The organism is Curtobacterium sp. RM9, from assembly GCF_054956955.1.
Genome location: NZ_CM143271.1, coordinates 2,493,117 through 2,720,111 on the forward strand (window position 1 = coordinate 2,493,117; position 226,995 = coordinate 2,720,111).

Sequence of the window (226,995 nt, forward strand, 5' to 3'; positions counted from 1 at the left end):
GGGGGCACGCTGCGCGCCTGCGATCCTACCGAGCGCGCCCGGTCGGGCCCTGTCCGATGACGCTTCGTCTCCGGGTCAGGTGCCGAGGAGCGCGCGGCGCAGCTGGGCTTCGGTGGGGTCCTCGTCCATCGTCCGATCGTGGACGCCGGTGCACGCTCGGGACGAGTCCCACGTCCGCACGGCGCCCGCGAGCGGAACCGCGCCTACCCCGCCGTCGCCCGGAGGAACCGCTCGTCGGTCGCCTCGAGCACCCGCAGCACGTTCCCGCCCGCCAGCGCACGCAGGTCCGCCTCGCCCCACCCCCGACGTCGCAGCTCCTCCGCCAGCACCGGGTACCGGGACACGTCGACGAGGTCCGGCGGGAGCACGGGGGTGCCGTCGTAGTCGCCGCCGAGCCCGAGGTGCGCGACCCCGGCGACCTGGCGGGCGTGGTCGACGTGGTCGGCGACGTCGCCGACGGTCACGAGCGGGGGCTCCCCCTCCGAGCCGGCCTCCTCCCAGTGCGCCCACGCCCGCGAGACGAACTTCGGGACGAACGTGACCATGACGACGCCCCCGTTGTCGGCGAGGCGTGCGAGCACGTCGTCGGGCACGTTGCGGGGGTGGTCGTCGATCGCGACGGTCGACGAGTGGCTGAACACGACCGGGGCCGTGGCGATGTCGAGGGTGTCGCGCATGGTGGTGGGCGCGGTGTGGGACAGGTCGACGAGCATGCCGAGGCGCTCCATCTCGGCGACGACCTGGCGTCCGCGGTCGGCGAGTCCGCCGTGCGCGCGGGCGCCCGTTGCCGAGTCGGCCCAGGAGGTGTCGTCGTTGTGGGTGAGCGTCATGTACCGGACGCCGAGCCGGGCGAAGGAGCGCAGGACGGCGAGGTCGTCGCCGATCGCATGCCCGCCCTCGGCACCGAGCAGCGAGGCGATGCGGCCGTCGGCCACGGCAGCCCGCACGTCGGCGGCGGTCCGGGCGAACGCGAGGTCCTCCGGGTAGCGGGCGACGATCCGGCGGGCGGTGTCGATCTGCTGCAGGGTCGTCCGCACCGGGTCCGGGTCGTCGGAGGGCACGAACACCGACCAGAACTGCCCGACGACCCCGCCCCGCCGGAGCTTCGGCAGGTCGGTGTGCAGCGAGCCCTCCTCGGAGTCGATCCCCTCGACACCGGAGTCGTGGGTCTCGCGGCGCTCCCAGGGCAGGTCGTTGTGGCCGTCGATGACCGGGAAGGCGAGGGAGTCGAACGTCATGCCACCGACGGTACCGGCCGGGGCGCCGCTCACTAGGCTCGGCATGTGCACCCCGTCACGCTCCGCACCGACCGTCTCGTGCTCTCCGTCCCCACCGCCGCGGACGCCGACGACGTGGTGGCCTACGCGAACGACCCCGACGTCATCGCCTTCACCCCGGTGCCGGTGCCGTACGGACACGCCGAGGCACGGCACTGGATCGAGGAGGTCGTGGCCACCGGCTGGCGGGACGACACCCGCTACGAGTTCGGCGTCCGCCGGGCCGACGACCTCCGGCTGCTCGGCACGATCGGCTTGTTCGGACTCTCGGACGGCACCGCCGAGATCGGCTACGCCGTGCACCCCGACGGTCGCGGTCACGGCTACGTCACCGAGGCGGCCGACCGTGTCCTCGCGTGGGCCTTCGCGCCTCCGCCCGAGGGGCTCGGTCTGGTGCGCGTCCAGTGGCGCGCGCTCGCCGACAACCCCGCCTCCGCCGCCGTCGCGCAGCGCCTCGGCATGACCTACGAGGGCACACGGCGCTCCGGCAGCCTGCACCGCGGTCGTCGGCACGACGAGTTGACCGCGGCCGTCCTCCGTGACGACGACCGCTCGCGTCCGACCGTCTGGCCCGCGTCGTGACCGTCTCGTTCCGCGTCGTCACCGCGCTGCCCGTCCCGCCCGAGCGGGCCTTCGCCCTGTCGCTCGACATCGGCGCGCACGAGCGCTCGATGGCCGCGTCCGGCGAGCGCGCGGTCGCCGGCACGACGACCGGAACCATCGGCCTCGGCGAGACGGTGACGTGGCGCGCGCGGCACTTCGGCATCGTCTGGCGGATGACGAGTGCGGTCACCGCACTGGAGGCGCCCCACCGGTTCGTCGACGAACAGGTGCGTGGACCGTTCGCCCGGTTCCACCACGAGCACCGCTTCGAGCGATCGGCCGGCGGGACGCGCATGGTCGACGACATCACGTTCCGTGCGCCGTTCGGCCCGCTGGGCCGGCTCGCCGAGCGGGTCGCGCTGGCGCGCTACCTGCCGCGGCTCATCGCGGAGCGCAACGCGTCGCTGCGCGACGAGCTCACCGCGACGCGCTGACCGGCAGGCTGGCGGGCCGTTCGGCCCGGGGCAGCCCCCGTCAGGGGACGAGGGCGAACCCGGCGAGCAGCCCGGCCATCGGCTTCGGCGGCGGCGGCGCGTACTCCCCCGCCGTGCTCGTCGCGAGGCCGAGGCGCACGAGCGACTCGGCGAGCACCGTCGCCGCGGCGACGCCGTCGACCACCGGCACCCCGACCGCCCGCGACACCTCGGCGCAGAAGTCCGCCATGCCGGCGCAGCCGAGGACGATCGCTTCGGCGCCCCCGGTGACGGCCGCGTGGCACTCGGCGACGACGAGCGCCCGAGCGTCGGACCCCCGGTCGTCGAGGTCGAGGACCGGCACCTCGCACGCCCGGACCTCGGTCAGCCGGGCCGCGAACCCGGCCCGTTCCGCCAGCTCCCACGCGCGCCCGGTCGTCCGGCCGAGGGTCGTGACGACGGCGAAGCGCCGGGCGACGAGGGCGGCCGCGTGGTACCCGGCCTCCGCGATCCCGACGACGGGCCCGCGGGCGAGCTCCCGGGCCGCGTCGAGGCCCGGGTCACCGAAGCACGCCACGACGTACGCGTCGACGCCCGCCTGCTCCCCCGCCGCGATCTGCTCGAGCAACCCGGGTACGGCGAGCGCCTCCTCGTAGTGGCTCTCGATCGAAGCGGGCCCCATCGTGGGGTTGACCGCCTCGACGACCGTCCCGGGCCCGGCGACGAGGGCTGCAGCTCGCCCGATCGCCGCCGTCATCGACGCACTCGTGTTGGGGTTCACGACCCGGATGTGCACGGCGACGCTCCCGTTCAGGCGCGGCCGGCAGCGGCGCCGTCGTCCACGGTCGGGTCGTCGGCGGCGAGCACGGGCATCGACGGCGAACGGCGCTCGAGGGCCCAGAACACCACCAGGCCGAGGCCACAGCCGATGAACCAGCTGTAGTTGCTGAGCCACGGCACCACGCCGGTCGCCGAGGGCAGGACGGCGCTGGCGACCGAGACGACGCCGGTGAGCAGGAGCGTCCAGAGGGCGTTCGGGTTCCAGCCGCCGCGGTACCAGTACCGGGCGGTCGGGGTCGTCGTGTACAGGTCGTCGACCGCGACCCGCTGCTTCGCGACGAGGTAGTACCCGGCGATCAGGATGCCGAACAGCGGGCCGATGAGCGCCCCGAGGATGCCGAGCGTGTACAGGATCGCCTGGTCGTTGCCGTACCAGTTCCACGGGGTCAGGAGCACGGACCCGACAGCGGCGATCATCCCGCCGGCGCGCCAGCTGATCTTCCGCGGGGCGACGTTCGAGAAGTCGAACGCGGGGCTGATGAAGTTCGCGACGATGTTGATGCCGACCGTCGCGGTCACGAAGGTCAGGCCACCGAGCAGGATCGCGAAGGGGGCGTCGATCGCCTGCACGGTCTGGATCGGGTCGGTGATGAGCTTGCCGAAGACGGGCACGGTGGCGCTCGCGCACAGCACCGTCAGGATCGAGAAGAACAGGAAGTTGACCGGCAGCCCCCAGAAGTTGCCGCGCTTGACTGCCCGGAACGAGCGGCCGTAGCGGGAGAAGTCGCCGAAGTTGAGCATCGGGCCGGAGAAGTAGCTGACCACGATCGCGACCGCGGACAGCATCACCGGGATCGAGGCGCCGAACGACATCGGCTCGCCGGTGTGCAGCGTGAGCGAGATGTTGCCGATGCCCGCCTTCGCGACGAGGTACACGGTGAGCGCGATCATCACGACGTAGACGGCGGGTCCGGCCCAGTCGATGAACCGTCGGATGGCCTCCATGCCCATCGAGAACAGGGCGGCCTGCGCCACCCAGAGGATCGCGTAGGAGATCCAGCCGAGCGCCGACAGCCCGAGGAAAGAGTGGTCGAGCAGCGCGGCCGACCCCGGCACGAACTTCAGGAAGACGATGTTGAGCGACTGCGCCGCGAGGAAGGTCTGCACGCCGTACCAGGCCATGGCGATGAGCCCGCGGATGACGGCGGGGACGTTCGCGCCGATCACGCCGAAGACCGCGCGGTTGATGACCGGGTAGGGCACACCCGTGCGCTGGGACGGCTTCGCCACGAGGTTCGCGAACACCTGGACGACGAGGATGCCGACCACGAGGGCGACGAGCACCTGCCAGCTCGCGATGCCGAGCGCGAAGAGGGATCCGGCGGTGACGTACCCACCGACCGAGTGCACGTCCGACATCCAGAACGCGAAGATGTTGTAGCTCGTCCAGCGCTGTTCGCGCAGGGGTGCGAGGTCCTCGTTCGTCAGGGCCGGGTCGTACCCGGGCTTGACGAGCCCGGCACCGGCCCGGGCGGTGGACCCGTGGGGCGGCGTGTCGGGTGTGGCGACCGGCGTCGGGGTTGCTGTGACCAAGGCGTCCTCCGTGGGTGACCGGCGGGCGTTCCCCCGCTCGGGTCCGACGCTAGGGAGGCCGTTCGCCCCCACCGTTTCCCTCGTGTGACGAGTGTGTGACGCGACCGAGGACTCGGAACGATCGTTCCGGGACCGATGTCTGACGAGGCGAGCGACGGCTCCCAGCGAACCGTGACTGTGGGCCGTCACAGGGTCTGCGGCTTGCCGCACCGATGTCGCACCGGGCGCAGGATCGGGGCCACGCCTCCTCGGACACCTGGATCATCGACATCATGAACAGGGGCATCAGGATCGACCACGTCGGCGTCACGGTTCCGGACGTCGACGCGGCCACGAAGTTCTTCGAGGCGGCGTTCGACGCCGTCGTCCTGTACGACATGCGCTGCCGGACGGAGACCCCGAACGGCACCGCTGAGGCGCACGGGTACCTGGGGATCCCCGGGTCGATGGCGCAGGGCGCGATACGGATGCTGGCACTGCCGGAGGGTCCGGGACTCGAGTTGTTCGAGTACCTCGGGCCGGACCAGCGCGATGCCGCTCATCCGTCCGATCTGGGATGGCAGCACCTGGCGATCTACGTCGACGACCTCGACGAGATGCTCGCACGGGTCGAGGCTGCCGGCGGCACGAGGAACTCGGAGCCCCGTGACCTCCGTGGGCTCGAGGCCGGCGCGGGCAACCGGTTCGTCTACACGCGGACGCCGTGGGGCTCGACGCTCGAACTCGTCAGCTACCCGACACCGCAGCCGTACCTCCTCGTCGCGCCGCGTGCCAAGTGGGCGCCGTGGCCCGACGTCGACCAGGTCGAACTGCTGACCCCCTCGTCCTGACGTGGCAGGGGCGTCCGGATCTCGTCCGGGCGCCCCTGCACGTCACGCTCGGCCGCGGGGTCAGATCGCGTGTGCGCCGAGCAGGGCGCCCGCGACGTAGGTCGCTGCGAGCGCAAGTGCGCCGCCGAGGACCACCCGGACCGCGGCCCGCCCGCGCCGAGCGCCACCGAGCACCGCGCCGGTCGTGCCGGTCGCGGCGAGCGCCACGAGCACCGCGCCCACCGTGACGACCACGCGCACGGACTCCGGCGCGAGCAGCATCGCGAGGAACGGCAGCAGAGCACCCACGGTGAAGGTCGCCGCGGAGACCCAGGCGGCTCGCCACGGGCTGACCACCTCGTCCTCGGCGTCGCGGAGCGCGGCCTCGGCCCGGCGCTGCCGGACCTCGGGGCGCGTGAGCTCGTGGGCGACGGCCTCGGCGACGCCCGGGTCCACGCCGAGCGACCGGTAGTGCTGCGCGAGGGCCGGGGCGTCCTCGGCGTCCGCTTCGAGCTTCGCCTGCTCCGCCGCCTGCCCGGTGCGCTGCGCGTCGCGGGCCCCGCTCACCGAGATGTACTCGCCGAGTGCCATCGAGATCGCGCCACCCACGAGGGCGGCGGTGCCTGCGGCGACGACCGGGCCGGTGCCCGCGCCGGCACCCGCGACGCCGACGAGCACGGCGGCGACGGACACGATGCCGTCGTTCGCGCCGAGCAGCCCGGCGCGGAGCCAGTTGAGCCGGGCGGCGCTTGCGGCGTCGTCGTGCTCGGAGACGGGCAGGGAGAGGTCCGATGCAGTCGACATGACGGCGATCGAACCACACCACGGCCGGTCGCGCCAGCAAGGGAAGGCTGACCTGACCGGGGGTTTCCAGGTGAGGGAAGCCTCACCTCACGCGCTCGCGGCGGCCACCCACGTCCGGGTCGGTCGGCCGCTCAGTGCGTGCGGGAACGCATCGCCGACCGGCCGGAAGCCGGCACTCCGGTACAGGGCGAGCGCCGCCTCGTTGTCGTCGAGGGCATGCAGCTCGCAGGCCGCATGTCCGGCCTGGGCCGCCGCGGCGACCCCGGCGGCGAGCAGCCGGCGACCGACCCCGTGCCCCTGGGCATCGGGCGCGACCGCGAGGAGGCTCAGGTAGGCGGGATGGCCGTCGATCCCGACCGCCGCCGGACCACCACCCGTCCCGGGTGCGGTCACGAGCACGAAGCCCGCCGTCGACCCGTCGGACGTGGTCGCGACGACGAGTGCCACCCGCGGCGCAGCGGTCTTCGCGCGTGCCCGGTCGCGGACCGACGGCGACGCCGGGCTGCCGTCGCGCGCGGCGACCGCTCGCACCCACAGGTCGACGCAGGACGCGTCGAGCTCCGGGTCCACGGTCGCGCCGGCGTTCCGCACGACGAAGGACCCGATCACCCCTCCACCCTAGGGCGACGGGGCCGGGAACCCGCCCGGCTCCGCCGGCACAGTCAGCACAGCCCGCCCGGCTCCGCCGACACAGTCAGCACAGCCCGCCCGGCTCCGCCGGCACGGCTCGCTCAGACCGCCGAGCGCTCCCCCACGCGGAACCCCGCCCCGCGGTGCTCCGCCGGCAGCCGGTCGCCCCGACCGTGCAGCTTGTGCCGCAACGACCCCTCCACGTAGCCCTCCGGGTAGACGCCCCGTGCTCGGAGCTCCGGCACGACGAACTCGATGACGTCCTCCCACGTGCCGGGGGTCACGGCGTAGGCGAGGTTGAACCCGTCGACGTCGGTCTGCTCCTGGATCGCCACGAGCCGGTCCGCGATCGTCGCGCCGCTGCCGACCGTCACCGGACCGAGCCCGCCGATCGCGGTGTGCCGGGCGAGGTCGCGGATGGTCCACGCCGACCCGTCCTCACCGGTGGCGGCGGCGATGTTCGCGGCGGCGGACTGGATCGCGTTCGACTCGACGTCCCCGAGTGGCTCGTCGAGGTCCCACTGCGACAGGTCGACGCCCATCCAGCCGGAGTTGAGCACGAGCGCCCCCTCCTCGGACGCGTACGACAGGTGGTCGCGGTACTTCTCCTGCGCCAGTTCGTCGGTGGCGTCCGTGATCACGGTGAGCAGCGAGTAGACGCGGGCGGCGTACCGGTCGCGACCGGCAGCCTCCAGAGCGTCCCGGACCTTGCGGACCGTCACCGCGAGCTGCTCGACGGTCGGTGCGCCGACGAAGACCGCCTCGGCGTTCTCGCCCGCAAAACGGAGCCCGCGCGGCGAGGCACCCGCCTGGTAGACGACCGGGGTGCGCTGCACGGACGGCTCGGCGAGGTGGATGCCCGGCACGTCGAAGTGCCGGCCGTGGTGCTCGATCGGGTGCACCTTCGTCGGGTCGGTGAAGACGCCGGTCTCGCGGTCCTCGACGACCGCGTCGTCCTCCCACGAGCCCTCCCACAGCTTGTAGAGGACCTCGAGGTACTCGTCGGCGACGTCGTACCGGTCGTCGTGCGACAGCTGGTCGGTCTGTCCCATGTTCCGCGCGGCGCTCGGCAGGTACCCGGTCACGACGTTCCATCCGACGCGCCCCTTCGTCAGGTGGTCGAGCGTCGACATGCGGCGGGCGAACGGGTACGGGTGCTCGTACGCCGTGCCGGCGGTGATCCCGAACCCGAGATGCTCCGTCACCGCGGCCATCGCCGACACGAGCAGGATCGGGTCGTTCACCGGCACCTGCGACCCGGTGCGCAGCGCTGCCTCGTCCGTGCCGCCGTACACGTCGTACGTCCCGAGGACGTCCGCGATGAAGATGCCGTCGAAGGCCCCCCGCTCGAGCAGCTTCGCGAGGTCGGTCCAGTAGGACAGGTCGTTGTAGTGCCGCGACCGGTCGCGCGGGTGCCGCCACAACCCGGAGGACTGGTGCGCGACGCAGTTCATGTCGAACGCGTTGAAGCGGATCTGCCGGGGCTGGTCGGTCGTGTCGGTCACGGCGGCGACGCTACGGCGGCCACAGGCGTCCGTCACGCACCGTGACGATCCGTGACGGTGGGTGCGCGGTGCGGCGACCCGGTCTGGAGGCGCGGCTCGCCGCCGCCCCGGAGGTCGCGTCCCCGGTCGGGGGCTCACGGGCCATGCCCGGCTCCGCCAGGATCGAGGGATGCACCGCACCACCACCGTCGTCCGCGCCGCCCTGGCGGGCACCGCCGCCGGGACCGCCGCCGCGGTCCTCCTCTGGGCCCTGGTGACGGTGGTCACCGTGATCGGCGACGAGTGGACGGCCGCGGAGTCCGCCGCGGCCTCGCTCGCGGTCGCCCCCGTGCTCGTCGTCGGTGCCGGGCTGCTCGGGGCCGGTGTCGGACTCGTCCTCGCCGTGGCCGCTCCGGTCCTGCGCCGCGGCGGTGCACCGGGCGCCCTGGCGCTCGTGGTCGTCGTCCTGCTGGCGTTCGTCGGGTGGGGCACCGCCACGAGCCGGCTCGTGTCGAAGGAGGCGTTCTTCGTGGACCCGGTGGTCTCGTTCGACACCACCGTGCTCGTCGCCGGACTGCTCGGTGCGGTCGCCGGGGCCGGCGTGACCGTCGTCGCAGCGCGGGGTCGTCTGCCGTTGCCGGACGCTCGTGCGGGTCGGACCGTCCTGCTCTGGGTCGTCGTCGGCGCCGTCGTCGGGCTCGCCGCCTGGGAGGTGCGACGGTCCGGCGTCCCGCTGGCGACCGGCATGCCCGCCGACGGGTCGTTCGCCGGCTCGGGCTTCGGCGATCCGGAGCTCTGGCTCGACGTGGAATGGGTGTGGGCGGTCGTCACCGGGGCCTTCGCCGGGTACCTCGTCGCGGTGGTCCAGGTACTGAGCCGCCGGCGCTGGGTCGCCGTGGTCGCCGCTGCCGTCGTCGCCGCGGTCGCCGCCTTCGTCTCGGCACGGACCGGACTCATGTTCCCCGCGCTCGACGCGCAGGCCTTCACGGGGAGGTCCCCGTTCGTGGGCGGGTTCGCGACCTCGGTCGGCCACCTGCCCCTCGGCGCGGTCCTCGTGACCGTCGCGCTCTGGGCGGCCGTGGCCGCGGTCGTCGCCGGAGCCGTGACGACGGCGGCGGCGCGGCTGCGGGACCGCGGAGGGCGCGCCTCCAGACCGGTGTGACGCGAGCCGACGACCGGACTCAGCCGCCGTACTCGGCGCAGCTGTCGGTGCCGCTGTAGCAGGGGTGGTAGTCCGCTGGCAGTGGCCCCGAGCCGCCGTCCTGGTGCCAGCGGCCCTGCGGGACGGAGAACAGGTACCCCGCGACGAGGAGCACCGGCACCATCGTCAGCGCGGTGAAGGCGACCCAGCGGACGCCGGTCCGCACGGCGAGCACGACCGACGCGACCAGCAGCACGCCGGCCGCGACGAGCAGCGCCTCGTAGGTGTGGACGGACGCCGGGGTCTCGTCGGGTCCACCCCAGAGGCGGAACGTCGAGACGAGGTTGGCGAACATCGCCACCGGGACGGCCAGCAGGAGCAGCACGGCGGTGACGGCGAACCGGCGCTCCACCCGGCCGCCGCGGCCACGACGGCGCTCTTCCTGGTGTCGCGCGTACTCCGCGGCGACGCGATCCCCCGCGGTCGTCATGGCGCCAGTGTCACACGCGGGCGCGGCACGGAGGGGGCGCGGCGGCGGTCGTCGCCGGATCGTGACCAGCGAGCACCGGCGGCGGTCAGCCGGCGGTGGCCTCGCGCGTGGCGGCCTCTGCGGCGACCCAGGCGAGCATGCCGCACTTGACGCGCATGACGAACTTCGAGACGCCGTGGAAGGCCACGAGGTCCTCGAGGACGTCCTCGTCGGGCTCGCCCGCACCACGGGAGCGCATCATCTCGCGGAACGCCGCCGTGAGCTCGAGGAGCTCGGGGACCGTCCGGCCCGGGGCCATGTCGGTCAGGACCGACGCCGAGGCCATCGAGATCGAGCAGCCGTCGCCCTGCCAGGCGAGTTCGGCGATGCGATCGGTGCCGGGTTCGAGGCGCACACGCACGGTGATCTCGTCACCGCACGTCGGGTTGCGCTCGAAGTGCTCCGCGTCGGCGTGCTCGAGCGGGCCGTCGCCGTGGCGGGCCTTGGCGTGGTCGAGGATGACCTGCTGGTACAGGGAGTCGAGGGCGTTCACGCGCGGGCCTCCCCGGTACCGGTCTCCGTCGCGCCGGTCTCCTTCGCGCCGGTCTCCGTCGCGCCGAAGTAGCCGCGGATCTCGGCGACGGCCGCGAGGAAACGGTCGACGTCCTCCTCGGTCGTGTACACGTAGGTGCTCGCCCGGCTCGTCGCGACCAGCCCGAGGCGACGGTGCAGCGGTTGCGCGCAGTGGTGCCCGGACCGCACGGCGATGCCCTGCGCGTCGAGGTACTGCGACACGTCGTGCGCGTGCACGCCCTCCACGTCGAAGGACACCAGACCCGAGCGCGGGACCCCGGCGGGCGGGCCGACCACGCGCACGCCGGGCACCGCCGCCAGACCGTCGAGCAGCCGCTGCGCGAGGTGCTCCTCGTGGGCTCGGACCCGTTCCATGCCGATGCCCTGCAGGTACCGCACCGCCACGGCGAGCGCGACGGCCTGCGACACCGGCTGCGTCCCCGCCTCGAAGCGCTCGGGTGCGGGCATGAACTCGGAGGACTCCATCGTGACCGTCGTGATCATCGAGCCACCGGTCCGGAACGGCGGCAGGGCGTCGAGGAGCTCGGCGCGGCCCCAGAGCACACCGATGCCGTTCGGCCCGAGCATCTTGTGCCCGGAGAACGCGGCGAAGTCCACGCCGAGCCGACGCACGTCGAGGGGACGGTGCGGTGCGGACTGGCATGCGTCGAGGACCACGAGCGCACCCACGGCGCGTGCGAGGCCGACGACCTGCTCCACGGGGGCGACCATGCCGGTGACGTTCGAGACGTGGGCGAACGCGACGACCTTGGTGCGCTCGGTGATCAGGGCGGCGGCGTCCTCGGCGGTCCAAGTGCCGTCGTCGGCGACCGGGACCCATCGGAGGGTCGCACCGGTCGACGCTGCGAGCTCCTGCCAGGGGACGAGGTTCGCGTGGTGCTCTGCCTCGGTGACCAGGATCTCGTCGCCGGGCCCGACACGGAAGCGCTCGGCCGCCGCTCCCCCGCGACCGCGGCTGGCGTTCGCGATGCCGTACGCCACGAGGTTCAGCGCGTCGGTCGCGTTGGCGGTCCAGACCACCTCGGACGGCGATGCCGCGCCGATGAAGCCGGCGACCGTGGCGCGCGCGTCCTCGTACGCGTCGGTGCTGAGCGCGGCGAGGGTGTGCGCGCCACGGTGGACGGCTGCGTTGTCGTGCTCGAGGAACCGCCGCTCGGCGTCGAGCACCTGGCGCGGTCGTTCAGCGGTCGCACCCGAGTCGAGGTAGGCGAGTGGTTGCCCGTTCACCTCCTGCTGGAGGATCGGGAAGTCCCGCTTGATCGCGGCGACCTCGGACTCGGTCAGCGGCTGGTTCGGTGCGAGGACGGTCACCCCACAATGGTGGTCCGTGTCGTCGGCCCCGTCCAATCGCTGAGAGCGGAAGCGCTACTCGTTGCCGATGTGCTTGTCGGCCTGCTCGCGCGCGCCGTCGATCTTGTCGTCGTACTTGCCGCCGGTGGCCTTCTTCACCGCGTCGGCCACGCCGCCGAGGATCTTGTCGCTGACGTCCTCGGCCTTCTCGCTCTTCAGGGCGTCCTGGACCTTGCCGTCCTTCAGGAACTCCTGCGCCTTCTTGGTGATGTCGTCGAACCCCGCCATGGACGGCTCCTCGTGTCGTGCGGGACCCGGTGTCCCGACCTGCCGCCGATGGTAGGCGCGGGCGCACCCGGTGTCCGGCTCACGCCATCTGTGCGCTGCGACGGCGGGCGAGCACGTACCCGACCGCGACGGAACCGGAGACGGCGAGGATGGACGGCACGAGGATGTCGGTGCCCTCCTGCGTGAACTCCACGACGAGCACGAGCGCGGTGAACGGCGCCCGCATCGTGGTCGCCAGGAACGCCGCCGCGCCGATGAACGCGAAGGCAGCGAGCCCGGGCCCGTCCGCCGGCCAGAGCAGCAACCAGAGCCCGCCGAGGCCACCACCGACGGCGGATCCGATGGCGATGGAGGGGGTCAGTGTGCCGCCGACCGCGCCCGCGCCGATCGTGGCCGACGTGGTGATCGTCCGGATGACACCGAGCGCGAGCAGAAGGACGATCGGAACGAGACCGGCGACCGAGGCGTCGTCCAGCGAGGCGTTCATCGCGACGAGCCCGAGCGCACGTCCGTTGCCGAGGATCTGCGGGAACGGCACCGCGATGAGTCCCACCATCGCGAACACCACGGGCAGCACCACGAGCAGGCGCCACCCCTTCGGCGCGATCCCCTGCAGCCGGTTCGTCAGCTTCACGAAGCCGACCCCGGCGAAGCCGAGCACGGGCCCGACGACGACCGCCCAGACGAGCAGCGACGGCGAGAGGTGCATCGCAGGCACGTGGTAGAGCACCTCGTCCGGGATCACGAGCCGGGCGATGCCGGCGGCGATCGCACTCGTGGCGAACGCGGGCACGGCGGTCGCGAAGGTGAGCTCGCCGAGCAGCACCTCGACCGCGAACAGGGCACCGCCGAGCGGGACGTCGTACACGGCGGCGAGACCGGCAGCGGCACCGCACGCCACGAGGATCTTCGTCTCGCGCTCGGTCAGCCCCGCACGTGCCGTGATCCGCTGGGACAGCCAGGCGCCCAGTTCGCGGGGCGCGACCTCCTTGCCGATCGAGGCACCGAGGCCGACGGCGAGGATCTGCACGCCGGCGTTCGCGACCGTGGCGAGGGCGGGCATGCGCTTCCCCGTCACCGCCGCGGTCACCGAGACGACGGGCCGTGCCCAGCGCCGGAGTGCCCACCACGCCACACCCGTCAGGACACCGGCCGCGGCGAGCGCCAGGAACCGGTTCCACCCGGACGGGGCGTCCGCGGCTTCGAGGTGTCCGCCGAACGGGTACCCGAACGCGACGAACTGGATGAGCTGCAGCGCGAGCCAGACCGAGACGCCGGCGACGCCGCCCGCGACCCCGACCAGGGCGGTGACGACGGCGAGCCGGATGGCCCAGACCGGCGTGGAACGTGTCGCGGGTCCGGGGTGCGGCATGGTCGCAACCCTACCGGGAGCGCTCCATCCCGCGCGGACGCCGAAGCGACCGGCGGAACGGGTGCCGGCGGGACGGGCGCGCAGGCGCGACGGGCGCGCCGGCGAGACGGGCGCGCCGGCCCGGCGTCACACGGCGGTGAGGCGGAACGGCACGACGCAGTCGGCGGGGACGAGCGGCGGTTGCACGCCGACGGTCCCGAGCGTCCGGCCGGTGAACGTGCGCGGACCGGACCACCACGCCGGTGCCTGCACGTCCGGCTGCTCCCCCTCGATGAGCGGGTCCACGCGGTACACCGTGTCCGGGTCGAGGTCGCGGAACAGCAGCCGGCCGGTGCCGGAGACCTCGGACCGCCCGATGCTCGCGAGGAAGAACACCGCCGACCGACGGTCCGGCGCGACCGTCCCGTACACCAGCCGTGACGCGTCGACCTCGTCCGAGCGCACCAGGTCGCCGCCGTGCAGGAGCGGGCGCAGTTCCTTGTGCAGGGCGATCCAGGCGGCGAGCGCCGTCTCCTCCGCGGCGGTCGCCTCGGCGAGGTCCCACTCGATGCCGAAGTGACCGACGAGGGCCGTCGCGGCGCGGAAGGCGAGATCGTGCACGCGGCCCGTGGTGTGGTTCCGGCCGCTCGCGACGTGCGCACCGAGCAGCTCCGGCGGGAGGAGCTGCTGCGTCCAGCGGTGCATCTGCTGTCGTTCGAGCGGGTCGATGTCGTCGGACACCCACACCCGGTCGGTGTGCTCGAGCACGCCGAGGTCGACGCGCGCACCACCGGACGAGCACGACTCGATCTCGAGCCTCGGGAACCGCTCCTTCAGCGTCGCCATCAGCCGGTAGGCGGCCAGGGTCTGCTCGTGCACCGCCGCGCCGCCACCGGGGCGTCCGGCCTCGACCAGGTCGCGGTTGTGGTCCCACTTGACGTACTCGATCGCGTACTCGCCGATGATCGCCGTCATCCGCTCGAGGACGTACGCGAAGGCCTCGGGGATCGCGAGGTTCAGCACCTGCTGGTCCCGCGACCGCACCGGCAGACGGCCGTCGGCCTGCATGATCCACTCCGGGTGCGCCCGCGCGAGGTCGCTGTCCTCGTTCACCATCTCCGGCTCGAACCACAGGCCGAACTGCATGCCGAGGGCACGGACGCGGTCGACGATCGGACCGAGGCCGTCCGGCCAGACGTCCTCGTCGACGTACCAGTCGCCGAGGCCGGCGTGGTCGTCGCGACGGTGTCGGAACCACCCGTCGTCGAGGACGTACCGCTCGACGCCGAGGCGGGCGGCGCGCTCGGCGAGGTCGGTGAGCCGGGCGAGGTCGTGGTCGAAGTACACGGCCTCCCAGACGTTGATCGTGACCGGGCGGGGCGTCGCCGGATGCTGGGGGCGTGCACGCAGCCAGCGGTGGAAGCGGCGCGCCTGGTCGTCGAGACCGTCGCCGTACGCGGCGAAGACCCAGGGCCCCTCGTACGTCGCTCCGGTGCCGAGCCTGACCTCGCCGGGCAGCAGGAGCTCGCCGCCGCCGACGACCTGTCGTCCGGTCGCGGTCCGCTCCGCGAGGTGCCGGTGGTTGCCGCTCCATGCGGTGTGCACGCCCCAGACCTCGCCGCGCGCGAAGCCGAAGCCGGGCGTGCCGACGCTCAGCACCGTCGCGGCGTCCGAGCCCGTGCGGCCCTTGCGGCCCTCGCGCAGGTGGGTGCCGACGACGAGCTCCCGGCGCTGCGGCGTGCGTTCCTTGCCCCAGCGTCCGGCGAAGTCCAGGATCTCGCGAGCGTGCGACGGCACCGGGAACGCCACCGTGAGCTCCTCGACGGTGTAGGTCCCCGGCGCGGTGTTCGTGACCGCCGCCCGCGCTCGGACGAGGCCGGAGGCGGTGAGCTCGACGGTGACGCGGACCGCGAGGCCCGCGGTGGCGTCCTCACCGGTCGCGACGACCGTCCCGCCCTCCGGCCCCGACGTGACGTCGAGGTCGGTCACGGTGAAGGCCGGCGACCAGTCGCGGCCGTCGCGGTGACCGGCGAGCCCGGGACGCCCGATCCAGCCACGGTGCGGCTCCGGCAGCAGCGCGAGGCGCACGGGCACGTCGGCCTCGTTCGGGGCGACCGGTGCCACGTCCGCGTCGGCGAGGCCGAGGAGCGCGTCGTCGTCGAGCTGCCCGAGCGCCGCACCCCAGTGCACGACGGCGGGCAGGGCCTGGTCGCGGCAGTCGAGGACGAGGGAGACGCCCCCTGCGGACAGGTGCACCACGGCCGGAGCGGCGGGCGCCCCGGGGTTCGTGGGCGTCGCGGGGTCGATCGGCATGGTCGGCATCGGTGCTCCAGGTCGGCGTCGTTGACGGGACGAGCCTGACCGGTCTGGGAGCGCTCCCGCAACCCGACGCGCGGGTCCGCTCAGAACCAGCGCTTGACCTTGAACACCACCCACAGCGCCGCCGCGAAGAGCACCATCGCGACGAGTGCCAGCGGGTAGCCCCAGCGCCACTGCAGCTCGGGCATGTGCGTGAAGTTCATCCCGTAGACCGCGGCGATGAGCGTCGGGGCGAACAGGATCGCCGCCCAGCCCGAGATCCGCTTCGTGTCGTCGTTCTGCTTCTGCGCGGCGATCGTCGCGTCCACCGTCAGGGCGTTCTGCAGGAGCTGCCGGAACGTGTCGAGGCGTTCCACGATGCGGATCGCGTGGTCGAGCACGTCCCGGAACCGGCGCTGCATCTCGATCGGCAGGTGGTACTTGTCCGCGCCGCGGTGCAGGTTCTCGATGATCGTGACGAGCGGACGCGCCGCCCGCTGGAACTCCACGACCTCGCCGAACAGCTCGTAGATGCGCCGCGAGACCCCGGCCTCGCCCGCGAAGAGCTGGTCCTCGATCTGGTCGATGTCCTCCTCGAGCCCGTCGATGACCGGCAGGTAGCCGTCGACGATCGAGTCCATCAGCGCCCACAGCTCGGCCTGCGGTCCGACGGTGACCAGGGCCGGCTTGCCGCTCATCCGCTGCAGCGCCCGCGGGACCGCACCGGGACCACGGGGGTCGGACTTCACGACCGAGAGGAAGAAGTGCTCGCCGACGAAGGCGTGCACCTCGCCGAACGCCACCTCCTCGGCGCGGTCGTTGTAGAGCGCCGGCCGGAGCACCACGAACAGCGTCGACCCGTAGCGCTCGAGCTTCGGCCGCTGGTGCCCCTCGGCGGAGTCCTCGACCGCGAGCTCGTGCAGCCCGAGCGCGACCGCGACGTCGCCGAGCTCCTCCGCGTCGGGCTCGTGCAGGACCATGCACGCGCTCGCCCCCTGCTCGTCGAGCATGCGGAAGGTGTCGTCCAACGAGGGACTCACGATCGGGGCGATGCGATCCACGTAGACGGTGTTGAGCTCGACGGACACCGCACCAACCTACGCAGGTGTCGGACGCCAGGCGCGTGGCGGCTCCGCCACGCGCCTCCAGTCTGGACGCGCGCTGCGCGCCGGACCCCGCCACGCGCCTACCGTGCAGTCATCAGCATGCTGACGACAGGAGACGTCATGAAGAGGATCTGGAAGCGGATCGCGGTCGCGGTGAGTGCGGTCGTCGCCGTGGTCGGGGCGTTCGTCGGGTCGGGCGCGGCCGGCGGGACCCCGATCCAGGACGCGGCGGGCGGGGCGCTCTCGGCGTCCGCGACGGCCATCGCCCCGGCGGGGCCGGCGTTCTCGATCTGGAGCGTCGTCTACGTCGGCCTCATCGCCTACGCGGTCCGGCAGTGCTTCCGCACCGCCGACGACGCGCGTCACGCGGCGCTGACGGTTCCGGCGATCCTGTCGCTGCTGCTCAACGCGGCGTGGATCCTGTCCGTGCAGTTCGGGTTCCTGTGGGCGAGCGAGCCGATCATCGTCGCGCTGCTCGCCGTGCTCGTCTGGACGTTCGCGATCCTCCGGCGGACGCGGCCGTCCGGCGTGGTCGAGGCGGTCGTCACCGACGGGACCTTCGGGCTCTACCTCGGCTGGGTGTGCGTCGCGACGGCGGCGAACACGGCGGCGGTCCTCGCCGCAGCGGGCTTCGGGGGCTTCGGACTCGGGCAGGACGTCTGGGGCGTGGTGGTGGCCGCGGTCGCCGGCCTCGTCGGGGTCCTGCTCGCAGTGTGGGGTCGCGGGCGCCTGGCCCCGACGGCCGCCCTCGCGTGGGGCTTGGCGTGGGTCGCGGTCGGGCGGCTCGACGGGCCCCTCGTGTCCGTGCCGACCGCGGTGACCGCCGTCGTGGCCGCGGGTGCGGCGGTCGTCGTGACGCTCGTGGTGCGTGGCCGGGCCGGCTGGGCCGCCCGGCGGGCGGTGCCGCGCGCGGCGTAGCAGCACCGTCCTGGAGGCGCGGCGCACCCCCGGTGGGTGGGTCGCGCCTCCAGGACGGTCGGCGGGCGGCGCGGCCTCACGTGCTCAGCGACACCTCACGCGGCCGGTGACCCGTGACGTGTCGCTGAGCGCGTGAGGTCAGGCACGCCGCGCGCACCGCGCGGCGCCGCGCGGCCGCCCGCCGCGCGCTAGCGCGCGGCGACGAGGCCGTGCGCGGCCGCGACGGCCTCGTTCACCACGCGGCCGGCGTGCACGTTCACCCCGAGGGCGAGCGCCGGGTCGGCCTCCGTCGCGGCCTCCCACCCGCGGTCGGCGATCGCCACGGCGTACGGCAGCGTCGCGTTCGTCAGCGAGATCGTGCTCGTGCGGGGCACCGCACCGGGCATGTTCGCCACGCAGTAGTACAGCGTGTCGTGCACCGCGAAGGTCGGGTCGTCGTGCGTCGTCGGGTGCGATCCCTCGAAGCACCCGCCCTGGTCGATGGCGATGTCGACGAGCACCGACCCCGGCCGCATGTCCGCGACCATCGCGTCGGTGACGAGCTTCGGCGCCGACGCCCCGGGCACGAGCACCGACCCGATGACGAGGTCGGCGTCGCGCAGCGCCGTGGCGATGGCGTGGGACGAGGAGCGCAGGGTCGTGATGCGGCCGTCGAACCGGGCGTCGAGCGCGCGGAGCCGCGGCAGGCTGATGTCGAACACGGTGACGTCGGCCCCCATGCCGAGCGCCATCGTCGCCGCGTGCTCCCCGGCGACGCCGCCGCCGATGACGACCACTCGGCCCTTCGGGGTGCCGGGCACGCCACCGAGCAGGAGCCCTCGCCCGCCGTTCGCCCGCATGAGGTGGTGCGCGCCGACCTGGGCGGACAGTCGCCCGGCGATCTCGGACATCGGGGACAACAGCGGCAGGGAGCGGTCGGGCAGCTGCACGGTCTCGTAGGCGATCGCGGTCGCACCCGAGTCGACCAGCGCGTCGGTGAGCGGCCGGTCGGCGGCGAGGTGCAGGTAGGTGAAGAGCACCTGGCCCGGGCGGATCGATGCGTACTCCGACGCGACCGGCTCCTTCACCTTGAGGATCATCTCGGCCCGCGCCCACACCTCGGCGGCGTCGGGGACGATCGTCGCGCCGGCCTCGGCGTACTCGCTGTCCGGGAACGAGGACCCGTCGCCGGCTCCGGTCTGCACGAGCACCTCGTGCCCGTGCGCGGTCAACTCCACGACCCCGGCGGGCGTGAGGGCGACGCGGAACTCGTTGTTCTTGATCTCGGTGGGGACGCCGATCAGCATTGCGGACTCCTTCGTGGGCGGTGCTCGGTGGGACCACGATGCGCCGGAGTTCGTCCCAGCAGCGTTTCCACCGAACATCTGCGCACCGGAGGCCGATTCCGTGCGACGCGATTCGGCGTCAGAACACCTTCCCCGGGTTCAGGATCCCGGCCGGGTCGAACACGCGACGGATCCCCCGCTGCAGCTCGAGCACGTCGTCACCGAGCTCGTCGCCGATCCACCGCCGCTTCAACACCCCGACACCGTGTTCGCCGGTGAGCGTCCCGCCGAGCTCGATCGCGGCCCGGAACACCGCGTCCGCCGCCTCCCACACGTGCGGCGGCACCTCGTCGCCGTCGAACACGAAGTTCGGGTGCAGGTTGCCGTCCCCGGCGTGCGCGACGGTCGGGATCGCGACGCCGTGCTCGACGCCGATCGCCTCGACCCGGGCGAACATCTCGGCGAGCCGGCTGCGCGGTACCGCGACGTCCTCGATGAGCACCCGGCCCCGTGCCTCCATCGCCGGGTGGAAGGAACGACGGATCGTCAGCAGGCGCTCGCGTTCCGCCGCCGACCCGGCCGGGTGGACGGAGCCTCCGGCGGCCTGGAGGCGCGGTGCGGCGACCAGCGCCGCCGCGGCCGCGCCCGGTCCGTCGTACTCGACGAGGAGGAACACCTGGCCGGCCGACGTGCTCCCCACCGTCTCGGCGATCACCTGCGGCCCGAGGTACGCCGCGATCCCCTCGAGGGCCGCCGCGTCGAGGAGCTCGACGGTCGCGGGTCGCTCCCCGCCGGTGACGACGTCCGCCGCTGCCGCCGCAGCCGAGGCGACGTCCGGGAACACTGCACCGAGCGTGGCCGGCTCCCCCGCCGGCACCGGCACGAGTCGGACGGTCGCGCCGACGATGACGCCGAGCGTGCCCTCGGAGCCGACGAGCAGCGCCGTGAGGTCGAGCCCGGTGACGCCCTTGACCGTCCGGTGCCCGGTGGACACGAGCCGACCGTCCGCGAGAACGACGTCGAGCCCGAGCACCGCCTCGCGCGTCACGCCGTACTTCACGCAGCGCAGGCCGCCCGCGTTCGTGGCGATGTTCCCGCCGATGCTCGCGATCGCCGCACTCGCCGGGTCCGGCGCGAACCGCAGGCCGTGCTGCGCGACCGCCGCGTCCAGGGCGCCGTTGAGCACCCCGGGCTCGACGACCGCGTACTCGTCCTCGGTCGACACCTGGAGGATCCGGTCCATCCGGGCGACGCTGAGCACGACGCTGCCGGCCGTGCCGTTCGCCCCGCCGGCCAGTCCGGTGCCGGCACCCCGCGGCACCACCGGCACCCCGAGCGCCGAGCACGTGCGGAGGGCCGCCTGCACGTGCTCGACCGTCCGGGCCTCGACCACGGCGACCGGCCCGCCCGGAGCGATCCAACCGGACTTGTCGGTCCGTGCGGCTCCGAGCACCTCGGCGTCGGTCCGCACGACCACGCCGTCCGGGTCGTCGAGGGCGGAACGGAGTGCGGCGACGACGGTGTCCATGCCGTCACGGTACGGCAGCGTCGGACTCGGGCGGGAGTGCCCGTCAGCGCGAGCGGAGCGACTCGCTCGGCAGCTCGCCGAACCGGGAGCGGTAGGTCGCCGAGAACCGTCCGAGGTGCCCGAAGCCCCAGGCCCTGGCGACGTCGGCGACCGAGGTGGCGTCGCGGTCGGCGCGGAGGAGCTCCTGCCGCGCACCGTCGAGCCGGACGCTGCGCAGCAGGTCGCCCGGCGTCTGGTCGAGGTGCCGGCGGAGGGACTGCTGCAGGCCGCGGGCGCTGAGCCCGGCCGCCTCTGCGATCTCGGCCGTGCCGATCGGTTCGCGGGCGTGTGCGTGCACGTACTCGAGCGCGCGCCGGAGCCGCGCGTGCTCGGGACCGCTGCCGGTGACGCTGGCGACCCAGCGGTCGCGCCGGGGGAAGGCCTCGAGCGCCGCGGACGCGAAGGCCTCGGCGACGTCGCGACGGCCGATGGCGGTCATGGGGTGCTCGACGTCGAGCCACGTCGACGAGTACGCCTTGACGACCGACTGCCAGGCCCGGAGTCCGGCGGGCGACGGGCGCTGCAGCGGCTCGAAGGCGAAGTCGTCGTCGCCCGCCACCGACCGGAGGAAGTCACGGTCGAGGTGCACGAGGTTGAGCCCGATGTCGCGGTGGTGCAGGCGGTAGGTGTCCGCGAACGGGAGCACGACCGGCACGCCGGGCAGCAGGTCGACGCTGTGTCCGGCGTAGGAGATGGTGCTCGTGCCGCTGCGCAACCAGGCCACCAGGAACGCGTCGTCCACCCGGCTGTCGCTGCGCAGGTCGACGAGGAACCGCGAGGACCGCAGCGACATCCGCTCGTCCCCGACGCCGGCGAAGTCCCAGTGGGTCTCGCGGCGCGTCCGGCGGACCGACGGTTCGCGGAAGTCGTAGCCGCTGCCGAAGAAGGCCATCGCCTCGTCGAGGTCACGGCCGACGAGGCGGCGGAAGGAACGCGTGTCGCCGTTGGTCTCGCTGATGGGCACCATGGTCGAGAGCGTACGACGCACCACCGACAATCTCAGTCAGGACCTGACGCAGTCCGCGAGCGGACCCCCGGGTCAGGGCTGCAGGATCGCCTGCCCGACGCTCTCGTCGAGGATGAGGTCCGTCACGAGCCCCGCCGCGAGCGCCCCGCGCAGCGACGCCGCCTTCGACCGGCCGGCCACCACGCACACCCGACGCGGCGCCCGCTTGATCGTGTCGAGGTCGGGCGCTCCGGCTCGGGCGTTCACGCCGATGTCCTTCCACGAGCCGTCGGCGCGGTAGAACACCGTGGAGACGTCGCCCACGACCTCCGCCTGGGTCAGTTCGTCGCGGTCGGACGGGTCGAGGTAGCCGCCCGAGTAGACGTGCGAGGGCACCGGCGCCTGCGGGGCGCCGACGCCGAACACGACGAGGTCCATCCGCTCGTGCAGGTCGAGCACGCGGCGGATCGACCGCTCGCGGAACAGCGCCTGCTTCGTCGCCGGGTCGTCGAAGAACGCCGGCACCGGGAACTGCTGGACGAACGCCCCGTACGCCTCGCCGAACCGGCGGAGGATCTCGGACGCGTAGACGATGCCGGTGGTCCGGGTGTTCGCGGCGCCGTTGATCTGCACGACCGTGGACCCGTGCGTGGTCTTCGGCACGAGGTACCGGCTCACCGCGCTCACCGTCGAGCCCCACGAGATCCCGATCACCATGTTCGACTCGACGTACTGCGTCAGGATCCGCGCGGCGGACAGCGCGACCCGTTCGAGCCGGTCGACGTCGCTCGTGTGGTCCGGCACCGGCACCACGTGCGCGTGCACGCCGAACCGTGACCGGATGCTGCGGCTCAGCGCCGCAGCCTGGTCGAGGGGCGACCGGATCTGGATGTCGACGAGGCCGGTGTCGCGCGCGTACTTGAGAAGTCGGGAGACCGAGGACCGGGACGTCCCGAGCTCGTCGGCGATGGCGTCCATGGTGAGGTCCTGCAGGTAGTACAGGTGCGCGGCGCGCAGCGCCTGCTGCGTTCGCATCGGCTGCGCTGCATCACTCATGAGAACCGAGCATGCACGGACGTGCACGGCCTCTGCAACCCCTGTCGCGCCTCCAGACCGCTTTCCGGCACTCCCCGACACCTGTGCTGCACGTCTGTGCACGCGAGTTGCCCGACCTCCCACGCAGGCGCACCATCGAAGGCGACCACGGAACCGACCAAGGAAGCGACGCACCATGTCGAAGAAGACGCAGCCCCGGAACACGGTCGAGGCACTCACCGCACGCCCCCACGCCCAGGTCCTCGTCGTCGGTGGCGGCATCAACGGCATCGCCACCTTCCGCGACCTCGCCCTGCAGGGCGTCGACGTCGCACTCGTGGAGCGCGGCGACTACGCCTCCGGCGCCTCCGCGGCGTCCAGCCACATGATCCACGGCGGCATCCGCTACCTCGAGAACGGCGAGTTCCGCCTCGTCCGCGAGAGCGTGCAGGAGCGCAACGGTCTCATCCGCATCGCCCCGCACTACGTGAAGCCGCTGCAGACGACGATGCCGATCTTCTCGACGTTCTCCGGCATCATGAACGCCCCGCTGCGCATGCTCACGCACAAGCAGCGCTCCACGAAGGAGCGCGGCGCGATGCTCATCAAGATCGGCATGACGATCTACGACTCCTTCTCGCGTGACGGCGGCTCGGTGCCGAAGCACGTGTTCCGCACGAAGAAGGCGGCGCTGGCGGACATGCCGGCGCTCAACGAGGACCTGAAGTACACGGGCACCTACTACGACGCGTCGGTGCACGAGCCCGAGCGTCTGGCCCTGGACGTCCTCAAGGACGGCCTCGCGGCCGGCACCGGGACCGGCTCCGCCGCGACCGCCCGCGCCGTGAACTACGTCGAGGCAGCCGGGACCCGCGACGGCGGCGTGCTGCTGCGCGACCGTGAGACCGGTGACGAGTTCGTCTTCACCGCCGACGTCGTCGTGAACGCCTCCGGCCCCTGGACCGACCTGACGAACCAGGCCTTCGGCGGCGAGACGAAGTACATGGGCGGCACCAAGGGCTCCCACATCGTCGTGCGCAACGACGAGCTCCTCGAGGCGACCAAGGGCCGCGAGCTGTTCTTCGAGAACAACGACGGCCGCATCGTCCTCATCTACCCGCTCAAGGGCCGCGTGCTCATCGGCACCACCGACATCGACGCCGACCCGTCGAAGCCGGTCACCACGACCGAGGAGGAGATCGACTACTTCTTCGGGCTCGTCAAGCACGTCTTCCCGCAGATCGAGGTCACCCGCGACCACATCGTCTACAGCTACTCGGGCATCCGTCCGCTCCCCCGTCACGAGGACACCGCCCCCGGCTTCGTGTCCCGCGACTACCGGATCGTGGACACCCCGATCGCCGGCCTGCCGAGCACCACGGTGCTGAGCCTGGTCGGCGGCAAGTGGACGACGTTCCGTGCCCTCGCCGCGCACCTGTCGAGCGACGTCACCACCAAGCTCGGCGTCGCCCGCAAGGTCGACACGACCGGCATGCCGATCGGCGGCGGCAAGGACTTCCCGACCACCGACGCGCAGCGCGCGCTCTGGATCAAGTCGCACCGCGACGGTCTGGACGAGTCGCTCGTCGAGGGCCTGCTCGAGCGCTACGGCACCCGCGCGGCCGAGGTCGTCGACGTCATCACCGACGGCCCGGTCGAACCGCTCGACTCCGACCCGTCGCTCACCCGTGCCGAGGTCGCGTACTTCGCCGAGCACGAGCAGGCCGTGCACCTGGTCGACGTGGTGCTCCGGCGCACCAACCTCGCGTTCGTGGGCGGTGTGACCATCGACCTGCTCGACGAGCTGGCCGACGTCCTGGCCGGGAGCCTCGGCTGGACGGCCGAGGAGCGCGCGGACGAGGTCCAGCGCACGCTCGACGTGCTGCGCGAGTCGCACGGCGTGATCGTGCCGCTGCACACGGCGGCGCAGCCCGCGTAGTCCGCGACACGGGCCGGACAGGAGGCGCGGTGCCGGCTGGCACCGCGCCTCCTGTGCGTCGACCGCGAGGAGCGCGCGCGAGGAGCGCTCGCTAGAAGCGCTCGCCGGTCGGGTCCTGCGCGGTCCGGTCGATCAGCTCCTCGCCGCCCACCGGCTCGCCCTCCCAGTCGACGAGGCGCCAGCCGTCCTCGGACGACCCCTCGAGCTCGACGATGCCGGTGTTCTCGAGGTGCCGCTTCGTGCCGAACTCGTCCGGGGTGTTCCGGGCGACGGCGCTCGCCCACGTGCGGATCGCCGCGCCGTGGCTGACCACCGCGGCGACGTCGACGCCCGAGTCCTCGACCTGCCGGATCGCGTCCCGGTAGCGCGCGAAGAACTCCTCGCCGCTCTCGGCGCCACCGGGCATGCGGCTGCTGCGGTCCCCTGCGCTCCACCCGTGCACGGTCGAGATGTACAGCTGCACCGAGACCTGGTCGCGCTTGCCCTGGGTCGCGCCGGCCTCGATCTCGCGCAGCCCCGGCAGCACCGTCGGCTCGAGTCCGAGCGCCGCCGCGAGCGGTGCGGCGGTCAGCTGCGTCCGGAGCATCGACGAGACGAACAGCCGCTCGATCCCGCGGTCCGCGAGGGCGGCCGGCAGCGCCTCGGCCTGGCGCTGCCCGAGTTCCGTCAGGCCGGGGCCGGGCACCTCGGCGTCGAGGACGCCGTGCACGTTCGCGGGGGTCTGGCCGTGTCGGATGAGCAGCAGTCGCATGACCTCACCCTACGGACGCCCGGTGACGTCCCCGCCCGCTGCGCGCCACGCACGACCGGTGCGCCACCGGTGGAGCGCGCGACGCGTCGCAGGAGCGACCGCCTGCGGTCCGGGGCGACCGTCTGCGGTCCGGGGGCGACCGCCAGGGGTCTGGAGGCGCGGTGCCGGCCCGCCCCGCGCCTCCAGACCGCCGCGGTGCCGGCCTCGGCCCCCTCAGGCCAGGGCGTCGAGGAGGGCGCGCGCGGTCGCGGCGTCGGTGACGAGCTCGCGCACGAGGCCGCCACGGACCGCGCCGAGGATGCTCGGCACCTTGGCCTCGCCGACGGCGACGCCGACCGCGTGCGGCACGGCGGCGAGGACCTCGCGCGAGGTCCGCACCATCCGGTCGCTGCCCGGGAACTCGACCGCCGAGCCGTCGGCGGCGTAGAAGTTCAGGCAGACGTCGCCGGCGGCCCGGTCGAACACCGCGTCCTCGAACGGGATGCCCCGGGCCAGGGCGTCGCGTGCCGCCGTGGGCGCACCGATGCCGAGGATCGCCCCCTTCGCCCGACCCCAGAGACCGACGACGTGCTGGAACGCCGGGTCCTCGTCGAGCGAGCAACGCATCGCGGGCGACGGCAGCGCCTGGGCGAACAGGAACGCCGGGATCGCACCGGAGGCCACGGCTGCCGCGCGCGTGATCTCGTTCGTCTGGAACCACGGCGTCGGGTCGGCCTGCCCACCCACGGTCGGCACGAGCTGGACGCCCGGCATCCGCGGCATCCCGGCGTGCGCGACGTCGGAGACGGTCCGGCCCGAGGACATCAGCACGGCGTCGCCGGGGACGAGTCCCATCCCCTCGACGGCGGCCGCGATCGGCGCGGCGAGGTCGGCGCCGAGGGTGGCGGCGTGCGTGACCGCGGCGAGGTGCACGGCGCGGAGCCCGAGCACCACCTGCAGCCGCTCGGCGAGCGCGACGGTCTCGTCCTGGAACGGGTCGACGACCTCGATGCGGACGAGTCCGGCCCGGCGTGCCTCGGCGACGAGTCGGCTCACCGTCGGCCGCGAGACGCCGAGCCGGTCCGCGATCTCGGCCTGCGTCGCGTCCTCGAGGTAGTACATCCGTGCGGCCTGGTACACGGTGTCGAGCGGGAACCGGGTGCGGGGGCCCTCCGCGCCGGCGGTGCTCTCGGAGGACATGGAGCGCAGGTCCCTTCGGCTCGGTCGGACAGGCCGATCGTAGCGCGGGTGCCGGTGCGGTCCCGGGCCCGACGCACAGCCGGCTGTCGGCGGACGGACGTACGGTTCTCGCGTCTCGAGACGCTCCACCGAGGGGAAACCGATGAAGAAGTCAGCATGGCTGCCCGCCGTCATCGCTCCGGTCGTCGTGGCCGGCGCGGTCGCCGCCCCGGTGATCGCGAACGCCGCGGACACGCCGATCGCCGGGTCCGACCCGACCGCGGCCCAGGTGATCGCGAGCATCGCGCAGTCGGAGCACGCGCAGTACTCCGGCCGCCTCGCGCAGACGAGCGACCTCGGTCTGCCCGAGCTGCCGACCGGATCGGGCGGATCGTCGCTCGAGGGCGACGCCTCGGACGCACTCGACCTCCTGACGCAGTCGCACACCGCACGGATCTACGTCGACGGTGCCGACAAGCAGCGTGTCCAGGTGCTCCAGCAGCTCGCCGAGCAGGACGTCGTCCGCAACGGCTCCGACGTCTGGACGTGGGACTCGAAGGAACGCACCGCCACGCACGTGACCCTGCCGTCCGACGCGGCGCACGACGCCACCGGCGCCACCACCCCGGCGGACGTCGCCGAGCGCGCGGTCGACGCGATCACCCCGTCGACGACGGTCTCGAAGCCGACCGAGGTCCGGGTGGCCGGGCACGACGCCTGGCAGATCACCCTGACGCCGAAGTCCTCCGGCACGCTGGTCGGCGCCGTCCGGCTCGCGGTCGACCAGCAGACCGGGCTCCCGCTCCGCGCCACCATCACGGCGAAGGGGCAGTCCGACCCGGCCGTGCAGGTCGGTTTCACGAGCCTCGACTACGGCGCGCCCGCGGCCCGACTGTTCGACTTCACCCCGCCGGCCGGTGCCGAGGTGACCACGAAGGACCTCTCCGACGCCACGGCACACGAGGGCGCGACGGCACACCGCGGCGAGCACGCGGGTCGGACCGGCAACGAGCCGACCCTCACCGGCTCTGGCTGGAGCACCGTCGCCGAGCTGCCCGCCGGGACGGTCGACCGCTCCTCGCTCGGTGCCGACGGCACGGGCCTGCTCGACCAGCTCACCCGTGCGGTGGACGGTGGGCGTGCGCTCCAGACCTCGCTCGTCTCGGTGTACCTGACCGACGACGGCCGGGTCCTCGCGGGTGCGGTGCCGGTCGACGCCCTGGTCCGGGCCGCCGCCGACAGCGCGAAGTGAGCGGAACCGACGAGGACCTCGCGATCCGCACCGTCGGACTCGCGAAGGTCTTCCGGCGGCAGCGTGCCGTGGACGGCATCGACCTCGCGGTCCCCCGCGGGTCGGTGTTCGGCTTCCTCGGCCCGAACGGCTCCGGCAAGACGACCACGATCCGGATGCTCCTCGGGCTGTCGAGCGCGACGGCCGGCACGATCGAGGTGCTCGGCCGTCCGATGCCGGGTGCGCTGCACGAGGTCCTGCCGCGCGTCGGCGCCCTCGTCGAGGGTCCGGCGTTCTACCCGTACCTCTCCGGCCGGGCGAACCTGCTCCGCTTCGACGCCGCAGACCCGACGTCCGACCCGAGGACCCGGAAGGACCGCGTCGCCCGGGCGCTCGAGCGGGTCGGGCTCACCCACGCAGCCGACAAGAAAGCGCACGCCTACTCGCTCGGCATGAAGCAGCGACTCGGGCTCGCGAACGCCCTGCTCGCGCCGCGCGACCTGCTCGTGCTCGACGAACCGACGAACGGCCTCGACCCGCAGGGCACGCGCGAGGTCCGGAACCTCATCCACTCCCTCGCCGACGACGGCACGACGGTGTTCGTGTCGAGCCACCTCCTCGCCGAGATCGAACAGGTGTGCACGCACGCCGCCGTGATGCGCACGGGCCGGATCGTCGCGCAGGGCCCGCTCGACGAGCTGCGCGCCGCCGGAGCCCGCACGGTGACCGTCCGCACCCCCGACCGCGGACAGGCCGGCGCGGTGCTCACCCGACTCGGACTGGTCCCCCGGCACGAGGGCGGGGCGGACGTGCTCGTCGCGGACCTGCCGGCCGACGTCCTGCCGGAGACCATCACGGCCGAGCTCGTCGCGGCCGACGTCCGCGTTCGCGGGTTGTCCGTCGGCGGCGGCACGCTCGAGGACCTGTTCGTCGCACTCACCGGGGAGGGGTTCGATGTCGCAGCCTGACCCGACGACCGCAGCACCGGTCGTCGACGCACCGACGGGGACGGCAGCCGTGACGCACCCCGCGACCGCGCGCCGTCGGCCCTTCGCCCTGCTCGGCTCCGAGCTCGCCCTCGTGTTCCGACGTCGCCGCACCTGGGCGATGCTCGGCGCGCTCGCCCTCGTCCCGATCCTGATCGCCGTCGCGGTCCGCCTCACCACCGACCGTGACGGCGGTGGCCCGGCGTTCCTCGGCGACATCACGAACAACGGCCTGTTCGTGGCGTTCACCGCGCTGACGGTCTCGATCCCGCTGTTCCTGCCGCTCACGGTCGGGGTCGTGGCGGGTGACACCGTGGCGGGCGAGGCCAGCCACGGCACGATCCGCTACCTGCTCGTCGCCCCGACCGGCCGCGTGCGGTTCATCCTCGTGAAGTACGCCGGCACGGTCGCGTTCTGCCTGGCGGCGACGCTGCTCGTCGTCCTCGTGGGCGCGGCGATCGGCGCGCTGCTGTTCCCGATCGGCCCGGTGACGCTGCTGTCGGGCACGCAGGTCGACGGGTGGTCGTACGCCGGCCGGACGCTGCTGCTCGCGCTGTACGTCACGCTGTCGATGCTCGGGCTCGCGGCGATCGGTCTGTTCGCGTCCACGCTGACCACGGTGCCGGTCGGCGCGATGGCGGGCACCGTGGTCCTCGCCGGGGCGTCCCAGGTGCTCGACCAGCTCCCGCAGCTCGACTGGCTGCACCCGTACCTGTTCTCACACCTGTGGCTCGGGTTCGGCGACCTGCTCCGCGACCCGATCGCCTTCGACTCGTTCGGGTCGAACGCGGTGCTGCAGCTGGGTTACGTCGTGGTGTTCGGGGCGCTCGCGTACAGCCGGTTCGCCAGCAAGGACGTCCTGAGCTGACCACACGGAACGAGCCGGTCCGGAGTGGTCCGGACCGGCTCGTTCGCGACCGGAGATCAGGCCGGGGTCGCCGACCCGCCGGCCATCGTCGGCTCGTCCTTCCCACGTTCGTCGGCGTAGCGGTCGCGCAGGTCGCGGGCCTTCTCCGAGCGGTACCAGTCCAGCCGGGCGCCGGTCTCGACGGGCTGCATGCCGACGACGACCTTGCCGCGCGAGTGCATCTCCGCGAGGTCCTCGTACGCGTCCACGATGAACTCGAACGGGTAGAAGCCCGAGATGAGCACCTGCACGCGGCGGGCCTCGACCGCCTTCGTCAGCAGCGTGAGGTCCTCGATGGCCGCCTGGTCGCCCGCCGGTGCGCGCAGGAAGTGCAGCTCGGCGTCGCGACGGTCCTCGCTCGACACGAAGCGCCCCTCGGGCACGCCGAGCGCCGCCGCCAGTTCCTCGGCCGCCGATTCGCCGTGGTTGTCGATGAACGCGGTGATCGGGCGGCCGTCCGCGATGTGACGGATCCGCGCCTCTTCCCCGTCGCCGTAGACGACCGGCAGGGTGCCGATCTGCCGCAGGTAGTCGTGGTTCCGGGCGCTCCCGAGCGCGATCACGGTTGCGCCCGCGTCGTGCGCGAGCTGACACTGGATGTGCCCGACGCCACCCGCTGCGGCGCTGATCACCACGGTGTCCGCGGGACCGAGCTTCAGGCTGCGGACGATCGACACGGCCGTGCACCCGGCGAGGTAGAGGCCCCCGGCGACCTCCCACCCCACGTGCTCGGGCTTCTGGATCACGGCCTCGCGCGGCACCCGGATCCAGGTGGCGTGCGCGCCGCCCTCGGGCGCGTGGCCGAGGACCTCGTCGCCGACCCGGACGCCCCGCACCTCGGCGCCCTTCGCCCGGACGATGCCGGCGAAGTCGACGCCCTGGTGGGCCGGGAACGTGAGGTCGATGTGGTCCTTGAGCCGTCCCTCGCGGAGGAACCGCTCGATGTGGTTGAGGCCGGCCGCGACGATCTCGACGACGACGTCGCCCGGGCCGGGCTCGGGCTGTTCCTGGTCGACGAGCTCGACGACGTCGAAGTCGCCGTAGTGGTCGTACTGCACTGCCTTGCCCTTGCGCATGAGGTGCTCCTTCACTCCATCTGTGTCCGGCGTACTCGTCGTTCCCGACGAGCGCCCGAACGCGCGGGGTACCGGAACCGGGCTGCGCGGTCTGGAGGCGCGTGGCGGGCCCGCCCCGCGCCTCCCGTCGGTCGTCAGCGCAGCCTGGTCAGCGCGGCGGTCCGGCCGCCGCGATGATCCGGCGGACCGTCTCCGCGTCGTACGCGAACGCGCGCTGCGCCGCGGTCGACACGCGCACCGGCGTCGACCAGACCGACCCGTCCGTCGCCACGTCGACGACGAGGGCGCCGGACTCCACGACGGCGGACTCCTCGTCGTACCGGCCCGCGACCTCGGTGTCGTTCGCGACGCCCGGCGCGACCAGGACCGGCACACCCGCGAGGGTGCCCGCCGAGTGGTGGTGCTGGTGCCCGGCGAGGACGACCCGGACGTCCGACCCGCGCAGGACCGCGGCGAGGGCCTCCGGGTTCTGCAGCCGGAGCGCCTCATGCAGCGCGGTCGGGGCGGGCAGCGGCGGGTGGTGCAGGACGACGACGGACCCGTGCGGTGCCGAGTCGGCGGCGAGGGCCGCGCGGAGCCGTTCGAGCGCCTCGTCCGAGACCAGGCCGTAGCCCGCGCCGGGCACCCCGGTGTCGACCGTGACGACCCGGAAGCCGCCGACCAGGGACTGCCCGGAGACGGGGACGGTCGGCGGCAGGTACTCCATGGTGTGCGCGAGCGGTGCACCGCCCTCGCCGAGGACGTGGCCGTTCGCGAGCACCTGGCGGAACCCCTCGCGGAGGTCGTGGTTGCCGGGGACCGCGACGAACGCGGCGGCGTGCCGGGCCGCCCAGCCGCCGACGCGGTCGCGCACGGCGGCGTACGACTCGGGGCTGCCGTCCTCGGACACGTCGCCGGACACGACCACGAGACCGACGCCGGGCAGGTCGTCGACCAGGGCGAGCACGGCGTCGAGCGCTGCCGTGGTGTCGACGACGCCCTGGTGGAGGGCGCCGTCGCCGGTGAGGTGCGTGTCGGAGAGGTGGAGGACGCGGAGGGTCCCCGGTGCGGGCGGCTGCATGGGCGCCACGGTAGCCCGACGGCCCTGCCGGGGACCGTGCGGGAAGCCGTTCGACGAGCAGGTCCCCACCCGATCGGTGGCAGCGTGTCAGGATGACCACATGGCGGTCAGCGTGCGGGAGGTGGCGGCGCTCGCGGGCGTGTCGCTCGGCACCGTCTCGAACGTGCTAAACCGCCCCGACAAGGTCGCACCGACGACGGTCGACCGGGTGCAGCGTGCCATCGCCGAACTCGGCTTCGTGCGCAACGACTCGGCCCGGCAGCTCAGGGCCGGCCGCAGCTCGACAGTCGGCCTGATCGTGCTCGACGGCGGCAACCCGTTCTTCACCGACGTCGCGCGCGGCGCCGAGGACGCCGCGATGACGAAGGGCCTCGCGGTGCTGGTCGGCAACTCCGACGAGTCCACCGACCGTGAGCGCACCTACATCGGCCTGTTCGAGGAGCGTCGGGTCGCGGGCCTGCTCATCTCACCGGCCGGCGACGACCTCAGCCGGCTCGAACGGCTCCGCGACCAGGGCACGGCCGTCGTGCTCGTCGACCGCCGAGCCGACGACGAGCACTTCGCCTCGGTCTCCGTGGACGACGTCGCGGGCGGGCGGCTCGCGGTCGCCCACCTCGCCGACATCGGACGGCGGCGGGTCGCCTTCGTCGGCGGCCCGTTCTCGATCCGGCAGGTCGCCGACCGGCACGCCGGTGCACTCGCGGCGGCCCAGGCAGCCGGCATCGACCTCGAGGTCCTGCCGACCGCGTCGTTGTCCGTCCTCGAGGGACGGCGCATCGGCGAGGAACTGCACGCGCGCCCGGCTGCCGAGCGCCCCGACGCCGTGTTCGCCGCGAACGACCTGCTCGCCGTCGGGCTCGAGCAGGCGTTCATCATGCGGGGGTCGATCGCCGTCCCCGAGGAGATCGCGATCGTGGGCTACGACGACATCGCGTTCGCCGAGGCGGCCGTGGTCCCGCTGACCTCGGTGCGGCAGCCGGCACAGGACCTCGGGCGCCGGGCGATCGAGTTGCTGATCGCCCAGCTGGACGAGGGCGAGGGCAGCAGCGCCCGGCACGTCGAGTTCACGCCGGAGCTCATCGTGCGGCAGTCCACCGTCGCCGACCGCTGACGCCCGCGGGCGCCGCCTGCCGCCCGAGCCTTCCGCCCGAGCCCTCCGCCCGCCGCCCGCCGCCCGCCGCCGGAGTTTTGCGCTGAGCGACACCTCACGGGGCGATCGACCCGTGAGATTTCGCTGAGTCCGGAACTCGGCTTCGCCGCGCCGCACGAACGCCGCACCCGCACACCCGCGCCGCACCACTCCGTAACGAAATCGGCGCGACCGATTGACACGGTTCAACGGCCGTGGTTCCATTCCGATTGAAACGTTCTAAACAGCATCACCGGACGCCGCACCGCAGCGGCGCACGGGTCCGTTTCACCCGGGGAACCCCTGCCCCGGGCCTTACGAGGAGGTAAGGAATGTCAGCTCGTCCCCTGACCACCAGGCTGGTCGCCATCGGTGGCGCCGTGGTCCTCATCGGCGGCCTGGCCGCGTGCTCGTCCGGCGGCTCCGCCGAGACCGGCGGCAGCGGTGGCAAGGTCCAGATCACGTACCAGGCCGACAACTCGCCCGCGACGGCAGCCACCGCAAAGCCGCTCATCGCCGCGTTCGAGAAGGCCAACCCGGACATCACCGTCAAGTTCGACACCCGCCCGCAGGGCACCGACGGCGACAACCTCGTGAAGACGCAGCTCTCCACGGGCGAGATGGCCGACGTGTTCAACTACAACTCGGGCTCACTGATGCAGGCCCTCAACCCCGACAACACCCTCGTCGACCTGCAGGACGAGAGCTGGGCGAAGGACGTCGACAAGCAGTTCACGAAGGTCGTCAGCACCGACAAGGGCATGTACGGCGCCCCGATCGGCACGAGCTTCGGCGGCGCGGTCATGTACAACAAGAAGGTCTACGAGAAGCTCGGCCTCAGCGTGCCGACCACGTGGGACGAGTTCATCGCCAACAGCGAGAAGATCAAGGACGCCGGTGACGTCGCCCCGATCATCCAGACCTACGGCGACACCTGGACGAGCCAGCTCTTCGTGCTCGGCGACTTCGCGAACATCTCGGCGCAGCAGGACGACTGGGCGTCGCAGTACACGAAGCACAAGGAGTCCTACGCCAAGCAGCCTGCACTCGCCGGTTTCGAGCACCTCGCCGAAGGCAAGGACAAGGACCTCTACAACGAGGACTTCGCCTCGGCCACGCAGGCGAACGGCCTGAAGATGCTCGCCGACGGCACCGGGGCCCAGTACCCGATGCTGACGAACGCCATCGCCACGCTCCAGCAGGACACCCCGGACGCGGTGAACGACATCGGCGCGTTCGCGCTCCCGGCCGAGAACGCCGACGACACCCGCCTGACCATCTGGGAGCCGAACGGCCTCTACATCCCCAAGACGACTGAGGGCGAGAAGCTCGCCGCGGCGAAGAAGTTCATCGCCTTCGTGAACTCGTCTGACGGGTGCGGCATCCAGAACGACACGGGCACGCCCGGTGGCCCGTACGTCATCTCGACCTGCACCCTGCCGGACAGTGTCCCGCCCATGATCGGTGACCTGCAGAAGTACCTCGACGACGGCAAGGCGAGCCCGGCGCTCGAGTTCCTCTCGCCGATCAAGGGGCCGAACCTCGAGAAGATCTGCGTGCAGGTCGGCTCGGGCATCAGCTCGGCGTCGACCGGGGCGAAGCAGTACGACCAGGACGTCGTGCAGCAGGCCCAGCAGCTCGGCATCAAGGGCTGGTGAGGTCGGTGACCGCGACGCTCACGACGGCGGTGGCTCCGCCGCAGACCATCAAGGACGGGCCGGGGCCCGCCCGGAAGCGGATGCGCTCCTTCTACCCGGCGTGGTTCTTCATCCCGGCGATCGCGCTCTACGTCGTGTTCTTCGCGGTCCCGACCTTCGCGGGGTTCTACTTCTCGCTCACCCGCTGGACGCTGTTCGACCAGACCTTCATCGGTTTCGGCAACTTCACGCGGTTCTTCCAGGACCCGCAGCTGGTCTCCGGCTTCGTCCACACGTTCGAGTACGGGTTCGTGACGAGCGCGGCGAAGGTGGTCCTCGGACTCGCCCTCGCCCTGCTCCTCACGAGCCCGGTGCTCGGGCGGGGCTACCTCCGGGCGGTCGTGTTCTTCCCGGTGCTCGTGTCGACGATCGGCATCGGCATCACCTTCAAGGCGCTGATGGACCCGTTCCACGGGATCATCAACAGCGCCCTCGGAGCCGTCGGCATGCCGACCCCGGGGTGGCTGACCGACCCGGCACTCGCCCTGTGGAGCGTCGCGGCGGTGGACGTCTGGAAGGGCGTCGGCATCGCGACGCTCATCTTCATCGCCGGCATCGTGGCGATCCCGCAGGAGTACTTCGAGGCGGCCCGGGTCGACGGCGCGAGCGCCTGGACGATCTTCCGGAACATCACCCTCCCGCTCTCGCGTCCGGCGATGGGGACCGTCATCATCCTGTCGCTCATCGGCGGTCTGCGGTCCTTCGACCTCATCTGGGCGATGACCGGTGGCGGTCCAGGCTTCACGAGCGACGTCATCGCGAGTGTGATCTACAAGCAGTACCAGGCGGGGTTCTACGGTCTGTCCACTGCGGGCAACGTCGTCCTGTTCATCGTCGTCACCGCGATCATGGTGCCGATCTCGTGGCTCATCAACCGCAAGGAGGCGGACCTGTGACCACCATCGCAGACCGGCGGCTCACCGCCGCCGCCCCGCGTCGGAACACCCGCGAGACGACCCGCAAGTGGGTCATCGGCAGCATCGCGATCATCGTCAGCTGCGTGGTGTTCCTCGTGCCGTTCGTGTTCGTCCTGCTGCAGGCGGCGAAGAGCCCGGCCGAGGCGAACCAGCTCGGCTTCTCACTACCGACCCAGTGGCAGCTGTGGCAGAACCTCGTCGCGGTCCTGCAGACCGGTGACGGCGGGATCCTCCGGGCGTTCATGAACAGCGCCGTCCTGACCGTCGGCAGCGTCATCATCATGGTGGTGTTCTCGGCGATGGTCGGGTACGTCCTCCAGCGCCGTCCGAGCCGGTGGAACGGGGTCATCAACTTCTTCGTCCTGGCCGGCCTCATCGTCCCGCCCGCGATCGTGCCGACGATCTGGGTCCTGCAGGGGCTCAACCTGTTCAAGACCATGGGCGGGATGATCCTCATCGAGGCGACCTTCGGCCTGTCGTTCTGCATCCTGCTCTTCCGCGCCTTCGTCGCCACCATCCCGAAGGAGCTCGACGAGGCCGCGGTCCTCGACGGCGCCGGTCCGATCCGCCTGTTCTTCGGGGTCGTGCTGCCGCTGCTCAAGCCGGTGATCATCACGGTCGTGCTCGTGCAGTCGGTGACGGTGTTCAACGACTTCACGAACCCGCTGTACTTCCTGCCGGGCTCCGAGAACGCCACGGTGCAGCAGACGCTCTACTCGTTCCAGAGTCAGTCGGTCAGCCAGCTCAACCTGCTGTTCACCGACGTGCTGCTCATCACGATCCCCCCGCTGATCCTCTACGTCTTCTTCAACCGTCAGATCGTCGCCGGCATGACCAGCGGCGCCGTCAAGGGCTGAACCCGGTCGACGACGACCGGTCGCCTGGAAGGACCACCACATGACCACCTGGACCGTACCGTTCATCGCGAGCGACGACGACCTCGGGAGCGCACCGATCCTGCGCCGGGAGTTCACCCTCGACGACGGCCACGGCGCCGTCACGAGCGCCACCCTCGACGTCAGCGCCCTGGGCGTCGTCGAGGCGTGGCTCGGCGGACAGCGTGTCTCCGACCACCTGCTCGAGCCGGGGTGGACCAGTTACGAGTGGCGCATCCGCGTCGTCTCCCACGACGTCACCGACCACCTCGCCGGCACCGAGCCGGGCGGCGCCGCCGTCCTCGCACTCGTCGTCGGCAACGGCTGGGCCGCCGGCCGGCTCGCGTGGGGCGGTGGCGGCGGGTGGTACACGGACGAGCGCGCCGGGTTCGCCGAGCTCCGCGTCACGTTCGCGGACGGCCACGAGCAGCGCATCGCGACGGACACCGACTGGCAGGCCCTGTCGAGCGCGATCACCGCCGATCAGCTCTACGACGGCGAGGACGTCGACGCCCGCCTGCGGGACGGCAGCTTCCTCACGCCCGGCGAGGTCTCCGTCCCGAGCGTCGCGGGACACGAGGGCCGCACGAGCACCGTGCACGCGGTCGACCTCGGTGAGCGGGAGCTCGTCGCGGACACCGTGCCGCCCGTCCGGCCCCTCGCCGAGATCGCCCCGGCCGACGTCTGGACGAGCCCGTCCGGCGCCACCCTGGTCGACTTCGGCGTGAACCTCGTCGGCTGGCTCCGGGTGCGGGCGAGCGGTCCGGCGGGCACCGTGCTCACACTGCGGCACGCCGAGGTCCTCGAGCACGACGAGCTCGGCGTCCGTCCCCTGCGCTCCGCCGCCGCGACCGACCGGTTCACGCTGAGCGGCGGGGACGAGCCCGACGTGTTCGAACCGCGCTTCACGTTCCACGGCTTCCGGTACGCCTCGGTCGACGGTTGGCCCGGCACACCGGAGGAGCTCCGGACGGCGCTCACCGCGGTGCAGGTCGGCTCCGACCTCACCCGGACGGGCACGTTCGCGTCGAGCCACGACCTGCTGAACACCTTCCACGACAACGTCGTGCGGGGCATGCAGGGCAACTTCCTCAGCGTCCCGACCGACTGCCCGCAGCGCGACGAGCGCCTCGGCTGGACCGGTGACATCGCCGCCTTCGCCCCGACGGCCTCGTTCCTGTTCGACACCCGCACGTTCCTGGCCGACTGGCTCCGCGACGTCTGGCTCGAACAGCAGCACGCCGAGGGCGTCATCCCGTTCGTGGTCCCCGACGTGCTGAAGTACTCCCCCGCCGAGGACTTCGGCAAGCCCGACGCCACCGCCATCTGGTCCGATGCCGGAGTCTGGGTGCCGTGGACGCTCTACCAGGCGTACGGCGACACGGCGGTGCTCGAGGAGCAGTTCGACTCGATGGCCGCGCACCTCCGCCGGGTCCGCGACCACCTCTCGCCGCAGGACCTCTGGGACACCGTGTTCCAGTTCGGCGACTGGCTCGACCCGGACGCTCCGCCGGAGGCCCCCGCCGACGCGAAGGCGGACAAGGGCGTCGTGGCGACCATCTGCGCCTTCCGGTCCGCCACGATCGTGGCGGAGGCGGCCGAGCTCCTGGGCGGCCACGAGGCGGAAGCGGCCGAGTTCCGTGAACTCGCTGCGCGCCTCCAGGCCGGCTTCCGGACCCACTACCTGCTGGACGACGGCCGGATCCTGTCCGATGCAACCACCGTCTACACGCTCGCGATCGTGTTCGGCATCCTCGACGAGTTGCAGGAGCGACGGGCCGGCGACCGGCTGGCAGAGCTGGCCGAGCAATCCGGGTACCGGATCTCGACGGGCTTCGCGGGGACGCCGTTCATCACCGACGCGCTCACGAGGACGGGCCACCTGGAGGACGCGTACCGGCTGCTGCTGCAGACGGAGTGCCCCTCGTGGCTGTACCCGGTGACGATGGGCGCGACCACCGTCTGGGAGCGGTGGGACTCGATGCTGCCGGACGGCACCATCAACCCGGGTGAGATGACCTCGTTCAACCACTACGCGCTCGGTGCCGTCGCGGACTGGATGCACCGCGTCGTCGGTGGCCTCGCGCCGCTGACCCCCGGGTACGAGACCGTGCTGGTGGCACCGCGGCCCGGCGGTGGCCTGACCTGGGCGGAGACCTCGCTCGACACCGTGCACGGCCACGTCGCCGTGCGGTGGGAGCTCGTCGACGGGGAGCTGCACGTCCGGGTGACCGTGCCGGAGAGCGTGACCGCGGTCGTGCGCCTGCCCGGGCTCGACGAGCAGCGGCTCGGCGGCGGGACGCACGAGGTGCGGGCGCCAGCGCCGGTGGCGGCCGCGTAGCGGCCCGGCGGCCCGGCGGCCCGGCGGCTCGGCGGCCCGGCGGCCCGGCGGCCCGGCGGCTCGGCGGCTCGGCGGAACCAGGTTCCGGACACAGCACCACGAAGAAGCACGGTGTTGTGTCCGGAACCTGGTTCCCGGGGCCACCCCGGGGCCACCCGGCGCCACCACCGCCACCACCACCGCGCCGCCGCCACGCCGCCGCCGCCCGCCCGACCACCGCTTGCGCGCACCACGCCCACCACGTACCGTATGAAACGATTCAATCAGCCACGAGGAAGTGCACGATGACATCGACCCCGACCTTCGCCGGCATCGCCGACCAGCTCGCCCGCCAGCAGATCGAGCTGCCGAGCTGGGCCTTCGGCAACTCCGGCACCCGCTTCAAGGTGTTCTCGACGCCCGGCACCCCTCGTGACCCCTACGAGAAGATCGCCGACGCCGCGCAGGTGCACCGGTACACGGGGCTGGCGCCCACCGTCGCCCTGCACATCCCGTGGGACCTCGTCGACGACTTCGACGACCTCCGCCGTCACGCCGAGGAGCACGGCGTGCGGCTCGGCACGATCAACTCGAACACGTTCCAGGACGACGACTACAAGTTCGGCGCCCTGACCCACGTCGACGAGAAGACCCGCCAGAAGGCGATCGACCACCACCTGCAGTGCATCGACGTCATGCACGCCACCGGCAGTCGCGACCTGAAGATCTGGCTCGCCGAGGGCTCGAACTACCCCGGACAGGAGGACATGCGCTCCCGCCAGGACCGCCTGCACGACTCGCTCTCGACGATCTACGACCGGCTCGGCGACGACCAGCGGCTCGTGCTCGAGTACAAGTTCTTCGAGCCGTCGTTCTACCACACGGACGTCCCCGACTGGGGCACGAGCTACGTGCAGACCGCCGCACTCGGGCCGAAGGCGATGGTCTGCCTCGACACCGGTCACCACGCGCCCGGCACGAACATCGAGTTCATCGTCATGCAGCTGCTCCGGCTCGGCAAGCTCGGCAGCTTCGACTTCAACTCGCGCTTCTACGCCGACGACGACCTCATCGTGGGCGCCGCCGACCCGTTCCAGCTGTTCCGGATCCTCGTCGAGGTCGTCCGCGGAGGCGGCTACGACAACCCGGACGTCGCCTTCATGCTCGACCAGTGCCACAACGTCGAGGACAAGATCCCCGGCCAGATCCGCTCCGTGCTCAACGTGCAGGAGATGACCGCCCGCGCACTGCTCCTCGACCGCGTCGCACTCACGGCGGCGCAGGAGGCGCACGACGTCCTCGGTGCGAACGAGATCTTCATGGACGCGTTCCAGACAGACGTCCGCGCCGACCTCGCCGCGTGGCGCGAGTCCCGCGGACTGCCCGCGAACCCGATGCGCGCCTACCTCGACTCCGGGTACCAGCAGCAGATCGCCGAGGACCGTGTCGGCGGCGTCCAGGCCGGCTGGGGTGCGTAGACACATGACGATCGACGACCTGGAGGCACGGGTGGACCCCGCAACGCACGGCACCACCGCGGACGAGACGGTCAGGGCCCTCATCGCGCGTTCGAATGCGCTCGGCTCGGACCCGAGGATCACGAACTACGCGGGCGGCAACACGTCCGCCAAGGGCACCGACACCGACCCGGTCACCGGCGAGCCCGTCGAACTGCTGTGGGTGAAGGGCTCCGGCGGTGACCTCGGCACGCTGACGCCGTCGGGCCTGGCCGTCCTCCGGGTCGACCGGGTCCGCGCGCTGCGGAACGTCTACCCGGGCGTGGAGCGCGAGGACGAGATGGTCGCCGCGTTCGACCACACCCTGTTCGGCAAGGGCGGTGCGGCACCGTCGATCGACACCGCCATGCACGCCCTCGTCGACGCTGCGCACGTGGACCACCTGCACCCCGACGCCGGCATCGCGATCGCCACGGCGGCGGACGGGCCGGAGCTCACCGAGCAGATCTTCGGCGACCGGGTCGTCTGGGTGCCGTGGCGCCGTCCGGGATTCCAACTCGGGCTCGACATCGCCGCGATCAAGGACCAGCACCCCGAGGCGATCGGCACGATCCTCGGCGGACACGGCATCACCGCATGGGGCGACACCTCCGACGAGGCCGAGACGAACTCGCGGTGGATCATCGACACCGCCGAGCAGTACATCCGCGAGCACGGCAAGGACCAGCCGTTCGGCGCCGTCCGCCCCGGCTTCGACGCGCTGCCCGACATCGAACGCCGTGCCCGTGCAGCCGCACTCGCGCCGACGGTCCGCGGGATCGCCGGCCACGACAAGCCCGTCGTCGGGCACTTCGTCGACAGCGACGTCGTCCTCGACTTCCTGTCCAGCGCGGACGCGCCCCGGCTCGCCGAGCTCGGGACGAGCTGCCCGGACCACTTCCTCCGCACCAAGGTGAAGCCGCTGATCCTCGACCTGCCGGCGACGGCGAACGTCGACGAGCAGGTTGCCCGCCTCCACGAACTGCACGAGCAGTACCGCGCCGACTACCAGGCGTACTACGACCGCCACGCCACGGCGGACAGTCCGGCCATCCGGGGTGCCGACCCGCTCATCGTGCTCGTCCCCGGCGTCGGCATGTTCTCCTACGGCAAGGACGCCCAGACCGCCCGCGTCGCCGGCGAGTTCTACGTCAACGCGATCAACGTGATGCGCGGCGCCGAGGCGCTGAGCACCTACGCCCCGATCGACGAGGCCGAGAAGTTCCGCATCGAGTACTGGGCGCTCGAAGAGGCGAAGCTCCAGCGCATGCCGAAGCCCAAGCAGCTGGCGACCCGCATCGCGCTGGTCACCGGAGCGGCGAGCGGCATCGGCAAGGCGATCGCGAAGCGCCTCGCCGCCGAGGGTGCCGCCGTCGTCATCGCGGACCTCGACCTCGCCAAGGCGCAGGACGCGGCGGCCGAGATCGGCGGCCCGGACCAGGCCATCGGTGTCGCCGCGAACGTCACGAGCGCGGACGCCATCGACCAGGCGATCCAGGCGACACTGCTGCACTTCGGCGGCCTCGACCTCGTCGTCAACAACGCCGGACTCTCGCTGAGCAAGAGCCTGCTCGAGACCACCGAGCAGGACTGGGACCTGCAGCACGACGTCATGGCGAAGGGCTCGTTCCTCGTGTCCAAGGCGGCCGCGAAGGTCCTCATCGAGCAGGGCCTCGGCGGCGACATCGTCTACATCTCCTCGAAGAACTCCGTCTTCGCCGGGCCGAACAACATCGCGTACTCCGCCACCAAGGCGGACCAGGCGCACCAGGTCCGGCTGCTCGCGGCCGAACTCGGCGAGCACGGCATCCGCGTCAACGGCATCAACCCCGACGGGGTCGTCCGCGGCTCCGGCATCTTCGCGAGCGGCTGGGGCGCGAACCGGGCGAAGACCTACGGCATCGACGAGCAGGACCTCGGGGCGTTCTACGCGCAGCGCACCATCCTGAAGCGCGAGGTCGTGCCGGAGAACGTCGCGAACGCCGTGTACGCCATCTGCACCGCCGACTTCTCGCACACCACGGGGTTGCACGTACCGGTCGACGCCGGTGTCGCCGCGGCCTTCCTGAGGTAGCGCGATGCACACCAGCGGCAGCGTCGCCGCGGTCGACCTCGGCGCGACGAGCGGCCGGGTCGTCCTCGCGCACGTGGGCCGGGACGGCATCAGGACGGAGCAGGTCGCACGCTTCCCGAACGGTCCGGTCGCCCTGTACGAGGACGGCCGCGAGGCCCTGCACTGGGACGTCGTCGAGCTCCACCGGCAGGTCACGGCCGGGCTCCGCGACGCGCTCCACCGCTCCCCCGACCTGGCGAGCATCGGCGTCGACTCCTGGGCCGTCGACTACGCACTCCTGCGCGAGGGACGCCTGCTCGGCCTGCCGTCCCACTACCGCGACCCTCGGCACACGGCGGGCGTCGCCCCCGTGCACGAGCGGGTCCCCGCAGCCGAGCTGTACGCCCGGAACGGTCTGCAGCACCTGCCGTTCAACACCGTGTTCCAACTCGCGGCCGACCCGGACGCCCACCTCGCGGACCGCGCCCTCCTCGTGCCGGACCTGCTCGGGTACTGGCTCACCGGCGTCGCGGCCACCGAGCGGACGAACGCGTCGACCACGGGGCTCGTGAACGCGACCACGCGCGGATGGGACCAGACCCTGCTCGCTGCCACGGGCCTCCAGGACGACCTGTTCCCCGACCTGCGCGACCCGGGCGACCGACTCGGCACGCTCCTGCCGTCCCTCGGCGGCGGCGTCCCCGTGACGCTGGTCGGCTCGCACGACACGGCGTCCGCGGTGGTCGCGGTCCCCGCGACCGACGACGACTTCGCCTACGTCTCGTCCGGCACCTGGTCGCTGGTCGGCGTCGAGCTCGACGCGCCGGTCCTGACGGACGCGGCACGCGCCGCGAACTGCACGAACGAGGGCGGCGTCGACGGTCGCGTCCGGTTCCTCAAGAACGTGTCCGGGTTGTGGTTGCTCTCCGAGAGCGTCCGCACCTGGGAGCGCGGTGGCGACCGCGTCGACCTGGAGGCGCTGCTCGCCGCCGCCGCGGAGGTCACCAGCCCGGTCACCGTCTTCGACGTCGCCGACGACGTCTTCACCGCGCCCGGCGACCTGCCCGCGCGCATCGCGACGTGGTGCACCGCGCACGGACTCGCTGCGCCGTCCTCCCCCGCCGAGGTCGTGCGCTCGATCCTGGAGTCCCTCGCCGCGGCGTACGCCCAGACGCTGCGCACGATCACCGAGGTGACCGGCAAGGACGTCCGCGTCGTGCACGTCGTCGGCGGCGGGTCCCAGAACCGGCTGCTCTGTCAGCTCACCGCCGACCGGACCGGCCTGCCCGTCCTCGCCGGTCCCGTCGAGGCGACCGCGCTCGGCAACGTGCTCGTGCAGGCCCGCGCGAACGGGCTGGCCGGACTCGGAGGAGCATCGCTCGCAGCACTCCGCGACCGCGTCGCCCGGACCGTCGAACCGGTCCGCTACACCCCCGCTCCGGGCTCGGACGCCCGCGGCCACCGCACCACCGTCAGGAGCCACGCATGACCACGACCGACGACCAGCACCGCGTCGACCCCGCGACCGGCGCCCCCGCCGTATCGAGCGGGCCCGCGTCCTCGGCGCGCACCCGTATGCCACGACAGCTGCCGACGGTGCGGGACCTCGCCCCGCTCATGCAGTTCAGGAAGCCCTCCTTGGACGCCCGGAAGCGCCGACTCGAGTCCGCGCTGACCGTCTGGGACCTCCGTGCGATCGCCGCACGACGAACGCCCCGGGCGGCGTTCGACTACACCGAGGGCGCGGCGGAGGCGGAGATCTCGCTCGCTCGGGCGCGCCAGGCGTTCGAGGACATCGAGTTCACCCCCGCGATCCTGCGCGACGTGTCCCGGGTCGACACCACCCGCGAGGTCCTCGGTGCGCCGGTGGCCCGCCCGTTCGGCATCGCCCCGACCGGCTTCACCCGGATGATGCAGACCGAGGGCGAGCGCGCCGGGGCCAGGGCCGCCGGCCGCGCGGGCATCCCGTTCTCGCTGTCGACGATGGGCACGACCGCGATCGAGGACGTCCGCGACGCCAACCCGCACGGACGGAACTGGTTCCAGCTGTACATGTGGAAGGACCGCGACAAGTCGATGGCGCTCGTCGAGCGGGCCGCGAAGGCGGGCTTCGACACGCTGCTCGTCACGGTCGACGTGCCCGTCGCCGGCGCCCGCCTGCGCGACAAGCGGAACGGCTTCTCGATCCCGCCGCAGCTCGGGGTGAAGACGATCCTGAACGCGATCCCGCGGCCGTGGTGGTGGTTCGACTTCCTCACGACGGAGCCGCTCGCGTTCGCGTCCCTCGACCGGTGGTCGGGCACCGTCGGCGAACTGCTCGACCACATGTTCGACCCGACCGTCACCTACGAGGACCTCGCCTGGATCCGCGACCAGTGGCCCGGCAAGGTCGTCGTCAAGGGCGTCCAGTCCCTCGCCGACGCGAAGCGCCTGGCCTCGATGGGCGTCGACGGCATCACCCTGTCGAACCACGGCGGCCGCCAGCTCGACCGCGCCCCCGTCCCGTTCCACCTGCTGCCCGAGGTCGTCAAGGAGGTCGGGAAGGACACCGAGGTGCACCTCGACACGGGCATCATGTCCGGCGCGGACATCGTCGCCGCGGTGGCGCTCGGCGCACGGTTCACGATGGTCGGGCGGGCGTACCTCTACGGGTTGATGGCGGGCGGCGAGGCAGGGGTGGACCGGATGATCCAGATCCTGTCCGAGCAGATCGAGCGCACGATGCGGCTGCTCGGGGTGGCGTCGCTCGACGAGCTCGAGCCGGGTCACGTGACGCAGTTGCAGCGGCTCGCACCGATCCCCCGGTAGCGCACGCCCGACGGGTGTCCCCGTCCGGGCCTCGCGGGCTACGGTGTGGCGCATGAGCGCACGGGAGTTCGTCGACGAGGACCTGCGGGGGGCCCGGTTCGTCCGGACGCTCCTCGGCGGGGCGGTGCTGCGCGGGGTCGACGTGGCCGGGGTGGAGATCGACTCCCCCTGGGTGCTCGAACCCGGCGGCACGCTGTTCGTGAACGGCGTCGACGTGGTGCCCCTCGTCGACGCCGAGCTCGACCGTCGCTTCCCCGGCCGGTCGCTCCGCCGCGCCCGCGACCCGGAGGGGCTCCGGGCGGCGTGGGCCGCGGTGCAGCGGACCTGGGACGCCACCGTCGCCCGCGCGGTGGCGATGCCGGCCGGAACGGTCGACCGGTCGGTCGACGGGGAGTGGTCGTTCGCCGAGACCCTGCGGCACCTCGTCACCGCCACCGACGTCTGGCTCCGCGGCGCCGTCCTCCGCATCGAACGGCCGTACCACCCGCTCGGTCGTCCGCACACGGAGTACGCGACCGACGGGTACGACACGAGCGTCTTCACTCCGGGGACGCCGCCGTTCGGGGACGTGCTCGCCGTTCGTGCGGACCGGGTCGACGCCATGACGACGTTCCTCGCCGCGGTGACGCCCGAGCAGCTCGACGAACCGCGGCCGAACCCGTGGGCGCCGTCGCACACCGAGACGGTGCTCGCCTGCGTGCACACCGTCCTCGAGGAGGAGTGGGAGCACCACCGGTACGCCGTGCGCGACCTCGACGTGCTCGACCGCGACGAGCTCGGCAGGGGTGGATCGACGGGCCGTGGTCCCGTCGGCCGGGATCCGGTAGGAACGGACGGGTGACCGCGATCGACCGTCCAGGCCTGGCCGAGTTCCTCCGACACCGCCGCGCGGCGTTGCAGCCCGAGGACGTCGGCCTCCCCCGCGGACGGCGTCGTCGCACCGAGGGGCTCCGCCGCGAGGAGGTCGCCGCGCTCTGCAGCATGTCGGCCGACTACTACGCCCGGCTCGAACGCGGGACCGGGCCGCACCCCTCGGAGCAGCTCGTCTCCGCGATCGCCCAGGGGCTGCACCTGTCCCTCGACGAACGCGACCACGTCTTCCGCCTCGCCGGACACCGACCGCCGGTCCGCGGCAGCGACGGCGAGCACGTCGGTCCGGGCATGCTCCGCATCCTCGACCGCCTCGTCGACACCCCCGCAGAGATCGTCACCGAACTCGGCGAGACCCTCCGGCAGACGGTGCTCGGTCGGGCGCTGACGGGCGACCCGGACGACCGCGTCGGACCGGCGCGCAGCCTCGGCTACCGCTGGTTCACCGACCCCGCGGCGCGGACCGCGTACCCACCGGACGAGCAACACCGGCTCGACCGGGTGTACGCCGCGGGACTCCGCGAGCTCGTCGCCCTCCGCGGACCGCACTCCCGAGCCGCCGCGCTGGCCGGCCTGCTCCGCCGGGACGAGCGGTTCCGTGCGGTGTGGGACCTGCACGAGGTCGGTGTCCGACCTCCCGACGTGAAGCGCTTCGCGCACCCCGAGGTCGGGACGCTCGAGCTGTCCTGCCAGACCCTGCTCGATCCGGAGCAGTCGCACCGCCTGCTCGTCTACACGGCGGTGCCGGGCAGCGTCAGTCACGAACGGCTCGTCCGGCTCGCCGACCGGCTCGCCGCGGAGCCGTCGCCGTCCGTCGCCGCGGGCTGACGGGACACGACCCCGGCACGGCCCGGGCAGCCGTGGACCGACGGGCCCTGGTTGCGGACCCGGCAGCGGCGCACGATGGGTCCGCCGCCGATCGGCGGCCAGTCGCGGAAGGTCCCCCATGCCCCAGCAACCCACCACGTTCCCCGTCCGGCCGGGCACCCTCGCCGTGGTCACCGGAGCGAGCGACGGCATCGGCCGTGTGATCGCCGGACGACTCGCCGCCGCCGGCGCCTCGGTCGTCCTGCCGGTCCGCTCCGCCGAGAAGGGCGCCCGCGCCGCCGCGGGCATCCGCTCCGAGGTGCCCGGCGCCGACGTCCGGACCGCGCGCCTCGACCTGTCGTCACTCGCGTCGGTGCGGGCGTTCGTCGACGAGACGCTCGCCGACGGCCGTCCGGTCGGGATCCTCGTGAACAACGCCGGTGTGATGCGGCCCCCGCACCGGCAGGAGACCGTCGACGGATCCGAGCTGCAGATGGGCACGAACCACCTCGGTCACTTCGCCCTGACGCTCGGTCTCCTGCCGCTGCTCCGCGCCGGTCGGGCACGGGTCACGCACCAGACGAGCATCGCGGCCCGGAGCGGCAGCATCGACCTGGACGACCTCGACGCCCGGGTGGACCACGACCCGATGCGCGCGTACACGGCGTCGAAGATCGCCGTCGGGCTGTTCGCGCGCGAGCTCGACCGACGCAGCCGCGCGGCGGGGTGGGACATCACGAGCAACCTGGCGCATCCGGGGATCTCCCCGACGAACCTGCTCGCCGCACAGCCCGGGATGGGCCGAGAGCGCGCGGGCGCCGAGCGGCGGATCGTCGTGCTGCTCGCCCGGCTCGGGATCGCCGGCACCGTGGCGAGTGCCGCCGGACCGGCACTCCTCGCCGCGACCGACCCCGACGGCGCGGACACCTTCTCCGGACCACGCCGGACCATCGGCGGCCCGCCCGCTCGTCTCGGATTCTGGAAGCCCTTCACGGACGACGCGGCCGCCCGGCGACTGTGGGACGTCTCCGAGGAGCGCACCGGGGTCCGGGTCAGCGGCTGACGGGCTCCGGCCGCGGGAGGGCCGCGCGATCCGGCTCGCCGGGGGTGACGTCCCACCCCGACGGGGGTCGACTGGGTCCATGCGGACGATCGGTGTCGAGGAAGAACTGCTCCTGGTGGACGGACGGACCGGACTGCCGACACCCATCGCGGGGCGGCTGCTCGCCCGCGCGGCCGAACGGGGCGAGGACGCGACGCTGACCGGTGAACTCCACCGCGAGATGCTCGAGGTGATCACGAGCCCGCACCGTTCCCTGCGCGCACTCGGTGCCGAGGTCGTCGCCAACCGCGCGCTCGCCGACCGACTCGCCAGGACCTTCTGCAGCCGCGCCGCCCCGGTCGCGACGTCGCCCACCAGGGTGGTCCCGCACCCGACCGACGACGAGCGCTACCGTCGGATGATCGCGCGCTACGGCAGCCTCCCCCGCCGCATCCTCTCCTGCGGACTGCACGTGCACGTCGCCATCGCCGACGCGGAGGAGGGCGTGGCCGTCCTCGACCGCATCCGGACGTGGACGCCGGTGCTGCTCGCGCTCGCCGCCAACTCGCCGATCCACGACGGGGTCGACACCGGGCACGCGAGCTGGCGGTCGGTCGCCTGGAGCCAGTGGCCGTCCGCCGGTCCGATGGAGTGCTACGGCAGCGCCGCTCGCTACCGGGCCGTGACCGAGACCCTGCTCGGTACCGGTGCCCTCCTCGACCCCGGGATGCTGTACTTCGACGCACGGCTCTCGCACCACCACCCGACCGTCGAGGTCCGGGTCGCGGACGTGCCGCTCGACCCCGGGACGACCGTGGCCCTCGCCGGCCTCGTCCGGGCACTCGCGGACACGGCGGTGGCCGACTGGCACGACGGACGCCCCGCGCCCGACGGTGCCGCGTGCTCGGTCCGGCTCGCGAACTGGTGCGCTGCCGTGAGCGGACTCGACGGCACGCTCGTCGACCCGACCACCTGGGAGCCGGCGCCCGCCCGCGAGGTGGTCGCGACGCTCCTCGCGAAGGTGATGCCCGCGCTCGTCGCGAACGGGGACGACCAGCTCGTCGAACGTGGCGTCGCCGACCTGTTCCGACTCGGCACCGGGGCCGCCCGGCAGCGCGCGGTCCTGGAGCGGACGGGCGACCCCGCACAGGTCACGCTCGCCGCTGCCGGCGAGACGACCGGGGAGCACGGGCTCCGCACGTCGAGCGCTGGCTGACCCGGACGTACCCCGGTCCACCGGCCGCCGTCGGTAGTGTCCGCCGGGACGGGAAGAGGTGCCGCATGGCGCAGGACAAGACGTACGACGAGTCGGGGTACTGGTACCCGGACCGCGCGTCCAACGGCGGGGTCCGCCTGCTCAACGCGATGCGTCGGTACCGCTCGGCCGAGGTCGAGATGCGGCAGCGCACCCGTTCGAACATGGGGATGAACGGCACCGACATGGAGGCCGTCCGGTTCCTCCTCCGCGCGGGCAAGCACGGCGAGACCGTCAGCCCGACCGGACTCGCGACGCACCTCGGCATCACGACCGCCTCGACGACGGCGCTCGTGAAACGGCTCGTCGGCTCCGGGCACGTCGAGCGCCGCGCCGACCCGGACGACCGGCGTGGCGTGCTGCTCACCGCGACGGCGAGCGGTGACGACCGGGTGCGGACCGAGCTCACCGACGTGCACGCCCGGATGATCGCCGCCGCGGACCGGCTCTCCCCGCAGACGGTCGCGGAGATGAGCGCGTTCTTCGAGGAGATGACCGAGGCGATGCACGCGGACGACGCACCGTCGGACGCCTCAGTCGAGGCGGTCCGGTCGGCTCCGGCGATGCTGCGGAAGGGCGTCTGACCCGCGGTCGTCCGATATGCGAACGCATCGAACTACTAGTTAGACGAACTAGGTACTTCCGCGGGATGCTGGTCTCGTCGCCGTCGGGCGGCGCGCCCGACCGAGGAAGGACCGGCCATGACCACCATCGAGACGCACTCGCAGTTCTCCGAGGTCCGCGAGGCATCCCGCGCGCGGCTGCTCGCCGTCGTGGCCACCGGTACCGGCATCGTCGCGGTGACCATCGCCTCCATCGCCATGACCGTCGTCACCCTCGGGGCGTGACCGCATGTCCGCGAACCACCTCTCCGAGCTCCGCCGCCAGCCCACCGAGTGGCACCGCCGCGGCATGCGCCACCCCGACGAGATCGACGCACTCGTGCACGCTCGGATCCACGGCGGGGTCCCGCCGGAGCCGAGCTACGACGACTTCTTCCGCCGGGGCTGACCGGGTCCTCCGTCCGGTACGGTCGCAGCGTGCGAGACGACCGAGGAGCCGACCGACCCGACAGCCGCGGGCGGACCGGACTCCACCTGACCGGCCGTGACCTGCGGCGCAACCCGGACGTGGTCGTGCGTGACGTCGAGGTGACGTCGGACGGCTGGCATGTCCTGCGCCGGACCACCTTCGACGTCCGCGGACGCGACGGCCGCTGGACGACGCAGCAGCGCGAGACCTACGACCGCGGCAACGGCGCGACCGTGCTGCCCTACGACCCGGAACGCGGCACCGTCCTGCTCACGCGGCAGTTCCGGTACCCGGCGTACGTCAACGGCCACCCGGACGGGATGCTCGTCGAGACGGCCGCGGGGCTGCTCGACGACGACGACCCCGAGACCGCGGTCCGCCGCGAGGCACGCGAGGAGCTCGGCGTCGAACTCGGCCCGCTGACGCTCGTGTTCGACGCGTTCATGAGCCCCGGTTCGGTCACGGAGCGCGTGCTCTGCTACGTCGGCGCCTACTCCCCCGCCGACCGGGTCGAGTCCGGCGGCGGACTGGCCGGGGAGGGCGAGGACATCGAGGTGCTCGAGCTCCCCGGGGCGGACGCGATCGCGATGCTCGACGACGGTCGGATCACCGACGGCAAGACGATCATGCTGCTGCAGTGGGCGGCCCTGCACGGCCTGGTGCCGACCGCGCACTGACCCGGCGGTGCACGCACGAACGGCGCCGTCCCGGAGGGGACGACGCCGTTCGACGGGAGCGGGAGTTACTTGATCTGCGCCGTGATGGTCGCGGTGCCGACCAGCATGCCGCGCTTGACGGCGTCGGTGCTGAACGTCTTGTTCAGCAGGTCCGCGGCGTCCTGCGAGATGTGCACGGTGGTGCCGGTGAGGACCGCGTTGTCGCCCTCGAGCTGCAGCGGCTTGAGCGAGCCACCCCAGAGCTCGAAGAGGTAGGCGTTCGACGCGACGACCTTGCCGTTCAGGGCGACGTCACCGTAGAGCTTCGAGGAGCCCGGGTTCACGACGAAGTTCTCGAGCGTGACCTTCGTCGAGCCAGCGGTCAGCGTGAGGCCGGAGTCGCCGTGGTCGAGCAGGCCCTGCACGTAGGGACGGTAGTCGCCGTCCGGGGACCAGTAGGTGACCGAGCCGGCCGTGATCGGGAAGGACACCGAACCGTTGTCGAGCTTCGCGTTGCCCGAGACACCCGGGGTGAGCTTCAGCGAGGTGAGCGCGTCGGTGAAGCTCTTGTCGAGCGCGACGGCGGTGTTGCCGCCCTTGACCTCGGGGACCGACGCGACCGGGGCCGGGATCTTCGAGGAGGACGAGGAGACGGTGTGGATCGCCGGGGTCGAGGCCTGGGCGGCCGAGACGCCGAACGCCGCGCCACCGAGGACGAGGGCGCCGGTGGTGGCGAGGGTGATCGAGGTCTTGAGGCTCTTGCGCATGTCTTCGTTCCTTTGCTGTGTCGCGCTCGGCGCGGTCTGCTGTGTGCGCGCCGAACACACCCCGGAACGGGGTGGAGAACCAGCTCCGTGCGGCTGGTGAGCGCTCCGGGTGTTTCCCGGTCGTTGCAGGTGATTCGACGCCCGCCCCGCATCGGTTTGGTCGGGTTCGTGTCGGGTTCGCCCGTGACGTTCCGTGACGCCGACGGGGCTGCCGGTCGCCACCCGTGCCTAGGCTCCGGACGTCGACAGCCGTCGACCACACCCGGTGGTCACCGATGCCCAACCCGTCCATCGCAGAACAGGTCGACACCTTCAACGAGGGCTTCACCGGACAGATCGGCCCCGAGCTGTCCGCGGTCTTCGACGGCGAACAGGCCGACCTGCGGGCCGCCGGCCTCCCCGGATCGGTCGCACGTGTCGGGGACCGCTTCCCCGACGCCGAGCTGCTCACCCCGACCGGCGGGACGACGACGCTCGCCGAGACGATCGGCGACGGTCCGGCCGTCCTCGTCTTCTACCGCGGCGCATGGTGCCCGTACTGCAACCTCACCCTCCGCACCTACCAGCAGGAGCTCCTCCCCGGACTCGACGCGCTCGGGGCGCGTCTGGTCGCGGTGTCGCCACAGACCCCCGAGGGCTCCGAGGCGGCGATCGCGAACGGCGAGCTCGCGTTCCCGGTGCGCTCGGACCCGGGCAACGCCCTCGCGGGTCGGCTCGGCATCGTCACCGAGCCGAGCCCGGAGGCCCGGGAGGCGCACACGACCCTCGGGTTCGACGTCGCGGACAGCAACGCCGACGACAGTGCTCGCATCCCCTTCCCGTCCGTGTTCGTGGTCGACGCCGACCGGGTGATCCGATTCGCGGACGTCCAGGTCGACTACACCGCGCGGACCGAGGTGGCGACGATCATCGAGGCCGTCCACACGCTGACGGCCTGACCGGTGACGGTCAGCGGACCGGCGCCGGGCTGACCGCTCGCCCGGCCCGCGGCCGGTCCGCCCGCACCGAGAACGAGAGCGGGTCCGCGCGCACGGCGTCGAGGGCGTGCGCCACCGCCCCGAGCACGACGACGTCGCCGCCGAGCGCCGACGCGACGATCTCGGGTACCGGGTCGTAGTCCCACTCGTCGAGCAGCGAGCGCGCCCGGTCGATCACGGCCGACGCCGGCTCGGCGATCGCACCGGCGACGACCACGCGGTCGATGTCGAGCAGGCTCGCCAGCAGGACGCACACCCGGGCGAGCCGGTCCCCCAGGCGGTCCACAACCACGGCCGCGAGGGGATCGCCCGCCCGCGCCGCGGCGAACACGTCCGCCGCGGAGGACGCCGGCGTCAGCGCCCCGGACCGGGTGGACGTGTCCGTCGGGACGAGTTCGGCCACGAGCGTCCGGGCCGCGGCTCCGATGCCGTCCGACGACCCGACGCCGTCGACCAGTCCGAGGACCCGCATCTCCCCGGCGCCGCCGTGTGCCCCGCGGAGCAGGACACCGTCGACGACGAGCCCCGCACCGAACCGCTCGCCGGACAGCAGCGCCGCGAAGGACGCCGCACCGGAGTTCGGCCGTTCCGCGATCGCCGCCAGGTTCGCGTCGTTCTCGACCACCACCCGAGCACCCGGAACGGCCCCGGCGAAGCCCGGGTTCATCCGGTCCCAGAACCCGCCGTCGCCGGGCGAGGCCCCACCGACGTCGACCGGGGCGGGGATGCCGAGCGCCGTGACGAGGACGCGCTCGGGCAGGGCGTCGACCGCGGCGAGCGCCGACGCGACGGTGTCCGCGACGACGCCGAGGCGGACGGGGACGTCGAGGCCGGACGCGCCGAGGGACTCCTCGGCGCGGGCGAGCACCCGGCCGCGGAGGTCGGCGACGAGGACCGTGACGCGGTGTTGCCCGGCATCGACGCCGACGACGACCCCGGCGCGCTCCTCGAGTTCGTAGCGGCGGGCGGGCCGGCCCATCCGGTACTCCCCCGCGGCACGCGCGTCGTCGAGTTCGCGCAGCCAGCCGAGCCGGACGAGCTCCTCGCAGGCGGCCAGCACGGTGGAGCGGGTGAGCCCGGTGCCGTCGATGGCCTCGGTCGCGGTGAAGGCGCCGACGGAGAAGGCGTGTGCGAGCAGCGTCCCTGCGCTCGTTCCCCGGTGCGGCGGCATGTCGTGACCCTATCGCGGGAGGACTTGCTTGCGTGATTAGATTTTCTCGCTACATTTAGTCGTGCGGGCGGCACCGGAGCCGGACCGCGGACGGAACGGCAGGGACGCCGGGTCCGCCACGGACGGAGACGACGTGACACGACACGCCACCACGGGGAGCGCAGCGGTCAGCCGCCGCGGGTTCCTGCTCGGCGCGGGCGGGATCGGAGCGGGCTTGGCCCTCGCCGGATGCGCCCCGCTCGGTTCCTCCGGCAGCCGCCCCGAGACGATCACCTTCTACGTCTCGAAGCCCGAGGTCATCGGCTACTTCGACGACGTCATCGCCCGGTTCCACGCCAGCCAGTCACGGATCCGGGTGATCCGAGACTCGACGTCGAGCATGTCCGCGAACTTCGTCCGGAACCGGCCGCCGGACCTCGGCTGCTGGAACTACAACTTCTCGGTCGCACCGTTCGTCGAACACGGGGCCCTCACGGACCTGTCCGACCTGCCCGAGGCGGACACGATCAACCCGGACCTCTGGCCGCTGCTCGAGCAGACCGCCGACCACCCGGGCCGGAAGAGCGCTCTGCCGTACTCGGTCACCGCCGCGTCCGTGATCTACGACAAGCGGCGCTTCGCGCAGCAGGGTCTGGACGTCCCGACGACGTGGAGCGAGTTCACCGACGTCTGCGAACGGCTGACGAAGGCCGGCATCGCGCCGATCTACGGCACGTTCAAGGACAACTGGACGATCGCCCAGGGCATGTTCGACTACTCGGTCGGCGGCATGGTCGACCTCCCCCGGTTCTTCGATGCGCTCCGGCGCGAGGGCACGGCCGTCGGGAAGGGCTCGTCGGTCTCCTTCGAGCGGGACTTCCGAGCGCCGATGGAACGCATGACGCAACTGCTGCGGTGGCACCAGCAGGGTGCCGCGAGCCGTGGGTACGGCGACGGCAACACCGCCTTCGCCCAGGGGAAGGCCGCGATGTACCTGCAGGGGCCGTGGGCGCTCGGCGAGATCGCGAAGACGAACCCGGACACGGACCTCGGCACGTTCCCGCTGCCCGTCACGGACGACCCCGCCGACAACAAGGTGCGCGTCAACGTCGACCTCGCGCTCTGGATCCCCGAAGCGTCGCGCAAGCAGGAGGCCGCACGCGAGTTCCTCCGCTACCTGATGACCCCGGCGGTGAACGACCGCTACAACGCGGACAACAACGGCTTCGGGGTGCGTAAGGACGCTCCCCCGGCCGCGAACCCCGCCCTCGCCGGCATGCAGTCGTACTACGACGACGCCGCCTTCTCCCTCGGCGCCTCACAGCTCGTGCCCGCCGAGATCCCCGTCGCGAACTACGCGCAGTCGATCGCCTTCGGCGGCGACCCGCAGCGACAGCTCCGCACCCTCGACGCCGACTGGGCGCGCCTGGCGCTCCGCACGGCCGCGTAAGGAGACCCGCATGGCAACCACGACCACCGAAGCCGTGACGACGGCGGGCCGACGCCGACGGGGCGGTGCCGCACCGCGCCTCCAGTCCGGGGCGACGAGGACGCGACGCCGCGGCGGGCGGCTCGATCCGCTGTTCCTCGCCTTCCTGCTGCCCACGCTCCTGCTCTTCACGCTCGCGATCACGCTCCCCGCGGTGATGGGCATCGTGCTGAGCTTCACGAACTCCGTCGGCTTCGGCGAGTTCCGGTTCATCGGCCTGACGAACTACGTCGCCGTATTCTCCGACCCCGCGATCCTGCAGGCCTACCTGTTCACGATCGGCTTCTCGTTCGTGACGGTGCTCGTCGTCAACGCGGTGGCGTTCCTGCTCGCGATCGCGCTCACGTCGAAGGTGCGCGGCAAGATCGCCCTCCGCGCGGTGTTCGTCCTGCCGATGGTGATCTCCGGCATCGTCATCGCCTACGTGTTCTCGTTCCTGTTCGCGAACTCGCTGCCGGCCATCGCGACCGCGCTCGGCTTCGCACCGCTGGAACAGAGCATCCTGGCGAACCCCGACCTGGCCTGGGTCGCGATCGTCATCGTGACCGCCTGGCAGGCGATCCCGTCGACGCTCCTCATCTACATCGCCGGGGTCCTGTCGATCCCCGGCGAGGTGTACGAGGCGGCGGCGCTCGACGGTGCGAGTTCGTGGCGACAGCTCGTCTCGATCACCGCGCCGCTGACGGCCGGCTACATCCTGATCAACCTGGTGATCGGGTTCAAGAACTTCCTCAACTCCTACGACATCATCGTCGGCCTGACCGACGGCGGCCCCGGCACCTCGACGACGAGCGTCGCGATGAGCATCTTCAAGGGCTTCAACGGCGGCGACTACGCCTACCAGATGGCGAACGCCACGATCTTCTTCGTCATCGCGGTCGTGATCGCCGTGATCCAGCTGCGGGCCACCCGCGGGAAGGCAGCGCTCTGATGACCCTGCAAGCACCCCTCCGCCCGGGCACGACCGCCACGGGCACCATCCGGTCGGTGGACGCGGACCGCACCTCGGGCCGCCGTGGCGCGCGGGCGAACTGGCCCGTCACCGTCGTCCTCGTGCTCTGCGCCCTGTCCGTGCTCGTACCGCTGTACGTGACCGTGACGATGGCGTTCAAGACCACCCCGCAGGCGGTCGACGGCAACGCCTTCTCGTTGCCCGCGCCGTTCAGCGTCGACGGTTTCGTGCAGGCGTGGGAGCTGACCGACTTCCCGCGGGCCTTCGGCATCTCGGTGTTCGTCGCCGCGATCACCGTCGTGGGCACGATCCTGCTCGCCTCGTTCACCGCCTACGCCATCGCGCGCAACTGGGACCGTCGGCTGTTCCGCTGGTCGTTCTTCTACCTGCTCGCCGCGATGTTCCTGCCGTTCCCGGTGCTCGCGCTGTCCCAGGTGAAGCTCACCGGCCTCGCGCACCTCGACAACCCGCTCGGCGTCGCGGTCCTGCACGTCATGTTCCAGCTGTCCTTCAGCGTGCTGCTCTTCACCGCGTTCCTGCGGTCGATCCCGGCGGAGCTGGAGGAGAGTGCACGCATCGACGGTGCGAGCACGGGCCAGGTGTTCTGGCGGCTGGTGTTCCCGCTCCTCGCACCGATGAGCGCCACCGTCGGCATCTTCGCGTTCCTCGCGTCCTGGAACGACTTCGTGATGCCGTCCCTGATCACCTCCGACCCGGCGCTGCAGACCCTGCCCGTGCTGCAGCAGATGTTCCAGACGCAGTTCAGCAACAACTACAACGTGTCCTTCGCCTCGTACCTGATGGCGATGGCACCGGCGATCGTCGTCTACCTCGTCACCCAGCGCTGGGTGATGGCCGGGGTGACGCAGGGCGCCATCAAGTGATGACCACCACGAACAACGGAAGGCCCGTCGTGACCGACACCCTCGCCCAGCCCGCTGCGACCACCACCGACGAGACCTGGTGGCGCCAGGCGAGCGTCTACCAGATCTACCCCCGCTCGTTCGCCGACGCGGACGGCGACGGCATCGGCGACCTGCCCGGCGTCACCTCGCGCGTGCCGTACCTGGCGTCGCTCGGCATCGAGGCGGTCTGGCTCAGCCCGTTCTACCCGTCCGCCCTCGCCGACGGCGGCTACGACGTCGACGACTACCGCGACGTCGACCCCCGACTCGGTACGCTCGACGACTTCGACGACATGGTCGCGGCGTTGCACGGCGCGGGCATCCGGGTGATCGTCGACGTGGTGCCGAACCACACGAGCGACCGGCACGCCTGGTTCCGCGAGGCAATCGCGTCGCCGCCCGGCAGCCCGGCCCGCGACCGCTACGTCTTCCGCGACGGCACCGGCCCGGACGGCACGGAGCCGCCCGCCGACTGGGTGTCGATCTTCGGCGGCCCGGCCTGGACCGCCGTCGGCGACGGCCAGTGGTACCTGCACAACTTCGCGAAGGAGCAGCCCGACCTGAACTGGGCGAATCGCGAGGTCCGCGACGACTTCCTGCACACGCTGCGCTTCTGGTCGGACCGCGGGGTCGACGGATTCCGCATCGACGTCGCGCACGGCCTGGCGAAGGACCTGCCGGCCGGGCCCCTGCCGAGCTGGGCCGAGGTGCTCGCGGCGCCGAAGGACGGTTCGCACATCCTGTGGGACCGCGACGACGTGCACGAGATCTACGCCGAGTGGCGGAAGGTCTTCGACGAGTACACCCCGGCCCGCACGGCCGTGGCGGAGGCGTGGGTCGCCGCCGACCGGCGCGCCCGCTACGCGAGTGCCGAGGGACTGGGTCAGGCGTTCAACTTCGACCTGCTCGAGGCCGACTTCGACGCCGGGCAGTTCCGGAGCATCATCGAGTTCAACCTCGGCCTCGCCGAGCAGTCCGGGTCCTCGACCACGTGGGTGTTCTCGAACCACGACGTCGTCCGGCACGCCACCCGCTACGCCCTGCCCGCACGGAACGGCGACGAGCAGAAGCAGGGTGCCGCGTGGCTCCTGGCCGGCGGGTCGCAGGACGACCTCGACCGGTCGCTCGGACTCCGGCGGGCGCAGGCGGCGACGCTCCTCGAGCTCGCGCTCCCCGGGTCGGCGTACCTGTACCAGGGCGAGGAGCTCGGCCTGCACGAGGTCGGTGACGTCCCGGACGCCGAGCGGCAGGACCCGGCGTTCTTCCGGAACCCGGGCGTCGACGTCGGCCGCGACGGCTGCCGCGTACCGCTCCCGTGGACGCGCCAGGGCCCGTCGTTCGGCTTCGGCGACGGCGGCTCGCACCTGCCGCAGCCGTCCTGGTTCGGCGACTCCTCGGTCGAGGCGGAGGACGCCGACCCCGACTCGACGCTGAACCTGTACCGGAAGGCGCTGGGCCTGCGCGGGCAGCTGCAGTCCGAGGAGCACCTCGAGTGGCTCGAGACCGGCCGCGACGACGTGCTGGCGTTCCGTCGGCCGAACGGATGGACGAGCGTGACCGTGTTCGGCGACGAGCCGTACGCACTCCCCGCCGGCGAGCTCCTGCTCGCCTCCGCGCCGGTGGCAGACGGCGCACTGTCGGGTGTGGGGACCGCCTGGTTGCGTTCCTGACGGAACGCGTCACGTCCTCGACGTGACCAGCAGGCGGACTGGAGGCGCGGTGCGGGCAGGCACCGCGCCTCCAGCCCGTCCCGGTGCGGCGCCACGGCCATCGCGCGGCCGGGGCCGTCAGGCGCGGCCGGTAGGGTCGCCCCATGAGCGGTGCGGCCATCGACGTGCGGGACTTCGTGATGCGTTTCGGCGACCGGAACGTGGTCGACGGTCTGTCGTTCGACGTCGCCCCAGGCGAGACCTTCGGCCTGCTCGGCAGCAACGGCTCCGGCAAGACCACGACGATCCGAGCCCTGCTCGGCATCACCACGCCCACGGCCGGCACCCTGACCATCGACGGCGCCGACTACCGTCCGGCCACCGGCGGCATCGGGTACCTGCCCGAGGAACGAGGGCTGTACCGCAAGGAGAGCGTCATCGACGTGATGACGTACTTCGGCACGTTGCGCGGGCTGCGTCGGCCGGAGGCGACGGCGTGGAGCCTCGACTACCTCGCCCGTGTGGGCCTCGCCGACCGCGCCAAGCTCCGCGTCGACAAGCTCTCCGGCGGCCAGCAGCAGAAGGTGCAGCTCGGCATCACGATCATGGACCGCCCGCGGCTGCTCATCCTCGACGAGCCGACCAAGGGCCTCGACCCGGTGAACCGTCGCCTGCTCCTCGACCTCGTCGCGGAGCGCAAGGCCGACGGCGCGACGGTGGTCCTCGTCACGCACCACATGGACGAGGTCGAACGGCTCTGCGACCGGATCCTCCTGCTGAAGGACGGCCGGGCCGCCGCCTACGGCACCATCCCGGACGTGCAGGACGCCTTCGGCGGCGCGGTCGCGAAGGTGCTCCTCGACGGCACCGTCCCGCGGTCGCCGCTCTACCGGCTCGCCCGACACGAGGGCCACGTCGCGTACCTCGTGCCGACGTCGGCCGCGGCTGCGGACGGTTCGGACATCCTGGCGTCCCTCGTGTCCGCCGGCGTGCACGTGAGCGGGTTCGAGATGCGTCGGATCCCGCTCGACGAGATCTTCGTGCAGGTGTACGGCCACGACGCCGGGGCGGACGACGGAGCAGCCGGGTCCGCCTGGTCCGCTGCGCCGGCGCCTGCTGGGGCCGCGGCGTGAGCCGGCTCGGGACGGTCGTCCGGTTCGAGTTCGTCCGCGCGGTCAAGAAGCCCGCGTTCTGGATCGGCACCCTCGCGCTGCCGGTCGTGATCGTCGTCGTCTCCCTGCTCGTCGGGCTCGGTCAGGCCGCCGGGTCGGACTCCGTCGTGTCGAGCGCCGCGGCGTCGAAAGTGCCGTTCCACTACGTCGACCGCTCCGGCCTCGTGTCCGAGACGATCGCGAAGCGCTGGGGCGGGACCCCCTCGGACGACCCCGCTGCCGACCGGGCGGCCGTCCGGGCGGGCACGCTCGACGCCTTCATCACGTTCCCGTCCTCCCCCGCGACGACGGCGATCCGGGTCGAGGGCGCGGACCGCGGCCTCTTCGAGAACGGCGGCTACTCGACGCTCGCCGAGCGGGTGCTCGAGCAGAGCGTCGCGGCCTCGGTCGGCGACGACGAGGCGGTCGAGCTGCTCCGGTCCCCGCCGCAGACCGACCTGACGACGTACGCCGACGGCCAGGTGGCACCGGGCTGGCTGTCGATCGTGCCGCCGTTCCTCTACGTCGCCGCGTTCTTCGGGCTGGTCGTCCTGCTCGCCACGCGCATGGTGACGGTCGTCGTCGAGGAGAAGGAGAACCGCATCTCCGAGATGATCCTCACCACGGTCACCGCCGGGGACCTCATCCGCGGCAAGGTCGTCGCGATGCTGCTCGTCGGGTTCGTGCAGGTCGGGGTCTTCGTCGTGCCCGGACTGCTCGTCGCCCTCGCGGCCCTCCCGCTGGTGGCCTCGCGGCTGGGCGGGCTCGCGGTCGACCCGTGGCGGATGGTCGTCGGGGCGCTGCTGCTCGTCGGCGGCGTGCTGCTCGCCTCCGGCCTGTTCGTGGCCGTCGGGGCCGCGGTGCCCTCGATCAAGGACGCGTCGGCACTGCAGTCGGCGGCGATCTTCGCGCTGATCATCCCGCTCTACGCGGCGTTCTTCGTGATGACGACGCCCTCGTCCCCCGTGGCGCAGTTCTTCACGTACTTCCCGACCTTCACGCCGATCACGGCGATGGTGCGGAACGCCGTCGGCTCGCTCAGCGTGACGGAGTCGGTGGTGTGCATCGTCGAGGTCTTCGTCGCCGCGGGGCTGCTGCTCTGGTTCGCCGAGTACCTGTTCCGGCACTCGGTGGCCCAGTACGGGTCGAAGGTGACGCTGCGGCAGATCGCCTCGTGGCGGCGCCGGAAGCGCGCCTGACGCGCTCCTGACGGTGCGCCACGCAGGTGCCGGCGGGGGCCTGCCATCGCGAGGCCCGCTCTCAGCTCGTGAGGACGGCCTCGTCGAGGTCCCAGGCCGGCACCTCGCGCTCGCGCCAGCCCTGACGGAGCGTCCGCACGGCGCGGTCGAACTCGACGAGGACGTCGACGTGCGGCCGGACGAGCATCTGGATCTGCAGTCCCTCCTGCACGGCGAGGAGCTGCGTGGCCGCTTGGTACGCCGGGATCGCGAGGTCCTCGTGTCCGGCGTCCGCGTCGCGCTGGAGTCCGGTGGTGACCTCCTCGACGTGCTCCTCGAACCGCTTCCGGAAGAGCTCCGCGAACTCGTTGTCCGAGGACGCGATGGTCACGACACCGGCGAGCACCCGGACCAGCCCCGGGTCGGCGACGTCCTCGGCCAGCGTCATCCGGAGGTGCTCGATCGTGCACGACGGGGGCTTCTGGCGACGGGTGCCGCGGAGCTGCGTCCACCGGTCGTAGGTCACGAGGAGCAGCGCGTCCCAGGTCGGGAAGAGCCGCTCGACGACGAGCGGGTCGACGCCGGTGACCTCGGCGACCACCGAGGCGTCCACGTCGTCGAAGGGGTGCAGGCGGTAGGCCCGGATCGCGCCGCGGACGATGCGCTCGGCGAGGGACTGCTCGTCCTCGAGTCGACCCTCGTGCTCGTGTGCCATCCGACCATCCCAGCGGACCGGACGTCCGCTGTCTGCTCCCCGGAAGGGGGTACCCGCGCTCTGCGGTTCCCCGGAGCCTAGCCGACCGTGATCGGAGCTGCGCTCGGCTTCCGGCGCTGCGCCGCCCAGACGAAGAAGCCGGTCAGCGTGAAGACCCCGTAGAAGACGTACATCGCGCCGGAGGCGTAGTACCCGGCGGAGAACAGCAGGGGCACGCCGACCAGGTCGACCGCCACCCAGATCAGCCAGAACTCGACCCAGCCCTTCGCCATGCCGTAGGTCGCCAGGACCGAGCCGACGAAGATCCAGGCGTCGCTCCACACCGGCTCGTACGAGCCGAGCGCGCGGAACACCGGGGTCAGGACGGCGGTGCCGCCGACCAGCGCGAGCACGAGCAGCCCGCGGGTCCGCCAAGAGGCCCACCGCGGTTCGATCACGGTCGTGGCCTCGTCCGGACGGTGCGTCCAGCGGTACCAGCCGTAGACGCTCACGACGACGAACATCACCTGGCGGCCGGCCTGGCCGAGCAGGTTGACCGGGTTCGGGGTGTCGAAGAGCGCGCCCATGAAGACGGTGAAGAGCAACGCGTTCCCGAGGATGCCGACCGGCCACGCCCAGACCTTGCGTCGCATGCCGCCCAGGGCGCTGAGCAGGCCGAAGACGTTGCCGATCACCTCGCGCCAGAGCACCGTCTGGTCGCCGATGACGAGCTGCGCGTCGAACAACCACCGCACGATGCCCACGTGACCCTCCTCGTTCCGGTCCGTGCAACCGTAGGGGGCGCACCGGCATTCCGAGCGGTCGTGCGACGCCGGACTACGCTCGGGGACCGTGACGGACGGGGTGCAGGGCGCGCAGCGGCTCATCGACGAGGCCGCCCACCGGTTGCGCGACGCGGGCGTGCACGACGAGGCGCTCGGCGAGTACGTCGAGCCACGGCCGGTGCTCGGCATCCGCCGCGAGCCGACGATCCGGTCACTGGGTCGGGTGTGGCGCGTGGGAGCGCTGCTGATCGGGTCGTCGGACGAGACCGCGGGACGGGTGTGGGCGACGGGGTCGATCACACGCGTCACGGACCCGGGCCGGGCGCAGTACCAGTCCGTGTCCGCCGAGGTCCGGCGCGCCTACCGTGCGGCGGCGGCGAAGGGGCACTTCGCGCCCGGCGACACCGTGAACCACGGCGCGACGCCGATCCCGCTCGACGGGTCCCTGGTCGACGGCGTCGGCGTGCTCTCGATCGTCGGCGGGGTGCCGCTCGTCCGCTGGTCGGCGGCGGCCGGTGCGACCGTGCCGCTCGCGGACTACCTGGCCGACCGTGTGGGCCTGCTCGTCGATCCGCCGCGGGGCGCGACGGACTGATCCGTGTCAGGCGGCGAGGAACGCGTCGCTCGACACCACGGTCGCGAAGCTGCCGTCGAGCGCCGCCATGAACGCCGCGTGCACGGCCGCTCCCGGCACGGTCACGTCGCCGAACGCCAGGTCCGGTGCAGCGCAGGCGTCGGCCACGACGGTGCAGCGGTACCCGAGCTCGTGCGCCGCCCGGGTGGTCGAGTCGACGCACATGCTGCTCATCATCCCGACGACGACGAGTTCGTCGACGTCCGCGGCGTCGAGGACCTCGCGCAGGTCGGTGCCGACGAAGCTGTTCGGGGCGTGCTTCTCGACGACCGCCTCGCCGTCGCGCGGGGCGACCGCCGGGTGGAACGCCAGCCCCTCGGTGCCCGGGCGGAAGAAGGTGGCGTCCGGGCCGGTGGCGACGTGGAACACGTGCACGACCGGCTCCTCCGCGGCACGGAATTGGGCGAGGACCCGCGCCGCCGTCTCCGCGGCGGCCTCGGGGTCGACGAGCGGGAACGCTCCGCCGGGGAAGTAGTCGCGTTGGACGTCGACGATCAGGAGCGCGCGGGTCATGCCCCCAGTCTGGCCCCGTCCGCCGCGTGCTGCCGACGGGCGAGCAGCCACTCCGCGATGCGGTCGACCCCCTGCGAGAACGCGTCGGTCCCGGGGTGGTTCAGGAAGGCGTGCCGGCTGCCCGCGAGGACGTGGTGCTCGACGGCGGTCCCGGCCTCCGCGAGCTCGGTGGCGAACCGGTCCCCCGAGGCGCGCATGTTGTCGTGTTCGGCGTGCACCAGGAGCGACGGCGGGAACCCCGCCAGGTCGTGCCCGCCCGGGAACGCGTCGCGCGCAGTCAGGGCCCGTCGGGAGCCGGCGTAGTTCCGGTTCATCACGTCGAGCGCCCAGCGCGCGTGGGTCACCCGCCGGTGCCGGCGGGACCGTGCCCGGGCGTCGACGGTGCGCGGGTGCACCGCGTGGAAGAAGCCGTACGCGAGCACCGCGCCCACGGTCGGCGTGCCGGCGTCGGACGCCCGCAGCGCTGCCGCCGCAGCGAGGCACGCGCCCGCGCTGGCACCCCCGAGGACGACGCCGTCGCCGACCGCGTCCCGCACCTCGCGGAGTGCCTCGAGCACGTCGTGGAGCGGCAGCGGGTAGCGGACCCGTCCTCGTCCCGCACGAACGGGCAGCCAGGCCGTGCCCGGGACGGGCGCGAGGCGGTAGTCCGCGGTCACCACCGTGACGCCCCGCCGCGCGAGCGCGGCGGCGACGGCGTGCGCCTCGGGCTGGTCGGGGCCGCCGCGGAAGAAGCCCCCGCCGTGCAGCCAGAGCAGCACCGGTGTCCCCGCCGTCGCGCTGCCCGGATCCGGTCGGTACCAGCGGAGCGGCTCCGTCACGCCCACGGCTCACGCAACGGCGTCACTCCGCCGCGGTCCGCGTGCGCCGCAGCGTCGCGCTCGGTGGCTCGCCGAACCGCTCGGCGTACGTGGCCGAGAAGCGCCCCTGGTGCTGGAACCGCCACCGCCGTGCGACCTCCCCGACCGAGGTGGTCTCGTCCTCGGCGAGGTCCTGGTTCGCACCGTCCAGACGCGCGTCCCGGAGGTACTGCGTCGGGGTCGTCCCGAGGTGCTTCGCGAAGGCGTTCTGCAGCCCACGGGCGCTCAACCCGCCGGCGGCGGCGATCTCGTCGACGCCGATGTCCTCCTGCGCGTGCTCCCGGACGAAGGCGCACGCACGAGCCACGCTCGTCGACGCGACGCGGCCGTTCTCCCGCAGCGCGAAGGCGTCCACGACGGTCTCGGCGAGGCGCTGGTTCGCCTCGGCGCGCTCGTCCGGAGCGGTCGTCGCGGCCGTGAGGACCGGGGTCTCCCGCTGCAGCACGGCACGGAGCCGTCGGAGCGCCTCGTCGTCCTGTGCCGACTCGACGAACACGAGCGGGCCGCGCACCCGGACGTCGCGGGCGGCCAGCGCGGCGCGGAGCACCCGGTCGGACAGGTGCAGCATCGTCACGACCGACATGTCCGCGGTGAAGGCGTACTCCACGCTGCCGGACAGCAGGTACGGCCGGCCCGGCACCGCCGTCAGCGGCTCGCCGTCAGAGGGCGTCACGACGGCCGAGCCGTTGCCGATCCAGAACAGGATGTGGTCGGTCCGACGGCGCATCGTGCCCGCGCGCGTGCCCTCGACCTGCGCACCGCGGATCGAGACGTCGGCGTCCCCCGCGCCCGCGTACCGGAACTGGTCGAGCGCGCTGTCGATGCCGTCGGCCGTGCCGTAGATCGCGTCGAGCTCGGCGCCGCGTTCCTCGCTGATGGCCGCCACGTCGTAGCGGCGGAACGAGGGCGGTCGTCCGTCGGTTCCGGGGGCCGTCACCCGTCCATCTTGTCAGGTCGGCACGACCGGACCCCGCGACCCGCTGGCACCGGTGCCGGACTGGAGGCGCGGTGCCGGCCCGCACCGCGCCTCCGGTCCGCCGGCCGCTGCGGTCCTCTCTGAGCGCTCTGGCAGCAAGATGCGCGGCTCCGTCCACCGAGCAACCGGCATGATGAGCGGCATGGGGGACGACTCGACACCGCAGCACGACACCACCACCGGCTCCGGCGGTGCGGTCCGGCACGGCCGGCTGCGCCGCCGCAGCCCACTCGCGCTGGGCGCGCAGATCGTCGCCGCGGTCGCGGCCGTCGCCCTCGTGAGCAGCGGCTCCGTCGCCGCGATCGCGAGCTGGCAGGTGCTCAGCCACGCCAAGCCGACGGTGTCGCTCGCGATGCCCGGCGGCGACGGGAAGCCCGCGAAGGCCGCCCCGGAGCTGACGGCGCAGTCGGGCGAGGTGAACATGCTCCTCGTCGCGACCGACACCCGTGACGGGCAGGGCAGCGGCTTCGACGACGCGGCGAACCGACGCGCGAGCTCCGGCGTCGGCAACAACGACACGAACCTCCTGGTGCACATCAGCGCCGACCACACGAACATGGCCGTGGTGAGCTTCCCGCGCGACCTGGTGGTGTCGATCCCGGCGTGCACGAACGACCACGGGTCGGTCACGCCGGCGTCCTCGGCCGCGATGCTCAACACCGCGCTCTCCCGCGGCGGCGAACGGCACGGGCTGGCGTGCGTGGCGAGCACGATCAGCGCGCTCACCGGCCTGCAGATCCCGTACGCCGGCAAGATCACCTTCGACGGGGTCGTGCAGATGGCCGATGCGGTCGGTGGCGTGCCGGTGTGCTTGGCGACGCCGGTGCACGACGACGACGTCACCCCCGCACTCGACCTGCAGGCGGGCGTGCAGAAGCTGTCCGGGGCCGAGGCCGCCGCGTTCCTGCGGTCCCGCCACGGCGTCGGCGACGGCAGCGACCTCGGCCGGATCAGCAACCAGCAGACCTTCATGTCCGCGCTCGCCCGGCAGACCGTGTCGGCGGGGACCCTGACGAACCCGGCGAAGGTGCTCCGGCTCGCGGACACCGCTTTCCGGAACATGACCCTGTCGGACACCCTCTCCGACCCGGGGACCCTGGCGCGGATCGCCCTCGCGGTGAACTCCGTCGGTCTGTCGAACATGGTGTTCGTGCAGTACCCGGTGGTCGACGACCCGGACGCTCCGGGTCGGGTGCTCGTGGCGGAGGCCGCTGCGACGCAGCTGAACGGGGTCCTGAAGGCGAACGAGCCGGTCGTGCTCGGGGCCGGGAGCCTCGGTCGGTCGGCGGTGCGGGACCCGTCGGCACCGGCGTCGCCCGCTGCCGGTGCGGGCGCGGGGTCGGCTCCGGCCGGGTCGACTCCGACCGGGTCCGGGTCCGCTCCGGCCGGGTCCGGGTCGGCGCCGGCTGGGTCCGGGTCGGCTCCGGCCGGCACCCCGAGCACCCCGGCGGCACTGCCGGACATCGCGACCGGCCAGACCGCCGACACCGTGACCTGCGCATCGCGGGACTAGCCCGGGTCGGCGCCGCGCTCAGTCCCCGAGGGCGTCCGTGACCGCAGCCCGCCGCATGCAGTCCTCCGCTGCCTCGAGCTCCCCGCGGGCCACGTGCCACGACGCCGCCTCGACGGACCGCGCCGTGCACCACGCTGCGACACGCTCCCCCGACAGCCCGGTCGCGTCGGCCAGCAGCCCGATCCGCTCCCGCACGAGGGGCGCCGGCCGAGCGGAGGCGAACGGGTCGTCGACCTGGTGCAGCAACGGCGGGAGGTCGTAGGCCGGGTCCCCGACCATCGGCTTCGGGTCGATCACGAGCCACGGTTCCCGTGCCGCAGCCAGGACGTTCCCCGGGTTCGCGTCCCCGTGCACCACGACGCTCCGCTCCACCCCGACGGGCAGGCTGCGCAGCAGGTCCACGCCCCGCCGCACGAGCCCGGGGTCGAGCGGCGGCCGGGCGGTCCGCATCCGCTCCTCGACCAGGTCCGCCCACTCCGCCGTGACGTCGACCACGTGCTCGAAGTCGTGCGTCGCGGGGACCCCGTGCGCCCAGAGCCGCACGAGCAGCGACGCCCCGATCGTCAGGCGTTCTGCCGCTGGCTGCGCGCTCGGGTCGCCGAGCGTCGTCCCCGGGGCACACCGTTCGAGCAGCAGGACGAACGGGTCCTCCGGGTCCTCCGCCAGCAGCCGCACGCTGCCGTCGCCGTCCCACCAACGGAGTGCCGCGGCCTCGTGCCGGGCCTCGCGGTGTGGGAACGAGAGCTTGAGGACGGCGTCGCGGCCGTCGGGCGTCCGGACGGGCAGCACGTGCGAGACGCTGCCGCCGGGGTAGGGCGAGCCGGGTTCGAGGCCCCACCGCTCGACGGCGAGCTCGAGCCGGGACGGGACGCTCGCGCGCCACTGCTCCTCCGTCGGCCACACCCCGCCACCGTACGCCCTGGCCGGCGGCGCCCCCGCCCCGTCGGGGCACACGCGGCGTCAGCCTGCCGTCACACGTCGCCGGTACCGTCCCCGGCATGACCACCGAACGGCGCCGACTCGTCCTCCCCGGGCAGTACGGCCCGCTGTTCGACGACGGCGGCCCCGCCCTCGTCGTCGAGGCCCGCGAGTTCTTCGCCGCTCGGCCCGTGCACCGCGCCAAGGCCCACCTCTGGTTGAGCGCCCTCCGGCACCGCGTCCACGAGCTCGGCGACCGCGCCGAACACGCTCGGGTCGACAGCCTGCGGGACGCGCTCGCCGGCCGCGACGACCTCGAGGCGATCGACCCGCCCTCCCGGACCCTCCGCGCCCAGGTCCGGCACTGGGGTCGTGGCATCGAGATCCTGCCGAGCCGCGGCTTCATCACCGACGAGGCCGAGTTCGCCGAGTGGGCAGCCGAGCGCACCGGCCGTTTCCGGATGGAGACCCACTACGAGCGGGTCCGACGCCGCGAGGGCTGGCTCATGCACTCCGATGCACCGGTCGGCGGCAGGTTCAGCCTCGACGAGCAGAACCGCGAGCCACCGCCCAGGGGCGCGACGACGCTCGGGCTGCCGGACCCGTGGTGGCCGACCGAGGACGACATCGACGCCGAGGTCCGGCACGACCTGGACCGCTGGGAGCGCGACGGTCTGGTGCACTTCGTCGGCCGCGACGACACCCGCCGGTTCGCCGTCACCGCGGACGAGGCCCGGCAGGCGCTCGACGACTTCGTGCAGGTCCGCCTCGGCGACTTCGGGCCGTTCGAGGACGCCACGCTCACCAACGACTGGACGATGGCGCACTCGCTGCTCAGCGTCCCGATGAACCTCGGCGTGCTCGACCCGTCCGAGGTCGTCGAGGCCGCACTCGTCGCGCACCGCGACCACGACGCCCCGCTCGCGAGCGTCGAGGGCTTCGTCCGCCAGGTCGCCGGCTGGCGCGACTACGTCTGGCACCTCTACTGGTGGTTCGGCGACGACTACGGCGCCGATGAGAACGCCCTCGGTGCCCACGAACGACTCCCCCGCTGGTGGCAGGAGCTCGACGCCTCGGAGATCGACGCCGTCTGCCTGAGCACCGCGATGGAGGGGCTGCACGACCACGGCTGGCTGCACCACATCCAGCGCCTGATGGTGCTCGGCAACTGGGCCCTGCAGCGCGGCTACGACCCGGTCCACCTCACCGAATGGTTCACCGACGTGTTCGTGGACGGCACCGACTGGGTGATGCCCGCGAACATCATCGGCATGTCGCAGCACGCCGACGGCGGCATGGTGGCGACGAAGCCGTACGCGTCCGGGGGCCGGTACATCGACCGGATGTCGGACCACTGCGGCGGCTGCCGGTACGACCCGACCAAGCGCGTCGGCGAGGACGCCGGCCCCTTCACGGCCGGCTACTGGGCGTTCCTGTCGCGAACGGAACCGGCGCTGCGGGACAACGCCCGCATGATGCGGCCGCTCCAGCAGATGCGCCGTCTGACGGACCTCGACGAGGTCGTCGCCCAGGAGGCGCGCCGCACCATGCCCTGACGGCGCACCACGGGCGGTGGTCACGACCACCGCGGGACGCACGGCGCGGGGCGGCCCCGCACCGTGCCTCCCGGTCCGGCCCGCGCCCCGCTAGGGTCGGTCGGGTGAGCAACGGAGCATTCGACGACCGGTACGACCTGCGCGAGTTCGCGCCCGCCACCGACGCCGAGGGGGGCCCCGACGCCGCGACCGACGCGTGGATGCACGCCGTCGAACTCGGCTTCCACGAGACGCACCCCTCGCCCGAGAACGCGGCACGGATGGTGGCGCACTTCATCGAGGACGAGGAGACGTTCCTCGGTGTGCACGTGCGGGAACCGCTGCCCGGCTCGGTCGACGAGACCTGGCCTGCCGGCACGTTCGCCTGGTTCCGCAAGGCGCTGAGCTGGGGCGACGGGTCGTCGATCGACACGCAGGCCATCTCCGCCGTCACCGTGCGGCCGACCGAGCGACGCCGGGGCATCCTCCGCGCGATGATGACCCACGCGCTCGAGCGCGGCGTCGCCGACGGGTACGCCATCGCGTCCCTGACCGCCTCCGAGGGCACGATCTACCGACGCTTCGGCTTCGGCTGCGCGATCCGCGAGCGGGCCGTGCGCGTCCGTCGGACCCGGGCGCTGCCGTTCACCGCGCCGACCAGCGGCACGGTCACCGTGGTGACGCCGGAGTGGCTCGCGGGCGGTGTCGGTCGGGCCGTGTTCGACCGCTTCGACGCGCGCACGCCCGGCTCGATGGTGCGGAACGCGGGCACCTGGCCGGTCGCCTTCGGTCTGCGGAACGGCGAGGGCGAGCCGGCGAAGGACGTCCGCGCGGCGGTCCACCGTCCGGAGGGCGCCGGGACCGGGACGGGCGCGATCGACGGCTACGTGACCTGGCGCGTCAAGGAGGGCAAGGGCGAGACCGAGCTCCAGATCGTCGACCTCGTCTACGCGACCGACGAGGCCTACCTGTCGCTCTGGGAGTTCCTGCTCTCGATCGACCTCAACGACGTCGTGACGTACAACCGGTCGCGGCTGGACGACCCGATCGTCGCGGCGCTCGGCGACAACCGGGCGTACGACGTCGACCACGAGGAGGACCACGTCTGGCTGCGGGTGCTCGACGTGCCGGCGGTGCTGTCCTCGCGGCCGTACGCCGTCGACGGGTCCCTCGTGCTGGCGGTGTCCGACGCCCTCGGGCACGCCACGGGCAGCTACCGGCTCGACGTCGTCGACGGCCGAGGCACGGTCACCCGGACGGCAGACGACGCGGAGCCGGGGCAGGCCGACCTGTCGCTCGACGTCGCCGAGCTCGGGGCCGTGCTCATCGGCTCGGTGTCCCCGGTGACCCTCGCCGCAGCCGGGCTCGTGCGTGCGGCGGACCCGGCCGCGCCGGCGCTCCTCCGCGCGATGCTGACCCCGCCGCGGGCGCCGCACGGCATCACGTACTTCTGATGAGCGACGACGACCTCGCCACGACCGTCGGACGTGCCCGGCAGGCCGTGGCGGTCCTCGCATCGCCCACGTTGCGGGCGGTGGTCGTCGGCGACGGCGGTCCCGACGCCGTCGACGAGCGGACACGGTCGGCCGTGTCCGCGTTCGACTGGCTCGGCGACGACGGCCGTCCCGACCAGGCGCTCCTCGGGCGGACCGCGAAGGACCTCCAGCGGCTCCAGGCACCGACCGCGCTGCTCGAGTTCGATCGGATCGAACGGCTGCCCGCGTCAGACGAGCAGCGGCATCCGGTCTCCGTGCGGATCGTCCGGCTGGTGTCCGCACGCCTCGGGGCCGCGCGTGCCGTGCCCGAGGCCGTGCTGAACGCCGCGATCGCGATGTTCTGCGCGGACGTCGCGGTCGTCCGCCGGGACGCGGTGGACCTCGGCGTGCTCGTGCGGACCGACGACGGTTCGTCCTACCGCTTCACCGGCTGACCGCCCGCAGGGTCGACGCGCGGACAACACCCGCTCTCGCGGACAGGGCACGGAGGCGCACGACGGCGGTGGCCGCCCGGGCCCCTACGCCCGACGGCGCACCCGGGGGTCGACGAACGCGTAGACCACGTCGACGACGACGTTCGCCGTGACGATGAGCAGCGCCGAGAACACCGTGAACCCGACCACCACCTGCAGGTCGAGGGTGTGGACCGCGTCGATGAGCAGCGCACCGAGACCCTGCATCGAGAACACCTTCTCGGTGATGACGGCACCACCGAGCAGCGACCCGAGGTCGAGTCCGAAGAGCGTCACGACGGGCAGGATCGCCGTCCGCAGCCCGTGCCGCACGACGACCTGCCGCTCGCGGAGCCCCTTCGCGCGTGCCGTCCGGACGAAGTCCTGCGACAGCGACTCGAGCATCTCGCCGCGGGTGAGTCGGGCGTAGATCGCCGCGCTGATGAACGCGAGCACGCACCACGGCAGGAGCAGGTGCGTCAGCCACCCGACGGGGTCGTCGCTGAACGCGACGTACCCGCTCGTCGGCAGCCACCCGAGGGTGAAGCCGAACAACAGGATGCCGAGCAGCCCCACCAGGTACGCCGGTGACGACACGCCGGCGACCGCGACGGTCATCACGGCCCGGTCGACGAACGTGCCGCGCTTGAGTGCGGACGCCGTCCCCCCGGCGACGCCGGCGACGAGCCACAGCAGGGCGGCTCCGACGGCGATCGACGCGGTGACGGGGAGCCGCGAGGTGATGAGGTTCGTCACGCTGTCGTGCAGCTGGAACGAGTACCCGAAGCACGGCGCCGCGCACGTGACGGTCGAGGCGCCGGAGCCGAACGTCCGGCCGGTGAAGATGCCGGCGAGGTAGGCGCCGAACTGCGCGAACCACGGCTTGTCGGTGCCGAGGAACGCCTGCACGTCGGCCAGACGCTCGGGCGTGCACGGCTTGTCGCAGATCGCCCGGGCCGGGTTCGTCGGCAGGAGCATGAACAGCGCGTAGGTGATCGCCGCCACGACGAACAGCACGACGACGGCCCCGAGGATCCGGACGGCCAGGAAGCGGAAGGTGTTCACCGGTCGCTCCCTCGCGGGTCGAGGGCGTCGCGCAGGGCGTCACCGAGCACGTTGAAGGCCAGGGTGATGAGGAACAGTGCGGCTCCGGGGAAGACGAGGTACATCGGGTCGGTCTGCACCCAGCCGATGGCGTCGCCGATGCTGCGGCCCCACGAGGGCGTCGGCGGGTTGACCCCGACGGCCAGGAAGGACAGCGCGGCCTCGGCGCCGATCATCGACGGGATCGAGATGGTCGCGTAGACGGTGATCGTCGCGGCGAGGTTCGGCAGGAGCTGCCGACGGATCACGTGCCAGCGCCCGGCGCCCATCGCGGTGGAGGCCACCACGTAGTCCCGGCTGACGAGCGAGAGCGTCTGCCCGCGCACCACCCGGGCGACGGACGGCCATCCGAAGAAGCCGATCACCAGGACGACGAGCACCGGCTTGGGGAACGACGTCGGCACGACCGCGGTGAGCGCGATCATGAACACCAGCGACGGGAACCCGAAGATGACGTCGACCACGCGCGAGAGCACGCGGTCGTACCACCCGCCGAGGAACCCGGTCGTGACGCCGACGAGCACGCCGATCATGATCGACAGCACGGTCGCGGCGAGCCCGATGCCGAGCGAGGTCCGCGCACCGTACGTGACGATGGCGAACAGGTCGCGGCCGGTCAGGGGTTCGACCCCGAACCAGTGCTCGGCGCTGATCCCGCCGCCGGGGCCCCGGGGCGCGCCGAAGTCGTTGAGCGCGTCGACGTGGTAGCCGTACGGATCCTGCCCGGTCACGGCGGCGATGAGCGGTGCGGCGACCGCCACGACCACGAACACGGCGATGACGACCGCGGCACCGACGGCCCACCGGTCCTGCCGGACCCGGCGCACGACCGCGCGGAACCCGGTGGTCCGTCCGGCCGACGCAGGCACCGGCCGGTCGACGACGTTCGCGGTCACGATGCGACTCCTTCCCAGGCACGCCACGCGGCCCGGCGCTCGGCCTGTCGGGCCGGGTCGGCGACGGGCGCCGCCGCGAGCAGCATGCGCGTGTAGTCCTGCTGCGGGTCGTCGAGCACCGCGGCGGTCGTGCCGCGCTCGACGACGCGCCCCTCGTGCAGCACCACGACGTCGTCGGCGAGCTGCCGGACGACGGCGAGGTCGTGGCTGATGAGCAGCATGCCGAAGCCGAACTCGTCCTGCAGTCCGGCGAGCAGGTCGAGCACCGCGGCCTGCACGGTGACGTCGAGGGCGCTGGTGGGCTCGTCGGCGATCACGAGGGCGGGCCGCAGCGCCAGCGCCCGGGCGACCGCGACACGCTGCCGCTGCCCGCCGGAGAGCTGGTGCGGGAACCGCTCGGCCCACGTCGGGTCGAGCTGCACGGCGGTCAGGAGCGCACGGACTCGCTCTGCTCGAGACGAGGGGCTGCCCTCGCCGTGCACGAGCAGCGGCTCGGCGATGCTCCACCCGATGGTCTGCCGCGGGTTGAGCGACGACGCCGGGTCCTGGAAGACGATGCCGACCCGGCTGCGGAGCTCGCGGAGCCGCTTCCCGCGCGCAGTGCGCAGGTCGCTGCCGTCGACCTCGACCGTGCCGCCGACGACGGGGACGAGCCCGGCGAGCGCACGGCCGATCGTGGACTTGCCGGAGCCGGACTCCCCCACGAGGCCGAGGGTCTCGCCCGCGTGCAGCTCGAGGTCGATGCCCGACACCGTCGGGTCGCCGCGGCGCGCGTAGCGCACGGCGACGTCGCGCAGCGACGCCACCACCGGACGGGAGGCGCGGCGCGCGTCCGTCCCGTCGGCACCGCCCGCCGGGGCGGGCTCGCGAGATTCCGCGCTGAGCGACAGTTCACGCGCTTCCGAGCCCGTGAGGTGTCGCTCAGCGCGTGAGGTCGCACCGTCCCCGGCCGCCGCAGCGGGCGTGGCGGAGGCGCCCCGCGCCTCCAGGACGGGGACCGCGGCCAGGAGCTCGCGCGTGTAGTCGGCGCGCGGGTGCGCGAAGACCTCGGTCACGGAACCGTGCTCGACCGGGTCGCCCCGGCGCATCACGAGCACCTCGTCCGCGACGTCCGCCACCACGCCCATGTCGTGCGTGATGAGCAGGACGGCCAGGTCGCGCTCACGACCGAGCCGGCGGAGCAGGTCGAGGATGCCGGCCTGCACGGTGACGTCGAGCGCGGTCGTCGGCTCGTCGGCGAACAGCGCGACCGGGTCGCCGGCGAGTGCCATCGCGATCATCGCCCGCTGGAGCTGGCCGCCGGACAGCTCGTGCGGGTACGCCTTCCGGATCCGCCGCGGCTCGCGGAGCCCCGCGGCGCCCAGCAGCTCGTCCACGCGCGCCGAGACGCCCGCGCGGTCGAGGTCGGTGGGGTGTGCCCGGACCGCCTCGGCGATCTGCGTCCCGATCGAGAGGACGGGCGTGAACGAGTTCATCGGCTCTTGGAACACCACGCCGATGCCCGCGCCGCGGACCGCTCGGAGCTCGTCGGGGCTCGCGCCGATGAGCTCCGTGCCCCGGAACCGTGCGCTGCCGGAGACGTGCGCGCCGGTGGGCAGGAGTCCGAGCACGCTCATCGCGCTCACGGACTTGCCCGATCCGGACTCGCCGACGAGCGCGAGCACCCGTCCGGGCGTCAGGGTGAAGGAGACGTCACGGACGACGGGCTCCGCATCGCCGAACGCGACGCGGAGCCCCTCGACCTCGAGCAGTGGTGCGGTCACTGGGCGAGCGAGACCTTGAGGTAGTTCGGGTACGCCGGGAAGTCCGCGATCCGGAAGTTCTCGACGTTCGAGCCGGCCAGGAACGACTGCTTCGCGTAGATCAGCGGGACGACGGGAGCGTCCTCCATGATGCGGCGGTCGGCCTGCGCCCAGGTCTTCTGCGCTTCGGACTGGTCCACGGTGCCGGTCGCCTTCGCGATGAGGGCGTCGACCTCGGGGTTGCTGTACTTCGAGACGTTGTAGCCGCCCCCGCCGATCTGCGACGAGTCGTACAGCGGCTGGAGGTTGGCGTTCGCGCTCGGGAAGTCCGGCTGCCAGCTCGACAGCGACAGATCGAAGTCGGTGCCGTTCGTCGTCGCCTGGGTGAACGAGTCGTAGTCGAGCGGCTTGAGCGTGACGGTGATGCCGGCACGCTTCAGCCCGGCCTGCAGGGCCTGCGCCTGGGACAGGTACGTCGGGTCGTTCTGGGTCACCAGCGTGAGCTTGAGGTCCTCGGCGCCGGCCTCCTTGAGGAGCGCCTTCGCCTTGTCGACGTCACCGGTGGCGCTCGTCTCGTACAGGTCGTAGTCCTTGCGACCGGCGATGCCGGGGGTGATCAGCGTCGAGGCGTACTCGCCGGCCAGGGCGCCGCCCGCCGCGATGCGGAACGACTTGCGGTCGACGGCGTACTGCAGCGCCTGGCGGACCTTGAGGTCCTTCAGCTGGCCGCGCTGCGTGTTGATCGCCATGTACGTGATCGGGCCGGCCTTGCTCGTCGCGAGGCGGTCCTGGGCGGACGGGTTCGCACGGACCTGGTTGAGCTCCGCGGCACCGAGGTAGATCGCGCCGAAGGAGTCCTTCGCGTCACCGTTGTCGGCGATCAGGCTCTGCGTCGTGGTCGATGCGTCCTGGCTCTCCTTGAAGACGATCTTCGACGGGCCGGCGGTGCGGATCGCGTCGGTCTTCGCGCTCCACTCCTTGTTGCGGACGAGCGTCACCTGCGAGCCCTGCGTGTTCGACTCGACCTGGTAAGGGCCGGAGGAGACGGGCTTCGCGTCGTAGGCGCCGGTGTCCTTGCCGTCACCCTCGGGGACCGGGGCGAACGCCGGCATCGAGGCGAGCCAGGGCCAGTCGCCGTAGGGGGCGTCGAGCTTGAAGACGATCGTCTTGTCGTCCGGCGTCTCGATGCTGTCGAGGGTCTTCCCCTCGAAGGGGCCCTGGTACGTGCTGCCGCCCACGAGGAGCGACTTGTGGTAGCTCAGGCCACCGGTGAGGTTCGGCGCGAAGGAGCGCTCGATCCCCCACTTGATGTCCTTGGTGGTGATCGGGGTGCCGTCCTGGAACTTCAGCCCGTCCTTGAGCGTGTAGGTCCAGGTCTTGCCGCCGTCGCTCGACTTGCCCGTGGTGGTCGCGAGGTCGGGGACCACCTTCGCCGTCTTGCCGGGCTGGACGTCCCACGTCGTGAGGCGCCGGGCGACCAGGCCCATGGACGTGATGCCGAGGCTCTGACTCGTCGCCGGGTCGAAGTGCAGCGCGGTCTGCGGCGTGAGGATGTTCAGCGTGCCGCCCTTGTCCGTGCCGGAGGAGGCGCTGTCCGAGGAGGCCCCGCCGCCCGAGCAGCCGGTGAGCACCAGTGCTGCTGCTGCGGCGACGGCCGCGGTGATGGTCAGGCGCTTGGGGCGTCTCATGACGGTGCTGCTCCTCGTGGGGGGGGTGGGGTTCGTGTCCGCCGGTGGGCGGTCGTGCGCGCGCCTGGGAGACCGGGCGGTCCATCCTGACACCGGGCGGGCCGCGCGTCCGAACCCCGCGGGGTCCGGACGACACGCAACGCAACATTGCAGGACGCAACAGGTCAACGCGGCGGTCCGGCGGGTATTCCCGGTCGGGAGGCGCGGGGCGGCGCCGTCAGGCGGCTGCCGTCGTGCGGGCGGCACGTCCCGCGCGCGGGGTGGCGCCGTCAGGCGGCGGTCGTCGGGCGGGCGGCACGTCCGGCGATCGCACCGACGCCGAGGGCGGCGCCGAGGAACACGACGGCGAGGATCCCCCAACCGACGGTCCCGAGGTCGACGGCCGTGAGCGTCACGACCGTCGGCGCGATCATCGCCGCGACCGCGTACCCGGTGCCGTAGACGCCCTGGTAGGCCCCGACCCGGTCGGCCGGAGCCAGCTCGAAGCTCAGCGCCCAGCCCGCCGCGCTCGAGGTGATCTCGGCGAGCGAGTGCGCGACCGCCGCGACGACGAGCACCGCGGCCGCGGTCGCCGCCGGGAGCCAGTCACCGCCGCGGACCCAGCCCGCGGCGGCCCACAGCCCGCATGCGAGCGCCATGATCCACCCGGCGTGCCGCATGACCCGCGCGGCGCCGGCGACGGTGTCGGTCCCCCGGCTGAGCCGGACCTGCAGCAGGACGACGATCACGGTGTTCACCAGCAGCAGCGGCGACACCAGCACGTCCGGCGCGACCGTGTGCTGCACGACCCAGATCGGCACGCCGATCTCGAACAGGCCGAACTGCATGCCGAACAGGCCGGTGAGGGCGGTGACGGCGAGGAAGCGCAGGTCGCGGTACGGGCTCCGGCCTGCGGGCTCGCGCCGGACGATCGTGCCGGTGTCCGTGCGGTCGGCGGGCGGCGCGTCGACGCGGTCCGCCGACAGCCCGGCGACGAGCAGCGCCGACGCGAGGAACAGCGCGCCGGAGAGCACCATCGTGACCCGGTAGGCCTCGCCCGTGCCGATCGCGAGTGGGATCGCGGCGAGGGCGGTGCCGACGCCGATGCCGACGTTCGTGACCGTCCGCATCGTGGCGCGCACCCGGACGCGCTCGGAACCGGGGAACGCCCGGCCGACCGCGGCGCCGCGGACCGAGCCGCCGCCCTGCTGCGCCAGCGTCACGACCGAGGCGGTGACGACGAGTGTGGCGAGGTCGTGCACGAGGACGTAGCTGATGAGTGCCAGCCCCTGCACGAGATGCAGCCACACGAGCATCCGTCGGGCACTGACGCGGTCCGCGAGGTGGCCGAACACGAGCGAGGACGCGACGCCGACCGCCCCGGCCACCGTGAGCCCGAGCCCGACCGCGACGGCCGGGATGCCGACGATCGTGATGAGGTAGAGCGAGGTCAGCGTGAAGAAGGCGCCACGGCCGAGTGTGTCGACGAGCGTGACCGTGAGCAGGCGTCGCAGGGTCGCGTCCCGCCGGACGAGGGTGCGGAGGGGGACCTGCTGCGCGGTGGTGCTCACCCAGCTGTTCTCCCACCCCTCCGGTGCCGGGTCGAACGGATGTAGCGTTGGGCTTCATGATCCGGTACCGCCTCGACCCGGCAGACGTGTCCGCGGTGCGGTTCGGGATCTCGCCGCTGTCCGAGCTCGGTCTGGGGCTCCGGGCGTTCCGTTCGCCGGACCGGTACCCCCTGCAGCGCCCCTGGCTCCAGCGCATCGCCGGGGTGCTCCCCCTGCTCGACCGGCCGGTACTCGCCGGGCTCGTCGACGAGCGCCGGTGGGTGGCCGACTTCGTCAACCCGCGGCCGGCGTCACCGCTGACCTCCTTCGACGACGAGCTCCGCACGCTCGGGCGGATCCGGCCCGAGCGGCTCCGCACGGACCTCGAACGGGTGCACGGCAGCGTCCCGGATGCGTTCGTCGGCAGGCACGAGGACGTCGTCGAACGGCTGCAACGGGCACTGGCGACGACCTGGGACCTGTGCTTCGCGCCCTACTGGCCGCGCATGCGCCGGGTGCTGCAGGCCGACGTGACGCACCGCGGCCGGATCGCCGCGCACGAGGGCGTCGGCGCGGTGCTGGACGGCCTGTCCGAGTCGGTGCGCTTCGACGGCGCCCACCTCGACGTCCGGTTGCACAGCCCGATCGCCCGCGACCGTCCCGTGCAGGGCGAGGGGGTGACCCTCGTGCCGTCGGTGTTCGTCGTGCGGGCGTCGACGCCGATCGACGACGACCTGCCGCCGACCGTGATGTACCCGGCCCGCGGGCAGGGCGCGATGTGGGCCACGGCCTCGCACCCGGACGCGGGCGCCGTGCGGGGACTGCTCGGTGCCACCCGCGCGGCGCTCCTCGAGGCGCTCGGCGAACCGGCGTCGTCGACCGACCTCGCGATGCGGTTCGGGGTGACGACGTCGGCGGTCAACCAGCACCTCCGCGTGATGGAGCGGGGCGGGCTGCTCAACCGGACCCGGTACGGCCGTGCGGTGCTGTACTACCGCAGCACCGTCGGCGACGCACTCGTCCGCCGGGAGTGAGCGCGCCGCCGACCGGAGGTCAGGCGCGGACGGTGGGCCGGATCGTGACCGTCTCGAACTGCGCCTCGTGCGGGGCGTCCACGGCGACCCGGACCCCCGCCGCGATCGTCTCCGGGCGGACGTAGGACTCGTCGGGGCCCTCGCGGCCGGCCTCCCGACGGATCGTCCGCGCCATGTCGGTGTCGACGAACCCGGGGTGCACGGACACGATCCGCACGCCGGCGTCCCGCTCCTCCTCGCGGAGGCAGTCGGCCATCGTCCGGAGTGCGAACTTCGTCCCGGAGTAGACCGCCCCGTCCGGGTACGAGAACATCCCCGACCCGGAGTTCAGGAACACGACGGTCCCCCGCGCCGCCCGGAGCGCCGGGAGCAGTCGCGCCGTCAGGTCCGCGACGCCGAAGACGTTGACCTCGAACGACCGGCGCCAGTCGTCGCGGGTGAAGGTGTCGAACGGGCGCTCGTCGGCGATCCCCGCGGAGTGCACGAGCACGTCGATCCGGTCCGGGGCGAGGGCCCCCACGGCCGCCGCGACCGAGTCCGCATCGCCGACGTCGCACACGAACAGCTCGAGGTCGGGCACCTCCGACCGGAGGACGGCGAGCGCCTCGGCGGTCCGTGCCCCCGCGACCACCCGGTGGGTCCGGGCGAGGTCACGGGCGATCGCGAGGCCGATGCCCCGCGACGCGCCCGTGACCAGCGCGACCGGCCGGTCCGTGCTCACGCGGGCACCGGCGCGGCCGACCCGACGTGCATGGTCCCCTCGGCCGAGACGGTGCCGTTCGTGAAGCGGTCCGGGTCGAGGAAGTCGACGTCCGTGTAGGGCGTCTCGCCGACGGTGATCTGCGCGAGCAGTTCGCCCACGCCGGCCGCGTGCTTGAAGCCGTGTCCGTGGTCGCCGCCGGCCACCACGAGCCGGGGGTCGCCGTCCGGGCGGCCGACCAGGAACTGCCCGTCCGGCGAGTTCGTCACCATGCACGGGATCGCGGCGACCGGGACGGGGTCGAGCTGCGGGAAGGCGTCCGCGACCCACGCCGAGAGCTGCTCGATGTCGTCGCGCGGGTGGATGTAGCGGTCGACGGTGTCGGCGTCGGTGTCGGAGAAGTTCGCCCCGGAGTCCTCCATGCCGATCTTCACGAGGTAGTCCTCGTCCGAGCCGTGGCCCCAGAGGTGCCGGCCGTCGGGCAGCTCGTGGATGAACGCCGGGAAGTCGGCGAGGTCGAACGAGACGTCGGCGTCGGCCCGGGGTGCGAACCAGTACAGCGGCGTGCGGCGCGGCCGGAGCGGTAGCCCCGGCAGGAGCTTGCCGTTCCAGGCACCGGCGGCGACGACGGCCTGCGCCGCCTCGATGACGACGGTCGGGGTGATGACCCGGACGCCGCCGTCGACCAGGTCGATCCCGGTCACACGGGTGTCGGTGAGGACCCGGGCGCCGAGCGCGATCGCGGCCTCGCCCTGGGCACGGACGTTCTTCTCGGGGTAGCAGATGCCCGCGCCGGGGTCGAGCACGCCGACGGTCTCGGGTGCGGTGCCGCCGTACTGCGGGTACGCGGCGAGGAGCGCGTCGTGGTCGAGGTGCCGGACGTCCAGGCCGGCGCGGGCGGCGGCCTCGGTGACGCCCGCCACCGGACGGGAGGTCGGCGAACCGCTCGACAGGCACCCGGTCTGCCGGACGTAGGTCTCGCCGTCCGCTGCGCCGAGTGCGGTCCACAGCTCGAGCGACTTCTGGGCGATCGGGGTCAGGCCGGGGTGCTCCTGGCAGGCGATGCGGAACAGGCGGGTGGCGCCGTGCGACGAGCCCATGTGGTGGCCGAGCCCGTACCGGTCCACGCCGACGACGTCGACCCCCCTCGCGGCGAGACGCCAGAGCGCGGCGGACCCGAAGGCGCCGAGTCCGACGACGACGACGTCGGTGGTGATGGTGTCCATGGTGGTTCCTCTCGAGGGGTGCGGTCAGCGGAGCGGGCGACGGCCGAAGCGCAGGCGGTCGGCGGCCGTCTCGTTGGTGGCGAAGCGGGACGGGCGGAGGAAGTCGACGGGCAGGTCCGTCCGTCCGGTGGTGGCGAGGTCGGCGGCGACGGTGCCCACGGCCGGCGCGAGCTTGAACCCGTGGCCGGAGAAGCCGCCGAGCACGGTCACACGGTCGTCCCGGTCGAGCGGTCCGACGAAGGCGTCGTGGTCGGCGGTGTAGGCGTCCATGTACACGCCGGCGCGGACGACCTCCGGCACGACCCCGGGCACGAGGGTGCGGACGGCCTCGCGGACCTCGTCGAACAAGCCGTCGGGGACGGTCCGGTCGAGGTGGTCGGCATCGACGACGCGGTCCCAGCCGTTGTTGAGGCCGATCTTGACGGTCGCGCCGTCGACGGAGGGCCAGCCGGAGACGTCGAAGCCGTCGGACTGTCGGACGAAGACCGGGAACACGTCCTCGGTGAAGCGCTCGGGCGTCCGGGTCGCGAACCAGGTCATCACGATCCGGATGACCTCGTGCAGCGGGGTGATGCCGGGCAGGAGCGCGGACGTCCAGGCACCGGCGGCGACGACGAGCTTCGGGAAGCGGAACACCCGCGCCCCGGTGTGCACCTCGACGGCGGCGTCGGTCATCCGGACCTCGGTGACGCGCGCCCGCCGGTGGATCGTGCCGCCGGCGCGCTCGGCCTCGCTGGCGGCCAGGGCGACGGCGACCTCGGGCCGCAGGTAGCCCGACTCGTGGTCGAGGTAGGCCACGTCCCCGGCGCGCACCGCGTGCTGCGGGTACCGGCTCCGGAGCGCGTCGGTGTCGAGCAGCTCGTGGTCGATGTCGTGCTCGGCGACAGAGCGGCCGACGGCCTGGAGGAAGGCGGAGCCCTCCGACCCGATCATGAGTCCCCCGGTCATGTGCAGCAGGCGCACGCCGGTGTCCGCTCCGAGTCGTTCCCAGAGCCGGCGGGAGTGACGGAGCAGGGGGACGTAGTGGCTGCCCTCGAGGTACGCCGTCCGGAACAGCCGCGACTCGCCCCCGGCGCCGGACCGGTCGTGGCCCGGGGCGAACTGCTCGAAGCCGATCGCCGGGACGCCACGGCGGGCGAGCTCCCACATGGTCAGCGCCCCCATCGTCCCGACCCCGACCACGCCGACCTCGGCGTCGAACCGGGTCATCGGAGGGTCGGGTTCCGGGCGAAGCGGTCGGCGCGGAACCGCGCGACCGGCAGCGACGTGGCACCGTCGAGGGCCAGGTCGGTGGCGGCACGTCCGATCACGGGCGACATCTTGAACCCGTGGCCGGAGAACCCGGCGAGCACGACGACCCGGTCGTCGTCGGCGGTGTCCACGATGAAGTCGTGGTCGGCGGTCCAGGCGTCGACCTGCACGGCGTGCCGCACGGCCGCGGGTACGGCGTCGGGCACGTAGCGTCGGACGTACTCGTCGACGACGGGCACCAGGTCGTCGGGCATGCGCTGGTCGAGGTCGTCGGCACTGGCGAGGTGCTCGAGGCCCGCCGCGAGCCCGACCTTGACGGTGGCGCCGTCGGTGGTCGGCCAGACGCAGAAGTCGACGCCGGCGTCGCGGCAGACGAAGGGGAACCGGTCCGCCGTGAAGCGCTCCGGGTGCCGGACTGGGTACCAGTGCACGGCGATGGACTGCACGTCGAGGCGCGGCAGGTCGATGCCGTCCATCCGGTTCGACCAGGCGCCGGCGGCCACCACGACCCGGTCGAACCGGTCACGGTCACCGCTCGCGGTGACGACGGTGACGCCGTCCGCGCCCGGTTCGACCGCGACCACCCGATCGCCGGTCCGGAGCTCCGCGCCCCGGTCGACCGCCGCCCGCGCCGCGGCCGAGACGGACACCTCCGCGCGCAGGACGCCGGAGCGTTCGTCGAGCACGGCGATCTCGTCGTCGGTCAGGACCGTCTCCGGGAACCGGCCACGCGCCTCCTGGGCGGTGAGCACCTCGTGGGGCAGGTCGTTCTCGGTGACGGACGCGAGGACCCCGCGCATGAAGCGGCCGTCGGGACGGCCGACCATGAGCCCGCGCGTCAGGTCGAGCAGGCCGAGGCCGGACTCGGCCTCGAGCGCGCGCCACTCGAGCAGCGACGCCGCCAGGAGCGGCACGTACTCGGGACCCTCCGCGTACGCACTGCGGAACAGTCGCGTCTCGCCGCCGGCACCGCCGAAGGCGTGCCCGGGTGCCCAGCGGTCGTACCCGACGGCGGCGACGCCGCGGCGGGCGAGCTGCCAGAGCGTCATCGCGCCCATGGTGCCCGTGCCGACGACCGCGACCCGTGGCGCCGCCGACATCAGAGGACCTTCGAGAGGAACCCGGCGAGCCGGTCCGAGGAGGGGTGCTCGAACAGCGTCGCCGCCTCGCCCTGCTCCACGATCCGCCCCTCGTCCATGAACACGACGTGGTCCGCGGCCTGCCGGGCGAAGCCCATCTCGTGGGTCACGACCACCATGGTCATGCCGGCCTTCGCCAGCCCCGCCATGAGGTCGAGGACCTCCTTCACGAGCTCCGGGTCGAGCGCGCTGGTGGCCTCGTCGAAGAGCATGACCTCCGGTCGCATCGCCAGGGCTCGCGCGATCGCGACCCGTTGCTGCTGGCCGCCGGACAGGCTCGACGGCCGGAAGTCCCGCTTGTGGGCGAGCCCGACGTCCGCCAACGACCGCACGGCGCGGTCGCGGGCCTCGGCCGCGTCGAGCCCACGGACCTTCCGGAGCGGCAGGACGAGGTTGTCGAGCACGGTGCGGTGCGGGAAGAGGTTGAAGTGCTGGAAGACCATGCCGACGCGACCACGGAGACGGTCGGGGTCGGCGGTGGTCATGTCCTCGCCGTCGAGCAGGATCGTGCCGGAGGTCGGCTCCTCCAGGCGGTTGACGCAGCGCAGGAGGGTGGACTTGCCCGAGCCCGACGGCCCGATGATGCAGACGGTGTGTCCGGGCCGGACGCTGAGGTCGACGCCGTGCAGGACCTCGTTGCGGCCGAACCGCTTCGTGATGCCCTGCAGCTCGAGTCCGGCACCGCGGACGTCGCCGACGAGGTCGGTCACCCCGGTGTCGAGGCCGGGGGTGGTGGCACCCGGCTGGTTGGTGGTCATCGTCATCCGTCCTGTCCGATCGTGACGGCTCCGGCGGGAGCGGTTGTTGGGGTCGCCGAGGAGCCGGCCGGGCCGGCGCCGCGGCCGTCGTCGTTGTCCACGGCGGCCCGCCCGGTGCGGAGGCGACGGTCGATGACGTTCACCAGGTGGGTGAGCGGCACGGTGATGAGCAGGTAGAAGACGCCCGCGGTGACCAGCGGCGAGAGGTTGGCGTAGGTCACCGCCGCGTCCTGGCCGACGCGGAACAGCTCGCGCTGTGAGGTCACGAGACCGAGGAAGTAGACCAGCGAGGAGTCCTTGACGATCGCGATGAACTGGTTCACCAGCGCCGGGAGCACCCGGCGGATGCCCTGCGGGATCACGACGAGGCGCATCGCCGGTCCGTAGCCCATGCCGAGCGCGCGGGCCGCCTCGAGCTGCCCCTTGTCGATGCTCTGGATGCCCGAGCGGAAGATCTCACCGATGTACGCGCCGGCGATGAGCCCCAGGGCGAGGATGCCGAGCGGGTACGGGTTGCCCTTGGTCACGGTGTTGAACAGCGGTGCCAGTCCCTGACCGAGCACGAGGATCGTCAGGATCGCCGGGAGTCCGCGGAAGACGTCGGTGTAGATGCCGGCGAGGACGCGGAGCACCCGGCTCCGCGACACCGCCATGGCGGCGAGCACCAGGCCGATCACGATGCCCACGACCGTTGCCGCGGCGGCGAGGAGGAGGGTGTTCCAGAGGCCGTACCCGAGGATGTCGGGCAGGACCACGAGCATGTCCGGGACGTTGAAGAAGGACTTCAGGAGCGTCTGCAGCTGGTCCACGACGGGCTACTTCGCAGTCGGCTGGAACCGGTCTGGGACCGGTGCGTCCGGGTAGTACTTCTGCTCGATCTCGAGCCATTCGCCCGAGGCGATGATCTCCTTGATCGCCGCGTTGATCCCCTTCTTCAGCGCGGGCTTGTCCTTGTGCATGCTCATCGCCACCGGGTACTCGGGGAGCTCGATGTTGATCGGCATCTGGATCGAGGAGTCCTTGTCCACGAAGTCCTGCCCGATCGGGTAGTCGAGGAACACGGCGTCGATGCTGCCGGCCTGCATGGCGGCCTTCGCGGCGTTGTTGTCGGGGTACCGGACGATCTGCACGCCCGGGAAGTGGTCCTGCGCGTACTGGTCCTCGAGCGTGCCCTGCATGAGCCCGAGGCGCTTGCCCTTCAGGGACGAGGCCTTCTTCGTGATGGTCGAGCCGGAGGGCGTGATGATCGAGATGTAGCCGATGAAGTAGGTGTCGGAGAAGTCGACCGACTTCTTCCGCTCCGGGGTCACCGAGGTGCTCGCGGCTGCGACGTCGAGCGATCCGGCGGCGACGGCCGGCAGGAGCGTCGAGAACTCCTGCTGGACGAACACCGGCTTGAGGTCGAGGTGCTTCGCGATCGCGGTCGCCATGTCCACCTCGAAGCCGGTGAGCTTGCCGTTCTCGGTGTAGGCGTACGGCTTGGCGTCGCTCAGCGTCCCGATCTTCAGGGTGCCGGCGGTGAGGGTGCCGTAGTCGTCGCCGGACGACGAGGAGCTGGCCGAAGAGGTGGCGGAACAGGCGCTGAGGCCGAGGGCGAGGGTCGCCACGACCGCGACGAGGGCGGTCTTCCGAGAGGTGCTGCGTCGCATGGGGTCTCCTGTGTCGGGGAGGGAGTCGGGGTGGGAGGTGGTGCGGCAAAATCACCGTAAGCGACACAACAGCCAGAAAAACCATTCGTAATAACTTAGTAACGCGAGGTTTACGCGCCGGAATCGCAATTCCGTGGATGCAACGTGCAACGATCGACCCATGGAACTGCGCGATCTCCGGGCCTTCACCGCCGTGGCCGAGGACCTCTCCTTCAAGGACGCGGCCGCGCGCCTCGGCGTCAGCCAGTCCGCGCTGAGTCAGTCCGTGTCGCGGTTCGAGCGGGACCTCGGCGTCTCGCTCTTCGAGCGCGGGCAGCGACGCGCCCCCGAGCTCACCCCGCAGGGCCGGGTGCTGATCGCCCAGGCGAAGGCGCTCCTCGACCACGCCGAGCAGGTGGAGGCCTCGGTGGTCGACGAGCCGACCGCCGTCGTGCCGCTCCGCGTCTCGTCGATCTCGTCGACGTTCGCCGGCCTGGTCCCCCGCGTCGTGCCCCGGCTCATGGCAGAACGCCCCGAGGTCCGCGTCTCGCTGATGACACTGTTCGACACGCACGTGCAGCGTGCCGTGGTCGAACAGCGGGTCGACTTCGCGTTCGGCCGTCTCGCCGAGGCGCCGGACGGTGTCGACTTCACCCTTGTCGCGCACGAGCCGCTCGTCGCCGCGGTGCCGTCGGCGCACCCGCTCGCCGCACGGGAGCGGATCGACCTCGTCGAACTGCGGAACGAGCCGTTCGTGCTGTTCCACCGCGACGAGGGCATCACCGGGTACGACGCCATCGTCACCGCCTGCACCCGCGCCGGGTTCTCACCGCAGGTGAGGACCTACTCGCTCGACGACGTCGCGATGCTGTCGTCCATCGCGTGTGGGCTCGGGGTGTCCCTCATGCCCTACGTCTCCACGCTGCACGCCTTCGACGGGGTCACCTACGTGCCCGTGACCGACGAGCACGCGACGACGCCGCTGTCCGTCGTGCGGCGCCCGCACGACGGACTGACCTCGGCCGACCGGCTGCTCGCGCTCGTGCAGGAGGAGATGGCCGTGTTCGCGACGGCGGAGCGGGTGAAGGGGAACCGGCCGCCGGTCCTGTCCGACTGAGGCAGGGCGGGGAAGAGGGGGCGTGCCCGTGGCCGGCGCACCGACCACCCCGGATCGGTCAGCGGTCGAAGAGCCCGCCGAGGAGGTCGTTGCCGAGGCCCGACACCTGCTCGCCCAGGCCCGACGCCTGCTCCCCGAGCCCGGAGGCCTGCTCGCCGAGCCCGCCGAGGACCTGCTCCCCCTCGCCGAGGAACCCCTCCGCGCCCCCGGCCAGGTCGCCGACCCCCAGGTCACCCATGCCCGACGCGATCCCCTCGAAGTCGACCCCGAGGTCCGCGGCACCCGCGAGGACCGGCGCCGCAGCAGCGCTGAGCACCGCACCCCCGGCGACCGCAGCGGCCAGCCCACCGACCGCCATCGCGCCGACGCCGACGGCCGCACCGCCGGCGAACGCTCCGCCCCGACCAGCCGATCGGCCGTCGTCGGACCGGCCGGAACCGCCGAGCACCCGGCGGATCAGCCCCGGGCGGGACACCTCGCCGCGGGTCATCGCGCGGGCCATGCCGCCCGCGGAGTCGTAGTGCACGAAGTCGTGCGGCGGGAGCTCGCTGTTGAGCCGGTCGCGGACCTGCTGCCGCTGCGCCGGGGTCAGACGCGCGAAGGCGTCGTGGTGGACCTGCTCGAGCCGCTCCGGCGGCGCGGTACGGAGCAGGTAGTCGTACTTCGCCAGGGCGACCGCGTCCGGATCGGCATGCCCGTGCTGGGCCGCGAGGCGACCGTGGTGCTCGGGGTACGGGCGCTGCTGCTGCGGGTACGGGCGCTGCTGCTGCGCCAGCGGCTGCCGGCCGGGCCGCTTCGTCCGGTCGTCGCCGGTCAGCTTGTCCGCCGCCGTCCGGACGACGTCGCGCCAGTCGTTCCCGCCCGCGGACCGCTGGTTCGTGGCGGCGCCGTTCCCCTGCGCGCGCTGCTTCTGCATCTGCTTGTCGATGACCTTCGAGGCCATGCCGAGGATCCGGTTGAGGTTCGCCATGACCCAACCTTTGTGATCACACATGTGAGCACTCGGCGACGGGGCAGTGCGTCAGCCGCCGAACAGGTCGGAGAGCGCTGGGAGCGCCCGGACCGCTGGTGACGCCGGGGTGCTCAGCGCAGCAGCCGCGCCAGGAACGCGTTGCGGAACCGCCCCGTCGGGTCGAGGTCCCGCGCGAGTGCCGCGAAGTCGTCGAGCCGCGGGTACGCCTCGCGCAGCCGCTCCACGGTCGCCACCGACACCTTGCCCCAGTGCGGGCGCGGGTCGAACGGCGCGAGCACCTCCTCGATGCGCTCGACCGCCGCCGCGACGGCCACGGCGTCCCGTCGGAACGTGAAGTGCAGCCCGACCGACTGCCGTCCGGACGAGGGCGCGAGCCAGGCGGTGTCGGCCGCGATCGTCCGGACCTCGGCCGCGATGAGCAGCGGTGCGAAGAACGGCTCCAGCGGTCGCAGCGCCTCGAGGGCGGCGACGGCGTGTGCCGCCGGGATCAGGTACTCCGCCTGGATCTCCGCGCCGGTCGACGGCGAGAAGGAGGACCGGAAGTGCGGCAGCCGCTCGGCCCAGGGCCCGGGGACGCCGCCCTGCTCGGTCACGCTGGCCGGTTCGTTCTCCCCCGGGTGCACCGGCCCGTCGGCACGACGCGCACCGAGCGCGACGAGGTCGACGGACGGCGCCGGTTCGTCGGTGCGGTGCTTCGTCCAGACCTGGCGGGCGCCACGGTCGTCGAAGGACGTGAACATCGACACCGAGTAGGCGTCCGACATCACCGCGTCGAAGTGTGCGGTCACCGCGTCCCACGGCAGGTCGAGGTGCACGGTCGTGGCGACCTGGTACGTCGGTTCGATCGCGAGCTCGACGGCGGTGACGACCCCGAGCGCGCCGAGCGCCACCCGGTGCGCGTCGAGGGTGCCGTCCGGCGACGAGGCGTCGACGACCGCGAGCGAACCGTCGGCGCGGACGATCTCCAGGCCGACCACCGCCTGCGCGAGCGACGGGTTGCGGACGCCGGAGCCGTGCGTGCCGGTGGCGACCGCGCCGGCGGTGGAGATGTGCGGCAGGGAGGCGAGGTTCCCGAGTGCCCAGCCCCGCGCCTCCAGACCGGTGGCCACCTGCGCGTGCGTCATGCCGGCCGCGACCCGGACCACCTGTCGGTCGGCGTCGATCTCGAGCACCGGCGGCAGGCCGGCCAGGGTGACCTGGACGGCGTCGGTGTCGGCGATCTCGTTGAACGAGTGCGTCGACCCGAGCGCCGTGAGGCGCGGCGTGGCCGCGACGAGCTGCTGCAGGTCCGCCACCGAGGTGGGGCGTTCCAGCGCGGAGGCACGGTAGGTGACGTTCCCCGCCCAGTTGGTGCGCGTCGTCGCGGCCACGGTCACGGTCCTAGAACCCGCGGTCCAGACGGTGCCACGCCTGCTGGAGGCGGAGCTCGTCGCGGAAGCCGCGTGCCGTGGTGTGCTCGTCGATGACGAGGAACTCGGTGCCGACCATCGTCGCGAGGTCCTCGACCACCTGCAGGCCGACGGCCGTCGTCATCACGGTGTGGTGCGCGGCGCCGGCGGTGAGCCAGGCCTCCGCGGCGACCGGGAACGACGGACGCGGCTCCCAGACCGCGCGGCCGACGGGGAGCTTCGGCAGCGCCTCGGTCGGGGGCACGACGTCGACGACGTTCGCGGTCAGGCGGAAGCCGTCGCGGGTGTCGGACAGCGCGACGACCACGGCCTCACCGGCGTCGGCGGTGAAGACCAGGCGGACCGGGTCGTCCTTGCCGCCGATGCCGAGCGGGTGGATCTCCAGCGTCGGCTTCGTCGTGGTGAGCGTCGGCGAGACCTCGAGCATGTGCGCGCCGAGGATCTTCTCCGCCCCCGGGGTGAGGTCGTACGTGTAGTCCTCCATCAGCGAGGCACCACCGGGGAGCCCCGCGCCGGCGACGTTCATGGCGCGGACGAGGACGGCGGTCTTCCAGTCGCCCTCGGCGCCGAAGCCGTAGCCGTCCGCCATCAGCCGCTGGACCGCGAGACCGGGCAGCTGCTTGAGCGTGCCGAGGTCCTCGAAGTTCGTGGTGAACGCGGCGGAGTCGTTCTGCTCGAGCAGCGCGCGGAGCCCGAGCTCGATCGCGGCACCGTCGCGGAGCGCCTGGCGACGGGCGCCGCCGTCCTGCAGCTCGGGCACGAGGTCGTAGGAATCGTCGTACGACGCGACGAGCGCGTCGACCGCCGCGGTGTCCGCTTCCGCTTCCGCGACCGCCGCCGCCAGCTCGTTCACGGCCCAGGTGTTCACCTGCACGCCGAGCTCGATCTCCGCCTCGGTCTTGTCGCCCTCGGTGACGGCGACGTAGCGCATGTTGTCGCCGAAGCGCGTCAGCTTGAGCTCACGCACGGCCGCGGCACCGGCAGCCGCACGGGTCCAGTTCGCGACCCGCTGCTGCACACGCTCGTCGGAGACGTGCCCGACCGCCGTCGCGTGCCGGACCCCGAGACGCGCCAGCGCGTACCCGAACTCGCGGTCGCCGTGCGCGGCCTGGTTGAGGTTCATGAAGTCGAAGTCGATGTCGCCCCACGGCAGCGCCACGTTCGCCTGCGTGTGCAGGTGCAGCAGCGGCTTCGTCAGCGCCTGCAGCCCACCGATCCACATCTTCGCCGGGCTGAACGTGTGCATCCACGTCGTGACGCCGATGACCTTGTCGTCCGCGCTGGCCTCGATGAGGGCGCGTCGGATGCCGTCGGCGTCCTTGAGCACGGGCTTCCAGACGAGCTTCACCGGCAGCGCACCCGCGAGCTCCGCGTGCACGGCCTTGCTCTGCTCCTCGACCTGGCGGAGGGTCTCCTCGCCGTAGAGGCCCTGCGAGCCGGTGAGGAACCAGACCTCGTAGCCCGCCATCGTCTCGGCGGGATCGACGGCGTGCGTCATGAGAGTGCTCCTTCGGGGTTCTGTCCGTAGACGTTCTGGTAGCGATCGAAGAGTCGATCGATGTTCTCCTGGGCGATCGGCACGAGCTCGCCGCCCTGCTTGGCGATGTGCACCGTCCGCGCGACGTCCTCGCACATGACCGCTGCCTTCACGGCGTCGCGCGCATCGCGCCCGATCGTGAAGACGCCGTGGTTCTGCATGAGCACCGCGCGGGAGCGGTGGCCGCTGAGCGTGTCGACGATGCCGTGACCGATCGAGTCGTCGCCGATGATCGCGAACGGGCCGACCGGGATCGGTCCGCCGAACTCGTCCGCCATCGCCGTGATGACGCACGGGATCGCCTCGGCCCGTGCGGCCCACGCCGTCGCGTAGGTGGAGTGGGTGTGCACGACGCCGCCGACCTCGGGCATGTTCCGGTACACGTAGGCGTGCGCGGCGGTGTCGGAGGACGGGCCGTGGGCGTTGCCCCACCCGTCGGCGGGCACGCCGTCGAGGGTGCAGACGACCTGGTTCCCGGGCGTCAGGTCGTCGCTCGACACGCCGCTCGGCTTGATCACGAAGAGGTCGGTGCCGGGAACGCGCTCGGAGACGTTGCCGCCGGTCCAGATGACGAGGCCGTAGCGGACGAGCTCGCCGTGCAGGGCGGCGACGCGCTCGCGCGCGCGGGCGACGGCCGCCTTCGTCTCGTCGGTGGTCGCTTCGGTCATCGGGTCGGCTCCTTCTGTTCGGCCTGGAGGCGCGGCTCGCCCCCGTCGATCGGCTCGCCCTGGTCGCCCGGCTCGGCCTGGTCGCCCGACTCTGGGTCGCCGACCGGCTCGGCCCGGTCGCTGCTCGCGCTGGTCGGGGTGGCCGCTGCCGCCACGTCCTGCACGGGCAGGGCTGCTCGGTAGCGGGCGAGGTAGTCCTGGAAGCCCTGGACGTCGCGGTCCTCGGGCTCGGCGACGTGCACGGCGTCGCCGCCGAACACGGTCTCGGCGAGGAAGTCGGCGAGCGAACGGTCGGTGTGCTCGAGGTAGGCGGCGAGCACCGCGATGCCCCAGGCTCCGCCCTCGCCCGCGGTCTCCTCGAGCGCGACCGGCACGCGGAGCGCGGCGGCGAGCAGGCGCTGCGGGGCACCGGGGGTCCGGAAGAGTCCGCCGTGTGCGGTCATCCGGTCGACGGCGACCTGTTCACCGTGCAGCACGTCCATGCCGATCGCGAGGGTCGCGAACGCGCCGTGCACCTCGGACCGGACGAGGTTGCCGAGGGTGAACCGGGCACCGGGGGTGCGCAGGAGCAGGGGTCGGCCGTCGACGACGCCGGTCACGGGCTCGCCGGCCAGGTAGTTGAACGACAGCAGGCCGCCGGCGTCCGGGTCGGCGTCCGCCGCCTCGGCGAGGAGCGTCGCGTAGACGTCGTCGACGTCCACCGAGGTGCCGCCGGTGCGCTCCGCGGCGGCGTCGGCGAAGCGACCGAACACGCGCGCCCAGGCCGCGATCTCGCTCGCACCGTTGTTGCAGTGCACCATCGCGACGGCGTCACCGGCCGGCGTGGTCACGACGTCGAGCTCCTCGTGCGGCGTGCCGAGGGCGCGTTCGAGGACGACCATCGCGAAGATGCTCGTGCCGACGCTGACGTTGCCGGTGCGGGGTGCGACGGCGTTCGTCGCGACCATGCCGGTACCCGCGTCGCCCTCCGGCGGGCAGAACGGGACCCCGGGCCGCAGCGTGCCGGTCGGGTCCAGCCACGCGGCACCCTCGGGGGTGAGCGCACCGGCGTCCTCGCCCGCCACGAGCACCTCGGGCAGCAGCGTCCGGAGGTCGGGCACGGCGTCGCCGAGCAGGTCCTGCGCGGTGGCCAGCATCGCCCCGTCCCAGGTGCGGCGCCCGGGCTCCCCCGGGCCGCTGTCGACGGGACCGGAGTCGATCGGGAACATGCCGCTCGCGTCGCCGACACCGAGCACGTCGCGGCCGGTGAGCTTGCGGTGCACGTACCCGGCGAGGGTCGTCACACCGGCGAGCTGCGCCACGTGCGGCTCGTCGTCGAGGACGGCCTGGTACAGGTGCGCGACCGACCAGCGGAGCGGCACGTTGAAGTCGAGCGCGGCGCTGAGTCGCTCGGCAGCGGGGCCGGTCGAGGTGTTGCGCCAGGTGCGGAACGGCACGAGCAGCTCGTCCTCGGCGTCGAACGCGAGGTAGCCGTGCATCATCGCGGAGACGCCGGCGGCGCGGAACCTCGACGGCCGGACGCCGTACTGGCGCTCGACGTCCGCCACGAGGGCGGCGTAGGCGGCGCGGAGGCCGGTCTCGACCGCCTCGAGGGAGTAGGTCCAGCGGCCGTCGAGGTACTCGTTCTCCCACTCGTGGCTGCCCGCGGCGATCGGGACGAGGTCCTCGTCGATCAGGCAGGCCTTGATGCGGGTGGAGCCGAGTTCGACACCGAGAGTGGTGCGGCCGTCCTCGATCTGCCGGCGGCGGTCGTCGCTCATGTGTCCTCCCGAGACCTCGTCGTCGTCCGTGAGCGCTCACATCCTGGCACGTGAGCGCTCACGCACGCAACGCGGCGGCGCGCCGCGGGCGGGCCGGTGCGTCGAGCGGGCCTTCTCCGTCACGCCCGGTCGCGCCAGCCGACGACTTCCGCCCGCCCGCCGAACGCGAGCGGCATGTCGTGCCCGTTCACGAGGCGCGCCGGCGGGCGTTCCGGTTGACGACGTGCCGTCGGGCCGCCGGCCGGGCCCCCGGACCCCGGGCCGCCGCGCTTAGGCCCCGACCGTGCTCTCGCGGACGACCAGCGACGGGGTCACGGAGGACGACGCCGGGGCGCCGCCCGCGATGAGCTCGAGCAACGCCCTCCCGGCCACCCGGCCGAGCTCATCGAGCCGCATGTCCACGCTCGTCAACGGCGGGCGGCTCGCCAGCGCCAGGACGTCCCAGTCGTCGTACCCGGTCACGGCCACGTCGTCCGGCACGCGCTGTCCGGTCTCACGGAGCCGATCGCACACCCCGCGGGCGATCTGGTCGTTGCCGCACAGCACCGCATCCACGGCGACCGGCCCGCGGGCGAGCAGGTCGACGGCCTGCCGACCCCACCGCTCGGACCACTCGCCGTGCAGGGGCTCGCCGACCATCCGGTCCCCGAGCACCGAACGGGCACCGTCCGCCCGAGCCACGGCCGAGCGGGCGTCGGCCGGCCCGGTGACGACGGCCACCCGCTGCCGACCGAGTCCGAGCAGGTGCGACGCGGCCGCGGCGGCCCCACCGGCGTCGTCGAGGGTGACCGACACGTCCTCGGCCGTCGTCGAGGGCGTCAGCGCGTAGACGACGGGGACCGGGACGGACACCTCGATGGGTGGCCGGGCGTCGGCGGACCGTCCGGTCACGATGATGCCGTCGACCCCGCGGGCGACGAGCGACCGGAGGTAGTGCGCCTCGCGGACGTGGTCGTCGCGGGTGTCGCAGACCAGGACCATCACCTCGCCGGCGGAGAGCGCGTCCTCGGCGCCGAGGAGCACCGGCATCGTGAAGCGGCCGAACGAGTCGGTGGTGATCATTCCGACCGTGTAGGTCCGACCGGACGACAGCGCGCGGGCCCGGGCGTCGCCGACGAACCCGAGCTTCTCGGCGGCGTCCTTCACCCGGGCGCGGGTCTCGTCCCGCAGCTGCCCGGTGCCGTTCAACGCCTTCGAGGCCGTGCCGATCGACACCCCGGCGAGCGCCGCGACGTCGGTGATCCGAACGGCGCGCCCGGTGCGTTCCAGCGTCACGGCAAACCCCTTTCCGGATCGTCGAACCGGCCACCAGCATACGCAAGCTGCGGTTCCGGACTCTTGCGCGCCTCCAGGCCGTGCCGTAGCGTCGGCCACAGAAAGCGTTTTCCGCCACCCGTTCACCCAGCGGCGGACCCGCAGTCAGATCGCAAGGAGGCGACATGACCACCACGCTCGCGACCGAGAGCGGAGCGCAGACCGCGACGCCGGTCCTGCCGACCGCCGACGCGCATCTGGCGCTCCGCCCCCTGCCGACCGGCGACGCCCGGATCACCGGCGGCTTCTGGGCACTCCGGCAGGAGCGCAACGGCCGCGACGCGATCCGCGGCGGGTACGCCCTGCTCGAGACGGCGGGCAACTTCCGGAACCTGCGGATCGCCGCCGGGGACGAGGAGGGCGAGGTGGTCGGCCCGATCTTCATGGACTCGGACGTGACGAAGTGGCTCGAGGCAGTGGCGTGGGAGTACGGCCGTGCGCCGTCCGACGACCTGCTCGACCTCCAGCGCGAGGTCACCGCGCTGTACGCCCGCGCCCAGGCCGACGACGGTTACCTCGACTCCGTCCAGCAGGTCCGTGGGAACGGCGAGCGGTACACGGACCTCAAGTGGAGCCACGAGCTGTACTGCGCCGGCCACCTGTACCAGGCCGCCGTGGCACAGCACCGTGCGACGGGCGACACCGGCCTGCTCGACGTCGCGACGAAGAACGCCGACCACCTGGTCCGCACCTTCGGCGACGGCACGGCGCCGGACGGCACACCGAAGCGACACGACGTCGACGGCCACCCCGTCGTCGAGATGGGCCTCGTCGAGCTCTACCGCGAGACCGGCACCCGCGCGTACCTCGACCTGGCGCACTGGTTCGTCGACGCCCGCGGGCACGGCATCATCGAGCGCGCCGGCGGCGAGCCGACGTACTTCTCCGACCGCGTCCCCGCACGCGAGGCCGTGACGGTCGAGGGGCACGCGGTCCGCGCGGTGTACCTCGCCGCGGGCGCCGTGGACGTCGCGATCGAGACCGGCGACGACGAGCTCCTCGCGGCGAGCGAGCGCCAGTTCGCGGACATGATGGCGACGAAGGCCTTCATCACCGGCGGTCTCGGCGCGCGCTGGGACTGGGAGGCGTTCGGCGACCCGTACGAGCTCCCCACCGATCGCGGCTACGCCGAGACCTGCGCGGCGATCGGCGGCATCCAGTGGGCCTGGCGCCTGCTGCTCGCGACCGGCAAGCCGGTGTACGCGGACGCGATCGAGCGCCTGCTGTACAACGCGTTCCTCGCGGGCGTGAGCCTCGCGGGCACCGAGTACTTCTACGTCAACCCGCTGCAGCACCGCGACGGCGCGCACCAGGACGAGAACCGCTCCCCCGCCCACGGCCGCCGCGGCTGGTTCGACTGCGCGTGCTGCCCGCCGAACATCATGCGGACCTTCGCGAGCCTCGACGGCTACCTCGCCACCGCGACCGACGGCGGCCTGCAGGTCCACCAGTACGCCACCGCGGACCTCGGTCCGGTGCGCGTCGAGACCGGCTACCCGCACGACGGCCGCGTGGTCGTCACCATCACCCAGGACGGTCCGCTCGCCCTCGGCCTGCGCATCCCCGCCTGGTCGGACACCACGACGGTCACCGGCGCGGGCGGCGAGGCGAGCCCGGCTCCCGGCACGCTGCACGTCGTCGAGCGCGAGTGGACGGCGGGCGACACCGTCGAGCTGGTCTTCGACACGACGCCGCACCGGTACGTGGCCGACTCCCGCATCGACGCCGCCCGCGGCCAGGTCGCGATCGAGCGCGGCCCGCTCGTCTACGCCGTCGAGCAGGCCGACCAGCAGGGCTTCACGGTCGACGACCTGGCGGTCGACCCGTCGGCGCCGATCACCGAGGAACGTCGCGACGACCTCCTCGACGGCGTCGTCACGCTGCGCGTGCCCGGGCACGCCCCGGCGCAGCACGCCCAGGCAGCGTGGCCGTACCAGCGGCTCGACGCGACCGGGCCGGGAGGCGCGGATCACGTCGTGGACGCGACCAGCGTCGACGACGTGGCCGGGTCCGACGACCGCGCCCCGCGCCTCCAGGCGGTCACCGCGACCGCGGTGCCGTACTACGCCTGGGCCAACCGCGGAGCCGCGCCGATGCGCGTCTGGCTCCCGCTGGCGCGCTGACACGGGGGCCGCTCTCGTCGACCGGGGCCGCGCGCTACGTGCTCCGCCGCACCACGAGCTCGGGTGCCAGCAGCGCCTCGTCCCGGGGCTCCCCCTCGACGAGCGCCCGCACGGTCTCGAGCACCCGCTGCCCCATCGCGACGAAGTCCTGCCGCACGGTGGTGAGCGGCGGCGTGAAGTGCGCGGCCTCGGGCACGTCGTCGAACCCCACCACGGCGATGTCGTCCGGCACGCGGATCCCGTCGTCGGCGAAGGCGTGCAGGACGCCGAGGGCCATCTGGTCGTTCCCGGCGAAGACCGCGTCGACCACGGTGACGTCGATGTGCCGTGCGGCCGCGAACCCGCTGCCCGGGGTCCAGTCACCGTCGAGCACGACCGGGTCGAGCCCGGCCTCGTGCATGATCCGGGTGTAGGTCGCCCGACGCACCTCGGACTCCTGCGACAGCGCGGGCCCGGCGATGTGCACGATCCGCCGGTGTCCGCGGTCGAGCAGGTGCTGCATGACGAGGGTCGTGCCCTCGGCCTGGTCGATGGCGACCGCTGCGACGCTCGGCGCGACCGGCACCCGCGCGGCGTCCCGCTGCACGGCGTTCGCGACGACGACCGGCACGGCGACCGGCACGGTCAGCGAGGCGAGGGCGTCGAGCACGCGGTTGTCCGCCGCGACCAGGACGATCGCGGCGACGTCCTGGGCGAGCAGCGTGGTGAGCGCGCCGGAGAGGTCGCCGGGTCGCGGGTCGTCCGGCAGCGTCGAGAGCAGGACGTGGTACCCGGCCGAGCGCGCGGCGCGTTCGAACCCGATCGCGGTGCTCGACGGGCCGTAGAGCGCGTCACCTGCGGTGATGATGCCGAGCGCTTTGCTGCGTCCTCCGGCGAGCGCCCGGGCTGCCGCTCGGGGGCGGTAGCCGAGCTCGGCGACGGCGTCGACGACCTGCGACCGGAAGGCGTCGCGGACGGTCGGGTCGCCGTTGATCACGCGGGAGACCGTCTGGTGCGAGACCCCCGCGCGCTCGGCGACGTCGAAGATCGTGGGGGCCTTCCGGCGCTTGCCGTCGGTGCCCCCGCGGGCGGTCGGAGTGGTCACGCGCCAACCGTACCGCTCGCCCGGACCGGCCTGGCAAGATCCCGAAACGGTCACGCGAGTTGACACCCCGTGACGGAACCGTTCATTATGTGAGCGCTCACACGAGCAGTTCATCCCCCAGGGGCACAGCAGCCCCAGCACCCGAGCGTGTCGACGTCGACGCGCAGGAACAGAGGAACTTCGATGATGAAGCGCAAGATCGTCGCGGGCGTTGCCGCCTTCGGCATCGCCATCGCACTGGCCGGCTGCTCCGCAGGCGGACGCGGCGACACCGGCAGCGCCGGCGGAAGCGGCGACAATAAGGGCGCCCTCGTCGGCGTCGCCATGCCCACCAAGGTCTCCGAGCGGTGGATCAAGGACGGCGACGCGGTCAAGAGCGACCTCGAGAAGGCCGGCTACAAGGTCGACCTCGAGTACGGCGACAACAAGGTCCAGCAGCAGGCCCAGCAGGTCAGCAACATGATCACGAAGGGCGCGAAGGTCCTCATCATCGCGTCCATCGACGGTGGTGCCCTCTCCGACCAGCTCGACGCCGCCGCCAAGGCCGGCATCAAGGTGATCTCCTACGACCGCCTGCTCACCGGCAACAAGAACGTCGACTACTACGTGTCGTTCGACAACTACAAGGTCGGTGTCGACCAGGCCACGTCGCTCCTCACCGGTCTCGGCGTCCTCGACGACAAGGGCGAGAAGACCGACAAGAAGGGCCCCTTCAACATCGAGGTCTTCGCCGGTTCGCTCGACGACAACAACGCGGGCTTCTTCTTCAACGGTGCGATGGACACGCTCAAGCCGTACCTCGAGGACGGCACGCTGAAGATCCAGTCCGGCCAGGACAAGCTCTCGCAGGCCGCGACGCAGCAGTGGGACCCGGCGACCGCCAAGGCCCGCATGCAGAACCTCATCGCGAAGTCGTACTCCGGCGGCACCACGCTGAACGGCGTGCTCTCGCCCTACGACGGCATCTCGATCGGCATCATCTCGGCCCTCCAGGGCGCCGGCTACGGCACCTCGGACCGCCCGCTCCCGACCGTGACCGGTCAGGACGCCGAGGCCGCCTCGGTCAAGTCGATCATCGCCGACCAGCAGTACTCCACCATCTACAAGGACACGCGCAAGCTCGCGAAGCAGTCCGTCACGATGGCCGAGGACCTGCTCACCGGCAAGAAGCCCGAGGTGAACGACACCAAGAGCTACGACAACAAGGTGAAGGTCGTCCCGACCTACCTGTTCCAGCCGACGGTCGTCACGAAGGACAACTACAAGGAAGTCCTCGTCGACTCGGGCTACTACACGGAAGCAGACCTCAAGTAGGTCCGGACCACCCGTCGGACGCCAGGCGCGGTGCCAGACCGCACCGTGCCTGGCGTCCGCCACCCCTCTCGGACGCCAGGCGCGGTGCCGCACCGCACCGCACCTGGCGTCCGTCTCCACCCGCGCGCCCGACGGCGCGCACGACGGAAAGGGGTCCGCATGGCGGACACCATCCTCGAGATGCGGGACATCACCAAGACGTTCCCCGGCGTCAAGGCCCTGCAGGGCGTCTCCATCGAGGTCGAACGCGGCCAGGTGCACGCCATCTGCGGTGAGAACGGCGCCGGCAAGTCCACCCTCATGAAGGTGCTGTCGGGTGTGTACCCGCACGGCTCCTTCGAGGGCGAGATCCTCGTCGACGGCAAGTCCGTGCAGTTCGGCGACATCAACGACTCCGAGGCAGCGGGCGTGGTGATCATCCACCAGGAGCTCGCACTCAGCCCGTTCCTCTCGATCGCCGAGAACATCTTCCTCGGCAACGAGCGCGCCAAGGGCGGGCTCATCGACTGGAACAAGACGAACCTCGAGGCGGCCGCGCTCCTGCAGCGCGTCGGCCTCAAGGACAACCCGGTCACCAAGATCGTGGACATCGGCGTCGGCAAGCAGCAGCTCGTCGAGATCGCCAAGGCGCTGTCGAAGGAGGTGAAGCTCCTCATCCTCGACGAGCCCACCGCCGCGCTGAACGACGACGACTCCGCGCACCTGCTCGAGCTCATCCGCTCGCTGCAGGCCGAAGGCATGACGGCGATCATCATCAGCCACAAGCTCAACGAGATCAAGGCGATCGCGGACAAGGTCACGATCATCCGCGACGGCAAGACCATCGAGACGCTCGACATGCACGCCGACGAGGTCTCCGAGGACCGGATCATCCGCGGCATGGTCGGCCGAGACCTGTCCAGCCGCTACCCCGAGCGCGAGAACCCCGTCATCGGCGAGGAGCTCCTGCGCATCGAGGACTGGACCGTCCACCACCCGCTCGACGGCTCCCGCGAGATCATCCACCAGGCGAACCTCAACGTCCGCGCCGGCGAGGTCGTCGGCATCGCCGGGCTGATGGGCGCCGGGCGCACCGAGCTCGCGATGAGCGTGTTCGGTCACTCGTACGGCACCGGGATCTCGGGCACCGTCTACAAGCGCGGCGTGCCGATCAAGACGAACACGGTGACGCAGGCGATCGACAACGGCATCGCCTACGCCACCGAGGACCGCAAGCGGTACGGCCTCAACCTCATCGACGACATCAAGCGGAACATCTCCGGCTCGGCGCTCGGCAAGCTCGCCGACTGGGGCTTCGTGAACGCGTCGAAGGAGACCACGGTCGCCACCGGCTTCCTGAAGAGCATGAACATCAAGGCGCCGAACGTCGACGTCGTGACCGGCAAGCTCTCCGGCGGCAACCAGCAGAAGGTCGTGCTGTCCAAGTGGATGTACGCCGACCCCGACGTGCTCATCCTCGACGAGCCCACCCGCGGCATCGACGTGGGTGCGAAGTACGAGATCTACACGATCATCAACCAGCTCGCGGACCAGGGGAAGGCGATCATCGTGATCTCCTCCGAGCTGCCGGAGCTGCTCGGCATCTGCGACCGCATCTACACGCTCTCCGAGGGCACCATCACGGCTGACGTGCCCCGCTCCGAGGCCACACCCGAGGTCCTCATGCAGTACATGACCCAGGAACGGGAGACCCCTGTCAATGAACGCGCTTAAGTCCGCCGCCAGCTACCTCACCGGGCAGCTCCGACAGATCGGCCTGTTCATCGCGCTGATCGTCATCGTCATCTTCTTCCAGGTGACGACGAACGGCATCACGCTGGCCCCGATCAACGTCTCGAACCTGATCGTCCAGAACAGCTACATCCTCATCCTCGCCATCGGCATGGTGATGGTCATCATCGCCGGCCACATCGACCTGTCCGTCGGGTCGGTCGTCGCCTTCACCGGTGCGATGGCGGGCGTGATGATCACCCAGTGGGGCATCCCGTGGCCGATCGCGGTCGTCCTCTGCCTCGTCGTCGGCGCCCTCGTCGGCGCGTGGCAGGGCTTCTGGATCGCCTACTTCGGCATCCCGGCGTTCATCGTGACGCTGGCCGGCATGCTGGCCTTCCGCGGTGCCGCCCAGATCGTGCTGCAGAACCAGCAGATCTCGCCGTTCCCGACCGGCTTCCGGTCGCTCGGCTCGGGCTTCCTGCCGTCGTTCGGCTCCACCGGCTACGAGCCGCTCACGATGATCCTCGGCTTCGCGGCCGCCGCCGTCATGGTGATCACCGCGTTCCGTGGTCGCATCACCCGCCGCAAGTACCAGCTCGAGAGCGAGCCGTTCGCCTGGTTCATCGTGAAGACGGCGTTCGGCGCCGTGCTCGTGATCTACGTGGCGCTCCTCCTCGCCAGCTACAACGGCACCCCGATCGTGCTCGTCGTGCTCGGCGCCCTCGTGGTGATCTACTCGGTCGTCATGCGGAGCGCGGTGTTCGGCCGTCACGTCTACGCCATCGGCGGCAACGCCCTCGCGGCGCAGCTGTCCGGCGTGAAGACGAAGCGCGTCACGTTCCTGCTGTTCGTGAACATGGGCGTCATCTCGGCACTGGCGGGCGTGGTCTTCACCGGCCAGCTCAACCTCGCCGCCCCGGGTGCCGGCAACGGCTTCGAGCTCGACGCCATCGCGGCCGTGTTCATCGGCGGCGCGGCGGTCACGGGCGGCATCGGCACGGTGCCGGGCGCGATCGTCGGTGGTCTCATCATCGGTCTGCTGAACAACGGCATGTCGATCCTCGGTGTCGGCACGGAGTTCCAGTCGCTCATCAAGGGCCTGGTGCTGCTCGCCGCCGTCGCGTTCGACGTGTTCAACAAGCGCCGGGCGGCGTCCGCGCGCAAGTAGCGGCTGTCCCCTCCCTGCCCCGAGACTCGGGCTGGGCGACACAACTCGCGCCGATCGGCGCGAGAACGGTCGCCCAGCCCGAGTCTCGTTCTGTCGGGACCGAGTGTCAGGCCGTCAGGACGGCCCAGCCGGCGGCCGGGAGGCGCAGGGTCCCGTCGCGCAGGTCGCCCCCGCCCGCCTCCACCTGCGTCGCGTCGGCCGCGGGCACCTCCACGGGGTCCTGGGCCAGGTTCAGCGCGGTCACCACCGCCGCGTCCGCTGTCGCGGTCCGCAGCACGACCGCGGTGTTCGTCAGGTGCACGACGTCGGTGTGCGCCCGGTGCAGCCAGGGGTGCCGACGCCGGAGGGCGACGAGCGCCTGGTACGTGCGGGTCAGGTCGGTCGCCGCCGGCGGGACCTCCGGGAGCGCCGGGCGCACCGCGTCGTCGCCGCCCTCGCGCTCCTCCTTCATCCCGGTCCAGCCGTACTCGTCGCCGGCGTACACCACGGGGGTGCCGGCGACGGTGAAGAGCACGGCCGCGGCGTGCCCGGCGAACCGCTCCCCCACCGCGCTCGCGATCCGGGTGACGTCGTGGTTGCCGACGAAGGTGGTCGGGACGAGCGTCTCGAGCAGGGCGTCGTGCCGTTCGATCGCGTGCGCGAGCTCGAAGCAGTTCCGGTCCGCGATGCCGTGCCAGACGCCCTGCCACAGTTCGTACTGCGTCACCGAGTCCATCGTCGAGGCGCGGACGATCCCGGCGGTGTCGCCGTGGATGACCTCCCCGCTCGTCCACACCTCCGGGAAGCGTTCCCGCACGCGGGGCAGCACCCGCGCCCAGAACGCCGGCGGGACCGCGTAGGCCGCGTCCAGCCGCCACCCGTCGACCCCGCGGCCGAGCCAGTACGTCATCACCTCGACGACGAGGTCCTCGGCGGCCCGTCCGCCGTGGTCGAGCGTGACGAGGATGTCGTGGCCCTCGAAGTGCTCGACCGGCACCGGCCCGGCCGACTGCCACGCGCTCCGGTCCACCGCGAAGAGGTCAGCCGTGGGCGCGTCCGGCCCTTGTTCCTCGAGCGCTCGGAACGCCGGGTGCTCGCGGCCGACGTGGTTGAAGACCCCGTCGAGCACGACGCGGACGCCCCGCTCGTGTGCGGCGGCGACGAGGGCGTCGAAGTCGGCGTCGTCCCCGAGTCGCGGGTCGATCCGGAAGTGGTCCACCGTGTCGTACCCGTGGGTCGAGGCCGCGGTGACCGGCCCGAGCAGCAGCCCGTTCAGCCCGATGTCCACGACGTGGTCGAGCCACGGGACGAGCCGACCGAGGCGGTGGTCCACCGGGCGCTCGTCGACGGGGGTCGTCGGGCGGACGTCCGCGCCGACGGCTCCGAGCGGGTAGACGTGCCACCACATCGCGTGTTCGACCCACGCGGGTTCGTCGGGACGGGCAGGGGTGGCTTCCTCGGCGTTCACCGCTCCGATGCTGCCAGCCGTGCCTGGGCTGAGCGCGGGAGCGGACAGCGGGACGATGATGGACGGCATGGGACGGGCGATCAGGACCGCGGCGGACGCGTCGGCGTCGGAGGAGGCCCACGCCGAGCGCACGTGCGCGTCCTGCGGTCGGCGGATGCCGTCGTCGGCCGGCCCCGAGGCGAAGTGGTGCTCGGCCGCGTGTCGGAAGCACGGCCTCGACGACACCGACCACGCGCTCGAACGACGCATCGACGAGCTGCTCGCCGCGCGTGCACGGACGGCGAGCATCTGCCCGTCCGAGGTCGCCCGGTCGATCGCCCCCGACGACTGGCGGCCGCTCATGGAGCCGGCTCGCCGCGCCGCACGTCGGATGGTCGCCCGCGGCGAGGTCGAGATCACGCAGCACGGCAGCGTCGTGGACCCGTCGACCGCCAAGGGCCCGATCCGCATCCGACGCCCTCGGTAGGGAACACCTGTCGCCCTCGTGCGTTGCACCAGGCGATGACGATCTCCACCGAACCGACCTCAGCCCGACCCAGCGCCCTCGTCGTGGGGGCCAGCGGCATCACCGGCTCCGCACTCGTCGACCACCTGCTGCGCCTCGACTGGGACGTGACCGCGCTGTCCCGCAGGCCCCTCGCCCGCGACGGTGTCCGCTCGGTGTCCGCCGACCTGCGGGACCCGGAGTCGCTCCGGATCGCGCTGACCGACGAGCGGCCGACGCACGTGTTCTTCACCGCGTGGCAGCGGCAGGACACCGAGGCGGAGAACATCCGCGTGAACGGCGGCATGGTCCGCGACCTGCTCGCCGCCCTCGCGCACGCGCCGCTCGCACACGTCGCCCTGGTCACCGGTCTGAAGCACTACCTCGGGCCGTTCGAGGCCTACGCCGCCGGCGAGATGCCGGACACGCCCTTCCACGAGGAGGAGCCGCGTCTGGACACCCCGAACTTCTACTACGCCCAGGAGGACGAGCTGTTCGCCGCCGCCGAGCGGCAGGGCTTCACCTGGTCGGTGCACCGCTCGCACACGGTCATCGGACACGCGGTCGGCAACGCGATGAACATGGGCCTGACCCTCGCGGTGCAGGCGACCCTCGCGAAGGAGCTCGACCTCGACTTCGTCTTCCCGGGCAGCGAGGCGCAGTGGAACGGCCTCACCGACATGACCGACGCCGGCCTCCTCGCCGAGCACATGGTCTGGGCGGCGACGAACCCCGAGGGCGCCGACGAGCCGTTCAACGTCGTGAACGGCGACGTCTTCCGCTGGCGGTGGATGTGGCCGCGACTCGCCGCGCACCTCGGCGTCGACCCCTCGCGGGTCGTGGGGTTCGCGGAGCGTGCACGGCCGCTCGAGGAACAGATGGCCCCGCACGAGTCCGCGTGGGCGGCCATCGCTGAGCGGCACGGCCTCGCAGAGTCGGACATCGGCCGGCTCGCCTCCTGGTGGCACACCGACGCCGACCTCGGCCGTGGGATGGAGGTCGTCACCGACATGGGGAAGAGCCGCGACGCCGGCTTCACCGGGTACCGACGCACCGAGCACGCCTTCGCCGAACTGTTCGACCGCTACCGGGCCGACCGACTGGTCCCCTGACCGCCGCCGCGCGTCCTGTCCATCCTGTCCCCCTCCCCAGGTCTGCCGGGGTACAGGAACCTCCGCTCGTCCCGTGAGCGGTGCGCTCCCGCCTGGTTCAGTCGGGAGCACAGGCGCCGGGGACCCTCGGCGGACCCCGGACGAGAGGAAGACACCATGTCGCTCGCAGACAAGGCCAAGGACGTCACGCAGAAGGTCGTCGGCAAGGTCGAGGAGGCCGTCGGCAAGCACACCGACGACGCCGAGCTCACGCACCAGGGCCAGAAGGACCAGGTCATGGGCGAGGGCCGTCTCGACAAGGAGAAGGCCAAGGACGCGTTCGACGGCAAGTGAGCCTCGCGCTCTGACGCCCGTACCGCTCGAGCGGTGCGGGCGTTCGTCGTTCCGCGGGTGTCCGTCGGCCCGCGGGCGTCCGCCGGGTCGTCAGGGCGTTCGTCTGCTCCGCGTCAGAACGCGTAGCGGATGGTGCACGACGGCAGGTGCTCGGCGACGAGCTCCCGGAAACGCTCCACCAGCTGCCCCTTCATGCCGGACCGGTAGCGGACGTTCACGGCGCCGTTCTGCGACACCTTCTGCTCCTGCAGGTCCGGGCGCCACAGCAGGTCCTCGGCCCTGGGGTGCCAGCCGAGGTTCACCTGGTGCAGGGGCTCGTTGTGGGTGAGGAAGATCACCTCGGCCGCGAGCTGTGCCTTGGCCGCGGGCGAGAGCACGTCGTCCACCTGTCGCAGGAGCTCCGCCCAGTCGGACTCCCACGTCGGGGTGAGGATCACCGGCGAGAAGTTGAGGTGCACCTCGTACCCGGCGTCGACGAAGTCGTTGACCGCCGCGATCCGCTCGGCGATCGGCGAGGTGCGGATGTCGGTGACCTTCGCGGTCTCGTGCGGCATGAGCGAGAAGCGGACGCGGGTGCGCCCCATCGGGTCCCAGTCGAGCAGGTCGCGGTTGACGTACTTCGTCGCGAAGGACGCCTTGGCCGTCGGGCTCATCCGGAACAGGTCGCAGAGATCGCGCACGTTGTCGCTGATCATCGCGTCCACCGAGCAGTCGCTGTTCTCGCCGATGTCGTACACCCACGACTCCGGGTCACACTGGTTCGGCTCGGTCTTCGGCCCCTGCTTCGCGATGTTCCGCGCCACGTGCTTCGTGATCTGCTCGATGTTCGCGAACACCGTCACCGGGTTCGAGTACCCCTTGCGCCGGGGCACGTAGCAGTACGCGCACGCCATCGCGCAGCCGTTCGCCGTCGACGGAGCGATGAAGTCGGCGGAGCGTCCGTTCGGCCGGGTGACGAGCGACTTCTTCACGCCCAGCACCAGGGCCTCGGTCTTGATCCGGACCCAGCGCTGCACGTTGCGTTCGTCGCCGTGCACCTCGGGGATGTTCCAGTGCGAGGCGACCGGCACGATCTCGGCGTCCGGCCAGCGGCCGACGACCTCCTGCCCACGGGGCAGTTCGAGGGCCGCGGCCTCGGCGTAGATGCGGCGGACGTCGAGCATCGGACGGGTGCGCGCTTCGGTCATCGGGTCCTGTCTACCGCCGACCACCGACGGTGCAGACTCGGGGCATGACCGCCGAGCCCGACGACCACTTCTTCGTCGTGGACGGACGCCGGTGGCGGCGCACCGACCCCGCGCTGCCGGAGGACCTCGCCGCCGCCCTGCGCTCGCACCTCGGCCGCGGCCGGAACGGCGTCCGGCAGGCGAAGCGCGCCGGCGACGAGGACGCCCTCGCCACCGCTCGGCACCGAAACGGCCTGGCGAAGCACGGGCTCGGGGAGCGCGGCCCGGAGTGGTGGAACCGTCCGGAGGCCGACCGCATCGCCGACGCCCGCCGTGCCCTGGCCGACCTCGACGCCCTCGACGGATCGCCGTGATCGTCGTCCGTCCACCAGGGTGGGAGCGCGTCACGAACGCCGTCGTGCTCGGGCCGCTCATGCTCGGCACGGGTCTCGCCCTGCTGAGCGTCGTGTTCATGCCCGGTTCGTCCGCACGCGTGTTCGTCGCGGTCCTCGGCACGTGCTTCGTCGCCCTCGGGATCGTCCTTGCCGTCCGGGTACGGCGCGTGGCCGTGCGGCTGAGCGACGACGAGCTGCACTACGACGGCTTCCTCGTCTCATGGCGTGCTCCCCGCGCGGGGATCACCACCGTCCTCGACGACGGCTTCGTCGAGTGGCGGGACGCCGACGGACGCGGACACCGACGGCAGATCTGGCTCCTGACCCAGGCGTGGGAGGACGACGGCACGAGGTTCGCTCCGCTGTGGCGCTGGCGACGCGAGGGCCTGCTCCGGGTACGCGCCTGGGCCGGTGCCCGCGCTGTCTGATCCTTCCCAGGACGCCCGCGATGGGAAGCGAGAACGGGCGTACCTGGTCGGAAGTCCCGACCAGGTACGCCCGTCCTCGCCAGGGACGCCCGGGAACGCCAGGCGCCCGAGCACGCGCCTCGGCGCGCTACGCCTCGGTGTGGCCGAGGTCGGGCTCGACGAGCAGGCACACCGTGCGCGACGCCGAGGCGTGCAGCTCGAACACGACGACCTCGTTCCGCCCGGCCCGGAGCACGGGGCCCGGCACGGCGAGGGTCTGCTGCGGCCCGCGCGACCAGTACCGCCCGAGGCAGAAGCCGTTCACCCAGGCGACGCCCTTCCGGAAGCCGTCGAGCGACAGGTACCGGTCCCCCGGCACGTCGAGGTCGAACGACCCCGCGGCGACCACGGGCCCGGCCAGGACGTCACCGCCGGTGGGTTCGAGCGCGCCCAGCACGGCGAGCGCCGCGGGGGCGATCGGGTCGAGGGCGAGCGGTGACGCGGTCCACCGGGCGAGCGGCACCCCGTCGACGGCCACGCCACCGATCAGGCCCTTCGGCTCGCCGATGCGGGGACCGTAGTCGACCCGGCCCTGGTCCTCGACGAGGAGCTCCAGCGTGCCGGTCACCGGCGGGAGCGCGATCGCCCGGTCGTGGTGCTCGCGCTCCAGGACGCCGACCACGACGCCGTCCACCGACACGACCGCGCGGTCACGGACCTCGGTGCCGACGGTCAGGACGCCACCGGCGGGGAGCTCGACCTCGGTCCGGTACAGCACGAAGCCGCTGGCCGCGCCGAGGGCGTCGAACGTCGGTGGCTCGTCGTGCGACGACCAGTCCGTGAGCGCGGGCAGCAGGGACCGCAGCGAGGCGACCCGGTCGAGGCGGACGGCGACGTCCGTGGCGGGCGCGGGGCGTGCCTCCAGACCGACAGCGTCGACAGCGTGCGCGTCCAGGCGACCCGACCCACCCGGCTGCATCGACGGGGGCAGGGCCGGGACGGGCGCGTAGCGCTCGATCACCGCGCGGAACGCGTGGAACTTCGCGGTGGGACGACCGGCCTCGTCGAGCGGGGCGTCGTAGTCGTACGACGTCGCGATCGGCCGGTACACGCCCTTGTCGTTCGCGCCGTTCGTGAAGCCGAAGTTCGTGCCGCCGTGGAACATGTAGATGTTCACCGAGCCGCCGGCGGCGAGCAGGTCGTCGAGGTCGGCCGCCGAGGCGGAGGCGGGCGTGGTGTGGTGGTGCTCGCCCCAGCTGTCGAACCAGCCGTCCCAGAACTCGGAGCACATCAGCGGCCCGGTGGGCTGGGCCTGGCGCAGCCGTGCGAGGCGCTCCGTGGACCGCGAGCCGAACGACCCGGTCTTGTGGAGCGACGGCAGCGACCCGTCCTCGAGCATGGTGCCCATCGGCTGGTCGACGCTCGTGAAGGGCACGGTGAGCCCGACGTCGCGGTGCATCTGCTCGAGCTCTCGCAGGTACGACGCGTCCGAGCCGTACGCCCCGTACTCGTTCTCGACCTGCACGAGCACGATCGGCCCGCCCTGGTCGATCTGGCGGGGCACCAGCACCGGCGCGAGCTGCTCGAGGTAGTCGCGCACGGCGGCGAGGAACCCCGGCTCGTTCCGGCGGACCCCGACGGTGCTGTCGGTGAAGAGCCAGTAGGGCAGGCCGCCGTTCGTCCACTCGGCGCAGATGTAGGGGCCGGGTCGGACGATGGCGTGCATGCCCTCCTCGGCGACGAGGTCGAGGAAGCGGCCGAGGTCGAGCCCGCCGTCGAAGCTGAAGGAAGAAGGGTTCGGCGCGTGGGCGTTCCACGCGACGTAGGTCTCGATCGTGTTCAGGCCCATGAGCTTGGCCTTGCGGATACGGTCCCGCCAGAGGTCGGGGTGCACGCGGAAGTAGTGGATCGCGCCGGACAGGATCCGGTGCGGCTCGCCGTCGAGCAGGAAGTCGGTGTCGCCGATGGCGAAGCGCATGGGCTGGAGCCTTTCCGGGGGTCGGGGCCGTGCGGAAGATCCGCACGGCCCCGAGGTTGACGAGTCGGGCGACTACTTCGAGGTGACCTTGAAGCCCTGGTCGTTGCCGTACTGCACGAGGGCCTTCTGCCACGCCTCGAGACCGCTCTCGAGCGAGGTGCCGTTCTGGTACGACTGGCCGACGGTGTCCGCGTAGACGCTGTTCGCGTAGACCTGGTACGGCAGGTAGGTGAAGTCGTTGGCCGAGGTCTTCGACGCGTCGACGAGCACCTTGTTGATCTCCTGGCCGCCGAAGTACTCCGGCTTCTCCTGCAGGAACGACGCGGAGTCGAGGTCGGCAGTGGTCGACGGGAAGCCACCGGACTGCATGAAGACCTTCGTCGACTCGGACGACGAGTTGAGCCACTTGAGGAAGCCCGCGGCGAGTGCCGGGTTCTTCGACTGCTTCATGACGACCTGCGAGCTGCCGCCGTTGCTGGCCGTCTGGGCCTGGCCGCCGTCGTAGGTCGGCATCGGGGCGACGCGCCAGTCACCCTTGGCGTCCGGGACGCTGGCCATCAGGTTGCCGGGCATCCAGGCACCGGTGACCATCGTGGCGATCTGGCCGTTGCCGAGCTGCTTGTACCAGTCGTCGGTCCAGCCGGTGGTCTTCGACAGCAGGCCCTGCTCGACGAGCTGGTCCCAGGTCTTGGTCCACTTCTCGGTGCCCTCGTCGGCGAGGTTGATGGTGACCTTGTCGCCGTCGGTCTTGAACGGCGTGCCGCCGGCCTGGGCGATCATGCTCGTGGTGAAGCCGGCGTCGCCGGAGTCCGCCGCGATGTACTTCGACGGGTCGGCGGTGTGCAGCTTCTTGGCTGCCGCGACGTACTCGTCCCACGTCTTCGGGACGGCGATGCCGTACTGGTCGAAGACCTTCTTGTTGTAGAACAGCGCCATGGGGCCGGAGTCCTGCGGGAGGCCGTAGACCTTGCCGTCCATCGCGACGTTGCTCCAGGTGCCCTTCGAGAACTTGCTCTCGAGGTCACCGAAGCCGTACGACGACAGGTCGACGAGGGAGTCGGACAGCGCGAACTGCGGCAGGGCGTAGTACTCGACCTGGGCGACGTCGGGGGCGCCCGAACCGGCCTTGATCGTGTTCTGGAGCTTCGTGTACTGGTCGGCGCCGGTGCCGGCGTTGACGAGCTTGACCTTCACCTTCGGGTACTGCTTCTCGAAGGCCGCGATCTGGTCCTTCGCGGACGGGGTCCAGGACCAGTAGGTCAGCGTGCCGCCGTCCTTGAGCGCCTTGTCGATGTCGTCGGACGAGCCGCCGGAGGACGAGCCGCCGGAGGCACAGGCCGCGAGGGCGATGGCGGCGGTGACGCCGATGGCGAGGGCGCTGAGCCCGCGCCGGAGACGCTTGTTCATGGGGTTGCCTTCCACTTCTTCGTGATTGGGGACGTGCGGTGGTGCTGCTGCGGGTCGGACGGGAGGCGCTCCGGCGGGCTGCCGACGCGCCTGGCGACCGGCGGATCAGGCCTTGACGGAGCCGGCCGCGAGGCCGGACTGCCAGAAGCGCTGGAGGAAGAGGAACGCGACCACGATCGGGATGATCGTGAGGAGCGAACCCGTGACGACGAGGTTGTAGATCGGCTGCGCCCCGGAGCCGGTGGCCTGCGCGTTCCACTGGTTGAGGCCGACCGTGAGGGGGTACCACTTCGGGTCGCTCAGCATGATGAGCGGCAGGAAGTAGTTGTTCCAGGTGGCGACGACCGCGAAGAGCAGGACCGTGACGACGCCGGGGGTGAGGAGCTTCAGCGCGATGGTGAAGAAGATCCGGAACTCGCCGGCGCCGTCCATGCGGGCGGCCTCGATGAGCTCGGTCGGGATCGCGTCGATCGCGTAGGTCCAGATCAGGTACATGCCGAACGGGCTGATGAGCGACGGCAGGATGATCGCCCACGGGGTGTTCGTCAGTCCGACCTGCGAGAAGAGCAGGAACGTCGGGACGGCGAGGGCGGTGCCGGGGACGGCGATCGCGCCGAGCACGACGGCGAACACCGCGCGGCGGCCCGGGAACTGGAACTTCGCCATGCCGTAGCCGGCGACCGTGGCGAGCAGCGTCGCGCCACCGGCGCCGACCACGACGTACAGCAGCGTGTTGCCGAGCCACTGCATGAAGATGCCGTCGTTGTACGTGACGGTGTCGACGATGTTCTGCCAGAGGTTGAAGTCCCCGCCGAACCAGAGGCCGAACGTGGACAGGAGCGACGACTGCGTCTTCGTGCTGTTCACGAGCAGGTAGAACAGCGGCGCGAACGAGTAGACGACGAAGACGACCATCACGGCGGTGAGGAGGCCGGAGCGCTTCACCTTGCGTCCGTCGACCGGCTTGCCGGCGCGTCGACGGCCCAGCCGGGAGGCGCGGGTCGCCGGGTCGCGCGGGTCGCGCTGGGTGGTGGTCGCCTCGGTGACCGTGGCCGGCGCGGTCGGGCCGGCGGCGGGCTGCTGCAGGGTGCTCATCGGTTCTCCTGGCGGGTTCCGCGGACCTGGACGACGTAGGCGATCACGGCGGTGATGACGCCCATGACGATGGCGACGGTGGCGGAGTAGTTGAACTGCTGCCCGCTGAAGGACAGCGAGTAGGCGTACATGTTCGGGGTGAAGGCGCTGCCGATGACGTTCGGGGCCAGGGTCTTCAGCAGGTTCGGCTCGTTGAAGAGCTGGAAGCTGCCGATGATCGAGAAGATCGTGGCGATGACCATCGGGCCGCGGAGCGCGGGCAGCTTGATCGAGAAGACGGTGCGCAGCGGGCCGGCGCCGTCGAGCTCGGCGGCCTCGTACAGCTCGCCGGGGACGACGCGGAGGGCGGCGTAGAAGATCAGCATGTTGTAGCCGAGGAACTCCCACGTGACGACGTTGCCGATCGACGTGAGGACCCAGCTCGGGCTGAACGGCTGGAGCAGGTCGATGCCGAGCGCGCTGTTCGCGGCGCCGGTGAGGCCGAACTGGTTGCCGTAGATGAAGCCCCAGATGAGCGCCGCGACGACGCCGGGGACCGCGTAGGGCAGGAACACCGCGATGCGGAAGAACCCGGTCCCCCAGAGCCGCGCGCTGTCGAGTGCGAGGGCGGCGACGAGCGCCAGGCCGAGCATGATCGGGACCTGCACGACGAGGAAGATCGCGACGCGGCCGAAGCCCTCCCAGAACTTCGCGTCCTGGAACAGCGTCAGGTAGTTGGCGAACCACACGAACTGGTTGCCGCCGACGAGCTGGTCGCGGAACAGGCTGAGCCAGAGCGCGTACCCGATCGGCACGATGAGCATCGCGACGAGGACGACGACGAACGGACCGACGAACAGCCAGCCGGTGTACCGACCCCGGGGCTTGGGGCGGCGAGCGGTCGGCCGCGGGGCGGGGGCCGCCTCGGCCGGGCGCGCTGCGAGCGTGCTCATGTGACTCCTTCGTCATGCTGCGTTCGGGTCGTGCGCGTCGATGTTGACGTCAACATCGAACTCGGGAACCGTAGCATGGCAACGTCAACATGCGCTAGCGTTCGGGGAATCGGAGCGAAGGGGTGTCGATGACGACCGAGGTGAGCACCACCCGTCGCGCCCCGTCGATGGCGGCCGTGGCCGAGGCCGCAGGCGTCTCCATGCAGACCGTCTCCCGCGTCGCCCGGGGCTTCGACAACGTCAGCCCCGAGACGCGCGACCGCGTGCAGCGGGCGATGGACGACCTCGGCTACCGGCCGAACCGTGCCGCGCGGGCGCTGCGCTCCGGGCGCTTCCGCACCATCGGCGTGATCATGTTCACGCTCGCGTCCTTCGGCAACATGCGGACGCTCGAGGCCATCGCCGACGCAGCGGGCGCGGCCGACTTCACGATCACCCTGCTGCCGATGGCCTCGCGCACCGAGGAGGGCGTCCGCTCGGCCTTCTCGCGGCTGCACGAACAGGCCGTGGACGGCGTCGTGATCATCATCGAGTCGCACATCATCGACACCGCCGAGGTGGTCCTGCCCGACGGCGTCCCGATGGTCGTGGTCGACTCCACCGGCACGACCCAGCACCCCGCGATCGACACCGACCAGTCCGACGGCGCACGCCAGGCCACGCAGCACCTGCTCGACCTCGGGCACGACACCGTCTGGCACGTCGCCGGTCCGGTCTCGTCCTACTCCGCGGCACGGCGTCTCGCCGCGTGGCAGGCCACCTTGGAGGCCGCCGGGCGTCCGGTGCCGCCGGTGTTCCATGGCGGCTGGACCACCGAGCACGGGTACCGCGCGGGGCTCGAGATCGCCGGACGTCCCGAGATCACGGCCGTCTTCGCGGCGAACGACCAGACCGCCCTCGGCGTGCTGCGCGCAGCGCACGAGTCCGGGCGCCCGGTGCCGTCGTCGCTCAGCGTGGTGGGCTTCGACGACTCCCCCGAGTCCGACTCCTTCTGGCCGCCGCTCACGACCGTGCACCAGTCCTTCGACGAGGTCGGCAGGCGTGCGGTCGCGAACCTCCTGCGCCAGATCGACGGGCAGCCCGTGCCCGGTGGGGCCGACCTCGTGCCCGTGCGGCTCGTGGAGCGTGCCAGCACCGCGGCCCCGCCGTCCCGCTGACCTCCCCAGCCGGCAGCGCGTACCGTCCACAGGGTGCCGGTCTGCTGTCCGGCCTCGGGTGTACGCCACTTCCGTGTGTCCGGAGCGCGACCTCGGTCGCCCTCGCCTCTCCACCACGGCTGACGGATCATGAAGCACATCGTCTACGGGCTCACGGCGGTCCTCACCACCGACGAGGCGGCCGACGCCGTGCTCGACTACGCGGCAGCACTGGCGCACGCCGGGCTCGCCGACACCGTGGCGGTGCCCACGGTCGACCCGTTCGGGACTGCGACGACGACGTCATTCCTGCTCGCGCCGGCGCTCGGGATCCTGGTCGAGGACGCGCCGGACGACCCGCTCACGCCGGACACCTCCGGCTTCGTCGAGGAGATCACCTGGCGGGCGCGCGCGGTGCGGGCGACGCCGCCGAAGCACTGAGGGACACCCGGTGCACGGCGGCAGCACGGACGTCCCGGAGCAGGATGGTGGCATGACCACCTTCAGCTCCGTCACCGTGCTCGGTGCGGGTGTCCTCGGGACCCAGATCGCCCTCCAGACCGCGCGGCACGGCGTCCCCGTCGCCGTGTACGACGTCAGCGCCGACGCCGTGACGGCCGGGCGCGAGCGCCTCGCCGGGATCGTCGAGCAGTACCTCGGCGACGTCGGCGAGGGCGAGCGGCCCGACGCCGAGGCCGCCGTCGCCCGCATCGCCTTCACGAGCGACCTCGCCGAGGCCGTCGCCGCCGCCGAGCTCGTCATCGAGGCCGTGCCGGAGCGGCTCGAGCTGAAGCGCGAGGTCTACGCGCGTCTCGCCGAGGTCGCACCGACCGACACCGTCTTCGCCACGAACTCCTCCACGCTGTTGCCGAGCGCGATCGCCGACGCCACCGGACGCCCGGACCGGTTCCTCGCGCTGCACTTCGCGAACCACGTCTGGCGGCAGAACACGGCCGAGGTCATGGGGACCGAGCAGACCGACCCCGCCGTCTTCGAGCGCGTGGCGACCTTCGCCGAGGAGATCGGCATGGTCCCGATCCGCCTGCACAAGGAGCAGCCCGGGTACGTGCTGAACTCCCTGCTCGTGCCGTTCCTCGACGCAGCCGCCGGCCTGGTGCTGCGCGGGGTCGCCGACCCGGAGACGATCGACACGACGTGGCGGATCGGCACCGGCGCTCCGGTCGGTCCGTTCCAGATCTACGACGTCGTCGGTCTCCGCACCGCGCACGCCATCGCCAGCGCCTCGCCCGAGCCCGGCGCGCGGGCCTGGGCGGAGCACCTGCGCACCGAGTACCTCGACCAGGGCAAGTACGGCGTCGAGTCCGGCGAGGGCTTCTACCGGTACCGCTGACGAGGACGGCCCCGGCCGCTCCCCTAGGCTCGACCGATGGAACTCGTCGCACCGTCCCACCAGTACTTCCCGTCCTTCACCCGCGCGCTGCGGGAGTGGGACGGAGCGCACCAGGACGGCGCCGGCATCCGCGACGCGAGCGCCATCGCTGATCGCGACGGCTTCGAGCGCTGGGTCGACGAGCTCCTCGCCGAGGAGACCGTCCCCGCCAGTGCGGCCCACGTCACCTGCACGTACCGCTGGATCGTCGAGGGCGACGAGTACCTCGGCAGCATCGCGCTCCGGCACGAGCTGAACGACTGGCTCCGGTCGTACGGCGGCCACATCGGCTACGGCGTCCGACCCTCGGCCCGCGGGCGTGGGCTGGCGTCCGCGGCCCTCACGCAGATGCTCGTGGTCGCAGCCGAGCGCGGGCTGCCCGAGGTCATGCTCACGTGCGACGTCGAGAACCCGGCTTCGCGTCGCGTGATCGAACACGGCGGCGGTCGGTACGAGTCCACCGTGACCGACCCCGACGGGCACCGGCTCGAGCGCTGGTGGATCACCACGCCGACCGACCTGCGATGATTCCGCCGTGGGCAACGAGCACGAGCACCGACCGGACGTCACGACCGTCGAGATCGTCGGCGGCCCCGAGCCGCTGCACGTCGGACTGAGCGACCCCGACGAGCGCTGGGCCGAGCGCTTCCGCGAGCACCGCGACCGCATCACCTCCGTGCTCGGGAGCACCGCCGTCCGCGTCGAGCACATCGGGTCGACGTCGGTCCCCGGCCTCGCGGCGAAGCCGATCGTCGACGTCGCGGTCGAGGTGCCCGACGTCGCCGACGAGGACGCGTACCTCCCCGCACTGCTCGACGCCGGGTACGTGCTGCGCGTCCGCGAGCCGGGGCACCGCCTCGTCCGGACGCCGGAACGGGACGCACACGTGCACGTCTACGGCCGTGGCGCCCCGCAGGTCGCGGCGTACCTGCTGCTCCGTGACCACCTCCGCGCCGACGCCGGGGACCGCGCGCTGTACGAGGACACCAAGCGCTCCCTGATGCGCCGGGAGTGGTCGGACATGAACGCCTACGCCGACGCGAAGACCGAGGTCATCGAGGCCATCAAGCAGCGCGCCCGTGCCGCGCGGTCGGTCCGGGTCCGGCCGGTCGAGGCGTCCGACGCCGACGCCTGGGCCGCGCTCTACGCCGGCTACCGCGACTTCTACCGGCTGCCGGAGGACGACGAGGCGGTGGCGACGACCTGGCGGTGGGTCCTCGGGGGCGAGCACGGCATGCTCGGGCTCGTCGCCGTGGACGCCGACGGCACCCTCCTCGGCCTCGCCGACCTGCGGCGGTTCGCCCGCCCCTCGACGGCGACGGTCGGGCTGTACCTCGACGACCTGTACACCGCGCCGGACGCTCGGCACCGCGGTGTCGCCACGGCGCTCCTGGGCGAGGCCGCCGCGCTCGGTGCGGACGAGGGCGCGAGCCTGGTGCGGTGGATCACCGCGCGCGACAACGAGGCGGCGCGTGCCGTGTACGACCGCGTCGCGACCGCGACCCCGTGGGTCACCTACGACATGGCGCCCGCCTCTCGCTGACGCGGCAGACGGGAGGCGCGCTGCCGGCCCGCCATGCACCTCCGGACCGACCGTGGGACGGACGGGAGGCGCGGGGCGGGCCCGCCACGCGCCTCCAGGCGGGCACCGCGCAGCGCAGAGCGGAGGGCGCCGGCCCGCTCGCGCGGACCGACGCCCTCCGTGCTCACTCGACGCTCACCGGAGCGCTCGCCGAGGCGTCTGCACGCCGACCGTGGTCGGCGGTGGCTCAGCCGATCGAGACCGCGGTCCAGGAGACCGGCGGGAGCTCGATGGTGATCGTGTCGCCCTCGCGGCGGACGGTCTCGTTCGTGCGGAGCCCCACCCGCTCGCGGTCCCCGAGGTCGTTCACGGCGTGCACGTCGTCGTCCCAGATGCCCTCCGCGTGGACGTCACCCTCGGCGCCGATGCCGGCGAGGTCGATCGTCACGGTGGTGGACTCGGTCTGGTGGCGGTTGACGAGGAACACCGCGGCTTTGCCGTCCTCGACCGTGGCCGCCGAGTCGACGACCGGCACCTCGCCGTACTTGCCGCCGTCGACGGTGTCGCCCGAGGCCTTCACCTGCAGGGACGTGCCGTTCGCGAGACGCGAGGTGAGCGAGAACGGGAAGAACGTCGTCTGGCGCCAGGCCGGGCCACCGGGCTCGGTCATGATCGGACCGATGACGTTGACCAGCTGGGCGAGGCTCGCCGAGGCGACGCGGTCGGCGTGGCGGAGCAGCGTGATGAGCAGCCCGCCCACGACCACCGCGTCCGCGACGGTGTAGACGTCCTCGAGCAGGCGCGGGGCGACCGGCCAGTCCTGCAGCTCGAAGGTCTTCTGCTGCGCCTCCCAGCGCTTGATCGACCAGACGTTCCACTCGTCGAACGAGATGTCGATCCGCTTGTCCGACTTCTTGTGCGCCTTGACGTGGTCGGCTGCGGTCGTGACGGTGTCGATGAAGTGGTCCATGTTCACGCCGGAGGCGAGGAACGACGACATGTCGTCGTCCTCCTCGTAGTACGCGTGGGCGGAGATGTAGTCGACGTCGTCGTAGGTGTGCTCGAGGACCGTGCGCTCCCACTCGCCGAACGTCGGCATCGACGCTCCGGAGGACCCGCAGGCCACGAGCTCGAGGTCGGGCTGGATCTGTCGCATGGCCTTGGCGGTCATCGCGGCGAGCTTGCCGTAGTCCTCGGCGTTCTTGTGGCCGAGCTGCCACGGGCCGTCCATCTCGTTGCCGAGGCACCACATCTTGATGGCGAAGGGCTCCTGGCGGCCGTTCGAGCGGCGGTACTCGCTCAGCGCGGTGCCGGCGTCGATGTTCGCGTACTCGAGGAGCTCGATGGCCTCCTGCGTGCCGCGGGTGCCGAGGTTCACGGCGAGCATGAGCTCCGAGCCGACCTGGTCGAGCCAGTGCTGGAACTCGTGCAGGCCGACCTCGTTCGTCTCGGTGGAGTGCCACGCGAGGTCGAGACGGCGGGGACGCTGGTCGACCGGGCCGACGCCGTCCTCCCACTTGTAGCCGGAGACGAAGTTGCCGCCCGGGTAGCGGATGGCGGAGACGTTCAGCTCCTTGACGAGGTCGACGACGTCCTTCCGGAAGCCGTGCTCGTCGGCGGTCTCGTGCGCGGGCTCGTGGATGCCGTCGTAGACGTGGCGTCCGAGGTGCTCGACGAACCCGCCGAACAGGCGACGGCGCACCGGCCCCACGGTGAACGCGGCGTCGAGGACGAGGTGTGTGCGGGGCATGGATCTCCTTCGATCGGGGCGGTGCGCTGGTGCGTGACGTGCGCCGGGCCTCGTCGGTCCTGCACGGCCGACCGGTCGCGGTCGGTGCGCGGGCCGTCACGAAAGTGAGCGCTCACGTCTGCTTCGACGGTACCGGCTCCGACGGCCTCGCGGAAGTGCCGCGCGCGAAGATCACAGAACGGGGCGTGCATTCACGGAAGGGGTGGCGGCGACCGGGACGCAGCGCTACTGTGAGCGCTCACGGAGCACCCATCCTGCTCCGCTCGGCCCGTCCCGATGGAGTGATGCCATGCCGATCCGATCCGTTGTCCCCACCCCACCGCCCCGCGGCGGCGCGTTCACCCGGCGGAGCCTCCTCGCCGGTGCCGCCGCCGGCGCAGCGGTCCTCCCCCTCGCAGCCTGCTCGAGCCCCATGGCCGCGGGCATCGCCGGTGCCCCGCTCAACCCGGAGACGCTCGTCTTCTGGAACCTGTTCGGCGGCGGCGACGGTCTCCGCATGCAGGCCATGGAGGCCGGCTACGCAAAGCAGCACGGCGGCTCGTCGGCGCTGCAGGCCACCACGTTCGCGTGGGGCAACCCGTACTACTCGAAGGTCACACTCGCCACCGTCGGGAACAAGCCGCCGGACGTCGCGATCGCGCACCTGACGCGCGCGAAGCCGCTCTGGGACGGCGACCTGCTCGACCCGATCACCGCCGAGGACCTGGCGAGCGTCGGGCTGAGCGCGAGCGACTTCAACCAGAAGGCGTGGACCGCGCAGAAGACCGACGGCAAGAACATCTGCATCCCGCTGGACACCCACCCCTTCGTCCTCTTCTACAACGTCGACGTGTGCCAGAAGGCGGGGCTGATCGACGCCGACGGCAAGCTCAAGGACCTGAACGGGCTCGAGAACTTCGAGGCCGCCATGGCCGCCGTCGCGAAGGTCACCGGCGGCACCGCGCTCAACGTCGCCAACGTGGTCCCCGAGACCGCGACCCCGTGGCGCTTCTTCTGGACGATGTACAACCAGATCAACGGCGCGACGCCCTTCATCAGCGACGGCGGCGCGAAGCTCACGGTCAACGAGGACGCCTACACGAAGGTCACCGAGACGACCCAGAAGTGGGTCAAGAACGGCTGGATGAACAAGGCGCTCGACTACGCCACCGCGCAGTCGCTGATGTTCGACGGCAAGGCCGGCTTCTTCATGCAGGGCGAGTGGGAGATCAGCACGGCGCAGTCGATCAAGGGCCTGAAGTTCGGCATGGTGCCGATCCCCCAGCTCTTCGACAAGCCCGCCACGCAGGCCGACTCGCACACCTTCATCCTGCCGAAGAAGGACCGCACGCCCGAGCAGCGCAAGGCCCACATGCTGTTCATCAAGCAGATGCTCGAGCAGAGCCTGACGTGGGCCGAGGGCGGGCACGTGCCGGCGTACATGCCCACGTTCGACAGCACCGCGTACAAGAAGCTGACGCCGCAGTCCAACTACGCGTCGGCAGCCGAGACGGCCGTGTTCGACGACGCCGCCTGGTACGGCGGGTCCGGGTCGACCTTCGAGGGCATCGTCGGTGCGCAGCTCGCGCTCGTGCAGCAGGGCAGCTCGACACCGGCGGGTGCACTCAGCGCCATCAAGGGCCAGCTGCAGACCTACCTCGACACCCCGAGCCCGCTGTGACCGGGCACGCGACCACCACGACGACCGTGAACACCGCACGAGAGGCACGATGACGTGACCGCTGCACCAGTTCTCACCCGACCCACGGACGCCGCGACCGTCACCCGACGCGAGCGGCCCCGCGTGCACTCGACCACCCGCGGCCAGGGGCGCAGCGGATGGCTCTTCCTCGCCCCGTTCGGCCTCTTCTACGTGGCCTTCCTGCTCGGCCCGACGGTCTGGATGATCGTCACGAGCTTCTTCAACACCTCGACCGTCCGCACCGGGCTCGGCACCTTCGCCGGGTTCGCGAACTACGCCGAGATGCTCGGACGCAGCGACTTCTGGTCGTCGCTCTGGCACACCCTGCAGTTCACGCTGTACACGACCCCGCCGCTCGTCATCCTGGCGTTCGTGTTCGCCGTGCTGACGAACCGGATGAACCGCGGCCAGTGGTTCTTCCGCCTGGCGTTCTTCCTGCCCTTCATCCTGCCGTCGGCGACGATCTCGCTCATCTGGGTGTTCATCTTCACGCCGGCGACCGGCCTCTGGGCCAGCCTGCAGACCGCGCTCGGCATGACGCCGGGCTCGGGCATGCTGTCCAGCCCGAACACCGCGATGATCGGTGTCGCGATCGCCACCGTCTGGTGGACCCTCGGCTTCAACTTCGTGCTCTACCTCGCCGGCCTGCAGGAGATCCCGCGCGAGCTGTACGAGGCGGCAGCCGTCGACGGGGCGTCGAACTGGCAGCAGATCAAGTCGATCACCCTCCCGCTGCTCGGCCGCACGACGACGCTCGTCATCCTGCTGCAGATCATCGCGAGCCTGAAGATCTTCGACCAGGTGTACCTGATGACGAACGGCGGCCCGGGCATCTCGACCCAGGTCTCGCTGCAGCTCATCACGGGCGTCGGCTTCACCGACAACCGCCTCGGCGCTGCATCCGCCGCGTCCGTGCTCCTGTTCATCGTGATCGTCGCGATCGCGGTCATCCGGCAGGTCGCCGAGCGCGCCGCCGCCAAGCGAGAGATCGGTGCCTGACATGACCGCCACCGAGAGCATCACCACCGGGCGCGCCAAGCTGCGCACCGGCGTCTCGGCCGCCGCTCCCGCGAACGCCGCGAGGATCGGCGTCTCCGGGCGCGGCTTCAACATCGTCGCGGCCGTGATCCTGACGGTCTTCGCGATCATCTGGCTCATCCCGAGCCTGTTCGCCCTGAAGACGTCGCTGTCCGACAACGGCGTCGCCGCCCTCGGCGCGAACTCGATCCTGTCGAACTGGAACCCGACGCTGCACTCCTACGCGTCGCTGTTCCAGTCCGGCGACATCTGGAACTGGTACCTCGCCAGCGGCGTGACGAGCGTGATCACGGCGGTCCTCACGGTGCTGTTCGCGTCGATGGCGGCGTTCGCGCTGTCCCGGCTCGTGTTCCGCGGGCGGAACGTCGCGTTCCTGCTGATCATCCTCGGCATCATGATCCCGACCCAGGTCCTGATCATCCCGATCTTCCAGGAGCTCAACGCCGTCGGCCTGCTGAACACCTACTGGTCGGTGATCTTCCCGCAGGTGCCGGCGGTCATCGCCGTGTTCATCTTCAAGCAGTTCTTCGACGGCATCCCGAAGGAGCTCGAGGAGGCCGCACGCATCGACGGCGCGGGGATGTGGAAGATCTACTGGTCGGTGATCCTGCCGCTGTCGCGTCCCGTGATCGCCGCGGTCACGATCCTGACCTTCGTCGGGGTCTGGAACAACCTGCTCCTGCCGCTGTTCGTGCTGTCCAATCCGGACCTGATGACGATCCCGGTCGGGCTCGCGACCGTGCAGGGCAGCTTCGGGCAGCGCTACGCCGACATCCAGGCGGGCGCGATCCTCGCAGCCCTGCCGCTGATCATCCTGTACCTGATCTTCCAGCGGCAGATCGTGGAGGGCGTGACGGGCTCCGGCCTCAAGGGCTAAACGCTCGCGCGTCGACCGACGGGAGGCACGGTGCCAGCTGGCACCGTGCCTCCCGTCTGCTGGTCGCCACCGCGACGGTGCGACGGGTCAGAGTGGGTCGAGCCGCGTCCGCAGCAGGCAGAACTCGTTGCCCTCGGGGTCCTGCAGCACATGCCACGACTCCTCGCCGGTCTGCCCCACGTCCGCCGGCCGCGCGCCGAGCGCCAACAGCCGTTCGAGTTCGGCGTCCTGGTCCTGGTCGACCGGGCTGAGGTCGATGTGCAGGCGGAGCGGCTGGGTCTTCGCGTGGTCCACCCGGTTCAGGATGATGGTCGGGGTCGCCCCGCCGAAGCCCGACGCGGGCCCGATCTCGATGCCGTCCTCGTCCTTGCCGAGTTCGACGTAGTCCAGCACCGCGCACCAGAAGCGCGACAGCGCCTCGGGGTCGTGGCAGTTCAGCACGAGTTCGCTCAGTCGACTGCTCATGCCGGGCAGGCTACCCGCGCCACGGGGTACGGCGTCAGGCCGGGACGACCTCGCGCGCCTCGTGCTTCCAGAAGCCGGAGAACGTGATCCGGGACTTCGGCAGGCCGGCGCGGTGCAGGTGGCGACGTCCCTCGGTGGCGAGCACGGACTCCCCGACGACGAAGGCGTACCCGCGGTCGTCGGTGGGCACGTGCCGCTGGAGTTCGGCGAGCGCGGCCCGTCCGGGGACGTCGTGCGCGGTGTCGGCGCGGACGATCCAGGTGACGGTGACGCCGACGGGTGCGTCGAGCTGCCGGACGTCGCCGGCGGTCGGGACCTCCTGGATGATGCGGCCGACGGTGTCACGCGGGAGGGACGCGGCGATGCCGACCACGCCGGGCAGCCCGGTCTCCTCGGCCACGATGACGACCTCGCTCGTGTCGTCCGGGCAGTCGAAGATGCAGCCCTGGTCGAGCATCGCGAGCGGGTCGCCGGGGCGCGCGCCGCAGGCCCAGATCGCGGCACGGCCCTCGGGCTCGCCGTCGCGGTCGCAGTGCACCACGAAGTCGATGTCGAGCTCGCACGTCTCGGGCCGGAAGCCCGCGACCGTGTAGTTCGCGCAGTGCGGGCGGACGTCCTCGGGGATCGCGAGGAACGAGGGCCACCAGCGGCGGCCGTCGAGCTCCGGCATGCGGAAGGCGTCCTGCTCGGGGCGCGGCATGAACAGGCGGAACCAGTGGTCGAACCCGAGGAACGGGAACGCGTGCAGGTCGTCGCCGGTCACGGTCACGCGTTGCATCGACGGCGAGGTCCGGACGCTCCGGACGACCCGGGCGCGGAAGAGCCGGGGGTTCTCGGGCAGGAGCCGCGGGGTCTTCGCCATGAGGCAAGGCTAACCTAAGATGATCTCCGTGCCAGCCCCCTCCCCCGCTCTGGCGTCCGCTCCGGTCGCGCACGTCCTCGACCCGGCCGACGCCCGTGGCGTCCACCGTGCGGCGGTCCGGCGGCGGCTGCTGGTGATCGGGCTCCTCGTGCTCGTGCTGGTCGCCGCGGCGGTGGCGAGCATGCTCCTCGGCAGCAACCGCATCGGCGTCGACCGGGTGCTCGCCGGCCTCACCCGCACCGGCAGCGGCACCGACGAGGCGATCGTCTGGGGCTCCCGTGTCCCGCGCACGCTCATCGGTGCGGCCATCGGCGCGGCGCTCGGCATCGCCGGGCTGCTCATGCAGGGGCACACGCGCAACCCGCTCGCCGACCCCGGGCTCTTCGGCGTCTCGTCCGGCGCCGGGCTCGCGGTCGTGCTCGGCGTGTACGTGTTCGGTGTGACGAGCACCGGCGCGACGGTGTGGTTCGCGCTCGTCGGGGCCCTCGTGGCGAGCGTCGTCGTGTTCTCGGTGACGATCGCCGGCAGCGGGACGGCGAGCCCGGTCCCCCTCGCCCTCGCCGGGGCCGCGGTCTCCGCGCTCCTCGGTGCCCTGACGTCCTTCGTGGTGCTCACCGACCAGGCCTCGCTGGACGCCTACCGGCTGTGGGTCGTCGGGTCCCTCGCGGCGCGGCAGCTCGACGTGCTCGGGGCGGTGTGGCCCTTCCTCGTCGTCGGCCTCGTGCTGGCGGTGGCGAACGTGCGCGCGCTCGACGCCCTCGGGCTCGGCACGGACCTGGCGAAGGGCCTCGGCGAGAACGTCGTGGTCGCGCGGCTCGTCGGACTCGGCGGCATCACGCTCCTCGCCGCGGGCGCCACCGCAGCGGCGGGGCCGATCGGCTTCGTCGGCCTGACGGTGCCGCACGTCGCCCGCGCACTGGTCGGCACCGGGCACCGGTGGACGCTGCCGGTGTCGGCGCTCGTGGGGGCGTCGCTCGTGCTCGTGGCGGACGTCATCGGGCGGCTCGTGGGCGGGTTCTCGGAGGTCGAGGTCGGCATCGTCCTCGCCGTCATCGGCGGCCCGGTCTTCGTCGCCGTGGCCCGCCGTCGATCGCTGGTGTCGCTGTGAGCGCGCAACCGACCGGCCACCCCGCGGCACACCGCGCCCCCGGCAGCCGCGGCGTCGTCGTCGGCCCGATCGGGCTCGCCTGGCGTCCGCGGGTGTTCTGGTACACCGTCGCGTCGATCGTCGCCGTGGGCCTGCTCGTCGTCCTCGGGGTCGCGATCGGCTCGACGTGGATCGCCCCGGCGACCGTCGTCCGCGCCCTGCTCGGCGCGGAGTCCGGCCCCGAGGGGTTCATCGTCACGACGCTCCGCCTGCCCCGCGTGCTGACCGGCGCCCTCGTCGGTCTCACCCTCGGCGTCGCCGGGGCCCTGACGCAGACCTTCACCCGGAACCCCCTCGGCACCCCGGACATCATCGGCGTGACCTCGGGCGCGAGCGTCGGCGCCGTGGCCGCGATCGTGCTCGGCGGTGGCAGCTACTCCGTGTCCTCGGTGGCCCTCGCTGGTGGCATCCCCGTGGCGGCGACGGTCGGTGCGCTCGTCGCGGCGGCGCTCGTGTACGGCCTCGGCTGGCGCGGCGGGGTGCAGAGCTACCGGCTGGTCCTCGTCGGCATCGGTGTCGGGGCGACACTCGACGCCGTCACGAGCTACCTCCTCGTCCGGGCCAAGATCACGGTCGCGGCCGCCGCGTCGCAGTGGCTCGTGGGCAGCCTGTCGAGCACGTCGTGGTCGAGCGTCTGGCCGCTGCTCATCGTCGCCGCGGTCGCCGTGCCGATCGCCCTCGCGACGAGTGCCGCGCTCGGCATCGGGCAGCTCGGCGACGAGGTCGCCACGGGTGTCGGGCTCGCCGTCCAGCGCCACCGGTTGCTCGTGATCGGTCTCGCGGTGGTCCTCACCGCCGCCGCGGTCGCCGCGGCCGGCCCGGTCGGCTTCGTCGCCTTCGTGGTGCCGCAGATCGGGCTCCGGCTCGCCGGCACGAACCGACCACCGCTGCTGCTCGCCGGAGCGCTCGGCGCGGTGCTCGTCCTCGCCGCCGACCTGCTCGCTCGGTCGGCGTTCCCGTGGCAGGTGCCGGTCGGCATCGTCACGACCGTGATCGGCGCCCCGTACCTGATCTGGCTGCTCATCCGTCACCGCAAGGAGATGTCCCGATGACGAACACCGACACCCTCGACGCTGCCGCACCGGCCGCGCCACACGTCGTTGCGGCTCCGGTCCCCGTGCTCGAGGCCCGCGCGCTGGCGGTCGGCTACGACAAGCACCCGGTGCTCCGCGACCTCGACCTGCGCATCGAGCGCGGCACCGTGACGACCTTCCTCGGCGCGAACGGCTGCGGCAAGTCGACACTGCTCAAGGCCTTCGGCCGGGTGCTCAGGCCCCAAGCCGGCGAGGTCCACCTCGACGGGGTGCCGATCCGCAAGGAGCCGAACCGGGCGGTGGCGCGCAAGCTCGCGATCCTCCCGCAGTCCCCCGTCGCCCCGGCCGGCACCAGTGTCCTCGACCTCGTGATGCGCGGACGGAACCCGCACCAGTCCTGGGGCAAGCCGTGGACCGCGGAGGACGCCCGGATCGCCGAAGAGGCCATCGCTGCCACCGGCCTCACCGAGGTGGCGCACCGTGACGTCGCGAGCCTGTCCGGCGGGCAGCGGCAGCGCGCGTGGATCGCCCTCGTGGTGGCGCAGCAGGCCGACACCCTGCTGCTCGACGAACCGACCACCTACCTCGACCTCGCGCACCAGATCGAGGTGCTCCGACTCGTGCGACGACTCAACCGCGAGCAGGGGTCGACGATCGTCATGGTCCTGCACGACCTGTCGCTCGCGGCCCGGTACTCGGACCGGCTCGTCGTGCTGCACGACGGCGGGGTCGCGGCGGACGGTGCTCCGGCCGAGGTCCTGACGGCCGAGCTGCTCGAGCGCGCCTTCGGTCTGCACGCCCGGGTGCTCCCCGACCCGGTGACGGGCGCGCCGATGATCGTGCCCGAGGCGGACTGACCGGTCGGACACCGCTGCCCGGCTGATCGCGGTGACCGAGGCTGGCAGGACTGACAGACTTAGGTTAGGCTCACCTAACGTGAAGCTCCCCCGTCGCGGCGCCCTCCGAGCCGCCCTCGTGACCTCCCTGGCCGTCCCGGCCCTCCTCCTCGCCGGCTGCTCCGGCACGAACGACTCCGGCGACGCCGGCTCCGGCGACACCCCCGCCGCCGCGGGCCCCTGGTCGTACGAGGACGCCTACGGCACCACGGTGAAGGTCGACCACACCCCGAAGCGCGTCGTCGTGCTCAACGACATCGCCATCTCGTTCATCGAGTACGGCCTGAAGCCCGTCGGCACCTTCGGGCAGCTCACGATGGCGAAGGACGCCCGGTTCGACGACCTCGACACCGACGGCATCACCCAGCTCGGCACCGCCTACGGCGACATCGACCTCGAGCAGCTCGCGGCACTCAAGCCGGACCTCGTCGTCACGTCGGTCTACCCCACCGACGCGAAGGGCACCCTCGACACGAAGTCGCCCGCCTACGGCTTCAAGGACAAGGAACAGCAGCAGCAGGTCGAGGCGATCGCCCCGGTCGCCGCCGTCGAGTGGGGCGGCAAGGGCGAGGACGTCATCGAGCACATCGCCGACCTCGCCGAGTCCCTCGGGGCGAAGGAGTCCGTCGTCGAGAAGGCCGAGCAGCGCTTCGACGCCGCCGAGGACGAGCTCGAGAAGGTCACGAAGGCCAAGAAGCTCTCCGTCGTCTCCATGTACGCGGACGGCGACGGCGCGTACGTCACGCGCCCGAGCGACGAGCCCACCCTCCAGATGTACGCGTCGTTCGGCGTCGACCTCGTGACCCCGAAGCCCGAGGGCTTCTACTGGGGCGTCTACTCGTGGGAGAACGCCGGTCAGATCACGGGCGACGTGATCCTCCTCTCGCAGCAGGGCTACCAGGTCGCCGACCTCGAGAAGCAGCCGACCTTCGCGGACAACGCCGCGCTCCAGGCAGGTCAGGTCCACAGCTGGACCTTCCCGGCGCTCGACTACGCGTCGCAGGCCGAGTACATGACGAAGCTCGCGGGCTGGCTCGAGGACAGCAAGCAGCTGTCGTAGACGCGACCGTCGAACGGACTGGAGGCGCGGTGCCAGCTGGCACCGCGCCTCCAGTCCGTTCCGTGGTCAGCTCCGTCAGCCGACGGGCCGGGCCGCGTTGACCGCCGTCTGGGCCGCGCGCCACGCGGCCGCGCGTGTGCTTGCGTACGGCCCCTCGGCGCTGCTGTGAGCGCGCAGACTCGCCTTGCCGCCGTCGGTGTTGCCCTGCCAGTAGGCGGTCACCGCGCGGGTGGTCCCCCCGATGAGCCAGATCTGGTCCGCCGCGTCCGTGGTGCCGGTCTTGCCGAAGAGCGTCGCGCCGTCCGGGGTCAGGCCACCGCTCGCGGTGCCGCCGTGGAACGCGCCCTGCATGACCTCGAACGCCGTCGCTGCGACCGTCGCGGACACCGCACGGCGGCACGAACGCGGCTCGCCCCCGAGCGCGGTGCCGTCCGGGCCGGTCACCTGGTCGACGACGACCGGCGCGCAGTACACCCCGCCGTTCGCGACCCCGGCGTACGCGGCCGCCATCGTCAGCGGGGCGATGCTCGTCGTGCCGAGCACCGCCGCCGGGTTCGCCGGCAGCTCCCCGCCGGTCGCGGGGTGCACGCCGAGCCGTGCCGCGGTGTCGCGGATGTCGCACAGGTCGAGCCGCGAGGCCATGTCCGCGTACGCGGCGTTGACCGACTGCGCCGTCGCGTCCCGCACCCGGTAGGGGCCGGCCTGTCCGGACGAGTCGTTCTTCGGGTTCCACGCCCGCTCGAGGGGCTGCCCGCACTGCGTCCACGAGCTGCGCTCCCGACGGGTGCCGTCGACCACATCGTCCGGGCTGTGCCCCGCGGCGAGCCACTGCAGGAGCGTGAACATCTTGTACGTCGAACCGACCTGGAAGCCCGTGGAGCCGCCGTTCGCCTCGTCGGTGGCGTAGTTCAGCGAGGTCGCCGTCGCCGGCGCGTGGGCGGAGCGGTCGTACTCCTTGTTCTGCGCCATCGTGAGCACGCGGCCGGTCCCCGCCTCGATCGTGTCGAGCGTCGCCCCGAGGGCGAACCGCGACTCGGACGCGGGGTCGTACCGATCGAGCACCGACTGCTGCTGCGTGTTCAGGTCGAGGTCGAGGGTGGTCTGGATCCGGTACCCGCCGGTGCGCCAGGCGTCCGCGCGCCGCTGCTCGGTCGGGCCGAGCTGCGGGAGGTCCCGCGCCACCTCCACGGTGTACGCGCAGAAGAACGCGGCGCCGCGGACCGCCGACTCGCACCCCTGCCGCGTCGGGGTCACCCGGACGTAGTCGGCCGGGCGCGAGGCGAGGGCGGCGTCGAGCTCCGCGCGGGTGAGGTGCCCCTGGTCGTGCATCGAGCGGAGGATGACGTCCCGCCGAGCGGCGTTGTCGGCGTGGTGCGTCGGCGTCGACAGGTCCCGGCGCTCCGGCCACTGCACGATCGCGATGAGCGATGCCGCCTCGGCGGGGGTCAGGTCGCCGGCGTCCTTGCCGTAGTAGTGCTGGGACGCGGCCTGCACGCCGTAGGTCTGGTCACCGAAGTACGCGATGTTCAGGTAGGCGGTGAGGATCTCCTGCTTCGAGTACGCCTTCGCCAGGCCGATCGCGAGCTTCATCTCCGCGAGCTTCCGCTGCGGCGACCGGGCCGTCGCCGCCTTGGTCGCCGCATCCCGTTCCTCGGCCGTCGGGAGCTCGCTCGCCTGCTGCAGCTTGATGTTCCGCACGAGCTGCATCGTCAGCGTCGACCCGCCGGAGCCGCCCTTGCCGCCGGACATCGCGACGCTGGCGAGCGAGCGCAGCATGCTCGTCGCGTCCACGCCGCCGGTCTCCCAGAAGCGCTTGTCCTCCCCGTCCACCGCGGCGCGCTCGAGCTGGTCGCTGATCCTGTCGAGCGGCAGCTCCTGCCGGTTCTGGTCCCACACGTCGGCCAGGTGCACGGGCTGCGTGCCGCGGTACGCCCACACCTCGTTGCGCTGCGGCAGGTCGCCGATCTCGATGTACTCCGGCAGCGAGTCGAACACGTCGATCGCCGAAGTCGTCCCGATCCCTGCCACCGCCAGCGCCGGTGTCACGCCGACCCCCACCAGCAGGCCGGCCAGCACGCTGCCGCCCACGAACCCGGCGGCCGCTCCGGCCACTCCTCGCATCGTCATGGAGACTCCCCCTCGTCGTGCCGCCCCTCGCGGCTCGTGGAGCGTCCCAGTGGCGATCGGGCATCAGCCGGGACTTCCCGGGGGAACACCGGGGGGACCGCTGGGAGAGCGCCGAGTCGGTACGGATCGTTACCGAGGCGGGAGCAGCCTGCTCCTGCTCCCCGGCGTGACCGCGTTCATCCATGACGAGGAGCGCTTCCTCGCCGTCCGGCAGCGCGACTCCGGACGCTGGAGCCTGGTCGGAGGCGGTGTCGAACCGGGCGAGGAGCCGGAGACCACGCTGCGTCGCGAGGTGCGCGAGGAACTCGGCGTGGACGTCGACGTCCTCGGCATCATGGGCGCGTACGGGGGCTCGGACCTCGAGTACAGCTACCCGAACGGCGACCGAGTCGGGTACGTCACCGTGGCGTACCGCTGCTCGCTCGTCTCGGAGGCCTTCGTGCTCGAAGAGGACGAACTGCTCGAGACGCGCTGGGTGACCGTCGACCAGTTCGGCGAACTCGATCGCCACCCGTGGACCGACCGGGTCGTCCACGATGCGACCGCGGACGACCGGTCGGTCGTCAGACGGCCGTCGTCGAGCGGCGGCGACGACCGATCACCATGAGCACGATCCCCGCTGCGGCGAGGATCCCGCCGGTCCAGACGATGCCCGCCACGTCGGAACCGGTGAACGCGAGCGATGCGCCAGGACGGTCGCCGGGCGTGATCGTGGCGGTCGGCGGGACGGTCGGTGCGGTGCCCACCCCGGCGGCAGCGGCGACGGAGAAGCCGACCGTCGCGGATGCCGGCGAGTTGTTCGTCACGACACCGTCCGGTCCGACGAGGAACGCGGTCGCGTCCACCTCGTACCTGCCGGGCGCGAGCACGACGGTGCGGGCCCAGCTGCCGTCACGAGCCACGACGATCGGGTCGGTCGCGGCAGCCGCGGCGGGGTCGGCCGATCCCGCGGCAGCGCCTTCCGCACGGACGGCGAGGACGATCGACGTCCCGGGGGTGCCCGTACCGGCGACGGTGACCGGCCCGGTGACCACGACGCCCGCCGACGGACGCGTGATCCTCGGGGCTGCGAGAGGCGCGGGGACCGCGGCCTCGACGACGAACGTGCTGGACTGCTCGTCGGAGCCGACGTCGTTGCGCACCGCGAAGGTCACCGTCGACCTCCCCGCAGTGGTGGGCCTGCCCGAGATCGTCCCGCTGGCAGCGTCGAGCTCCAGGCCGTCGGGGAGCGCCCCGTCGGCCACCCCGTAGGTGAGGGGACCGGTGCCGGTGGCGGTCAGGGCGACTCCGGCATCCCGACCGACGGTCAGGGTCACCTCGCGCGGCACCGTCAGCCTCGGCGCGACCCCGAGGACGGCGACCCTGTTCTCCTGCGTCGCCGTTCCGTACGGCGTCGTGGCGCGCACGGTGAACGCGAAGGCGCCCGGTGTCGTCGGCACACCGCTGATCGTCCCCGAGGACGGGTCGAGTACGAGGCCCGCTGGCAAGGAGCCGGCCGAGAGGTCGTACGTCACGGGTCCGTCTCCCGCGACCGTCAGCGTCGTGTCGTAGGCCGTTCCCGCAGTCCCTGTCCCGAGCGGTGCCGACGTGAATGCCGGTGCGACGCCGTAGTCGAAGGCCACGGTGGACGGCGTCGCACCGTTGGCCGTGATCGTGATCCCGACGCGGCCGGCAGCGTGCGCAGGAATGGTGAAGACGACGGACTGGGTCCCGTCGACCTCGCGGACGGCGCTGAAGCCGGTGACCGAGGAGCCGTCCACCGCGACGGCAGTCACGGCACCGGGCTGCGGGACGGCGACGGGCGTGCGCGCGGTCAGGCGGTTGTAGTTGGCGACATCCCGCTGCTCGACCGGTGATCCCCACCAGTACGCGGTGCCGTCGGATGCTAGTCCGCCGGAGACGGACCCGCTCGAGACCACCTGCGCGGCGCTCCGGCCACCGGGCAGGGGAAGTGGCCGCGGCTGTTCGGTCGTCGTGCCGACGGGCGGGCGGTACCCGAGATTGTCGCCGCTTCCCCAGACCCAGACGGCACCGTCCGAGGTCAGACCGAAGGAGACGCCGCCACCGTCGGTGACCTGTGCGAACGAGACACCGTCGGGGAGTTGGACCTGTACCGGCACCCGGGACGCGTAGGGCCGAGCGGTGGACTGATCTGCAGGCGCATCCCCCCATGTCCACGTCGTGCCGTCGGTGGCTCGCGCGACCGTGTGCTCTCCGTCGGCGAAGTAGGCGTCGACACCCACCGTGTCGTTGCCGCTGGCGATCTGCGCGAACGAGCGACCGCCCGGGAGGGTCACCGGTACCGGCGTCTCGCGGCGTTCGGTGGTGCCGTCGCCCAGCTCTCCGAACGAGTTCGATCCCCACGCCCAACCGCGGCCACTCGTGTCGACGGCGAACTGCCCGGCCGTCGACGCTCCGCTGGAGATCGATGCCACGTCTTCGAGTGGCAGCTCGACCGGGCCGCTGATCGCCTGTCCTGCGGGCGCCGCGACGCCGAGGGACGCGCTGTCACCCCAGGTCCACACCGCGCCGGTGCTGTCGAGGGCGAGCGGGGTGTAGCTCGCCGACACGGCGGTGATGACCGGGTTGCCCGGCAGGTCGATACGGATCGGCGTCGTCGAGGAGGTCGCATCGCCGCGCCCCAGCTGGCCGCGCCGTCCGTCCCCCCAGCCCCACAGCGAGCCGTCCGAGGCGAGGGCGAGGAAGGTCTTGATGTCCGCCGAGACCTGGACGAACCGGAGGTTGCCGGGCAGCGCGACCCGGACCGGGTTGGCCGGCGGCCTGCCGCGGTCGGCCGTCGACCACGACCACACCGCGCCGGCTTCGTCGATGCCGACCCCGGCCTTCATGCCGGTGTCGATCGTCGTGAAGCGGGTCGCGCCAGGGACACTGACGCTCACGCGCGTGCCGCCCGTCGTCGGTCCGGCAGCCGGCGAGACGGTCCCCACGGGGGCGGCGACCGCCGGTGTGGTCACGCCGACGCCGAGGGGCACGGCGACCGTCGCCGCGAGGACGGCGACGGCGGTCACTGCGGAGCGCAGACGAGTGGAGCGCGGATGAGCGGCGCGGAGGCGGGGACGCAACAGGCGTGTCCGTTCTGATCGGGAGGCAGACCGCAGACCGAACAGGGCTGATCACTGCGACGACGGCTCGCTCCGGAGCGTTGTCTGCTGCCGGATGGTGCCGTGGACGGCACCGATGCGAGCCGAGGGTCTTGGTACTCATGAGTATCTCGTGTGAACGCGTCCGACCGCCACCCCCTACGGTGGCAGTCATGGGGCTCGCGGGGTGGCACGAGGACGTCCTCGGCACGCCCTTCGAACGCCTCGAACTCCCGCTCGCCCCCGACGCCGAGGGCGAGGTCGTCGCCACCCTCGTCCGACGCCGCCGCTCCCCCACCGACCTGCTCCTGCACGCACACGGTCCGCTGCACGGCGTCGACGTGCTGTACGTGCACGGCTGGTCCGACTACTTCTTCCAGGTCGAGCTCGCCGAGCGCATCGAGGCGCTCGGCGCCCGCTTCCACGCGCTCGACCTCCGCAAGTACGGCCGGAGCCTCCGCCCGCACCAGACCCCCGGCTTCGTCGACGACCTCAGCGTGTACGACGAGGACATCGCTGCCGCGCTCGACGCGATCTCCGCGGAGCACCGGGGTGGTCCGCGCCGACGGCTCGTGCCGATGGGGCACTCGACCGGCGGCCTGACGCTCTCGCTCTGGTCGGCCCGGCACCCGGAGCTCGTCGACGGACTCGTGCTGAACAGCCCCTGGCTGGAGTTCCAGGCGAGTGCGGTCGGCCGAGCCCTCGTGGCGCCGGTGATCAAGCTCGGCGCCCGGCGGAACCCGCTCGCGCCGATGCCCGCCGTCGACCCCGGCTTCTACACGCGCACGGTGTCGGCCTCGGGTCAGGGCGCGTGGACGTACGACCAGCAGTGGCGGCCCGACCGGGGCTTCCCGCTGCACCCCGGCTGGCTCGCCGCGGTGTTCGACGGGCAGGCCCGGGTCGAGGCGGGGCTCGGCATCGGGGTGCCGGTGCTCGTCATGCTGAGCGACAAGAGCATGCTGCAGCCGCGGTGGGACGACGGCATGGCCCGGGCGGACGTCGCGCTGAACGTCGACGTCGTGGCGCACCGGGCACTGTCCCTCGGTCCGGAGATCACCGTCCGTCGGGTGCAGGACGCCGTGCACGACGTGGTGCTCTCCGCGCCGGAGGTCCGCGAGCACGCCTACGACGCGATCACCCGCTGGTCACGGACGCTCCCGCGGGACGACGCATGACGGGACGACGCGCGACCGGACGGCCAGGCACCGGACGGCACGCCACCACCGGCACCGTCCGACTCACGCGGATGGACCCAGCCGGAGCCGACCGCGACGACCTGCTCGACTTCCTCAGCACCGAGGAGTTCCCGTTCCACGTCCGTCGCACGATCGCCCGGGCGGACGCCGCGAGCGCCGTCGACGCCGGCGCGTTCCGCGACGACGAGCACGACTCGTGGTGGCTGGAGCACGACCGCCTCGGCAGGATCGGCATGGTCCGGCTCGAGGACCTGGCCGACCCGGTCCCGCTGTTCGACCTGCGCATCGCCGGACGTTCCCGCGGCCGGGGTCTCGGCGTCCCGGCCCTCCGCGCGACCACGGCACACGTGTTCCACACGATGCCCGAGGTCACCCGGTTCGAGGGGCAGACCCGCGAGGACAACACCGCCATGCGGCGTGTCTTCGACCGCGCCGGCTGGGTGCAGGAGGCGCACTACCGCGAGGCGTGGCCGGTCGAGGGCGGCGCCCCGGTCGGCTCCGTCGGTTACGGGATGCTGCGGCGCGACTGGGAGACGGGCACCACGACACCGGTGCCGTGGCCGTCCGCCTGACGGACCGTCCCCGGTCTGGAGGCGCGGGGCGGGCTGGCACCGCGCCTCCAGACGGACCGTCCCCGGTCTGGAGGCGCGTGGCGGGGCCGCCCCGCGCCTCCAGTCCGGCGGTGGGTCGGCTCAGGACCGCGACAGGCGCGTGACCGTCGCGTGGGCGCCGTCGGCCAGCAGGCCGTCGAGGGCGTCGCGGTACGCGGCGACGAACCGGTCGTCGTCGACGAGGTCGCCGAAGACCTGCCGGTCCGACAGGAAGGCGAGCCGGTCCTCCCGCTGCCGCTGTGCCGTCGCCGTCAGGCGGTCGGCGAGCCGGTCGACGACCCGGATCGGTGTGCCCTCCTCGTCGGTGCCCTCGGCGTAGCGCGCCCACGAGGCGACGATGCCCGCGGACAGCGCGACCGGACCACCGGAGGCGAGGTTCTCGCGCACGACCGGCAGCAGCCACTTCGGGATCCGGTCGCTCGACTCGGCGCAGAGTCTGGCGAGGGTGTCGCGGACCTCGGGGTTCCGGAACCGCTCGATGAGCGTCGCCTTGTAGTCGTCGAGGTCGATCCCCGGCAGCGGGTGCAGCGTGGGCGTCGCCTCCTCGTCCATGTAGCGGCGGAGGAAGGTGGCGATCGCCTCGTCCTGCGTGGCCTCGTGCGCGTACCGGTACCCGGAGAGGTACCCGAAGTAGCAGAGCCCCTGGTGGCTGGCGTTGAGGAGCCGGAGCTTCATCAGCTCGTACGGCTCGACGTCGTCGACGAGCTGCACGTCGGCCTGCTCGTACGGCGGCCGTCCGGCGGGGTGGTCGTCCTCGAGCACCCACTGGAAGAACGGCTCGGCGACGACCGGCCAGGCGTCCTCGATGCCGAGCTCGTCGCGGACCCAGGCGCGGTCCTCGTCGGCGGTCACGGGTGTGATGCGGTCGACCATCGAGTTCGGGAAGGACACGTGCTCGTCCATCCAGTCCGCGAACGCCGGGTGCTGCAGCCGGGCGTAGGACGTGAACATCTGCCGGGCGACGTGCCCGTTGCCCTGGATGTTGTCGCACGACATCACGGTGAACGGCTGGAGCCCGCGGTCGCGGCGACGGCGGAGCGCCTCGACCACCAGGCCGAACACCGTGCGGGGCGGGGCGTTCCCGCGGAGGTCGGCGGCGACGGCGGGCTCGTCGGCGACGAACTCCCCGGTGACGTGGTCGAAGTTGTAGCCGCCCTCGGTGATGGTGAGGCTGACGATGCGGGTGTCCGGGTGCGCCATCTTCTCGACGACCGCGTCCGGGTCGTCGACGGCGAGCAGGTACTCGACGATGCTGCCGACGACGCGGGACTCGCGGGTGCCGTCCGGGTGCTTGAGGACGAGCGTGTACAGGCCGCCCTGCTGCCGCATCGTGTCGGCCATCCGGCGGTCCTGTTCGAGCACCCCCACGCCGCAGATGCCGTACTCGCGGGCCTCCCCCTCCCCGAGCAGACGGTCGATCACCATCGCCTGGTGTGCGCGGTGGAAGCCCCCGACGCCGAAGTGCACGATGCCGGTGGTGATCCCGGCGCGGTCGTAGGTCGGGACGGCGACACCGCTCGCGGCGATCTGGTCGAGGGTCTCCGGGCTGAGGCGGACGGGCATCGGGTACTCCTTCGTACGGCGGTGGATCCGGTCCAGTCTCGCAGGGGGCGGCTCCGGGCGGGCGGCGCCGGTGCCGCACGTCGGGCCGGGGTACGAGGCTGAGGATGCACCCACAGTCGTTGCACCGAGTGCATCGATGCACCTAGTGTCTCCTCCGTGACCATCACGACCGACCGCCGCGCCGCCCTCAAGGCGAAGCACCGCGCGGCGATCGTCCGGGCCGCGCGCGACCTCATCCAGGAGCGCGGTGGCCGCGACTTCTCCGTCGACGACCTGGCCGCCCGCGCCGACGTCGCCCGGCGCACGGTCTTCAACCACTTCGCCTCGCTCGACGACGTCCTGCTCACCGTGTGCGAAGAAGAGCTCTCCGTGATCATCGACCGGTTCCTCGCCGACATGGCCCGCACCCCGGTCGGCGACGGCTCCCGCTCGTCGATGTTCGACGAGCTCGAGAGCGCCGCGCGTGGTGCCGACCTCGCCCCGGCGATCGCGAGCATGTACCGGATCCTCGGCGAGCCCGGCGCCGCCGACCCGAAGGCCGCCGTGCTCACCCAGACGGCGTTCTCCCGCGTGACCGAGCGCCTGCGCGACGAGGTCGCCCGGCGCCACCCCGGCGCCGACCCCCTCGACGCAGCGCTGCTCGTCGAGTCGCTGATGAGCGGCATCGTCGTGATCGCCGACCACTGGCTCCGCCACGAGGGACCGGAGGTCACCCCGGCGACCCTCGCCGCGTGGGACGCCCTGCTCGCCCGCCTCGTGCACAGCGTGCGCAGCGGCTACATGCCCACCGACTGACAGCTCCCCCAGGGGTCCACCGGCGTGCCCCCGTCCTCCCGCACCACCCCACCGAAAGGAACGCAGGCACCAGCATGGCCGGTCTCCTCTACCGTCTCGGACGGTTCTCCGCACGACGCCACTGGCTCGTGATCATCGCCTGGATCGTGATCATGGGCATCGCAGGCGTCGGCTACAGCCTGTTCGCCGGCACGATCTCGTCCTCCATCACCATCCCCGGCACGAAGACCAGCCAGGTGCAGGACGAGCTCGCCGACAAGTTCCCGGCCGCGAACGGCGGCAACGGCACGATCGTCTTCCGGACCACGGACGGGGACGCGTTCACCGACACCCAGAAGTCCGAGGTGACGAAGTTCCTCGACGGGCTCGAGGACCTCGACGGCGTCAAGGGCGTCACCGACGGCTTCGCCACCCAGCAGCAGCTCGACGCCGGTCGGCAGAAGATCGCGGACGGCAAGCAGCAGCTCGCCGCGGGTCAGGAGCAGCTCGACGCCCAGAAGCAGGCGGTCAGCGCGCTCCCCGAGGCCGCTCGGACCGCCGCGGAGGCGAAGCTCGAGCAGGGCCAGGCCCAGATCGACGCGCAGGCGCAGGAGCTCGACGAGAACGCGCGACTCCTCGACCTGTCGAAGGACATCCGCTTCGTCTCGTCGAACGACTCGGCCGTGATCGGCACCGTGCAGTTCACGAAGTCGACGTACGAGGTCCCGCAGACCACGAAGCAGGAGATCTCCGACCGCGCCGACGACGCGGACATCGACGGTGTCGCGGTCTACGTCTCGAACGACATCGCGCAGGGCGTCCCGTCCATCCTCGGACCGGGCGAGATCATCGGCGTCATCATCGCCGCCCTCGTGCTGCTCCTCATGCTCCGCACGGTCATCGGCGCCGCGATCCCGCTCGTCTCCGCCGTGCTCGGCGTCGGCGTCGCGACTCTGGCCTCGCTGTCCTTCTCGAGCCTCGTCGAGTTCATCTCGGTCACGCCGGTCCTGGGGGTGATGCTCGGCCTGGCGGTCGGCATCGACTACTCGCTGTTCATCCTCAACCGACACCGGACCCAGCTGAAGGCCGGCATGGGCGTGCACGAGTCGATCGGGCTCGCGAACGGCACCTCCGGCAACGCGGTCGTCTTCGCGGGTGCGACCGTCATCGTCGCCCTGCTCGCGCTGAACATCACCGGCATCCCGTTCCTCGGCCTGATGGGCACGGTCGGTGCGGTCGCGGTGTTCTTCGCGATCTGCATCGCCACGTCCTTCACCCCCGCGCTGCTGTCGCTGATCGGCATGCGGATCCTCCGGAAGAAGGAGCGCGCGCAGATCGGTCACACCGGGTCGGTCCGCGTGCCGAACAAGCCGATGGCGACCTGGCGCGCGGTCGTCACGCTCGTCGCCGGCGTCGCGGTGCTCGGCACGATCGCCCTGCCCGCCACGCAGATGCGCCTCGGCCTGCCGACCGGCGCGTCCGAGTCGACCGACAGCGCCCAGTACAAGGCGTACAAGGCGCTCGAGGACGAGTTCGGCGCCGGCCAGAACGGCCCGCTGCTCGTCGTCGCGGACCTGCCGGAGGCCGTCTCGAAGGACGACGTCACGGCGACCGAGGTGACCATCGGCGAGGCCATCGCGAAGAACGACGACGTCGAGGCCGTGCTGCCCATCGGCGCCTCGAAGTCCCGCGACATCATCGCGTTCCAGGTGAAGCCGGCGGGCGGTCCGGACAGCGTCTCGACCGAGGACCTGGTGAAGGACCTCCGCACGCAGACGGTGTCCACCGACGACGGCAAGGTCTCGCTCGGCGTCGCCGGCAACGCGTCCGCCAACATCGACGTGTCCGAGAAGCTCGCGAACGTGCTGCCGCTCTACCTCGTGGTGGTCGTCGGCCTGTCGCTGATCATCCTCATCATCGTGTTCCGCTCGTTCCTCGTGCCGATCACCGCGACGGCGGGCTTCATCCTGTCGGTGCTCGCCTCGTTCGGTGGGCTGACCGCGATCTACCAGTTCGGCTGGCTCGGCTCGGTGTTCGGCGTGCACGACCCGGCGCCCATCCTGAGCTTCCTGCCCATCATCGAGATCGGCATCCTGTTCGGCCTGGCGATGGACTACCAGCTGTTCCTGGTGTCCGGCATGCGGGAGGCGTACGCGCACGGTGCCTCGGCCAAGGTGGCGGTCCAGCGCGGGCTGCACGCCGGTCGCGCCGTCGTCACCGCTGCGGCGATCATCATGATCTCGGTGTTCGCGGGCTTCATCTTCTCGGAGTCCTCGACCATCAAGCCGATCGGCTTCGGCCTGGCGTTCGGTGTCCTGGTCGACGCGTTCGTCGTCCGGATGCTCCTCATCCCGGCCGCGATGCACCTGCTCGGCCAGAGCGCCTGGTGGTTCCCGAAGTGGCTCGACCGGATCGTGCCGGACGTCGACGTCGAGGGCGCCAAGCTCGAGCGCTCGCACCCCGGCGACGCCCGCGGGTCGCACGCCGAGGGCACGGTCGGCACGGGCGCGGCTGGTGCCGAGCACCACGGCGCGCACGCGGCTCCGGTGGCGCCCGACGCGAACCCGCACGAGGGCCACACGCCGACGCACCGCGCGTAGGCGCCAGCCCCACCCCACCCAGGAGGCGCGGTGCCCGTCCCCGAGACCGGCACCGCGCCTCCTGTGCGTGCGCCCGGCGTCCCGTGCGGTCGGCCCCCATGCCCGTGCATCCGGCGACGATGCACGCGTCGATCGACTCCTGGATGGTCGGAAGGTGCGTGTCCATGTTCCGACGGCAGGGCCAGACGCGAAAGTCGGACACGAAAGACGGACGTAACCGCGGATCGTTCGCGCACGAACGGTAGACTCGCGACATGACCGCGACCGACGTCGACCCCCTCGCCCTCGACCGACAGCTCTGCTTCGCGCTCGCGGCCACGAGCCGGAGCGTCATCAGCCTCTACCGCGACCTGCTCGACCCCATGGGCCTGACGCACCCGCAGTACCTCGTGATGCTCGCGCTGTGGGAGCACGACCCCCGCTCCGTGCGCGAGATCGCCCGCGAACTCCGGCTCGACTCGGCCACGCTGAGCCCGCTGCTCAAGCGTCTCGAGGCCTCCGGCTACGTCCGGCGGACCCGCAGCACGGCCGACGAACGGCAGCTCGAGGTGTCCCTGACCACCGCGGGGCACGCCCTCCGAGAACGGGCCCGCGCCGTGCCGCTCGCCGTGGCGGACCGACTGGGATGGCCGCTCGCGCGCCTCGAGGCCCTCAAGGACGAACTCACCGAGCTGCTGGAACGCGTCGACGACCTCGACTGACGCGGTACTTCGTGGCAGAATGGTTCGTGGACGAATGAAAGGACGGATCGTGGGTCGCTTCGGCAAGTGGTACGACCGGTGGAACCGCACGCTGATCGAGAAGATGGGTCCGTCGCAGATCGGTGCCGGTCGCGCCGAGGGCATCGACGACCGCACCGTGGACCGACCCTGCCCGATCTGCCACCAGCCACTCTCGCAGCACACGGTGATCCGCCCCGAGGGCCAGGTCCGGTCGAGCACCCTGGTGTGCCCCGGACGCTGAACATCTGCCGCTGAATCGGAATTGCCGACCGCAACACGTGGTTCAACGGAGACGTGAAGCTCTTCGAACCGACCGACCTCGGTGCCCTGCACCTGGACAACCGCATCGTCATGGCGCCGCTCACCCGCACCCGCGCCGGTGCCCACGGGGTCCCGAACGACCTGCTCGTCGAGCACTACCGGCAGCGCGCCGGCCTCGGCATGATCATCACCGAGGGCACCTGGCCCGTGCAGGAGGGCCGCTCGTACCCCGGTCAGCCCGGCATCGAGACCGACGAGCAGATCGCCGGGTGGCGTCGCGTGGCCGAGGCCGTGCACGCCGAGGGCGGCACCATCGTCATGCAGCTCATGCACGGTGGCCGCGTCTCGCACACCGACATCTCGCAGACGCCGCGCATCGTCGGCCCCTCCGCCGTCGCCGCCCCGGGCCAGACCCACCTCGCGGACGGCTCGAAGGCCGACATGCCCGTCCCGCACGAGCTCACGACGGACGAGGTCCGCGAGGCCGTGCAGGGCTTCGTGCAGGCCGCCCGCAACGCGATCGCAGCCGGGCTCGACGGCGTCGAGGTGCACGGCGCGAACGGCTACCTCGTGCACGAGTTCCTCTCCCCCGTGTCGAACGTCCGCACCGACCTGTACGGCGGCTCGCCGGAGAACCGCGCACGCTTCGCGGTCGAGGTCACGACGGCCGTCTCCGAGGCGATCGGCGCCGACCGCGTGGGCATCCGCCTGTCGCCGCAGCACAACATCCAGGGCGTGCTCGAGGAGGACGACGCCGACGTGCGCGCCACCTACACCGCCGTCGCCGAGGGCCTCGCGCCGCTCGGCCTCGCGTTCGTGGACGTCCTGCACGCCGAGCCGGGCAGCGACCTCGTCCAGCACATCCGCCGCACCGCGGGCGCCCCGTTCGTCGCCAACTCGGGCTTCTCGTCGATGACCACCCGCGACGAGGCGATCACGCTGCTCGACCAGGGCCTCGCGGACGCCGTCGCCGTGGGTCGTGCCGCGATCGCCAACCCGGACCTCGCCGCCCGCTGGGAGCAGGAGGCCCCGCTCAACGAGCCGCGCCCGGAGCTGTTCTACGGCGCCACGGCCGAGGGCTACACCGACTACCCGACGCTGGCCGAGTCGCGGGAGCACGCCGCGTAGTCGACGCGACCAGCAGTGATCTGGAGGCGCGGTGCCGGCTGGCACCGCGCCTCCAGTCCGTTCAGACCGTCGCGTGATCGCGGTCGGTACCGTCCCACAGGTCGGTGCAGTCGACCGGCGTGACGCCCGCGCGCCGCATCCACGCGCCCGCGCTGCGGTCGCCCGGATCCGCCGTGACGGCGGCGACGAGTGCCGGTCGGTGTGCCGCGCCGACGAGCACCGGGTGGCCCGGACGGTCCCCGAAGGCCGCGCGGCGCAGGACCCCGCGGTCCGGGTCCGTACCGAGCGCGCGCCGGACGACCGCGGCGGGGAGCGTCGGCAGGTCGACCAGCGTGATGCAGGCCGTGTCGTCGTCGCCGAGGGCGCCCAGCCCGGCGGCGAGGGAGGCTCCCGGGCCGGCCGCCCAGTGCTCGGCGACGACGACCCGCACGTGCGTACCGGTCGGCACGAGTCGTCGGGCCTCGTCGGCCGCCGCACCGAGCACGACGACGACCTCGGCACACCCGCCGCCACGCAGTGCGTCCACCGCGAGCGCCACCCACGGCACTCCGTCGGCTCGCCGGACGAGTGCCTTCGGCCTGCCCATCCGGGTGCCGGCACCGGCGGCGAGGACGATGCCGACGACGGGGTCGCGCGCCCGCACCGGGTCCGGGCCGCGCCCGTGCGCCTGGTCGGGGGTCACACGAAGCCGGGCACCGACGTCCACGCCGCGGGTGTCTCGGGGACGCCATCGCGGACCACCGTGCCGGCGATCAGGCCGTACGGGCGGTCGGCCGCGAAGAACACCTCCCCCGGGTTGTCGAGGCCGAACGGCGCGAGGTCGACCAGGAAGTGGTGCTTGTTCGGCATCGCGAAGCGGACCTCGGCGATCTCGGGGTGCGCCTCGATCGCCGCCCGACCCATCGCGAAGAGGGTCTGCTGCAGGGCGAGCGAGTGCAGGTCGGCGAAGGTCGCGAGCATCCCGTCGAGCACGCTCGTGTACACGGCGTCGTAGTCGATCCCGGCCGCGACGGCCTCGGCCGTGTAGCGCCAGCGGGCGGTGACCGAGGTTGCGAGGATCCGGTCGTCGGTCTCCGCGAGGGTGGTGTAGCCGTCGCGGGGGAAGCCGTGGAACTCGCTGCCCGTCGACTTCAGGACGGTCAGGTCGGTCACGCCCGCCAGCACGTGCACGTCCTCGCCGTCGACCTGCACCACGGCGGTGCGGGTGCCCCGGCCGGCACGGACGAAGGCGTGGTCGTGCTCGCTGCCGTCGACCGCGATGCGCTCCCACGCGTGCTGCTCGGCGGACAGCGTCGCACCGTCGTACCAGTCGAACGCGGTCGTGAAGTGGCGGCCGAGGCGGAGCAGGAAGTCCTCGGGGGTGTGCACGCCGTGCTCGCGGGCGAAGGCGTACACGGTGTTCTTCTGCGTGTCGGTCGCCAGGACCTTGGCGTTGTCGCCGTCGGTGTACGAGTCGGCGAGGGCCGCGCCACGCAGCTGGGTCGTGACGGTGAGGTCCTCGATCTCGTGGCGCGGGGTGTCGCGGGTGACCCGGACGAGCCGGACCTCGGCCTTGCCGTACTGGTTCGCGCCGAGGTGCACGGTGGTGCTCGTCATGGCGGCGGTCGACGTCTCGGCGGCGCCGGTCGTGGTGGTGGCGGTGTCGGTCATGGTGCGGTCAGCTCCCTCGGTAGGTGGAGTAGGCGAACGGACTGAGGAGGAGCGGGACGTGCAGGTGCGCGCCCGGCCCGTCCGCGTCGGTCCCGCCCGCGGGGACGGTCAGGACGACGTCGACCCGCGGGTGGAAGGCGGCCGTGCCGAGCGCGGACCAGTAGCCCCCGGTGGCGAACGACAGCGTCCACTCCCCCGCGGCGAGTCGGTCCGGCCCGAGGTCGGCGATCCGACCGTCGGCGTCCGTGGTCCCGCGCGCGACGACGGTGCCGGCGGCGTCCGCGAGCGTCACGACGATCCCCGCAGCCGGACGGCCGTGCGTGGTGTCGAGCACGTGGGTGGTGAGGTGACTCACGCGAAGGTCCTCTCGAGTCGGAGCAGGGCGATGGCGCGGAGTTCGTCGGCGACCTCGGCGCGTTCGGTGGCGTCGTCGTTGTCGAGCCGTCGCCGGAGCTCGGCGAGGATCTCGGCTGCCGAGCGTCCCGCCGCGCGCACGAGGAACACCCGGTCGAACCGGGCCTCGTAAGCGGCGTTCCCCGCACGGATCGCCTCGGCGGTCGCGGCGTCTGCGCCGGTGGACGACGACTGTTCGACGCGTGACGCAGCGGCCGAGGCTCCGGCGCCGACCGGTCGTTCGCCGATGCGCGGGTGGTCCGCGAGCGCCGCGGCGACCTCGTCGTCGGACCAGGTCCGGGCCAGGCGGTCGGCCGTCGCCGCGAGGTCGTCCACGGAGGCGTACGGGCGCTCCTCGAGCACCGCGTCCACCCAGCGCGGCACGGCTGCCCAGGCCGCGACGACGTCACGCGCAGCGTCGGCGTCGAGCCGGTCGAGGTCGGAGATGTCCATGTCCCGGAGGATGACAGCCGCGTGTTTCGGGGATGTCTCCGGCACGTCACGGGTTCGCGCCCCGGTCGTCACGCGGCGTTCCCGGCCCGTAATGCCGCCGAAACACCGGTTCCGTACGGTGGCTCGACATCGGACCCGACCGGAGGAGGACCAGCGTGCACACCACCGACACGTGCCGTCCGACCTCGGCGTGGAACCGCGGGATGATCGCGCACGGCCGACGACCGGGACGCGCTGCGCACCCTCGTCCCCGCCATCCCGATCGGACCCCTGCATGGACCTCGTCTCCGTCCGCACCGTGCGGACACCGTCGCGCCGCGACGACCTGACCGCCGCCCTCGCCGAGGGCGCCCGTCCCCTCGCGGGCGGCACGTGGCTGTTCTCCGAGGAACAGCCCGGCCTGACCGGCCTCGTCGACCTGACGACGCTCGGCTGGCCCGACGTCGAGCGGTCGACCGGCACGCTGTCGATCGCCGCCACGTGCACGATCGCCGCGCTGCTGCGACTCGACCCCGACCCCGCGTGGACCGCCTGGCCCCTGGTGGACCGGTGCGCGAACGCCCTCCTCGCGTCGTTCAAGGTCTGGAACAGCGCGACGGTCGGCGGCAACGTCGGAGTCGCGCTGCCTGCCGGGGCGATCACGGCGCTCCTCGTGACGCTCGACGCGGCGGCGGTCGTCTGGACGCCCGACGGCGGCGAACGCCGGGTCGCGGTCGCCGACCTCGTGCTCGACGTCCGCACGCTCGCGCTCGCCCCGGACGAGGTCGTGCGCGCGTTCGAGGTGCCCGAGACGGCCCTCGCGGCGACGACCGGGTACCGCCGGGTGTCGCTCAGTCCGCACGGGCGGTCGGGGTCGCTCGTCACCGCACGGTGGTCCGCCGCGGGCTTCGTGCTCGTCGTGACCGCGGCGACCCCGCGCCCGCTCGTGCTCCGCTTCCCCGAGGTGCCGACCACCGAGGCGCTGGACGCGACGATCGGTCTGCACGACGACTGGTACGACGACCCGCACGGCTCCCCCACCTGGCGTCGGGCGGTGAGCACCCGCTTCGCTCACGAGCTGCGCCACGAAGCGGCGAGCGCACCGAGCGCAGGAGGCGTGGCATGAGGATCGACGTCGACGGCACCCCGATCGAGGTGTCCCCGGCACCCGGCCAGGTCCTCCGCACGCTCCTCCGCGAGCACGGCGTGACGAGCGTGAAGAAGGGCTGCGACGCGGGTGACTGCGGTGCCTGCTCGGTCCTGCTCGACGGCGTGCCCGTGCACTCCTGCATCACCCCCGCGCACCGGCTCGACGGTGCCACGGTGACCACGGCGGCGGGCCTCGGCACCCCGGAGCACCCGCACCCGGTGCAGCGCGCCTTCGCCGAGGCGCCCGGCTTCCAGTGCGGCTTCTGCACCGCCGGGTACGTCGTCACCGCCGCCGCGCTCGACGACGACCGGCTCGCCGACCGACACCGCGCACTCAAGGGCAACCTCTGCCGGTGCACCGGGTACCGGGCGATCGAGGACGCCCTGGACGGCGTGCGGAACACGGCGTGCGCGAGCGCCGGCGACGCGGTCGGCACGTCGGTCGCCCCGCCCGCCGCGATGCGGATCGTCACCGGGCAGGAGGAGTACACCCTCGACGTCCGCCGCACGGAGGCGCTGCTGCACCTCGCGGTCCTCGGCAGCCCGCACCCGCACGCCCGCATCACCGCGATCGACACGAGCGCCGCCGAGGCGCTGCCCGGGGTGCACGTCGTGCTCACCCACCGGGACGACCCCGGCGTGCTGTTCTCCACCGGCCGGCACGAGTCGCGGCTGGACGACCCGGACGACACCCGGGTGTTCGACCGGGTGCTGCGCTTCCGCGGGCAGCGCGTCGCCGCGGTCGTGGCCGACACCGTCCGGATCGCCGAGCAGGCGTGCGCCCTCGTCCGGGTCGAGTACGAGGTCCTGCCGAGCGTGCACGACCCCGACGCCGCCAGGGCGCCGGGCGCGCCGCTGCTGCACGGCGAGAAGACCACCGCCGAGCACCGGATCGCCGAACCCGGGCGCAACGTCGTCGCGGCGCTGCACGGCGAGACCGGCGACGTCGAGGGTGCCCTGGCATCCGCCGCAGCGACCGTCGAGGGGACCTGGACCACCGGACGCGTCTCGCACGCCGCCCTCGAGACGCATGCGACCCGCGGCTCCCTCGACCGGGACGGTCGGCTCGTGCTGCGCACCGCCACACAGGTGCCGTTCCTGGTCCGCGACGAGATCGCCCACGTCTTCGGACTCGACCCGGACCGCGTGCGCGTCGTCGCGAAGCGCGTCGGCGGCGGGTTCGGCGGCAAGCAGGAGCTCCTCACCGAGGACCTCGTCACGCTCGCCGTGCTGCGGACCGGCCGCACCGTGCAGTACGAGTTCAGCCGGCGCGACGAGTTCACGATCGCACCGACCCGACACCCGATGCGCGTGCGGGTCCGCCTCGGTGCCACGGCCGACGGCACGCTCACCGCGATGCACGTCGACCAGACGATGGACACCGGGGCCTACGGCAACCACGGCATCGGCGTCATGTTCCACTCGGTCAGCGAGTCGGTCGCCGTGTACCGCTGCCCGTCGAAGCGCGTCGACGCCGAGTCGGTGTACACGAACAACCTGCCGTCGGGGGCGTTCCGCGGGTACGGCCTCGGGCAGGTCGTCTTCGCGATCGAGTCAGCGATGGACGAACTGGCGCGGGAGCTCGGCATCGACCCGGTCGCGTTCCGGCGGCGGAACGTCATCGTGCCGGGCGACCCGCTCGTGGTCACCGACCCGCACGAGGAGACCGACCTGCGGTGGGAGGGCAGCTACGGGCTCGACCAGTGCCTCGACCTCGTCGAGGACGCCCTGCAGGGGCCCGTGCCCGAGGTCCCCGCGATGGACGGGCCGGCGCTCGACACCTCCCCCGATTGGGCGTACGGCACCGGGGTCGCGCTCGCCGCCATCGCCACGATGCCGCCGCGCGGCCACCACGCCCACACCACGGTCGAACTCGTGCCGGGCGGCCGCTACCGGATCGGTGTCGGCACGGCCGAGTTCGGCAACGGCACCACGACCGTGCACACCCAACTCGTCGCGACCGCGCTCGGCACGACGCCGGACCGGGTCGACGTGCACCAGTCCGACACCGACGCCGCCGAGCACGACACCGGGGCGTTCGGCTCCGCCGGGGTCGTCGTCGCCGGTCGCGCCCTGTACGCCGCCGCGCAGACCCTGCGGGACGAGATGACCGCGCGGGCCATGACGATCGTCGGTGACCGGACACCCCGAACCGCCTCGGGCGTGCTCGGGCCCGCGGTCGTCGTCGAACCGGACGGCGTGCGCGTCGGCGACGAGCTCGTGCCGCACGCCGAACTGCTCGCCGGCGGACCGCTCCTCGCACACGGGCGGCACGACGGCACCCCGCGGTCGCTCGCCTTCACCGTGCACGGGGCCCGGGTCGCCGTGCACCGGCCGACGGGCGAGGTGCGGATCCTGCAGAGCGTGCAGGCCGTGGACGCCGGCACCGTGCTCAACCCCGAGCAGCTCCGCGGACAGGTCGAGGGCGGGTCCGCGCAGGCGATCGGGTCGACGCTCTACGAGGAGGTCGTGCTCGACGCCGAGGGCCGGGTCACCACCGACGCGTTCCGGTCGTACCGCGTGCCGAAGATCTCCGACGTGCCCCGCACCGAGGTGCTGTTCGCGGCGACCCACGACCCCCTCGGGCCCCTCGGCGCGAAGTCGATGAGCGAGGCGCCCTACAACCCGGTGGCGCCGGCGATCGCGAACGCGGTCCGCGACGCCCTCGGCGTCCGGCCGTACCGCCTGCCGATGACCCGCGACCGCGTCTGGGAGCTGGCCCGGGGCGCGGAGCGCGAGGCGACCGCCGTCGGAGGTGCGTGATGTTCGAACTGGCACCGCGCCTCCTGGCCGTCCTCGACGCGGGGGACCCCGTCATCGTCGCCACGGCCGTGTCGATGTCGGGGAGCGCGCCGAGCGGGGTGGGCACCTCGATGGCCGTGCTGCCCGGTGGACAGGTCGTCGGCACCATCTCCGGCGGATGCGTCGAGGGGTCGCTGTTCGGCACGGCCGAGGAGGTCCTGACGTCCGGCGTCCCCGTGCTCGAACGGTTCGGCTTCGACGACGACCCGGACGACCCCGACGCCGTCTGGGCCCCGGCGCTCCGCTGCGGCGGGCGCGTCGAGGTGCTCGTGCGCCGGGTCACGCCGGACGACGTCCCCGTGGTCGACGCCCTGCGGCATGCGGCTGCCGGTGTCCCGACGTCGCTCACGCTCTCCCTCGAGACGGGAACGTCCGGCACCGTGCCGCTCGGCGAGGTCGTCACCGCGCCCGACGGGTGCCGTGGCCGCGTGTTCGTCGAGCATGCTGACGTCCGTCCGCGGTGCATCGTCGTCGGCGCGGTCGAGTCCGCCGTCGCCGTGACGAACGCCGCCGCGGTGCTCGGGTACGCGGTCACCGTCGTCGACCCCCGGCCGGTGTTCCTCACCGACGAACGGTTCCCCGCGGCGGATCGGCGCCTCGTCGGGTGGCCGACACGGGTGCTCGCCGCAGAGCCGATGGACGCGTCGACGGTGGTCGTGGTGCTCTCGCACGACGACCGGTTCGACGCCGAGGTGATCGACCTCGCGCTCCGAGGCGGCGCCGGGTACGTCGGAGCGATGGGCTCGCGGGCCACGCACGAACGCCGGGTCGAGGCGCTCCGGACGCTCGGGACGCCGGACCTCGAGCGGCTGCGGTCCCCCATCGGCCTCGACATCGGGGCGCGAACGCCCGCCGAGATGGCGGTGGCGATCATGTCGGAGGTGCTCGCGGTGCGCAGCGGCGCGCCGGGCGGGGCCCTGACCGGCGGCGCCGGCCCGATCCACCGGCGCGCGGTGGCCGCGCGCTGAGCGCGCCGCGGCGCGCGCGGCGCTGGTGCTCCCGGGCGTACCTGGTCCTTCCGGGCGTACCTGCTGGGTTCTTCCGACCTGGTACGCCCGTTCCCGCTTGCCATCGCACCTGCTCCGGGAAGGAACGTGCAGCACGGGACGCATCCGCCTGGAGGCGCGGGGCGCGCCCGACGGACCGGCACCGCGCCTCCAGGCGGTCGCCCCCACCCCGCGTCGCTCGCTCAGTCGTCGCGCAGGTACCCGGTCTCGGGGTCGATCTCCGCGAGGAACGCCCGGAGGTCGCGGCGCATCCGCTCGTCGTCCGCGCTGCGACGGAGGTTCGTGGCCGCGAGTCCCTCTGGCGCCGGTGCCGGTGCGGAGGATGCGAGCGTGCTCCCGAAACCGTAGCCGGGGTTCGGGCCGGTCAGCCAGGAGACCTCGGTGCTGCTCCCCCGCACGCTGACGAGGAGGCGCTCGCCGTCGACCTCGACCTCCCGCTCCGCCGGCACCGACAGCGAACCGTCCGGCCACTCGGTCCGCCCACCGTCGTGCCAGCCGAACGGCCCGACGAGCCTGGTGAACCGGGCGTGCTCCCGAGGATCGGACAGCTGCCACCCGTAGTTCACGGCGACGACGTGGCTGTCACCGTCGACGTCGATCCGCTCCCGGCTGTCGCCGAGGCCGGCGGTGAGGACCTCCTCGTCCGTCCAGATGAGGAGCTGGGACACCCAGTCGACGGCGTCCTCAGGCGGCGCGTACAGCCACCACTGGGGCGCGCCCGTCGAGGGCAGGCGGACCCGGAGTCTCGCGGAGGGGGCACCCGAGCGCGAGAACGTCACCCCGAGCACGCCGTCCTCGGCGCTCACGTCCGAGAACCGGTAGCCGTCGCGTGGAGGGGCGGCCTCGAGCGCGGCGACGATCGCCTGGTCGGTCAACACCGTCCGATCCTGCCAGGAGGTCCGCCGGTGCGGGGCGCGCGCCTGGCGGCCGGGCGCTCGGCGCTTCCGGGCGTACGTAGTCGTCCCGGGCGTACCGGGTCGTTCCTTCTGACCAGGTATGCCCGTTCCCGCTCTCCATCGCAGCCGTTCTGGGAAACACCCCCGGCCCGGGACGCGCGTGCACGTCAGGCGTCGACGCGGCTCCGCGCCAGGCGCTCGCCGAGGCGCGCCGCCACCTCGCGCTCGTCGCCCGTCACCAGCCGGAAGTCGCGCACCACCACGCGCCCGCCCACCACGACGTGCCGCGGACGCCGGCCCGGTGACGCCCAGAGCAGCCCCGCGACCGGGTCCGCGACGCCCGCATCAGCCACCCCAGAGACGTCCCACACACACAGGTCACCAGCGCTGCCGGCCCCCAGGTGCCCGAGCTCCGGCCGCCCCAGCCCCGCCGCCGAGCCCTCGGTCATCACGCCGAGCACCTGCCGCGCGGGGAGCTGCGGCCCGACGAGCGCCGAAACCTGCATCGCCAGCCGCCCGTCCGCGAGCAGGTGCCCCGCGTCGTTGCTGCCCCCGCCGCTCGTGCCCAGGCCGACCGGGATCCCGGCCGCCGCGAGCCGGGCGACGGGCGCGATCCCCCATCCCATCGGGACGTCGCAGCCCGGAGCATGGGTCGCGGTCACGCCTGCGGCGGCGAGCCGGGCGATCTCGTCGTCCGTGACGTCGCAGAGGTGCGCGATCGTCACGTCCGGAGCGAGCCAGCCCCAGTCCTCGAGCAGGTCGAGCGGCCGCCGTCCGTACCGCTCGAGTGCGATCGCGGTGTCGACCTGCTCGTTCGCCTGCGTCCGGCGTCGGAGCCCGTGCCGTGCGGCCACCTCGCCGAGCGCCCGGAAGGTCGCCTCGCCGTCGGAGTGCACGCCTGCCGGACCGACCGCGACCTGCAGCCCGCCGTCGGGATCGACGCCACCGACCGCCGCTTCGTGCAGCAGCTGGGCCGCGATCGCGTCCGCCGAGGCGGCCGCGCGCTCCGGGTCGTCACGCGCCGACCCCCGCACGAACACGAGACGACCGCCGAGGCCGCGGACCGCGTCGACGGTCGCCGCGGCGAGCGCCACGGTGTCGTCGGTGGTCGCCTCTGCGGGCCAGTTCAGGTGGTGGTCGGCGACGGTCGTGACCCCGCTCAGGAGGCCCTCCGCAGCTCCGGCGGCAGCGGCGAGTCCGTAGAGCTCGGGATCGTGGCCGGCGCGGCCGTACGCCGCAGCCATCGTCGGCAGCCACTCGGCCATCGGCACCCCGCGGGTGCCGGGGAGCGTGCGGAACGCGGTCTGCAGCAGGTGGTGGTGCGCGTTCACGAGGCCCGGGGTCACGACGCAGCCGGCGGCGTCGAGGGTGCTCGCGAGGTCGCTCCCGTCGTCGACCACGACGTCGCCGGTCCGTTCGGTGCGGGGGTCGACGAGGACGCGGAGGGCACCGGTGACGGTCAGCATGGGAGCGTTTGTAGCAGTCCGCTGTTTCCGGGTCGTGTCGTCGGCGTGACGCAGAACCGGAGGCGGCGAACTACCCTGGTCTGATGCTCTCCCGACGCGCCGCCGCCGTGCGGCTCGACATCCCGCTCGAGATGGCCACGCGCCACGGCATCCCCGCGAACCTCAGCGAGGCCGAACTCGAGGCGATCGAGCAGGACCCGCCTGCGTGGCTCGTGCAGTCGCGAGCGAACCGCACGGGCACGAAGAAGGTGTGGACCCGCCTGGAGTGCGTCGTGTGCGGCTACTCCGAAGAGGCGCGGCCCAAGAAGTGGTGGCCGGACTGGGACCACCTGATGTGCGACTACCACGCGTCGTACCAGGCGCCCGAGCCGACGGCGGGGTTCACCCGGCACGAGGTCGAGGGCATCGGCAGCCGCTTCGTGGCGCTGGTGGACGAACGGCCCGAGCGGACCTAGTGCTCGGGCGACCGGAGCGCACGGCCGTCCCTGGGTAGCCTCGGCCGGGTGCCGACGGCGTCACGCGATCCCGCACGACGACCGGAAGGCTCCACGATGTTCCGACGCAGCTCCCCAGGCAGCGCACCGACCGCCAGCGTCTGGACCGACTCGTTGGGCCGGCTCGCGACCCGGTGCTTCCAGATCGTCCTCGTCGTGACCGTCGTCCTCGGGATCGCGTTCGCCGTGGCACAGGTGGGTCTCGTCACGATCCCGGTCCTCGTCGCCCTGATCATCGCGTCCGCGCTGCACCCGGTCGTCGGGTGGCTCCGGCGGCACGGGGTCCCGTCGGTGCTCGCGACCGCGCTGGTGTTCGTCGCGGTGCTCGCGCTGCTCGCAGGAATCCTGTGGCTCCTCGTCGCGGCGGTGGCGAGCCAGTGGTCGACGCTCCAGGCCTCGGCCGTCGACGGGTTGCGGCAGGTCCAGGACCTCGTGCACGAGCTGCCCTTCCGGATCACGGACAGCCAGATCGAGGACGCCGTGAACGGCGTCGTCGACTTCGTCACGAGCGCGCGGTTCGGTGCCGGAGCACTCGCCGGCATCTCCGCTGTGACGAACTTCGTCACGGGCGCGGTGCTCATGGCCGTGATCCTGTTCTTCTTCCTCAAGGACGGCCCGGCGCTCTGGGAGTTCCTGCTCCGCCCGTTCACCGGCGCTTCCTACGACCGTGCGCGACGGATCGGCGACCGGGTCGTGACGACCCTCGGCGGCTACGTCCGTGGGACCGCAGCGGTGGCCGCGTTCGACGCCGTGGCGATCGGCAGCGGGCTGGCGGTCCTCGGCGTCCCGCTGACGATCCCGCTGGCGGTCGTCGCCTTCGTCACGTCGTTCATCCCGATGATCGGCGCGCCGATCGCCGGCACGCTCGCGGCGCTCGTCACCCTCGTCGGCGTCGGGCCCGTGCAGGCGGTGGTCGTCGTCGCGATCGTCGTGCTCGTGAACCAGATCGAGGGGAACTTCCTGCAGCCGGTCCTGATGGGCAAGACCCTCCGGCTGCACGGCCTGGTGATCCTGGTCGGCCTGACCGCGGGCACCGTGCTCGGCGGGGTCACCGGGGCGCTGCTCGCCGTGCCGCTGATCGCCGCGGCGTGGGGCGTGGTGCAGGTCTGGAACGGCGAGGACCGGCCCGCCGAGGCGTGGCGGCAGAAGCGCCGGGAGACCGTGCCGGTCGGTTGAGGGTCACCGCCCGACCGCGCGGAACCGACGTCTGCATCTGACTCGCAGGCGACGGCCCGCCTACCGAACGGCGAACCGGACCCAGGCGTCCGGCGGGAGATCGGGCCGCCCGGGGACACCGCGGTGCTCGAGCCGCCACTCCTCGTCGAGCGAGGCTGCGACGGCCGGCCAGAACCGGGCTGCCGCTGCGTTGCCGTCCTGGAACGCGACGGCCCACTGCCCGGGGTGCTGTCGGGTGACCCGGCCGACCGCGGCACGCCCGACCCCGGACCGGCGAGCGCCGTTCACGATGAAGAAGCTGCTGATGACCCGCTCGTCGGTGTCGATGCCGCGCACCACCGCGAACCCCACCGCGGACGGGCCCAGCCGGAACAGGTGCGCCGCCCACGCCGGATCGGTGAGGGCGGCGTCGAGCCGCTCCTGCCGGAAGCGCCCGTGCTCGTCGGGCAGCGCGCCCGTGACCGCGGACATGTCGTGGCGGAACATCGTCCAGAGGCGTTCGAGCACGGCACGGTCCGGCTCGCTTGCGTCGACCACGTCGAGCTCGGCCGGGCTCACGCCGACGAGCCCGGTCGGAGCCCGCTGCTGCGCCGCTCGAGGTCGGCCAGCGCGAGGACCGTCTCCGGATCGCGCCGCCGCCATCGGTCCACGACGTCGACCCCGAGGCGCCCGGCGGCGTCCCGCGTCGTCAGCGCCCGGACGGCGAGCAGTTCCGTGCCGTCCGGCTGCCGCGACAGTCGCGCGGTCGCTGACGCCCGGCGGATGAACCCACCGCGGTACCGGAGCCAGACCGCGAGCAGGACCAGGACGAGCACCACCGCGAGCGACGTGCCGAGCAAGTGCGCGAGGTGCAGCGTCTCCTCCTGCTGCTGCGTGCCGGCCGCCGCGATGTCGCCCGCGCTCCGGCTCGCGTCGCGCAGCGGTCGGCTCACCGAGCTGCCGACGAGGGGCACGTCACCGAGTGCGTCGGCGGTCCTGCGGAGCTGTTGCTCGAACGCCGAGCCCTGGTCGTGCACCCGGCCACCGATCGCGGCGAGGGCGCTGATCGACGCGGACACCGCACGGCCGAGCAGCACCGCCGCGACGATCCCGCCGACGACGACCAGGTCGAGCAGCACCTGCCCCGCGGTCCGGACGGGTCGTGCGTCGTAGATCACCATGCTCCGGTCCTACCAGGCGGCGGCAGCGAGACGGCTGCCGACGTCTGCCACGATGGCGGGATGCCGCTCGACGCCCCGTCCTCGCCGCCCCTCGTGCTGACCGACGGCGCGTCAGCCGAGGCACAGTCGCTGCTCGAGCTCTGGATCGCCCGTTGGCCCGGCATCGTGCCGTGGCGGCACCTCCCGCGCGAGTCGAGGCCGGAGGACTGGGTCCGGTTCCACACCCTCCCGGACGGTCGCCAGACGCCACGACACAACCGGGACCGCCGAACGGCGGCCCGACGCTTCCGCCGTGTGGTGCGCACCGTCGAGGAGCTCACGGCGGTGCCCGCGACGGTGCTCCTCACGGAGTATCCGAGATGGGCCGGCGAGTTCCGCGACCGGGTGGCGTCCGTCGTGCCGGCCGCGCAGCCGTGGGTCACGCACATCGTCGATGACGACGAGGAGGACGACGTCGACCAGCTCGACGACTTCGACGCGGACGATCAGGACGGAGACGACGACGGTCACGAGGAGCACGACGACGAAGACGAAGCGGAGGACCAAGACGAAGACGAGGACGAGGACGACGACGTGTGGCCGGACGAGCGACACTCCTTCCGGTCCGGGCCGGTCGACGACCACCTGCTCACCGCCCTCGCTCTGCTCGTGCACCGCTGGGACGCCGACTTCCTGCTCCTCCCCGCAGACCTGAGCTGGGTCGTCAGCGCATACGACGGCGGAGTCGACGCCGTCGTGCGCGACCCCGACGAAGCCGCGGTCCTCGCCGCTCGGCTCCGCCGGTGGCTCCCACCGGCAGGATGGCAGGGCGCGCTGTCCTTCACGCGACCGGCGACGCAGCGGGAACTGCACCGGGGCTTCGAGTACTGAGGTCGCTCTGCCGCAGGGCCCGGACCGACCGATCAGCGCTGAGTGATCGCCCGTCCCCCGGTCCGGACCAAGCGCTGCCGACGGAACCCTCCTCGGACGTCTGACGCGAGCTGCCGCGCGAACCACTGCGCGGCGAGATCGGCCGCGTCGTCCGCACCGACCGTCGTCGCCGGCGCGATCAGGTCCGACGCGGCATGGTCGCCTCGGCCGCCGTCGTCGACCCTGCCCGGGTCGCCCCACCATGCGCGGAGTTCGACCGCCGCACCGTCGCGGTGGTGGCAGAGCACCCAGAGTGTCGTCGGGCTGCGGGTCAGACCCGGCACCTGGATCGAGACGACCAGCGGATCGACCAGCGTCTCGGCGATCGTGGCCGCAGGAGTGACGTCGGTGTCCCAGCCCCCCGCCGCAGCACGCAGTCGTGCAAGGAAGCGCTCACAGAAGGGGTCGTCCAACGGGAACGGGCCCTCCGCGAACCACCCCCGCTGCTGCGCCCAGAACGCCTCGACGCGTTCGTGGTCCGTCCACCACTCGACGTCGACCTCACGGGTCAGCGCATCGATGAGCCCGCCCTCGACGCCGGGCTCGCGGGACTCCGCCACTCCGGTCTCCATGACGAAGCGCCCTGCGGCGTCGAGCACCGGGTCGGGTCCGTCCCACCGGTCGAGTGCGTAGGCGGAGAAGGCCCCGTCCTCGTCGCGGTACAGCACGGCGAGCACGGTGCAGCCCGCACCGGGCCCCGACCCGATCGTGCCGACGAGCCCGTGCTCGTTCCACTCGGCGAGCGGCGGCACACCGGGGTGGAGCTCGATCCGCTCGGGCTCCCGTCGCCTCGGCCACCACCGCATCGACACAGCGTGGCACAGCACCACCCGTTCCCGCCCCACCGCACCCGCACGAGGGGAAACGCCCCGGTGACACCCGCGAAACACGCGCCCCCTAGGTTCGCCCCATGTCACCGACGCTGATCCGCGCGGGCTGGGTCCTCACGGCCGCCCCCGACGCCTCCGCCACCCCCGCCGCGATCCGGGACGGCGCGGTGCTCCTCGACGGGGACCGCGTCGCCGCCGTCGGCACCTTCGCCGAGTTGTCCGCCGCACACCCGGACGTCCCGGTGCGCGGCGGCGCGTACGACGTCGTGACGCCCGGGTTCGTGAACACGCACGGGCACTTCAGCGAGGGGCTCATCACGGGCATCGGCTCGCAGTACACGCTCTGGGAGTGGCTGACCGCGCTGATCGGCAGGGTGAACCCGGTGATGACGCGCGAGAAGGCGTACGCGGGCACGATGCTGCAGGGCATCCAGATGCTCCGCAGCGGGGTGACGACGGCGAACGACATGTTCTGCGCGGACCCGATGCCCGACGAACCGGCGACGCCCGGGGTGGTGCAGGCGCTCGACGAGCTCGGCCTGCGGGGCGTCGTGTCGTTCGGCTCGGGCGATGTCGACCGTGACTTCGGGGCGACCCCGATCCTCGAGGAGTTCGAGGCCCTGCGCGAGGCCGCGGGTGCCAGCCGGTACAGCACGTTCCGCGTCGGGGTCTCGTCGATCGGCCGGTACACGGACGACACGTGGCAGGAGCACGTCGACTACGCCGTCGCGGGCGGCCACGGTGTGCACGTGCACTTCCACGAGGTGCGTGAGGAGGTCACCGCGGCCCGACAGCGCACCGGCCGGACGGCGATCGGCCACGCCGAGGCGACGGGCATGTTCCAGGTGCCGGTGATCGCGGCGCACAGCGTCTGGGTCGACCGCGAGGACCGCGAGCGCTACGCCACGAACGGGGTCGGCGTCGCGCACAACCCGGTCGCGAACGGGATCCTGGCGAGCGGCATCGCCCCGGTCGCGGAACTCCGGGCACTCGGTGTCCCGGTCGGCATCGGCGTGGACGGACCGGCGTCGAACGACTCGCAGGACTTCCTGCAGGCGATGAAGACCGCGGCGCTGTTCGCCCGCGTCCGTGACCTCCAGGCCACGGCGATGAGCGCACGCGAGGCGTTCGAGATGGCGACGCTCGGCGGCGCCCGGGCGCTCCGGATGGAGGCCGAGATCGGCTCGCTGGAGCCGGGCAAGCGCGCGGACCTGGTCGTCTTCGACGGCGACGGACCGACCCTGGCGAACGTGCACGACCCCTACCAAGCGGTCGTCTTCACGGCCGGCAGCCGGGAGGTGCGGGACGTCTGGGTCGACGGCGAGCTGAGCCTGGCGGACTTCGAGGTCACGCGGGTCGACGTGCGCGAGGCGGTCGCCCGCGCCCGGCCGCTGGCCCGGCAGCTGGTCGCCGAGGCGGGCCTCGAGCGCCTGTCGGCGCTCACCGGTGCCCCGCTCGACGACACCGAGCGCCCGTGAGGTGACGAGGACCGGACTGGAGGCGCGGGGCGGGCCCGTCCCGCGCCTCCCGTCCGAGGGCGCTGGCCCTGCACCCCGTCACGGACGTCGCACCCCTGTGCGGCGGGGTGCGACGTCTGCGACGGGGTGCGCGAGGCGCACCCCGTCCGTTCCCCGCGCCTCCCGTCACAGCTCCAGGACGATGCGCGGGCAGTCACCGCGTGCTCGCGACACGCAGATCATCATGGTGCGGTCCTCCGCCTGCTCGGCGGGGCTGAGCACGGTGTCCCGGTGGTCGATCCGCCCCTCGAGCACGGGCGTCTCGCAGGTGCCGCACGTGCCCTCGCGGCAGGACGACAGCACGAACACGCCGGCGTCCTCGACCACCTCGAGCAGCGTCCGGTCCGCCGGCACGGTGACCGTGGTCCCGGAGAGCGTCAGCTCCGCCTCGAACGCGGTACCGGGCGCGTCGACGCCCTCGGCCGCCTCGAACCGCTCGACCCGGACGCTGCCCGCGGGCCAGTGCCCGGCGGCCTGTTCCACGGCGTCCATCAGCCGACGCGGGCCACAGCAGTAGACGACCGCGTCGCGCGGCGACGCCAGGAGGGCTGCGACGTCGAGGCGCTGCCCCTCGTCGGCGACGGCGAGGCGGACGCGGTCGCCGTGCGCGGCGGCGAGCTCGTCGGCGAAGGCCATCCGGTCGCGACTGCCGCCGGCGTAGTGCAGCTCCCAAGGGGTGCCGGACTCCTCGGCGGCGGCGATCATCGCGGCGAGCGGCGTGATGCCGATGCCACCGGCGACGAACACCGCGGGGCGCCCCGGCTCGAACGCGAAGTGGTTGCGCGGGCCGCCGACGACGACCTCGTGGCCCACGGCGAGGGCGTCGTGCACGGCCACGGACCCACCGCGGCCCGCGGCCTCGCGGAGCACGGCGACGCGCCAGTGGCCCTCGGGTGTGGTCGCGACGAGCGAGTACTGGCGTTCCAGGCCCGGCGCGACCTCGAGGTCGACGTGGGCACCCGGCTCCCAGTCCGGCAGCGGTCCCCCGCCGACCGGGGCGAGGTCGAGCACGACGATGTCCCGCGCGACGGGTCGGTGGGCGGTGATCCGCATCGGGAACCGGGTCACGGCCGTGGCGCTCACGACCCCACCCCCGCTCCCGCTGCGGTGCGCGGCGACTCCTTGACGACGACGAGGTGGAACCGGGTGCCGTCCGGGCTGCACCACCGGTGCGGTGTGCCGCCGCGGTAGTAGGCCGAGTCCCCCGGACCGAGGTGCAGCACGCCGCCACCGTCGCCGCCGAGGTCGAGCAGCACGGCGCCGCCGAGCACGTAGAGGAACTCGTCCTCGTGGTGCTCGAAGTACGGCCCGAGGTCGGTGTTCTCGCCCACCCACTCGAGCGGCTCGAAGGCGTGCGCGCCGCCGTGCACGAGCAGGCGTGCCTCGCCGCTGGAGAACGGCCCACGGGCGCCCTCGTCGGCCCGGAGGACCTCGGGTCGCCGGTCGTGCGGCTCCCGGGTCTGCTCCGCGCCCGCGGCGAGCAGCTCGACCTGGCTGGTGCCGAGCGCGCCTGCGATCTTCTCGAGCGAGACCATGCTCGCGCGGGAGTGGCCGCGCTCGACCTGGCTGAGGAACGGGTGCGAGAGGCCGGTCGCCTCGGCGAGCTGCACGAGGGTCAGGCCGCGGGCACGACGGAGCGCCCGGATCGCGGTGCCGATCCTGTGGGCCTGGTCGTCGACGACGCGGTCGCGGTCGGACGCACGGCGGTCGGTCGCGCCGGGATCGGACGTCCCGCGGGACTCGATGAGGTCGCTGGTCACGGCACTCCTGTCGGTGGTGGACGGGCTCTGCGGTTCCGGTGGTGGGCCGGTGTCACACATGGCAACGAGGCCGAAACGACCGGGAAACACGGCCCCCATAGCATCGGCGATGTTGATGCGATCAACATTCTCACACACGAACGGGAGGCCATCGTGGACGCGACACTGCCGCAGCCGCTGGACCTGGTCCGCGCCGCCCTGCTGCCGGACGGACGCCTCGTGGACGTCGCGATCAGCGACGACACCGTCACGCGCGTGGCCGCCGTCGGCACCTTGCACGCCGCCCCGGAGCGCACGCTCGACCTCGAGGGCCGCCTGCTCCTCACCGCCCCGGCCGAGCCGCACGCGCACCTCGACAAGGCCCTCAGCGCGGACGTCATCCGACCGCCGCTCGGCGACCTCGGTTCCGCGATCGCCGCCTGGTCCGAGCACGCCGAGACCATGACGGTCGAGGACATCGCAGACCGGGCACGCACCCAGGCCCTGGCGATGCTCGCCGCCGGGACCACCTCGATCCGCACCCACGTGGACGTGCTCAGCGCCCACGGCGCGGCCACCGTCGACGAGGCCACCCGCGGTGCCCGCGCACTCGTGCAGGTCCGCGCCGAGCTCGCCGGGCTCGTCGACCTCGAACTCGTCGCCCTGGCCGGCCCGCACGCTCCGGACGAGCACGTGGAGGCGGTCCTCGACCTCGGTGTCGACCTCGTCGGCGGCGCCCCGCACCTGGCCGACGACCCGACCGGCGACGTCGACCGACTGCTGGCGATCGCGCGCCGCCGCGGCCTCGGGGTCGACCTGCACGCCGACGAGAGCCTCGACGGTCCGGTCACCCTCGACCACTACGCCCGCGCCGTCCGCGACTGGTCGCGCGACCGGCAGTACTCCGCGGGGCACTGCGTCCGCCTCGGCACGATGTCCCCGGAGCGGCTCGCCGAGGTCGTGGCCGACGTGCTCGCGGCCGACGTCGGCGTCATCTCGCTGCCGATCACGAACCTGTACCTGCAGGGCTGGCAGCACCCCGTCGCGACGCCCCGTGGACTCACCGCGCTCCGGGCGCTCCTCGACGCCGGGGTCCGGGTCGCCGCGGGCGCCGACAACGTCCGCGACCCGTTCAACCCCGTCGGCCGCTCGGACGCGCTCGAGACCGCGTCCCTGCTCGTCACCGCCGGGCACCTGACGCCGGACGAGGCGTACGGCCTGGTGAGCGACGGCGCCCGCAGCGTGATGGGCCTGCCGGTCGCCGGCGCCGTGCCCGGTGCCCGCGCCGACCTGCTCGCGCTGGACGCGACGAGCGTCACCGACGCGGTCGCGAACGCCCCCGCCGGACGCCTCGTCGTCGCGGCCGGCCGGCTCGTCGCCGCGACCGAGGTCCACCGCCGCGTCGCAGCGCCCGACCGCACCGCCACACCGACGCGAGCGACCGTCCCCGCCCACGAGAACACGAGGTAGCCGTGACCACCACCGCACCAGCACCCGTCACCGCGACGGACACGCTGCTCGACTTCCGGAACGTCGAGATGACCTTCCCGAACGGCACGATCGCCCTGCAGGGCGTCGACCTGACCGTGGACCGCGGCCAGTTCGTGTCCGTCGTCGGTCCCTCCGGCTGCGGCAAGTCCACGCTGCTCCGGATCGCCTCCGGCCTCGAGACGGCCTCGGACGGCACCGCCGGCGTGGCCGCCGACCGCATCGGCTACGTCTTCCAGGACGCCACGCTCCTGCCGTGGCGCTCGGTGCAGGGCAACGTCGAGCTCCTCGCCGAGCTCGGGCACATGCCGAAGGCGGAGCGCGCCGCGAAGGCCGCGCGCGCCATCGACCTCGTCGGCCTGTCGGGCTTCGAGTCGAACCTGCCGAAGCAGCTCTCCGGCGGCATGCGGATGCGCGTCTCGCTCGCCCGGTCGCTGACGCTCGACCCGGAGCTGTTCCTGTTCGACGAGCCGTTCGGCGCCCTCGACGAGATCACCCGCGAGCGCCTCAACGACGAGCTCCTCCGCCTGTTCGTGGAGCAGCAGTTCGCCGGCCTCTTCATCACGCACTCGGTGTCGGAGGCGGTCTACCTCTCCACCGAGGTCATCGTGATGTCCGGCCGCCCGGGCAGCATCGTCGGCCGCTTCGAGGTGCCGTTCCCGATGCCCCGCGACCCCGACATCCGCTTCACCCCCGAGTTCGCCGAACTGGTCGGCGAGGTCTCGCACGCGCTCCGGGAAGGACACTGCTGATGGTCACCCTGCAGGAGGTCTCCGAGGCCCGCGCCGTCCGCGCCGCCGCCCGCCGCGGCGCCGTCCGCCCCCGCCGGAGCGTCACGTGGTGGCCGCCGCTGGCCGTCCTCGTCGTCCTGGTCGGCATCTGGTACGCCGCCGCCGCGTACTACGACCACGTCCGGGGGCTCGCGTTCCTGGTGCCGTACCCGCACCTCGTCGCGAAGGCGATCGTCGCGCCGACGATGCCCGACGGCTCCCCCTCGGCCTTCGGCACCGACCTGTGGTCCGCCCTCGGCCGCACCACCGTCGTGTCGTTGACCGGTCTCGCGTTCGCGATCGTCGTCGGCGTCGTCTGGGCGATGGCCATGGCGCAGGCGAAGTGGCTGGAGCGCTCGCTCTACCCGTACGCGGTGGTGCTGCAGTGCGTGCCGATCCTCGCGCTCGTGCCGCTCATCGGTGCCCTGTTCGGCTACGAGTTCGCCAGCCGCGTCATCGTCACGGTGATGATCGCCCTCTTCCCGATGGTGTCGAACACGCTCTTCGGCCTGCAGTCCGCGGACCGGGCGCAGCGCGAGCTCTTCCAGCTGCAGCGGGCGAGCCGCTTCGCCCGTCTGGTGAAGCTGCAGGTCCCCGCCGCGCTGCCGTCGATCTTCGTCGGGCTGCGCACCTCGGCCGGCCTGAGCGTCATCGGCGCGATCGTCGGCGACCAGTTCTTCCAGCGCGGCAACCCCGGCCTCGGCGTCCTCATCCAGGTGACCGCCTCGCGGCTGATGGGGCCGGAGCTCTACGCGACCATCATCATCGCCTCGCTCTACGGCGTGGCCGTCTTCCTCGTGTTCGGGCTGATCGGCCGCCTCGCGGTCGGTCGCTGGCACGACTTCAGCTGATCCACCTCCTCCCCTCCCACCCCCTGTCCCCACAGCACCACGAGACCCGCACCACGAACGGAGCCTCCATGCGCACCACCACCCGCCTCGGCGTCGCGACCGCCGCCCTCGCCGCGACCGCACTCGCCCTCACCGGCTGTGCCGCCGGGTCGTCCGCCGGCACGAGCACGAGCGGCGCGACCGCGCAGTCCGCGTCCGGCCCGAAGGTCGACCTGTCCGGCGTCTGCCCCGCGACCGTCGTCGTGCAGACCGACTGGAACCCCGAGGGCGAGCACGGGCACCTGTACCAGATGCTCGGCCCGAACCCGGCGATCGACGCCTCGGGCAAGACCGTCACCGGCGACCTCTACGCCAACGGCAAGAGCACCGGCGTGAAGCTCGAGATCCGCGCCGGCGGCCCCGCGATCGGCTACACCAAGGTCGCCTCGCAGATGTACCAGGACAAGGACATCACCCTCGGCTACATGTCCACCGACGAGCAGGTCCAGTTCTCCGGCAACCTGCCCACCACCGCGGTCTTCGCCGAGAACGACCAGTCCCCGATGTCGATCATGTGGGACCCGAAGACCTACCCGGACGTGGACAGCATCGAGGGGCTCGGCAAGGCGCTCGCGAAGGACGGCGGCGTCGTCCGCTACTTCAACGGCGCCGCGTACATGACGTACCTGGAGCAGTCCGGCATCCTGCCGAAGAAGGTCCTCGACGGCAGCTACGACGGCACCCCGGCGAAGTTCGTCTCCGCCGGCGGCAAGGACGCCCAGCAGGGCTTCGCGACCGCCGAGCCGTACATCTACCAGAACCAGGTCGCGGCCTGGGGCAAGAAGGTCGACTACGCGCTCGTCTCGAGCACCGGCTGGAACCCCTACCCCGAGGCGATGTCGATCCGCACCGGCGACATGTCGAAGCTCGAGCCCTGCCTCAAGAAGCTCGTGCCGGTCATGCAGCAGGCCGACGTCGACTACCTCAAGGCCCCCGAGGCGACGAACGACCTCATCACGCAGCTCGTGCAGCAGTACAACAACGGCTGGACCTACGACTCGAAGGTCGGCGCGTTCGCCGCGTCGCAGATGGTGAAGCTCGGCCTCGCGAAGGACACCGACGGCCACATCGGCTCGATGGACGAGCAGCGCATGCAGGACTTCATCGAGAAGGCGACGCCGGTCTTCGCCGGCACCGGTGACGTCAAGAGCGGCCTGAAGCCGTCGGACCTCTACACGAACGAGTTCCTCGACGAGTCCATCGGTCTGGGCAAGTGACACCGGTCGGCTGAGCCGACCACCCAGGGCTGACCACCCACCGGACGGGAGGCGCGGGGCACGCCCGCCCCGCGCCTCCCGTCCGTCGTTCCCGCACCACCCACCCACCAGGAGTGAGCATGACCACCGTCACCCCCGCCTCCACCACCGAGACCCTGTCGGCGCTCCGCGCCGAGCTCGTCGACCTGCTCGGCGAGCGCGGCGTCAGCGACGACCTGCGGACCCGCGAACGCGCCTCGGTCGACGAGGCCACCATGAGCCCGATCCTCTCCGAGCAGCTCCCGCTCGGCCTCGCGGACCTCGTCGCCTCGCCGGCGAGCGCCGACGCGATCGCCGTGACCCTCGCCGCCGCCGTCCGCCACGGCGTCCCGGTGACGACCCGCGGCAAGGGCACCGGCAACTACGGCCAGGGAATCCCGCTGCACGGCGGACTCGTGCTCGACACCTCCCGCGCCCGCGCCGTCGTCGAGGTCGGCGACGGCTGGATCACAGCGGAGGCCGGCGCGACGATGGTCGCGCTCGAGCAGGCCGCCGCGGCGACCGGGCAGCAGCTCTGGATGTACCCGTCGACCGCGCAGTCCACGATCGGCGGCTTCCTGTCCGGCGGGTCCGGTGGCACCGGATCGATCGCGCACGGGTCGAACTGGCAGGGCTTCGTCACGGCGCTCGACATCGCGCTGCCCGGCGAGGACGAGCTGGTGCACGTCGAGGGTGACGCGGCGCAGCCGTTCGTGCACACCTACGGCACGGCCGGTGTCATCGCCCGGGCGACCGTCCGACTCGAGCCGTTGCAGGACTGGCGGGCCGTGTACGCGACCTTCCCGACGTTCGAGGAGGCGCTCACCGCGGTGCGCACCCTGCGCGGGCTCGACCCGGTGCCCCGCCTGGTCAGCGCCGACCGGCCGGAGGTCGCGGCGACGCTGCCGACCGACGCGGCGATCGTCGCCGGGCGCGCCAGCCTGCGCGGCATCGTCGACGGCGTCGTGCTCGACGAGGCCCGGACGCTGATCGAGGCCGCCGGCGGCACGGTCGAGGACGTCCGCGAGGGCCTGCAGCAGACCACGAAGGTCTCGATGCTCTCCTACAACCACCCGATCTGGTGGCTGAAGCGGAACAGCCCCGACACCGAGTACTTCCACGTCGAGGTCGGCGGCGAGGCGCTCATCGACCGGATCGCCGAGGTCGAGGCCGTCTACCCGGGCGGGATGCTGCACATCGAGGCGGCACACGTCGGTCCGATCGGCATGCTCACCGCGCCGTACACGGGGGCCGAGGACGTCTACGCCGGCTATCCGCTGCTTCGCGACCTGGGGGTCCGGGTGCACAGCCCGCACCAGTACTACGTCGACCACGGCGTCGAGGAGCTCCTCGCGCTCAAGGCGACCACCGACCCGGACGGCCTGCTCAACCCCGGGCACGTGATCGACCCCTCGCTCGTGCACTCGGGCGGCTCGACGGCCTCGGCCCAGCCGACCGTCCCGGGGTTCGGCAAGTGAGCGGCACGCGGAAGCTCGCCGAGCTGTCCGGACCCGAGGTCGCAGCGCGGTTCACCGCGGACACGATCGTCGTGCAGCCGACCGGTGCCGTCGAGCACCACGGCCCGCACCTGCCGCTCCTGACCGACTTCCTGCTCGCCGACCACATCGGCGGGGCGGCGGTCGAGCAGGCCGCCGCCGAGGGGCTCGACGTCTGGCAGCTGCCGACGTTGGCGTTCACGAAGTCCGACGAGCACAGCTGGGCGCCGGGCACGGTGTGGCTCGACGCCGACACGATGTTCGACACCGTCGTGCAGGTCGGTCGGGCCGTGGCGCTCACCGGTGCCGGCACCCTGGTGTTCGCGAACGGGCACGGCGGCAACGTCGCACTCCTGCAGGTCGCGCTCCGCGAGATCCGGAAGCGGTACGGCCTGAAGACCTTCCTCATGCCGACGCTCGCTCGGGTGCCCGCGCCGGACGGGGAGGACGCTGACGAGCTCGGCCTCGGCATCCACGGCGGCGCCGCGGAGACCTCGATGATCCTGCACCTGCGCCCGGACCTCGTCGACATGACGAAGGCCGAGCGGTGGGTGCCGGAGCACGTCGCCGGGTTCGAGAAGATCGCGTTCAACGGCGGGCCCGTGTCGTTCGGGTGGCTCTCGAACGACTTCGGGCCGGCCGGCGTCGTCGGGGACGCGAGCCGCGCGTCCACCTCGTACGGCGCCGCGCTGTGGGAGCACTCCCTCGCCGAGGCGGTGGCGTCGCTGCACGAGATCGCCCGGTTCGACCCGGCACCGCCGGCGTGAGCCCGACGGTCGGCGGACGCGGACGCGGGCACCGCGACGACGGGGCCGCGTCGGTCCCCGCGGATCCGCTCGCGCTCGCCGCCGCCTGGCTGCCGTCCCCGGAGTCGGGCGCGACCCCGCTCGTGACGCTCTCGACCACCGGGCTCGACGGGTACCCGAGCGCCCGCACGGTGCTGCTCTCCCGGTTCGACGGCGAGCGCCTGCACTTCCACACCGACCGCCGGAGCCGGAAGGCGGCCGAGCTCGCGGCGGACCCCCGGGCGACCGTCACCGTCCTGCTGCCCGAGGCCTCCCGCCAGCTCGTCGTCACGGGCGACGTGGCTCCCGTCACGGACGACGAGGCGCGGGTCGCCTGGGCCGCACGGACCCGGTACCTCCAGGTGCTCGCGTGGCTGAACGACCACGAGCTCGCCGCCGAGCCGGAGCCGGTGCGCCGGGACCGCTGGGCGGCGTTCCTGGCGGAGCGCGGTGATGCCGTCCTCGAGCCGCCGGACGCCTGGACCGGCTTCGCGCTGACGCCGGTGCGCCTGCTGTTCTGGCAGGGCGACGTCGACGGTCCGAGCAACCGACGCGCGTGGACGCGTCGAGCGGACGGCGGCTGGTCCCTGGAGCACTGGCCGGGCTGAAACGTCCGTTCCGACCGCCGCCCTCGTCACACGTTCGTCACACGGCGGAAATGGTCGGACCGAACACGGTCCGTACCGTGACGACCGAACCACCGATCCGGAGGACCCCGTGACCGCACCGCACCCGATCCCGACCGTCCCCGACGCCCCCGCGGGCGACGGCCCCGCCTCGGGCCGCGCCGACGCCGTGTTCCGCGCCCGGCAGGCCTGGGTCGACGGTGCGTTCCGCCCCGCAGCCGTCGTGGTCCGTGACGGGCGCGTCGCCGAGGTCCTCCCGCTCGACGCCGCCGTGGACGCCGTGGCCGAGCACCGCGTCCCCGACGACCGCCTGCTCCTGCCCGGGCTCGTCGACACCCACGTGCACGTCAACGAGCCGGGCCGCACCGAGTGGGAGGGGTTCGCCTCCGCCACCCGCGCAGCTGCCCTCGGCGGCGTGACCACGATCATCGACATGCCGCTCAACTCGATCCCCGCGACCACGACGGTCGACGCACTCGCGGTGAAGCGCGCGAGCGCCGCCGGCCGGGTCGCCGTCGACGTCGGGTTCTGGGGCGGGGCCGTCCCGGAGTCCCTCGGTGCGCTCGACGCGCTGCACGGCGCCGGGGTGTTCGGCTTCAAGTGCTTCACCGCGCCGTCCGGCGTCGACGAGTTCCCACACCTCGACGCCGAGCAGCTCCGACGGGCGATCGCGGAGGTCGCCGCGATCGACTCGCTCCTCATCGTGCACGCCGAGGACCCCGCGCACCTCGTCGCCCACGACGCCCTCGGGCCCCGGTACGAGGACTTCCTCGACACCCGCCCGGCCGCGGCCGAGCGGTCCGCGATCGCGCAGGTGATCAACGGCGCCCGGGCGACGGGTGCCCGCGTGCACGTGCTGCACCTCTCCGACGCGGGGGCGCTGCCGATGATCCGCGCCGCGAAGGCCGACGGCGTCCGGATCACGGTCGAGACCTGCCCGCACTACCTGGCGTTCGCGGCGGACGCGATCCCGGACGGCGCGACCGAGTTCAAGTGCTGCCCGCCGATCCGCGACGACGCCAACCGCGACGCCCTGTGGCAGGGACTGCTCGACGGCACGATCGACATGGTCGTCTCCGACCACTCCCCCTCGACCGCCGACCTCAAGGTGGACGACTGGGGGCTCGCCTGGGGCGGGATCGCCGGGCTCCAGGTCGGCTTCCGCGCCGTCTGGACCGAGGCGCACCGCCGCGGCATCCCGCTCGCCCGCGTCCTGCCGTGGTGCACGACCGGCCCGGCAGCGCTCATGGGCGCCACCGACCGCGGCGTGATCGCCCCCGGTGCGCTCGCCCACCTCGCCGTCTTCGACCCGGACGCGGTCGAGACCATCGCGGTCGACGCGCTGGCGCACCGCAACCCCGTCTCCGCCTTCGCCGGCCTGGAGGCGCGGGGCCGCGTCACCGAGACCTTCCTCCGCGGCCGCCGGGTCGCCTCCACCGCACACGGCGTCACCGCCGTCGAGGGCGAGCTGGTCGAGCGTGCCTGAGGCCGTGCAGCAGACCGACGTGCACCTCGGCTCCCGCCCCGACGAGGTGCTCTGGGGACGCCTGCCCTCCCGTCGCGACGCCCCCGCGCGCACGGTCGCGCCCGGCACCGTCGTCTCGGTGGACACCGTCAGCCACGAGGGCATCCTGGACGACCAGGGCGGCGATCCGGTCGCGTTCTTCGGGCGGCACGGCGTCCCGCGGCAGGGTGTGCTCGACGATGCGGTGGACATCGCCCGATCGGTGCACCGCGACCCCGAGGACGGCCCGCACGTGGTGTCGCGGCCGATCGCGGTCGAGGGTGCCGAGCCCGGCGACGTCGTCTCGGTGACCGTCCTCGCCGCCGACCCCCGGGTGCCGTACGGGGTGGTCTCCAACCGGCACGGCCGCGGCGCGCTGCCCGGCGAACTCCCCCGCGCCGAGGAGTCCGTCTCGGTCTTCGCCGACGTCGTGACCCGCGACGGGGTCGACCACGGTCGGCTCCCCGCGGTCGAGGGCGGTCCCCGGGTGATCACCTTCCCGCTCGGACCGTTCCCCGGCATCGTCGGCGTGACGCCGGACGCCGACGAGCGCGCGCACTCGGTGCCGCCGGGGCCGCACGGCGGGAACGTCGACATCGCCCTGCTCACGGCGGGTGCCACGCTGCACCTGCCGGTGTTCGTCCCCGGTGCGGGCGTGTACGTCGGCGACCCGCACTTCGCCCAGGGCGACGGCGAGGTCGCGCTGACCGCGATGGAGGCCTCGCTCCGCCTGACCCTCCGCCTCGACCTCGTACCGCGGGCCGAGGCCCTCCGCCGCTTCGGCGAGCTCGTCGGCCCGCTCGCCGAGACGTTCGACCACCTCGTGCCGACCGGGCTCGACCGTGACCTCGACGAGGCGGTGCGCCGCTGCGTCCGCGCCGCGATCGCCCTGCTCCGGGCCCGGTGGGGCGTCGACGAGCACCTCGCGTACGCGTACCTCAGTGCGGCGACGGACTTCCGCATCTCGCAGGTCGTCGACCTGGTGTGCGGCTCACACGCGATGATCCGCAAGGCCGACTTCGCGGCGGTCGGACCGTGACGCGCACCGGGGTCGGCGGCCGGTGGCCGGACGGGCTCGAGGCTGCGTTCACCGCCTACGAGGACGCCCTCATGCGCGACGACACCGCCGTGCTCGACGACCTCTTCGAGCCCGGTCACGACACCCTGCGCGGGGACGACGCCGGCCTGCTGCGCGGGCACGACGCGATCAGTGCCTTCCGGTCCGGCCGGGGCGGGGTCGCAGCGCGCACCATCGCCGCCGTCGAGCTCCGTCCACTCGCCGACGACACCGTGCTCGTCGTCGGCGAGTCGGCGTTCGCGAGCGGTGGGCGCGGCCTGCAGACCCAGCTCTGGCGGCGCACCGACGGCACCTGGCGGATCGCCGTCGCGCACGTCACCGGGCGTCCCCGCGCCTTCGACCGCTCGGTCTGGCGGGTCATCGGCGACCCGCTCGTCCGGGGTGCGGCCGACGGCGGGCCGGGCGACGGCAGCAGCGTCGGTCCGCTCGCCGGCGTCCGCGTCGCGGTGAAGGACCTGTTCGAGATCGCCGGGCACGTCGTCGGCGCCGGCAACCCCGACCACGAGCGCTCCGCCCCGACCGCCACCACGACCGCCCCGGCCGTCCAGGTGCTCCTCGACGCCGGGGCCGACGTGACCGGGATCGCCCGGACGGACGAGTTCGCCTACGCACTCGCCGGACGGAACGCCCACTCCGGCACGACGCCGAACGGGGCCGACCCGCGGCGGATCGGCGGCGGCTCCACCTCGGGTCCGGCCGCCGCGGTCGCCCTCGGACAGGCGGACCTCGGTCTCGGCACCGACACGGCCGGCAGCGTGCGCGTCCCCGCCTCGTACCAGGGACTCTGGGGGCTCCGCACCACGCACGACGCGGTCCCCCGCGCCGGGGTGCTGCCGCTCGCGCAGTCCTTCGACACGGTCGGCTGGCTCGCACGGACGCCCGACGTGCTCGCCGCCGCCGCCGCCGTGTCACTCCCCGGACCGGCTGCGGACGTGGACGACCGCGAGCTCCTCGTCGCGGACGCCCTGCTCGACGCCGTGGACCCGGCGACCGCCCGCGCCTTCGCCACCTGGCTCGCCGGGATCGGCCGTCCGGTGCGCCGGACCGCCCTGCCCGACCTGGACCTGCTCGCCGAGACCCTGCGCGTGGTGCAGGCCGCCGAGGCGTGGCGGAACCACGGCGACTGGATCGCCGCGCACCCCGGGTCGCTCGGGGCCGACGTCGCCGAGCGGTTCGCCCTCGCCGCCGCCGTGACCGCAGCCGACGAGCGCGACGCGCGCACACGGCTGCCGGAGCTGCGCCGGCGGATCCGCGAGGCGGTCGGCGGAGGCGTGCTGTGCCTCCCGACCGCGCCCGGACCGGCCCCGCTGCGGACCGCGACCGGACCCGACGTCCTCGCCACCCGCCGGGCCACCCTGCGGACGACCGCCGTCGCCGGCGTCGGCGGTCTGCCCGCACTGAGCATCCCGCTCCTGCGGGTCGACGGCGCACCCGTCGGCGTCTGCCTCGTCGGCGGCGCCGACACCGACCGCGCCCTCGTCGCCGCGGCCACCGCCCTCACGTCCTCCCCGTCCCGCTGAGCACCACCCCGGAAGGCACCGATGTCCCACCCCGTGAACCCACCGGCCCGACTCCTCATGGGCCCCGGCCCGATCGACGCCGACCCGCGCGTCCTCCGTGCGCTGTCGACGCCGCTCGTCGGACAGTACGACCCGTGGATGACGCGCACCATGACCGAGACGCAGGCGCTGTACCGGCGGGTGTTCGCGACCGAGAACGACGCCATCGTGCTCGTCGACGGCACGTCGCGCGCCGGCATCGAGGCGGTCCTCGTCTCGCTCCTCGCCCCGGGGGACCGCGTGCTCGTGCCGGTGTTCGGGCGCTTCGGGCACCTGCTCGAGGAGATCGCCCGCCGGGCCGGTGCCGAGGTGCACACGATCCACACCGAGTGGGGCCAGGTGTTCCCGCCCTCCGTGATCGAGGAGGCGATCGTCGCGACGAAGCCGAAGGTCCTGGCGATCGTGCAGGGTGACACGTCGACCACGATGAACCAGCCGCTCGACGAGCTCGGCGCGATCTGCGAGCGGCACGGCGTCCTGCTGTACACCGACGCCACGGCCTCGGTCGGCGGCAACCCGCTCGAGCTCGACGCGTGGGGCATCGACGCCGTGAGCGCCGGGCTGCAGAAGTGCCTCGGCGGTCCGTCCGGCAGCGCGCCGGTCTCACTGTCCGCCCGCGCGGTCGCGGTGCTCGACGGCCGGCGGAGCGTCGAGGCCGGCATCCGAGAGCCGGGCGACGACGTGCTCGACGAGCCGATCCGGTCGAACTACCTCGACCTGGCGATGATCCTCGACTACTGGGGACCGCGGCGGCTGAACCACCACACCGAGGCGGCCTCGATGCTCTACGCCGCGAACGAGTGCGCCCGCATCCTGCTCGACGAGGGCGTCGACCGGTCGGTCGAGCGGCACGCGACCGCCGGTCGGGCGATGACGACCGGTGTGCAGGCGCTCGGGCTCCGGGTGTTCGGCGACGTCGGCCACAAGATGCACAACGTCGTCGCGGTCGAGATCCCCGACGACGTCGTCGGCGACGCGGTGCGCGGGGGCATGCTCGAGGACCACGGGATCGAGATCGGCACGTCGTTCGGCCCCCTGCACGGGAAGGTGTGGCGGATCGGGACGATGGGCTACAACGCCCGGAAGGACGCCGTCGTGACGACGCTCGCGGCGCTCGAGAACGCCCTCCGCCGTGCCGGGCACGCGGTGCCGCAGGGCGGTGGCGTGGACGCGGCGCTCGACGTGTACGCGGGGGCGACGGCCGGGGTCGCGTCGTGAGCGTCGGGAACCTCGTCGCGACGGCCAGGGCCGCAGCCGACGCCGCGACCGTCGTCGCCTGGTGCGACGAACTCGCGGGGATCACCGCGGAACCGGGCCGGATCACCCGGGTCTACCTGTCGCCCGAGCACGCCCGCGTGAACGAGGTCGTCGGCGGGTGGATGCGCGACGCCGGCCTGACGGTCCGGCAGGACGCCGCCGGCAACCTGCGTGGGCGTGTCGAGGGTGCCACCGCGGACGCGCCGACCCTGCTCGTCGGCTCGCACCTGGACACCGTCGTGGACGCCGGCCGGTACGACGGCATCGTCGGCGTCCTGATGGGCATCCGCACGGCCGCACGGCTCGCCGCCGACGGACCGCTGCCCTTCGCGCTCGAGGTCGTCGCCTTCTCCGACGAGGAGGGCACCCGGTTCGGCAAGGCGCTCCTCGGGTCCTCGGCCGTCGCGGGGGTCTGGGACGAGGGCTGGTGGGACCTCACGGACGCTGACGGCGTGACGCTCCGGCAGGCGTTCGCCGACTTCGGTCTCGACCCGGACGCCGTCGGCGCCGCCGCGGTCGACCCCGCGACGCTCGTCGGCTACCTCGAGGCGCACATCGAGCAGGGTCCCCTCCTCGAGGCCGCGGGGCAGGCACTCGGCGTCGTCACGAGCATCGCGAGCGCCCGCCGGTTCGCAGTGGAGGCCGTCGGCGAGGCCCGGCACGCCGGCGGCACCCCGTACGAGCGTCGGCACGACGCCCTGCTCGCGGCGGCCGAGGCCGCCCTCGCCGTGGAGCGCATCTGCCGCGCCTCGCAGCACGTCGGCACCGTCGGCACGATGACGGTCGAACCGGGCGCGGTGAACGTCGTACCCGGGCTGGCGCGGTTCTCGGTCGACCTCCGCGGTGAGTTCGACGAGGGCCGCGACCGGACCTGGGACCAGATCACCGCCGCCTTCGACGAGATCGCCGACCGCCGGGGTGTCGCGGTCGCGCCGACCGAGGTGCACCGAGCGCCCGCGGTGTTCTGCGCCCCGCGCCTGATGGACGCACTGCGCGCCGGAATCGTGTCGACCGGCGAGCCGGCACCGCCGTCGTTGTTCTCCCGCGCCGGACACGACGCGATGTCGCTCGGACTCGTCACGGACGTCGGGATGCTGTTCCTCCGCAACCCGGACGGCATCAGCCACCACCCGGACGAGTTCGTCTCCGAGGCCGACGTGGCCCTCGGCCTGGACGCCCTCGCCGTCGCGATCGAGACCCTGGCGGCGGACGTCGTCCCCGCTGCCGGGACGGGCCGGGCGTGAGCGCCGCACAACCCGACGTCCGGGCCCGCATCGACGCCGTCTGGGACCGCCTCTCGCCCGCCGAGCGCCGGGTGGCAGCGGTCGTGCGCCACGACCCGGAGCTCTTGCTCATCGGGTCGTCCACCCGGCTCGCCGCGGAGTCCGGCACCTCGAAGGCCACCGTCTCGCGGCTCGTCCGCTCACTCGGGTTCCAAGACGCGGCCGAGGTACGGCAGGAGCTGATGGCCGCCCGCGGCACCGGTCTGCCCTGGGTCGCCGAGGACGCCGCGCACGTCGACCAGCGCGTCGTCGAGGCCCGGAACCTCGCCGCCGGCCTGGCGTCCCTCGCGCGCGCCGACCGACCGCGACTGGCCCGACGGATCGTCCGCGCCCAGCGGGTCCTCGTCGTCGGCGAACGGGCCGCTCACGCGGTCGCGCTCCAGCTCCGCGCCCAGCTCGCGCAGGTGCGCAGCGACGTGCGGCTCGGACCGGCGCAGGGGCAGCGTCTCGGCGAGGAGGTCGCCGACCTCGGTCCGCGCGACCTCGTCGTCATCGTCACGGTCCGCCGACACGCGTCCGGTGTCGCGCGCCTCGTCGCGCACTGCGCCGGCACCGGCGCGGACGTCGTCGTGCTCGGCGACCCGACGGCCGCCCTCATCGCGGCGCCCGCGAACACGGCCGTGCTCGTGCCGGTCGACGCCCCGGCCGCCTTCGACTCGATGGCGGCGATGTTCGCGGTCGTCGCGGCGATCGCGAACGACGTGTACGAGGCGTCCGGGCCCGCAGGTCGAGCCCGGGTGGACGCCGTCGCTCGGGCCTACGAGGGCCTCGGCGAACTCGCCGAGCTCTGACCGCAGGTGAGGATCCGACAAGACACGGACCCGATCCACGAGTCGCATCTCTTACACTCGATCCAGTGAGGACAGCACCAGGGGGAACCACGGCTCCGGCCCACCGCGCCCGCGACACCACGCGGTGGGACATCCAGGGACTCCGTGCGTTCGCGGTCCTCGCGGTGGTGCTCTACCACCTCTGGCCGGCCCGGCTGCACGGTGGCTTCGTCGGCGTCGACGTCTTCTTCGTCATCTCCGGGTACCTCATCACCGGCCACCTGCTCCGCGAGCAGCTCGCCACCGGCGGGATCCGCCTCGGCCAGTTCTGGGCCCGACGCGCCAAACGCCTGCTGCCCGGCGCGTTCCTCACGATCCTCGCCACCGGTGCCGCCGTGCTCGTCGTCGTGCCGAGCGCCCTGTGGGAGCAGTACGGGCGGGAGCTCATCGCCTCGACGGTCTACGCGCAGAACTGGGAGCTCGCGGCCAGCTCGGTCGACTACCTGAACGCCGAGAACCAGGCCTCGCCCTTCCAGCACTTCTGGTCGCTCTCGGTCGAGGAGCAGTTCTACATCGCGCTGCCCCTCCTCCTGCTGCTGCTCACCCTCGCGGTCCGCAAGCGGGTCTCCCCCGCCACCACCGCTCGGATCCTGCTCGGCACCGTCGTCGTGGTCTCCCTCGTCTGGTGCATCGTCCAGACGCAGACGAACCCGGGCGTCGCCTACTTCTCCACGGCCACCCGCGCATGGGAGTTCGCGCTCGGCGGCCTCGTCGCGACGTTCCGGATCCCGGCAGCACGGAACACGGTCGGTCGGGTCGTCCGATCCGGCGCCGCGGTCGTGGGCGCACTCGCGCTCGTGGCGTCGCTCGTCGTCATCACCCCGTCGACCCCGTTCCCGGGCATCGCCGCCGCCCTGCCCGTCGTCGGCGCGACGCTGCTCGTGACGTTCGGCGCGCAGACGGTGTTCGAGACCCTCGGCGCCGTGCAGCCGATCGCGTTCATCGGCCGGGTCTCGTACTCGTTGTACCTCTGGCACTGGCCGCTCGTGGTCATCGTCCCGATCGCGCTCGGCCACCCGCTCGGGTGGAAGAGCAAGCTCGCGGTCCTCGCGCTCTCCCTCGTGCTCGCCGCCGTGACGACCGTGTGGTTCGAGGAGCCGCTGCGCTTCTCCGGCTGGGTCCGGGCGCTCCGACCGCGTCGCGTCGCCGTGCTCGGGGTGGTGTGCACGCTCGTCGTCGCCGGCCTCGGTGCCTCCACGCTCACCGCCGTGCACGTGCAGGAGGTGCAGGCCGCGACCTTCGCGAAGCAGCTCGCGAAGGGTGACGCCCCGTGCTTCGGCGCCGCCGCCCTGATCAGCGCGCCGAAGCCGTGCGTCGACCCGCGCCTGGCCGACGTCCGCGTGCCGGCCCCCGCCGCCGCGAAGGACGACGGTCCGAACCGCCCGGACTGCTGGAGCGGGGCGCTGCAGTTCTGTGCCCTCGGCAAGGAGTCCGGGTACTCCAAGCGCTTCCTCGTCGTCGGGGACTCGCACGCCAACGCACTCCTGCACACCTTCGACGCGATCGGACGGACCGAGGGGTGGCGGTTCGACCTCGCCACCACCGGCGGCTGCTACCTGACGACCGCCGTGCAGGACAGCGTGAGCGACGCCAGCAAGCGCGGCTGCAACCGGTGGAAGCAGCAGGCGATCCGGTACGTCCAGGCCCACCGCGCCGAGGTCGACGGGCTGGTCGTGGCCCACTCGGCGACCCAGATGGCCGTCACCGCGCAGTCGGACGCCGACCGCGATGCGAAGACCGAGGCGGGGCTCGTCGACGCCTGGACCCAGGCGGCCGGCGACGAACTGCCCGTGATCGCCATCCGTGACAACCCGGTGCCGCGACGCGACGTGGTCCTCTGCGTCAGCGGGATGCCGGAGGAGACGAACGGCTCGTGCGACGAGCCCCGGTCGTCGGCGCTCGCCCGCACCGACTCCTCCGACGCCGCGATGGCCCGGTTCACCGCGCAGGGTGGACGGGGCACGGTGATCGACCTCACGCCCTACTACTGCAACACGGAGGTCTGCCCCGCCGTCATCGGCGGCGTGATGGTCTACCGCGACACGACGCACGTGACGGACACCTTCGCGAGGACCCTGGCGCCGTACCTCGGCAAGGACATGCAGCAGGCGCTGGCGTCCCTCGCGCGCTGACCCCGCGCGGCGCCGGGCGCGGGCGGGCGTACCTGGCGAGAACGGGCGTACTCGGTCGGATCTTCCGACCAGGTACGCCCGTTCTCGCTTGCCATCGCGGACGTCATGGGAAAGAACCCCCGCGCCACGTCACCCGCGCCCGGGGACGACGAAGGCCCCGCCGCAGTGCGACGGGGCCTTCTCTCCTGTGCGCTCGAAGGGACTCGAACCCCCAACCTTCTGATCCGTAGTCAGATGCTCTATCCATTGAGCTACGAGCGCATCCGGCCCTGAGGCCGATTCCGGCCTTGCGGCCGTGGAAGACTCTACAACAGGTGCGAGGCGAACGCGAATCGAGCCGCCCCGGCCCGAGCCCTCGGCGTGTCGCGGGTCAGACGACCGTGGGCTCCTCGTCGAAGACCTCGGCGAGGAACACCTGCAGCGCCTGCCACGACCGGCGGTCCGCACGCTCCTGGTACTGCGCCCCGTGGTCCGGCGAGTCGGTGCCCGGCACGGCGAACGCGTGCATCGCGCCCGCGTAGGTCACGACCTGCCAGTCGACCGACGGCACGGCGCGCATCTCGTCCTGCCACTCGGCGACCTTCGTGTCCGGCACCATCGGGTCCGCTCCCCCGGTGAGCACGAGCAGCTTCGTCCGGATCGCGGCGGCGTCGGAGGGCTCGTGCACGATGAGGCCGCCGTGGAACGAGACCGCACCCGCCAGGTCCGCCCCGGTCCGTGCGAGCTCGATCGCCCCGGAGCCGCCGAAGCAGTAGCCCATCACGACGATGCGGGAGTGGTCGACGTCGGGGTCGGCGCGGAGTCGGTCGAGTCCGGCGGTCAGGCGGGCGCGGAACAGCGGCAGGTCCTGGTAGAACGACCCGGCGACCTGGCCGGCGGTGTCGTCGCCCGGGCGCACGCCCTCGCCGTAGACGTCCGCGCCGAACGCCACGTAGCCGAGGCGGGCCAGCATCGTGACACGGGCCTCGACGTGCTCGTTGACTCCGTGCCAGTCGTGGATCACGAGCACCGCGGGGCGGGGGCCGGCCACGGCGTGGTCCTTGGCCAGGACGCCGAGGAGCGGGGTGCCCTCGTGCTCGTAGCGCACGGGCTCCAGGCGCACGTCGGCGCCGGCGGGTTCGGGGACGGTGGACAGGACGTGGTCGGTGGTCTTCACGTCCCCGGACGCTACGCCGCGCGACCGGCAGACGGACTGGAGGCGCGTGGCGGGCCCGCCACGCGCCTCCAGTCCGTCACCGGGTCAGCACTCGATGTTGTCCCAGCGCTCGGGACCGCCCGAGCCCGCCGCGTACTCGTCGAGCGGGGTCTTCCCGTCCCGCCAGGCCTGCAGGAACGGCTCGACGACCTTCCAGCCCTGCACGGCGCTGTCGCCCCGCACCGAGAGCGTGGCGTCGCCCTCGAGCACCCCGGCGAGCACCTCGCCGTAGGCGCTGAGCCGACCGGGGTTGAAGTTCACCGACAGGGCGGTGTGGTCGATCGTGTACGGGTCACCCGGGCCGTTCACGTTGAGCTCGAGCTGCATCTCGTCCGGCGCGATCCAGATGCGGAGCTTGTCCGGGTGCTCGGCGCCGGTGAGGCCGCCGGGCACGTGCGGCGAGTCCTTGAAGGTGATGACGATCTCGCGGCGCTGTTCGGCGAGCGCCTTGCCGGACCGCAGCGTGAACGGCACGCCCGCCCACCGCCAGTTGGCGACCTCGAGCGTGAGCTGCGCGAGGGTCTCGGTGCCGAGCGACGGGTCGACGCCGTCCTCGTCGACGTAGGACGGCAGCGACCGGTCGCCGATCTCCCCCGCGGTGTACCGGGCGCGCTTGCCGGCCGCGACGACGTCGCCGCCCCACGGACGCACGGCGCGGAGCACGAGCTCCTTCTGGGTGCGGAGGTCGTCGGCGTCGATCGACGCCGGGGCCTCCATCGCGACGACGGCCGTCACCTGCAGCAGGTGGCTCTGGATCATGTCGACGAGCGCGCCGGCCTTGTCGTAGTAGCGGGCGCGGCCCTCGAGCCCGAGGGTCTCGTCGTAGACGATGTCGACGCGGGCGACGTGCGCCGAGGACAGCAGCGGCTCGATGATGCGGTTCGCGAAGCGCAGACCGAGCAGGTTGAGCACGGTGGAGCGGCCGAGGAAGTGGTCGACGCGGTGGATGCGCTCCTCGGGCAGGAAGGAGTGCAGCAGGTCGTTGAGGTGCTCGGCGCTCTCGGCGTCGGTGCCGAACGGCTTCTCGAGCGCGAGCCGCGTGCCGGACGGCAGGTCGAGGTCCTTGAGCACGGCGCAGCTCTTCTCGGTCACCGCCGGCGGCAGCGCGAAGTAGACCGCCGGGTCGTGCCGGCACGCGGCGAGCAGCCCCTTCAGGTCGTCGGCGTCGGTGACGTCCGCCTTGCGGTACGTCGAGGCCTCGATGACGTCGACGAGGCGCTTGCTGAGCTTCTCGCCGCCGTCCTGCGCCCCCTCGTCCTCCTCGTTCTTCGACGCCTGCGCGTTCTCGAAGGAGGAACGCACCTGCGCCTTCCAGTCCGCGTCCGAGATGTCCTCGACGCCGGCCCCGACGAGCTGGACGTCCCAGTCGTCCTTGACCTCGAGGAGGGTGGCGAGGCCCGGCAGCAGCAGGCGCTTGGACAGGTCGCCGCTGGCACCGAGGATGAGCAGTGAGGTCTGGAGGCTCGACATGCCCCAGAACGTACTCATGCGTTCCGGCACGTGGCCGGGCTGCGCCGCTACGGTGGGGTCGGATCGGCGCGAGGGAGCACCATGAGCAGTGGGTACGGAGGGCGACGGCTGCGCGTCGCCGTGGTCGGGACCGGCATGATCGCCGGCGTCCACGCACGTGCGGCCCGGGCCGCCGGCGCGGAGGTGCTCGGGGTCCTCGGTCGGAACGCGGCCCGGTCGGAGCAGGTCGCGCAGCAGCTCGACCTCCCGCGGGGTTACGCCTCCCTCGACGACGTGATCGCCGACCGCCCGGACGTCGTCCACGTCTGCACCCCGAACGACCAGCACCACCCGCAGGCGCTCGCGGTCGTCCGAGCCGGCATCAACGTCGTGTGCGAGAAGCCCCTCGCCGTGTCCGCCGCGCAGGCCGAGGAGCTCGACCGCGCGGCGACCGAGGCGGGCGTGGTCGCGACCGTGCCGTTCGTGTACCGCTACCACCCCATGGTCCGCGAGATCCGGGGGCGCATCGCCGAGGGTGACCTCGGCCGGCTCCTCGCGGTGCACGGTCACTACCTGCAGGACTGGATGCTCGACGAGGACGCCTCCTCGTGGCGGGTGGACGCGGGCGCGGGCGGGCTGTCCCGGGCCTTCGCCGACATCGGGTCGCACTGGTGCGACCTCGTCGAGTTCGTCACCGGCGAGCCCTTCGCCGCGGTGACGGCGGCGACCGACATCGTCTACCCGACCCGACCGGCGGCCTCCGGTCCGTCGTTCTCCGGCTCCCCGGACCCGGACCCGGTCGCCGACGCCTCGCAGCGCGCCGAGGTCACCACCGAGGACACCGCGGTCGCGACCTTCCGGACCGGCTCCGGCCGCATCGGGAACGTCGTCATCTCACAGGTCGCCGCGGGCCGGAAGAACCGACTGTGGTTCGAGGTGGACGGCACGCTCGGCAGCGCGGCCTTCGACCAGGAGCAGCCCGAGTCCGCGTGGTTCGGCAACGAGCGGGGCGCGCAGATCGTGGTCCGCGACCCTGCCCTCGGCGCACCGGACCAGCGTCGTCTGGCGATCGTGCCAGCCGGACACCCGCAGGGCTACCTCGACGCCTTCGCGGCGTTCGTCGCCGACACGTACGCCGCGGTGCGCGCCGAGGGCGACCGGTCGGCGTGGCCGGAGGGGCTGCCGACCTTCGCGGACGGCGCCCGTGCCGCCCGGGTCATCGACGCGGTCGTCGGCAGTGCGGCCGACGGCACCTGGAGCCAGATCCGATGAAGCTCGGCATGCTGACCGCCTGCCTCCCGGGCTGGAGCCTGGACCGCATCGCGGCGTTCGCGGCCGAGCAGGGCTACGAGCGGCTCGAGGTCGCGGTCTGGCCGGGCACCGGCGGCCGTGACTTCGAGGCGGCGCACCTGCCCGTCGCGACCTTCACCGAGGCGGACGCCGACGCGACGCGGGAGCTGCTCGACCGACACGGCCTCGAGATCAGCGCGCTGGCCTACTACGAGAACAACCTGCACCACGACACCGACCGGCGAGCGGCGGTCAAGGAGCACCTGTTCCACGCGATCGACACCGCGGCGATGCTCGGGATCCCGTACGTCGGGACGTTCGTCGGGCGCGACAACACGCTGTCCGTCGCCGAGAACATGCGGCTCGGCGACCGGGTGCTGCCCGAGCTGGTCGACCACGCCGGCGAGCGCGGCGTGCGGCTGATCATCGAGAACTGCGTGATGGAGGGCTGGCACCCGGACGGCTACCCGGGCAACCTCGCCTACAGCCCCGAGCTGTGGCACTGGGTCACCGGGCTCGGCTTCGGACTGAACTGGGACCCCTCGCACCTGACCTGGATCGGCATCGACCCGGTCGAGACGATCCTGCCCTTCGCCGAGCACATCGTGCACGCGCAGGCGAAGGACCTCGAGCTCTTCCCGCAGAAGCGCAACGACTACGGGTTCTTCGGCAAGGTCGACAAGCAGGGCGACCCGTGGGACATGGGCTGGTGGCGCTTCCGGGTGCCGGGGCGCGGCGTCGTGGACTGGCCGCACGTGGTCGACCGGCTGTACGAGGCGGGCTTCACCGGCACGCTCAGCGTCGAGCACGAGGACCCGCTGTGGGGTGGCACGGACGAGAAGGTCCTCGAAGGCCTCCGGATCGCCCACCGCACCCTGCGCCCACTCATCGCCCGGGAAGCCTGAGCACGTACAGGAAGCGCCGAGCACGGTGGACGCATGAGCACGACCGTGAGCGACTTCGTCATCGACCGCATCAAGGCGTGGGGCGTGTCCCGCGTGTTCGGCTACCCCGGTGACGGGATCGGCGCGTTCGACGGCGCCCTCGGCAAGGCGGACGGCAGCGAGCGCGCACTCGAGTACGTCCGCCCGACGCACGAGGAGATCGCGGCGCTCATGGCGACCGCGCACGCCAAGTTCACCGGCGAGGTCGGCGTCTGCGTCGCGACGTCGAGCCCCGGCGCGTTCCACCTGCTCAACGGCCTGTACGACGCACAGATGGACAACCAGCCGGTGGTGGCGATCGTCGGGCAGCAGGGCCTCGCGTCGATCGGCACCTTCACGCAGCAGGAGTCGAACCTCGAGCGCGTGTTCGCCGACGTCGCGTGCTACGTCGAGACCGTCGCCACACCGGACGCCGTCGGCGTGGTCGTGGACACCGCCTTCCGCACGGCGATGCTCCGGAAGCAGCCGGCGGTGGTCGTGCTCCCCCACGACGTGCAGGCGATGCAGTACGAGGCACCGGCGGCCGAGCACTGGGTGTCGCGGTCGAGCGACGTCGCCCCCTCGACGCGCATCACGCCGCCCGCCGACGAGATCGCGCGCTTCGCCGAGATCCTGAACGGTGGCGAGAAGATCACGTTCCTCGTCGGTGCAGGTGCCCGCGGCGCGACCGACCAGGTGCTCGCGGCGGCCGAGAAGACGGGTGCCGGCATCATCACCGCACTGCGCGGCAAGGACGTCGTGCCGTCGGACGTGCCGTACCACACGCAGCAGGTCGGCCTGCTCGGCTCCCGTCCGAGCCTGACCCAGATCAAGGAGTGCGACACGATCGTGCTCCTCGGCACGAACTACCCCTACGGCGAGTACCTGCCGGCGAGCGGCCAGGCCCGCGGCGTGCAGGTCGACATCAAGCCCGAGCAGATGGGCCTGCGCTACCCCACCGAGCTCAACCTCTGGGGCGACGTCGGGGCGACCCTCGACGCGGTGCTGCCGCTGCTCGACGGCGGCCGGGACACCGCGTGGCAGGAGCGGCTCGCCGGCGAGATGCGCGAGTGGGAGGCGGAGATGGCCCGCCAGGCCGAGGTCTCCTACGACGACGGGGTGAACCCGCGCCGGGTGATCCGCGCCGTGAACGAGCACCTGCCCGAGGGCGTGACGGTCACCTGCGACGCCGGCACCACCGCGGACTGGTACGGCCACCACATCCGACTCCGCCGGGGCATGCACGGTGACATGTCCGGCCGTCTCGCGACGATGCTCGCGGCGATGCCGTACGCCGTCACCGCCAAGTTCGCCTTCCCGGACCGCCCCGCGGTGTGCACGATCGGCGACGGCGCCTTCCAGATGCTCGGCATGAACGAGCTCATCACGGTGAAGAAGTACATGGCGTCGTGGCCCAACCAGCAGCTCGTCATCGTGATCATGCACAACGACGACCTCGGCCAGGTCTCGTGGGAGATGCGGACCGAGGACGGCAACCCGATGTGGCGCGGCTCGCAGGACGTCGAGACGATGGACTACGCCGGGTACGCCGAGCTCCTCGGCTTCACGGGCATCCAGGTGCACGGCGACGACGAGGTCGAGGCCGCCGTCGAGCGTGCCTTCGCGAACCCGGGCGTCACCGTCATCGACGCCTACGTCAGCCGCAACGTGCCGCCGCTCCCGCCGCACATCACGGCCGAGTACGCGATCAACACGGCCAAGAGCCTGCTCAAGGGCGACCCGGTCGAGCTCGACGTGGTGAAGGACTCCGCGAAGGCGATGGCCGCCGAAGCCGTCGAGCGGGTCAAGGGCGCACTCCACCGCGACTAGGCGACGCCCGGGCCGCGCGCAGCCGGCTGCCGCGGCAGCCCGGGCGGCCCGCGGCTCGTGCCCCCCCCCCCCCCCCGAACGGAGGTCGTGTGAACACCGTGTGACGAGTTGCGCCGGGCCCTGGCGCGTCGCCTGTGGATCTTCCTAGGTTCTCGTCTCGATGAACGCACACTCCTCCCCGCGCCGCCGGCGCTTCGTCGGTGCCGCGGCACTGACGACCGTCGGGGTCCTGGCAGCCCTGTCCGTCCCGACGTCGTCCGCCCTCGCCGCCGAGGGCGACACGACGATCGACCTGTACAACGTGAACGACTTCCACGGCCGCATCGCGCGGTCGGTGAGCACACCGCCGCGCGACGGCGACGCCGGGGGTGCCGCCACCCTCGCGGGCGCCCTGAACGCGCTCCGTGGAACGGACGCCGCGCAGCGCGCGACGTCCGCCTTCGTCAGCTCCGGCGACAACATCGGCGGGTCGACGTTCGAGTCCTTCATCCAGGAGGACCAGCCGACCATCGACGTGCTCAACCAGATGGACCTGTCCGTGAGTGCGATCGGCAACCACGAGCTCGACAAGGGCCAGACCGACCTCCGCGACCGCGTGATCGGCCCGGCCGGCCAGCGGAACGCGAAGTGGGACTACATCTCCGCGAACATCCTCGACGCGAGCGGGAAGCCGGCGTTCGACCCCTACGCCATCGAGACCATCAGCGGCAAGCGGGTCGGGTTCATCGGCGCGACGGTCGACCTCGTCGGCCAGGGCCTCGTCAACCCGGACGGCATCGCGGGCCTGCACATGGGCGACATCACCACCGAGGTGAACAAGGTCGCGGAGCAGCTCAAGGACGGCGACCCCGACAACGGCGAGGCCGACGTGCTCGTGCTCCTCGTGCACGACGGCGCCGAGACCTCCGCCGCAGCCGACCTCGACGCGGACACCCCGTTCGCCGACGCGGTGCACAACGTCACCCCGGACGTGTCGGCCATCCTCTCCGCGCACACCCACCAGACCTACGTCCACTCCGTCGTCCCGACCGGCGGCACCGTCCCCCGTCCGGTGATCCAGACCGGCTCGTACGGCTACAACCTCGGCCACGTGCAGCTCACCGTCGCCGCGGACGGCACGGTCACGCCGACGAAGGCCGAGAACCTGCCGCTCGTCGGCACCACGTACACGCCCGACGCCGCCGTGCAGGCGACCGTCGACGCCGCCGTCCAGCGAGCAGACGAGCAGGGCGCGGTCACCCTCGGCACGGTCGACCGTGCGCTCAAGCGCGCCGTGCAGTCGAACGGCTCCGAGAACCGCGGCGGCGAGTCGACGCTCGGCAACTTCGTCGCCGAGGTCCAGCGGACCGCGACGCAGCGTCAGGGCTCCCAGATCGCCTTCATGAACCCGGGTGGTCTCCGGGCAGACGTCGCGGCGGGCACAGTGTCGTACAAGCAGGCGGCAGCCGTCCAGCCGTTCGCCAACACCCTCGTCGTCCTCGACCTGACGGGCGCGCAGATCCGGCAGGCCCTCGAGCAGCAGTGGCAGCCGGACGGCGCCCAGCGTCCGTTCCTCAAGCTCGGGGCCTCGGCCGGCTTCTCGTACACCTACGACCCGCAGGCCGGGCGCGGGCAGCACGTCACCGCGATGACCCTCGACGGCAAGGCCGTCGCCGACACCACCACCTACAAGGTCACGGTGAACTCGTTCCTCGCCGGCGGTGGCGACTCCTTCACCGCGTTCAAGGCGGCGGCAGCGAAGCAGGACAGCGGGAAGGTCGACCTCGAGGCGCAGGTCGAGTACTTCCGGACGTTCCCCGCCGCGGAGGTCCTCGAGGACCAGCGCTCCGTCGGCGTGCGCGTGAACCAGGCGCCGGCCGGGGGCTTCCGGCCCGGCGACACCGTCACGCTGCAGCTGTCCTCGCTCGCGTTCAGCAGCGTGCCCGACCAGGCACGCACCGTCTCCGTGCGCGCCGGTGACCGCGTGCTCGCCACCACGACGATCGACCCGAAGGTCGTCGACGGCACCGACGAGCAGGGCACGGCGACGCTCAGCTTCCCCGTGCCCGAGCTGACGCCGGCACCGGCCAGCCCGACGACGACGGCGCTCGCCCGCACCCGCGCGACGACGACCCTGGCGGCCGCGGTCGCTCGGACGGCGACGACCACGCAGGAACCGCTCGTCGTCACCTTCGGCAACCAGTCGATCACGCTCGCCGTGACGATCCCGGTGGCCGCAGCCGACCCGGGCACCCCGTCGCCGACGCCCGGCGCGGGCGACCCCGGCGCGGGTGACCCCGGTGCAGGCACCCCGGTCACGGGCGGCGGCACCGGCGGTGCGGTCGGTGTGGACGTCGACGGCGACGGCGTCGTGGACACGACCGTCCCGGTCGACGCGTCCGGCGAGCTCGCCTTCACCGGCGCGGACCTCCTCGCCCCGGCGATGGTCGCCGGCGGGCTCCTGCTCGCCGGGCTCGTCGCCCTGCTGGTGGTCCGCCGCCGTCGCGCACCCGACGCGACGGAGGTGGTCGCGGACTGACGCGCCCACCCGGCGCGGTGCCCGGTCCGACGGACCGGCACCGCGCCTCCAGACCGCGTCCGACGGGCCGTCCCACCACCGGTGGGCGGCCCGTCCGGCGTCCTGGAGGCACGGTGCGCGCCCGGCGGACCGCTCCCGTCCGACGCGGCGTACGGACATCGCGCGCCAGCCCTGTGGTGGTGACCGTGCGCGGGGTACGCTCAGCCCTGTCGCTCACGCGACGCGTCGCGCCGGGTCGCCTCTGATCCGGACGGTGGTTCCGTCCGGTGACTCCGCGACGCGGGTGCCCTCCGTCTCCAGGGAAACGACGGAGGGCACCCGTTCCCGGCGTCCGGCGCACTCAGCGGAAGAGCTGCTCCCCGATGTACGAGCCCTTCCGCGGCGCCGGCGGGACCGCGAACACGGCCGAGCCGATGTGCGCGATGTACTCGTTGAGCCGGTCGGACGCGCCGAGCCGCCGCTGCAGCCGGGTGAAGTGCTCCGGGTCGTTCATGTACGCCGCGAAGAGCAGCCCGGCGTCGAGCTGGCCGTACTGGTTGATGCCGTCCGTGTAGTTGTAGCCGCGACGGAGGATCTTCACGCCGCCGTTCGCCTCGTGCGCGGCGAGGGCGACGTGCGACCGCGCGTCGATCTTCGTCGCGCCGTCGGCCCCCGCGGCGTGGAAGTCGGGCGTGGTGTGCTCGGTGCCACCGGACAGCGGTGCGCCCTCGACCTTCGTCCGGCCGAACACCCGCTGCTGGTCGCTGACGACGTCGGCGTCCCACGTCTCGATGTTCATCCGGATCTTCCGCACCACCTGGTACGTGCCGCCCGCCATCCACCCGGCGTCGCGGTCGAGCCAGACGTGCCGGTCGTACTCCTCGTCGGTCGTCACGTTCCGGGTGCCGTCCTTGAAGCCCATGAGGTTGCGGGGGGTGGACTGCGACGGACCGGCGGACGCGCGACCGAAGCCGATCACGGTCCAGCGCACGGTGGCGGTGCCGCGGGCCATCCGGGCGAGGTCGCGGACGGCGTGGTACGCCACCTGGGGGTCGTCCGCACAGGCCTGCACGGACAGGTCGCCACCGGTGAGCCCGTCCTCGAGGCGGTCGCTCGGCAGGCGCGGGATCGCGGCGAGGTGCTGCGGACGCCCGCCCGCCAGGCCGAAGCGCTCGTCGAAGACGCCCGGACCGAGCCCGACCGTGACGGTGAGCGAGGCCGGGCCGAGGTCGAGTGCCTCGCCGGTGTCCGCGCCGACGCCGTCGCCGTGCGCCGGTTCGACGCTGCCGACGGTCCGGCCGGCCTGCAGCTGCGCGATCGCCGCCGACCACCGGGCGAGCAGCACCTGCAGGTCGGTGGTGACGGTGGTCGACAGGTCGAAGACCATGAACACGCAGTGCCGCTGCGGGACGGTGCGGATGCCGCCCTGGGGCTGCCGGGCGGCGGTCGCGTAGAAGGGATGCTGCTGGGAGAGGTCGACGGACTCGTCGCCGTTCGCCGCCGCGGTGAACGGGTCGACCCCGGTCGCCGCGGTGGCGCCGGCCACGCCCGCGACCGCGCCGACGCCGGCACCCGCGGCGGCGAGGCCCGCGCCGAGGAGGCCGCGACGGGAGAAGCGCGACGCGGTCACGCCGTGGCGACCTTCTCGGCCAGGCGGGACAGCGGGTCCTGCAGCGCCTGCACCTGCTGCGAGATGCGGTTGGCGTCGGCCGACTTCGTTGCCTGGTCCCACGTGCGGAAGCCGCCGAGCGCCCCGGCGTCGCGGTACCCGTCCATCAGCGCGTTCGTCGCGTCGAACTGCTTCGCGATCTGCTTCGTCAGGGTCGGGTCGACCTTCGTCAGGCCGGGCTTGAGGTACGCGAAGGCCTGCCGTGCGCCCTCGACGTTCGCCGCGAGGTCGACGAGGTCGATGTGGCTGTACGCCTCCTCCTCGCCGGTGATCTTGTTCGACTGCACCTCCTCGAGGAGCCCGGCGGCACCGTTCGCCAGGTCCTCGGGCTTGTAGTCGAGCGTCGGCACGCGCTTCGCGAGCAGGGTGACGTCGGACTCGAGCTCGGCGGCGGTCTGCTTCGTCGTCGCCGTGATCGCACCCGCCTGGAACAGGTCCTTCTCGACGGCGTGGAAGCCGCTCCAGCCGACCGACGGATCGAGGTTCGATGCACGCATGTCGATGAGGTAGTCGAGGTTCCCCGCGTTGTCCGTGGCCGAGTGCCCCTCCTTCACGAACCCGTCGACGTCGCTCTCGACGTGCTCGTAGAACGGTCGGGCGTCGGCGTAGTCCTTCCGCGCGGCGTCGAGGTCACCCGCGTCGACGTCCTTCCGGAGCTGCTGCACGGCGGCGACCATGTCGGTGACCTGCCCGTCGACGTACGTGGCGTACCCGTCCGCGCCGTCGGCCAGCAGGCCCGCGGCGCTGCTGTCCGCGGTCGACGCCACCTTGCCGGTGACCGTGAAGTCGGTCAGCTCCCGCTCGGCGCCGGGGCAGTACACCTGGTACTCCCCGCCGGTCAGGGTGGCGGTGAAGCGCACCGCGTCGAGACCCGGAGCGAGGTTCTCCTTCTCACCGAGGATCCGCTGGTCCTGCAGCAGTTCGACCTCGGTGATCGCGGTCGAGGACTCGTTGCGCACCGTGAACGTCACGGGGCCGGCGGGGACCTTCGTGGTCGACACGGCGCAGGCGTCGGACCCGTCGTTCGTCAGCGTGATCGTGACGCGGGACACCTTGCCGGGCGTCTGGCCGTCGTCGGCGGGGGACGATCCGGCCGCGCAGCCGGTCAGCGTCAGCGCGGTCACGACGCCGAGGGCGCCGAGGGCGGTCAGGGGGCGGGCAGTCCTAGCGAACGGCATGTTCAGGGCTCCTCGTGGGTGCGTCGGCGGGCGGGCCGCGCGACGGGTCGGTTCCGGGGACGGTGGTGGTCGGGGTGGGACGGCGGCGGCGGTCACGCAGGGCGAGCAGCGCCTGGGCCACGGCGGCGAGGCCGAGGGCGATCGGCAGCCAGGCGGCCCAGAGCGCCCGTTCCGCCGCGCGGCCGTCGGCGGCGGCGACGGCGGCCGCGGTGCGCTGCACGGTCGCGTCCGGCACGGCCCACACGGTGCGGTCCAGCGTGGTCGTCCGAGCGGACGGGAGGCCCCCACCGCGCAGCGTGAGCACGGTGCGTTCCGAGCGGGTCGCCTCCAGGACGCCCCCGCGGACCGTCGTGAGCGTCACGGTGTCGCGGACGCTCCAGCGGGCCGCGAACGGGCCGGGGTCGGTGCTCGGCGAGATGCCGACGGGCACGCGGCCGAACAACCCGACGAGGTCGTCGAGGGTCAGCGTCGACGGGCGGTCGCCGGTCGATCCGTCCTCGGTCCGGCGCCACTCGTCGGCGGTCACGCCGGCGCGGGTGACGCGGCGGTGGGTCGACGTCGGGAAGGTGCTGCGCGCCTCCTGGCCGTCCGCCCCCTCCGTCCGGAGCACGGCGGCGGACCCGTCCACCTCGGCCGTCACGGAACGGGCGTCGCCGATGACGGCGACGGTCCGCGGGAGCTCCGCACGGCCGGCGGGCACGGCGACGGCGAGGGCGACGGCGGCGACCGCGAGACCCGCGGCGACGGCGGCGCGCACCGTGGGCACGCGCTTCGGTGTCGGGCGCCAGCGGCGGGGCCAGATCGAGAGCGCGAGCACGGGGACGACGTAGAGGAGCCAGCCGAGGACCTCGACGACACGGGGGTCCGGCGGGATGCCGAGGACGCCGGTGACGAGCGCGCCCTGCACGGAGCCGTTCGGGGCGAGCCAGGACAGGTCGACGGTGCGCTGCTGACCGATGACGATCCAGCCCGCTTCGTGTGCGCGGCGGAGCACGGTGAGCACGAGCCCGCCGGCGACGAAGACCAGGAAGACCCCGGTACCGGTGAAGAACCGGGACAGGTTCAGCCGCACCCCGCCCGTGTAGATGCCGTAGCCGACGAGCACGGCCGCGCCGATGCCGATCACCGCCCCGATTGCGGCGAGCCCGGTGTCCGACGAGGCCTGGAAGGTGGCGAGCAGGAAGACCGAGGTCTCGAAGCCCTCCTTGAGGACCGCGAGGAACGCCATGCCGGCGAGCGCCCAGGCCGTGCCGCGCCCGAGGGCCGCCGACGCACTCGCCTCGAGCTCCTTCGTGAGGCTGCGGGCGTGCGTCCGCATCCAGACGATCATCCCGGTGACGAACACCACCGCGACGATGCCGATGACGGCCTCCATGCCCTCCTGCTCGGCCTGCGGGAGCGCCTGCTCGACGGCCTGCAGACCGAGGCCGACGGCGACGCTGAGGGCGACCGCGAGGCCGACACCGGTCCACATCGGTGCGAGCGGCACACGGTTGCGGCGGAGGAACGCGGCGATGATGCCGACGATGAGGGTCGCTTCGAGGCCTTCGCGGAGACCGATGACGAGGGTGGCGAGCATGACGAAGGTGAGGCTAACCTAACCCGCACGCGACGCGCCACCTCGTGACGGTGGGGTTTGATGGTTCTCATGAACCTGCTCTCCGTCGAGGGCCTGGCATCGGTCACGAACGTGCTCGACCTGGCCGGCGTCTTCGCGTCCGCGCTGCTCGGCGGCTCCATCGCGCGCTCGATGGACTTCGACCTGTTCGGGTTCCTCGTCGTCGGGTTCGTCTCGGGCCTCGGCGGCGGCATGCTCCGCGACACGCTCCTGCAGAACGGGCCGCCCGTCGCGCTCGTCGACCCGCTCTACGTGCCGGTCGCCGTCGCGGGTGCCCTGGTCGCGTTCCTCGTTTCCTTCTCCGAACTGACCTGGGACCGGCTGTTCACCGTGCTCGACGCCGCCGTGATCGGGTTCTGGTCCGTGGTCGGTGTGCAGCGGACGTTCGACGCCGGGCTGGAGTGGCCCGCCGCGGTCATCATGGGCACGATCACCGCGGTCGGCGGCGGGGCGATGCGCGACCTCCTGCTCCGCCGTGTGCCGGCCGTCTTCGGCGGCAACGCCCTCTACGCCACCGTCGCCGTCGCCGCCTCGGTCGTGATGGTCGTCGCCTCGCACCTCGGGTCCCCCTCGATCGGCATCGTCGCCGCCATCGCACTGTCGCTCGGCCTGCGCTGGGGTGCGGTCCGTCAGGGCTGGGGCCTGCCGAACGGCCGCGACTGGCAGCCGAAGTCCACCCTCGGGTCGCTCCTCCGTCGTGGGCGCAGCCTCCGCCCGGACGCGTTGCGGCTGCTCCGCCGTCCGGGTCGGCGCACCGGGGCCGGCAGCGTGCGCAGCGAGCACGATGCCGCGCATGACGACCAGACCGGCTGATCAGGCTGTCATCCGCAGGTGCCGAGCAGTACCATCGGTACCGCCGGGTATCGACCCGGCACGACACGACAACCCGTGCACCGACGTGACCCGAACGCGTCGGTTCCGAGCGGCCGTGTGGACGGGGGCTTCGCTGATGCCGCGCGGATCGTTCCGCGCGGCGCGGCAGGTCTCCGGCCACCGCGCGACGGTCAGGACGCCGCGCTCCCATCCCGCCCGACGACGCCGGACCCGACGGACCGCGCCGGGCCCGTCGAGCAGGAACCGATGAACGACGAACCCTCCGTCCCGGGACAACCGACCCCGCGGACACCCCGCTCCGAGGTCCGCGAACGCCTGCTCAGCGCCGGCGCCGCGGTCTTCGCCGAGCAGGGCGTGCACACCGCCCGCCTCGACGACGTCGCCGCTCGGGCCGGCTTCAGCAAGGGCGCGGTCTACTCGAACTTCTCCTCGAAGGAGGACCTCGTCGCGCAGGTGATGCAGCGCGCGACGAACCTCGTGCTCGGGTCGCTCCGTGACCTCGTGCGCGCGGACATCGCCGCCGCCGACATCGGCGACGTCGTCCGGACGGCGTTCGGGCGCAACGACCAGACGGCGCAGTTCGCCCTGCTCTCGGAGTTCCGGGGGCAGGCCCTGCGGAACCCCGAGCTCATGCCCGAGTTCGTGCGGCAGCGGCGGGTGCTGCAGGACGGCGTGCTCGAGCTCGTCCGGCTGTGGTTCGGGGCGCATCCGGAGGTCGACCCCGGGATGTCGCTCGAGGACTTCTCGGTGGCGCTCGTCGCGGTGAACGTCGGGATCGTGTTCGACGCGCCCGTCCTGCCGGAGGTCGACCCGGGCGAGGTCGTGGCCGCCCTCGTCGAGGCGGTCATCCGCCAGCGTTGACCCCCGGCGCCGCGGGTGCGGCGCGGGCGCGCCGGGTCGCGGGTGCGCCGGGTCGCGGGTGCGGCGCCGCTCGGGTGGGCGGCCGCCGCAGCTACGCGGTCCTGCGCGGGCGCCGGCCCTCGTGCGACCAGGCCGACGACGGCAGCAGGCTCGGCGGCAGCACGCGCGACCGCACCAGCCGCGGACGGGACACCGACGCGTCGAGCCCGACCCGCGCCTGACGGACGGCGGTCTCGAGCGCCGCACGGTCCACCGAGCCGGCCCCACCTGCGGCGAACCGCTCCCGGTCCACCGCGTCGACCACGGCCGTGAGGTGCGCCGCCACGTCCGGCTGCACCGTCGCCCGGAGTCGTCCGAGGACCGCACGGGCGGTCCTGGCGGCCGCAGCCGCGTCGTCGGGCGGGACGAGCCCCGGTGCGTACCCGTGGTCCGCGACGTCGTCGATCACCTCGCGCCAGGCGGCGAGCGCGGGCGACCGGCCGGACCGGACCGCAGCGAGTCGGGAGCGCCGACGGAACACCCGCACCGCGGCGGGAGCGACGAGCAGCGCGACCGCCAGCAGGATCCCGACGACCAGGCCGAGCGGACCGCTGCCGCCGGTGGTGTTCGTCGCCGCGGCGCCGGGGACGGCCGAGGCCGAGGGCGTCGGCGTGCTCGCGCTCGTCGACGGTTCGGTCTCCCCAGGAGCCGGCAGGGGCGTCTCCGGGGTCGCGGGTGTCGGGGTGACCTGGGTCGGGTCACCCGCCGTCGCGGCGTCGTCGGACTCCGGCGTCGGCTCGAACGCCACCCAGCCGGCGCCGCGGATGTAGAGCTCGGGCCACGAGTGCAGCTGCCGGTTCGTGACCGTGTACTCGCCCTCGTCCTGCGTCGCCCCGGCCCGGTAGCCGACCGCGATCCGCGAGGGGATGCCGAGCGTGCGGGCCATCACGGCCATCGCCGACGAGAAGTGAACGCAGTAGCCCTCGCGGACGTCGAGGAACTTCGCGACGACGTCCATGCTGTCGCCGTCGTAGCCCTGCTCGACGGGTGCGGTCTCGGAGTAGGTGAACAGCGCGCTGCGGAACCACTGTTCGAGCGCGCGCCCCTCCTCGTAGTCCGATCCGGCCCCGCCGGCCACCCGGTCCGCCGTCCGGGCGATGCTGCGGGGCAGGTCGTCGGGCAGGGCGAGGTCGGTGCGGAGCTGGGCCGCGGACGGGGTCTGGAAGCCGCGGCCGTCGGCACGGCCGAGCAGCCCCGACGCCGCGATGGTGTCGAGGTACGAGCCCGCGAACGTCGACGCGCCGTAGACCTCGTAGGTGGCGCCGCGGGGCGTGGCCGGACCGGTGGAGCGCACCGTGCTCGAAGCGCCCATCCAGCGCCACTGCGACAGGTCGAGGTTCGTCGAGCGGGAGTCGATCGACACCGCCCCAGCGGGAACCGGCAGGTAGTCGCTGGACAGGCCCGTGATCCGGATCGTCACGTCGCCCCGGGTCGAGAGCCGCGGGTTGATGCCGACCGCCCACTGCTGCCGGTCGGCGGTGTCCGACTTCGCGGCGTCGGTCGTCGTCGGCACCCAGTCGCCCGTGCCGAACTCGTCGAGGTCCGCGAGCTTGAGGTACTCCGGCAGGCCGTCGGAGGAGCGGTAGCGCAGCACCTCGAGCTCGTTCGGCTGCCGGAGGTCCTGCCCGAGGTTGAGCAGCGTGCCGGGTCGGCCCGGTTGCACGGGCGCCTGGATCGCCCCGGTGACGCCGGACAGCCAGCTCGCGTCGAGCGGCACCACCGCGGGCAGACCGACGGCCACGGCGATGCCGATCGCCCCCACGACGGTCGCCGGGAACGCACGCTGCACGGGCCGCACCGAGAGCCAGAGGAGGGCGAGGAAGGCGGCCCCGACGAGCACCACGAGGAATGCGGACGCCGGTTCCCCGGTGACGATGCCGGGCACGACGAGGATCACGAGCGCGGGCACGGCGGCGAGCGCGGCGGTCGGGGCGACGGCCGCCAGGAACAGCGACACCCCGGCGACCCAGCCGATCGAGATCGTCGTGAGCAGCCGGATCGCGTCCGTCTGGGGCAGCGGAGCGGGGTTGAGCCGGATGGCCGCGAGGGTCTCCCCCAGCGCGCCGTCCCGGTCGAGCCAGCCGAGCGGGGGCACGCCGTTCAACACGGCGGCGGCACATGACGTGACGATCAGCGCCGCCACGAGGGCCACGAAGCGGACGCCGGGCGCACGGCGACGGACGGCGAGGAGCGTGACGACGAGGACCGCCGCGACGAGCACGCCGGACCCCCACCACGCGATGCCCTGCACGAGCGGACGCATCGCGAGGGCGGCGATCAGGACCGGGACCGGCGCGAGTGCCACGACCCAGGCGTTCGGTGCGTCCGGGCGGTCCTCGACGGGAGCGCGCCCGGACCGATCGGCACGACCGACGCCGCTCGACGTGACGCCGGGTCGTGTCGAGGTGCCGCTCACCGGATGCTCCCGGGGGCGTGTGCGCCGGCGACCGGGACGACGAGGGTCCGCCAGCCGCCGCGGTCGAGGATCCCACGGACCACCGGGTCCGGCGGGACGATCGTCGCCATGATGCCGCGGCTCGACCCCGAGGTGGAGGACACGAGCTCGGCGGCCTGCTCGGCCGTGCACGTCCCCGTCACGACGGCGGTCATGCCGTGCACGTCGCGGCCCCGGACGCCGGGCAGGACCTCGGTGACGTCGCGCGCGTCGGACCGCAGCTGCACGTCCGCGAGGCCGACGAGCACGTCGGTCAGGCCGCCCGCGTCGCCGGTGTGCCGGGTGCTGCCGGCGGGCCCGTCGGTCACGAGCACCACCCGCGAGGTCCGCGCTGCGAGGGCCCGGGCGACGCTGGCGGCGACGACGACCGCGTGCTCGAAGGCCGCGTCGCCGCCGAGGTCGGCCAGTTCGGCGAGGTCGTCCCGGCCGAGGCGCTGGTAGGACTCGCGGCGGACGTCGAGGGCGATGACGGCCTCCGGGGGCTGCGCCTGCGTGGTCTGGCGGACGTGCAGGGCACCGCGCCGGGCACTCTGCGCCCAGTGCACGCGGCGGATCGGGTCGCCCGGTCGGTACGGGCGGAGCTCGCTGTCGTCAGCGGAACCACCCTGCCCGACGCGGCCCTCGTCGGCGGACACCGCCCCGGCGAGCGCGCCGGTGTCGAGCGTGCCGAGCGGGGTCGTCGCGGGCACGACCACGACCTCCTCCGCACCGACCACCGGACGGTCGATGCGGAGCAGGCCGAACGGGTCCTCGACGCGGATGGTGACCGGGCCGACGGTGCTCCGGCCGCGGTGCACGGCGAGCGCTTCGACGTCGAGGACCGCCGGCGGCACGTTCGGGCCCACGGCGACGTGGGACTCGGCGTCGGAGACGCTGACGAGAGCGTCGTCGAGCTGTTCCCGGACGAGCAGTGTCGTCCGCGGACCGATCGGCAGCGACGTGCTGCCGAGGGTGATCCGCTCGCGGTAGACCTCGCCGACCTGGACGATCGCGCGCCCGGTGCTCCGGCTGCCGCGCAGGGGTGCCGCGACGACGAAGGCCATCACGATGCCGAGCAGCACGAGCACGACGAGGAGGAGTCCGGCGGACACCGCGACGCTGGTCGTGCCGACGAGCCCGCCGCCGACCAGACCGATGCCGACGGCGATGACCGTCCAGCCGCGCGCCGTGGGCCGTGGGAAGGGCGTGCGCCGCAGCAGCGCGAGCCCGCGCCGACCGTACCGGAGCGCCGTCGACCGGGCCCCCGCGGCACGGAGCGCAGTGGCGGACGGTGCGGACGGCCCGGGCATCAGGACCGGACGGGGGTGGCGGTGAACGGCACGGCGGTGTCCGAGACGATCCGGACCACGACGTCGCGCACGGTGTCGTCCCCGGTGCCGCCGAGACCGCGCGCGACCGGTACGAGACGGTGCGCCAGGATGACCGGGGCGAGGACGGCGACGTCGTCCGGCGTGACGAACGGTCGGCCCGCGAGCGCAGCGTGCGCCCGGGCGGCCTGCGCGAGGTGCAGCGTCGCACGCGGGCTGGCACCGAGCACGATGTCCGGGTGCGAGCGGGTGGCGCGGACGATCGCGACGATGTACGCCTCGACGTCGGCGGCGACGTGCACCGAGCGGACGGCCCGGATCACCGCGCGCAGGGTCGCGACGTCGACGATCGGCCGGAGCTGGGCGAGCGGGTCGCCGGCGCCGCGGTTCGCCAGCATGTGCCGCTCGGCGTCCGCGCTCGGGTACCCCATCGTCAGGCGCGCCATGAAGCGGTCGCGCTGCGCCTCGGGCAGCGGGTACGTGCCCTCCATGTCGATCGGGTTCTGCGTGGCCACGATCATGAACGGCGACTCGAGCGGGCGGGTGACACCGTCGACCGTGACCTGTGACTCGGCCATCGCCTCGAGCAGCGCGGACTGCGTCTTCGGGCTGGTGCGGTTGATCTCGTCGCCGATGACCACGTTCGCGAACACCGGTCCGGGCGAGAACCGGAAGGTCCCCGAGGACTGGTCGAACACGTTCACGCCGGTGACGTCCGACGGCAGCATGTCCGAGGTGAACTGGATGCGGTTCACCGAGCCGCCGACCGAGGCGCCGAGCGCCTTGGCGAGCACCGTCTTGCCGACACCGGGGACGTCCTCGACGAGCAGGTGTCCCTCGGCCAGCATCACCGTCAGGGCCGTGCGGATGGCCTCGGTCTTGCCGTCCACCACGGTCGCGACCGCCGCGGTGATGTCGGCGCCGACGTCCTGGACGCGGTCGAGCGGGAAGGCGGTGTCGGTCCGGTCGGGCACGCAGGCCTCCTCGTCTGGGGACAGGTGTCGTGCATGCTACCTCGGCCCGGTGACAAGGAAGGGAGGATGCGTCACCGACTGTGTCGGTCGCCACACCGGACGGGAGGCGCGGTGCCGGGACTCGCGTCCGTCACCTCGGCAGCGGCTCACCGTTCAACGACCAGAGCGCGACGCCGTGCAGCCCCTGCTCCGCCGCGAGGTCCGTCCGGACCCGCCACGAACGGGCGTCGGACCAGTGCAGCCGGCGACCGTCGTCGAGCGTCGCGGACCACTCCCCCGTCCGGTCCGACCACCGTGCCGCGGTGCCGGCCGTCCGACGCGCCTCGGCCGGGCCGACCTGGCCGTCGGCGTCACCGCCCCAGACGTACCCGTAGCCCGCGACGCCGAGGTCGAGCCGGTCGGTCGGGGCCCCGGCGGCCTGCACGGCGGACAGCGCCTGCCGCGCCCAGGACAGCGACCCGACGGGCCCCGGATCGCTCCACGGACCGTGCTGGTCGTAGGCCATCAGCACGAAACGGTCGACGTGCTCGGCCAGCGCCGGGAGGTCGTACCCGGTGTCCCGGTACCCGCTCGCGGTCGTCGACGCCATCACCGCCATCGACACCTGGGCATCCGGTCCGAGTGTGTGGTGCACGGCGTCCGAGACCGCGGCGGCGAAGGCGACCAGCCCTGGTCGGTCCTGCGCGCGGAGGGACTCCAGGTCGAGCTGCACACCGTCGACGTCGAGCGTCCGGGCGACGGCCGCGAGTCGCTCGGCGACCTGGTCGCGTTTCGCGGCGTCCTCGAGCAGCGCCGTGCCGATCTCGGGCGAGAAGTCCCCGAGGTGCTCGTCGTAGTTGCTCACGAGGAGCTCGGTGTGCGCTCCGCCGTCGGACCCGGCCCGGGCCAGGTCGGCGGTGCCGTCCGGCGGTTCGTGGAGGTCCCCGCCGTCGTCGGTCAGGGTCACGCCGTCGATGCCGATCGTCGCGACCCGCGCCGCGGCGTCGGTGACGCGGTCGAGCGCGGTGTCGCCGGGCTCGACGTAGGCCTCCACCGCCGATCCGGCCGACGCGTCGCCCGCGCGGTCGCCGTCGTCTCCTCCGAGGCTGCACGCCGAGAGGACCAGGGCGACCACGACCGCCGTACCGACCACGAACCCGCTCCGCCGCACCACGCGCTCACCGTAGCGCGCGGGGCGGGGGCGCACCGCGCCTCCAGACCGACTCAGGAGTCCGCGGTCTCGAGCCGGTCGACCGCGACGGCGAGCGGCTCGAGTTCCGGGACCTCGCGCGCCTCGGCGAGCGCCTCGTCGAGGGCGGCCGCGTGGACGGGGGTCGCGCGGTCGAGGAGGGCCTGCCCGGCGTGCGTCAGTTCCGTGTAGAGCCCGCGCCGGTCGTCGGCGCACAGCACACGGGTGAGCAGCGACCGTTCCTCCAGCCGGTTCACGAGTCGCGTCGTCGCGCTGGGGCTGAGGGCCGCGGCGCGTGCGAGCTGCTGCATCCGCATGTGGAAGCCGTCCTGGCGGCGGAGCGCGTCGAGGACGGTGTACTCGACCACCGAGAGGTCGACCTCGCGCAGTGCTCGTTCGAGCCGCGTCTCGATGAGGCCGTGCAGGGCTGCGAGCGTGCGCCAGCCGTGCGCGCGGACGGCGAGGGACGAGTCGTCGACGGACATGGGGCTCCTGGGTTCGGTGCAGAGCGCGATCAAGTGATTGCTTGCGCGGATACCCCGCGTGTGCAACGATCGGTGTGCCGCGTGTGCAACTACCAGCGTACGCGGCATCACTGCACGACGGAAGGACAACCATGCCCGCGGGACTCATCGCCCTGGCACTCGGCGGATTCGGTATCGGGCTGACCGAGTTCGTCATCACCGGACTGCTGCCCGAGATCGCCGCCGACTACGGCGTCACCGAGACGACCGCCGGCTGGCTCGTGACCGGGTACGCGCTCGCCGTCGTCGTCGGGGCGCTCGGACTCACCGCCGCCACCACGAGGCTGCCCCGCAAGCCGGTGCTCATCGGACTGCTCGTGCTCTTCGTCATCGGCAACACGCTGTCCGCGCTCGCGCCTGTGTACGGCGTGATGATGGCCGGTCGGGTCGTCGCGGCGCTGTGCCACGGCGCGTTCTTCGGCATCGGGTCCGTCGTGGCCGCAGGCATGGTCGAGCGGTCGAAGCGGGCCTCTGCCGTGGCCCTCATGTTCACCGGCCTCACCGCGTCCAACGTGCTCGGCGTGCCGTTCGGCACCCTGCTCGGGCAGGCGATGGGGTGGCGTGCGACCTTCTGGGTGATCGCGGTCATCGGGATCGTCGCACTCGTGGGTGTCGTGGTGCTCGTGCCGGCGCCGCGGTCCGACGATTCCCCCGCCGCGTCCCTGCGGCGAGAGCTCGGCGCGTTCCGTTCGACCCAGGTGTGGCTCTCGCTCGGCATCACGGTGCTCGGCTACGGCGGCATGTTCGGCGCGTTCACCTACATCGCGTACACGTTGACCTCGGTGTCGGGCTTCGCCTCCGGTGCCGTGCCGTGGCTCCTCGTGGTCTTCGGCGTCGGCCTCTTCGTCGGCAACTTCGTCGGCGGACGGCTCGCGGCCCGGTCGATCGACGGCACGCTGCTGGTCGTGCTCGCCACGCTGACCGTCGTGCTCGCGGCCTTCGCGCTCATCGCCACCTCGCCCGTGCTGACGGTCGTCGCCCTCGTGCTCATGGGGGCGTCCGGGTTCGCGACCGTACCAGCGCTGCAGACCAGGGTGATGCAGTACGCGGACCACGCGCCGACCCTGGCGAGCGGGGCGAACATCGCCGCGTTCAACCTCGGGAACGCGCTCGGAGCCTGGATCGGTGGTCTGACGATCGCTGCCGGGCTCGGGTACACCTCGCCGATCTGGGCCGGCGCGGTGATCACCCTCGCGGCGGTGGCGCTGACGATCGTCGCCGCCGGTGCCGCTCGGCGGCAGCGGCGAGCAGGGCGTCCGGCGGTCCCGGCGACCGGGAGCGTCGCGACGGTCTGAGACCGAGCCCTGCCGGGAGGACGGAGGAGGGCCCTGCGACGTCGCGTCGCAGGGCCCTCCGGTGTCCGGGCCGGTGGAGCCGCCCCGGTCACGTCACTTCCCGATGGTCACCTTGACCGTCGGGCTCGCGCTCGAGTACACGGTCGTCGAGGGCAGGAACGCTGCGTGCATCGTGTGCGTGCCCTTCTTCAGCGGCAGCACCGCGGTGCCCCAGCCCTTGGTGATGGTCACCGTGCCCACGACCTTCGAGCCGTCGTAGATGCGAGCCGTGCCGTTCACCGGCACGCCGGACGCCTGCACGGACACCCGGGCGCGACCGTTCGCGTAGGCGAAGGCGGTCTTCGACGTGGCCTTCACCACGACGACCTTGACCGCTCCCGTCGAGGCGGAGTTGCCACCGGCCCAGGCCGAGGTGCTCGTGAACGCCGCGCTGATCGCGTGGTTCCCGACGGCGAGGGTCGCCGGCAGGGTCAGCGTCGCCTTGCCGCCGGCGACCTTCGCGGTGCCGAGCACCTTCGTGCCGTCGGAGAACGTCACCGAACCGGCCTGCTGGCCGATGCCGCCGCCGACCGTCGCGGTGACGGTCACGGGCTTCGCGGCCCCGTAGGTCTGCGTCGACGTGGACGCCGAGACGGTCGTGGTCGTCGCCGGGGTCGAGGCGTCCAGGGTGAAGCGGTCGACCGTGGAGCCGATCAGCGCCGGGTCGGCGGTCGCGGTCGGCTGCAGGGTGACACCGCAGTCCGGCACCTTGCCGTGGTTCACCGCGGAGTTCAGCGTGGTGCAGTCACTCGCGCGGATGTTCGAGACGTCGAGCTTCGCGTCGGTCACCGAGACCTTGACGTAGGTGCGGACGTGCTCCTGGTTCTCGACCGAGTTGGCCCAGTGGCGTGCACCGGTCGGGTCGAGCGGGTCGGCGCCGTAGCCGCCCTCGGAGGGGTCCGGCGTCGTCAGGTCGTAGTACTTCGAGCCGGAGGCCGAGTTCGCGGTGATGTAGATCACGCCGCCGGGGCCGGCGAAGACCTCGGGAGCAGCGGGCTGCTCGTCGGGGTTGGCCTTCTTGCCGTTCTTGATCGCGTAGCTGCGCGAGTACGAGTGGTCGTGGCCCTGGAGGACGACGTCGACGCCGAGGTCCGAGAACGCCCGCGTGAAGTCGAACCGGCGCTGCTGGTTGTCCTTGTCGTTCGCGTGGTCGGCCGGCGAGTAGATCGAGTGGTGGTAGACCAGCGCGGTCCACTTGGCGTCGTCGCCGTAGCGGTTGATGACGTCACGGACGTAGCTCACGTGCGTCGCGTCCGAGCCGCCGGTGTAGGCGTTCGAGTTGATGTCGATGAACAGGACGCCCTTGTACTTGTACCAGTAGTCACCGCCCGAGTTGGCGGTGGTGTTGCCGCCCGGGTAGAAGTCGGGGACCTTGAGCGAGTTCGGCACCTGGTTGTGCTGCTCGTACGCCTTGCCGCCGACGTCGTGGTTGCCGATGGTCGACGCCCACGGGTAGCGCTTGAGGACGTCGCTGCTGTCCGCGAAGGCGCCCCACTCGTACTCGTTGTTGGCGTGCTCGATCTGGTCGCCGCCCGACACGAGGAGCTCGGCCGCGGGGTCGTTCGTCGTCGCGTACCGCAGCGTGTCCGCCCAGCCCGCACCGTCGTCGTCGACGAAGCCGGACGAACCGATCTGCGGGTCGCCGAAGAACAGGAAGTCGAAGTCGCCCGTGAAGCTCTTCGTGGTGAACGTGTACGGCGTCGACCAGGCCGAGCCGTCCGCGGCACCCACGTGGTACGTGTACGTCGTGTTCGGCTCGAGCGACCCGATCGTCGCGTGCGCGTTGATGTAGCCCGACTGCGCCGCGATGCCCTCGATGCTGCGCGTGTTCGAGTCGGTCGTGCTCGTGTCGACAGCGGTGTTCGCGGCGGTCGACGCCGCGATCGTCTGCTTGCCGGCCCCGAAGGCACCGTCGACCATCGTCGCGGTCTTCTGGATCTCGAGGGACTGGGCGACGTTCGCCGGGAAGTACCAGGAGGCGATGCGCTGGCTCTCGGTCGCGCCGACGCCGAGCAGGATGTGGATCGGGCCACCGGTGGAGATGTTGGTGGTCGGGGTGTTCGTCGCCGCGGTGGCCGCGCCGGTGCTCATGAAGGAGGCGCCGGCGAGGATCGCAGCACCGAGCACTGCGCCGCCGATGCGGAGCGTAGTGGCGCTGCGCCGCGAGCGGGCGCTGGACAGAAGACTCATTGTGGGGTCCGTTCTCGTGGACAGGGGTGATGCACAGAAGACTTTGCATTCGCCCGGCAACGCCTTGGTGAACGCTGTGTGGCCAACAGGCTCCGATCGGGATCCGCTCAGGTCACCCGGCTGCGAGGCGCTCGACGAACCAGATCATCCCCATCACGAACACCCCTGCGGTGATGACACCGGTGACCCACAGCGAGACTCGGTGCGCCCGTCGGCGGAGGAGCGACAGCGGCGGGAAGACGAGCGTGATGATCGCGAGCTGGACCGCCTCGATGCCGACGTTGAAGATCAGCAGCGACACGAGCAGCTGCCACGAGAACGGCTCGTCGATGCCGAGCGCTCCCGCGAAGCCGAGCCCGTGGATGAGTCCGAAGGCGAAGACCACCGCCAGCCGGGACCACCCGGCTTGGTCGAGGCCGAAGCGGACGCCGTCCGGCACCACCAGGTCGTCCGCGTGCGACCGCCGGCGGAACAACCGCCAGAGGTACCAGCCGGCGACCGCGGCGATCGAGAGGGCGATGAGCGGCTCGACCACGATCGACGGCGGACTCACGACCCCGAGCGCGGCGAGGATGAACGTGATCGAGTGCGCGACCGTGAAGGCGGACGCCGTGAGCACGACCTCGCGCAGCCGTCGGGAGCCCGCGATGAGCGCGATCAGGAACAGGATGTGGTCGATCCCGGTGAGCAGGTGCTCGGCGCCGAGGGTGAAGAACTCCCAGAACCGGGCGGCCGCGGACTGCTCCGTCGAGAAGGACGGGTGCGCCGCGTCGAGCGTCGCCGAGCCGTCCTGCCCGTCGACCGTGTAGGTGACGATGGTCTTCGTCCCCGTCACGAAGGACTCGGAGTCGGGGAAGAGCGCGCTCGTCACGACGTGCCCGTCCCCGGTGCGCGACGCGTCCGGGCAGGTGAAGTCCGCGGTGACGCTGGCGTACGGCACCTCGTCGCGGATGGCGACGGGCATGTCCCGCTGCAGTGTGCCGCGACAGGCCGTGCCGCCCGAGGTGACCGACATCCGGTCGAACACGTAGTCGGCGACGGCCGCACGGTGCGCTTCGGCGATCCGTCGCATGCCGGCGAAGTCGCCGTCGTCCCAGGCGGCCTGCCCCTGTCGGTAGAGGGCGTCGTCGTGCTCGCTCGTCGCGACGGAGACGAGCATGAGGTCGTACTCGAGGCCGAGCTCAGCGCGCACGACGTGCTCCCGCGGCGACGTGACCTGCGTGTAGACCACCGAGCTGAAGCCGTGCGCCGACGCCGGGCTCGCTCCCGCCCAGGCGACGAACGCCAACACGACCGTCGCGAACAGGAGGAGTGCGGCGAGGATCCTGACGCTGACGGGTACCAGTCCTGGTACTGGTCCTCGGCGACGACGGGACGGGCGGATGGCGGGCGGTGCGAGGGTCACCGGCCAGACCATCCCGACCGGCGGCGACCGGCAGGGAAACAGTCGGTGTCCAGCAGCTGGACACCACTCGGCGAGGAGGCGACGACGGGCGATCAGCGATCGCACCCGTGGTTCGATGGTCCGGCCCGAACCCGCCGACGTCCCAGGAGACCACCGTGCCGAGCGCAGCGCCCCGCGTACCGACACCGTTCGCCGGCATCGCCGTCGCCGCAGCGGCGGGGCTGCTCCTCGCCGGGTGCTCCGCGCCGCGGCAGGCCGCGGAGCCCGATCCGTCCGCCACCACCGCGCCCTCGACGGCGGGTGCACTGTCCGAGGGGTTCGCCGACGCGGCGGAGCCGCCCGCCCCCGAGGCGACGTTCAGCCCGTCGCCCGGGTCCTGGGACGGCGTGCACCCGCCCGCCGGGTACCGCGTGGTCCTGCTGTCCTCCGGCACCGTGGACGCGGACGGCGACGGCGAGGACGGCGAAACGCCCGCGCCCCGGGCGCTGATCGCCGCCGTCGAACGATGGGCAGACACCGAGCACGTCACCGTGACCCGTGTCCAGCCCCGCTCCGCCACGGACGTCCTCCCCGCAGTCGGTCGCGCCGTCGCCGCCGCACCCGACCTGGTCATCAGCGTCGGCAACGACATGGTCGACCCCGTCGCCGCGATGTCGCCGAGCGCGCTGCACCAGCAGTTCCTCGTCCTCGGGGCCGAGATCGCCGAACCCACCTCGAACGTCACCGCCGCCGACTGGACCGGCGCCGGCTTCCGCGGCGAGGGGCTCGGCACGGCGAGCCACCACGACCCCGCGACCTTCACGCCGGAGCGTGCCGGTCGAGCACTGCGTGCGGGGGTCGCTGCGGTGCTGCACGGGTTCAACGGGACGGTCGTCTGGGTGTCCTGACGGCGCTCGCGCGGCCGCGGGCCGCACGCCTGGGGCCTCGGCCTCGGGCCTCGGCATCGGGCCTCGGGCCTCGGGCCTCGGGCCTCGGAACGACGAAACCCCCGCCGGTGGGCGGGGGTTTCGCTTCGTGCGGAGACGGAGGGATTTGAACCCTCGGTCCCCTCAAAGGGGACTCCACCTTAGCAGGGTGGTGCACTCGGCCGGACTATGCGACGTCTCCACGCACTCTTGCGAGTGCTCACACCACCATACAGGAGGACGGGACCGCTCTCGACCGCGCGTTCTGCGGACACGAACGGCATGGTCCCCTGAAGTGGGGACAGGAGGGGGTTGTCGGGGCGTACCCCGGTCCGTAGCATCATCGGGACGCGGCGATCACGTTCCGGGAGTCACTCCCGTAGTCGCGACACAGCACCGACGTCGTTCCTCGAAGCACGAGCCCGGCGCGCCCGATCGCGAGGCGCTCGACGAGGAACGACACGGGGGCGCGGTTCACCACCGCGCCCCCGCCCCTCGGTCTCGCGCACGCACTCGCGCACGCTCCTTCCCATCACGCCCGCAATGGCAAGCGGGAACGGGCGTACCCGGCCGGAACGAACGACCAGGCACACCCGATCACGCCAGGCACGCCCGCTTCGACCACGTTCACCGACGCCGCGGAGCACACCGCACGCGCAAGTACGCCGCAGCGCGCACCGCACGCAGCCCCGTGCCCGCGCCGGCACCCCTCACGCCGCGCCGCGGAACCGGTCCGGCAGCGCGATGAGCCCGTCCGCGAGCGCGAGCAGCTCCCGCCGCACCCCCGGCAGGTCGTCGCCCACCGCCGCGGCCCGCGCCCGCTCCACCGCCCGCAGCCGTGCCCGCCGGTCGACCGCCACGTCGATGCCGTTCGCCACCGCGACCTCGTCCACGAAGAACATGTCGAGCAGCTCCCGCTGGGACAGCAGCCAGTCCGCACTGATCACCGCACCCGACCGCCGCAGGTACCACGACGCCATCTCGACCAGCACACCCCCCTCGGTCGCACACGCGCGCAACCACAGCGGGTCGAAGCGGTCCGCACACGGGGTGCTGGTGCCGAGCGGGTCCGCGATCATCGAACGGGCGATGCGGATCCGTTCGACGACATGGTCGACGGTCCAGTTCGCGATGACGACACCGACGTACCGCTGCACGCTCACCAGCCGGAGGGACTCGAGCGGCACGAGGGCTTCGCGGACGGGGGTGCGTGAGACACGCATGTCCTCGGCGATGGTCTCGAGCCGGAGGCGCTGCCCCCGCCGGTACTCGCCGCGCAGCACGTTGTCGAGCAGCCGCATGAAGACGGCATCGCGCAGCAGACTCCGACGGATGCCGACCGGCTCGCCGCTGCCCGGGGTGGTCCCACGATCCATCCCGCCAGGATCACGCACGGTCCGCCCCGTCTCGGTGTGAGAGGGACGGACCGTGGACCGTGCGGCTCGGCGCCGCCCTGTGCAGGAGTGCCATGCGGCGAGGTTCGCAGCCACCATCAGCAGCCGCTAAACATTCTGAGTACGAAATGCTACTTGCGCGCGGGCTCCGACTTGTCGGTGAGGACCGAGAGCGGTTGCGTGATGTCCTCCAGGCCCTTCCGCGCCGCGTCCACGCCGAAGATCAGCGCCACGACACCGCCCACGATCATCACTGCCGATCCGAGCAGGTAGCCCCAGAACAGCGGCTCCCGACTCGAGCCGTCCCCGATGAACGCGCCGTAGATGGTCGGCGCGACGGCTCCGAAGATCTGCGCGAGGGCGAAGAAGTACGAGATCGCCTGCGACCGGAGCTCGAGCGGGAAGATCTCGCTCACCGTCAGGTAGGCGCTCGACGCTCCCGCCGAGGCGAAGAAGAACGACACGCACCAGAAGACGACCTGCACGGTGGCGCTGATCGCATCGGCGCGGAACAGGAACGCCGAGGTGGCCAGCACGAGCCCCGACACCAGGTACGTCAGGAAGATCATCTGCCGCCGGCCCCAGGTGTCGAAGAACCGACCGAGGATGAGCGGGCCGAGCAGGTTGCCGATCGCGAACGGGAAGAAGTAGATCGACGTCTGCGAGGTCTTCAGCCCGAAGAAGTTCGTGAGCACGAGCGCGTAGGTGAAGAAGATCGCGTTGTAGAGGAACGCCTGCGTGATCATCATCGTGGCACCGACGAGCGTGCGCGACGGGTACTGCTTGAGCAGCACGCGGGCGATCGTGAGGAACCCGACCTTGTCGAGCGGCGTCACGGTCATGGCCTTCGAGCCGTCGACCTCCGGCAGACGCTTGCCGGTCGACTTCTCGACCGAGTCCTCGATCGAGGACACCGTGGCCTCGGCCTCCTCCTCGCGTCCGTGGGTCATCAGCCAGCGCGGACTCTCCGGGATGTGCCGACGCAGGAAGATGATCGCGATGCCGAGCACCGGGCCGAGGAAGAACCCGATGCGCCACCCGATGTTCTCGGCGAAGATCGACGTGTCGAGCAGGTAGATGTTCGCGAAGGCGCCGAGTGCCGCGCCGCCCCAGTACGTGCCGTTGATCGCGATGTCGACGTGGCCGCGGTACTTCGACGGGATCAGCTCGTCGATCGCGGAGTTGATCGCGGCGTACTCACCGCCGATGCCGAGTCCGGCGACGAACCGGAAGGCCGCGAGGAACCAGAAGTCCTGCGCGAGGCCGGCGATGCCGGAGCCGATCAGGTAGATCGCGAGCGTCAGGATGAACAGCTTCCGCCGCCCGAGCCGGTCCGACATGCGCCCGAACACGAGCGCGCCGATCACCTGCCCGAACAGGTAGATCGTGCCGAGGTAGGTCACCTGCTGCGTCGAGAGGTGCAGGTCCGCCTGGAACCCGGCGTTCGAGACGATCTGGATCTCGAGGCCGTCGAGGATCCAGGACACCCCCAACCCCACCACGACGCTCCAGTGGAACCTCGTCCACGGCAGCCTGTCCATCCTGGCCGGCACCAGGCTCTTGATCGCTCCGCTCGTGTTGCTCACGAGAGCGGAACGTACTCCGGGCTCTGCCAGCAGGTTCGCAGCCCGTTCGGAGGGTCCGCTCGCAGACGTCATCGCGCGACGCGGAAGCGGCACGAGAGCGACCACGATCCACCGCGCTCGGTACCGTGGCGGGGTGCCGCTGCAGAACTCGACCGACCGCATCCTCACCACCCACACCGGGTCGCTCCCCCGGACGCCCGAGCTCACCGCGCTCCTCGTCGCCCGCGACCAGGGGAAGCCCTACGACGAGCAGGCCCTGCGCGAGGAGACCGCTGCCGTGCTCGCCCGCACCGTCGACGCGCAGCTCGACGCCGGGCTCGACGTGGTGAACGACGGCGAGGTCCCCCGGGTCGGCTTCTCCACGTACATCCGCGAGCGGCTGTCCGGCTTCGGCGGTTCGGGACACCGGAAGCCGACGCTCGACTCGGTGAAGTTCCCCGAGTACGCCGCGTTCCAGGCGCGACAGATCGACGAGGGCGCTGAGTTCGCCCGGGTGTGGGACACCCCGGTGGCGCAGGGCCTGCTCGCCTACGACGAGGAGCGCGCCGGGATCCGCGCCGACCTCGACGGCTTCGACCGCGAGCTCGCCCGCAACGCCGCGGCCGGCCGCGCGCCCGCCGGCACGTTCATCTCCGCCGCGACGCCGGGCATCGTCGCGACGACGCTGCTCCTCGACGACGAGAACCCGCACTACCGCGACCACCGCGAGTACGTCTTCGCGCTGGCCGAGCAGCTCCGGATCGAGTACGAGGAGATCGTCGCCCGCGGTCACGTCCTGCAGCTCGACGCCCCGGACCTCGCGATGGAGCGGGTGATCCACTTCGGCGACGCGTCCCTCGACGAGTTCCTGGCCGCCGTGGACCTGCACGTCGACGCGCTCAACCACGCGCTGCAGAACATCCCGAAGGAACAGACGCGGCTGCACGTCTGCTACGGCAACTGGCAGGGCCCGCACCAGGACGACGTCCCGGTCGACGTCCTCCTCCCGCACCTGTACCGCGCCGAGGTCGGCTCGTTCAGCATCCCGTTCGGCAACCCGCGGCACGCGCACGAGTTCCCCGCGTTCCGCGACCTGCCGCTCCCGGAGGACGCGGTCCTCGTCCCCGGCGTGATCGACGTCACGACGAACTACCTGGAGCACCCGCAGCTCGTCGCGAACCGGATCGTCGAGGCCGCGGAGGCCGTCGGCGACCCGACGCGCATCGTCGCGGGCACCGACTGCGGCCTCGCCACATTCGCGAGCTACGAGTTCGTGGCGTCGGACGTCGCGTGGGCGAAGCTCCGCGCGCTGACCGAGGGCGCCGAGATCGCGAGCCGGCGCCTCTTCGGCTGACGCCGACGGCGGACTGGAGGCGCGTGGCGGGCCCGCCACGCGCCTCCAGTCCGCCGCAGGGCCGATCCGCCGTGTCGGTGCGCAGGCGTAGCGTGCAGAGCGTGACCCGACCCTCCATCAGAACGGTCGGCGAGCTCCGCGCTGCTGGGCACGTCCAGAAGTCGGTCCGCGCCGAGATCCGCGACAACCTCCTCCAGGCCCTCCGCGAGGGCCGCGACCCGTGGCCGGGCCTGCACGGCTTCGCCACCACCGTCGTCCCGCAGCTCGAACGCGCCCTCATCGCCGGGCACGACGTCGTGCTGCTCGGCGAACGCGGGCAGGGCAAGACCCGCCTGCTCCGCACCCTGCAGGGCCTGCTCGACGAGTGGACCCCCGTGATCGCCGGCTCCGAGCTCGGCGAGCACCCCTTCGAGCCGATCACGACGGCGAGCCAGCGGCGTGCCGCCGACCTCGGCGACGCGCTCCCGATCGACTGGCGGCACCGCGACGCGCGGTACGTCGAGAAGCTCGCGACGCCGGACACGAGCGTCGCCGACCTGATCGGCGACGTCGACCCGATGAAGGTCGCGGAGGGCCGCAGCCTCGGCGACCCCGAGACCATCCACTTCGGGCTCATCCCCCGCGGGCACCGCGGCATCGTCGCGATCAACGAGCTCCCCGACCTCGCCGAACGCATCCAGGTCGCGATGCTCAACGTCATGGAGGAGCGCGACGTCCAGATCCGCGGCTACGTGCTGCGCCTGCCGCTCGACGTCCTCGTCGTCGCGAGCGCCAACCCCGAGGACTACACGAACCGCGGGCGGATCATCACGCCGCTGAAGGACCGCTTCGGCGCGGAGATCCGCACGCACTACCCGATCGAGCTCGCCGACGAGATCGCCGTCATCAAGCAGGAGGCGCACCTCACCGCAGACGTGCCGGACGCCCTCATCGAGATCCTCGCCCGGTTCACCCGCGCCCTCCGCCAGTCGAGCGCCGTCGACCAGCGCAGCGGCGTCAGCGCCCGCTTCGCCATCGCCGGCGCCGAGACCATCGCCGCCGCCGCGGTGCACCGCGCAGCACGCCAGGGCGAGGACCACGCGGTCGCGCGACCGATCGACCTCGAGACCGCGGTCGACGTGCTCGGCGGCAAGATCGAGTTCGAGAACGGGGAAGAGGACCGGGCCGACGAGGTCCTCGAGCACCTCCTCCGCACCGCGACGGCCGAGACCGTGCGCTCCCGGTTCCGTGGGATCGACTTCGGCGTGCTCGTCGAGGCGCTCGACGGCGGGACGATGGTGACGACCGGTGAGCAGGTCAGCGCCCGCGCCTTCCTCGAGGGACTGCCGTCGATCGGTGAGTCCGACGTCTACGACCAGGTGTGCGAACGGCTCGGCGCCGACGACGACGGCGAACGGGCCGGCGCGATCGAGCTCGCGCTCGAGGGGCTGTTCCTCGCCCGCCGGATCAGCAAGGAGTCGGGGGGCGGCGAGGCCGTCTATGGCTAGTCGGCAGAACCGCCGCCTGAGCCGCGACGCCCGCTACGGGAAGTACGAGGGCGGGCCGGACCCGCTCGCTCCCCCGGTCGACCTGGCCGAGGCGCTCGACGCCATCGGCGAGGACGTCATGGGCGGCACGTCGCCCGAGCGCGCCATCCGCGAGTTCCTCCGCCGCGGCGGGCGCGACCAACGCGGCCTCGACGACCTCGCCCGCCGCGTGGCCGAACGGCGTCGCGAGCTGACGAGCCGGAACAACCTCGACGGCACGCTCCAGCAGGTGAAGGAGCTCCTCGACCAGGCCGTCCTCGCCGAGCGCGGGCAGCTCGCGCGCGACACCGAGCTCGACGACGGCGACCGCGCCCTCGCCGAGATGCAGCTCGACAGCCTCTCCCCCTCGCCGGCCGCCGCCGTGCAGGAGCTGAACGGCTACGACTGGAAGAGCCCGGCGGCGCGCCAGAAGTACGAGGAGATCAAGGACCTCCTCGGCCGCGAGCTGCTCGACCAGCGGTTCGCGGGCATGAAGCAGGCGCTCGAGGACGCCACCGACGAGGACCGCGCCGCCGTCGCCGAGATGATGCGCGACCTCAACCAGCTCCTCGACGACCACCGGCAGGGCACCGACACCCAGGAGCAGTTCGACGCGTTCATGGCGCAGCACGGGGAGTACTTCCCGTCGAAGCCGTCGAACGTCGAGGAGCTCCTCGACGACCTCGCCGCCCGGGCCGCCGCCGCGCAGCGGATGCGGAACTCGATGACGCAGGAGCAACGCGACGAACTCGACGCCCTGGCGCAGCAGGCCTTCGGTTCACCGGACCTGATGGGCCAGCTCGGACAGCTCGACGAGAACCTCCGGTCGCTCCGCCCCGGCGAGGACTGGGGCGGCTCGGAGCGGATGGACGGCGACCAGGGCCTCGGGCTCGGCGACGGCACCGGGGTGTTCCAGGACATCGCCGACCTCGACGCCCTCGCCGACCAGCTCGCGCAGTCCGGACCCGGCTCGGACCTCGACGACCTCGACCTCGATGCCCTCGCCCGGCAGCTCGGGAACGACGCGGCCGTCGACGCGAAGACCCTGCAGCGACTCGAGCAGGCGCTCCGGAACTCCGGCGCGCTCCGTCGCGGCACCGACGGCCAGCTCACGCTCACCCCGAAGGCGATGCGCCAGCTCGGCAAGAGCCTGCTCAAGGACGTCGCCCAGCGGATGTCCGGTCGGCAGGGCGCGCGCGACCTCCGCCGCGCCGGCGCGTCCGGAGAACCGTCGGGCGCGACCCGGCAGTGGGCCTTCGGCGACACCGAGCCGTGGGACATCCCGCGGACGATCACGAACGCGGTCACCCGGACGGCCGCATCCGGGCGTGAGGGCGCCGGCGTCCGCCTGACCATCGAGGACGTCGAGGTGCAGGAGACCGAGGCGCGGACGCAGGCCTGTGTCGCCCTGCTCGTCGACACCTCGTTCTCGATGGCGATGGAGGACCGCTGGGTCCCGATGAAGCGGACCGCGCTCGCGCTGCACACCCTCGTCAGCACCCGGTTCCGCGGCGACGACCTGCAGCTCATCGCGTTCGGGCGCGAAGCCGAGGTGATGGACGTCGAACAGCTCGTCGGCCTCGACGCGCAGTGGGACAAGGGCACGAACCTGCACCACGCGCTCCTGCTCGCGAACCGGCACTTCCGGAAGCACCCGGCAGCCCAGCCGGTCCTGCTCATCGTCACGGACGGCGAACCAACCTCGCACCTCGAACCGAACGGGCAGGTCTGGTTCGGCTACCCGCCGGACCCGATCACGATCGCGCTCACCGTGCGCGAACTCGAGAACGCCGGGCGGCTCGGTGCGCAGACCACGTTCTTCCGGCTCGGCGACGACCCCGGACTCGCCCGGTTCATCGACGCGATGGCGAAGCGGGTGGACGGCTCGGTGGTCGCTCCGGAGAACGACGACCTCGGGGTCGCGGTCGTCGGGTCCTACCTGGGGGCTCGCCGCGGCAGCCTGTTCGGTGACGACTGGGCGGTCTGAAGCGGTCGACCACCGGCCTGGAGGCACGTGGCGGGGCCCGCCACGTGCCTCCAGGTCAGAACAGCGGCCAGGGAACGGCGGGGCCGTTGCCGGGTGGCGGCGGGAACACGGCGACCGCGCGCAGCGCGGCGCAGCGCGCTCGGAGGTTGTCGACCTCGGCGACCGTCAGGTGTTCCTCGAGCGCCGCGCCGAGCTCGCCGCGGAGCCCCTCGGAGACGCGGTCGAGGCCCTCGAGCTCGTCGGCGTCGAGCGGCTCGCCGATCCATCCCCAGAGCACCGTGCGGAGCTTGTGCTCGACGTGGAAGGTCAGGCCGTGGTCGACGCCGAACCGGTGCCCGTCGGGCATGGCGAGCACGTGGCCGCCCTTCCGGTCGGCGTTGTTCACGACGACGTCGAAGACGGCCATCCGCCGGAGGGCGGTGGTGTCCTCGTGCACGAGTGTGACCGGGCGGTCCGCTTCGTCGATGGCCTCGAGCACCGGGAGCCAAGGCGCGTCGTCGGCGTCGGCGTCCTCGGTCGGGACCAGGTCGACGGCGTCCTGCCCGGGGTCGATCGTCTGCCAGCGCTGGAGCATGCCGCGCCCGTACGGCCCGTCGCCCATCCACGTCGGCGGGACGACGCCCCAGCCGAGCGCCTCGGACACCAGGTAGGCCGCGACCTCGCGGTCGGCGAGCGTGCCGTCGGGGAAGTCCCAGAGCGGGCGTTCGCCCTCGATCGGCTTGTAGACGACGGATTCGCCGTCCAGGTCGGCGAGGAAGGTGGCGTTCGAGGCCTCGCGGATGCGGGCCGTGATGCTGACGGAGCCCGCGCTCATGCGGCGCCGGGCGGACGTCCGGCGGCCACGACCTCACGCGTGCGCTCGACGAACGCGCGCGCGGTGCCGACGGGGATCTTCACCTGGAAGACCTCGGCGGGCTCGGGGATCTCGACCACCGCTTCGACCTCGTCGCCGTCCTCCGAGGTCTCGGTGAGGATCTCGAGCTCGTCGTCGATCGGGTACGCCTCGATGACCACCTGCGCGGTCGCCGGGTCGAACCCCAGGCTCAGGGCGCCGGCGCGGAACTCCGGCTCGACGGGCTGGTCGAGCGGGCCGCCGTCACGCAGTTCGGTCGGTGCGGTGGGCGGGACGCTGAAACGGTTGTCCTCGACGGTCGCGACCTCGTCGAGGAGCTCGTCGATCTTGTCCGCGAGCACCGCCGACTGCTCCTTCTCGAGCGCGACGCTCGTCACGCGGCGACCGTCGCGGGCCTGGATGTAGAAGGACCGCTCGCCCGGTCGGCCGACGGTCCCGACGACGAGACGGTCCGGCCAGTCGAACCCGTGCACGATGGTGGACATACCCGCATTGTAGGAGTGACCACCGTCGCCCGTTCAGGGTCCGACGGTCTCCGCGGCATCGTGTCCGGCGCCGCCGCCGACCGCAGCGTCCGCCGTCGGCGCCGGAGCCGCGGCGAGCCACGCGAGGTCGCCCGAGTCGGTGTTCGACGCGACGACCTCGGGCCGGTGCTCGCCGTAGCGCACGATGGACACCGAGGCGGGACCGACGGCGATGCGCTGGAACAGGTCGAGGTGCATGCCGAGGGCGTCCGCGAGGACGCTCTTGATCACGTCGCCGTGGCTCACCGCGACCCAGACGGCCGCCGGGCCGTGCGCCGCCTCGACCTCGGCGTCGATGCGACGGATCGCCGCCACCGCCCGCGACTGCATGCCCTGCATCGACTCACCGCCCGGGAACACGACGGCACTCGGGTTCGCCTGCACGGTCCGCCAGAGCGGCTCCTTCGCCAGGTCGGCGAGCTTCCGGCCCTGCCAGTCCCCGTAGTCGCACTCGGTGATCGCCCGCTCGATGCGGGTCTCGGGCTCGCCCGTCTGACGCGCGAGCACCGCACGTGCGGTCTGCCGACAGCGTTCGAGCGGGCTGGAGACCACGGCCGCGAGCGGGACGGCGGCGATGCGGTCCGCGGTGGCCTGCGCCTGCTGCCGACCGACGGCGTCGAGGGCGACCCCAGCGGTTCGGCCGGCGAGCAGTCCGGTCGCGTTCGCGGTGGTGCGTCCGTGCCGGACGAGGAGGACGGTCGCCATGCGCTCGATCCTAGGCGTCTCCCCGGTCGGAGCTCCGCGTGCATGCTGGCGCCCTTGACGTGGCCCGGTCGGGACGTTCTGATGGACGCATGATCGGGCGCCACCGCGCGGCACTCTTCGCCACGTCGACGATGACCGGGTTCGGGATCGCCTCGTGGATCACCCGGACACCGGCCGTGCGCGACGAACTCGGGGCGTCGATCGAGGCGATGGGCATCGTGCTGCTCGGGCTCTCCATCGGCTCGATGACGGGCATCCTCGGCGCCGGCGCGCTCGTCCGGCGGCTCGGCACGCGGCCGCTCGTCCTGCTCGGCGGAGCCCTGCCCGTGCTCGGCATGCTGCTCGTCGCGCTGCTCGCCCCCGCGCAGTCCGCCGCGGGCGTCTGGGCCGGGCTGTTCCTGATCGGCTTCGGGGCCGGGGTCGCCGAGATCGGGTTGAACGTCGAGGCCGCGGCCGTCGAGCGCGACCTCGGCTGTCCGGTCGTGCCGGTCCTGCATGCGTGCTTCAGCCTCGGGACGGTGCTCGGCGGGGCGACCGGCATCGCACTCACCGCCGCCCGCACGCCTGTGCTCGTCCACCTGGTGATCGCGACCGTCGTCATGGCCGGGCTCGCGGGCTCGGCGGCGGTGAACCTCCGCCGGGTGCCACGGATCACGCAGCAGGCGGACACTGCGACCGCCCCTGCTGCGCGTGCCGACGGCACCGCGGGCAGCAGGCGTCGGCTCGGCTCGGTCCTCACCGTGCAGGTGCTCCTCATCGCGGTCATCACCCTGGCGATGGCGTTCGCCGAGGGCGCCGCGAGCGACTGGCTCCCCCTGCTGATGACGACCGACCACGGGGCGCCCGAGGCGGTCGGGTCCCTCGTGTTCACCGGATTCGCCCTCGCGATGTTCGTCGGCCGGACCGCGGGCACGCCCCTCGTGGCACGGTACGGACGAGCCCCGGTCATCCGCGGCTGCGCGGCTGTCGGGGTCGTCGGGGTGCTGCTCGTCGTGGTCTCGCCGAGCCCGGTCCTGACCGCCGTCGCCGCCGGGGTCTGGGGACTGGGGATCGCCCTCGGCTTCCCGCTCGCGATCTCCGCCGCCGGCGACCATCCCACCGACGGCGACCGGCGCGTGTCCGCGGTGGCCACCGCCGGCTACATCGCGTTCCTCGCCGGGCCGCCCGCGCTCGGGTTCCTCGGCGAGCACCTGGGCCTGCAGGCGGCGATGCTCGTCCCCGCCGCCCTGCTCGTCGTCGCCCTGCTCGCCGCCCCCGCCACCCGCGCCCCCTCCGCCCTCGCCGGCCGTGCCGGGTAGACGGGAACGGTCCCCGGACAGGGCTCGCGTCGCCCGGGCAGGACGGCCATGATGGTCGGCGTGCTCGTCTCCATCGTCTACATGAGCCGCGCCGCGGTGCCCTTCGACGACGACGCCCTCGGCGAGCTCCTCCGTGAGTCCCGGCTCCGCAACGAGGCCCTCGGCGTCTCCGGTCTGCTCGTCGCGAAGGGCGGGCGGTTCATGCAGCTGCTCGAGGGGCCCGCGTGGAGCGTGGACGACCGCTTCCGGGCGATCTCGCACGACGGCCGGCACGACGAGGTGAAGTCGCTCATCCGCGAGGACATCGAGCGCCGCCGGTTCGACGGCTGGTCGATGGCTTACCGCTCCCTCGACGACGCCGACCTCGCTCGCGAGGAGGGCTTCAGCCCGTTCCTCTCCGGCACGATGGACTTCCCGCCGGCGTTCGACGCGACGAGCGCCGCGTGGCTGCTCAAGTGGTTCCGCGACCGCGAGCTGCACGACCGCTGACGCCCGTCCGGCTGCACGACCGCGGCGGCACCGGGCGATCGACCGTCAGACGGTCGAGATGCGGGAGCGACGCCGCGCGAGGACGGCGAGCACCCCGGCCACCGCGAGCGCGACGAGTCCGACGGTGCCGAGCAGGAACGAGAACCCCGCGAGGATGCCGCCGCCGATGTTCGCACCACCACCGTCGTCGACGGTGACGAACAGCGACCACATCGCGAGCGCGATCCCGGCGAAGCCGACCGCGAGCAGCGTCGTGGCGGCGGTGCGCAGCACACGTGAGAGTTCGATCATGCCTCAGTCTCCCTCGGGGAACAGCTCGCTGACCACCCCGAGCAACCGCTCGCGGTGCCGGGGGTCGGCGATCCCGCCGAGGACGATCCGCCACATCGTCGCGACCGCCGGGAACAGGTCGGCACGCCCGGTCCGGACGTCGGACACGAGTTGCACGCCGGTGAAGTACGGCACGACGCTCGCGCCGAGCTGCTCCGCGTGCAGGTCGGTCCGGAGCTCCCCGCTCGCGATCGCGAGCCGGAACACGTCGACGATCCCGGCGATCCACTGCTCGTAGAACCCGACGGTCGCAGCGGCGAACTCGCCCCGCTCGAGCGACAGGCGGATGCCGGCGCGGACGATCGGGTCGGTGCGCAGCAGGTCGGCGATCCCGCGGGACGCCCCGATCAGGGCAGCCGTGGGCGAGGAGTCGGTGTGGCTGACGACGGCGAAGGTGCGGACGTTCTGCTCGTCGATCACGCCGAGCGCGAGCGCGAGCTTCGTCGGGAAGTGGAAGTGCAGGGTGCCCTGGGAGACGCCCGCAGCGCGGGCGACGGCGCCGACCGTCGTGGCGGCGAAGCCGACGCGGTCGAACTCCTCGGCCGCGGCTCGCAGGATCAGGGCACGTCGTTCCACGCGTCCAGTCTGCCGGTCTGGAGGCGCGTCTCGGGCCCGCCCCGCGCCTCCAGACCGGGGGTCGTGCTGCCGATCCGCAGGCTCAGGCCGCGTGGCGGGCGAGCGTGATGCGCGCCTCCGGCACGTCCTGCAGGTCGCGCCCGCGGAACCAACGCAGCAGCCAGTCGGCGGGCGACCCGGCGAGGCCGGACGGCAGGCCCGAGCGCTCGGTGAGGAACGTGCTGAAGCCCTCCTCGTCACGGACGTCGGTGTCGCTCGGGTTGCCGAAGGCCATCGCCCAGCCGTCGAAGCGACGGGCGGTGATGTCCTCGCGGGAGAGCGACTTCACCTCGCGGTGACGCGGGTCGCGCTCGATGGCGGCGAAGCGGTCCTCGACGCTCCATGACGGCCCCTCGAGGACCTGCATGAACCGACCGCCCTTGGCCAGGAGGAGCCCCGAGACGCCGAGTGCCTCGTTGCGGAGTCGTGCTTCCCGCAGCATGGCCACGAGCTGGTCGTCGGTGAGTTCGTCGACGGCGACGGACATGTACACGAGGGAGGTGAGGGAGGTCATCGGCGCCAGTCTGGGTCGCGTTCGCCGCCGGGGTCAACGCGGTCGTCCGCACACCGCATCGAGGTGCGCAGAGCGGACGGACGCGCCGCTCGGACGGTCGGACCGGGCTCGTCCGTACACGGGACTCAGCGGTCGAGCACCGCGGTGAGCCGCTCCGTCGGCACCCGCTCCCCCGTCGCCTGCGTGACGGCGACCGCCTGCACGGGCTCGCCCGTCGCCCCGTCGACGAACGACAGGTCCGCGGTCCGCTCGGAGGGGCGGTGCCGGTCGGCCCACCCGCCGAGGGCGAGCAGGACCAGGGAGAGCTCGCGCCCGGCCTCGGTCAGCACGTACTCGTCGCGCGCCCGTCCCCCGTCGGGCTTGTACGTCCGCCGTTCGAGCACCCCGCCCTCGACGAGCGACCCGAGCCGCGCGGTGAGGACCTCGCGCGGCACGCCGAGGTTCTGCTGGAACTGGCTGAAGCGGGTCGCCCCGGCGAGAGCGTCCCGCACGACCATGAGGGTCCACTTCTCGCCGAGGACGTCGAGGGACCGCGCGATGGGGCAGCGCTCGTCGCCGCCGAGGATGCCGAGCATGGACAGATCCTACCTGGGTTCGGAATGCGGACACAACGTGCTAGGTTCGGAACTCGTACCCAGATGCACTGAACGGAGCACACCATGACCGACCTCTCGAACGCCGTCGTCCTCGTCACCGGGGCGAACGGCGGCCTCGGCACCGAGTTCGTCCACCAGGCCCTCGCCCGTGGCGCCGCGAAGGTCTACGCGACCGCCCGCACGCCGCGCACCTGGGACGACGAGCGGATCGTGCCGCTCGCCCTCGACGTCACCGACCAGGCGAGCGTCGACGCCGCCGCCCGCGCCTCCTCGGACGTCACGATCGTGGTCAACAACGCGGGGATCGGCGGCGCCGAACCGCTGCTCGCCACGAGCGTCGAGGACGTCGAGCGGGTGTTCGCCACGAACGTCTTCGGTGCGCTCCGGGTCGCGAAGGCCTTCGCACCGCAGCTCGCCGGCGGGGCCCTCGTCGACGTGCACTCGGTGCTCAGCTGGATCGCCCTCGCCGGCGGCTACTCGGCGTCGAAGGCCGCCTTCTGGTCCATCACGAACTCGCTCCGCCTCGAGCTCGCGCCGCAGGGCACACAGGTCGTCGGCGCGCACCTCGGCTACACCGACACCGGCATGACCGCCGACCTCGACGTCGAGAAGGCCGACCCGGCGGACATCGTCGCCGCCGTGTGGGACGCGGTCGAGGCCGGCGAGCACGAGGTCCTGGCGGACGAGGTCAGCAGGAACGTCCGCGCCGGCCTCAGCGCTCCGCTGGGCGCGCTGTACCCGGCACTACGCTGACCGAATGACGGGGGCTGTCGCAGGGGACGAGACGGGCTGGACGTCGGCAGGCCGTGCTGCCGTGTACTGGGTGATCTCCGCACTCGGTGTGCTGGGTGGGACCGCCACCTGGCTCTTCCTGTACCTCATGACCGAGGAGGCCACCCGCGGCGCGCGCCCCGACCACTCCGGCGCGAACCCGAACACCGGCATGGCGTTCGGCGGACTCGTGGCGGGGCACCTGATCGGGCTCGCGGTGCTCGTCGTCGCGGCGCAGTGGGCCCGGCGGGATCCACGGTCCGCGGCGCGGTTCGCCGGCTTCGCGTTCGTGGTCGACTCCCTGGTGGGGCTGGTGCTGTCGCTCCTGCTGACGGGCGGCGACCTCGTGGTCCCGTGGCCGCAGCGGCCGTACCAGCCCTGAGGGCGGTGGACGACCCCACAGACAGACGGGAGGCGCGGTGCCAGCCGGCACCGCGCCTCCCGTCTGTTGCTGGGTCGCGTCAGGCCGCGTCGTCGGCCGTGATCGCGGCGCGCAGCTCGGCGGCTGCCGCTGCCACGTCGTCGGCGCTGTAGATCGCGCTGCCGGCGACCGCAATGCGGGCGCCCGAGGCCTGTACGGAGGCGATGGTGTCGGGCTTGATGCCACCGGCGACCGAGAACGGCACGCCCGAGGCCTCGCCGTCGCGCAGGAGGGTCTCGAAGGTGAAGCCCTCCTCGGCCTGCTCGTCGAGGCCAGCGTGCATCTCGACGAACTCGGCGCCGAGCGCGACGACCTCCTTGGCGCGGGCAGCCTTGTCCTCGACCCCGATCAGGTCGACGACGATGCCCTTGCCGTGCGCCTTCGCGGCCTTGACGGCACCGGCGATCGTGGAGTCGCCCGCGACACCGAGCACGGTGACCAGGTCGGCACCGGCCCAGAACGCGATGTCGGCCTCGAGCTCACCGGCGTCCATCGTCTTGAGGTCGGCGAACACGACCTTGTCCGGGTGTGCCTCCTTGATCGCGGTGATGGCGGAGAGGCCGGCGCTCTTGATGAGCGGGGTGCCGAGCTCGATGACGTCGACGTACGGCGCGGCCTTGCCGGCGAGGTCGAGGGCGTCCTCGGTGGTCAGGGTGTCCATGGCGAACTGGAGCTGCATGGTGGTGTCCTTCCGGTGGTGGGTCGTGGGGCATGGCGGGCGCGGCTCGCGCGCTGCGTCACTCGAGGTTGGCGTGGCGGGGCCACAGGTCATCGGCGGAGTGTCCGCTGCGCTGCCAGAGCGCGTGGAACAGCGCGTCGCCGAGCAGCGCGACGCCCTGCTCGAAGAGGCTCCCGGCGTACTGCGCCGAGGCGGCACCCGAGCGGTCGGTCTTCGTGGCGGCCGGGAGCACGAGCGTGACCGCGGCCACCTCGGCGAGCGGCGAGTCGTCGGTCGTCGACACGGCGAGCACCTGCGCACCGACGTCGGTCGCGGTCCGCGCGGCCTGGACGATCCCGCCGGTCGTGCCTGAGCCGCTCGCGACGAGCAGGACGTCGCCCTGCCGGATCGCCGGGGTCGTGACCTCGCCGACGACCTGCACGTCGAGCCCGAGGTGCATGAGGCGCATCGCGGTCATCCGGAGCGCGAGGCCCGAGCGTCCGGCGCCGTGCACGAAGACCCGCTCGGCGTCGCCGAGCAGGTCGAGGGCACGCTCGAAGGGGGCCTGATCGGCGTCGCGGACGGTGGCGATCAGGTCCTGCAGCTCCGAGCCGATCAGGTCGAGCGCCTCGGCGACGGTGGTGTTGGCCATGGCAACGATGCTGCTCGCGTCCGCCTGGGTCCGCCGCTGCCCGGGCAGGCGGTACCCCCACCCGATCGGGTGGGGCCGTCCGTCCGGGTGGGACGGGTACGTTCGGCGTCGTGGGAACCGACACCGACGCTGCAGCCAGCAGGACGGCGGCCGCCGAGCACGCCCGGACCGTCGCCGAGCAGGCCGACCGGCACGCGCTGACGTTGGAGTCCGTGCTCGCCGTCCTCCGCTCCCCCCGGCTCTCCGACGCCGCCGCACGCACCGAGGCCGTCGAGATCGCCTCCGCCGCACTCGTCGAACTCCGCACCGTGACCGACCGGCAGCGCACCACCCTGCTCGAACCCGTCACCGGAGCGTTCTCCCGACTCCGGGCCGACCTCCGCCCGCTCGTGCGGTTCGGCGACCTCGACGTGCAGTTCGTCGAACCGCCGACGACCGGCCGCGCGCTGCCCGGGGACGTCGCACACAGCGCCCGCGCCATCGTCCGGACCGCGGTGCTCGCCCTCGTCGACGACGGCGTCGCCCGTCGGGTCCGCATCCAGTGGGACTGCGACGGCCGGAACCTGCTCATGCAGCTCCGCGACGACGGTGCCGGCACGCTCGACGTGCACGACGACGCCGTCCGCCCGATCGGTGAGCGCGTCGTCGCCCTCGACGGCACCATGCACGTCGACTCCACGCCTGGCTGGGGTTCCACGCTCGACATCTCCCTGCCGCTCGACCCCGCGCCCGGGGCGGTCGACGTCCCCGAGGACCAGGGCCTGACCGACCGGGAGCGCGAGGTGCTGCGGCTCGTCGTCACCGGCGTCGGGAACCGCGAAATCGCCGACTCGCTCGGGATCAGTCCGAACACGGTGAAGTACCACGTGGCGAACCTGCTCCGGAAGCACGGCGCGCGGACGCGGGCGGAGCTGGCGGCGTTCAGCGCCCGGGGGTGAACGGCGGACGGTGCGGTCCGGTCCGGTCCGTCCGCTCGCGAGTTCACGGGCTCAGCGACATCTCACGGCGACGCGACCGCGTGAGGTGTCGCTCAGCGCGTGAGGTCGCCTGGACCCGCCGCTGACCACCCGCCTCAGGCGTCCGGCGCGAGCACCTGGAACATGACGTGGTCGCGCCACCGACCGGCGATCCGGATGTACTCCGGGGCGAGCCCGTACCGCGTGAAGCCGTTGCGCTCGAGCGCCCGCTGCGACGCGGCGTTCTCCGGCAGCGTCTCGGCCTGCACCCGGTGCAGTCCGAGCTCCGCGAACGCATGCTGCACCGCGAGGCCGACCGCCCGCGTCGCGTGCCCCTGCCGCGTCCGGTCCGCCCGGACCCAGTAGCCGAGCGCGCAGGACTGCAGCGCCCCGCGGGTGACGCCGCTCAGCGTGATCCGGCCGAGCAGCTCGTCGTCCGCGCCGACGATCACGAACGGCACCGAGCCGCCGGACTGTGCCGCCGCGAGCAGTCCGCCGATCGTGGCCCGCTGCCCGGCCTCGGTGAAGTAGGCGTCGGGGCGGGTCGGCTCGAACGGGCGCAGGTGGTCGGCGCTCGCGGTGACGATCGCGGCCAGCTCGGCGGCGTCGGACAGCTCGACTCGGCGGAGACGCGTCTCGGTGCTCATGTGCGGAGGGTGTGGGATTCGAACCCACGAGACATCACTGCCCACCTGTTTTCAAGACAGGCTCCATCGGCCGCTCGGACAACCCTCCAGCGACGCGACCACGTGGCGAGACGTGGTCGCGTCCCGACGAGTGTACCGGCCCCTCGTTCCCTAGCGCGGCAGCGAGTCCAGCGCTGCCGCGAGCCCGTCGTCGGTGACGCCGCCGATCAGCTCGTTCCCGGCGTCCACGACGTCCTCGGGCGCCTGCCCCATCACGACGCCGCGGCCGGAGGTGGACGCCCAGCGGAGCATGTCGATGTCGTTCCGGCCGTCGCCGGCGGCGAACACCCGGGAGCGCGGGATGTCGAGCCACTCGCGGACCCGCTCCATCGCGGTGGCCTTCGTCACGCCCTCGGGAGCGATGTCGAGCCACGACGTCCAGCCGACCGAGTAGGAGACCTTGTGCAGGCCCATCTGCTCGACGACCTGCAGGAAGTCCTCGGTGTCGTGCCCGGGCGAGATCACGACGACGCGGGTGGCCTCGATGCCGAGCAGCTGCTCGAAGGGCACGTGCTCGCCGGCGACGGTCATGGTGTCGTCGGGGAAGTTCCCGGACAGCAGGAAGTGTCCGGTCTCGTCCTCGACGCCGAACGCGGCGTTCTCGAGGGCGCCGTGGATGGTCTGCAGCACCTCGGACGGGTCGAACCGCTCGACGTGCACACGCTCGTAGCTGCCGTCGCCGCGGCGGGCGAGGGTGAGGGCGCCGTTCGCGCAGACGACGTACTTCGACCGGATGCCGAGGCGTTCGAGCAGCGGGATCGTCATGCCCTCGCTGCGTCCGGTGGAGAGCATGACCTCGTGGCCGGCGGCCTCGGCCTCCTGCACGGCGGCGATCACGGTGTCGGTGATGACGCCGTCCTCACGCATGGTGGTGCCGTCGACGTCGAGGGCGACGAGCCAGCGCTTGGTGCGAGCAGGCGCGGCAGCCGCAGCGCCGTCACCGGCACCCGCGGCGCCGGTCGCGCCGGCTGCGGGGCCACCGCCCTGCGCCGACCCGTCGACGAACCGCCCGGAGGTGCTCATCGGGGCTCGATCACCTCGACGCCGCCGAGGTAGGGGCGCAGCACCTCGGGGACGACGACCGAGCCGTCCGCCTGCTGGTGCGTCTCGAGGATCGCGACGATCCAGCGGGTGGTCGCGAGCGTGCCGTTGAGCGTGGCGACCGGCGCCGTCTTGCCGCTCTCGGTCCGGTACCGGATGTCGAGGCGACGCGCCTGGAACGTCGTGCAGTTCGACGTCGAGGTCAGCTCGCGGAAGGTGCCCTGCGTCGGGACCCATGCCTCGATGTCGTACTTGCGCGCCGCGCTCGTGCCGAGGTCGCCGCCGGCGACGTCGATCACGCGGTAGTGCAGGCCGAGGTCCTGCATCATCGACTCCTGCATCGCCACGAGCCGCTGGTGCTCGGTCTCGGCGTGCTCGGGCAGGACGTACGAGAACATCTCGAGCTTGTTGAACTGGTGCACGCGGAGGATGCCGCGGTTGTCCTTGCCCGCCGAGCCGGCCTCACGCCGGTAGCAGGTCGACCAGCCGGCGTAGCGGAGGCCCTGACCCGACTCGGGCAGCGCGAGGATCTCGTCGGCGTGGAACCCGGCGAGCGCGACCTCGCTCGTGCCGGTCAGGTACAGGTCGTCGGCCTCGAGCCGGTAGACCTCCGCCGCGTGCTCGCCGAGGAAGCCGGTGCCGGCCATCGTCTCGGGGCGGACGAGGGTCGGGGTGATGAGCGGCTCGAACCCGTTCTCGACCGCGCGGTCGAGGCCGAGGTTCATGAGCGCGATCTCGAGCCGGGCGCCGAGGCCACGGAGGAAGTAGAAGCGCGATCCGGACACCTTGACGCCGCGCGGGATGTCGATGATGCCGAGGTGCTCGCCGAGGTCGGCGTGGTCCTTCGGCTCGAAGTCGAACGTGGGCTTGGTGCCGACGGTGCGCAGCGTGACGAAGTCGTCCTCGCCGCCCTTCGGCACGTCCGGCAGCACCACGTTCGGGATCGCGCGGGCGGTGCGGTCGAACGCCTCCTCCGCCGCCGTGACCTCGGCCTGGGCGTCCTTCACCTTCGCGGCAAGCGCCTGCGCCTGCTGCACGAGCGCCGGCTTCTCGTCCTTCGGCGCCTTCGCGACCGTCTTGCCGAAGGCGTTCTGCTCGGCGCGGAGCGACTCGAACGCGGTGATCGCGGCACGGCGCGCCGCGTCCGCGGCGGCGGCCTCGTCGACGACGGCGACGGAGGCGCCACGCGCCTCCTGCGAGGCCTTGATGACGTCCGGGTTGTCGCGCAGGAGCTGGGGGTCGATCACCGGGCCATCCTAGCCAGGACCGGTTGCGGCCCCGTTCCGGGGCGGACGGGAGGCGCGGGGCGGCGCCGCCACGCGCCTCCCGGCTCATCGTCGGTCACGTCCGGTCCCTCCGAGGCGTGCGTCGGTACCGTGGTGGCATGTCGACCCCATCGGAGACCGCGCCCGCGGACCAGGACGCCCTCCAGACCGAGCAGAGGACGGCCGCGGTCGTCTACAACCCGGTCAAGGTGCACCTGCCCACCCTCAAGGAGACGGTGGCGAAGCACGAGCAGGAAGCCGGCTGGGCCGAGACCCTGTGGTTCGAGACCACGGAGGAGGACCCGGGCGGCGGCATGGCGAAGGCCGCCATCGAGGCCGGCGCCGACGTCGTCGCGGCGGCCGGCGGTGACGGCACGGTGCGCGCCGTGGCCGAGGTCGTGCACGGGTCGGACGCCGTCCTCGCGCTGCTGCCGAGTGGGACGGGCAACCTCCTCGCGCGGAACATCCCCGCGCCCATCGACGACCTCGGTGCCAGTGTCCACACCGTCTTCCGTGGCGAGGACCGCGCGATCGACTTCGGCGAGCTCGAGATCGAACGTCCGGGCGGCGCCCGTGAGCGACACGGGTTCGTGGTGATGGCCGGGCTCGGCCTCGATGCCCGCATGCTCGTGAACACGAACGACGACCTGAAGAAGAAGGTCGGCTGGCTCGCCTACGTCGACTCCCTGTTCCGTTCGGTCCGCGACGCCGATGCGTTCGAGTTCCGGTACCGGCTCGACGGCGACGGCAACCAGTCGGTGCGCGCGCACTCCCTGATCGTCGGCAACTGCGGCATGCTGCAGGCCGGCGCGACCCTGCTGCCGGATGCCGAGATCGACGACGGCGTGTTCGACATCGTCGTGATGCGCCCGCGCGGCTTCTTCGGCTGGGTCCGGATCGCTGCCCGGGTGTTCTGGGAGAACGCGATCCTCCGGTCGTTCCGACGGTCGAAGATCGGGCAGACGGAGGTCGGCCGGCGCATCTCCACCGCCGCCCGCGAGGAACGCCCGCTGCGCTACATCCGCGGCGAGGAGTTCGTGGCGCGGCTGGAGCGGCCGGACGAGTTCGAGATCGACGGCGACCCGGTCGGCGAGGTCGTCGCGTTCAAGGCGAGGATCGACGCCGGTGGCCTGCGCGTGCGGGTGGCCGGACCGCAGGACCAGACGCGCAACACCCGCCGGGTCGAGCACGCACACAGCTGACGCGGGTCGGGCGCCGGCAGCTCGGCCGCGGCATGCCGTCGGACGGTCGGTCAGGCTCCGGGCTCGCCCACGACGATCGCCCGGAGCCAGTCCCGCGCCTCGACGAACGCCTCGTCCGAGTACCGCGCCGGGACGTCCGGCCGGTACCCGTCGGCCCGCGGGTACGAGCCGAGGAACGTCACGCGCGGGCTGAACCGGCGCAGGCCGAGCAGGGCGTCGGCCACGCGCTCGTCCTGCACGTGCCCGTCGAGGTCGATGACGAAGCGGTAGCGGCCGAGTTCGTCGCCGATCGGCCGCGAGGTCAGCAGCCCCATGTTGATGCCCCGCGTCGCGAACTGCTCGAGCATGTCCACGAGGGCGCCGGGGTGCTCGCTCGGCAGTTCCACGATGACGCTCGTCTTGTCCGCACCGGTCCGTGCCGGGATCGACAGCGTGCGGGACACCAACACGAACCGGGTGACCGCCGAGGCGTTGTCCCCGATGGACGAGGCGAGCACGGCGAGGTCGTGGTGGTCGGTGATCCCGGGCGGGGCCACGGCGGCGTCGGCGACCGGGTGCTCGTCGAGCAGCGCGGTCGCGGCGGCCACGTTGGACGAGGCCGGGATGTGCCCGTGTCCGCGGACGTTCGCCTCGAGCCACCCGCGGGTCTGCGCGTACGCCACGGGGTGCGCGTTCACGGTGCGGACGTCCGCGAGGGTGGTGCCGTGCCGGGCGACGAGCACGAAGTCGACGGGGACGAGGTACTCCCCCACGATCCGCACGCCGGGGATCCGGGCGAGGGCGTCCTGCGTGGCGCTGACGCCGCCGTCGACGCTGTTCTCGATCGCGATCACGGCACCGACACTGCGGCCGGTGACGACGTCGTCGAGGGCCTCGCCGACGTTGTTGACGCTGCGCCAGGGCTTGCCGGCGGCGGCGTCGACGAGCTTGAGCGCCGCCTCGGTGAACGTGCCGGCCGGTCCGAGGTACGAGTACGTGTCGGACGGTTCGGCGGGCTCGGTCATGGGGGCGAGCCTATTGCAACGGCCCCGCACGACCGTCGCGTGTGACGCGCTGGCCGGCGCTGACCACGACGGCCGACCGGCGCGGTCAGTCGGTCGCGGTGCCGGTGAGCCGGGCCTCGCAGATCGCGGGGTCGTCCTCCGCGCGCGGGTAGGTCAGCGCTGCGAAGCGGCCCTCCGGGTCGAGCCTGCTGAGGAGCGCCGCGGAGATGCCGTCGAGCTGCGCGACCTGCTCGTCCGTGAGCGCGTCGATGACCATGCGGCGGGCGGTCCGGACGTGGTCGGGGGCTGCGTCGACGATGGTGGCGTACCCGGCGTCGGTGAGGCGGACGTCGGTGGCGCGGCGGTCCTCCGACGACGGGCAGCGGGTGACGAGCCCCCGCTTCTCGAGCCGGGACACCACGTGCGACAGCCGCGGGAGCGAGGCGTTCGTGGCCGAGGCGAGCGCGGACATCCGGAGCGTGCGGGTGTCGGTCTCGGAGAGCATCGCGATGACCATGTAGTCGAAGTGCGTCAGGTCAGCGTC

Annotated in this window: 206 protein-coding genes and 3 tRNA genes (1 of these 209 cut by a window edge); 107 read left to right on the top strand and 102 right to left on the bottom strand. The window is 72.6% G+C overall.

From position 1 onward, the window contains the following. Positions 1 to 203: 203 nt before the first annotated feature. Positions 204 to 1,238 (bottom strand): dipeptidase, encoded by a 1,035-nt coding sequence (locus tag ACY3FI_RS11830; protein WP_462547729.1) that lies wholly within the window; start codon positions 1,236 to 1,238, stop codon positions 204 to 206. Between the two features lie 45 nt (positions 1,239 to 1,283). Here ACY3FI_RS11830 and ACY3FI_RS11835 point away from each other — a divergent pair, with 45 nt between their 5' ends. Together ACY3FI_RS11835 and ACY3FI_RS11840 are read left to right on the top strand one after the other, a co-directional pair. Beyond that, entirely contained in the window at positions 1,284 to 1,859 is a 576-nt protein-coding gene (locus tag ACY3FI_RS11835) for a GNAT family N-acetyltransferase (RefSeq protein WP_462547731.1), read from the top strand. Then, positions 1,856 to 2,314, top strand: a complete 459-nt coding sequence (locus ACY3FI_RS11840; protein WP_462547732.1) for an SRPBCC family protein — start codon at positions 1,856 to 1,858, stop codon at positions 2,312 to 2,314. The genes ACY3FI_RS11835 and ACY3FI_RS11840 overlap by 4 nt, the downstream gene beginning before the upstream one ends. 40 nt (positions 2,315 to 2,354) lie before the next feature. On the opposite strand, the gene ACY3FI_RS11845 is transcribed toward ACY3FI_RS11840, so the two are convergent. Both ACY3FI_RS11845 and ACY3FI_RS11850 read right to left on the bottom strand, forming a co-directional pair. Continuing rightward, positions 2,355 to 3,089, bottom strand: coding sequence for an aspartate/glutamate racemase family protein (locus tag ACY3FI_RS11845; protein ID WP_462547733.1), 735 nt, complete (start codon positions 3,087 to 3,089; stop codon positions 2,355 to 2,357). Between the two features lie 14 nt (positions 3,090 to 3,103). Then, complete coding sequence (locus ACY3FI_RS11850; protein WP_462547734.1) at positions 3,104 to 4,666, bottom strand: NCS1 family nucleobase:cation symporter-1; 1,563 nt, start codon at positions 4,664 to 4,666, stop codon at positions 3,104 to 3,106. Between the two features lie 272 nt (positions 4,667 to 4,938). On the opposite strand from ACY3FI_RS11850, the gene ACY3FI_RS11855 reads away from it, so the two are divergent. Beyond that, positions 4,939 to 5,496, top strand: a complete 558-nt coding sequence (locus tag ACY3FI_RS11855) for a VOC family protein (protein WP_462547735.1) — start codon at positions 4,939 to 4,941, stop codon at positions 5,494 to 5,496. A 60-nt stretch (positions 5,497 to 5,556) separates the two neighbouring features. Here the strand turns inward: ACY3FI_RS11855 and ACY3FI_RS11860 are convergent, their stop codons facing one another. The 3 genes from ACY3FI_RS11860 to ACY3FI_RS11870 form a co-directional block, all read right to left on the bottom strand. Next, positions 5,557 to 6,279 carry a VIT1/CCC1 transporter family protein gene (locus tag ACY3FI_RS11860; RefSeq protein ID WP_462547736.1) on the bottom strand — a complete coding sequence of 241 codons (723 nt, stop codon included), beginning with the start codon at positions 6,277 to 6,279 and terminating at the stop codon, positions 5,557 to 5,559. An 87-nt stretch (positions 6,280 to 6,366) separates the two neighbouring features. Continuing rightward, positions 6,367 to 6,888: a GNAT family N-acetyltransferase gene (locus ACY3FI_RS11865; protein WP_462547737.1), complete on the bottom strand. Its 522-nt coding sequence runs from the start codon at positions 6,886 to 6,888 to the stop codon at positions 6,367 to 6,369. A 122-nt stretch (positions 6,889 to 7,010) separates the two neighbouring features. After that, positions 7,011 to 8,414, bottom strand: a complete 1,404-nt coding sequence (locus tag ACY3FI_RS11870) for an LLM class flavin-dependent oxidoreductase (RefSeq protein ID WP_462547738.1) — start codon at positions 8,412 to 8,414, stop codon at positions 7,011 to 7,013. Between the two features lie 169 nt (positions 8,415 to 8,583). Between ACY3FI_RS11870 and ACY3FI_RS11875 the strand changes: the two genes are divergently transcribed. Further along, positions 8,584 to 9,555: a hypothetical protein gene (locus tag ACY3FI_RS11875; RefSeq protein ID WP_462547739.1), complete on the top strand. Its 972-nt coding sequence runs from the start codon at positions 8,584 to 8,586 to the stop codon at positions 9,553 to 9,555. Between the two features lie 19 nt (positions 9,556 to 9,574). Here the strand turns inward: ACY3FI_RS11875 and ACY3FI_RS11880 are convergent, their stop codons facing one another. From ACY3FI_RS11880 to ACY3FI_RS11910, 7 genes are all read right to left on the bottom strand, one after another. Continuing rightward, positions 9,575 to 10,024, bottom strand: a complete 450-nt coding sequence (locus ACY3FI_RS11880; protein ID WP_462547740.1) for a DUF6234 family protein — start codon at positions 10,022 to 10,024, stop codon at positions 9,575 to 9,577. Positions 10,025 to 10,109: 85 nt separating this feature from the next. Further along, on the bottom strand, positions 10,110 to 10,556 hold the full coding sequence (sufU, locus tag ACY3FI_RS11885; protein ID WP_462547741.1) for a Fe-S cluster assembly sulfur transfer protein SufU: 447 nt from the start codon (positions 10,554 to 10,556) through the stop codon (positions 10,110 to 10,112). Continuing rightward, positions 10,553 to 11,908 (bottom strand): aminotransferase class V-fold PLP-dependent enzyme, encoded by a 1,356-nt coding sequence (locus ACY3FI_RS11890; protein WP_462547743.1) that lies wholly within the window; start codon positions 11,906 to 11,908, stop codon positions 10,553 to 10,555. Before ACY3FI_RS11890 ends, sufU begins: the two co-directional genes overlap by 4 nt. A gap of 54 nt (positions 11,909 to 11,962) precedes the next feature. Further along, a complete protein-coding gene (locus ACY3FI_RS11895) occupies positions 11,963 to 12,175 on the bottom strand; it encodes an Rv0909 family putative TA system antitoxin (protein ID WP_462547744.1) in 213 nt (70 codons plus the stop codon). A 79-nt stretch (positions 12,176 to 12,254) separates the two neighbouring features. After that, entirely contained in the window at positions 12,255 to 13,547 is a 1,293-nt protein-coding gene (locus ACY3FI_RS11900) for a chloride channel protein (protein WP_462547745.1), read from the bottom strand. 126 nt (positions 13,548 to 13,673) lie between these two features. After that, complete coding sequence (locus ACY3FI_RS11905; RefSeq protein ID WP_462547747.1) at positions 13,674 to 15,839, bottom strand: alpha-galactosidase; 2,166 nt, start codon at positions 15,837 to 15,839, stop codon at positions 13,674 to 13,676. An 89-nt stretch (positions 15,840 to 15,928) separates the two neighbouring features. Next, positions 15,929 to 16,912: a magnesium and cobalt transport protein CorA gene (locus ACY3FI_RS11910; RefSeq protein ID WP_462547748.1), complete on the bottom strand. Its 984-nt coding sequence runs from the start codon at positions 16,910 to 16,912 to the stop codon at positions 15,929 to 15,931. Between the two features lie 138 nt (positions 16,913 to 17,050). On the opposite strand from ACY3FI_RS11910, the gene ACY3FI_RS11915 reads away from it, so the two are divergent. Beyond that, the gene (locus tag ACY3FI_RS11915; RefSeq protein WP_462547749.1) at positions 17,051 to 17,848 is read left to right on the top strand and encodes a TspO-related membrane protein; all 798 of its coding nucleotides are present in this window, start codon (positions 17,051 to 17,053) and stop codon (positions 17,846 to 17,848) included. A 188-nt stretch (positions 17,849 to 18,036) separates the two neighbouring features. Here ACY3FI_RS11915 and ald read toward each other — a convergent pair whose 3' ends face one another. The 4 genes from ald to ACY3FI_RS11935 form a co-directional block, all read right to left on the bottom strand. Next, positions 18,037 to 19,134 (bottom strand): alanine dehydrogenase, encoded by a 1,098-nt coding sequence (gene ald / locus ACY3FI_RS11920; RefSeq protein WP_462547750.1) that lies wholly within the window; start codon positions 19,132 to 19,134, stop codon positions 18,037 to 18,039. Positions 19,135 to 19,252: 118 nt separating this feature from the next. Further along, positions 19,253 to 20,641: an FAD-binding oxidoreductase gene (locus tag ACY3FI_RS11925; RefSeq protein WP_462547751.1), complete on the bottom strand. Its 1,389-nt coding sequence runs from the start codon at positions 20,639 to 20,641 to the stop codon at positions 19,253 to 19,255. Positions 20,642 to 20,684: 43 nt separating this feature from the next. Next, positions 20,685 to 21,647 carry a helix-turn-helix transcriptional regulator gene (locus ACY3FI_RS11930; protein WP_462547752.1) on the bottom strand — a complete coding sequence of 321 codons (963 nt, stop codon included), beginning with the start codon at positions 21,645 to 21,647 and terminating at the stop codon, positions 20,685 to 20,687. Positions 21,648 to 21,719: 72 nt separating this feature from the next. Continuing rightward, on the bottom strand, positions 21,720 to 22,682 hold the full coding sequence (locus tag ACY3FI_RS11935) for a sugar-binding transcriptional regulator (protein ID WP_462547753.1): 963 nt from the start codon (positions 22,680 to 22,682) through the stop codon (positions 21,720 to 21,722). Between the two features lie 175 nt (positions 22,683 to 22,857). Between ACY3FI_RS11935 and ACY3FI_RS11940 the strand changes: the two genes are divergently transcribed. Next, the gene (locus tag ACY3FI_RS11940) at positions 22,858 to 24,600 is read left to right on the top strand and encodes a glycerol-3-phosphate dehydrogenase/oxidase (RefSeq protein WP_462547755.1); all 1,743 of its coding nucleotides are present in this window, start codon (positions 22,858 to 22,860) and stop codon (positions 24,598 to 24,600) included. A 91-nt stretch (positions 24,601 to 24,691) separates the two neighbouring features. Here the strand turns inward: ACY3FI_RS11940 and ACY3FI_RS11945 are convergent, their stop codons facing one another. Then, positions 24,692 to 25,351: a histidine phosphatase family protein gene (locus tag ACY3FI_RS11945; RefSeq protein ID WP_462547756.1), complete on the bottom strand. Its 660-nt coding sequence runs from the start codon at positions 25,349 to 25,351 to the stop codon at positions 24,692 to 24,694. Positions 25,352 to 25,564: 213 nt separating this feature from the next. Further along, positions 25,565 to 26,530, bottom strand: coding sequence for a sugar-binding transcriptional regulator (locus ACY3FI_RS11950; RefSeq protein WP_462547757.1), 966 nt, complete (start codon positions 26,528 to 26,530; stop codon positions 25,565 to 25,567). Between the two features lie 142 nt (positions 26,531 to 26,672). On the opposite strand from ACY3FI_RS11950, the gene ACY3FI_RS11955 reads away from it, so the two are divergent. Genes ACY3FI_RS11955 through ACY3FI_RS11965 form a run of 3 tightly spaced genes read left to right on the top strand, consistent with a single transcriptional unit; the run spans position 26,673 to position 29,594 of the window. Continuing rightward, positions 26,673 to 27,761, top strand: coding sequence for a LolA family protein (locus ACY3FI_RS11955; protein WP_462547758.1), 1,089 nt, complete (start codon positions 26,673 to 26,675; stop codon positions 27,759 to 27,761). Beyond that, entirely contained in the window at positions 27,758 to 28,708 is a 951-nt protein-coding gene (locus tag ACY3FI_RS11960; RefSeq protein WP_462547759.1) for an ABC transporter ATP-binding protein, read from the top strand. The genes ACY3FI_RS11955 and ACY3FI_RS11960 overlap by 4 nt, the downstream gene beginning before the upstream one ends. After that, the gene (locus ACY3FI_RS11965; protein WP_462547760.1) at positions 28,695 to 29,594 is read left to right on the top strand and encodes an ABC transporter permease; all 900 of its coding nucleotides are present in this window, start codon (positions 28,695 to 28,697) and stop codon (positions 29,592 to 29,594) included. The genes ACY3FI_RS11960 and ACY3FI_RS11965 overlap by 14 nt, the downstream gene beginning before the upstream one ends. A gap of 56 nt (positions 29,595 to 29,650) precedes the next feature. Here the strand turns inward: ACY3FI_RS11965 and ACY3FI_RS11970 are convergent, their stop codons facing one another. Continuing rightward, entirely contained in the window at positions 29,651 to 30,709 is a 1,059-nt protein-coding gene (locus ACY3FI_RS11970; RefSeq protein ID WP_462547762.1) for an NADP-dependent oxidoreductase, read from the bottom strand. 148 nt (positions 30,710 to 30,857) lie between these two features. After that, positions 30,858 to 31,769, bottom strand: a complete 912-nt coding sequence (locus ACY3FI_RS11975; RefSeq protein WP_462547763.1) for a metallophosphoesterase — start codon at positions 31,767 to 31,769, stop codon at positions 30,858 to 30,860. Between the two features lie 100 nt (positions 31,770 to 31,869). Between ACY3FI_RS11975 and ACY3FI_RS11980 the strand changes: the two genes are divergently transcribed. From ACY3FI_RS11980 to ACY3FI_RS12060, 17 genes are all read left to right on the top strand, one after another. Beyond that, positions 31,870 to 32,880: a LacI family DNA-binding transcriptional regulator gene (locus ACY3FI_RS11980; protein WP_462547764.1), complete on the top strand. Its 1,011-nt coding sequence runs from the start codon at positions 31,870 to 31,872 to the stop codon at positions 32,878 to 32,880. A 350-nt stretch (positions 32,881 to 33,230) separates the two neighbouring features. Continuing rightward, positions 33,231 to 34,556, top strand: coding sequence for an ABC transporter substrate-binding protein (locus tag ACY3FI_RS11985; RefSeq protein WP_462547765.1), 1,326 nt, complete (start codon positions 33,231 to 33,233; stop codon positions 34,554 to 34,556). Between the two features lie 80 nt (positions 34,557 to 34,636). Further along, a complete protein-coding gene (locus ACY3FI_RS11990; protein WP_462550358.1) occupies positions 34,637 to 35,491 on the top strand; it encodes a carbohydrate ABC transporter permease in 855 nt (284 codons plus the stop codon). Positions 35,492 to 35,496: 5 nt separating this feature from the next. Then, the gene (locus tag ACY3FI_RS11995; RefSeq protein ID WP_462550359.1) at positions 35,497 to 36,369 is read left to right on the top strand and encodes a carbohydrate ABC transporter permease; all 873 of its coding nucleotides are present in this window, start codon (positions 35,497 to 35,499) and stop codon (positions 36,367 to 36,369) included. A 40-nt stretch (positions 36,370 to 36,409) separates the two neighbouring features. Further along, positions 36,410 to 38,728, top strand: a complete 2,319-nt coding sequence (locus ACY3FI_RS12000; RefSeq protein ID WP_462547767.1) for a family 78 glycoside hydrolase catalytic domain — start codon at positions 36,410 to 36,412, stop codon at positions 38,726 to 38,728. Between the two features lie 284 nt (positions 38,729 to 39,012). Beyond that, complete coding sequence (rhaI, locus tag ACY3FI_RS12005) at positions 39,013 to 40,185, top strand: L-rhamnose isomerase (RefSeq protein ID WP_462547768.1); 1,173 nt, start codon at positions 39,013 to 39,015, stop codon at positions 40,183 to 40,185. Between the two features lie 4 nt (positions 40,186 to 40,189). Next, positions 40,190 to 42,277 (top strand): bifunctional aldolase/short-chain dehydrogenase, encoded by a 2,088-nt coding sequence (locus ACY3FI_RS12010; protein WP_462547769.1) that lies wholly within the window; start codon positions 40,190 to 40,192, stop codon positions 42,275 to 42,277. Between the two features lie 4 nt (positions 42,278 to 42,281). Continuing rightward, on the top strand, positions 42,282 to 43,745 hold the full coding sequence (locus ACY3FI_RS12015; RefSeq protein ID WP_462547770.1) for a rhamnulokinase: 1,464 nt from the start codon (positions 42,282 to 42,284) through the stop codon (positions 43,743 to 43,745). Between the two features lie 86 nt (positions 43,746 to 43,831). After that, a complete protein-coding gene (locus tag ACY3FI_RS12020) occupies positions 43,832 to 45,064 on the top strand; it encodes an alpha-hydroxy acid oxidase (protein ID WP_462550360.1) in 1,233 nt (410 codons plus the stop codon). 52 nt (positions 45,065 to 45,116) lie between these two features. After that, positions 45,117 to 45,905 (top strand): DinB family protein, encoded by a 789-nt coding sequence (locus ACY3FI_RS12025; RefSeq protein WP_462547771.1) that lies wholly within the window; start codon positions 45,117 to 45,119, stop codon positions 45,903 to 45,905. Further along, positions 45,902 to 46,762, top strand: a complete 861-nt coding sequence (locus ACY3FI_RS12030; protein WP_462547772.1) for a helix-turn-helix transcriptional regulator — start codon at positions 45,902 to 45,904, stop codon at positions 46,760 to 46,762. Before ACY3FI_RS12025 ends, ACY3FI_RS12030 begins: the two co-directional genes overlap by 4 nt. Before the next feature lie 118 nt (positions 46,763 to 46,880). Next, complete coding sequence (locus ACY3FI_RS12035) at positions 46,881 to 47,804, top strand: SDR family oxidoreductase (protein ID WP_462547773.1); 924 nt, start codon at positions 46,881 to 46,883, stop codon at positions 47,802 to 47,804. 79 nt (positions 47,805 to 47,883) lie between these two features. Continuing rightward, on the top strand, positions 47,884 to 48,999 hold the full coding sequence (locus tag ACY3FI_RS12040) for a carboxylate-amine ligase (RefSeq protein WP_462547774.1): 1,116 nt from the start codon (positions 47,884 to 47,886) through the stop codon (positions 48,997 to 48,999). Between the two features lie 65 nt (positions 49,000 to 49,064). Beyond that, positions 49,065 to 49,622, top strand: a complete 558-nt coding sequence (locus ACY3FI_RS12045; RefSeq protein ID WP_462547775.1) for a MarR family winged helix-turn-helix transcriptional regulator — start codon at positions 49,065 to 49,067, stop codon at positions 49,620 to 49,622. Positions 49,623 to 49,739: 117 nt separating this feature from the next. Next, positions 49,740 to 49,886 carry a hypothetical protein gene (locus ACY3FI_RS12050; protein WP_462547776.1) on the top strand — a complete coding sequence of 49 codons (147 nt, stop codon included), beginning with the start codon at positions 49,740 to 49,742 and terminating at the stop codon, positions 49,884 to 49,886. A gap of 4 nt (positions 49,887 to 49,890) precedes the next feature. After that, on the top strand, positions 49,891 to 50,049 hold the full coding sequence (locus tag ACY3FI_RS12055) for a hypothetical protein (protein ID WP_462547777.1): 159 nt from the start codon (positions 49,891 to 49,893) through the stop codon (positions 50,047 to 50,049). Positions 50,050 to 50,078: 29 nt separating this feature from the next. Next, positions 50,079 to 50,747, top strand: coding sequence for an NUDIX domain-containing protein (locus ACY3FI_RS12060; protein ID WP_462547778.1), 669 nt, complete (start codon positions 50,079 to 50,081; stop codon positions 50,745 to 50,747). 65 nt (positions 50,748 to 50,812) lie between these two features. On the opposite strand, the gene ACY3FI_RS12065 is transcribed toward ACY3FI_RS12060, so the two are convergent. Beyond that, complete coding sequence (locus ACY3FI_RS12065) at positions 50,813 to 51,493, bottom strand: hypothetical protein (protein ID WP_462547779.1); 681 nt, start codon at positions 51,491 to 51,493, stop codon at positions 50,813 to 50,815. A gap of 275 nt (positions 51,494 to 51,768) precedes the next feature. Between ACY3FI_RS12065 and ACY3FI_RS12070 the strand changes: the two genes are divergently transcribed. Next, a complete protein-coding gene (locus tag ACY3FI_RS12070) occupies positions 51,769 to 52,431 on the top strand; it encodes a peroxiredoxin-like family protein (protein ID WP_462547780.1) in 663 nt (220 codons plus the stop codon). Between the two features lie 10 nt (positions 52,432 to 52,441). Here the strand turns inward: ACY3FI_RS12070 and ACY3FI_RS12075 are convergent, their stop codons facing one another. Then, the gene (locus ACY3FI_RS12075) at positions 52,442 to 53,641 is read right to left on the bottom strand and encodes an ROK family protein (RefSeq protein WP_462547781.1); all 1,200 of its coding nucleotides are present in this window, start codon (positions 53,639 to 53,641) and stop codon (positions 52,442 to 52,444) included. Positions 53,642 to 53,774: 133 nt separating this feature from the next. On the opposite strand from ACY3FI_RS12075, the gene ACY3FI_RS12080 reads away from it, so the two are divergent. The 6 genes from ACY3FI_RS12080 (at position 53,775) to ACY3FI_RS12105 (ending at position 60,965) form a co-directional block, all read left to right on the top strand. Next, a complete protein-coding gene (locus ACY3FI_RS12080) occupies positions 53,775 to 55,070 on the top strand; it encodes an ABC transporter substrate-binding protein (protein ID WP_462547782.1) in 1,296 nt (431 codons plus the stop codon). A 10-nt stretch (positions 55,071 to 55,080) separates the two neighbouring features. Beyond that, the gene (locus ACY3FI_RS12085; protein ID WP_462547783.1) at positions 55,081 to 56,040 is read left to right on the top strand and encodes a carbohydrate ABC transporter permease; all 960 of its coding nucleotides are present in this window, start codon (positions 55,081 to 55,083) and stop codon (positions 56,038 to 56,040) included. Next, complete coding sequence (locus ACY3FI_RS12090) at positions 56,040 to 56,945, top strand: carbohydrate ABC transporter permease (RefSeq protein WP_462547784.1); 906 nt, start codon at positions 56,040 to 56,042, stop codon at positions 56,943 to 56,945. Before ACY3FI_RS12085 ends, ACY3FI_RS12090 begins: the two co-directional genes overlap by 1 nt. Beyond that, positions 56,945 to 58,636 carry a glycoside hydrolase family 13 protein gene (locus ACY3FI_RS12095; RefSeq protein WP_462547785.1) on the top strand — a complete coding sequence of 564 codons (1,692 nt, stop codon included), beginning with the start codon at positions 56,945 to 56,947 and terminating at the stop codon, positions 58,634 to 58,636. The genes ACY3FI_RS12090 and ACY3FI_RS12095 overlap by 1 nt, the downstream gene beginning before the upstream one ends. A 143-nt stretch (positions 58,637 to 58,779) precedes the next feature. Beyond that, entirely contained in the window at positions 58,780 to 59,748 is a 969-nt protein-coding gene (locus ACY3FI_RS12100) for an ABC transporter ATP-binding protein (RefSeq protein WP_462547786.1), read from the top strand. Continuing rightward, entirely contained in the window at positions 59,745 to 60,965 is a 1,221-nt protein-coding gene (locus tag ACY3FI_RS12105; RefSeq protein WP_462547787.1) for an ABC transporter permease, read from the top strand. Before ACY3FI_RS12100 ends, ACY3FI_RS12105 begins: the two co-directional genes overlap by 4 nt. A 61-nt stretch (positions 60,966 to 61,026) precedes the next feature. Here ACY3FI_RS12105 and ACY3FI_RS12110 read toward each other — a convergent pair whose 3' ends face one another. Beyond that, positions 61,027 to 61,659, bottom strand: a complete 633-nt coding sequence (locus tag ACY3FI_RS12110) for a hypothetical protein (protein WP_462547788.1) — start codon at positions 61,657 to 61,659, stop codon at positions 61,027 to 61,029. A gap of 77 nt (positions 61,660 to 61,736) precedes the next feature. Further along, positions 61,737 to 62,402, bottom strand: a complete 666-nt coding sequence (gene pnuC, locus ACY3FI_RS12115; protein WP_462547790.1) for a nicotinamide riboside transporter PnuC — start codon at positions 62,400 to 62,402, stop codon at positions 61,737 to 61,739. Positions 62,403 to 62,490: 88 nt separating this feature from the next. Here pnuC and ACY3FI_RS12120 point away from each other — a divergent pair, with 88 nt between their 5' ends. After that, complete coding sequence (locus ACY3FI_RS12120; protein WP_462547791.1) at positions 62,491 to 63,018, top strand: hypothetical protein; 528 nt, start codon at positions 62,491 to 62,493, stop codon at positions 63,016 to 63,018. A 6-nt stretch (positions 63,019 to 63,024) separates the two neighbouring features. Here ACY3FI_RS12120 and ACY3FI_RS12125 read toward each other — a convergent pair whose 3' ends face one another. The 3 genes from ACY3FI_RS12125 to ACY3FI_RS12135 are packed head-to-tail and all read right to left on the bottom strand — an operon-like array spanning position 63,025 to position 65,364. Then, positions 63,025 to 63,570 carry a cysteine hydrolase family protein gene (locus ACY3FI_RS12125; protein ID WP_462547792.1) on the bottom strand — a complete coding sequence of 182 codons (546 nt, stop codon included), beginning with the start codon at positions 63,568 to 63,570 and terminating at the stop codon, positions 63,025 to 63,027. Next, on the bottom strand, positions 63,567 to 64,388 hold the full coding sequence (locus ACY3FI_RS12130) for an alpha/beta hydrolase (protein ID WP_462547793.1): 822 nt from the start codon (positions 64,386 to 64,388) through the stop codon (positions 63,567 to 63,569). Before ACY3FI_RS12130 ends, ACY3FI_RS12125 begins: the two co-directional genes overlap by 4 nt. Before the next feature lie 22 nt (positions 64,389 to 64,410). Further along, positions 64,411 to 65,364 (bottom strand): helix-turn-helix transcriptional regulator, encoded by a 954-nt coding sequence (locus tag ACY3FI_RS12135; protein ID WP_462547794.1) that lies wholly within the window; start codon positions 65,362 to 65,364, stop codon positions 64,411 to 64,413. Between the two features lie 181 nt (positions 65,365 to 65,545). On the opposite strand from ACY3FI_RS12135, the gene ACY3FI_RS12140 reads away from it, so the two are divergent. Further along, a complete protein-coding gene (locus ACY3FI_RS12140; protein ID WP_462547795.1) occupies positions 65,546 to 66,916 on the top strand; it encodes an LCP family protein in 1,371 nt (456 codons plus the stop codon). An 18-nt stretch (positions 66,917 to 66,934) separates the two neighbouring features. Here the strand turns inward: ACY3FI_RS12140 and ACY3FI_RS12145 are convergent, their stop codons facing one another. Next, positions 66,935 to 67,819, bottom strand: a complete 885-nt coding sequence (locus ACY3FI_RS12145; RefSeq protein ID WP_462547796.1) for an aminoglycoside phosphotransferase family protein — start codon at positions 67,817 to 67,819, stop codon at positions 66,935 to 66,937. 95 nt (positions 67,820 to 67,914) lie between these two features. Here ACY3FI_RS12145 and ACY3FI_RS12150 point away from each other — a divergent pair, with 95 nt between their 5' ends. The 3 genes from ACY3FI_RS12150 (at position 67,915) to ACY3FI_RS12160 (ending at position 71,299) form a co-directional block, all read left to right on the top strand. Further along, the gene (locus ACY3FI_RS12150) at positions 67,915 to 69,390 is read left to right on the top strand and encodes a cryptochrome/photolyase family protein (RefSeq protein WP_462547797.1); all 1,476 of its coding nucleotides are present in this window, start codon (positions 67,915 to 67,917) and stop codon (positions 69,388 to 69,390) included. 104 nt (positions 69,391 to 69,494) lie between these two features. After that, positions 69,495 to 70,823, top strand: a complete 1,329-nt coding sequence (locus ACY3FI_RS12155) for a GNAT family N-acetyltransferase (protein ID WP_462547798.1) — start codon at positions 69,495 to 69,497, stop codon at positions 70,821 to 70,823. Beyond that, the gene (locus tag ACY3FI_RS12160; RefSeq protein ID WP_462547799.1) at positions 70,823 to 71,299 is read left to right on the top strand and encodes a DUF2087 domain-containing protein; all 477 of its coding nucleotides are present in this window, start codon (positions 70,823 to 70,825) and stop codon (positions 71,297 to 71,299) included. The genes ACY3FI_RS12155 and ACY3FI_RS12160 overlap by 1 nt, the downstream gene beginning before the upstream one ends. A gap of 84 nt (positions 71,300 to 71,383) precedes the next feature. On the opposite strand, the gene ACY3FI_RS12165 is transcribed toward ACY3FI_RS12160, so the two are convergent. The 5 genes from ACY3FI_RS12165 to ACY3FI_RS12185 all read right to left on the bottom strand — a co-directional run bounded on the left by ACY3FI_RS12165 (position 71,384) and on the right by ACY3FI_RS12185 (position 78,297). Further along, on the bottom strand, positions 71,384 to 72,382 hold the full coding sequence (locus tag ACY3FI_RS12165; RefSeq protein ID WP_462547800.1) for an ABC transporter permease: 999 nt from the start codon (positions 72,380 to 72,382) through the stop codon (positions 71,384 to 71,386). After that, positions 72,379 to 73,317: an ABC transporter permease gene (locus ACY3FI_RS12170; RefSeq protein WP_462547801.1), complete on the bottom strand. Its 939-nt coding sequence runs from the start codon at positions 73,315 to 73,317 to the stop codon at positions 72,379 to 72,381. The genes ACY3FI_RS12165 and ACY3FI_RS12170 overlap by 4 nt, the downstream gene beginning before the upstream one ends. Next, positions 73,314 to 75,080: a dipeptide ABC transporter ATP-binding protein gene (locus ACY3FI_RS12175; RefSeq protein WP_462547802.1), complete on the bottom strand. Its 1,767-nt coding sequence runs from the start codon at positions 75,078 to 75,080 to the stop codon at positions 73,314 to 73,316. Before ACY3FI_RS12175 ends, ACY3FI_RS12170 begins: the two co-directional genes overlap by 4 nt. Then, the gene (locus tag ACY3FI_RS12180) at positions 75,077 to 76,747 is read right to left on the bottom strand and encodes an ABC transporter substrate-binding protein (RefSeq protein ID WP_462547804.1); all 1,671 of its coding nucleotides are present in this window, start codon (positions 76,745 to 76,747) and stop codon (positions 75,077 to 75,079) included. The genes ACY3FI_RS12175 and ACY3FI_RS12180 overlap by 4 nt, the downstream gene beginning before the upstream one ends. Positions 76,748 to 77,016: 269 nt before the next feature. Then, positions 77,017 to 78,297: an MFS transporter gene (locus ACY3FI_RS12185; RefSeq protein WP_462547805.1), complete on the bottom strand. Its 1,281-nt coding sequence runs from the start codon at positions 78,295 to 78,297 to the stop codon at positions 77,017 to 77,019. 56 nt (positions 78,298 to 78,353) lie between these two features. Here ACY3FI_RS12185 and ACY3FI_RS12190 point away from each other — a divergent pair, with 56 nt between their 5' ends. Beyond that, positions 78,354 to 79,310: an ArsR/SmtB family transcription factor gene (locus ACY3FI_RS12190; protein WP_462547806.1), complete on the top strand. Its 957-nt coding sequence runs from the start codon at positions 78,354 to 78,356 to the stop codon at positions 79,308 to 79,310. Positions 79,311 to 79,329: 19 nt separating this feature from the next. On the opposite strand, the gene ACY3FI_RS12195 is transcribed toward ACY3FI_RS12190, so the two are convergent. From ACY3FI_RS12195 to ACY3FI_RS12225, 7 genes are read right to left on the bottom strand one after another with little or no spacing between them, the layout of a single operon-like run. Beyond that, positions 79,330 to 80,031, bottom strand: coding sequence for an SDR family oxidoreductase (locus ACY3FI_RS12195; RefSeq protein ID WP_462547807.1), 702 nt, complete (start codon positions 80,029 to 80,031; stop codon positions 79,330 to 79,332). Beyond that, a complete protein-coding gene (gene solA / locus ACY3FI_RS12200) occupies positions 80,028 to 81,236 on the bottom strand; it encodes an N-methyl-L-tryptophan oxidase (RefSeq protein WP_462547808.1) in 1,209 nt (402 codons plus the stop codon). The genes ACY3FI_RS12195 and solA (ACY3FI_RS12200) overlap by 4 nt, the downstream gene beginning before the upstream one ends. Positions 81,237 to 81,260: 24 nt before the next feature. Beyond that, positions 81,261 to 82,445 carry an N-methyl-L-tryptophan oxidase gene (gene solA / locus ACY3FI_RS12205; RefSeq protein WP_462547809.1) on the bottom strand — a complete coding sequence of 395 codons (1,185 nt, stop codon included), beginning with the start codon at positions 82,443 to 82,445 and terminating at the stop codon, positions 81,261 to 81,263. Beyond that, entirely contained in the window at positions 82,442 to 83,587 is a 1,146-nt protein-coding gene (gene solA / locus ACY3FI_RS12210) for an N-methyl-L-tryptophan oxidase (RefSeq protein WP_462547810.1), read from the bottom strand. Before solA (ACY3FI_RS12210) ends, solA (ACY3FI_RS12205) begins: the two co-directional genes overlap by 4 nt. Next, positions 83,587 to 84,390 (bottom strand): amino acid ABC transporter ATP-binding protein, encoded by an 804-nt coding sequence (locus tag ACY3FI_RS12215; RefSeq protein WP_462547811.1) that lies wholly within the window; start codon positions 84,388 to 84,390, stop codon positions 83,587 to 83,589. The genes solA (ACY3FI_RS12210) and ACY3FI_RS12215 overlap by 1 nt, the downstream gene beginning before the upstream one ends. Beyond that, positions 84,387 to 85,193, bottom strand: coding sequence for an amino acid ABC transporter permease (locus ACY3FI_RS12220; RefSeq protein WP_462547812.1), 807 nt, complete (start codon positions 85,191 to 85,193; stop codon positions 84,387 to 84,389). Before ACY3FI_RS12220 ends, ACY3FI_RS12215 begins: the two co-directional genes overlap by 4 nt. A gap of 6 nt (positions 85,194 to 85,199) precedes the next feature. After that, positions 85,200 to 86,033 carry an ABC transporter substrate-binding protein gene (locus ACY3FI_RS12225; protein ID WP_462547813.1) on the bottom strand — a complete coding sequence of 278 codons (834 nt, stop codon included), beginning with the start codon at positions 86,031 to 86,033 and terminating at the stop codon, positions 85,200 to 85,202. Between the two features lie 160 nt (positions 86,034 to 86,193). Between ACY3FI_RS12225 and ACY3FI_RS12230 the strand changes: the two genes are divergently transcribed. Continuing rightward, positions 86,194 to 87,129, top strand: a complete 936-nt coding sequence (locus ACY3FI_RS12230; protein ID WP_462547814.1) for a LysR family transcriptional regulator — start codon at positions 86,194 to 86,196, stop codon at positions 87,127 to 87,129. 58 nt (positions 87,130 to 87,187) lie between these two features. Here ACY3FI_RS12230 and ACY3FI_RS12235 read toward each other — a convergent pair whose 3' ends face one another. The 6 genes from ACY3FI_RS12235 to ACY3FI_RS12260 all read right to left on the bottom strand — a co-directional run bounded on the left by ACY3FI_RS12235 (position 87,188) and on the right by ACY3FI_RS12260 (position 94,751). Next, positions 87,188 to 88,099, bottom strand: a complete 912-nt coding sequence (locus ACY3FI_RS12235) for a cation-transporting ATPase (protein ID WP_462547815.1) — start codon at positions 88,097 to 88,099, stop codon at positions 87,188 to 87,190. Positions 88,100 to 88,212: 113 nt separating this feature from the next. Further along, positions 88,213 to 89,472, bottom strand: a complete 1,260-nt coding sequence (locus ACY3FI_RS12240; RefSeq protein WP_462547816.1) for a D-arabinono-1,4-lactone oxidase — start codon at positions 89,470 to 89,472, stop codon at positions 88,213 to 88,215. A 10-nt stretch (positions 89,473 to 89,482) separates the two neighbouring features. Then, the gene (araA, locus tag ACY3FI_RS12245) at positions 89,483 to 91,009 is read right to left on the bottom strand and encodes an L-arabinose isomerase (RefSeq protein WP_462547818.1); all 1,527 of its coding nucleotides are present in this window, start codon (positions 91,007 to 91,009) and stop codon (positions 89,483 to 89,485) included. Beyond that, on the bottom strand, positions 91,006 to 91,716 hold the full coding sequence (locus ACY3FI_RS12250) for an L-ribulose-5-phosphate 4-epimerase (protein ID WP_462547820.1): 711 nt from the start codon (positions 91,714 to 91,716) through the stop codon (positions 91,006 to 91,008). Before ACY3FI_RS12250 ends, araA begins: the two co-directional genes overlap by 4 nt. Continuing rightward, positions 91,713 to 93,476, bottom strand: a complete 1,764-nt coding sequence (locus ACY3FI_RS12255; protein WP_462547821.1) for a xylulokinase — start codon at positions 93,474 to 93,476, stop codon at positions 91,713 to 91,715. The genes ACY3FI_RS12250 and ACY3FI_RS12255 overlap by 4 nt, the downstream gene beginning before the upstream one ends. Before the next feature lie 270 nt (positions 93,477 to 93,746). Next, a complete protein-coding gene (locus ACY3FI_RS12260) occupies positions 93,747 to 94,751 on the bottom strand; it encodes a LacI family DNA-binding transcriptional regulator (RefSeq protein WP_462547822.1) in 1,005 nt (334 codons plus the stop codon). 164 nt (positions 94,752 to 94,915) lie between these two features. On the opposite strand from ACY3FI_RS12260, the gene ACY3FI_RS12265 reads away from it, so the two are divergent. After that, positions 94,916 to 96,913 carry a glycoside hydrolase family 127 protein gene (locus ACY3FI_RS12265; protein WP_462547824.1) on the top strand — a complete coding sequence of 666 codons (1,998 nt, stop codon included), beginning with the start codon at positions 94,916 to 94,918 and terminating at the stop codon, positions 96,911 to 96,913. A 34-nt stretch (positions 96,914 to 96,947) separates the two neighbouring features. Here ACY3FI_RS12265 and ACY3FI_RS12270 read toward each other — a convergent pair whose 3' ends face one another. Further along, positions 96,948 to 97,997 (bottom strand): LacI family DNA-binding transcriptional regulator, encoded by a 1,050-nt coding sequence (locus ACY3FI_RS12270; RefSeq protein ID WP_462547825.1) that lies wholly within the window; start codon positions 97,995 to 97,997, stop codon positions 96,948 to 96,950. Between the two features lie 183 nt (positions 97,998 to 98,180). On the opposite strand from ACY3FI_RS12270, the gene chvE reads away from it, so the two are divergent. The 3 genes from chvE (at position 98,181) to mmsB (ending at position 102,192) form a co-directional block, all read left to right on the top strand. Then, positions 98,181 to 99,311, top strand: coding sequence for a multiple monosaccharide ABC transporter substrate-binding protein (gene chvE, locus ACY3FI_RS12275; RefSeq protein WP_462547826.1), 1,131 nt, complete (start codon positions 98,181 to 98,183; stop codon positions 99,309 to 99,311). A 159-nt stretch (positions 99,312 to 99,470) separates the two neighbouring features. After that, positions 99,471 to 101,024 (top strand): multiple monosaccharide ABC transporter ATP-binding protein, encoded by a 1,554-nt coding sequence (mmsA, locus tag ACY3FI_RS12280; protein ID WP_462547827.1) that lies wholly within the window; start codon positions 99,471 to 99,473, stop codon positions 101,022 to 101,024. Next, the gene (gene mmsB / locus ACY3FI_RS12285) at positions 101,011 to 102,192 is read left to right on the top strand and encodes a multiple monosaccharide ABC transporter permease (protein WP_462547828.1); all 1,182 of its coding nucleotides are present in this window, start codon (positions 101,011 to 101,013) and stop codon (positions 102,190 to 102,192) included. Before mmsA ends, mmsB begins: the two co-directional genes overlap by 14 nt. Before the next feature lie 106 nt (positions 102,193 to 102,298). Here the strand turns inward: mmsB and ACY3FI_RS12290 are convergent, their stop codons facing one another. Continuing rightward, positions 102,299 to 103,579 (bottom strand): alpha-amylase family protein, encoded by a 1,281-nt coding sequence (locus ACY3FI_RS12290; protein ID WP_462550362.1) that lies wholly within the window; start codon positions 103,577 to 103,579, stop codon positions 102,299 to 102,301. Positions 103,580 to 103,706: 127 nt separating this feature from the next. Here ACY3FI_RS12290 and ACY3FI_RS12295 point away from each other — a divergent pair, with 127 nt between their 5' ends. From ACY3FI_RS12295 to ACY3FI_RS12305, 3 genes are all read left to right on the top strand, one after another. Next, a complete protein-coding gene (locus tag ACY3FI_RS12295; RefSeq protein ID WP_462547829.1) occupies positions 103,707 to 104,105 on the top strand; it encodes a DUF3253 domain-containing protein in 399 nt (132 codons plus the stop codon). Between the two features lie 35 nt (positions 104,106 to 104,140). Next, entirely contained in the window at positions 104,141 to 105,235 is a 1,095-nt protein-coding gene (locus tag ACY3FI_RS12300; protein ID WP_462547830.1) for an SDR family oxidoreductase, read from the top strand. Positions 105,236 to 105,391: 156 nt separating this feature from the next. Next, positions 105,392 to 105,568 (top strand): CsbD family protein, encoded by a 177-nt coding sequence (locus tag ACY3FI_RS12305; RefSeq protein WP_462547831.1) that lies wholly within the window; start codon positions 105,392 to 105,394, stop codon positions 105,566 to 105,568. A gap of 113 nt (positions 105,569 to 105,681) precedes the next feature. On the opposite strand, the gene ACY3FI_RS12310 is transcribed toward ACY3FI_RS12305, so the two are convergent. Continuing rightward, positions 105,682 to 106,755: a spore photoproduct lyase family protein gene (locus ACY3FI_RS12310; protein ID WP_462547832.1), complete on the bottom strand. Its 1,074-nt coding sequence runs from the start codon at positions 106,753 to 106,755 to the stop codon at positions 105,682 to 105,684. A 44-nt stretch (positions 106,756 to 106,799) separates the two neighbouring features. Between ACY3FI_RS12310 and ACY3FI_RS12315 the strand changes: the two genes are divergently transcribed. Continuing rightward, positions 106,800 to 107,108, top strand: coding sequence for a biopolymer transporter Tol (locus ACY3FI_RS12315; protein ID WP_462547833.1), 309 nt, complete (start codon positions 106,800 to 106,802; stop codon positions 107,106 to 107,108). Beyond that, entirely contained in the window at positions 107,105 to 107,557 is a 453-nt protein-coding gene (locus ACY3FI_RS12320) for a hypothetical protein (protein WP_462547834.1), read from the top strand. Before ACY3FI_RS12315 ends, ACY3FI_RS12320 begins: the two co-directional genes overlap by 4 nt. Positions 107,558 to 107,684: 127 nt before the next feature. On the opposite strand, the gene ACY3FI_RS12325 is transcribed toward ACY3FI_RS12320, so the two are convergent. The 4 genes from ACY3FI_RS12325 to ACY3FI_RS12340 form a co-directional block, all read right to left on the bottom strand. Further along, positions 107,685 to 109,514: a glycoside hydrolase family 35 protein gene (locus ACY3FI_RS12325; protein WP_462547835.1), complete on the bottom strand. Its 1,830-nt coding sequence runs from the start codon at positions 109,512 to 109,514 to the stop codon at positions 107,685 to 107,687. Positions 109,515 to 109,586: 72 nt separating this feature from the next. Beyond that, positions 109,587 to 110,921 carry an ABC transporter substrate-binding protein gene (locus tag ACY3FI_RS12330; RefSeq protein WP_462547837.1) on the bottom strand — a complete coding sequence of 445 codons (1,335 nt, stop codon included), beginning with the start codon at positions 110,919 to 110,921 and terminating at the stop codon, positions 109,587 to 109,589. Positions 110,922 to 111,026: 105 nt separating this feature from the next. After that, complete coding sequence (locus ACY3FI_RS12335; protein WP_462547838.1) at positions 111,027 to 112,016, bottom strand: carbohydrate ABC transporter permease; 990 nt, start codon at positions 112,014 to 112,016, stop codon at positions 111,027 to 111,029. Continuing rightward, on the bottom strand, positions 112,013 to 112,948 hold the full coding sequence (locus ACY3FI_RS12340; RefSeq protein ID WP_462547840.1) for a carbohydrate ABC transporter permease: 936 nt from the start codon (positions 112,946 to 112,948) through the stop codon (positions 112,013 to 112,015). Before ACY3FI_RS12340 ends, ACY3FI_RS12335 begins: the two co-directional genes overlap by 4 nt. A gap of 128 nt (positions 112,949 to 113,076) precedes the next feature. Here ACY3FI_RS12340 and ACY3FI_RS12345 point away from each other — a divergent pair, with 128 nt between their 5' ends. The 5 genes from ACY3FI_RS12345 to ACY3FI_RS12365 all read left to right on the top strand — a co-directional run bounded on the left by ACY3FI_RS12345 (position 113,077) and on the right by ACY3FI_RS12365 (position 117,017). Continuing rightward, positions 113,077 to 114,105: a LacI family DNA-binding transcriptional regulator gene (locus ACY3FI_RS12345; protein ID WP_462547841.1), complete on the top strand. Its 1,029-nt coding sequence runs from the start codon at positions 113,077 to 113,079 to the stop codon at positions 114,103 to 114,105. Positions 114,106 to 114,234: 129 nt separating this feature from the next. Beyond that, positions 114,235 to 114,525 (top strand): hypothetical protein, encoded by a 291-nt coding sequence (locus ACY3FI_RS12350; RefSeq protein WP_462547843.1) that lies wholly within the window; start codon positions 114,235 to 114,237, stop codon positions 114,523 to 114,525. Between the two features lie 52 nt (positions 114,526 to 114,577). Further along, a complete protein-coding gene (locus tag ACY3FI_RS12355; protein ID WP_462547844.1) occupies positions 114,578 to 115,435 on the top strand; it encodes a 3-hydroxyacyl-CoA dehydrogenase in 858 nt (285 codons plus the stop codon). Between the two features lie 36 nt (positions 115,436 to 115,471). Next, on the top strand, positions 115,472 to 116,002 hold the full coding sequence (locus tag ACY3FI_RS12360) for a GNAT family N-acetyltransferase (RefSeq protein ID WP_462547845.1): 531 nt from the start codon (positions 115,472 to 115,474) through the stop codon (positions 116,000 to 116,002). A 7-nt stretch (positions 116,003 to 116,009) separates the two neighbouring features. After that, entirely contained in the window at positions 116,010 to 117,017 is a 1,008-nt protein-coding gene (locus ACY3FI_RS12365; RefSeq protein WP_462547847.1) for a GNAT family N-acetyltransferase, read from the top strand. Positions 117,018 to 117,243: 226 nt separating this feature from the next. Here the strand turns inward: ACY3FI_RS12365 and arfA are convergent, their stop codons facing one another. Next, positions 117,244 to 118,746: an arabinosylfuranosidase ArfA gene (arfA, locus tag ACY3FI_RS12370; protein ID WP_462547848.1), complete on the bottom strand. Its 1,503-nt coding sequence runs from the start codon at positions 118,744 to 118,746 to the stop codon at positions 117,244 to 117,246. Between the two features lie 289 nt (positions 118,747 to 119,035). Here arfA and ACY3FI_RS12375 point away from each other — a divergent pair, with 289 nt between their 5' ends. Genes ACY3FI_RS12375 through ACY3FI_RS12385 form a run of 3 tightly spaced genes read left to right on the top strand, consistent with a single transcriptional unit; the run spans position 119,036 to position 122,342 of the window. Further along, positions 119,036 to 120,406, top strand: coding sequence for an extracellular solute-binding protein (locus tag ACY3FI_RS12375; protein ID WP_462547849.1), 1,371 nt, complete (start codon positions 119,036 to 119,038; stop codon positions 120,404 to 120,406). A gap of 54 nt (positions 120,407 to 120,460) precedes the next feature. Further along, complete coding sequence (locus ACY3FI_RS12380; protein ID WP_462547850.1) at positions 120,461 to 121,426, top strand: carbohydrate ABC transporter permease; 966 nt, start codon at positions 120,461 to 120,463, stop codon at positions 121,424 to 121,426. A 1-nt stretch (position 121,427) separates the two neighbouring features. Next, positions 121,428 to 122,342: a carbohydrate ABC transporter permease gene (locus ACY3FI_RS12385; RefSeq protein WP_462547851.1), complete on the top strand. Its 915-nt coding sequence runs from the start codon at positions 121,428 to 121,430 to the stop codon at positions 122,340 to 122,342. Between the two features lie 87 nt (positions 122,343 to 122,429). On the opposite strand, the gene ACY3FI_RS12390 is transcribed toward ACY3FI_RS12385, so the two are convergent. Beyond that, positions 122,430 to 122,807, bottom strand: a complete 378-nt coding sequence (locus tag ACY3FI_RS12390) for a VOC family protein (RefSeq protein ID WP_462547852.1) — start codon at positions 122,805 to 122,807, stop codon at positions 122,430 to 122,432. A gap of 34 nt (positions 122,808 to 122,841) precedes the next feature. After that, positions 122,842 to 123,669, bottom strand: coding sequence for a siderophore-interacting protein (locus ACY3FI_RS12395; RefSeq protein ID WP_462547853.1), 828 nt, complete (start codon positions 123,667 to 123,669; stop codon positions 122,842 to 122,844). A gap of 28 nt (positions 123,670 to 123,697) precedes the next feature. Between ACY3FI_RS12395 and ACY3FI_RS12400 the strand changes: the two genes are divergently transcribed. The 4 genes from ACY3FI_RS12400 (at position 123,698) to ACY3FI_RS12415 (ending at position 127,806) form a co-directional block, all read left to right on the top strand. Further along, a complete protein-coding gene (locus tag ACY3FI_RS12400) occupies positions 123,698 to 124,777 on the top strand; it encodes a FecCD family ABC transporter permease (RefSeq protein ID WP_462547854.1) in 1,080 nt (359 codons plus the stop codon). Beyond that, the gene (locus ACY3FI_RS12405; RefSeq protein WP_462547855.1) at positions 124,774 to 125,868 is read left to right on the top strand and encodes a FecCD family ABC transporter permease; all 1,095 of its coding nucleotides are present in this window, start codon (positions 124,774 to 124,776) and stop codon (positions 125,866 to 125,868) included. Before ACY3FI_RS12400 ends, ACY3FI_RS12405 begins: the two co-directional genes overlap by 4 nt. Further along, positions 125,865 to 126,707, top strand: a complete 843-nt coding sequence (locus ACY3FI_RS12410) for an ABC transporter ATP-binding protein (protein WP_462547856.1) — start codon at positions 125,865 to 125,867, stop codon at positions 126,705 to 126,707. Before ACY3FI_RS12405 ends, ACY3FI_RS12410 begins: the two co-directional genes overlap by 4 nt. A gap of 79 nt (positions 126,708 to 126,786) precedes the next feature. Next, the gene (locus tag ACY3FI_RS12415) at positions 126,787 to 127,806 is read left to right on the top strand and encodes an ABC transporter substrate-binding protein (protein ID WP_462547857.1); all 1,020 of its coding nucleotides are present in this window, start codon (positions 126,787 to 126,789) and stop codon (positions 127,804 to 127,806) included. Positions 127,807 to 127,881: 75 nt separating this feature from the next. Here ACY3FI_RS12415 and ACY3FI_RS12420 read toward each other — a convergent pair whose 3' ends face one another. Then, positions 127,882 to 129,933 carry a transglycosylase domain-containing protein gene (locus ACY3FI_RS12420; protein ID WP_462547858.1) on the bottom strand — a complete coding sequence of 684 codons (2,052 nt, stop codon included), beginning with the start codon at positions 129,931 to 129,933 and terminating at the stop codon, positions 127,882 to 127,884. 166 nt (positions 129,934 to 130,099) lie between these two features. On the opposite strand from ACY3FI_RS12420, the gene ACY3FI_RS12425 reads away from it, so the two are divergent. After that, complete coding sequence (locus ACY3FI_RS12425; protein ID WP_462547859.1) at positions 130,100 to 130,540, top strand: NUDIX domain-containing protein; 441 nt, start codon at positions 130,100 to 130,102, stop codon at positions 130,538 to 130,540. Here the strand turns inward: ACY3FI_RS12425 and ACY3FI_RS12430 are convergent. Continuing rightward, positions 130,497 to 132,962 (bottom strand): putative Ig domain-containing protein, encoded by a 2,466-nt coding sequence (locus tag ACY3FI_RS12430; RefSeq protein WP_462547860.1) that lies wholly within the window; start codon positions 132,960 to 132,962, stop codon positions 130,497 to 130,499. The genes ACY3FI_RS12425 and ACY3FI_RS12430 overlap by 44 nt on opposite strands. A gap of 245 nt (positions 132,963 to 133,207) precedes the next feature. On the opposite strand from ACY3FI_RS12430, the gene ACY3FI_RS12435 reads away from it, so the two are divergent. After that, on the top strand, positions 133,208 to 134,209 hold the full coding sequence (locus ACY3FI_RS12435) for an alpha/beta hydrolase (protein WP_462547861.1): 1,002 nt from the start codon (positions 133,208 to 133,210) through the stop codon (positions 134,207 to 134,209). After that, entirely contained in the window at positions 134,206 to 134,802 is a 597-nt protein-coding gene (locus ACY3FI_RS12440) for a GNAT family N-acetyltransferase (RefSeq protein WP_462547862.1), read from the top strand. Before ACY3FI_RS12435 ends, ACY3FI_RS12440 begins: the two co-directional genes overlap by 4 nt. 120 nt (positions 134,803 to 134,922) lie before the next feature. Here the strand turns inward: ACY3FI_RS12440 and ACY3FI_RS12445 are convergent, their stop codons facing one another. Beyond that, entirely contained in the window at positions 134,923 to 136,404 is a 1,482-nt protein-coding gene (locus tag ACY3FI_RS12445; protein ID WP_462547863.1) for a mannitol dehydrogenase family protein, read from the bottom strand. Between the two features lie 156 nt (positions 136,405 to 136,560). Here ACY3FI_RS12445 and ACY3FI_RS12450 point away from each other — a divergent pair, with 156 nt between their 5' ends. The 5 genes from ACY3FI_RS12450 to ACY3FI_RS12470 all read left to right on the top strand — a co-directional run bounded on the left by ACY3FI_RS12450 (position 136,561) and on the right by ACY3FI_RS12470 (position 141,889). Further along, a complete protein-coding gene (locus ACY3FI_RS12450; RefSeq protein WP_462547864.1) occupies positions 136,561 to 137,199 on the top strand; it encodes a TetR/AcrR family transcriptional regulator in 639 nt (212 codons plus the stop codon). 74 nt (positions 137,200 to 137,273) lie between these two features. Next, entirely contained in the window at positions 137,274 to 139,778 is a 2,505-nt protein-coding gene (locus ACY3FI_RS12455) for an MMPL family transporter (protein WP_462547865.1), read from the top strand. A 254-nt stretch (positions 139,779 to 140,032) separates the two neighbouring features. Beyond that, positions 140,033 to 140,479 (top strand): MarR family winged helix-turn-helix transcriptional regulator, encoded by a 447-nt coding sequence (locus tag ACY3FI_RS12460; protein ID WP_462547866.1) that lies wholly within the window; start codon positions 140,033 to 140,035, stop codon positions 140,477 to 140,479. A 49-nt stretch (positions 140,480 to 140,528) separates the two neighbouring features. Beyond that, complete coding sequence (locus ACY3FI_RS12465; RefSeq protein WP_462547867.1) at positions 140,529 to 140,741, top strand: hypothetical protein; 213 nt, start codon at positions 140,529 to 140,531, stop codon at positions 140,739 to 140,741. Positions 140,742 to 140,794: 53 nt separating this feature from the next. Then, entirely contained in the window at positions 140,795 to 141,889 is a 1,095-nt protein-coding gene (locus tag ACY3FI_RS12470; RefSeq protein WP_462547868.1) for an alkene reductase, read from the top strand. Positions 141,890 to 141,950: 61 nt separating this feature from the next. Here the strand turns inward: ACY3FI_RS12470 and ACY3FI_RS12475 are convergent, their stop codons facing one another. Genes ACY3FI_RS12475 through uraD form a run of 4 tightly spaced genes read right to left on the bottom strand, consistent with a single transcriptional unit; the run spans position 141,951 to position 144,385 of the window. After that, the gene (locus ACY3FI_RS12475; protein ID WP_462547869.1) at positions 141,951 to 142,595 is read right to left on the bottom strand and encodes a nucleotidyltransferase family protein; all 645 of its coding nucleotides are present in this window, start codon (positions 142,593 to 142,595) and stop codon (positions 141,951 to 141,953) included. Beyond that, positions 142,568 to 143,539 carry a factor-independent urate hydroxylase gene (pucL, locus tag ACY3FI_RS12480; RefSeq protein ID WP_462547870.1) on the bottom strand — a complete coding sequence of 324 codons (972 nt, stop codon included), beginning with the start codon at positions 143,537 to 143,539 and terminating at the stop codon, positions 142,568 to 142,570. Before pucL ends, ACY3FI_RS12475 begins: the two co-directional genes overlap by 28 nt. Before the next feature lie 7 nt (positions 143,540 to 143,546). Then, positions 143,547 to 143,894 (bottom strand): hydroxyisourate hydrolase, encoded by a 348-nt coding sequence (uraH, locus tag ACY3FI_RS12485; RefSeq protein WP_462547871.1) that lies wholly within the window; start codon positions 143,892 to 143,894, stop codon positions 143,547 to 143,549. Continuing rightward, positions 143,891 to 144,385: a 2-oxo-4-hydroxy-4-carboxy-5-ureidoimidazoline decarboxylase gene (gene uraD, locus ACY3FI_RS12490; RefSeq protein ID WP_462547872.1), complete on the bottom strand. Its 495-nt coding sequence runs from the start codon at positions 144,383 to 144,385 to the stop codon at positions 143,891 to 143,893. Before uraD ends, uraH begins: the two co-directional genes overlap by 4 nt. A gap of 274 nt (positions 144,386 to 144,659) precedes the next feature. On the opposite strand from uraD, the gene ACY3FI_RS12495 reads away from it, so the two are divergent. The 3 genes from ACY3FI_RS12495 to ACY3FI_RS12505 are packed head-to-tail and all read left to right on the top strand — an operon-like array spanning position 144,660 to position 149,283. Beyond that, on the top strand, positions 144,660 to 145,490 hold the full coding sequence (locus ACY3FI_RS12495) for an FAD binding domain-containing protein (protein ID WP_462547874.1): 831 nt from the start codon (positions 144,660 to 144,662) through the stop codon (positions 145,488 to 145,490). Beyond that, a complete protein-coding gene (locus tag ACY3FI_RS12500; RefSeq protein ID WP_462547875.1) occupies positions 145,487 to 148,276 on the top strand; it encodes a molybdopterin-dependent oxidoreductase in 2,790 nt (929 codons plus the stop codon). Before ACY3FI_RS12495 ends, ACY3FI_RS12500 begins: the two co-directional genes overlap by 4 nt. Continuing rightward, on the top strand, positions 148,276 to 149,283 hold the full coding sequence (locus tag ACY3FI_RS12505) for an XdhC family protein (RefSeq protein ID WP_462547876.1): 1,008 nt from the start codon (positions 148,276 to 148,278) through the stop codon (positions 149,281 to 149,283). The genes ACY3FI_RS12500 and ACY3FI_RS12505 overlap by 1 nt, the downstream gene beginning before the upstream one ends. A 221-nt stretch (positions 149,284 to 149,504) precedes the next feature. Here the strand turns inward: ACY3FI_RS12505 and ACY3FI_RS12510 are convergent, their stop codons facing one another. Beyond that, positions 149,505 to 150,200, bottom strand: a complete 696-nt coding sequence (locus ACY3FI_RS12510; RefSeq protein ID WP_462547878.1) for a hypothetical protein — start codon at positions 150,198 to 150,200, stop codon at positions 149,505 to 149,507. 185 nt (positions 150,201 to 150,385) lie between these two features. Continuing rightward, positions 150,386 to 151,684 (bottom strand): amidohydrolase family protein, encoded by a 1,299-nt coding sequence (locus tag ACY3FI_RS12515; RefSeq protein WP_462547879.1) that lies wholly within the window; start codon positions 151,682 to 151,684, stop codon positions 150,386 to 150,388. 83 nt (positions 151,685 to 151,767) lie between these two features. On the opposite strand from ACY3FI_RS12515, the gene ACY3FI_RS12520 reads away from it, so the two are divergent. Next, positions 151,768 to 152,139 (top strand): hypothetical protein, encoded by a 372-nt coding sequence (locus ACY3FI_RS12520; RefSeq protein WP_462547880.1) that lies wholly within the window; start codon positions 151,768 to 151,770, stop codon positions 152,137 to 152,139. 96 nt (positions 152,140 to 152,235) lie between these two features. After that, the gene (locus ACY3FI_RS12525; RefSeq protein WP_462547881.1) at positions 152,236 to 153,354 is read left to right on the top strand and encodes an AI-2E family transporter; all 1,119 of its coding nucleotides are present in this window, start codon (positions 152,236 to 152,238) and stop codon (positions 153,352 to 153,354) included. Between the two features lie 60 nt (positions 153,355 to 153,414). On the opposite strand, the gene ACY3FI_RS12530 is transcribed toward ACY3FI_RS12525, so the two are convergent. Together ACY3FI_RS12530 and ACY3FI_RS12535 are read right to left on the bottom strand one after the other, a co-directional pair. After that, positions 153,415 to 153,912 carry a GNAT family N-acetyltransferase gene (locus ACY3FI_RS12530; protein WP_462547882.1) on the bottom strand — a complete coding sequence of 166 codons (498 nt, stop codon included), beginning with the start codon at positions 153,910 to 153,912 and terminating at the stop codon, positions 153,415 to 153,417. Continuing rightward, entirely contained in the window at positions 153,909 to 154,514 is a 606-nt protein-coding gene (locus ACY3FI_RS12535) for a hypothetical protein (RefSeq protein ID WP_462547883.1), read from the bottom strand. The genes ACY3FI_RS12530 and ACY3FI_RS12535 overlap by 4 nt, the downstream gene beginning before the upstream one ends. Positions 154,515 to 154,574: 60 nt before the next feature. Between ACY3FI_RS12535 and ACY3FI_RS12540 the strand changes: the two genes are divergently transcribed. Next, positions 154,575 to 155,384: a hypothetical protein gene (locus ACY3FI_RS12540; RefSeq protein WP_462547884.1), complete on the top strand. Its 810-nt coding sequence runs from the start codon at positions 154,575 to 154,577 to the stop codon at positions 155,382 to 155,384. 32 nt (positions 155,385 to 155,416) lie between these two features. Here ACY3FI_RS12540 and ACY3FI_RS12545 read toward each other — a convergent pair whose 3' ends face one another. Next, entirely contained in the window at positions 155,417 to 156,229 is an 813-nt protein-coding gene (locus ACY3FI_RS12545; RefSeq protein ID WP_462547886.1) for a hypothetical protein, read from the bottom strand. Positions 156,230 to 156,333: 104 nt separating this feature from the next. On the opposite strand from ACY3FI_RS12545, the gene ACY3FI_RS12550 reads away from it, so the two are divergent. After that, complete coding sequence (locus ACY3FI_RS12550; protein WP_462547887.1) at positions 156,334 to 157,731, top strand: amidohydrolase family protein; 1,398 nt, start codon at positions 156,334 to 156,336, stop codon at positions 157,729 to 157,731. Between the two features lie 165 nt (positions 157,732 to 157,896). Here the strand turns inward: ACY3FI_RS12550 and ACY3FI_RS12555 are convergent, their stop codons facing one another. Continuing rightward, positions 157,897 to 158,853 (bottom strand): PDR/VanB family oxidoreductase, encoded by a 957-nt coding sequence (locus ACY3FI_RS12555; protein ID WP_462547888.1) that lies wholly within the window; start codon positions 158,851 to 158,853, stop codon positions 157,897 to 157,899. Continuing rightward, positions 158,850 to 159,530 carry a helix-turn-helix domain-containing protein gene (locus tag ACY3FI_RS12560; protein ID WP_462547889.1) on the bottom strand — a complete coding sequence of 227 codons (681 nt, stop codon included), beginning with the start codon at positions 159,528 to 159,530 and terminating at the stop codon, positions 158,850 to 158,852. Before ACY3FI_RS12560 ends, ACY3FI_RS12555 begins: the two co-directional genes overlap by 4 nt. A 153-nt stretch (positions 159,531 to 159,683) precedes the next feature. Between ACY3FI_RS12560 and ACY3FI_RS12565 the strand changes: the two genes are divergently transcribed. The 14 genes from ACY3FI_RS12565 (at position 159,684) to ACY3FI_RS12630 (ending at position 176,442) form a co-directional block, all read left to right on the top strand. Continuing rightward, positions 159,684 to 160,979 carry an amidohydrolase family protein gene (locus ACY3FI_RS12565; protein ID WP_462547890.1) on the top strand — a complete coding sequence of 432 codons (1,296 nt, stop codon included), beginning with the start codon at positions 159,684 to 159,686 and terminating at the stop codon, positions 160,977 to 160,979. Positions 160,980 to 160,981: 2 nt separating this feature from the next. Continuing rightward, entirely contained in the window at positions 160,982 to 161,749 is a 768-nt protein-coding gene (locus ACY3FI_RS12570; protein ID WP_462547891.1) for an ABC transporter ATP-binding protein, read from the top strand. Continuing rightward, entirely contained in the window at positions 161,749 to 162,618 is an 870-nt protein-coding gene (locus ACY3FI_RS12575; RefSeq protein WP_462547892.1) for an ABC transporter permease, read from the top strand. The genes ACY3FI_RS12570 and ACY3FI_RS12575 overlap by 1 nt, the downstream gene beginning before the upstream one ends. A 68-nt stretch (positions 162,619 to 162,686) precedes the next feature. Beyond that, positions 162,687 to 163,874 (top strand): ABC transporter substrate-binding protein, encoded by a 1,188-nt coding sequence (locus ACY3FI_RS12580; protein ID WP_462547893.1) that lies wholly within the window; start codon positions 162,687 to 162,689, stop codon positions 163,872 to 163,874. A gap of 119 nt (positions 163,875 to 163,993) precedes the next feature. Further along, positions 163,994 to 165,370, top strand: a complete 1,377-nt coding sequence (locus ACY3FI_RS12585) for an FAD-binding oxidoreductase (RefSeq protein ID WP_462547894.1) — start codon at positions 163,994 to 163,996, stop codon at positions 165,368 to 165,370. Next, positions 165,367 to 166,155 carry a creatininase family protein gene (locus tag ACY3FI_RS12590; protein WP_462547895.1) on the top strand — a complete coding sequence of 263 codons (789 nt, stop codon included), beginning with the start codon at positions 165,367 to 165,369 and terminating at the stop codon, positions 166,153 to 166,155. The genes ACY3FI_RS12585 and ACY3FI_RS12590 overlap by 4 nt, the downstream gene beginning before the upstream one ends. Then, entirely contained in the window at positions 166,152 to 166,781 is a 630-nt protein-coding gene (locus tag ACY3FI_RS12595) for a pyridoxamine 5'-phosphate oxidase family protein (RefSeq protein ID WP_462547896.1), read from the top strand. Before ACY3FI_RS12590 ends, ACY3FI_RS12595 begins: the two co-directional genes overlap by 4 nt. A gap of 187 nt (positions 166,782 to 166,968) precedes the next feature. Further along, entirely contained in the window at positions 166,969 to 168,285 is a 1,317-nt protein-coding gene (gene allB, locus ACY3FI_RS12600; RefSeq protein ID WP_462550363.1) for an allantoinase AllB, read from the top strand. Between the two features lie 4 nt (positions 168,286 to 168,289). Next, positions 168,290 to 169,342: an acetamidase/formamidase family protein gene (locus ACY3FI_RS12605; protein WP_462547897.1), complete on the top strand. Its 1,053-nt coding sequence runs from the start codon at positions 168,290 to 168,292 to the stop codon at positions 169,340 to 169,342. Further along, positions 169,339 to 170,901, top strand: a complete 1,563-nt coding sequence (locus ACY3FI_RS12610; RefSeq protein WP_462547898.1) for an AtzH-like domain-containing protein — start codon at positions 169,339 to 169,341, stop codon at positions 170,899 to 170,901. Before ACY3FI_RS12605 ends, ACY3FI_RS12610 begins: the two co-directional genes overlap by 4 nt. Positions 170,902 to 170,922: 21 nt before the next feature. Then, on the top strand, positions 170,923 to 172,158 hold the full coding sequence (locus ACY3FI_RS12615) for a pyridoxal-phosphate-dependent aminotransferase family protein (RefSeq protein ID WP_462547899.1): 1,236 nt from the start codon (positions 170,923 to 170,925) through the stop codon (positions 172,156 to 172,158). After that, positions 172,155 to 173,441 carry an allantoate amidohydrolase gene (locus ACY3FI_RS12620; protein ID WP_462547900.1) on the top strand — a complete coding sequence of 429 codons (1,287 nt, stop codon included), beginning with the start codon at positions 172,155 to 172,157 and terminating at the stop codon, positions 173,439 to 173,441. The genes ACY3FI_RS12615 and ACY3FI_RS12620 overlap by 4 nt, the downstream gene beginning before the upstream one ends. Further along, positions 173,438 to 174,271, top strand: a complete 834-nt coding sequence (locus ACY3FI_RS12625; protein WP_462547901.1) for a MurR/RpiR family transcriptional regulator — start codon at positions 173,438 to 173,440, stop codon at positions 174,269 to 174,271. The genes ACY3FI_RS12620 and ACY3FI_RS12625 overlap by 4 nt, the downstream gene beginning before the upstream one ends. A 65-nt stretch (positions 174,272 to 174,336) precedes the next feature. Beyond that, positions 174,337 to 176,442, top strand: coding sequence for an acyltransferase family protein (locus ACY3FI_RS12630; RefSeq protein WP_462547902.1), 2,106 nt, complete (start codon positions 174,337 to 174,339; stop codon positions 176,440 to 176,442). A 188-nt stretch (positions 176,443 to 176,630) separates the two neighbouring features. Here ACY3FI_RS12630 and ACY3FI_RS12635 read toward each other — a convergent pair. The 3 genes from ACY3FI_RS12635 to ACY3FI_RS12645 all read right to left on the bottom strand — a co-directional run bounded on the left by ACY3FI_RS12635 (position 176,631) and on the right by ACY3FI_RS12645 (position 179,107). Continuing rightward, positions 176,631 to 176,703 (bottom strand) — tRNA-Arg (locus ACY3FI_RS12635). A 109-nt stretch (positions 176,704 to 176,812) separates the two neighbouring features. Continuing rightward, positions 176,813 to 177,598 (bottom strand): dienelactone hydrolase family protein, encoded by a 786-nt coding sequence (locus ACY3FI_RS12640; protein WP_462547903.1) that lies wholly within the window; start codon positions 177,596 to 177,598, stop codon positions 176,813 to 176,815. An 84-nt stretch (positions 177,599 to 177,682) separates the two neighbouring features. Then, complete coding sequence (locus ACY3FI_RS12645; RefSeq protein ID WP_462547904.1) at positions 177,683 to 179,107, bottom strand: glucose-6-phosphate dehydrogenase; 1,425 nt, start codon at positions 179,105 to 179,107, stop codon at positions 177,683 to 177,685. Between the two features lie 81 nt (positions 179,108 to 179,188). Between ACY3FI_RS12645 and ACY3FI_RS12650 the strand changes: the two genes are divergently transcribed. The 4 genes from ACY3FI_RS12650 (at position 179,189) to ACY3FI_RS12665 (ending at position 185,647) form a co-directional block, all read left to right on the top strand. Further along, on the top strand, positions 179,189 to 180,358 hold the full coding sequence (locus ACY3FI_RS12650; RefSeq protein WP_462547905.1) for a Gfo/Idh/MocA family protein: 1,170 nt from the start codon (positions 179,189 to 179,191) through the stop codon (positions 180,356 to 180,358). Next, positions 180,355 to 181,281, top strand: coding sequence for a sugar phosphate isomerase/epimerase family protein (locus ACY3FI_RS12655; RefSeq protein WP_462547906.1), 927 nt, complete (start codon positions 180,355 to 180,357; stop codon positions 181,279 to 181,281). Before ACY3FI_RS12650 ends, ACY3FI_RS12655 begins: the two co-directional genes overlap by 4 nt. A 33-nt stretch (positions 181,282 to 181,314) precedes the next feature. Next, complete coding sequence (locus ACY3FI_RS12660) at positions 181,315 to 183,129, top strand: thiamine pyrophosphate-requiring protein (RefSeq protein WP_462547907.1); 1,815 nt, start codon at positions 181,315 to 181,317, stop codon at positions 183,127 to 183,129. Between the two features lie 160 nt (positions 183,130 to 183,289). Further along, complete coding sequence (locus ACY3FI_RS12665; RefSeq protein WP_462547908.1) at positions 183,290 to 185,647, top strand: bifunctional metallophosphatase/5'-nucleotidase; 2,358 nt, start codon at positions 183,290 to 183,292, stop codon at positions 185,645 to 185,647. A gap of 340 nt (positions 185,648 to 185,987) precedes the next feature. Here ACY3FI_RS12665 and ACY3FI_RS12670 read toward each other — a convergent pair whose 3' ends face one another. The 3 genes from ACY3FI_RS12670 to efeU are packed head-to-tail and all read right to left on the bottom strand — an operon-like array spanning position 185,988 to position 190,052. Then, positions 185,988 to 187,256, bottom strand: a complete 1,269-nt coding sequence (locus ACY3FI_RS12670; protein ID WP_462547910.1) for a Dyp-type peroxidase — start codon at positions 187,254 to 187,256, stop codon at positions 185,988 to 185,990. Continuing rightward, positions 187,253 to 188,473 (bottom strand): iron uptake system protein EfeO, encoded by a 1,221-nt coding sequence (efeO, locus tag ACY3FI_RS12675; protein WP_462547911.1) that lies wholly within the window; start codon positions 188,471 to 188,473, stop codon positions 187,253 to 187,255. The genes ACY3FI_RS12670 and efeO overlap by 4 nt, the downstream gene beginning before the upstream one ends. Continuing rightward, a complete protein-coding gene (gene efeU, locus ACY3FI_RS12680; RefSeq protein ID WP_462547912.1) occupies positions 188,460 to 190,052 on the bottom strand; it encodes an iron uptake transporter permease EfeU in 1,593 nt (530 codons plus the stop codon). Before efeU ends, efeO begins: the two co-directional genes overlap by 14 nt. Positions 190,053 to 190,121: 69 nt before the next feature. Between efeU and ACY3FI_RS12685 the strand changes: the two genes are divergently transcribed. Together ACY3FI_RS12685 and ACY3FI_RS12690 are read left to right on the top strand one after the other, a co-directional pair. Next, positions 190,122 to 190,904, top strand: a complete 783-nt coding sequence (locus ACY3FI_RS12685; protein WP_462547913.1) for a trimeric intracellular cation channel family protein — start codon at positions 190,122 to 190,124, stop codon at positions 190,902 to 190,904. Between the two features lie 267 nt (positions 190,905 to 191,171). After that, entirely contained in the window at positions 191,172 to 191,786 is a 615-nt protein-coding gene (locus tag ACY3FI_RS12690) for a TetR/AcrR family transcriptional regulator (protein WP_462547915.1), read from the top strand. A gap of 91 nt (positions 191,787 to 191,877) precedes the next feature. Here the strand turns inward: ACY3FI_RS12690 and ACY3FI_RS12695 are convergent, their stop codons facing one another. The 5 genes from ACY3FI_RS12695 to ACY3FI_RS12715 form a co-directional block, all read right to left on the bottom strand. Continuing rightward, positions 191,878 to 194,241 carry a transglutaminase TgpA family protein gene (locus ACY3FI_RS12695; protein WP_462547916.1) on the bottom strand — a complete coding sequence of 788 codons (2,364 nt, stop codon included), beginning with the start codon at positions 194,239 to 194,241 and terminating at the stop codon, positions 191,878 to 191,880. Beyond that, on the bottom strand, positions 194,238 to 195,569 hold the full coding sequence (locus tag ACY3FI_RS12700; protein WP_462547917.1) for a DUF58 domain-containing protein: 1,332 nt from the start codon (positions 195,567 to 195,569) through the stop codon (positions 194,238 to 194,240). Before ACY3FI_RS12700 ends, ACY3FI_RS12695 begins: the two co-directional genes overlap by 4 nt. Further along, on the bottom strand, positions 195,569 to 196,561 hold the full coding sequence (locus ACY3FI_RS12705; protein WP_462547918.1) for an AAA family ATPase: 993 nt from the start codon (positions 196,559 to 196,561) through the stop codon (positions 195,569 to 195,571). Before ACY3FI_RS12705 ends, ACY3FI_RS12700 begins: the two co-directional genes overlap by 1 nt. A 130-nt stretch (positions 196,562 to 196,691) precedes the next feature. After that, on the bottom strand, positions 196,692 to 197,714 hold the full coding sequence (locus tag ACY3FI_RS12710; RefSeq protein ID WP_462547919.1) for a glycosyl hydrolase family 18 protein: 1,023 nt from the start codon (positions 197,712 to 197,714) through the stop codon (positions 196,692 to 196,694). A gap of 50 nt (positions 197,715 to 197,764) precedes the next feature. After that, entirely contained in the window at positions 197,765 to 198,214 is a 450-nt protein-coding gene (locus ACY3FI_RS12715; RefSeq protein WP_462547920.1) for a MarR family winged helix-turn-helix transcriptional regulator, read from the bottom strand. A gap of 131 nt (positions 198,215 to 198,345) precedes the next feature. Between ACY3FI_RS12715 and ACY3FI_RS12720 the strand changes: the two genes are divergently transcribed. Beyond that, positions 198,346 to 199,548, top strand: coding sequence for an MFS transporter (locus ACY3FI_RS12720; RefSeq protein WP_462547921.1), 1,203 nt, complete (start codon positions 198,346 to 198,348; stop codon positions 199,546 to 199,548). Positions 199,549 to 199,641: 93 nt separating this feature from the next. Here ACY3FI_RS12720 and ACY3FI_RS12725 read toward each other — a convergent pair whose 3' ends face one another. Next, entirely contained in the window at positions 199,642 to 201,777 is a 2,136-nt protein-coding gene (locus ACY3FI_RS12725; RefSeq protein WP_462547922.1) for an Ig-like domain repeat protein, read from the bottom strand. Positions 201,778 to 201,889: 112 nt separating this feature from the next. After that, on the bottom strand, positions 201,890 to 203,068 hold the full coding sequence (locus ACY3FI_RS12730) for a HupE/UreJ family protein (RefSeq protein WP_462547923.1): 1,179 nt from the start codon (positions 203,066 to 203,068) through the stop codon (positions 201,890 to 201,892). Positions 203,069 to 203,337: 269 nt separating this feature from the next. Here ACY3FI_RS12730 and ACY3FI_RS12735 point away from each other — a divergent pair, with 269 nt between their 5' ends. Beyond that, the gene (locus ACY3FI_RS12735; protein WP_462547924.1) at positions 203,338 to 204,069 is read left to right on the top strand and encodes a type 1 periplasmic-binding domain-containing protein; all 732 of its coding nucleotides are present in this window, start codon (positions 203,338 to 203,340) and stop codon (positions 204,067 to 204,069) included. 130 nt (positions 204,070 to 204,199) lie between these two features. Here ACY3FI_RS12735 and ACY3FI_RS12740 read toward each other — a convergent pair. The 3 genes from ACY3FI_RS12740 to ACY3FI_RS12750 all read right to left on the bottom strand — a co-directional run bounded on the left by ACY3FI_RS12740 (position 204,200) and on the right by ACY3FI_RS12750 (position 207,067). Continuing rightward, positions 204,200 to 204,289: transfer RNA gene (locus tag ACY3FI_RS12740), tRNA-Ser, on the bottom strand. A gap of 508 nt (positions 204,290 to 204,797) precedes the next feature. After that, positions 204,798 to 205,463 (bottom strand): GntR family transcriptional regulator, encoded by a 666-nt coding sequence (locus ACY3FI_RS12745; RefSeq protein WP_462547925.1) that lies wholly within the window; start codon positions 205,461 to 205,463, stop codon positions 204,798 to 204,800. A gap of 149 nt (positions 205,464 to 205,612) precedes the next feature. Then, complete coding sequence (locus ACY3FI_RS12750; RefSeq protein WP_462547926.1) at positions 205,613 to 207,067, bottom strand: MFS transporter; 1,455 nt, start codon at positions 207,065 to 207,067, stop codon at positions 205,613 to 205,615. Positions 207,068 to 207,200: 133 nt separating this feature from the next. Between ACY3FI_RS12750 and ACY3FI_RS12755 the strand changes: the two genes are divergently transcribed. From ACY3FI_RS12755 to ACY3FI_RS12765, 3 genes are all read left to right on the top strand, one after another. Beyond that, on the top strand, positions 207,201 to 208,400 hold the full coding sequence (locus ACY3FI_RS12755; RefSeq protein WP_462547927.1) for a cobalamin-independent methionine synthase II family protein: 1,200 nt from the start codon (positions 207,201 to 207,203) through the stop codon (positions 208,398 to 208,400). A 101-nt stretch (positions 208,401 to 208,501) separates the two neighbouring features. Further along, complete coding sequence (locus ACY3FI_RS12760; protein WP_462547928.1) at positions 208,502 to 209,887, top strand: magnesium chelatase ATPase subunit I; 1,386 nt, start codon at positions 208,502 to 208,504, stop codon at positions 209,885 to 209,887. After that, positions 209,880 to 211,892: a vWA domain-containing protein gene (locus tag ACY3FI_RS12765; protein WP_462547929.1), complete on the top strand. Its 2,013-nt coding sequence runs from the start codon at positions 209,880 to 209,882 to the stop codon at positions 211,890 to 211,892. Before ACY3FI_RS12760 ends, ACY3FI_RS12765 begins: the two co-directional genes overlap by 8 nt. 55 nt (positions 211,893 to 211,947) lie before the next feature. Here the strand turns inward: ACY3FI_RS12765 and ACY3FI_RS12770 are convergent, their stop codons facing one another. Genes ACY3FI_RS12770 through ACY3FI_RS12780 form a run of 3 tightly spaced genes read right to left on the bottom strand, consistent with a single transcriptional unit; the run spans position 211,948 to position 213,974 of the window. Continuing rightward, entirely contained in the window at positions 211,948 to 212,706 is a 759-nt protein-coding gene (locus tag ACY3FI_RS12770; protein ID WP_462547930.1) for an SCO1664 family protein, read from the bottom strand. Continuing rightward, positions 212,703 to 213,230: a DUF3090 domain-containing protein gene (locus ACY3FI_RS12775; RefSeq protein ID WP_462547931.1), complete on the bottom strand. Its 528-nt coding sequence runs from the start codon at positions 213,228 to 213,230 to the stop codon at positions 212,703 to 212,705. Before ACY3FI_RS12775 ends, ACY3FI_RS12770 begins: the two co-directional genes overlap by 4 nt. Positions 213,231 to 213,263: 33 nt before the next feature. Next, complete coding sequence (locus ACY3FI_RS12780) at positions 213,264 to 213,974, bottom strand: MSMEG_4193 family putative phosphomutase (protein WP_462547932.1); 711 nt, start codon at positions 213,972 to 213,974, stop codon at positions 213,264 to 213,266. Positions 213,975 to 214,063: 89 nt separating this feature from the next. Between ACY3FI_RS12780 and ACY3FI_RS12785 the strand changes: the two genes are divergently transcribed. After that, positions 214,064 to 215,272 carry an MFS transporter gene (locus tag ACY3FI_RS12785; RefSeq protein WP_462547933.1) on the top strand — a complete coding sequence of 403 codons (1,209 nt, stop codon included), beginning with the start codon at positions 214,064 to 214,066 and terminating at the stop codon, positions 215,270 to 215,272. A 60-nt stretch (positions 215,273 to 215,332) separates the two neighbouring features. After that, positions 215,333 to 215,761 carry a BLUF domain-containing protein gene (locus tag ACY3FI_RS12790; protein WP_462547934.1) on the top strand — a complete coding sequence of 143 codons (429 nt, stop codon included), beginning with the start codon at positions 215,333 to 215,335 and terminating at the stop codon, positions 215,759 to 215,761. 45 nt (positions 215,762 to 215,806) lie between these two features. Here the strand turns inward: ACY3FI_RS12790 and ACY3FI_RS12795 are convergent, their stop codons facing one another. The 4 genes from ACY3FI_RS12795 to ACY3FI_RS12810 all read right to left on the bottom strand — a co-directional run bounded on the left by ACY3FI_RS12795 (position 215,807) and on the right by ACY3FI_RS12810 (position 217,795). Further along, positions 215,807 to 216,052: a hypothetical protein gene (locus ACY3FI_RS12795; protein WP_462547935.1), complete on the bottom strand. Its 246-nt coding sequence runs from the start codon at positions 216,050 to 216,052 to the stop codon at positions 215,807 to 215,809. 3 nt (positions 216,053 to 216,055) lie between these two features. Beyond that, on the bottom strand, positions 216,056 to 216,667 hold the full coding sequence (locus ACY3FI_RS12800) for a ScbR family autoregulator-binding transcription factor (RefSeq protein WP_462547936.1): 612 nt from the start codon (positions 216,665 to 216,667) through the stop codon (positions 216,056 to 216,058). An 82-nt stretch (positions 216,668 to 216,749) separates the two neighbouring features. Further along, positions 216,750 to 217,220: a BLUF domain-containing protein gene (locus ACY3FI_RS12805; RefSeq protein WP_462547937.1), complete on the bottom strand. Its 471-nt coding sequence runs from the start codon at positions 217,218 to 217,220 to the stop codon at positions 216,750 to 216,752. Positions 217,221 to 217,345: 125 nt separating this feature from the next. Beyond that, on the bottom strand, positions 217,346 to 217,795 hold the full coding sequence (locus ACY3FI_RS12810; protein ID WP_462547938.1) for a winged helix-turn-helix transcriptional regulator: 450 nt from the start codon (positions 217,793 to 217,795) through the stop codon (positions 217,346 to 217,348). 84 nt (positions 217,796 to 217,879) lie between these two features. Between ACY3FI_RS12810 and ACY3FI_RS12815 the strand changes: the two genes are divergently transcribed. Both ACY3FI_RS12815 and ACY3FI_RS12820 read left to right on the top strand, forming a co-directional pair. Further along, positions 217,880 to 218,569 carry an SDR family oxidoreductase gene (locus ACY3FI_RS12815; protein ID WP_462547939.1) on the top strand — a complete coding sequence of 230 codons (690 nt, stop codon included), beginning with the start codon at positions 217,880 to 217,882 and terminating at the stop codon, positions 218,567 to 218,569. A 4-nt stretch (positions 218,570 to 218,573) separates the two neighbouring features. Further along, positions 218,574 to 218,969, top strand: a complete 396-nt coding sequence (locus ACY3FI_RS12820; protein WP_462547940.1) for a hypothetical protein — start codon at positions 218,574 to 218,576, stop codon at positions 218,967 to 218,969. Positions 218,970 to 219,048: 79 nt separating this feature from the next. Here ACY3FI_RS12820 and hxlA read toward each other — a convergent pair whose 3' ends face one another. After that, positions 219,049 to 219,687, bottom strand: a complete 639-nt coding sequence (hxlA, locus tag ACY3FI_RS12825) for a 3-hexulose-6-phosphate synthase (protein ID WP_462547941.1) — start codon at positions 219,685 to 219,687, stop codon at positions 219,049 to 219,051. A 58-nt stretch (positions 219,688 to 219,745) separates the two neighbouring features. Further along, positions 219,746 to 220,318, bottom strand: coding sequence for a 6-phospho-3-hexuloisomerase (gene hxlB, locus ACY3FI_RS12830; protein ID WP_462547942.1), 573 nt, complete (start codon positions 220,316 to 220,318; stop codon positions 219,746 to 219,748). Positions 220,319 to 220,428: 110 nt separating this feature from the next. Between hxlB and ACY3FI_RS12835 the strand changes: the two genes are divergently transcribed. Next, on the top strand, positions 220,429 to 221,256 hold the full coding sequence (locus ACY3FI_RS12835; protein WP_462547943.1) for a helix-turn-helix transcriptional regulator: 828 nt from the start codon (positions 220,429 to 220,431) through the stop codon (positions 221,254 to 221,256). A gap of 134 nt (positions 221,257 to 221,390) precedes the next feature. Here ACY3FI_RS12835 and ACY3FI_RS12840 read toward each other — a convergent pair whose 3' ends face one another. The 4 genes from ACY3FI_RS12840 to serS form a co-directional block, all read right to left on the bottom strand. Continuing rightward, a complete protein-coding gene (locus ACY3FI_RS12840) occupies positions 221,391 to 221,921 on the bottom strand; it encodes a GNAT family N-acetyltransferase (protein WP_462547944.1) in 531 nt (176 codons plus the stop codon). A gap of 3 nt (positions 221,922 to 221,924) precedes the next feature. Beyond that, a tRNA-Ser gene (locus tag ACY3FI_RS12845) sits at positions 221,925 to 222,009 on the bottom strand. Positions 222,010 to 222,071: 62 nt separating this feature from the next. Then, positions 222,072 to 222,983 carry an HAD family hydrolase gene (locus ACY3FI_RS12850; RefSeq protein ID WP_462547946.1) on the bottom strand — a complete coding sequence of 304 codons (912 nt, stop codon included), beginning with the start codon at positions 222,981 to 222,983 and terminating at the stop codon, positions 222,072 to 222,074. Beyond that, positions 222,980 to 224,248, bottom strand: a complete 1,269-nt coding sequence (gene serS, locus ACY3FI_RS12855) for a serine--tRNA ligase (protein WP_462547947.1) — start codon at positions 224,246 to 224,248, stop codon at positions 222,980 to 222,982. Before serS ends, ACY3FI_RS12850 begins: the two co-directional genes overlap by 4 nt. A 137-nt stretch (positions 224,249 to 224,385) precedes the next feature. Between serS and ACY3FI_RS12860 the strand changes: the two genes are divergently transcribed. Beyond that, positions 224,386 to 225,468, top strand: a complete 1,083-nt coding sequence (locus tag ACY3FI_RS12860) for a diacylglycerol/lipid kinase family protein (RefSeq protein WP_462547948.1) — start codon at positions 224,386 to 224,388, stop codon at positions 225,466 to 225,468. A gap of 50 nt (positions 225,469 to 225,518) precedes the next feature. Here the strand turns inward: ACY3FI_RS12860 and pheA are convergent, their stop codons facing one another. Then, on the bottom strand, positions 225,519 to 226,472 hold the full coding sequence (gene pheA / locus ACY3FI_RS12865) for a prephenate dehydratase (RefSeq protein ID WP_462547949.1): 954 nt from the start codon (positions 226,470 to 226,472) through the stop codon (positions 225,519 to 225,521). An 85-nt stretch (positions 226,473 to 226,557) separates the two neighbouring features. After that, positions 226,558 to 226,995: the 3' portion of a MarR family winged helix-turn-helix transcriptional regulator gene (locus ACY3FI_RS12870; RefSeq protein ID WP_462547950.1), read on the bottom strand. Its footprint extends 108 nt past the window's final position; only the last 438 of its 546 coding nucleotides appear in the window; the start codon falls outside the window, past its right edge; its stop codon occupies positions 226,558 to 226,560.

What these genes read in the sequence shown, in the direction of transcription:
- ACY3FI_RS11830 (WP_462547729.1), bottom strand. Translation starts at nt 1,238, where the DNA reads ATGACGTTCGACTCCCTCGCCTTCCCGGTCATCGACGGCCACAACGAC.
- ACY3FI_RS11855 (WP_462547735.1), top strand. Translation starts at nt 4,939, where the DNA reads ATGAACAGGGGCATCAGGATCGACCACGTCGGCGTCACGGTTCCGGAC.
- ACY3FI_RS11860 (WP_462547736.1), bottom strand. Translation starts at nt 6,279, where the DNA reads ATGTCGACTGCATCGGACCTCTCCCTGCCCGTCTCCGAGCACGACGAC.
- ACY3FI_RS11875 (WP_462547739.1), top strand. Translation starts at nt 8,584, where the DNA reads ATGCACCGCACCACCACCGTCGTCCGCGCCGCCCTGGCGGGCACCGCC.
- ACY3FI_RS11880 (WP_462547740.1), bottom strand. Translation starts at nt 10,024, where the DNA reads ATGACGACCGCGGGGGATCGCGTCGCCGCGGAGTACGCGCGACACCAG.
- ACY3FI_RS11895 (WP_462547744.1), bottom strand. Translation starts at nt 12,175, where the DNA reads ATGGCGGGGTTCGACGACATCACCAAGAAGGCGCAGGAGTTCCTGAAG.
- ACY3FI_RS11900 (WP_462547745.1), bottom strand. Translation starts at nt 13,547, where the DNA reads ATGCCGCACCCCGGACCCGCGACACGTTCCACGCCGGTCTGGGCCATC.
- ACY3FI_RS11905 (WP_462547747.1), bottom strand. Translation starts at nt 15,839, where the DNA reads ATGCCGATCGACCCCGCGACGCCCACGAACCCCGGGGCGCCCGCCGCT.
- ACY3FI_RS11915 (WP_462547749.1), top strand. Translation starts at nt 17,051, where the DNA reads ATGAAGAGGATCTGGAAGCGGATCGCGGTCGCGGTGAGTGCGGTCGTC.
- ald (WP_462547750.1), bottom strand. Translation starts at nt 19,134, where the DNA reads ATGCTGATCGGCGTCCCCACCGAGATCAAGAACAACGAGTTCCGCGTC.
- ACY3FI_RS11925 (WP_462547751.1), bottom strand. Translation starts at nt 20,641, where the DNA reads ATGGACACCGTCGTCGCCGCACTCCGTTCCGCCCTCGACGACCCGGAC.
- ACY3FI_RS11930 (WP_462547752.1), bottom strand. Translation starts at nt 21,647, where the DNA reads ATGGTGCCCATCAGCGAGACCAACGGCGACACGCGTTCCTTCCGCCGC.
- ACY3FI_RS11935 (WP_462547753.1), bottom strand. Translation starts at nt 22,682, where the DNA reads ATGAGTGATGCAGCGCAGCCGATGCGAACGCAGCAGGCGCTGCGCGCC.
- ACY3FI_RS11940 (WP_462547755.1), top strand. Translation starts at nt 22,858, where the DNA reads ATGTCGAAGAAGACGCAGCCCCGGAACACGGTCGAGGCACTCACCGCA.
- ACY3FI_RS11945 (WP_462547756.1), bottom strand. Translation starts at nt 25,351, where the DNA reads ATGCGACTGCTGCTCATCCGACACGGCCAGACCCCCGCGAACGTGCAC.
- ACY3FI_RS11950 (WP_462547757.1), bottom strand. Translation starts at nt 26,530, where the DNA reads ATGTCCTCCGAGAGCACCGCCGGCGCGGAGGGCCCCCGCACCCGGTTC.
- ACY3FI_RS11955 (WP_462547758.1), top strand. Translation starts at nt 26,673, where the DNA reads ATGAAGAAGTCAGCATGGCTGCCCGCCGTCATCGCTCCGGTCGTCGTG.
- ACY3FI_RS11965 (WP_462547760.1), top strand. Translation starts at nt 28,695, where the DNA reads ATGTCGCAGCCTGACCCGACGACCGCAGCACCGGTCGTCGACGCACCG.
- ACY3FI_RS11970 (WP_462547762.1), bottom strand. Translation starts at nt 30,709, where the DNA reads ATGCGCAAGGGCAAGGCAGTGCAGTACGACCACTACGGCGACTTCGAC.
- ACY3FI_RS11975 (WP_462547763.1), bottom strand. Translation starts at nt 31,769, where the DNA reads ATGCAGCCGCCCGCACCGGGGACCCTCCGCGTCCTCCACCTCTCCGAC.
- ACY3FI_RS11980 (WP_462547764.1), top strand. Translation starts at nt 31,870, where the DNA reads ATGGCGGTCAGCGTGCGGGAGGTGGCGGCGCTCGCGGGCGTGTCGCTC.
- ACY3FI_RS11985 (WP_462547765.1), top strand. Translation starts at nt 33,231, where the DNA reads ATGTCAGCTCGTCCCCTGACCACCAGGCTGGTCGCCATCGGTGGCGCC.
- ACY3FI_RS11990 (WP_462550358.1), top strand. Translation starts at nt 34,637, where the DNA reads ATGCGCTCCTTCTACCCGGCGTGGTTCTTCATCCCGGCGATCGCGCTC.
- ACY3FI_RS12000 (WP_462547767.1), top strand. Translation starts at nt 36,410, where the DNA reads ATGACCACCTGGACCGTACCGTTCATCGCGAGCGACGACGACCTCGGG.
- rhaI (WP_462547768.1), top strand. Translation starts at nt 39,013, where the DNA reads ATGACATCGACCCCGACCTTCGCCGGCATCGCCGACCAGCTCGCCCGC.
- ACY3FI_RS12010 (WP_462547769.1), top strand. Translation starts at nt 40,190, where the DNA reads ATGACGATCGACGACCTGGAGGCACGGGTGGACCCCGCAACGCACGGC.
- ACY3FI_RS12015 (WP_462547770.1), top strand. Translation starts at nt 42,282, where the DNA reads ATGCACACCAGCGGCAGCGTCGCCGCGGTCGACCTCGGCGCGACGAGC.
- ACY3FI_RS12020 (WP_462550360.1), top strand. Translation starts at nt 43,832, where the DNA reads ATGCCACGACAGCTGCCGACGGTGCGGGACCTCGCCCCGCTCATGCAG.
- ACY3FI_RS12025 (WP_462547771.1), top strand. Translation starts at nt 45,117, where the DNA reads ATGAGCGCACGGGAGTTCGTCGACGAGGACCTGCGGGGGGCCCGGTTC.
- ACY3FI_RS12035 (WP_462547773.1), top strand. Translation starts at nt 46,881, where the DNA reads ATGCCCCAGCAACCCACCACGTTCCCCGTCCGGCCGGGCACCCTCGCC.
- ACY3FI_RS12040 (WP_462547774.1), top strand. Translation starts at nt 47,884, where the DNA reads ATGCGGACGATCGGTGTCGAGGAAGAACTGCTCCTGGTGGACGGACGG.
- ACY3FI_RS12045 (WP_462547775.1), top strand. Translation starts at nt 49,065, where the DNA reads ATGGCGCAGGACAAGACGTACGACGAGTCGGGGTACTGGTACCCGGAC.
- ACY3FI_RS12050 (WP_462547776.1), top strand. Translation starts at nt 49,740, where the DNA reads ATGACCACCATCGAGACGCACTCGCAGTTCTCCGAGGTCCGCGAGGCA.
- ACY3FI_RS12055 (WP_462547777.1), top strand. Translation starts at nt 49,891, where the DNA reads ATGTCCGCGAACCACCTCTCCGAGCTCCGCCGCCAGCCCACCGAGTGG.
- ACY3FI_RS12065 (WP_462547779.1), bottom strand. Translation starts at nt 51,493, where the DNA reads ATGCGCAAGAGCCTCAAGACCTCGATCACCCTCGCCACCACCGGCGCC.
- ACY3FI_RS12070 (WP_462547780.1), top strand. Translation starts at nt 51,769, where the DNA reads ATGCCCAACCCGTCCATCGCAGAACAGGTCGACACCTTCAACGAGGGC.
- ACY3FI_RS12075 (WP_462547781.1), bottom strand. Translation starts at nt 53,641, where the DNA reads ATGCCGCCGCACCGGGGAACGAGCGCAGGGACGCTGCTCGCACACGCC.
- ACY3FI_RS12085 (WP_462547783.1), top strand. Translation starts at nt 55,081, where the DNA reads ATGGCAACCACGACCACCGAAGCCGTGACGACGGCGGGCCGACGCCGA.
- ACY3FI_RS12090 (WP_462547784.1), top strand. Translation starts at nt 56,040, where the DNA reads ATGACCCTGCAAGCACCCCTCCGCCCGGGCACGACCGCCACGGGCACC.
- ACY3FI_RS12095 (WP_462547785.1), top strand. Translation starts at nt 56,945, where the DNA reads ATGACCACCACGAACAACGGAAGGCCCGTCGTGACCGACACCCTCGCC.
- ACY3FI_RS12100 (WP_462547786.1), top strand. Translation starts at nt 58,780, where the DNA reads ATGAGCGGTGCGGCCATCGACGTGCGGGACTTCGTGATGCGTTTCGGC.
- ACY3FI_RS12110 (WP_462547788.1), bottom strand. Translation starts at nt 61,659, where the DNA reads ATGGCACACGAGCACGAGGGTCGACTCGAGGACGAGCAGTCCCTCGCC.
- ACY3FI_RS12125 (WP_462547792.1), bottom strand. Translation starts at nt 63,570, where the DNA reads ATGACCCGCGCGCTCCTGATCGTCGACGTCCAACGCGACTACTTCCCC.
- ACY3FI_RS12140 (WP_462547795.1), top strand. Translation starts at nt 65,546, where the DNA reads ATGGGGGACGACTCGACACCGCAGCACGACACCACCACCGGCTCCGGC.
- ACY3FI_RS12150 (WP_462547797.1), top strand. Translation starts at nt 67,915, where the DNA reads ATGACCACCGAACGGCGCCGACTCGTCCTCCCCGGGCAGTACGGCCCG.
- ACY3FI_RS12160 (WP_462547799.1), top strand. Translation starts at nt 70,823, where the DNA reads ATGAGCGACGACGACCTCGCCACGACCGTCGGACGTGCCCGGCAGGCC.
- ACY3FI_RS12180 (WP_462547804.1), bottom strand. Translation starts at nt 76,747, where the DNA reads ATGAGACGCCCCAAGCGCCTGACCATCACCGCGGCCGTCGCCGCAGCA.
- ACY3FI_RS12190 (WP_462547806.1), top strand. Translation starts at nt 78,354, where the DNA reads ATGATCCGGTACCGCCTCGACCCGGCAGACGTGTCCGCGGTGCGGTTC.
- solA (WP_462547808.1), bottom strand. Translation starts at nt 81,236, where the DNA reads ATGGACACCATCACCACCGACGTCGTCGTCGTCGGACTCGGCGCCTTC.
- solA (WP_462547809.1), bottom strand. Translation starts at nt 82,445, where the DNA reads ATGACCCGGTTCGACGCCGAGGTCGGCGTGGTCGGGGTCGGGACGATG.
- solA (WP_462547810.1), bottom strand. Translation starts at nt 83,587, where the DNA reads ATGTCGGCGGCGCCACGGGTCGCGGTCGTCGGCACGGGCACCATGGGC.
- ACY3FI_RS12215 (WP_462547811.1), bottom strand. Translation starts at nt 84,390, where the DNA reads ATGACGATGACCACCAACCAGCCGGGTGCCACCACCCCCGGCCTCGAC.
- ACY3FI_RS12225 (WP_462547813.1), bottom strand. Translation starts at nt 86,033, where the DNA reads ATGCGACGCAGCACCTCTCGGAAGACCGCCCTCGTCGCGGTCGTGGCG.
- ACY3FI_RS12230 (WP_462547814.1), top strand. Translation starts at nt 86,194, where the DNA reads ATGGAACTGCGCGATCTCCGGGCCTTCACCGCCGTGGCCGAGGACCTC.
- ACY3FI_RS12235 (WP_462547815.1), bottom strand. Translation starts at nt 88,099, where the DNA reads ATGGCGAACCTCAACCGGATCCTCGGCATGGCCTCGAAGGTCATCGAC.
- araA (WP_462547818.1), bottom strand. Translation starts at nt 91,009, where the DNA reads ATGACGCACGCCGTCGATCCCGCCGAGACGATGGCGGGCTACGAGGTC.
- ACY3FI_RS12250 (WP_462547820.1), bottom strand. Translation starts at nt 91,716, where the DNA reads ATGACCGAAGCGACCACCGACGAGACGAAGGCGGCCGTCGCCCGCGCG.
- ACY3FI_RS12255 (WP_462547821.1), bottom strand. Translation starts at nt 93,476, where the DNA reads ATGAGCGACGACCGCCGCCGGCAGATCGAGGACGGCCGCACCACTCTC.
- ACY3FI_RS12265 (WP_462547824.1), top strand. Translation starts at nt 94,916, where the DNA reads ATGACCACCACGCTCGCGACCGAGAGCGGAGCGCAGACCGCGACGCCG.
- chvE (WP_462547826.1), top strand. Translation starts at nt 98,181, where the DNA reads ATGATGAAGCGCAAGATCGTCGCGGGCGTTGCCGCCTTCGGCATCGCC.
- mmsA (WP_462547827.1), top strand. Translation starts at nt 99,471, where the DNA reads ATGGCGGACACCATCCTCGAGATGCGGGACATCACCAAGACGTTCCCC.
- mmsB (WP_462547828.1), top strand. Translation starts at nt 101,011, where the DNA reads ATGAACGCGCTTAAGTCCGCCGCCAGCTACCTCACCGGGCAGCTCCGA.
- ACY3FI_RS12290 (WP_462550362.1), bottom strand. Translation starts at nt 103,579, where the DNA reads ATGTGGTGGCACGTCTACCCGCTCGGAGCCGTCGGCGCGGACGTCCGC.
- ACY3FI_RS12295 (WP_462547829.1), top strand. Translation starts at nt 103,707, where the DNA reads ATGGGACGGGCGATCAGGACCGCGGCGGACGCGTCGGCGTCGGAGGAG.
- ACY3FI_RS12300 (WP_462547830.1), top strand. Translation starts at nt 104,141, where the DNA reads ATGACGATCTCCACCGAACCGACCTCAGCCCGACCCAGCGCCCTCGTC.
- ACY3FI_RS12305 (WP_462547831.1), top strand. Translation starts at nt 105,392, where the DNA reads ATGTCGCTCGCAGACAAGGCCAAGGACGTCACGCAGAAGGTCGTCGGC.
- ACY3FI_RS12310 (WP_462547832.1), bottom strand. Translation starts at nt 106,755, where the DNA reads ATGACCGAAGCGCGCACCCGTCCGATGCTCGACGTCCGCCGCATCTAC.
- ACY3FI_RS12315 (WP_462547833.1), top strand. Translation starts at nt 106,800, where the DNA reads ATGACCGCCGAGCCCGACGACCACTTCTTCGTCGTGGACGGACGCCGG.
- ACY3FI_RS12325 (WP_462547835.1), bottom strand. Translation starts at nt 109,514, where the DNA reads ATGCGCTTCGCCATCGGCGACACCGACTTCCTGCTCGACGGCGAGCCG.
- ACY3FI_RS12330 (WP_462547837.1), bottom strand. Translation starts at nt 110,921, where the DNA reads ATGAACAAGCGTCTCCGGCGCGGGCTCAGCGCCCTCGCCATCGGCGTC.
- ACY3FI_RS12335 (WP_462547838.1), bottom strand. Translation starts at nt 112,016, where the DNA reads ATGAGCACCCTGCAGCAGCCCGCCGCCGGCCCGACCGCGCCGGCCACG.
- ACY3FI_RS12340 (WP_462547840.1), bottom strand. Translation starts at nt 112,948, where the DNA reads ATGAGCACGCTCGCAGCGCGCCCGGCCGAGGCGGCCCCCGCCCCGCGG.
- ACY3FI_RS12345 (WP_462547841.1), top strand. Translation starts at nt 113,077, where the DNA reads ATGACGACCGAGGTGAGCACCACCCGTCGCGCCCCGTCGATGGCGGCC.
- ACY3FI_RS12350 (WP_462547843.1), top strand. Translation starts at nt 114,235, where the DNA reads ATGAAGCACATCGTCTACGGGCTCACGGCGGTCCTCACCACCGACGAG.
- ACY3FI_RS12355 (WP_462547844.1), top strand. Translation starts at nt 114,578, where the DNA reads ATGACCACCTTCAGCTCCGTCACCGTGCTCGGTGCGGGTGTCCTCGGG.
- ACY3FI_RS12360 (WP_462547845.1), top strand. Translation starts at nt 115,472, where the DNA reads ATGGAACTCGTCGCACCGTCCCACCAGTACTTCCCGTCCTTCACCCGC.
- arfA (WP_462547848.1), bottom strand. Translation starts at nt 118,746, where the DNA reads ATGCCCCGCACACACCTCGTCCTCGACGCCGCGTTCACCGTGGGGCCG.
- ACY3FI_RS12375 (WP_462547849.1), top strand. Translation starts at nt 119,036, where the DNA reads ATGCCGATCCGATCCGTTGTCCCCACCCCACCGCCCCGCGGCGGCGCG.
- ACY3FI_RS12385 (WP_462547851.1), top strand. Translation starts at nt 121,428, where the DNA reads ATGACCGCCACCGAGAGCATCACCACCGGGCGCGCCAAGCTGCGCACC.
- ACY3FI_RS12390 (WP_462547852.1), bottom strand. Translation starts at nt 122,807, where the DNA reads ATGAGCAGTCGACTGAGCGAACTCGTGCTGAACTGCCACGACCCCGAG.
- ACY3FI_RS12395 (WP_462547853.1), bottom strand. Translation starts at nt 123,669, where the DNA reads ATGGCGAAGACCCCGCGGCTCCTGCCCGAGAACCCCCGGCTCTTCCGC.
- ACY3FI_RS12410 (WP_462547856.1), top strand. Translation starts at nt 125,865, where the DNA reads ATGACGAACACCGACACCCTCGACGCTGCCGCACCGGCCGCGCCACAC.
- ACY3FI_RS12420 (WP_462547858.1), bottom strand. Translation starts at nt 129,933, where the DNA reads ATGACGATGCGAGGAGTGGCCGGAGCGGCCGCCGGGTTCGTGGGCGGC.
- ACY3FI_RS12435 (WP_462547861.1), top strand. Translation starts at nt 133,208, where the DNA reads ATGGGGCTCGCGGGGTGGCACGAGGACGTCCTCGGCACGCCCTTCGAA.
- ACY3FI_RS12440 (WP_462547862.1), top strand. Translation starts at nt 134,206, where the DNA reads ATGACGGGACGACGCGCGACCGGACGGCCAGGCACCGGACGGCACGCC.
- ACY3FI_RS12445 (WP_462547863.1), bottom strand. Translation starts at nt 136,404, where the DNA reads ATGCCCGTCCGCCTCAGCCCGGAGACCCTCGACCAGATCGCCGCGAGC.
- ACY3FI_RS12455 (WP_462547865.1), top strand. Translation starts at nt 137,274, where the DNA reads ATGGCCGGTCTCCTCTACCGTCTCGGACGGTTCTCCGCACGACGCCAC.
- ACY3FI_RS12460 (WP_462547866.1), top strand. Translation starts at nt 140,033, where the DNA reads ATGACCGCGACCGACGTCGACCCCCTCGCCCTCGACCGACAGCTCTGC.
- pucL (WP_462547870.1), bottom strand. Translation starts at nt 143,539, where the DNA reads ATGACCGACACCGCCACCACCACGACCGGCGCCGCCGAGACGTCGACC.
- uraD (WP_462547872.1), bottom strand. Translation starts at nt 144,385, where the DNA reads ATGGACATCTCCGACCTCGACCGGCTCGACGCCGACGCTGCGCGTGAC.
- ACY3FI_RS12495 (WP_462547874.1), top strand. Translation starts at nt 144,660, where the DNA reads ATGGACCTCGTCTCCGTCCGCACCGTGCGGACACCGTCGCGCCGCGAC.
- ACY3FI_RS12500 (WP_462547875.1), top strand. Translation starts at nt 145,487, where the DNA reads ATGAGGATCGACGTCGACGGCACCCCGATCGAGGTGTCCCCGGCACCC.
- ACY3FI_RS12505 (WP_462547876.1), top strand. Translation starts at nt 148,276, where the DNA reads ATGTTCGAACTGGCACCGCGCCTCCTGGCCGTCCTCGACGCGGGGGAC.
- ACY3FI_RS12515 (WP_462547879.1), bottom strand. Translation starts at nt 151,684, where the DNA reads ATGCTGACCGTCACCGGTGCCCTCCGCGTCCTCGTCGACCCCCGCACC.
- ACY3FI_RS12520 (WP_462547880.1), top strand. Translation starts at nt 151,768, where the DNA reads ATGCTCTCCCGACGCGCCGCCGCCGTGCGGCTCGACATCCCGCTCGAG.
- ACY3FI_RS12525 (WP_462547881.1), top strand. Translation starts at nt 152,236, where the DNA reads ATGTTCCGACGCAGCTCCCCAGGCAGCGCACCGACCGCCAGCGTCTGG.
- ACY3FI_RS12535 (WP_462547883.1), bottom strand. Translation starts at nt 154,514, where the DNA reads ATGGTGATCTACGACGCACGACCCGTCCGGACCGCGGGGCAGGTGCTG.
- ACY3FI_RS12540 (WP_462547884.1), top strand. Translation starts at nt 154,575, where the DNA reads ATGCCGCTCGACGCCCCGTCCTCGCCGCCCCTCGTGCTGACCGACGGC.
- ACY3FI_RS12545 (WP_462547886.1), bottom strand. Translation starts at nt 156,229, where the DNA reads ATGCGGTGGTGGCCGAGGCGACGGGAGCCCGAGCGGATCGAGCTCCAC.
- ACY3FI_RS12550 (WP_462547887.1), top strand. Translation starts at nt 156,334, where the DNA reads ATGTCACCGACGCTGATCCGCGCGGGCTGGGTCCTCACGGCCGCCCCC.
- ACY3FI_RS12575 (WP_462547892.1), top strand. Translation starts at nt 161,749, where the DNA reads ATGGTCACCCTGCAGGAGGTCTCCGAGGCCCGCGCCGTCCGCGCCGCC.
- ACY3FI_RS12580 (WP_462547893.1), top strand. Translation starts at nt 162,687, where the DNA reads ATGCGCACCACCACCCGCCTCGGCGTCGCGACCGCCGCCCTCGCCGCG.
- ACY3FI_RS12585 (WP_462547894.1), top strand. Translation starts at nt 163,994, where the DNA reads ATGACCACCGTCACCCCCGCCTCCACCACCGAGACCCTGTCGGCGCTC.
- ACY3FI_RS12615 (WP_462547899.1), top strand. Translation starts at nt 170,923, where the DNA reads ATGTCCCACCCCGTGAACCCACCGGCCCGACTCCTCATGGGCCCCGGC.
- ACY3FI_RS12645 (WP_462547904.1), bottom strand. Translation starts at nt 179,107, where the DNA reads ATGTCGAGCCTCCAGACCTCACTGCTCATCCTCGGTGCCAGCGGCGAC.
- ACY3FI_RS12650 (WP_462547905.1), top strand. Translation starts at nt 179,189, where the DNA reads ATGAGCAGTGGGTACGGAGGGCGACGGCTGCGCGTCGCCGTGGTCGGG.
- ACY3FI_RS12655 (WP_462547906.1), top strand. Translation starts at nt 180,355, where the DNA reads ATGAAGCTCGGCATGCTGACCGCCTGCCTCCCGGGCTGGAGCCTGGAC.
- ACY3FI_RS12660 (WP_462547907.1), top strand. Translation starts at nt 181,315, where the DNA reads ATGAGCACGACCGTGAGCGACTTCGTCATCGACCGCATCAAGGCGTGG.
- ACY3FI_RS12665 (WP_462547908.1), top strand. Translation starts at nt 183,290, where the DNA reads ATGAACGCACACTCCTCCCCGCGCCGCCGGCGCTTCGTCGGTGCCGCG.
- efeO (WP_462547911.1), bottom strand. Translation starts at nt 188,473, where the DNA reads ATGCCGTTCGCTAGGACTGCCCGCCCCCTGACCGCCCTCGGCGCCCTC.
- efeU (WP_462547912.1), bottom strand. Translation starts at nt 190,052, where the DNA reads ATGCTCGCCACCCTCGTCATCGGTCTCCGCGAAGGCCTCGAAGCGACC.
- ACY3FI_RS12685 (WP_462547913.1), top strand. Translation starts at nt 190,122, where the DNA reads ATGAACCTGCTCTCCGTCGAGGGCCTGGCATCGGTCACGAACGTGCTC.
- ACY3FI_RS12690 (WP_462547915.1), top strand. Translation starts at nt 191,172, where the DNA reads ATGAACGACGAACCCTCCGTCCCGGGACAACCGACCCCGCGGACACCC.
- ACY3FI_RS12700 (WP_462547917.1), bottom strand. Translation starts at nt 195,569, where the DNA reads ATGCCCGGGCCGTCCGCACCGTCCGCCACTGCGCTCCGTGCCGCGGGG.
- ACY3FI_RS12715 (WP_462547920.1), bottom strand. Translation starts at nt 198,214, where the DNA reads ATGTCCGTCGACGACTCGTCCCTCGCCGTCCGCGCGCACGGCTGGCGC.
- ACY3FI_RS12720 (WP_462547921.1), top strand. Translation starts at nt 198,346, where the DNA reads ATGCCCGCGGGACTCATCGCCCTGGCACTCGGCGGATTCGGTATCGGG.
- ACY3FI_RS12725 (WP_462547922.1), bottom strand. Translation starts at nt 201,777, where the DNA reads ATGAGTCTTCTGTCCAGCGCCCGCTCGCGGCGCAGCGCCACTACGCTC.
- ACY3FI_RS12745 (WP_462547925.1), bottom strand. Translation starts at nt 205,463, where the DNA reads ATGGATCGTGGGACCACCCCGGGCAGCGGCGAGCCGGTCGGCATCCGT.
- ACY3FI_RS12765 (WP_462547929.1), top strand. Translation starts at nt 209,880, where the DNA reads ATGGCTAGTCGGCAGAACCGCCGCCTGAGCCGCGACGCCCGCTACGGG.
- ACY3FI_RS12770 (WP_462547930.1), bottom strand. Translation starts at nt 212,706, where the DNA reads ATGAGCGCGGGCTCCGTCAGCATCACGGCCCGCATCCGCGAGGCCTCG.
- ACY3FI_RS12775 (WP_462547931.1), bottom strand. Translation starts at nt 213,230, where the DNA reads ATGTCCACCATCGTGCACGGGTTCGACTGGCCGGACCGTCTCGTCGTC.
- ACY3FI_RS12780 (WP_462547932.1), bottom strand. Translation starts at nt 213,974, where the DNA reads ATGGCGACCGTCCTCCTCGTCCGGCACGGACGCACCACCGCGAACGCG.
- ACY3FI_RS12785 (WP_462547933.1), top strand. Translation starts at nt 214,064, where the DNA reads ATGATCGGGCGCCACCGCGCGGCACTCTTCGCCACGTCGACGATGACC.
- ACY3FI_RS12795 (WP_462547935.1), bottom strand. Translation starts at nt 216,052, where the DNA reads ATGATCGAACTCTCACGTGTGCTGCGCACCGCCGCCACGACGCTGCTC.
- ACY3FI_RS12805 (WP_462547937.1), bottom strand. Translation starts at nt 217,220, where the DNA reads ATGACCTCCCTCACCTCCCTCGTGTACATGTCCGTCGCCGTCGACGAA.
- ACY3FI_RS12810 (WP_462547938.1), bottom strand. Translation starts at nt 217,795, where the DNA reads ATGCTCGGCATCCTCGGCGGCGACGAGCGCTGCCCCATCGCGCGGTCC.
- ACY3FI_RS12815 (WP_462547939.1), top strand. Translation starts at nt 217,880, where the DNA reads ATGACCGACCTCTCGAACGCCGTCGTCCTCGTCACCGGGGCGAACGGC.
- ACY3FI_RS12820 (WP_462547940.1), top strand. Translation starts at nt 218,574, where the DNA reads ATGACGGGGGCTGTCGCAGGGGACGAGACGGGCTGGACGTCGGCAGGC.
- hxlA (WP_462547941.1), bottom strand. Translation starts at nt 219,687, where the DNA reads ATGCAGCTCCAGTTCGCCATGGACACCCTGACCACCGAGGACGCCCTC.
- hxlB (WP_462547942.1), bottom strand. Translation starts at nt 220,318, where the DNA reads ATGGCCAACACCACCGTCGCCGAGGCGCTCGACCTGATCGGCTCGGAG.
- ACY3FI_RS12840 (WP_462547944.1), bottom strand. Translation starts at nt 221,921, where the DNA reads ATGAGCACCGAGACGCGTCTCCGCCGAGTCGAGCTGTCCGACGCCGCC.
- ACY3FI_RS12850 (WP_462547946.1), bottom strand. Translation starts at nt 222,983, where the DNA reads ATGAGCACCTCCGGGCGGTTCGTCGACGGGTCGGCGCAGGGCGGTGGC.
- ACY3FI_RS12860 (WP_462547948.1), top strand. Translation starts at nt 224,386, where the DNA reads ATGTCGACCCCATCGGAGACCGCGCCCGCGGACCAGGACGCCCTCCAG.
- pheA (WP_462547949.1), bottom strand. Translation starts at nt 226,472, where the DNA reads ATGACCGAGCCCGCCGAACCGTCCGACACGTACTCGTACCTCGGACCG.